Consider the following 230,686-nt stretch of genomic DNA (forward strand, 5'->3'; position numbering starts at 1 on the left):
TCGTGCATGTACGGCGACGTCACGCCGACGTTACGGATCTGCTGGGTCTTGAAGGCCCCGATGTCCGCGCGGTTGCGCGTGACCACGAACCGGCCCAGCTCCGAGAGATCGGTCTCCAGGGCGAGGCGGTCGATGGTCTCCTGCGAGTCGTTCTTGGACAGCGCCTCGATGGCGCTCTGGGCGAGCTTCTCGAAGTCCTGGTGCCGCGCGGAGACGCCCACGTTGTGGAACTTGTTGTTCGTCCCGATGGGGCTGGCCCCGTTGAACTGGTGGCACGAGACGCAGCGGGCCTTGCCGTTGAAGAGCACGAGCCCCGCCTTGGCGTCCTCGGACAGGGCGCGGGGGTCACCCGCGACGAACCGGTCGTACGGCGCGTCGAGGAAGACCAGCGTCCGCTGGAAGGCCGCCAGGGCGCGGCCGATGTCGTCGTAGTTCGGCGCCCGCCCGTACGCCTCCTGGAACATGGCCTTGTACTGCGCGTCTCCGGCGATGGCCTTCACCGCCGCGGCGCCGTCCGGCTGACCCATCTCGATCGGGTTGATGATCGGCAGCTTCGCCTGGTCCTCCAGGGTGGCGGCGCGCCCGTCCCAGAACTGCGTCTGGAAGAACAGGGCGTTCAGCGTCGTCGGCGCGTTCCTCCGGCCCACCTTGCCCCCGATGCCCTCGGAGGCGTTGCGTCGATCGGTGAAGCCGCGGCTCACGTCGTGGCAGGTCGCGCAGGCCACGCTCCCGTCCCGGGAGAGGCGTGTGTCGAAGTAGAGCTTCCTGCCGAGCGCCACCCGCTTCGCGTTCAGCGCGTTGTCACGCGGGATGAGAAAGCCCCAGAAGGTGGGGTCGACGCCCGGGGGCGCCGCCGCGCTGACCTCTCCAGGCAGGTTCTTCGAGAGCTGCGCTTCCTGCTCTTTCATCTCCATCGCGCCGTGCGGTCCGCTCCGCTCCACCTCGATGCGCGGCGGCCCGGCCGCAGGAGAGGGACCGCTCGTCCGCGGGACCGAGCCGGGGATCTGTCCCGCGACGTCCGTCCCGTGGGGAGCCTGCGCGTCCGACGTGCCTCCCTTCCCGGTCGCGCCGACGCCGCTCCCCGCGGCCGTCTCGTCGGGCCCACCAGGGCCTGGCCCGCGCCCCTCGGCCTGAACGCTCGACGACGCAGGTCCACTGGCTTTCGGTGTCGCCTGACAGCCGAACACGGCCCCCACGACGATCGCTGCGAGGGGCGCTGCCCACGCGAGCGGCCCCGCCCCGCCGACCGGCTTCCCATCGCTCCGCGCGCTACCCATGATCCTCCTCGATGCTGGACCCGGGCAATTCGTTCGTGTCGTCGCGGCGCGTCGGACGATCCGGCCGGAAAATCAGCTCGAGCTCGGCCTGATGAGTTCTCGGGGGAACGGGGGCCGTCGCGCTCGGCGAAGCGCCGGGGGTGCAGGGCTCACGAGCGGAAGTGGGCGGAGCACCTGGGGAATCGGGAGATGGCGGGAGGGCGGTGGAGCGAGCGCCGCGCACGCCGACGAGGCGACTGGCCGGCCTTCGGGGGTCGGGCATTCGCGACGCGGAACCTCCCGAGCGTCCCCTGAGCCCGATGAGTTAAAAATTAGGAAATCTCCTGAGTCGGCTGACCCCGATGAGTTAAAAATTCAGAGAACTCCTGACACGCGTCTATCCCTTTCACCTCGCGATTCAGAAATCTCCTGAGTCAGCTGGCCCCGATGAGTTAAAAATTAGGAAATCTCCTGAATCAGCTGACCCCGATGAGTCAAAAATTCAGAGAACTCCTGACACGCGTCTATCCCTTTCACTTCGCGATTCAGAAATCTCCTGAGTCGCTCCCCCCGATCCGTTCACAGTCCATCGCCCTGCGATGGCGCCCGCCCTCGAACGGCTCCGCAGGAAGCCCCACGCTGCGGTGGTCTCTCGCTCCGCTGGTGCGCTGTGACATCGGCGTTCTCCACTCGGGCTCAGCTCCTCCGAGGAAACGGATGCGCCGCTTCCGGTGCTCCGCCACGACGACGGGCAATCCGGAGCCTCGTCCGACGGTCGTCTCAAGGCCTCGTGGGTTCGCTGGCACTCGCGTCCCTGCTCACGGCGAGCTGCACGCCGGCTCTGACGCTCGAGAGCAACGCGAAGACGGAGGCCAGCACGACGACCGAAACGACGACCGAAACGACGACCGACGCCTGCGAGGCTGCCTGCGGACTGGACCAGCGCTGCATCGGAGAGATGTGTCTGAACGGTGGCGAGCTTCAGTTCTCCGTGACGTGGAGTCGGAAGGGGCGACGCGGGTCTCTTCGTGACGGCGCGACTTCGGCGCACCACCTGGCTCGACGAGAGCCACGGGCACACCTGCTTCCTCGGCGATCCTGCCCACGTGGCCACCATCTCCCATCCGAGCACGACCACGCCGTGAGGTCCGTCGGCGCGTGATGCGCCCGCACTCCCATCCCCTGTTCCGAGGGAGCGTGGTAGAGATCACCGCATCATGGCCATGCCTGCTGTCCACCCAAGCCCTGGCACGGAGGCAGCGACCGTCGCCTGGCGCGCCAGAAACCAGCTCCACCTCACCGTGATCGTCAAGGCGACGTTCGCGTTCGCCCCCGAGGCGGAGATGACGCCGGCAGAGCCGCAGCCGATCCTGCGGAGCGACGTGTACGAGGGGAACAGCCCCGCGCGCAGCGTCCTCTCCACGAGCGATCTCGTGCCGTACCTGGGGCTCGTCGATGTCCTGTTCACGGGGCACGCTCATGCGCCGCAGAGCGCGCCGGTCAACGCGACGACGGTGCGGCTCGCGCTCTTCGAGGAGGGGCGGGCCGTCCTCGACAAGCAGCTCCGGGTGCAAGGCGAAGGGGGCTTCCGGAAAGCGTCTCTGGGCTACGAGCAGACCTACGGCGGGCCCGACGCGCCGGACAACCCGCTCGGGACGCCGTCCCCTGCGCTGACGAAGCGGCCCTGGCACTTCGACCCGGCGCACCCTGGCACGCCGGCCGGCTTCGGCCCGCTGTCGCGCAGCTTTCCCGTCCGCAAGCGGCTGCTGGGGCCGAACCTCGCCGAGGCGCTCGACCGTCCCTCGATGGAGATCGCCGAGGGTCTCGACTGGTCGTACTTCCAGGCAGCGCCCCGCGATCAGCGGCTCCAGAGCCTCCGCAGCGACGCCTGGCTCGTGCTGGAGGGGCTACACCCCACGCAGCCGCGGCTGCGGACGCGCCTCCCTGGCGCGCGCGGCCTGGCGCGGGTCCATGGTCTCGCGACGTCGGGCTTGAGCGAAGGCCAGATCCTGGAGCTGCGGCTCGACACGGTGCGCATCGACGGCGACGCCGAACGCTGCACGCTCGTGTGGCGGGAGAGCTTCCAGGTCGCGAGCGAGGCCGCGCTCGAGGGGGCGCAGATCCTGGTCGGCGTCGACCGCCCCGGGGCGCCGATCACCTGGGCCGATCCGAGACAGCTCGCCAGCGGTGCGCGAGAGGCGAAGGCGTCCTGGAGCTCGGAGAGCGCCCACACGACGATGGCGCTCTCCGACGAGGAGTTCGATCTCGACGAGGATCTGGACGCGAGCGAGGACGGGCCGACCACCGCGTCGCTCGGAGAGGCGGCAGAGGGCGAGGCCCCGGGGCGGTCGTTCGGCGCCCGCCTCGACACCGCGCACGCCTCGCACGCCGCGCACGCCTCGCACGCCTCGCACGCCTCGCTCGCCGCGCACGCCGCGCACGCCGCGCACGCCGCGCCGCGCCGCACGGAGGCGCCGCGACCGCCAGAGCCACCGCGGCCGCCGGAGACGCCTCGCTCGGAGACGCCTCGCTCGGAGACGCCTCGAACGCAGGAGGCGCTGCGCCGCTCGGAGGCGCCAAGGCCGCAGGAGGCGCTGCGCCGCTCGGAGGCGCCAAGGCCGCAGGAGGCGCTGCGCCGCTCGGAGGCGCCACGGCCACCGGAGCCACCGCGGTCGGTCGCGCGGCCCAGCGAGGCGCCGCGGCCGGGCGCGCGACCCGCGAAGGATCCTGCCCTCGCGTCGCAGCTCACCTCGCGCCCCGAGACGGTGGATCTCTCCGGGCTCCTGCTCGACGATCATGCCCGGGCGGCGCTCCCCTTCCCAGAGAGCCCTGCCCCGCGGCCACCGGAGCCCGCCGCGCCCCGCGATCACGACGGCGCCCTGCCCTTCACGAGGCCAGGCGCGCCGCCTGCGCCGGAAGCCGCGGCGCCGCGCGGGGGGCTGCCCTTCCAGACAGGGCGAGGCACGGCGCCGCCCGCGCCGCTCGTCGCGCCAGGCTCGGCGCCGCCCGTCACGCTGCCGCTGCCTCCGACGGCCCAGGCGACGGCGCTGGCTTTCCAGACAGGATCGGGCGTCGCGGCTGCGCCCACGTCACCGCCGTACGCTGCCACGGCGCCCATCGCGTCTCCTCCGCCGTACGCCGCGCCCGCGCCCATCACGGCCGCGCCCATGGCACCTGCGCCCATCACGACCGCGCCCATGGCACCTGCGCCCATCACGGCCGCGCCCATCACGGCCGCGCCCATGATGCCGGCTCCCGTGCCTCCGCCCCTCGCGGTCCCCCCTGCCACGGCTGGGCCCGCGGCGCCGTTCGGTGGCGTGTCGAGCCCTGCCACCTCGGTTCCCGGCACGTCGTTCGGTGGGGCGCCGAGCATGGGGTCCAGCCTCGATGCGTCCGATCCTCCGCCTCCCAGAGGGATGCCCGCCCTCAGCCCGATGGCGGCATCCAACGCTGCGATGGCGCCCGTGTGGGCCAAGCCCAAGCTCCCGGACCCGGAGCCGTCGGCGGTCCCGCCTCCTGCGCCCGTGATGGCGTCGGCCTTCGGTCACGGTGGTGGGGAGTCGCTGTCAGGCGGCGAAGGCACCTCGGCCGATGGGCACGCTGCGAGCCCCGGCCGGAGCCTGGGGTCGCTCAGCCCGCTCGCGGCGTCGAACGCGGCCGCAGCGGCGTCGATCGCGGCGTCGAATGCGGCGGCCCGCGCCGAGGGGGAGGCGTCGACCTCTGCGCCGCTCGCGCGCCCTGCGACGCGCGTGGAACCCGGGAACGCGCTCGATCTGCTCTGGTTCGATCCGAAGTCCGTGGCGCGGATCCGGCAACAGCGCTCCTGGCAGCCGCTGCTCGACGCGCTCCTGGAGAAGCCGCACGATCCGGACATCGACGATCCGGCGCTGGAGCAGGAGCCCGCGGCCGGCGAGGAGCGGCGCCAGGTGTTCGAGGTGCTGGCGCACGCGGGGGCGCTGAACGCCGACGAGCTCCGCGACACGATCCGCGGGTCGCTTCGCGACGATGGTCGGTTCGTGCCGCCGATGGTGCAGCTCGCAGGGGAGCTTTCGCTCCCGTTCGACGAGGTGGAGATGCTGAAGGCCACGGTCTCCGCCGTGTCGCCGATCGCAGGCAGTGACGAGATTCTGAGGGCGACGCTGGAGGCCGCGCGGGAGTTCCTCAAGGAGCCGGACCTGCTCGCGGCCTCGGCGACGGTGGAGGGGCTGCTCACGCGGATCAAGCAGACCTACGGGCAAGGCAAGCGCGCGCAGCCTTACGCGACGGTCGAGGCGCAGGCGGAGCGGGCCTTGCTGGAGAAGCGCCGCTACCAGCGCCGGTTGGTCTTCGGAGGGAAGCACCTCCGTGGGCTGCTCCAGCCCGCGACCGGAGGCCGCCCGATCCCGACCTACGTCCCCGAGGCGGTCGCCGAGAAGCTGCCCATGTTCCAGCACTTCACGGTGCGGGTCATCGCCGAGGCCCACCTCGCGGCAGACCAGCACGAGACCCACCCGGCGGCGCTGCGGGTGGTGGCCATCGCGCGGGAGACGCCGATCGCGCTGCGCTGGTGAGCCGAAGCTCAGGAGGTCGGCATGCCGAGCCTCAGGAGGTCGGCATGTCGAGGCTCAGGATTTGGGAACGCCGAGGCGGTTGAAGTCGGAGCCTCTCGCCCACGAGTCGTGCGCCGGGGCCGTCTCCTTCGGCCCCTTCGGGTCGAGCATGTTGCTGCGGCAGAAGGAGCAGTGGATCTCTCGGTACTGGTAGGGCTGACCGTCCGACCCGACGAGCGAGTCGAGCGCTTCGAGGACGTCGCTGAGGTGGACCTCCGACCGTACGCCAGGCTTCTGTCGGTTGCGCACGGTGAGCACGTCGTACATCTCGAACTCACGCGTGTTCTTGTACATCTGCTTCCGCTTGTTGGCCTCTTCCGCCGCTTGCATCTGCTGTCCCATGGCCTTGGTCGGGTCCGGGTCGAGGACGAGGTTCGCGATGGGCGCGTTGCACCACTCGTCGATGCTGGTGTTCTTCTGGGCGGTCGTCATGGAGTCCCAGTTCGGGAACGCCTGGACGAGCTTCTCGCGCTGCATGTTGGAGAACTGTCGCGCGTTCATGATCGCGCGGCGGATGCCGTCATACGTCTCTGGCGGCGTGTCCTTGCCGCCGCCGCCGTGCTTGCCCTGGAACTTGGAGAGGTCGTAGTCCTGCACGTCGGCGCTGGGCGCGATCCGCTCCTTGGCTTTCACCGCGAGGACCTTGTCGACGCCAGGGTCGACCAGCGTCACGCCGTGGGAGGCGTACAGGAACAGGGGCGCGTAGCTGGGCGCTTTCGTCCACCGGACCCGGTCCATGCGCTCGTTGGAGGTCGCGTACTTGGTCAGCCCCAGCTTCCCGGTGGTGAACGAGCCGAGGAAGCGCGCCGTGTTCGTCGCCCGCTCCCGCGAGGTGGCGCCAGGCGTGAAGCCGCCGTGGGAGCTGATGATCAGGTAGGGCGCGTACTCCCCGATGGCGTGCGTGAACAGGTAGAAGTGATCGCCCAGCTCCTGTCGGTGTCCCTCTTCAGCCATGCGAAACCTCCCTCGTCGTGTGCTGGGGCAGCGGGGTGCGCTGCGCGGGTTGCGAAGTCACGAGGCCCCTTGTGCGGCGGGCTGCGCGTCCTGCGTGAACCGGAGGACCTCGCCGTGATCGCCCTCCATCAGGAAGCAGCCGTTCTTGCCGAACATCTCGCCCTGCTGAGCGGGGGTGCAGATGGGCAAGAAGGTGCGCAGCACCCGGGGATCATAGAAGCGAAAGTAGAGACGGGGAGCCCCCGGGGTGGTGTTCACCATCAGGATCCGGCGAAAATGGGTGCGCACGTCGTCGAGCGGGCGACGGCTGGTCAGGAAGATCCCCCAGCTCTGTCCCCAGCCATGCTGGACGAGGCGCTCGAGCAGGCCGTCGGGCTCGGTGAGTGCGACGAGGTGGGGGGCGACGTCGGAGAGGGCCTCGCCTTTCACCCCGTCGTAAAGCGAGCGGTGGGCTTCGACGGACTCGCGGAGGCAGGGCAGGATGCGCGGGTCACGCGCGGCGTCGAGGACGGCGAAGAGCGGCTCCTTCTCGGCGCGGAGGCGCGAGAGGACGCGGGCCTCGAGGTCGGCGAGGGCGGTGGGGTCCTCCTTCGGGGGGGTGGACGCGCCCTCGACGTAGACCATGAAGCTGGAGTCGCCGGCGCGGATCCAGGCGCCGTGCGCGACCTCGGCCTCCTTGACGGGCTCGCCGTTGAGCAGGGTCCCCTGGGCGCTGCCGAGATCCTCGAGCTGGCACCGCGCGCCGTCCCACGAGAGGCCGAAGTGCACGCCGGACATCTGGCGGTCGTTCGCCACGAAGAGGTCCGAGGGCGCGGTCCTCCCGACGCGGAGCTTGCCGCCGGGAGGGATCACGGCCGACTGGCCGCTCTGGCGTCCGCCCCGGATCTCGACGATGAGCCGCGGCGCTCGGCTCATTTCGCCGGGCCCTTCGGGTCGACGTCGGGGGCCGCCTCGCACTCCTCGCAGAAGGGCGTGCCCCCGCGGGAGGCGGACACGAGGGTGTTGGCCTGGACCGACATGCCGATGTTCACGGTGGGGCAGCCGAAGCCGATGGTGCCGGTCGGGACCACGGCGTGGGCGATGGGATCGCCGAGGCGCGCCGCGGGCAGGCCCTCGATGCGCACCGTGGGCTCGCCCTTGAGGATGATCCCGTTCCCGCCGATGCAGACGATCGGGTCGCCCATGCGCGCGGCCGGAAGGAAGCCGATCCTCACGGTGCCGACGCGGGGCTGCACGACGCCGCTCGAAGGCGTCATGGGGTGCAGGGTGCACAGATGGAAGTCGGTCATTCTGGCTGCAGGCGGCATGGCGTCTCCCTCCTTCCCTTCACTGGCCGAGCCGGGTCTTGCTGACGTCGTCGGGCTCCGGCTTCTTCGGCTCGACGATCTTCGCCTCGACGGCGGCGTCGGCGGCGTCCGGTGAGGCGGTGGAGACCATGCCGGCGATCCCGCCGCTGTTGATGTTCACCAGGGTGCCGACGATGGTGATGCCCATGGCGTTGATGCGGATGAAGCCGCCAGGGCCCTTGAGGGTGAGATCGCGGGAGGCCTCGATGACCAGCTCGGTCCCGGCCTTGAGGTGGATCTCGTCGCCCGCGTCGAGGAGGTGGCTCTTCTTGACCTTGACGTGGCGGCTCCCTCCGACGGTGAGCGAGTCCTTGCCACCCACCGCGCGGCGCCGGTCGCCCTTCACCTGGAGGTGCGCGTCGCCGCCGATCTGCTCCTTCTGCGTGGCCTTGACCACGAGGTCCTGGCTCTTGCCGATCACGAGCTGGTGGGCGCCCTGGGTGATCTCGATCTCGTCTGCCTTCACCAGCTTCCGGCGGTCCTTGCCGATGGCGTAGGTGCGGTCGGCGTCGGTGATCTCCGTGCGCTCGCCGAGGGTGACCTCCATCCGGTTTCGGCCCGTCGTCTCGAGATCGTCGTTCTTGACGAAGCGCTGCCGGTCGTTGACCACGGTGATGGTCTCGTCGTTGAGGACCAGCTTGCGCAGGTTCTTCTGCGCCTGGATGTAGACGAGCTCCTTCTTCGCGAGGTCCTCGAAGAGGATCTCGTTGAAGCCGCCGCCGCGGGGCGAGGAGTCGCTCCTCCAGGTGCTGCGCGTCTTGTGATCGGGCAGCTTGTACGGGACCTGGTTCGTCCCGTTGAAGACGCGGCCGACGATGATCGGCTGGTCGGGGTCGCCCACGAGGAAGCCGACGAGGACTTCCTGCCCGATGCGCGGGAGGTTCAGCGAGCCGAAGGCCGCGCCGGCCCAGCCCTGGCTGACGCGCATCCAGCAGGAGCTGTTGTCGTCGTTCTTGCCCTCGCGATCCCAGGGGAACTGCACGCGCACGCGCCCGAACTCGTCGGTGTGGATCTCCTCGCCCGGTGGGCCGACGACGGTCGCGCTCTGCACGCCCTTCACCTCCGGCTTGGGGGTGCTCATCGGCGGGCGGTACGGCTCCGCGGCGAAGACGGCCTTGGCGTCCATCGACCACTCGCCGACGGCCGTCCCTTCCATGCGGCAGTCGGTGATGAGGAGCTGCTTGCTGGTGTGCAGCTCGTTGCGCGGGTGATCGTCGATGGTGAACAGCTCGCCGGGCTCGAGGCCGAAGACGTTGGTGATGAACGAGACCTGGCGCTTGCCGGTGCGCTCGGCGTCGCGGACCAGCTCGACGAATCCCTTGCCGTTGTTCGCGTCGTGCCGCGCGATGCCCTTGCGGTCGGCCACGGGGGTATTGCTCGCCTTGCCGGTCTCGGCGAGGAACGCGCCCGGCAGGTAATGGTACTGCTCGTAGTTGGTCTCCGGCGTGGTGCCAGCGGTCGTCTTCTCGAAGAGGGGGAAGCCAGGGTTCCGGAAGTCGTGGTCGCGCAAGGTGTAGCTGCCCGGGCGGACCCCGTGGACGATGCGCACCTCGGACACGAACTCCTTCTGCGCGGCCTGGTTGGGGTTGTCGACGTAGGGGATCGGGGAGGCCTTGTGCAGCTCGCCGAGGGTCAGGTTGTCGGCGAGGGTCAGCGTGGAGCCCTGCTGGATGTGCTGGAAATGGAAGGCGATGCCGGCCTCCTCCAGCAGGCGCCGGACGAACGCATAATCGCTCTCGCCGTATTGCACCTTGTATTCGAGCTTGGGGTATTCACCACGCCGGATCTTCCATTTCCGCTCGGTCTTCCACTCGGTGAAGATCTCGTCGACGATGTCGGGGATCGAGACGTGCTGGAAGATGCGGTAGTTGCGCCGCTGGGTGAGCAGCCACAGCTCGGGAACGATCTCGACCGAGTAGGTGGAGCGTCCCTCGTCCGAGACCTCCGTCTGCACGTGCTCGATGTTGCTGACGATGCCCCGCCACTTGCGCCCCCAGCGGCTGACGTGCTGAGCGCCGCTCTCGATCTCGAAGACCACCGGCCTGCCGACGAGTGCCGACAGATCGACGTCCGCGCTCGGCGACATGGCCACCACGGAGAGGGAGAAGATCTCCGAGATGCCTTCCTGCACCGAGAAGGCGCGCGACTCGAGGGTGGCATCCCCCTTCCCGTCGAAATTGAGCCTGAGCTTCCTCATGACGTGGCAACCCTTTCCAGTTTCCTCGACTCGACCCGACGTCCGTCACGACGCGCGGTTCCGGCGCGCATGGCGATCTCGGGGAGAAGCCGGTTTCTCCGCAGATCCAGATGAAAACCACCACCAGAGGTGGCGAACCTTGTCAAGTGGCCGCCGGCGGCCTGCACCGCGCGGAACCCTCGTGCGTCAATTTTGCGCGCCTTCACGCGACCGTTGCGCGCCTTCGCGCTCCTCCCCCCTTCAGTTCAGCCCTGCCGGGCAGTCGATGATCTGAAAGTCGATCGGGATCGATCCTGCGTCGGTATTGCCGATCTTGGAGAACACCTGGGGCGCGAGATCGAGGTAGCGGGTGCCCCCGTTGAGGCTGAAGTCATTGCTCTCGTCGATGATGCGCGCAATCGCCGTGGCGCCGTAGCCGCCGCCGAACGATTTCGAGGTGACCCTGACGCACTTGTTGCAGAGCACGTTGATGCCGTGCTGCTGGAAGAAGTCGCGGCGGATCGCGGTCACCTGCATGCCGTAGGTCTGGGGGCTGAGGTTGCATTTGACCGAGGTGGCCGGGATGCCGTCGTAGATGTTGTACGACGCATAGCCCGAGTGTGTGGCGCCGCCCGGATTGGGGCCCGGATCAGGGTTCGGGTTTGGATTGGGGTTCGGGTTGGGGTTCGGGTTTGGATTGGGATCGGGGTTCGGGTTCGGCGTGGAGCACGTGGAGGTCTCTCGCCAGAGGGCGGCGACCACGCTCGGCACCCAGCCCGCGAGGCTCGTGTGGCCCTGGATGCACTCGTAAGACTTGCCCTCGTAGCGCACGGCGGCGCCGGTCGCGTAGGTGACGCCTTCGGCCCAGGCAGGGGCGCTGGCACATCCGGCGAGGGCGCTGTCCTGGTCCTCGGCGAACTCCTCGGGTTCGAAGGGCTCACCGATGCAGCCCATCGCGGTCACGGCGATGACTGCCAGCAAGGGCAGTCCGAGGCGGTCGGCGATCATGGTTCGTCGCATGGGGGTGCTCCTCTCGGGAAACGCCGCGGCTCTTCACGCTGCGGTCCGATCCGATGGGCTGGCTGATTGCACGAGGTGGGCCAGCGGCGCTGCGGGGTCCGAGTGGCGCGCGATCCGGCCTGGTTACGCCGTCTGCGCGTGGGAGGCGCGGTGCGGGAGCGCCTCGGGAGGCGTGCGCGCGATCCATCGGATCACCCCCCCGATGATCTGACGGATCACCCCGGAGGGAGGCGAAGGCGGGGCATCTCGAAGAGGTCCGTCAAGCGCACGTACATGCCGGCGCCGTGCATGCGGCCGAGGAGCTTCAGTCTCGGCGTGTCGATGTGGCACCGGGCGGGATCGAGCACGACGTCGTCGCGGACGTGGATCGCCACGACGCGGGCGATGATGAGGACGTTGTCGGCACCGACGGGGTGGATGTCCAGCTTCACGCACTCGAAGGCGACGGGGCTCTCGCCGATCCGCGGGGGCTTGATCTTCGAGGAGGGGACGCGGGTGAGGCCGGCCTCGGCCAGCTCGTCGACGCCCTGGGGGAAGTCGATGGCGGTGACGTTCATCTGGGTGGCCAGGTCCTCGGAGACGAGGTTGACGACCAGCTCGCCGGTGAGGGCGACGTTGGCGGCGGTGTCCTTGGGATGGCCAGGTCCGCGAGCGCCCACGCCGATGCAGATCACCGGGGGATCGCCGGAGAAGACGTTGAAGAAGGAGAAGGGCGCGGCGTTGACTTCGCCGTCAGGGCTCTGGGTGACGACCCAGGCGATGGGTCGGGGGACGATGGTGGCGGTGAGGAGCTTGTAGACGCTGGTCGGGGGGAGCTGCTGGACGTCGAAGAGCATGGCGATGTCGCAGAGAGCATACGACGGCGCTGCCCGAGGGCCCGAGCGCGCTCAGGGGCGGCGCAGGATGCGCTGGTTTCCGTAAAAGGCGTCCACGGTGACGATGACGTCGTTGAAGGCCCGCTCGAACAGGCCAGGGGTGTAGTTCTTGTCGGTGCCCGTCCAGATCGCGCTGGTGCCCGACCAGGTCTCGAAGTTCACCGTCGTGCCGACGTAGCCGACGCGGCAGCTCCGCTGCTCCGGGGGGGTGCTCGCCAGGTCGGGCGCGCCGGCCTTGTCTTCGTCCGTGCAGAAGGCGACCCCCACCGGGCCGTTGCCGACGCGGATGGCGTACGGGGCGTAGGCGTTGTACCGCCGGCCCGTCCCCGGGTGGATCCGGGCGCGGTAGGGCGTGCGGCGCATGGCGTCGTCCCAGGTCCTGCCGCCGTCCCAGGACTGGGTGGCGTGGATCTCGTTGGCGCGCGCGCCGCCCGAAGGGAACGGCTCCACGCCCTCGACCACCGCCATCAAGCGATCGCCGCCGAGCTGCACCACGGTCGGCATGCCCTCGCGGGACAGGGCGCCCGCAGCCTTCTCTCGCGACACGGTGACCACGCCGTAGGCGCTCCAGGCGCCGCTGATCCCGCTTCGACCTTGCATGGCGATCCACTGGTGCCCGGGGAAGCCCTTCACGGCCGCGAGCTCTTCGGAGTCGTAATAGACCTGGAGATCGCCGTTCCCCCGGATGAACAGGAACGGGGCGCCGACGAACCGGGACACGGGTCCGACGACGGTGCTGTCGTAGACCCAGCTGTCGCCGTCGTTGTTGCTCCGGGTCACGGTGACGCGGAACTTGCCGGCGCTGAACTCGCGGAAGGCGCAGAAGATGGTGGTCGTGCCGGGCACGCGGAGCATGGTGACGTCGCCGAAATCGACCGCGGGGTTGTTCGCCACCGAGCCGCGCCGGAACCAGCTCGCGCCGTTGGTCGTGCTGGCCCAGACCTCGATCTCGTGCCCCGAGCTGCGCGGGCCCAGCAGCATGCCGTCCGCGCGGCGGATGATGCTCCGGATCGGGGCCCCGCCGCCGGCCTGGAGGACGGTCCAGCCCGGGCCCTGGAGGGCGTCTTCGTGCTGGGTGACGGGCTCGTCGAGCGCTTCGGTCTCCAGCTCGTCGAGCACGCCCTCGTCGTCGACGGGAGCACAGGCGGAGAGCAGCAAGGGGAGCGGGAGGAGGGCGAGAGCGACGGCGCTCGCGGCGAGGACACGGCACGCGCTGCGGTGCTTCATGGCCGGTGAGGGTACTCACCGGGGAGCCACATCAGAGCATGTTCGTCACGGAAATCGACCCCTCGACCGGTGTGGCGTCGACGCATCGGCCCAGACGAGAAATCTTCGTGATGGTCATGTTCGACGTGAACTCACTCACCGAGGCCGTGCCAGCGTCGATGCAGTAGAGCGCTCCGCCATCCGGCGCTTCGGGGGGCGTGATGAGGTAGCCTCCCGTCAATTTTCCCCTGGAAACGTACACCTGCATGAGGCGGGCGTCGTCGCTCCTGAAATTCGGCATCCAGCGCGTCTCGTCGCTGTACCTGACGTAGTCGGCCGTGAAGAGATCGTCCGACCAGTCGATGGTCGCGCCGTCGATCTGCCCGCTGAAGTCGCTGTGACCATCAGGGCAGGAGCCCTCCCTCGATACGCAGAGGCTCAAGGTCCCCTCCACGGGGGAGCCAGGACAAGCGCCGAGCCGCGAAAGCGAGGTGAGCGTGTAGTTCATGCCGCGGACGCCCTGTGACGCTTGCTCGATCGTGGTGCCAGCGCCCGCGCAGTACCACTCGCCCCCCAGGAACCCTCCGTCGGAGAACCGGAACAGGCCGGTGGCCTCCATGGCTTCTCCGTCGCGGAGCGTCTCGATCCCCTCGTCGCCCTGGAGCAAGGTCTTGCCCTTGGCGCGCGTCTCGACGTCCAGGAGACCAAACACCGTCGTCGAGCGCAGTCGATAGCATTCGTCGACGGTCTGGCCGTCCATGGAGCCGACCCAGCGCTCGCTGAAGCCCTCGCAGACGCCACCGCCCTCGTCGTCACGGCAAGCCGTGTGGCCCAGGAGCGCGACGATCAGGATGGCCGAGGAAGGAGTGTGCATGGACCGCATGAGCTGGAAGCTCCTTACCACCCGAGACCACCCGAGAGGGGGCGAGCAGCTTCTCCAGGCGCACGCCACGCTGTCAAGGACGCCTCCGCGCCGCAGGTCAATGGGCCTGGATCCCCTGCCCTGGAGCCATGTCGGCTTCGTCCCGACCATCCACGGCGCCTTCCTCCCCACCATCAAGGCAAGCACGCGCCCCCTGAAGGCAACCGCGCGGGCGATGCTACAGTGCCCGCCCATGCGCAACCTGGCACTTGCTCTCACGACCGCGCTCTTGACCTTGCTGCAGACGACGGACGTCCTCGCCTGCAAATGTGTTCCCCCTCCGCCGGTCGCCACGGCCCTCGAACAGTCCGAGGCCGTGTTCGCCGGAAAAGTCGTCGGCATCGCGAAGCAGAGCAGCGACGAGACGGTCCCCCTCGTGGTCAAGCTGGACGTGTCTCGGGCGTGGAAGGGGAAGGTCGGGAGCACCGTGGAAGTGCGCACCGCGACGAGCAGCGCTGCCTGCGGCCTGTACTTCGAGGAAGGCAAGGAGTGGTTGATCTACGCGGGCTCGCGCGAGGGCTCGCTGGTCGCGAGCTTGTGCTCCCGCTCCAAGCTCTTCGATACGGCCGCCGAAGATGTGGCGCAGCTCGGTGAGGGGACGGTCCCCGAGGGCGCCGCGCCTCCGCCAGCCGGGAGCGGTGAGCCGCCGCCCGGCAGCGAGCCGCCGCCGCCGGTGAACAGCCCGCCGCCTCCCATCCCCGGGAACGAGCCGCCGCCAGTGCCGCCGGGCGCGAATGGCTGCGCGTGCGAGGTGGCCGAGGCAGGGGGCTCCCCGTGGGGCTTCGCGGTGGCGCTGGCAGGGGTGGGTGCCGTCGCGGCACGCCGTCGCGCACGCGCCAGCGAGCGGCAGCGCACGACCCCGCGGGGTTGAGCTCCGAAAGGAAGCCCACGGGCCTCACGAAGGACGCATCGGGGCGGATACGAGGACGGACCACCGCCAGAGATCCAGCCCCGGTCGCGAGGAACGGAACGTGGATCGTGTAGACCAGGAAGCCCCGATCCTCTCCTGCGCCCACTGCGGCGTCGGGCTCCGCGTCGATCCCGGAACGCGTGACGCCCGATGCCGCCACTGCGGGGCCTCCACCGCGCTGTCCGAGCGCATGCGCGAGCAAGCTCGGACCTACCGGGAGCGGGTCGAGGCGGAACTCGACCGCATGGGCCTCGTCGAGGCGATCTCACAGAGCGCGGCGTCCGGCGTGCTGGACCGCCTCGTCGAGCGTCACATCCACGTCTTTCTGGTGCTCGTCGTGATGCGCTCGGCACTCGCCCTGGCCCCTGCGGAGAGCCTCGCGTGGCTCTCGCGGTCCATCGCTGCGGGGGTGCTCTACGTGGGCCTCGCGCTATGCGTGGGCCTGTTCTGGCTCGGTCTGAAGCGCGCGCTCCGCACGGTGCGCCTGGAGGGCGACGAGCCGCTGGTGACGCCCACGGCGGGCGCGATCGCACCCACGGATCAGCAGGCCGATCTGGCGCAGGCGCGCGCCTCCCGGACCCGGGTCAGGGAGCACGGCGAGGACGCGCGCCGTCGCACGGTCGAGCTGCTGGCGCGCATCCTCTGGAACCTTCCGCTCATGATCCCGGCGTACGTCGCCATCCTCGTCGCTGGCTCGTTCGGCCGTGCCATGCCCGAGCTGCGGCTGCCGCTCCTCGCAGGGGGGGTCGGGCTCAGCGCGCTGCTGCTCGGTGGGAGCGTCGTCCTCGATCGCCGGGGCGCGAGGAAGTCCCGGCACCGCACCGCACTGGAAGGGCTGGCGAGCTGCTACGGGACCCGGATGCGCGAGGACGGGACACGCGCCGCCGTCACGTGGCTCGATGCGCACTGGGCGGCGAGCACGCCGGAAGGGGCACTGGAGATCGCGAAGAGCAGCGAGGGATCCCCGGTCGTGCGGCGCAGCGTGTCCCTCCACCACCGCGACGTCGCGGTGCTGGTGATGCTCGCCCACGCCCCGCACGTGCAGCGCCTCGACGTCTTCCTCGCGAGCTACGTCCCCGGGCGCACGCGGCGCGCCGACCTACCCGCCGCGGACGAGCTGCGGGCGGCGGGCTTCCGGCTCACGCTGGGCCCCGCCGGGCTCCACCTGCTCTACCCGAGCAGTGACGCGCGCTTCTGCGACCCCGAGGCCGCCATCTGGATGCTGGAACGGGCCGTGTACGTTCTGCACCAGACCGCGAGCGTCCGGGCCGCGTCCTGAGTCCTGCGGCCAGGGCGGCTGGGTCGCGCGCTCCTCCCGCAGGGACGTCAGAGGATGTCAGGTGCCGGCGGGATCGCCGGAGATGCCCGTCGCGTCGCGCGAGGCCTCCGAGGCGTCGCGTGAGGTCCCCGAAGCGAGACGCACGAGGGCCTCGCCCGTCACCCGCTGAACCGTCCACCCATCCATCCCTTGCGCCCCTAGCGAGCGATAGAAGCGCAGCGCCGGCTCGTTCCAGTCGAGCACCGACCACTCGAACCGCCCGTAGCCACGGGCAACGGCGAGGCGCGCCAGCGCGGTCATGAGCGCCGCACCGACGCCTCGCTTCCGGGCCGCCGGGCGCACGAAGAGGTCTTCCAGGTACAGCCCGGGCCTGGCCAGGAACGTCGAGTAGCTGGTGAAATACAGCGCGAGCCCGACGGGCTCCCCCTCCAGCACCGCGAGCAGCACCTCGGCGGCGGGCTTCACGCCGAACAGCGTCGCTCGGAGGCCAGCTTCATCGGCCACGCACTCGTGGAGCAGCTTCTCGTAGGCGGCCAGCTCCCGGATGAACGCGAGGATCACCGGCACATCGTCGGCCACCGCGACACGCAGCGCGAGACCAGGGACCTCGGTGGCCAGCGGATCGAGGGAGGTCATGACACCACGCGCTCGATGAAGTTCAGCCGGTACCCATCCGGGTCCGACACGATGATCTCCCGCGTGTGCCAGGGCTGCATCACCGGGCCCTCGATGCTGATCCCGTGCGCCTGCGCGCGAGCCGCCACCACGTCCACGCCGCCACCCTCGACGCGGAACCCCAGCAGTACACCGACGCCCTTGCGCGCCTCCAGCGCCATCCCGAGCGGCGGGGTGACGAGGTAGACGTCCGCCTGACTTCCCCAGCGCAGGTGGACGAATGGCGGCTCGGCCTGGATCGTCTCGAAGCCCAGCGCCTCGTAGAAGCGGACCGAGCGCTCCGCGTCCGACGTCAAGATCTTCACGAACGAGGTCATGGCCTGTGCAGCGTCCTCCACACGCCTTCCGTAGCACGGGAGCCCTGACACTTCAGCCGGAAGGACCACGCCCATCCGCGCAACACCGGTCCTTTTTCGGCCCTCGTCACTCGTGCCGCTTGACCTCGATGGCCTCGGCGGTTGACCTCGAAGGCCGCACCGCGTCCCGAGCGCGCGTGTTCGAAGACCTCGGAGGATCATCCACCATGCAGACCACGACCCCGCATCTCGATGCCCTGGCCATCCACATCGAAGAGATCAAGGCGGAGAAGGCCATCCACGCGCTGAAGGCGTCCTACATCCGCATCCTGGACGCGCTGACACAGACCCCTGATCGCGCCGACGAGCTGCTCGCACTGTTCGTCGACGACTGCGAGACCGAGTACGCCCACTTCGGCAAGTTCTGCGGGAAAGAAGCCCTGCGGACGTGGTTCCACGACACCATCCCATCGTTCACCCGCTGGTCGTTCCACACCGTCTGCCTCCCCGTGCTCTCCATCGACGGGGACACCGCACGCGGCAGCTGGCGCTTCACGGCCTACATGGTGCAACGCGGGAACGAGGCGGCCGGCGTGCAGCTCCACTACGGCGACTACGAGGACGTCTACGTCCGCACGAAGGACGGCTGGCGCTTCCGCTCGACGAAGCTCGCGGTCAGCGCGCCGCCCCAGGACTGAACCCCCGCCTGGTGACGCATCGAGGACGGCCGTCTCCTCTGGCAAAGGCGCCTGGCCGTCCCCTCGACGCTCACGCAGGAAGCCGACCGACGACACGACAGTCCGGCGACCCGTCCGGTTGGACCACCTGCAAGCTCGCGTCGCGCAATGCAGCAGCACGCGCTGCTCCGTGAAGCTCCTCGTGCTGCAGGGAGCGTCGCGCCGGGTCGCCCGCGAAGTCCGCCCACCACACCGTCGTGACCGCCAATGTCGATGAAGCGGGCATCGACGGCTCACGATCCCCGACCCCTCGCGAGAAGGAACCGGCGCAGACGATGACGACAGGGCTCGTCTCCACGAGGCCGTCCGCACAGAAATCAGCGGCGTTTCCACGCGATGGCTCGCGCTCGACGAGCCTCGCAAAAAGCTGACGGCAGCGGCGCCTACCGATTCCAAGCGAGATGCATCGCGTTTATTCTCGCCTCCGTCGGGCCGCGGCGTTGCTCACGACCAGGGAGCCCAGACACCCCTCTCGAACAGGAACCAGATCCGATGACCCCTCGACATCTCCTGGCCACGTTAGCAACCACGGCAATGCTCGGCGGAATCCACGCCTGCTCGCTCGACTGGGTCGGCGAGTCGCTCCGCGACGACTTCCCTTCAGGCTGCAAGTCCTACTGCTCTTGCTGGCACTGTGAACCCGACTGGTTCGACCGATGCCGCGAGGAGGAACTCTCCATCCGGGGGGCCGCCGAGGAGCACGGCTGTCAGCACATCGTCCGCGATTACTACCAGTGCATCGCCAGCCGTGTCTGCGAGGAAGGGCTGAAAGGGTTCGGCGCCTGTCCCCGCCTCGAGCCAGAGGTCCTCCAGTGTGCCAGCGACTTCTGCTTCACCCATCACGATGGCGTCTGTGACGAGCCGGGTGGAACTGGCCGCTGTCAGCCGGGAAGCGACTCCTACGACTGCGGGTACTGCCCCGGAGAGAACGATGGCCGCTGTGATCGAACCTGCCCGCCGGGGACCGACCTCGCAGACTGCACCTGCGACTACGAGAACAACGGTGTCTGCGACGGGCCAGAAGGGACCGGCCTCTGCGCTCACGAGACCGACATCGACGACTGCGTCTGCCCCACCCGCAACGACGGCATCTGCGACGAACGCCTGGGGACGGGTAGCTGTTCCGATGGGACCGATGTCGAGGACTGCGAGGCCTGTTCCATGGCAGGAACCGACTGTGAGACGTGTCAGGCCTGCGCCAGACGGTTCGTCTGCGCCGAGGAGGCCGAGGACTGTCGGACCGGCCGGGTCTGCAGCGAGTACGATGCCTGTGTCACCGCGTGCGAGCCGTCATGTGCGTCCGATCCATGGCCCGAAAACTGTCTCGCCGCTTGCGTCTCGGGCTCCCTGGGCTGCCTGGGCCGACACCCTGACGCTCCAGCAGCCCAGCTCGCGCTGACCTCGTGCCTGGACACGGCGTGCGCCGCCCAGTGCAGCGGTGCCCCGTGATCCGTGAAGCTCCCCGTGCCGCAAGTCGCGTCGAGCCACCCGTGAAGTCTCCCCACGACACCCTCCTGACCGCTGACCTCAATGAATCGGGCTTCACCAGTCCATGATCCCCACCCCTCGCGAAAATGGACCAGCCCAGACCATGACGAGACGACACCTCCAGGCCGTTCTAGCGACCCTCACATTGCAAGACGTACTGCTCCTGCTGGCACTATGAGCCCTGGTGGATCGAGCAATGCGCAGAGGATGCACGCCAGGCACGCCAGGCACGCCAGGCACGAGAACTCCATGGTTGTGCCGAGGATGTCCAGCGCTACGACGAGTGCGCCTCCGCCCACGTCTGCGAAGAGGGCTCTACGATCCCCTCGTGCGCCTCGCAATGCAGCGGCGCCCCCTGATCAGTCAGCCTCCTCGTGCTGCAAGGCGCGACGCGAGGTCGGCACCTCCGGGATGGCGTTCCCTTGCAAGGGAACGTCGTCCCACACACTCCACGCATTGAAGAAGACCGAGGCGAGCGCCGCGTCCTCGAACGTCACGGGGCGCATCACCGCAATGCACGAGGTATCCACTGGCGCCTCGTGGTCGAGGACGAAATTCGCAATGATCCGGGCGCCACAGGGAACGCCGTCGCCGAGCGTGGTCGGTGATTGCGTGGAGGTGACGTGCGGCGCATTGGGAACGGCCACGAACGTCTGGTGTGGCCCATCGAAATGGGCCGCCGCGAGTTCGGCCTGAGCAATGGGCGTCTGCGGATCGAGCGTGCCATTGAGCACGAGCAGCGGGACGTCCACCTGAGGCCACGCCTGCGTGTAGGCATCGGCCGGGTACTTGGGCCAGAGTGCGAACGCCTCGCCACGGGCAGAAGCCCAGTTCGGGCCGTAGAGCGAAGCGTCGGCGCGGGCTTGCAGCTCCGCCGGGCTCGGGGGCGGCGTCTCCCACAGCTCGGAGAAATCGATGTGGACCTCGAGCGCCTGCGAGAAGCCCGCGAGGTCATAGGGTTCGAACCAGAAGGACTTGAACTCGTCGATGGCGGCGAGGTCCTCGGCGGAGCACCGCTCCAGCCTGTACGGCAAGGCCAGCGAGAGCAGGCGCGAACGCCAGCCCATGAACAGGCCCGACATGATCTCGCGGAGCATGGGCCGGTCGATGCCCGCCTCCGCGCAGTGGCCCGTGTCGAGCAAGTTGAAGATCGCGCCGAGCCGCGCCCACGGGTCGGGGCCCAGCTTGCTGCTGCACAGGGGATCCGCCGCGCACAGGGCCGCGTAGGCCTGCGCTGGAGGATCGTAGGACTGATCGAGACGAGAGACGAAGAGCTCCCCCGGCGCCACGAAGGCCTCAAGGATCACGCCCGTGGGCTGCTCGGGGAAGAGGTGCAGGTAGCGCAGGCCGAGGTAGGTGCCGTACGAGAGGCCGTAGACGAAGACCGGCTGCCCTGGAGCGCGCGTTCGTTCGACGAGGGTGCCGAGATCCCGGGCCGCGCTGGTGACGGTCAGGAAGGGCAGCTCCGTGGCGCGCTCCGAGGCGACCTGAGCGGCGCAGGCGGGCCACTCTTCGGCCAGGATGAGCTGCCCTCCGGGCGAGGCGGCATCCTCGGCGTCGCAACCGAGGTACGCAGAGCGGCCGGTGCCGCGGTGGTCGGGGATGTAGAGGTCGACATCGGGCATCAAGGACGCGAACCGATCGACCATGCCGAAGAAGAACGACTCCCCCGAGCTGCCCGGTCCGCCTTGCAGCATCCAGAGCTGCGCGGCGTCGGGGTTTCCCGAGAGGCGCCGGGCGACGAAGACGTCGAGGGTCGGCCCCTCGGGGTGGTCGTGGTCGAGCGGCAAGGGCACCAGGGCGCACTCCGCTTCCGCGTAGGTCTCCGGACAAGGCCCCCAGACGATGGGCACGTCATCGCCCCCCTGGCCGCCCGCGCCGCCCTGCCCCCCCTCGGCGCCGTGCCCTCCCTGCCCGTCGTCCCCTCCCGTGCCGCCGCTGCCGGTGGATGCGGTCTCGGACGTGGCCGACGACCCGGAGCCGTCTCCCTCGCAGCTCGGGAGGAAGACAGCGGGGGCCAGGGCGATGAGCGGAGCGACGAGGTAGAGCGGTTTCTGCATGAAGACTCCCTGAAGGAGGAGACGGCGCCCAGCGGGGCGGTGAGAACGACGGCGCGCGCAGCATCGTCGCTCACCCGGCCCTCACGGTCGACCTGCCTCGCTCCCGGAGGAGCGCGCCGAGGTCAGCTCAGGGCCTGAACAGCCCCGAGAGAATCGGCGCTCCCTCCCGGAGCGGTACGTAGGCCTTGCCAGGAGCGTCTGCTTCGCTCCGCGGGATGGCGACCACCGAGACCTGAACCAGCTCGCCAGGCGTGAGGAGGGTGGGAGGGAGGACGACCTGGGTATCGCTCGTGTAGACGACGAACTCCGGAGGAGAGATCGGGCCGATGTTGGGCGTCTGCGTGAAGCGGGTGAGCTGAATCGCGTACGAGAACGTGCCGCTGATGGCTGGAGGATCCCAGCTCACGGTCGGCGTCACCCCCACGTCGAGGAGCGGTCGCTGGGCATCCTGCCCGTTGATCCGGAGAGCCTGCGGCGGGGAGAAGCGGGGCGAGAAGCTGGTCTCTCCGCGCGCGTCCACCGGAAGCGCCGCATGCGCGTTGACGAAGACGCCGACGCGCTCGTCCGAGCCAGGGACCTCCAGCTCGGCCACGAGGGTGACGGAAGCAAGGCCATAGGTCTGCCATGCGGACGGGAAAGGATTTCCGTAGGAGAGCGCGACATCGATGTCTGCCAAGGGCGCGCCGACGTGCGAAAGGAGGGCGGGAGGTCTCCTGAAACCGAGCAAGCCTGCTGTGGGCTGTGCATGCACCTTGACGCCGTAGCCTGCCGCCTTGGCCTCCGGGTGGACCGAGGCCGCCAGCGCTTCGAACTCGGAGAGCTTCCAATCGAGGTGGAGTTCGGCCTGCGGCGCGGCCGTCAGGCTGCCACGGATCGGTGTCGTCGCGCCGTCGACCTGCGTGAACGAGGGGACAGCAAACACCCGCTCCAGGGCAAGGGTGGGCTCCACCTCGTTCGTTCCTGGCGACGGTTGCTCGACGTACTCGAGAAGCAAGGCTTCGTCGCCGCGATCGCCATCGACGAGATGGGCCACGGTGAGGTCCAGCATGTCGAAGGAATCGTCGATGCTGGTCGCGCCTAGGGCGATCTCGCTGGTGAGGACGTCGTCGAAGGTACCGACCGCGCCCGCTCCCGGGCTGTAGAGGACGAGCTGATTGCCTTCCTGCCACGGGCTCATTCCATCGAGCGCGATCTGGACGAGCGACGGCTGCGTGACGGCGCCGACGTCCGGCCGCTGAAGGACGTACCGCCCCAGGTCCAGCTCACGCTCGGACGTCACCACAATCTCGCTCGGGGAGAGCCCCTGCGGGCCGACGAACACGTACAGCTCACCGTCGGGCACGCCTGGAAAGCGCGCGTGGTCGTCCGAGAACTCTCCCTCGAAGAAGCGAAAGCCCCCCTCGTCATCGCGCGCCGCCACACGCAATGCCCCTTCGTGGAGGGGTCTCCCTTGCACCCTCTCCCCCTCGGCGGTCAGGTAGACGTCGTCGAAGAACACGGTCAGCTCGGAGGGCTCGGACAGCGCGGATTCCTCGATGCAACCCGTGGCTCCGAGCGATGCGGCGAGAAGCCAGGAACCATGAATCCAGGTGCGTCGCGTCGTGCGGGAATGAAGATGCCTCATCTCGGGCCACGTCCTTTCTGGGGTGCTGCACTGCGTGGCAGACCGCTGCCGCCGTCCCGTCGAGCGTGGGTCACCTCGATCGGAGCGCGCAGAACGGCGCGTCTCCACAGCAAGCCTTGCGCCAGCCCGGATCACCCCACAGCGCGCCACGGCCAGCCTGCATTCCCGGCCGATCTCAGGAAGCGCGCCGACGCCCCGCCCCGGCCCTCGCGCCAGAACCCGCCGCGTGCCTCGCGCCAGAGAGGGACGACTTGCGCAAGACCCGCGCAATCCGCGTGTCCCCCCCGGGGCCTCGCTCAGCGCGCGCCGGCCGGGTCCACGGTCCGCATCGAGGCGCGCCCCACCATGATGTCGACCATCTTCTTCGCGCGCCGCAGCACCCCCTCTTGCACGTAAGGGACGCCGTACTTCTCGCAGATGGCCTTCACCCGGGGCTGCGCCCGCTGGTACTGGCGCATGGGCAGGTGCGGCCAGAGGTGATGCTCGATCTGGTAGTTGAGGAAGCCGTGGAAGAAGTCGACCACGTCACTGCCGGTCGCATAGTTCACCGACCCGATCACCTGCCGCACCGAGAACTCGGAGTGACTCTTCGCCCGCCCCTCGAAGCGGTAGAGATCCTCTCCCGCGTGGTTCGGGCCGATCAGGATGAAGCTCTGGATGTTCGTGAGCACCTCGGCGAACACGCTGTTGAGAAAGACGCTCCCCACGGCCCATGGACCGAGCGGGGAGAACAGCGCCGGGAGCGCCCCGAAGCGGAGCCCAGCATACGGCAGCACGCAGGTCGCCCAGAAGGAACGCCCCTCCTCGGTGAACGGGTCGAAGGCGGAGATCAAGCGGATCGGGGTGCCATCGTCCTGCTCTCCCGCGCGACGCCGCTGCACGCGCCGCCACTCCAGGAACGTGTTGGGTGCGTAGTAGGTGAGCTTCCAGGTGCAGGCGAAGAACGCCACGATCGCGTGCTTGGCCACGAGGGGCAGGTCCGACTGGCGGAGCCACTCCATGTTCTCCTCCACCAGATCGGGGTCGGAGGTCTCGCCCGTGTTCCCGTGGTGGAGCGCGTTGTGCTCGTGCCGCCAGGCGTCGGGGTGGATCCAGTCCGGCCAGTCGAGGAAGCGACGCCACCCCACGGCGAAGCCGCGCCCCGTCTGGTGCTCGGGTACGTCGGGCACCCGGTCGTAGCCGCGGTGCGCGATGTGGTGGGTCACCATCGTCCAGCGCGCCGTGTTGCCCTGCGCGATGAGCAGCGCCGAGATCGGGTTGGGTGCGATCCACGCGGTCGCGTAGCCGAGCGCCGAGCATCCCCTGCCCCACCACTGCATCTTGCGGAGGTGCTCAAGGTCCTCGGGGCCGATCGACGCCTCCAGCTCCTTCCGGAGGTCGAGCAGCTCCCGCGCGAAAGCCTCCTTCCTGGCGAAGGGAGAGGGCGAGGCCTCGACGCTCGGGAGACCCTCGTCGGTCGACGAGGGAGGGTCGACGCGCGCCGGAGCAGGGCCTGGCTTCTTGGTGCTGACGAAGGGAGGAAGCGTGCCCGCTCCGGACTGGACGTCCGTGGCGTTCGCCCGGACCTCTTCGATCGACATAGGACGGAACCTACCACGCTGGGTCCATCCCCCGTGGGCGGGAAACGCGCCGCGTCGATACCGATCGCGGCCCCTCCTTGATTTGCTGCGGAACGCCTGCGAACGAACGCGGCCGTGTCGCGTGCGGAGACGCACGCGGAGAAGAGAAATTTTCAATCGGCAGGCGAAGCTCCACGCGCGCGGAGGACCGTCTTCCGGAATCGGCGCCGCGACGTCAGGGGCCTCGCCTCGGAGAGCCCCAGGCGCCGAGCGCACGCGCAGTTCCCGTCTCCTCTTTCGCACGCAGCGCGTACGCCATGCCCACCTGGAGCGAGCGAAGCGTGGTGATCCCGGAGAAGTCGACGCCCAGTGCGACCAGCGTCTGGGAAATCACCGGGCTGAGTCCGGTCAAGACCACCTCGGCGCCGAGGAGCTGCACGGCCCTTGCGGCTCGAAGCAGGGCCGCAGCGACCGTCTCGTCCACCGTGCGCACGCCCGTCACGTCGAGCAGGGCGATCCGCGCGCTCTGCTCGGAGACACCTCGGAGAAGGGTCTCCATGATCTGCGCGGCGCGCTCTGCATCGACGCTGCCGACCAGGGGCATGGCGATGACACCATCTGCGAGCGGAACCAGAGGCGTCGCCAGCTCGCGAAGTGCCTCTTGCTGGGCGCGGATCAGCTCCTGCTGCAGCGCCGCGCGCTCGGTGTTGAGCAGCTCGACCTTGCGCCGCTCCTGGACCTTCTCGGTCACCTCGACGATGAGGACGAGGATGCCCTCGACGGCCCCTGTCGGAGAGCGCACCGGCTGGTAGGTGAAATCGAGCCATTTCTCCACGAGTGGCCCCTCCTCGCTCGACTTGAGGAGGATGGGGACATCCGAGGCGGCGTAAGGCACGCCGGTCTGCAAGACCTCGGTCAGGATGTCCACGAATCCCTGGCCCGTGATCTCGGGCAAGGCCTCGCGAATCGGCTTCCCCAGGATCGAGCGGCTGCCGGTGAGCTCGAAGTAACGGCTGTTGGCCAGGTCGTAGACGAACTCGGGGCCACGCAGGTAACACACGCCCGCCGGTAGCCCCATCAGCAGATGGACCGCGTGGCGCTGCTCGCCGTGCAGCGCGTCACGCAAGGACTGCAGCTCCGCACGAAGGCGATCCCGCTCCGAGTTCAGCTCGGCGAGACGCGGATCGAGCGGTTCTCCCTCTAAATCGCAATTCATCGAGCACTCTCCCGTCCAGCACTGATGCGCACCAGAATCTGACGTGACCCACGCCACGACCGGACGCCCTGGACCATAGATCACGCCTTTCTTTGTGAGCTGTCCAGTCACCATGATCGTACGAGACATTGCTCGGCCCGGAGAATCTCCAGAAGCTCCACAAGTCGGTCGAACATGCGCTCCGCCCACACCATGATGTTGTGGTGGGTATGCGGTTCCTCGAGGACCGTCACGGACATGTGGCATCGCTGCAATCGCAATTGTGCGATTTCACCAGCACGGGACCAGCTCTCGGAGCTGGACTCACTCAATTGATGGTGCGCTGCTCGCGCGTGCTCGCCAGGGTCCGTGGGAGGTCGATCTGCGCGGACCAGCCGAACGTCTCGCGGAACGCTCGCCCCGTGAGGACGCAGGGGAACTTGAAGAAATTGACGAGATACTCCGGGAACGCCGAGATCGTCTTGAGGTAGAGCGTCACCAGGCTCGACGGGATGGGGAACGAGCGCGCGCCGGCGAGGTCGAGCGCCGTGCGCCAGGGGACGACGTCGTCGCCCGTCACATTGAAGACGCCGCGAGCGCTGCCCTTCATCGCAGCCTCGATGGCCGCGCCGAGATCGTCCTGGTGGATGAACTGGGTCATCGGGTTGAAGCCGGCCAGGTGCGGGACGCGAGGGAGCCTGAGGAGAGAACTCATGCTGTTCCGGATCGACGGGCCCACGACGTTCGTCGGGCGGAGCACCACGACGCGCACCTCGGGGTGCTGGTAGATCCAGGTGGTCGCCATGTTGTCGAGCTGGATCGCGTCGGCGATCTCGGGGAACTCGTAGCCGGCGCGCAGCGGGTCCGCCTCGGAGATGGGCGTGTGGTTGCGCGGGTGGGCGCCGTAGATGTGGAACGTCGAGAGCACCACGAGCGATCCGACGCCGTGCGCGCGGCAGAGGTTCAAGATCTTCTGCGTCCCCAGGACGTTCAGCTCGAAGCGGCGCTCGATCTCCTGAGAGAGATTGCCGACCCGGCCGAGGTGGAGCACCGCGTCGAAGGCGTGCTTGCGGAAGACGTCTTCGATGGCGGTCTTGTCGTAGCTCGCGCGGTACAGGGTCACGCCGTCCATCGGAGGCGCTTCTCGGTAATCGACGCCAACGACGCCATGTCCCGCGGCCACGAGGCGGCCCGCCACGTCTCGTGCGAGCCCCCCGGCGAAACCCGTGATCAGAATGACACCCACAGGAAGCCTCCCACGCTCTCTCAAAAGACGGAGCGACGTGCCGCGAGCCCGTCGTCGACCAGGGTCTGCACGCGCGCTTGCACCTCGGCCACCCGGCTCTCGATGCGCGCGTCTTCATCGTCCCACGGCCCGTCGAAGGACATCGGCTCGCCGAAGTACACCGAGAACCTGACGGGCAGCGGGAAGTAAGCGAAGAGGCCGAGGAGCGGCAGGAAGGGGCTCACCGGGAGGTACGGCATGCCGAGGACCTTCGCGATGGAGGCCAGGTTGTGGACGCTCGGGATGGACTCCTCGCTGCCGATGACGGCGACGGGGACGATCGGCGTCCGGGTCTTCAGCGCGAGCCGCATGAACCCCCGCCCGAAGGGCTTGAGCCGGTAGCGCTCGTCGAAGGTTTTGCCGCTGCCCGCGACGCCTTCCGGGAAGACGAGGATGGCCTGGTCGTCCTCGAGAAGGTTCACGCAGTTGACGGGATCCCCGAGGACGGCGCCGGAGCGGGTCAGGATCTCGTTCACGTAGGGGAGCTTGGGGAACCAGCGCTCGATCATCGCGCGCACGAGCCGCGGCCTCCCGGCGCGCAGCAGGCAGGCGACGGCGATGACGATGCCGTCGAGCGGGAGCTGCCCGGCGTGGTTCGGCACGAGCAGGACACGCCCCTCGGGGATGCGGTCGATGCCGTGGACCTCGGTGCGGAAGTAGTCGTGGATGCGCCGGGCGAGCACGTAGTAGCGCGCGGCCTCCCTCGGGCAGAAGCCCCAGGCGTCGAAGCCGAGCGGGTTGACCAGGTTCGGCAGCGACGAGAGGGCGCGCTCGATCTCGGGATCCGAGAGGCGAAAGAAGAAGTCGTCGCTCGGCGTGGTCACGCCGGGAGGTGGCTGCATCGTGGGAGCATACGAATCATGCGATCGTCTGCAACGATCGAGCAATCAATCGAGCGCTCGGTAGTGGATGGTGTACCGCTGCCCATCGATCCGCACGCCACCAGACACCCAGTGCAGTTTGCCACCGAGGTCGAGCACCTCCCACCCGACGGGGCTCCCGACGCCGATGCAGGCGTTCTTGTTGCCCGCCGCGCACCCGAAGCCCGTGGCGATCATGGCGTGGATCAGGCGTCCCTCCGGGTTGAAGAAGCCGATGAACGCGCCCTGCGGCACGTGCTGCATGTCGGTGCGGTGGTTGACCGCCGGGTCGGAGGTGCTGACGACATGCGAGAAGCTGGCCGAGGTGATGGATCCCGGATCGGCCGCGCCGGCCTTCTTCATGCACATCACCACGGCGTCCCAGCACATGGCGCCGGAGAAGGACATGAAGTCGGTGCTGTTGAAGCCGAGCGTGGCAGCGTCTCGCGCGATCTGTGCAGCTACGTGTCCGATCATGACCATCTCCTTTGAGGCCCCCGCGCGGTGCGCGTTCGGCGAGCCAGGTTGCAGGTTGGGGAGCAGCGCGCGGCCCGTGGGGCGGCGAGAGGCTGCGGGGCGGTGTTGCTCTGGACCAAAGCACTCCGCGTGCCAGCACGCTCGAAGCGCCGATCCCGCAGGAAACAAGGTGGCTCGACGGCCCACGCGGAGCTGGAGACCACGCTGGCGGATCTTGCAGATCGCCCTCTGGCGATCCCTAGGATCACCCCTCCCGGGCGTCGAGAACCACCGCAGCGCTCGCCCTGACGGTCGCGACCACAAAGCTGGAGCGAGTGCCACCATGACTGGACGAACGCGGCTCCACAGTGGCCCATCCGTTCCACTCCTGCTGGACGAGCTGCGCGACGGAGGTGCTCGAAACGCCGGATGGCTGGCAACCGGCAGGATGACATCGTGACCGGATGCCGGCGGTGGACTTCCGGCATCCGGACCGGACGCGATCCTGGACACCGACGCGCCCGGACGACACCTGTTCCCGGAAACAGGGTGCCGTCATCGCGCTCCCGGCTCCCGGTCGCGGTGCGAACCCAGGGGCGGCAGGCGACCTCCGGCATCAGGTGAAGGGCGTGACCAGGTCCCTGACTGCCAGCAACGGGGACATGTTCGCGAAAACGACCACCGTCGGCCGTTGACGGGACCCGGGCACGCGCGAGACAAAGGCCCCGTCGGCGGCCGACGACACCACGTCACGCGCGTGACCAGGTCCCGTCGGCCGCTGACGACACCCGGAACGCTGGCAGGTGGCAGATTCCTCGAAATCGCCCGAGAAGACCCTGAAAGCGCCCACCCCCCCGGCGCCCTCTGCAAGGCTCACCGGACGGGACACGACCATGCCCACGAGCCCCTCCTACCGCTCTGCCCCGCTCTTCCCCTCGCTCGGAGAGGGATTCTTCGATCCCGTCGAGGCCGCCAGGTTCCCCGAGCGGATCCTCCGGTTCCGGAACCAGCGCTGGGCCGAGCGGGTGGGCCTCGGGTCGCTCGACGCCGAGGCCTGGGAGGCGCACTTCGCCCGCTTCGAGCCGCTGCCGGGGAACCTCGACCGCCCGCTCGCCCTCCGCTACCACGGCCACCAGTTCGGCACGTACAACGCGCGCCTCGGGGACGGCCGCGGCTTCCTGTTCGCGCAGCTCCGCGACGCCGGCCGAGGTCCCGACGATCCCGAGAAGGGCCGCTTGCTCGACCTCGGGACCAAGGGCAGCGGTCAGACGCCGTGGTCGCGTGGCGGAGACGGGCGCCTGACGCTCAAGGGGGGCGTGCGCGAGGTGCTGGCCACCGAGATGCTGGAAGCGCTCGGCGTCTCCACCTCGAAGACGTTCAGCCTCTTCGAGACCGGCGAGTCGCTGTTTCGTGGCGACGAGCCCTCGCCCACCCGCTCGTCGGTGCTCGTCCGGCTGAACCACAGCCACATCCGGTTCGGCAGCTTCCAGCGCCACGCCCACCTGGGGCACAAGGACCGGCTGGACGCGCTGCTCCAGTTCTCCGTCGAGCACCACCTGCCCGAGGCGCGCGCGCAGGAAGGGCCGCTTCCGGTCGGCTTCCTGCACGAGGTGACCCGCCGCTCGGCCGCGCTCTGTGCGAGCTTCATGGCGGCGGGCTTCGTCCACGGGGTGCTCAACACCGACAACATGAACATCACCGGGGAGAGCTTCGACTACGGGCCGTACCGCTTCCTGCCCGTGTACGATCCGGCCTTCACCGCGGCCTACTTCGACGAGACCGGCCTGTACGCCTTCGGGCGGCAGCCGCGCACGTTCGTGTGGAACCTGGCGCGGCTGGCCGAGGCCCTGAGCCCGCTCTGCCCTGACGCCGCGTTCGCGCCGGCGCTGCGGGCGTTCGAGCCAGCCTTCGTCGAGGCGCTCCACGCGAAGTTCCTGCGGCGGCTCGGGCTCACCTCGAACGGCCCGGAGGAAGACGAGGCGCTGCTCGACGCCTGCCTCGGCTTTCTCCAGGAGAGCGGCGTGGGCTACGACCGCTTCTTCTTCGACTGGTACGGTGGCCTCGCGAGCGCGGCCCGCGCGCGCCGGAGCCCCGTCGCCACCAAGTACACGGGCACGCGCTTCGTCGCGCTGGAGCGGGCGATGGGAGGCCATGATCCGGCCCGGGTCGAGCTGCTGGACGACCCCTATTTCCAGGGCGACGGCCCGTGCAGCCTGCTCATCGACGAGATCGAGGCGATCTGGAGCGACATCGCCGAGCGCGACGACTGGTCGGCCTTCGAGGCGAAGGTCGAGCGCATCCGCCGCTTCGGCGCTCTCTTCGCCGACTGAGCGCTGGTCCCCAGGCCGGGAACGCGGCACGAGCGCCTCGCGACCAGGCACGAGCGCCTCGCGACCAGGCACGAGCGCCTCGCGACCCGGAACGCCGACCGAGCTATCCTCCAGCGAGCCGACATGTCCACGAAAGAGATGCGACCCGTTCGCGGAACGATGCAGCACGCACGCCTCCCCCTCGTGCTGCTGGGCGTGCTCACGGCGGTCTGCGTGGCGACCGCGATCCGCCCCGCCGCCGGGCACCTCAACTGGCTGCTCGAGGTCGGTCCGGGGCTGCTCGGCATCGCGGTCCTCCTCGCCGTCTACAAGCGCTTTCCGATGTCACGCCTCGTGTACGTGTGCGTGTTCCTCCACGTGCTGATCCTCGTCTACGGCGGTTACTACACCTATGCCGAGACGCCGCTCGGCAACTGGGCGAAGGAGGCCTTCGGCTTCAGCCGCAACCACTACGACCGGGTGGGCCACGTCGCGCTCGGGTTCTTCCCTGCCCTGATCATCCGCGAGGTGCTCCTGCGGCGGACGCCGCTCCAGCGGGGTGGCTGGTTGTCGTTCATCGTGGTCAGCATCGCGCTGGCGATCGGCGCGTTCTGGGAGCTGCTGGAGTGGTGGACGACGCTCGTCGTCGCTGGCGATGTCGGGGAAGCCTTCCTCGGATCGCAAGGGGATGTCTGGGATGCGCAGTGGGACATGTTCCTCGCCCTGGTCGGCGCGATCGTCTCGCTGCTCACGCTGGGCGGCGCGCACGATCGCTCGATGGCGGCGCTGTTCTCCGGGAGCCCTACGTCTCCCCCGCCTCACCCCGAAGCCGCACCGTGAGGGGCTCGTCGGCGCGCACCTCCGTCTCGTCGGCACGCGCCTCCGTGACGTAGCGCACGCGAAGCACCTCCAGCTCCTCCTCGCCGCGAGGAGACTTCACCGTGACCACATCTCCCACCTCGGCGCCGAGCAGAGCGCGCGCGATGGGAGATTGCCAGCTCACATCACCACGAGACGGCGCCGCCTCGTCCACCCCCACGAGCCGGTAGTTGCGCTCTCGTTCCTCGTCGTCACGCACCGTCACCGTGGCCCCGAAGAGCGCGCGCTCCGTGGGCTGCCGTGCGGGATCGATCACCTCCAGCGCCTCGATCCTGCGCGCGAGGAAGGCGATGCGTCGGTCGAGGTCGCGCAGGGCTCTGGCGTCACCACCGGCAACGATCGCCGGCCGCTCGAGCCGCGTCACCCGCTCGAGCTCGTCACGCAGGCGTGCCGCACCTTCGGGTGTCATGTAGTTCTTCACGCCTGGCGGTAGCTCTGCACCGAGCGGCCGCACCGGTACGTCGTCGAGATCGTCGTCCGATTCGCGGGTGAATGCCTTGCTCATCGCGATCCGAGGAGAATGTAGTGCAGCAGGATCGGTGGTGTCATGCCGCACCTCGAACCCAGCGCACGCAAGCGGTCGAGGACGCACACGGCACCACGCGCGCGTGCAGGTCGCCTCGTCGACGACGCGTCTGTAGGGCTGCACGCGCGGGTTCAGGGTGACCATGACAGGTGAGACCTGACGGTGCGCGCCTCTTGTCACCTCTGCCGCGTCTCGGTAGGTGTGAGCAGACTCGAAGCCGAAGAGCCTGGAGAAGGAGGCGCATCGAGCATCATGGATCACGCGGAGGGAGACACTGCAGAGCTGATCGCGCAGCTCCGCGCCGAGAACGAAGCGCTGCGCACTCAGCTCAGGCGAGCTGATGCGCCGCCGGCATCGAGCCCGGATCCGAGACAGGTCCGGACCGCGATTCCCCTGAAGTCCGCCGAGATTCGCTACGACGTGCAGGGGCGCCTGACCGAGTGGTCACGGGAGTCCGAGCGCTTGCTCGGCTGGCGACGTGACGAGGTCGTGGGGCGGTTCTTCTGGGAGGTGATCACCCCGGAGGAGGTCCCGCCCGAGATCGTGCAGCTGACCCTCCAGTTCACGCTGACGGGTCAGCTCGTGACCGCCCGCGCCCCGAGCAGGACCCGCTCCGGCGAGCGCCTCGACTGCACCTGGACCAACACCGTCTTCCGCGACGCGGAGGGCACCCCCGTGGAGGTGAGCGTCGAGGTGTTGCCCGTCGGCGAGGACAGCCCAGCCGTCCTCTTGCGGCGGAGCCAGGCGTTCGTGCTCGCTCTGCTGAACAACTCGCCGAGCGTGATCTACGTGAAGGATACGCCAGGCCGTTACCTCCTCGTGAACCAGCGCTTTCTCGACCTGTTCCACTTCACCGAGGAGCAGGTGCTCGGGAAGACGGATGCCGAGCTGTTCCCGCACGCCATCGCGACGGCGTTCCGAGAGGCCGACGAGGCCTCGCTCGCACGCGGTGAGCCCCTGCAACTGGAGGAGCTCGCGCCAGCGATGGACGGGGACAGGATCTTCTTCTCCTCGAAGTTCCCTCTGCGCGACGGAGCGGGGCGCGTGCTCGGGATCTGCGGGATCAGCACCGACATCACCAAGACCAAGCGCGCCGACGAGGCGCGGGAGGCGATGCAGGAGCAGATGATCCAGGGCCAGCGCGCGGCGCTCCGCGAGCTGTCGTCACCGCTCATGCCCATCGCCGAGGGCGTGCTGGCCATGCCCCTGGTCGGCACCATCGACAGCTTGCGAGCGCGGGAGATCCTGGAGACCTTGCTCGACGGCATCGCGCGCGAGCGCGCCCGCACGGCGATCGTCGACATCACGGGGGTCAAGGTGATGGACACCCTGGTCGCCAACGCGCTGGTCGGGGTCGCGCGTGCTGCACGACTGCTCGGCGCCGAGGTGCTGCTCACGGGCATGAGCCCGGCGGTGGCGCAGACGCTGGTGGCGCTCCAGCTCGATCTCACCGATCTCACCACGCTGAGCACGCTCCAGAGCGGCATCGCACACGCGCTCCGGCACCTCCGTCGCGACGGGAGCGACAGCCTGCGACGCTGAGAAGCACCACGGGATCCGGGCATCACGCGTCGGGTTCTCCAGCAGGAAATCGAAGACAGCCAGCACATTCACGGGCATTCTCCCGACGGTGGCGAACCCTTCGCGAGATACCGCGCTCCACGCTTTGCCGGGGCTGCGGCCCCTGCCCCTCCTCGGCGGAAGACCTCACCTCGTTCGATTCCTCCGCGACCCGTTGACGACCGTGAGGGCGCTGCACCATGAGTACGGCGACGTGGCCGTCCTCTGCGCCGAGAAGCCCGCCATGGTCTGCTTGTTCGGCGGGCAGAACAACCGGCAGGTGCTCACGGACGCGAAGCTGTTCGTCAACTACAGCAAGTCGCTCGTCGAGACGGCACCAGACAGCCCGCTGACGCGCCTCACGACCTCGTTGCCCTCGCTCAATGGCGAGATGCACAAGAGGCGCCGGCGCTTGATGATGCCAGCGTTCTCGAAGGGTCGCGTCGAGGCGTACCGGGATCAGATGGTCGAGGTGACCGAGCGCTACCTCGCGCGCAGGCCCAGCGGCCAGATCGTGGACATCGCCTCGGAGATGACCGAGCTGACGATGTGCATCGCGCTGCAGTGCTTGTTCGGGCTGGACGTCTCGAACGAGGCCGAGGATCTGGGGCGCCTGGGGCTCCAGTTCCTCGAAGGGCTGACCTCTCTCGGCGTGATGGCGCTGCCGTTCGAGATCCCCGGGCTGCCGTACCGCCGCTTCATGCAGCGCTGCGCGCAGCTCGAGGCGCGGATCTCCGCGCTGATCCAGCGGAAGCGGAGCAGCGGCGAGGAGACCCAGGACCTGCTCTCCATCCTCCTCCGGACGCACGACGAGGACGGTGGCGCGTTGACCGATGCCGAGCTGCTCAGCGAGTCCACCGGGCTCTTCATCGCAGGCCACGACACGACCGCGAACACGCTGAGCTGGACGCTCTTTCTGCTCTCTCAGCACCCCGAGATCTATGCCGCCCTCGTCGACCAGCTCACCTCGGTGCTGGGCGGTGAAGCCCCCACCGTCGAGCAGCTCTCGCAGCTCCCGCTGCTGGACGCGGTGATCAAGGAGAGCATGCGCCTGCTGCCGGCGGCGCCGCTGCTCTTTCTACGGAACTCCTCGGAGAAGGCCAAGCTCGACGGCTGCACCCTGCCGCCCGACACGACGGTCATCCTGAGCCCGATCATCTCCCACCACGCGCCCGAGATCTTCCCGGAGCCCAGGCGGTTCCGACCGGATCGCTGGAGCACGTTGCGGCCGTCGCCGTACGACTACCTGCCCTTCGGTGCAGGCCCTCGGACGTGCATCGGGGCGAGCTTTGCGGCGCTGGAGCTGCGGATCGCGCTGGCGATCCTCTTGCAGCGTCGTCGCTTCACGCTCTCTCCGGATGCCGTGGTGTCGCACCACATGCGAAGCATCCTCATGGGCCCTCGGAAGGGGCTGCGGATGGTCTGGACTCGACAAGATGGGCACTTCGCGCGGCCTGGCGGCGTGCGAGGGACGATCCACGATCTCGTCGACTTGAGCTGAGATGCGCGGACGGGGGACGCTGTACCAGCAGCGTCCAGCGAGGCGCGCTCCCGCACCAGTGGAGCGCGTCCTCACGGGGCGGCGACGTTACGTGGCGGCGTCGTTCTCGGCCGGATCGGATGCACCGGGCGTCACCGGCTCGCCGTTCGGCCCGCGCCTGGAGAGGGCGGAGGCAGGGACGAACGCTTTGCGCGCAGCAGCGACCTGGCGGCGTCGGTGCTCGACGCCGAGGCTCTCGTCGCGCAGGTCGGCGGCCAGGGAGTCGAGCTCGGACTCCTTGAGGTTCACCGTGCCGAGCGTGGGGTACACGCCGGTCTTGAGCGCCTCCCGGGCGAGCTGAGGGTTCCGCGTGTCCCGGAGCACGGAGAGCCCCATCAGGCCACGGGTGAGCGGCCCAGGGCCGGTCTTCCCTTCGTTCGTCCACTCGCGCGTGAGCCGCTGGACGACCAGGCGCTGCGCCCGCGCGGCCATGCGCTCGGCCCTGGAGCGCCAGACGGGGATCGCTTCTCGCCTGGCCAGGATCTGCTCCTTGAGGCGCGCGAGTTCGGCGTCGTTGGGCTTGGTCCCTTCCAGGTCGCGCTCCAGGAAGATGGCCACGCCGCGCTCGAGGGCCTTCATCCACCGGAAGACCTCGTAGCGATGGGGCGAGAAGAAGAAATACTCCTCCCAGTACCCCGGGAAGGTCCCTGGCATCAGCAGGTACGCCGGCGCGTGAGGGATGCGGCTGACCTCCATCACGGTCTGCAAGACCTCGGCCAGCGCGCGCTGCGGCGGGAAGCGGGCGTTGTCGTAGGCCATCCAGTGATCGACGCCCTGCATCTCGGGGCGCTGGCTGACCGTGGCGAGATCGAAGAGGACGAGCGGCTGCGCCAGGTACAGGAGCGCGACGGGCCGATCCTCGTGGCCGTCGTTCAGCGTCTTGATGAGTGTTCGCGTCGCCTGGATGGACGCATCGTCCTCCCCGGGGAAGCCATGAATGAAGGCGAACGTCGCGTTCAGGCCGTGCTTGGCGAGCGCCGCAACGGCGGGGCGGACCTGCTTGACGTTCGTCCCCTTCTTCATCTCGGTCAGGACGCGCTGGTCACCGCTCTCCTGACCGATGAACATGTGCTGGACGCCGGCCAGCTTCATCAGCTCGGCGCTCCGCTCGTTGATGTCGGAGACACGCGCGAAGCACCACAAAGGCGCCTTGGAGCCTCCGCGCTCGATGAGCTTCTGCAGCACCTCCTCCCAGCGCTTGTGGGGGAAGGTCGCCGTGGAGTCGGTGATCCGCACCGAGCCACGCGGCGAGACGCCTGCCGCCAGGATGGCCTCCGCGGCGCGATCCGTGGTCATGACGGCCGGGGTCTGGATGGTCCGGTAATCACAGAACTCACAGCTGAAGACACACCCTCGCTGCGTCTCCACCCAGGTGGCGACCGGCGTCGCGATGGGATCGATCGGGGGCTCGACCCGCGTGCTCAGACTCCAGTCGACGATGGGCAGCTCATTCATGTCGAGCTGCTCGACAGAGCCCGTGTGGTGCGTCCCGCCGTCGGGTCGGCGGATGTAAAGGCCGGGGATCTCTTCGAGGCTGCGCTGCCCCTTGAGCGCCTGGACGATGGCCGGGAGACGCTGTTCGCCTTCGCCGACGCAGAAGATGTCGGCGTCGAGCGCGAGGAACTTCTTCACGTTCACCGCATAGTAGTAGCCGCCCATGATGATCTTCGTGGACGGCAGGACCTCGCGGATGACGTGGCAGAGGGCGCGCAGCCACGGCTCGCAGACGATGAACGTGGTGCAGATGGCGATGGCCGTCGGGTTGTTCGCGCGCGCCTGTTCGAAGCGCTTCCTCCAGTAGTGGAGTTCCTGCATTCCGGGATCGACGACCTCCCAGCGCAGGCCCGCTCGTTCCAGGTGGGTGGCGAGCGTGATCGACGCCAGGGTGCGACGCGGGGGCTGCGCCGCGCGGCTGGCCAGGAAGTCCGCAGCCTTCGTCCCGATGACGGGAGGCCACATCTCACCGCCGAAGTGCGGTCGCTGCGAGGGTTTGTAGAGTTCGAGCGCGGCGCCCACGTACTCTTCGAACTCGTGGAAGGCCTGCGTGAGGGGCATGTGCAGACGCCCGCCCGACGTCTGACGAACGACCGAATCTGCGAAGTGCGCAATGGGCGGCTCGACCGGCACGATTACGAGAATATCCGTCGCCATGAGTACCTCTCCCTGAACTGATCGAGAACGAGCATTCACTTCAGCGCCGGGCGCTCGGCGCGCTACCCGGCCGCGTCCTCACCGCTCTCCACGGCCCACGCGAGGCCATCGCGCGACGGGACGAGCCCACCCGACCAGAGCGGCGTCTCCGGGCCTCGGTCCTCGCCGAACATCGCGAGATGCTGCAGCTCGGTGATCTCCCGGGTGAAGCCCTGCATGAAATTCTCGGGTGCAAAGCCCGTCGATTCCGTGGCGTCGGTCGCCCCCTCCCCCACCATGAGGCCTCCCCCGTCCCCCTTCGCCATGCTGGTGACCAGGCCACCGAACCAGGCACCGAATCCCTCGCGCTCGGTGAAGAAGTCCTTGGCGACGCTCTGGAATACAGGCTCGTCGAGGTTGCTGCGCCCCGCGATGAGCCGCACGAACGCCTCATTGGCACGCTCCTCCGTGTTGATGATCTTGCGCGCTGACCAGAAGTACGAGTCCGTATCCTGGTTCATGTCATAGAACGCCACGAGGAACTGATAGAAGTTACCGTATTCGCGACGGTATCGTCGCTCGAACTCCTCGAAGCACCGCTGTTCGCTCATCTCCCCGGCCAGGCAGGTATTGATCGCGCGCGCGACGAGCAAGGCGGAGTACGTGGCCAGGTGGACGCCCGACGAGAACACCGGGTCGACGAAGCACGCTGCGTCTCCCACGAGGGCCATGCCGTTCTTCCAGAAGCTGGTATTGCAATAGGAGTAATCCTTCCGAATACGGATCTCACCGTAATCTCCGGTCGTCACCCGCGTGGCCGGTGCAAGGTACTCTTTGATGATGGGGCAGCGGTCGATGTAGCGCAGGAGCGCGGCTTCATGCCCATCCTTGATGGCTTCCGCGGCCTCTCTGGACACGACCGCGCCGACGCTCGTCAGCGTGTCCGACAGCGGGATGTACCAGAACCAGCCATCCTGGAACGCGGCGGAGAGAATGTTGCCTTGACGGGGCGCGGGCAAGCGCTTGCCGTTCTCGAAGTAGCCATAGAGCGCGACGTTCTGAAAGAACCTGGAGTAGACGCGCTCGCCGACGGCCTGAGATACCCGGGTCCGGTTGCCGGAGGCGTCGACGATGAACCGGGCGTGGGCCATGAGTTCCACGCCTTCGGTGTTCCGATAGCGGACCCCGACGGCCCTCTCGCCCTCGAAGAGGACGTCGATCACTTCATGGCGCTCCCGTACGTCGACGCCTTTGCGCTCGCTGTTCCTGAGGAGCATGTCGTCGAAGCGAGCCCGCTCGACCTGGTATGCGAAGCCATAAGGATCGTCAGGGTGACGGGTGAAGCCGAACGTCCAGGGCTCCGGCTCCTTTCCCCACCGGAATGTCCCGCCGCGCTTGATGGGGAAGCCGGCGCGCTTCATCTCATCGGTGAGGCCGAGCATCGCGCAGATGCCGTGCACCGTGGCCGGGAGCAGCGACTCGCCAATTTGATGGCGAGGGAATGCTTCCCGTTCGAGCAATAGAACGCGGTGTCCACGCATCGCGACGAACGACGCGAGCGTCGAGCCGCCAGGACCACCTCCGATGACGATCAGATCGAACACCTCAGGCCTCGTACTCATTGTTCACACCCCGTACACGTGCCCAGACGGCAACCATCCATACCGGGCCGCGATCCATAGATCCACCAGCTTCTGACGCTCCGATACCGGAGTTCAGCGTAGGTACGAGACGCCTATCGACGCAGGTCCCCATCGCGTTCCAGCGTCTCTCTCGTCAGGGCATGGCCGCCCTTCACCGCCTGTCCCCGCTCGGCTCGGGCGAGGTCGGGTGATCTTAAATAAGAATGCCATCGTCAGAAACTGCAGCCGCGCTCCAGGACGCGGCGCGGGTTCATCATCAATGAGCATGCCAGGGCGCGCCGTCAGGTGCTCGGTCCTCCCAGGGTTCTGATCCGTGGAGGCGAGCGCGCTCGCGCGACGCCTCGGGCGCGTGCACGCGAGCCCCTGCGCGCCTCCAGCGTGTGGCTCACCTGTGCGAGTCGCGCCATCGTGGCACAAGCTGCGCTAGCTTGGCCCAGCGGTAGCGGAAGGACCGCCGAGAACCACGACGCCGCAGCGTGTCTCCGTCAGGCCCAGGTCTTGCGAACAGGTGAGCACCGGGGCTCATCCTTAATAAGGAGGCGCGTCCTCTTCAGCAGGTCACACACACTCCGGCGCACATGGGAGATCCACGCAGGTCGTGCCAGCGGGCTCCCCCAGCCGCAGGTGACGGCGAGTCTCGGACATGCGCCGCAATGTCTCTGGTACCTGCGCTCTTGACCCCAATTTGTCCGCTGTGCTCAATTGCAGCAAACTCATCACGAATGCTCGGGGAACCTGCGCCCCCAAGGCCGACATGCGCCGAAACGATGCCACCCTCGTCGAGCTGCTCCGCCGCCGTGCGATTTCGGATGCCGACAAGACGTCGTACACCTTTCTGCTCGACGGTGAACTCCCCGGACCGCAGCTCTCCTATGCCGAGCTGGATCGTCGGGCCCGCGCCATTGCAGCTCGGTTGCAGTCGGTGGCGGCATTCGGAGAGCGCGCGCTCCTGCTCTATCCCCCGGGTCTCGATTTCATCGCGGCGTTCTTCGGGTGCCTTTACGCAGGTGTCGTCGGCGTGCCGGCGCCACCCATCGACAATGCACGGCTGCGGCGGACGCTCCCGCGCATCCAGGCCATTGCGCGTGATGCGGGCGCGGTCATCGCGCTCTCCACCTCGGAGATTGCAGCGACTTCCGCTCGGCAGTGCGAATCCACGCCCGAACTGGGTCATGTTCGCTGGATTGGCACGGATGCGGTGCCGGACGAGCTCGCCATGGAGTGGCATGAGCCCGCGATTTCGGCCGATGGTCTCGCTTATCTCCAGTACACCTCGGGCTCCACGTCGACGCCCAAGGGGGTCATGGTCAGCCACCAGCACGTGCTGCACCAGTGCGAGCTGCTCCGCCAGGGGCTCGGCTACGGCCCGGAGAGCGTCGCGCTGACCTGGCTCCCCTATTTTCACGACTATGGTCTGGTCGAGGGCCTCATCGAGCCTCTCTACGTGGGGGCGACCTGCTTCGTCATGTCGCCGCTCTCGTTCCTCAAGCAGCCGATTCGGTGGCTGCGGGCCATTTCGAGATACAGGGTGACGCACAGCGAGGGGTTCAACTTCGCGTACGAGCACTGCATTCACAAGATCACGCCGGAGCGGTGCCAGGGGCTGGATCTGCGTTGCTGGCAGATGGCGGGGAATGCTGCGGAGCCGATCCGGTGGGAGACGCTGGAGCGATTCACGGAGGCGCTGGAGCCCTACGGGTTCCGCGCGAGCGCGTTCTATCCGACCTATGGGCTGGCCGAGGCGACCCTGGTGGTGTCGTCGGGCCCCTGGGAGCCCGCGCAGCCGGCCTGGTTCCGGATGGCCGACCTTCAGCGGCGTCGGGTGGTCGCGGGGGCAGGAGGGGGCGGAGATCTCCGGGTCGTCGGCTGCGGGCGGGCCCTCTGCGAGCGCGTGACCATCGTCAATCCCGAAACGTGCCGGCCCTGTGCGCCTGACGAGATCGGGGAGATCTGGGTCTCCGATCCCTGCGTGGCGCATGGCTACTGGCAGCGACCGGAGGACACCGAACGCACCTTTCGCGCTCGGATCGCAGGCTCGGACGAGGGACCGTTCCTCCGCACGGGAGACCTGGGCTTCTTCCGGAACGAGCTGCTCCACGTCACGGGTCGCGTCAAAGATGTGGTGATCCTCCACGGGGCAAACCACTACCCGCAGGACATCGAGTGGACCGTGGAGCAATGCCACGAGGACATCCGACCGAGCTGCACGGCGGCTTTCTCGGTGGACGTCGGTGGGGAGGAGCGGCTGGCCGTCATCGCGGAGGTGAGATCGCAGAAGAGCGGCGAGGCCGTGCTCACCGCGATCCGGCAAGCCATTGCCGAGGTCCACGAGATCTCGGTGCATGCCATCACGCTCATCCGCGTGGGGAGCATCCCGAAGACGTCCAGCGGGAAGATCCAGCGAAGCCAGTGCCGTGCGGACTTCCTGGAAGGCAGGCTGGAGGCCTCACTGAGCTGGGAACATCCTGCAGCTCGGCAGCGAGAGGCGGAGCCAGCGCTGCAGACCGCGATCGCGCACCGCGAACTTTCGATTCAGGCCTGGCTGCTGGGAGAGCTGGCCACGCGGCTGGGGGTCCAGCAGGGGGCCATCCAGACAGGCGAGCCCTTCGCGCGTTACGGGCTCAGCTCTCACCAGGGCGTCGCGCTGGTCGGCGAGCTGGAGAGCTGGCTCTCCACGAGCCTCTCCCCGACCCTCCTGTGGGAGTACCCGACGATCGAGAAGCTGGCGCGCCACCTCGCAGGGCGGCAGGTCCCGTCGACCCGGCGTGAAGAGCCGGCCGAGCCGCTGGGCGCGGTGGCGGACGAGCCGATGGCCATCGTGGGGATCGGCTGCCGTTTCCCAGGAGATGCCGACACGCCGAGCGCGTTCTGGAAGCTCTTGCGCGAGGGCGTGGATGCGATCGGGGTGGTGCCGTCGGATCGCTGGGATGCGGACGCGCTGTACTCCGCAGATCCGGCAGCGCCCGGCAAGATGCACACGCGGTGGGGCGGCTTCCTGCGCGAGGTGCGCGGCTTCGACGCGGAGTTCTTCGGGATCTCCCCCCGGGAGGCGATGAGCGCAGACCCGCAGCAGCGGCTCCTCCTGGAGACGGCGTGGGCGGCGCTGGAGGATGCGGGGATCCCTCCTGGCCGCATCGCTGGCGCTTCTGTGGGGGTCTTCGTGGGTCTGTCGGGGCACGACTACAGCGAGCGGAAGGCACGCGCTGGCACCCTCGACCACGACATCCATGCGGCGACGGGCGCCGCCGCGAGCATCGCCGCGAACCGGATCTCGTACGCGCTCGATCTGCGCGGGCCCAGCCTCGCCGTGGACACGGCGTGCTCTTCGTCGCTGGTGGCCGTTCACCTGGCCTGCGACAGCCTGCGGCGAGGGGACTGCGCGCTCGCGCTGGCCGGGGGGGTGAACCTGCTCTTGTCGCCCGAGGTGACGCTCCAGTTCGCCAAGGCAGGGTTCATGGCGCCCGATGGGCGCTGCAAGGCGTTCGACGCGCGGGCGAACGGGTACGTTCGTGCCGAGGGTGTGGGGGTCGTCGCCTTGAAGCCGCTCTCACGCGCGCTGGCCGAGGGTGACCGTATCTATGCACTCGTCCGCGGCAGCGCGGTCAACCAGGATGGCCGGAGCAACGGGCTCACCGCACCGAACCAGAAGGCCCAGGAGGACCTCGTTCGGGCGGCCTGTCAGCGGGCCGGGGTCGCGCCAGGAGAGGTTCAGTACGTCGAAGCCCACGGTACGGGGACGGCGCTCGGGGATCCCATCGAGGTGAAGGCGCTCGGGGCCGTGCTGGCGGAGGGTCGCGCGGCTGGAACGCCGGCGACGATCGGCTCGGTCAAGACGAACCTGGGGCACACGGAGGCCGCGGCAGGCATCGCAGGGTTGATCAAGGTGGCGCTCTCGCTCCACCACGAAGCGCTCCCTGCGAGCCTGCATTTCGAGCAGCCGAATCCTCACATTCCGTTCGAGACCTTGCCCCTGCGTGTCCAGAAGAAGCTGGCCTCGTGGCCGCGGGGGGCCCAGCGTCGGCTCGCCGGCGTGAGTTCCTTCGGGTTCGGCGGCACGAATGCGCATGTGATCCTGGAGGAGGCACCGGAAGCGCCCGCGCAGGTCGACGTGCCCGCTTCGGGTCTGGCCCTGCCCACAGGCGAGACCGCCGAGCAGCTCTTCCTCCTCTCCGCGCGCAGCCACGAGGCCCTCCGCGCCCTCGCACACGCTTACGTCGACCGCCTCGACGACGACGGCGCCCTCGCACACGTCCCGCTCCTCTCCCTCTGCGCGGCCGCGGCCACCAGGCGCAGCCACCACCTCCACCGCATCGCCATCACCGCATACGACCGTCTCTCGCTCCGCGACAAGCTCCTCGCCTTCCTCCACGACGAGCCTCGCCAGGGCCTCTCCCACGCTCACCAGCCGCACAGCCGCCCCGCACGCCTCGTCTTCGTCTTCCCAGGTCAAGGCGCTCAGTGGCTCGGCATGGGACGACAGCTCTTCGCTCACCAGCCCGTCTTCCGCGACGCGCTCCGACAGTGCGCCGATGCCTTCGCTCCCTTCCTCGACTGGTCGCTCGAGCAGGCCTTGCTCCACGGGGATGCCGCCCTCCTCGAACGCATCGACGTCCTCCAGCCCCTGCTCTTCGCCTTCCAGTTCGCGCTCGCCTCCCTCTGGCGCGCATGGGGCCTCCACCCCGATGCCCTGCTCGGACACAGCATGGGCGAGGTCGCTGCCGCCGCCTTCTCCGGCGCCCTCTCTCTCTCCGACGCCGCGCGCGTCATCTGCCTGCGCAGCACCCTGCTCCGTTCCCTCCACGGCGCTGGCGCCATGGCCGTCGTCGACCTCTCCGACGACGACCTTCGCCCCATCCTCTCCGACCGCTTCCCTCTGCTCGACCTCGCGGCGTGCAACGCCCCCCGCTCCTCCGTCGTCGCCGGCGAGCCGCTGCCCCTCCAGCAGCTCATCGACGCGCTGCAAGCCCAGGGCGTCTACTGCCGCCTCGTCCGCGTCGACGTCGCTTCCCACTCTCGCCACGTCGACCCCCTTCTCCCGCGCCTCCTCGACGCCCTCCAGGGCCTCCAGCCGCGCACCGCGTCGCTCCCCATCCTCTCCTCCGTCTCCGCCGCTTACCTCGATGGCGCCGAGATGGGCCCCGACTACTGGGCGCGTAACCTCCGTCAGCCCGTTCTCTTCTCTCAGGCCGTCCGCCGCCTCCTCGACGACGGTCCTTGCCGTTTCCTCGAGATCGCGCCCCATCCGGGCCTGCTCCACGCCATCGCTCAGTCCTTCCTCGCCCTCGACGCGGAGCCCGCCGCCGTCGCCTCCCTCCGCCGGGACGACAGCGAGCGCGCCGCCATGCTCGACGCCCTCGGTGCCCTCTACACCCTTGGCCACGACCTCGACGTCCACGCCCTCTTCCCGGGTACGGCTCCCCTCCCCGCCCTGCCCACCTACCCCTTCCAGCACGACCCCTTCTGGTTCCAGGAGACACCCCACGCCGCCCCCGCGCTGCGCTCCGTGACCACGCCGCATGCCCAGGGACAGCATCACCCGCTCCTCGGTGCCCACCTGGCCTCTTCGGTCCACCGAGGCACCCACTTCTGGCACCTCGACGCCCTGTCTCTGGGCGCTCTCCCCTGGCTCGACCACCACCGCCTCCACGGGCACCCCGTCCTGCCGGCGGCCGCTTTCCTCGACCTCGCCCTCTCCGCTGCCGCTTCCCTGGGGCATGGGGGTGCGCACATCGAGCAGGTGGCGTTCCGCTCGGCGATTTCTCTTCAGGAGAGTGAGCCTCAGAGCCTGCAGGTTTCGCTGGGGGTCGATCCGCTGGGGGTCGCGTCGTTCCGTGTATCGAGTTGCCCGGCGACTTCGCCGGAGGGTGAGCCAAGCTGGACGCTCAAGGCGACGGGCCGGCTGCAGCTCACCACACCAGAGCCTCTGGCGTCGCCGGTGCCGCTCCCCCGCAGCGCCATCCAGGCCCGGTGCTCCGAGGTGTCAACGAAGGAGGAGCACTACCAGCGCCTCTCGGAGCGCGACATGGACTATGGGCCGGCGTTCCAGGGCGTGGCCGGGGTGTGGCGCCGGGATGGGGAGGCCCTCGGCGAGATCCATGTGTCCGCTTCGTCGTCCCAGGGCCACGGTCCCCACGTCGTCCATCCAGCCCTCCTGGATGCTTGCTTTCAGGTCCTCGTCGCCGCGCTGCCACGACCGAAGGAGGGACGCGCGACAGGGAGCGCGATCGTCCCCGTCGCCGTCGGAGCCCTGCGGCGATGGGATCATGCGTGGACGCCCGTGGTGTGGAGCCATGTCGTCGTTCGGGTAGGCGAACCGACGAGCCAGGGCGAGCTGAGCGCAGACCTCTCGATCGCCAACGCCGAGGGGGAGCCGCTGCTGCAGGTGGAGAACTTCCAGGCGCGCACGTCCGTGGAAAAGCGTGCTCGGGAGGCCGATCCGTTGCACGGCATGTTCTGCAAGGTCGTCTGGCAGCAGCGACCGCTGGCGCGCTCAGCAACCCCATCGGCGCACGGCATTTGGTTGCTGCTCGCCGATCGTGGGGGGGTTGCCGAGCAGCTTCGGCACGTGCTGCGGGCGCGAGGAGAGCGCTGTGTTTTGCTCCGTTCGGCCTCCTCGACCGACGCCGCGGGACCCCAGAGCGACGCGCTCCTTCCCACGAGCGCAGAAGGGTACAAGCAGCTCTTTGCAAACATGAAGCAGGAGGCCTTGGCCTGCCGCGGGATCGTGAGCCTCTGGCCGCTGGACACCGCTACCCCCGAGGACCTCTCGCTGGCCTCGCTGGACGCCTCCTTGCAGCGCAGCAGCACGCGGGTACTCGACATGATCCAGGGGATCTCTCGCCTGGACTGGCCAGCGGCACCGCGGCTCTGGTTCGTGACGGGGGACGCCGAAGCGACAGGCGTCGCGGTGGCCGCTTCGACCCTCACGCAGGCGCCCCTCTGGGGCCTGGTGCGCGCGATGGCCTACGAACACCCGGAGCTGCAGCCGACGTGCGTCGACGTCCCCTCCTCCACGGCGCTCGCCGTCGTCGAAGCACTCGCCGACGAACTCCTCGCCGGCGAGGGCGAACGGCAGATCCGACTCCGCGAAGGGGCTCGTGACGTGGCGCGCCTGGTGCGGCGGCCGGACTTCGAGGACCTGGGCCAGGACACCTCGCCAGAGGTGAGAAGTGCGGGCGATGGAGGTTCGGCGCTCCGGCTGGACATCGGCACCCCTGGGCTGCTCGATACCCTGACGCTACGGCCGGTGCAGCGTGTCCTGCCGGGTCCAGGTCAGGTGGAGATCCAGGTCCACGCCGCCAGCTTGAACTTCCTCGACGTGCTCTCGGCCATGGGCGTCCGCCCGGACGATCCTTCCGGCCCCATCGCGCTCGGTCTGGAATGCGCTGGCACGGTGACGGCAGTGGGTGAAGGGGTCTCTCAGCAGGTCGGAGACGCCGTCCTCGCCGTGGCGCGCGGCAGCCTGGGGACGCATGTGATCGCGGACGCGCGCCTCGTGGTTCCCCGGCCGGACGGCCTCGATGTCGAGCAAGCGGCGACGTTGCCCATCGCGTTCATGACGGCCCAGTATGCGCTCACGCACCTCGGCCGCCTGGAGCGAGGAGAGCGGGTCCTCATCCACGCCGCCGCGGGAGGGGTCGGGCTCGCGGCGATCCAGATCGCTCGGCAGGCCGGCGCGGAGGTCTTTGCGACGGCCGGGAGCGTCGAGAAGCAGGCCTACCTGCGCTCGCTGGGGATCACGCAGCTCTCGAGCTCGCGGTCGCTCCAGTTCGCAAGTGACGTCCTCACGCGCACCGGGGGAAGTGGCGTCGACGTCGTCTTGAACTCGTTGACCGGCCCAGCCATCACCGCCGGCCTCGAGGTGCTCTCGCCCCACGGGAGGTTCCTCGAGATCGGGAAGCGCGACATCTACGAAGACATGCCGGTCGGGCTCGCGCCGTTCCGCAGGAACCTCTCGTATTTCGCCATCGATCTCGCGCGAATGCTCGACGAGAGGCCGGCGGTCTGCGGCCGTCTCCTCCGGGAGATCGCAGGGCTCGTCGGCGAGGGCTCCCTCCGCCCGCTGCCCTACCGGACCTTCCCCATCGCAGCGGCCGCCGATGCATTCCGTCACATGGCGCAGGCCGAGCACATCGGGAAGGTGGTGCTCACGGTGGATGACGAGGCCACCCGCGCTGCTGATCCCTGCGGGGCGCGCATCCGCGAGGACGGGACGTACCTCGTCTCGGGCGGGCTGGGCGCGCTCGGACTCGCGACGGCGGACTGGCTGGTGCAGCGAGGAGCGCGTCATCTGGTGCTCGTCGGCCGTGGTGACCCTTCGGCCACGGCGCAGGAGCAGATCGCGCGCTTCGAGCAGGCCGGGGCAAGCGTGAAGACGGCGCGTGTCGATGTGGCGGACGAGGCGGCCCTCACAGGCTTGCTGACGGAACTCCGGACCACGATGCCGCCGCTGCGCGGGGTGTTCCACTCGGCTGGCGTGCTCGATGATGGCTTGCTGCTCCAGCAGACCCGCGAGCGATTCGAGGGGGTGATGCGGCCGAAGGCGCTGGGCGCCTGGAACCTGCACGTCACGACTGCCGACGCACCGCTCGATGTCTTCGTGCTGTACTCGTCGGCAGCCGCGATCCTCGGCTCTCCCGGGCAGGCGAACTACTGCGCAGCCAACGCGTTCCTGCACGCCCTGGCGCGGCATCGCAGAGCGGCAGGGAGACCAGCCCACTGCATCGCCTGGGGACCATGGGGCGACGTCGGCCTCGCTGCCGCAGACGAGCGTCGCGGTGCGCGCCTCGCCGCGCGGGGACTCGGTAGCCTCACCCCGACGCAAGGAAAGCAAGCGCTCGGGAGGGTGCTGGACCAGGGCGAGGCCGAGGTCACGGTCACCCCGTTCAACCTGCGCCACTGGCGTGAGTTCTACCCCATCGCTGCGAACTCCCCGCTCTTCGCCGAGATCTCGGACGCGCAGCCGGAGCGACCGGAGCGCGACCGCGCACCGCTGAGCGGCGAGGAGCTGAGGCGTCTCGCGCCGGACGCACGTCGCGAGCGGCTGGAGGCGCATGTTCGCGATCACCTGGCGACGGTGACCCGCATGCCCCCAGCACGGATCCAGAGCGATGCGCCGCTCATGAACCTGGGGCTCGACTCGCTCATGAGCCTGGAGCTCCGCAACCGACTGGAGGCGAGCCTCCGGATCACGCTGCCGGCGACGCTGATGTTCGGTCACGCGAGCCTGGGGAGCTTGGCGGGGCACCTCGCGGAGCGGATGGGGCTCGCGCTGAGCCAGTCCGCAGGGCCTTCCCCGGAACCGCCGGAGGTCGTGTCCGCGCTGGAGCCAGAAGACCTGGATGCGCTCTCCGTCGACGAGATGGCCTCGTTGCTGTCCGCAAAGCTGGCGGCGCTGACGCTCACCACGAAATGAAGGACCGCCGAGTCGTCCCTGGATCCATGAGCGAAGCATCGAGAAATCCCGACTACAAGGCGCTTCTCCGACAGGCCTACGATGCGCTGCAGCAGATGCAGACGCGCCTCGACGCGGTCGAACGCGCGCGGCACGAGCCGATCGCCATCGTCGGCTTGAGCTGCCGCTTCCCTGGGGGAGCAAACCCTCGCGCCTACTGGGAGCTGCTCCGCCAAGGGGTGGACGCGACACGCGAGTTCCCCCGCGAGCGGTTCGACATCGATGCCTTTCACTCGCCGGATCCGACGGCCCCTGGCAAGACGAATGCGCGTCGCGGAGGGTTCCTGGAGGGCGTCGATGGCTTCGATCCGCAGTACTTCGGCCTGTCTCCACGCGAAGCGGCGCTGATGGATCCGCAACAGCGCCTCTTCCTGGAGACGTCCTGGGAGGCGCTGGAAGACGCGGGGATCGTGCCGGCGTCGCTGGCGGGCACGGCGACCGGGGTCTTCGTCGGGGTCTACAACGACGATTATCAGTGGCTGGACACGTCGGTGGAGGCGATCCACGACGCCTACAACGCCACAGGGACTGCCCACAGCGTGTTGCCTGGGCGACTCTCGTTCCTGCTCGATCTGCGCGGCCCCAGCCTCGCCGTGGACACGGCCTGCTCTTCGTCGCTGGTCGCCGTACACCTCGCCTGTCAGAGTCTCCGCACCGGGGAGAGCGACATCGCGCTGGCAGGCGGGGTGAACCTCATCCTGTCGCCCAGGCCGAGCATTCTGCTGTCGAAGCTCCAGGTCCTCGCGCCCGACGGGCGCTGCAAGACCTTCGACGCCTCGGCCAACGGCTTCTCGCGGGGGGAAGGTGCGGGCGTCCTCGTGCTCAAGCGCTTGAGCCGCGCGCAGGCCGATGGCGACCGCATCCTCGCGCTCATCCGAGGCTCCGCCGTCAACCAGGATGGTCGCTCTGCCGGGCTGACGGCGCCCAATCCCCGCGCTCAGGCGGACCTCATCCGCCAGGCGCTGAAGATGGCCTCTCTCGCCCCGTCGGACATCTCGTACGTCGAGGCGCACGGGACGGGGACGCCCTTGGGTGATCCCATCGAGATCGAGGCTCTGGCCGAGGTCTTCGGGAGCCCGCAGCCGGACGGTACGCCGTGTCTCGTGGGTTCGGTGAAGACGAACTTCGGCCACCTCGAAGCCGCCGCGGGGATCGCGGGGTTGATCAAGGTGGTGCTCTCCATGGCGCACGCCGCCATCCCTCCCCACCTGCACCTCACCACGCTCAACCCCCGCATTCGCCTGGAGGGGACACGGCTCGCCATTCCGACCGCCCTGACGCCCTGGCCTGCGCTCCGAGAGGGCGGGCGCCGCTGTGCTGGCGTGAGTTCGTTCGGGGTCGGTGGGACGAATGCACACGTCATTCTGGAGGACGCCGCCGCGCTGGCTTCTCGGCCGGCAAGTCGCGAGGCGCAAGCTTCCGAGACCCTTCACGTACTCCCCTTGTCGGCGCGTTCACCGGAGGCGCTCGGAGCCCTGGCGCGCTCATTTCGAGATTTCCTGACGAGCACAGCGAGCGATCCTGCCCCTTCGCTCGTCGACGTCTGCCACACGGCGGGGACGGCACGGTCCCACCATGCCCATCGGCTCGCCGTCGTCGGCGCCACGCACAGCGCGCTGGTCGAGCAGCTGGACTGTCATCTGCGAGGAGAGCCCTCTCTTCGCGTGGCGACGTCGCGTGTGGACACGTCGAGCGCCCCCGGCGTCGTCTTCGTGTTTCCAGGTCAGGGATCGCAATGGGCTGGAATGGGTCGAACGCTCTCGACGCGCGAGCCCGTATTCCGCGCTGCCCTCGAGCAGTGCGCCGACGCCGTGGCGCGTCATGGTGGCTGGTCGCTGTCCGACGTGCTGCGCGAGGATGCCGACGGGACTTGGCTCGACCGGAGTGATCGCATCCAGCCAGCCGTGTTCGCCATGCAGGTCGCGCTCGCCGCGCTGTGGAAGCACTGGGGGGTCATCCCGGACGTCGTGGTGGGCCACAGCATGGGCGAGGTGGCCGCCGCCTGCGTCGCTGGAGCGCTGTCCCTCGACGACGCGGCGCGGATCATCTGCAAGCGAAGTGCGCTGCTGACGCGGGTTCGCGGGCGGGGAGCCATGGCGGTCATCGAGCTCCCCGCCTGGCGTGTCGAAGAGATCATTGGACCCCACCATGGCGCTCTGTGCATTGCAGCCATCAATGGACCGACCACCACCATCGTGGCCGGAGACGCTGCGCCGCTCTCCACCCTCCTGGACGACTTGCAGCGTCAAAATGTCTTCTGCCGCCCGGTGAGGGTCGATGTTGCCTCTCACAGCCCCCACGTCGACCCGCTTCGAGAGGAGCTGCTCACCGCGCTGGAGGGACTGCACCCCCTGCGGGGGTCGACCCCTCTTCGCTCCACGGTGACCGGCAAGACGTCACTCGGTGAGGATCTCGACGCTGGCTACTGGGTGCGCAACTTGCGCCAGCCCGTCCAGTTCCTTCCCGCGATCCGGAGTCTCCTCGACGAAGGTCGGCGGATCTTCATCGAGCTGAGCCCGCACCCCGTGCTGCTGACGGCCCTCGAACAGACGATTGCCGAGCGAGGCGCTGGCGGCATCGCGCTTCCTTCCATGCGTCGAGACGCAGTGGATCAGGACGTCCTGATGGAATCCGTCGCCGCGCTGTATGCGCACGGGGCTCCGATCGATTTCAGCAAGATGCATCCGGGTGGTCGCCGTATCACGCTCCCCACCTACCCATTCCAGCGGACGCGGCACTGGCTCGACCTCTCCTCGCGCGACGGCGATCCCGCGCCCGTTCTCGCGCGATCCCGCGGGCGACACCCTCTCCTGGGGGCACGTCTCCTGACGGCTCACCCCGTCTTCGAGGCTCAGCACAGCGTCGACGGGCTGCCATTTCTCGGGGATCACCGATTGAATGGCACCGCTTTCATGCCCGGGTCTGCCTACATCGAAATGGCATTTGCTGCGGCACGCGAGACGCTGGGAGGTGGAGACCATTCTCTGCGCAATCTCAGCCTCGACGCTCCGCTGACGATCCTCGATTCGACGACGACCGTGCAGACCATCTGCACCGAAAGACAGCCAGGGACGCTCGAGATCGAGGTCTTCAGTCGGCAGCAGCAAGAAGGAAGCGAGGACACGACCCCCTTCCAGCGGCATGCGATCGTGGAGGTGGTGCGAGAGGGGCTCTCTTCGGGCCAGCCGGCACGTCGTGAGTTCGATGTCCTGGAGATCCAGGGCCGGTGCCCAGAACTCGTGGACATTGCCTCCTTCTATGAGCAGCTCGAGAAGGGAGGGCTCGCCTTCGGTCCCCTGCTCCGCGGCGTTCACTCTCTGTGGCGCCGCGATGGAGAGGCGCTCGGGCGAATCGAGCTACCAGAGGGGCTGCGCCACGAGGCCCAGGACTACACCCTGCACCCCGCCCTGCTCGACGCAGCGCTGCAGGTGCTCGGGTCGACGCTGCCAGGGGGTGGTCCATGCGCTGGGGAGAGAGGGCCTCTCTTGCTGGCGTCGATCGGGTCCGTGCGATGGGGCGAGCGTGCTGGCCGACCTTGCTGGAGTCATGCGGAATCCCACGAGGTGCCTGACGGGGGTGCGCTGGGAAACGTGCGGCTTCTCGACGAACGAGGGCGGACGATCGTCGAGCTTCTGGATCTGCGTTTGCGACGCGCGAGCCGAACGGATGCGATCTCTGGAGCTGGCTCGGCGCTGGATGCTTGGCGCTATGAGGTGCAGTGGGAGCGCAGCCCCCTCGATGTCTCGACGAACCGCGACGGACGGCGCTGGCTGCTCTTCGCTGACGGAACGGGTGTCGCGGAGGCCCTCGCCAGACAGATCGAGCAGAGCGAAGGGCATTGCGTCCAGGTGCGGCCGGGCGCGGAGTACGAAACGGTCACGGACTCGCGCGTCGTCATCGTTCCGGGCCGGCCCGATCATGTGGCGCGCTTGCTCGATGAGGCGGAGGCCCGCGGGATGCCTTATGACGGCGTCATCCATCTGTGGAGCCTCGACGGCACGGTGCCCGAGCCTGGCGCGGTCGGCGACGAGGCGGTGGCACAGTCCCTGGCTCATCTCGAGCGCAGCCTGCACCTCACCTGCGGCAGCACGCTCACGCTCGTGCAAGCCCTCACCCAACCTCACCGGCCGTCCCCTCCGCGTCTCTGGTTGGTCACGCGCAATGCCCAGGCCTTCGACGGCACATCCGAGCGGCTCGACGTCCAGGGAGCAGCGCTCTGGGGGTTCGGTCGGAGCGTGGGACTGGAGCATCCGGCGATCTGGGGTGGCCTGGTCGATCTCGACGAGGGAGCGCATGGCGAGAGCGCTCGGCTGCTCATGGCACAGATCACCCACGGTGGAGAGGAAGACCAGGCCGCATTCCGGCGAGGGATCCGTCATGTCCCTCGCCTCGCCCGCGTCGACAGCACGCCGCCTTCATTCACGGCGCTGCCCGTCATCCAGCCGGATGGGAGCTACCTGATCACCGGTGGCCTCGGAGGCGTCGGCCTGCGCGTCGCTCGCTGGCTTGTCGAGCGAGGGGCGCGCCACGTGACGCTGCTCGGCCGGGCAGGCCTTCCGCCGCGGGAGGCGTGGTCCACGGAACCGGGAGACACGCCACGTCGACGCGTCATGGATACCATCGCCACGCTGGAGGCAGCCGGCGCGTCGGTCGACGTGGTCGCCGTCGACGTCGCCGATCTGCAAGGGATGAGGCGCGTCTTCGCGAGGTTCGGCTACAGTTCTCCCGCGCTGCGCGGGGTCGTCCACGCCGCGTCGGCAGTCGATCCTTTGCCGGTCCGGGAGATGACCTCGGAGGCTCTCCTCGCAGCCTGCCGCGCCAAGGTCCTGGGTGGGTGGATCCTGCACAACGTCGCGGCGTCATCTCCACTCGACCTGTTCGTCCTGTTCTCGTCGACCTCTGGCATCTGGGGAGCGGGGCGCCTCGCGCATTATGCGGCAGCGAATCAGTTCCTCGACGCGCTCGCGCAGCTCCGGCGCCAGAAGGCACAGCCGGGGTCGTCCATCGCCTGGGGCCTCTGGAACGAAGGCCGCGGCGCGTCCGAGGAGATGCAGCAGTGGTCGGCGCAGGTCGGTCTGATCGGGATGGCCCCGGCCCGCGCGCTGGACGCCATGCAGCGCGTCCTCGCCGGTGACACCGTCCATCAGATCGTGGCCGACGTGGACTGGCGCCTCCTCAAGCCCTCGTACGAGGCCAGGCGGCGCAGGCCCTTGTTCGCGTCGATCGCGATCACAGAGGCGCCGACCCTGGGCGGCGCTGGCGTACGCAGCGCCCTCCTCGTGAAGCTTCACGAGGCGCCTCCACGGTCGCGGAAGAGCCTCCTTCAGGCCGCCATTCAGAAGGAAGTCGCGAGGATCTTGCGCCTCCCTCCGTCGACCCCCATCGAACCGCGCCAGGGGTTCTTCGAGCTGGGCATGGACTCGTTGATGAGCCTGGAGCTGAGAAACCGGCTCCAGGTCACGCTCGGCCATGCATTGCCGACGACGCTGGCGTTCGATCATCCCACGATAGCGTCGCTCACCGGCTTCCTGGTGAGCCGTGTGCTGCAGCTCGACCTCGGCGAGGCAGAGCCAGCTCCCACGGGACACGTGGAAGCGCGCACCGAGGAGACGTCGAGCAGCTCGCTCGGGTCCCACGGCGACGACCTCGACGCGCTCGAAGAGGACGAAACCGAGGCGCTTCTGGAGCGCCGTCTGGCGGGTCTGGAGAAGAGGCTCAGCACATGAGCGGGAGAGACGAACAGGACGGTCGCGGACAGCTCCTCAAGCGGGCGCTCCGGATCATCGACGAACTCGAGACGAAGCTCGATGCCTCGGAGCGGTCTGCCCGAGAGCCCATCGCGGTCGTCGGGATGGGCTGTCGCTTTCCAGGGGCCAACGGTCCAGGAGCCCTCTGGACCTTGCTCCGCGACGGCGTGGATGCGATCTCGACCGTGCCCGGGGATCGCTGGGACGTCGCGTCGATCCATGCGACCGCGCCAGGGACACCAGGCAAAACGACGTCACGGTGGGGCGGCTTCCTCGATGACGTCCGCGGCTTCGACGCGCGCTTCTTCGGGATCTCTCCGCGAGAGGCGGAGCGGATGGATCCGCAGCATCGCTTGCTCCTGGAGGTGAGCTGGGAGGCGCTGGAGCATGCCGGGGTCGCCCCGGATCGGCTCGCCGGGACACCGGGCGGCGTCTACCTGGGCATCATCGCCAGTGACTACGCGGCCCTCCAGGCCGAGGCGGCCGGGGATGCCTGCTTCGATCTGCATTACACGACGGGAAGCTCGCTCAACGCCGCAGCCGGGAGGATCTCCCACCAGCTCGGGTTGACCGGCCCCAGCGTGGCCATCGACAGCGCCTGTTCGTCGTCGCTCGTGGCGGTGCATCAAGCGTGTCTCGGTTTGCGCGCCAGGGACTGTGATCTCGCGCTGGCCGGCGGTGTCAGCGTCCTGCTCTCGTCTCGCTGGTCCATCGCGCTGTCCCAGGCCAACGCGCTCTCTGCGGATGGACGGTGCAAAGCCTTCGACGCCAGCGCAGACGGCTTCGTCCGGAGCGAGGGCTGCGGCGTTCTGGTGCTCAAGCGCCTCTCGGACGCGCGCGCCGCAGGGGATCCCATCCTCGCCATCGTGGCGTCGTCGGCGGTCAACCAGGATGGGCGGAGCAGCGGCCTCACCGTTCCCAATGGCCTCGCCCAGCAAGCCGTGATCCGGAAGGCGCTCGAGCGTGCGAGCCTGACGCCGCAGGACATCGATGGCATCGAGGCCCATGGGACGGGCACCTCCCTGGGGGATCCCATCGAAGCGAGGGCGCTCGGGGAGGTGTTCGGGCCCGGGAGAAGCGATGCGCAGCCGCTCGTGCTCGGCTCCGTGAAGACCAACCTGGGACACACCGAAGCCGCCGCAGGGGTCGCCGGGATGATGAAGGTGATCCTGGCGCTCCAGCACGAGCAGTTCCCGCCTCACCTTCACCTGAAGGCCCGGAGTCCTCGCATCGACTGGACGCAGCTCCCGGCGGTCCTGCCCGACACGCTTCGTTCCTGGCCCGCTGGCAGCAGAAAGCGCCGAGCCGGGGTGAGTTCGTTCGGCATCAGCGGCACGAATGCGCATGTGATCCTGGAGGAGGCACCGGAAGCGCCCGCGCAGGTCGACGTACCCGCTTCGGGTCTGGCCCTGCCCACGGGCGAAGCCGCCGAGCAGCTCTTCCTCCTCTCCGCGCGCAGCCACGAGGCCCTCCGCGCCCTCGCACGCGCTCACGTCGACCGCCTCGACGACGACGGCGCCCTCGCACTCGTCCCGCTCCTCTCCCTCTGCGCTGCCGCTGCCACCAGGCGCAGCCACCACCTTCACCGCATCGCCATCACCGCCCACGACCGCCTCTCGCTCCGCGACAAGCTCCTCGCCTTCCTCCACGACGAGCCTCGCCAGGGCCTCTCCCACGCTCACCAGCCGCACAGCCGCACCGCACGCCTCGTCTTCGTCTTCCCAGGTCAAGGTGCTCAGTGGCTCGGCATGGGACGACAGCTCTTCGCTCACCAGCCCGTCTTCCGCGACGCGCTCCGACGGTGCGCCGATGCCTTCGCTCCCTTCGTCGACTGGTCGCTCGAGCACGCCTTGCTTCACGGCGATGCCCCCCTCCTCGACCGCATCGACGTCCTCCAGCCCCTCCTCTTCGCCTTCCAGTTCGCGCTCGCCTCCCTCTGGCGCGCATGGGGCCTCCGCCCCGATGCCCTGCTCGGACACAGCATGGGCGAGGTCGCTGCCGCCGCCTTCTCCGGCGCCCTCTCGCTCTCCGACGCCGCGCGCGTCATCTGCCGGCGCAGCGCCCTGCTCCGCTCCCTCCACGGCACCGGCGCCATGGCCGTCGTCGACCTCTCCCACGACGACCTCCGCCCCATCCTCGCCGACCGCTTCCCTCTGCTCGACCTCGCTGCGTCCAACGCCCCCCGCTCCTCCGTCGTCGCCGGCGAACCGCTGCCCCTCCAGCAGCTCATCGACTCCCTGCAAGCCCAGGGCGTCTACTGCCGCCTCGTCCGCGTCGACGTCGCCTCCCACTCTCGCCACGTCGACCCCTTGCTCCCGCGCCTCCTCGACGCCCTCCAGGGCCTCCTGCCGCGCACCGCCTCGCTCCCCATCCTCTCCTCCGTCTCCGCCGCTCACCTCGACGGCACCGAGATGGGCCCCGACTACTGGGCGCGCAACCTCCGTCAGCCCGTCCTCTTCTCTCAGGCCGTCCGCCGCCTCCTCGACGACGGTCCTTGCCGTTTCCTCGAAATCGCGCCCCATCCGGGCCTGCTCCACGCCATCGCTCAGTCCTTCCTCGCCCTCGACGCGGAGCCCGCCGCCGTCGCCTCCCTCCGCCGCGACGACAGCGAGCGCGCCGCCATGCTCGACGCCCTCGGCGCCCTCTACACCCTTGGCCACGACCTCGACGTCCACGCCCTCTTCCCGGGTACGGCTCCCCTCCCCGCCCTGCCCACCTACCCCTTCCAGCACGACGCCTTCTGGTTCCAGCAGACACCCCACGCCGCCCCCGCGCTGCGCTCCATGACCACGCCGCATGCCCAGGGGCAGCATCACCCGCTCCTCGGCGCCCATCTGGCCTCTTCGGTCCACCGGGGCACCCATTTCTGGCACCTCGACGCCCTCTCTCTGGGCTCCCTCCCCTGGCTCGACCACCACCGCCTCCACGGGCACCCCGTCCTGCCGGCGGCTGCTTTCCTCGATCTCGCACTCTCCGCTGCCGCTTCCCTCGGACACACAGGCAGTCGGCTGAGCCAGGTTTCCTTCCGTGCACCTCTCTTCCTGCAAGGGCAGGCGACCCGGGCGTTCCAGATCGCTCTCCTTCCGAACTCGACCCAGGAGTTCACGTTTCAGGTCTCGAGCCGCGCTGCAGAGGAGAGCGACGCCCCCTGGACGCTTCATGCTGAAGGACGCGTGCATCCGGGCGAGGAGGATTCGACACGCGCCCCCGACTCGCTCGACGCTTTGCGCGCTCGCTGCACGACCGAGGTTTCCGTGGAGGAGCACGACGCGGCGCTGAAACGCAGAGGTCTCCAGTTCGGCCCCAGTTTTCGTTGTGTCGAGCAGATCTGGCTGGGTCAGCGAGAGGTCCTCGGACGGGTGCGGTTGCCAGATTCGCTCGACGCGCCGCAGAACCACCGGATTCATCCTGCATTGCTCGATGCTTGCTTTCAGCTCCTCGGCGCTGTCGTCGCGTCAGGGAATGGCCATGAGGGTGGAGGGGAAACGGTGCTCTATCTGCCTGCGCAGGTGGGGGCGTTGCGCGTGTACGGGCGTGCGGCTCCGCGTGCGGGGTGGTGTCACATGAAGGTCGAGCAGGAGAAAAACCTGCCGGAGCGCATGACGGGGGAGATCTTCCTCAGAGACGATCAGGGACGGGTTCTGGTTCATGTGCGGGGCTTTGTCGTCCAGCGGCTGGAGGCTGCCGTGGCTCCGACGACCCGGCGCTCGCGAGAGCCTCGCGAAGCCCTCCTCGCGCTGCGCTCCGGCCAGGCGAGACGTCAGAACCTGGAGACACGCGTCCGCGCAGAACTCGCAGCGGTGCTCAAGCTCTCCCCCTCCCGGATCGATCGCCTCGTTCCCGTCGCCGAGCTGGGCATCGATTCCGTGATGGCACTCGAATGCCGCAACCGATTGCAGCAGGCATTCGACATACCTCTCTCGGCGACATTGCTCTGGGTTCATCCGACGATCGCCGCGCTGGCGACCCACCTCGCTGGCGAGATGAACATCAGCTTCGAGGACCAAAACGAGACGTCACCCCGGGAGGATGCCCTCGGGGCGGCTGGGCCTCGGCATGACTCCATCTCCACCGCACACGCCAGGGCAGCATCACCAGCCGCTGCGTCGAGCGTCATGACGCGCTCCCTCACGCAATTCGTGCGAGAGGTCGAGACACTCTCCGAAGAGGAAGTCCTGGCGGCTCTGCTGGGCGTGCAGGGAGGGGCCTGAGATGCCCGGAGCGAACGTTCCCACCGGGAGGCTCTCGCCTCTCAAGCTCGCGTATCTCGCACAACAGCTCCACGCGGACGGTGATGCGGTCAAACAGCTCGCGGCCGAGCCGATCGCCATCGTGGGCATGGCCTGTCGTTTCCCGGGGGGCGCTCGTTCGCCAGAAGCTTTCTGGGAGTTCCTCGCGCGTGGTGGGGACGCCATCTCGGAGATCCCTGCAACGCGCTGGGACATCGGCGCCCTCTTCGATCCCGATCCGTCAGCCCCCGGGAAGATGGCGACCCGCTGGGGTGGCTTCCTCGAAGGCGTCGATCAGTTCGACGCCGAGTTTTTCGGCATCACGCCGCGCGAAGCCGCTCGGATGGATCCGCAACACCGCGTCCTCCTGGAGGTAGCCCACGAGGCGCTCGACCACGCGGGCCATGCTCATGAAGGCATCCGCGGCAGTCGGACCGGCGTCTTCATGGGGCTCTGCACGTTCGACTACCTGCTCCTTCAAGCGGCCGATCGCGATCGGATCGAAGCCCACACGAGTACAGGCTCTGCGCTGACCATCGCCGCCAACCGCATCTCCTATCTGCTGGATCTCAGGGGGCCCAGCCTGGTCGTGGATACGGCCTGCTCTTCTTCTCTGGTGGCGTTGCATCTCGCTTGCGAGAGCTTGCGTCGACGGGAGTGCTCTCTCGCCCTGGCCGGTGGGGTCAATCTGATCCTGGCCCCCGAACTCACCATCTCGCTCTCGAAGTGGGGCATGATGGCCACCGATGGACGCTGCAAGGCGTTCGACGCTCGCGCGGATGGCTTCGTTCGCAGCGAGGGCTGCGGCGTCGTCGTGCTCAAGCGCCTCTCGGATGCCCTCGCCGATCGGGACCGCATCCTCGGGGTCGTCCGTGGCTCTGCCGTCAACCAGGATGGTCGCAGCGCCGGGCTCACGGCGCCGAACCGTGCCTCACAAGAGGCGGTCATCCGGCAAGCGCTCGACAACGCGCGCCTCGATGCGTCGCAGATCTCTCATGTAGAGACCCACGGGACTGGCACCGCGCTCGGGGATCCCATCGAGTTCGAGGCGCTCGCCGAGGCGTTCGGCGGACCGCGCCAGGATGGGCGGACGTGCGTCCTCGGTGCCGTGAAGACCAATGTGGGGCACCTCGAAGCAGCCGCCGGTGTCTGCGGTCTCATCAAGGTGTTGCTCGCGCTCCAGCACGAGGCGATTCCCCCGCTGGCCCACTTTACGCAGCTCAATCCGAAGATCTCTCTGGAGGGGACACCTTTCCGCATCGCCACGGAGCTGACGCCCTGGCCCAGCACGGACTCCCCGCGCTGCGCGGGGCTCAGCGCCTTCGGTATGGGCGGCACCAACGCCCACGTCGTCATCGAGGAAGCGCCGCGCTTGCCCGTCCAGCCCCGGGCGACCGAGCCCCCCCACAGCGCCCACCTGCTCCCGCTCTCAGCTGCCACTTCGGATGCACTCGTCGCCCTCGCTCGGGCCCATCGCGGGCAGCTCACCGACGCCGAGCGCGAGGGCGGCCCTGCGCTCTCCGATGTCTGCGCCAGCGCCTCGAGACGTCGCTTCCACCATGAGCACCGGCTCGCCGTCGTCGGTACCACACACGCTCAGCTCCGCGATCGCCTCGACACCTTCCTGCAGGGCCGGCAGGGCCCAGGCATCCACGTGGGTCGCAAGCATTTCGATGGCTGGCGTCGCATCGTGTTCGTCTTCGCTCCTCACGGGTCGCAGTGGACCGGCATGGGTCGTCAGCTCCTCGCCGAAGAGGAGAGCTTCCGCAGCGCCTTCCTCCGGTGCGACGAGGCCATCCGCGCCGAGGCAGGGTGGTCGGTTCGCGAGGCGCTCGAGGGCAGCGCCGATGCGACCACGCTCGACCGGATCGAGACCCTTCACCCGACCCTCTTCGCCTTGCAGGTGGCGCTGGCAGCGACCTGGCGTGCGTGGGGCATCGAGCCTGCGGCGATCATCGGGCACAGCGTCGGGGAGGTCGCAGCGGCACACGTGGCCGGCGCGCTGAGCCTCGAGGACGCCGTGAAGGTCGTCTGCCGCCGCAGCGCCCTGCTGGCCGGCGTCACCGGCCGGGGTGCGATGGCCGTCGTCGAGCTCTCCCTCGAAGACGCACGTCGCGCCATCGCCGGCTACCAGCAGCATGTCCACGTGGGGGCCAGCAACAGCCCGCGCTTCACGGTGCTCTCGGGTGACGGCGCCGCCCTCGGGGACGTGCTGCGCTCGCTGACGCAGCAGGGGATCTTCTGCGGCGAGGGCGTCGCAGACGTCGCCTCTCACACGCCGAGGATGGCCCCCCTCCAGGCACCGCTCGAAGACGCGCTCGCCGACATCGTCCCGCGGAGTGCAGAGATCCCCCTGTACTCGAGCTGTGCTGGCGGGCAGGTCGACGGGGAGTCGCTCGGCGTCGCCCACTGGGTGCGCCACCTGCTCCAGCCGGTCCTGTTCTGGCCAGCGCTCCAGACGCTCCTCGCCGAAGGGCACGACGTCTACCTGGAGCTGAGTCCGCACCCACTCCTCACCTCGTTCATCGAGGAAGGGTTGGCCCATGCCGGGGTCGATGGTGCCGCGATCCCTTCCCTCCGGCGGGGCGAGCCGGGGCGAGGGGTCCTGCTCGAGTCGCTCGGAGCCCTCTACACGCTCGGCCACGCGGTCCCTTTCGAGCGCATCCATCCCACGAGCCGAAACGTCCAGCTTCCGCCCTATCCGTGGCAACACCGGCGCGCGTGGGTCGACCAGCTCCCGAGCACTCCTCCACGCCGGGAGGTGCAGCGCGCAGCGGTGGCAGGTCATCCCCTGCTCGGAAATCACGTGACCTCACCGCTCCTGCCAGGCGCTCGGCTGTGGCCCCTGGAGATCGACAAAGCCACGCTCCCCTGGCTCGACGATCACCGGGTCCGTGGCCTCCTCATCGCTCCTGGTGCGATGTTCCTCGAACTCGCGCTCTCTGCCGCCTTCGAGGCCTCCGGAGCCAGCGCTGGCGCGGTGGAAGACGTGCATCTGGAACAAGCCCTCTTCCTGCCCGAAGAGGGTTCGCGTGTCGCTCAGCTCGCCGTGAGCGCGGACCCTTCCGGAAAGACCACCTTCCAGCTCTTCAGCCTCCCTGCAGGCTCCAGCAGCGCCGTGCCCGCCACCTGGACACGCCACGCGCGCGGCGGCATCCCTCGCGACCCCCCGCGGGCGTCCATGAACCCACCGGCTGTCGTCGACCTGGATGCTCTGCGCGCCCGGTGCGGCGAGGTCGTCCCTGGCCGTGAGCACTACCGGCGCATGGCAGACCGCGGAGTCCAGTTCGGCCCGGCCTTCCAGGCCATCGAGGAACTCTTTCGCCGAGATGGAGAGGCGCTCGGCCGCATCCGACTCCCACCGACGGCTGGAACTGGAACGTTCTGTATTCACCCTGTCCTGCTCGATGCCTGCTTCCAGGCCATCGAGGTAGCGCTCCCTGGAGGCGCTGGACGCGACGTCACGTTCCTCCCCACGGGCGTCGCGAGGTTCACACTCCACGAAGCGATTCCGTCGGACACGACGCTCTGGAGTCATGTCCAGCTCCTTCATGGGGGAGATGGCGCTGGCGATTCGCTCGAAGCCAACGTGACCCTGCTCGATGAGCAGGGCCGCGTCCTCGCCGAAGCCCGCTCTTTCCGCGCAGCACCGCTCGATCGCGAGCCGGGCCTGCGGCGCCAGCGCTTTGCCTCCTGGCAGTACGGGATCGCGTTCCGCCAGAAGGCGCCGGTCCTGCACGGGGAGCATGAGACCCCACGACGATGGCTCCTGCTCTCCGACGGCACGGGCGTCGGAGAGCGGCTGTTTCGACAGCTCGAAGCGCGTGGCGACTCCTGCCTGCTCGTCCCGCGAGGTGTCTCGATGGAGGAGCGCCAGCGCTTCATCCAGGGCGCTCTCCGGCACGACGCACTTCCCTGTCACGGGATCGTCCACCTCGCGAGCCTCGATGCCGACGCCTCTGCCGAGCCACGCTCGCTCTCAGCAGCGCGAGAGAGCGGGTTCGACACGCTTCTGGAGGTCGTTCAGGTCGCAGCGAACGCCAGTCTCGAGGATCCGCCCCGGCTCTGGGTCGTCACCCGCGGCGCGCAGGCCATCGGGACCCCGGCCCCAGCCGTCGCGCCCGATCAGGCCCTCGCGTGGGGCCTGGTGCGGACCATCCAGCACGAGCACCCCGAGTTCCGCTGCAGCGGCATCGATCTCGGCGTCGACCCCGCCTCCACGCCGCTCGAGTTCGACGCCCTGGTTCGCGAGCTGGTGGCCGATGATGTCGAGGATCAGCTCGCCCTCCGCGGGGACACCCGCCTCGTCGCACGCTTCGCAAGACGCGACACCTCCGCGCCCGCGTCACGCCCGCCGGCAGCGCTCAGAGAGAACGCGACGTACCTGATCGTGGGAGGTCTCGGCGGGATTGGCCTGCGCCTGACGCGCTGGCTGATCGAGCAAGGAGCGCGACATCTCGTCGTCGTGGGCCGCTCCCCGATCACCCCAGCAGCTCGCTCCACCCTCGATGCGCTGGAGAGCAGCGGCGCGCGCATCGTCTTCGCGCAGGGGGATGTCGCAGATCCAGTCCACCTCCAGGGGATCGTCGCCAAGATGAAGCGTGAGATGCCGCCGCTCGCCGGTATCGTCCACGCCGCCGTCGTTCTCGACGACGGGGTGCTCCGCCAGCAGACGGCAGCGCGGTGCGCTCGTGTGCTCGCTCCCAAGGTCGAAGGCGCCTGGAACTTGCACCTCGCGACGCTCGACACCCCACTCGACTTCTTCGTCCTCTTCTCCTCGGGGGCCTCGCTACTCGGCTCCCCCGGGCAAGGCAGCTACGGTGCCGCCAACGCATTCCTCGACGCCCTCGCGCATCACCGCCACGCGCTCGGCCTGCCAGCGCTCAGCATCAACTGGGGGGTCTGGGCGGAGGTGGGTCTTGCGGCAGCTCAAGCAAACCGGGGCGCGCGGCTCGAGGCCAGCGGCTTCGAAAGCATCCAGCCCGACGACGGGTTCGCGCTCTTCGGGGAGCTGCTCGGACGGCCCGAGGCTCAGATCGGAGCCATTCCCTTCGACTTTGCGCGCTGGCGTCGCTTCTACCCGCAAGCAGCGGCGTCACCGCTCTTCGCCGAGCTGGCTGAAGTACCGGGAGACGAGCCCGAGACGGACCCGACGTCTCCCGACGAGGTTCGCCAGCTGCTCCTCGACGCCGCCCCGACGGAGCGCGCACCTCTGCTCGCTGCCCGCCTGCAGCGCACCGTGGCGCGCGTGATGCGCCTCGAACCCACCCAGGAGATCGACTGCCAGCGCCCCCTCGGAACGCTCGGCTTCGATTCCCTCATGGCCGTCGAGCTGCGCAACCAGCTCGAAGCCAGCCTGGGCATCCGCCTGCCGGCAACCCTCATCTGGAGCTACCCCACCATCGACGCGATGACCGAGCACCTGCTCACCAAGCTGGTCCCCTCGCCCGACTCACCTCAGCCACCCGCACCTCGACGACCCACAGCCGAACCTCCTCGGTCCGCAGCCGCCGCGACGACCGCAGACGACGAGCTCGCCCAGATCCTGGAAGCCGCTGCCGAGCTCTCGGAAGGCGATCTCCGCTCGCTCCTCATGCCCTCGTGAAAGTCATGACCAACGATCCCTTGCTTCAGCTGATCCAGAAACTCACGCCGGAGAAGCGCGCCTTGCTCGGTGGGCTCCTCCAGCCTGGACCGGAGCCCATCGCGATCATCGGGATGGGGTGCCGCTTCCCTGGAGGCGCCGACACGCCGGAGGCGCTCTGGGACCTGCTGCGGGACGGGCGTGACGCCATCACGGATCTCCCTGCAGATCGCGTCCCGGAAACCAGCGGTGAGCCCCGGCCGACCGAGGGTGCCCCGGGCAGCTACCGCGGTGGCTACCTGGAGCGCATCGACGGCTTCGACGCCGACTTCTTCGGCATCGTTCCCCTCGAAGCCAAGCGCATGGATCCCCAGCAACGGCTGCTCCTCGAGGTGAGCTGGGAAGCCCTCGAGAGCGCTGGCCAGCGCCCGGATCGACTCGCCGGTAGTGCGACCGGGGTCTTCGTCGGCATCGGCGCCAACGAGTACATGTTCTTGCAGCTCGATCAGCGCGACCCGGCGAGCATCGGTGACGCATTCCTCTGCACCGGCAATGCCTCCAGCATCGCCGCCGGCCGCATCTCCCACCGCCTCGACCTCCGGGGCCCGAGCCTCTCCGTGGACACGGCCTGCTCGTCCTCCCTCGTCGCCGTGCACCTCGCCTGCCAGAGCCTGCGGCAACGGGAGTGCACCATGGCGATCGCTGGCGGCGTCAGCCTCGTCGTCTCGCCCCTCTCCACCCTCATCGCCTCCAAGCTCATGGCCATGGCACCGGACGGCCGTTGCAAGGCCTTCGCGGCAGGCGCGGACGGTTTCGTCCGTGGCGAGGGCTGCGGCATCGTCGTCCTCAAGCGCCTCTCCGACGCGCTCGCCGCAGGTGACACCATTCATGCCGTCATTCGCGGCACGGTCGTCAACCAGGATGGCCGCAGCAGCAGCCTCACGGCGCCGAACGGCCTCGCGCAGGAGGCGCTCCTCCGGAAGGCCCTCGAGGTCGCTGGCGTCCAGCCGGCAGACGTCGGGTTCGTCGAGGCCCACGGCACCGGCACGGCGCTCGGGGATCCCATCGAGGTCCAGGCCCTCGGCGCCGTACTCTCCGAGGGGCGCCCCCTGGACAGGCCGGTCCTCGTCGGCTCGATCAAGGCGAACCTCGGCCACCTCGAGACGGCCGCTGGCGTCGCCAGCTTGATGAAGGCCGTCCTCTGCCTGAAGCACGGCGAAGTGCCCCCCCAGATCCACGTCGAGGAGAAGAACCCACACATTCCCTGGGACGAGCTGCCGGTCACGCTCCCCGGAGTCCTGACGCCCTGGCAGGCGAGTGAAGGAAAGGCCCGCATCGCTGGCGTCAGCTCCTTCGGGTTCAGCGGGACGAACGCCCACGTCATCCTGGAAGAAGCACCGGCGACGACTGCGTCCACCGCAGTCCGAGCTTCTCAGCTCCTCGCGCTCTCCGCACATACCCCGTCCGCGCTCGAGCGCGTCACCGATCGCCTCGCGGATCACCTGGAGCAGCACGCCGACCAGCACATCGCCGACATCGCTTCCACCCACGTGCTCGGACGGGCAGCCCTCCCGTACCGTCGCACCCTGGTCTGCAATGACCGTCAGGACGCGCTCACGGCGCTCCGAGCACGCGATCCACGTCGTGTGCTCACCAGCGCACAACCTGCGTCGGACACCCCGGTCGTGTTTCTCTTCCCGGGCCTCGGCGAGCAGTACGTCGACATGGCCCGCGCGCTCTACGACGCAGAGCCGCGTTTCCGCGCGCGCATCGACGCGTGCGCGACACTCCTCGAACCTCACATCGGCCTCGATCTGCGGAGCGAGCTCTACCCCGCGAGTTCCGCGTCGACGCCCGCCGCGCAGCCCTCGGGCATCGATCTACGCCGCATGCTCCTCGGTGGCGCCGGGGGCAAGGACGCGCCCAGCTCCGCCATCGACCGCACGTTCCTCGCCCAGCCCGCCATCTTCTCCGTCGAGTATGCGCTCGCCAGCCTCCTCATGGACTGGGGCGTGAAACCCCGCGAGATGATCGGCTACAGCATTGGCGAGTACACCGCGGCCTGCATCGCCGGCGTCCTCCCGCTGGAAGACGCCGCCACCCTCGTGGGCCGCCGGGCTCGTCTCATCGAAGGACTGCCCCAGGGAGCCATGCTGGCCGTCCCTCTGCCTCGCGCCGAAGCGCTCCCCTTGCTCGGTAGCGACCTCTCCCTCTCCGGGAGCAACGCGCCGACCATGAGCGTCATCGCTGGACCCATCGACGGCATCCAGCGCCTCGAAGAGCAGCTCACCGAGCGGAACATCACCTTCCGTCGCCTCCGCACCACCCACGCCTTCCACTCGACGATGATGGCTCCCCTCCGGGAGCAGTTCATCGAGATGGTGCGCGGGTTCCGCCTCTCGGCCCCGCGCATCCCGTACCTCTCCAACGTCACCGGGACATGGATCACCCCTGCCCAGGCCGTCGATCCTGACTACTGGGTCGCCCACCTCTGCCAGGAGGTCCGGTTCGCCGACGGGCTCACCGAGCTGTCCCGCAAAGGGCGCAGGATCCTGCTCGAGGTCGGCCCGGGGCAGACCCTCGGCAGCTTCGCACTCCAGCAGACTCAGGAAGGCGCGGTGCCTCCCATCACCCTCCCCACGCTGCGCAGCGCCTATGACCGACAGCCGGACGTCGCCTTCCTCCAGCGCACCCTCGGGCGACTGTGGCAGGCCGGCGGGAGCATCGACTGGGAGGCCTACCACGAGGGCTTGCGACGTCGCAGCGTGTCGCTACCCACCTATCCATTCGAGCGCAGACGCCACTGGTCCGAGCTCTCCCGCTCGACGCCCGCTGCCCTTTCCCTCCCCGCAACGACGGCGCCGAACGAGAAGCGGCCCCTCGACGACTGGTTCTACGTTCCTTCCTGGAAGCGGTCCCTGCTGCCTACCAGGGGTCAGCATGACGCCTCGACGAACTCGGTGCTGATCTTCGCCGACGCGCGGCTCGCACCCCCGCTCGCAGCGCGTCTCCACGCGCTGGACGGCAAGGTCACGCTCGTCAGCCCGGGCGCGGAGTATTCGCGAACGGAATCCGGGCATTACACGATCGATCCTCGCTCCAGCGCGCAGCATCACAGCCTCTTCAGCGACCTCCGAGCGCGGAACGCGCTCCCGACGGCGATCGTTCATCTCTGGATGACGGATCCCGAGGCGGTATCCCCAGGTGCAGCGCCGTCCGAGAGCGCGCTGGCCCTGGGCTTCTACAGCCCCCTCTTCATCGCTCAGGCGCTCGCAGACCTCGCTCCCACGGCGCCCGTCCACCTGATGCTCGTCTCCACACACCTGCAGGCCGTCCGTGGCGACGAAGCCGTGCGGCCCGAGCGTGCCGTCCTCCTCGGCCCCTGCAAGGTGATCCCTCAGGAGCATCGCACCGTCCGCTGCACCAGCGTCGATCTCGACATCGACGCCCACGCCGCGGGCTCGGCGACCACGCAGCTCGACCAGCTCGTCGCCGAACTCCGAACCGACGTCCGCGACGCCATCGTCGCCTACCGCGGACCGCACCGCTGGGTGCAGACCCTCGATCCCGTCCAGCTCTCGCCCAGCACCGGCACGCCCTCTCGCCTCCGCCAGCAAGGCACCTACCTCATCACGGGCGGCATGGGTGGCGTCGGCCTCGCCATCGCCACCTACCTCGCCCGCACGGTCAAAGCGCGCCTGGCCCTCGTGGGCCGCTCACCCCTCCCCGCACGAGAACAGTGGAACGACTGGCTCGCCACCCATGATTCCACCGATGCGACGAGCCAGAAGCTCCAGGCCATCCGCGAGATCGAGGCCCTCGGCGGAGAGGTCCTTCCCCTCATCGCCGACGTGACCCACGCCGAGCAGGTGAAGAGCGCCCTTGAGCAGAGCATCGCCAGGTTCGGCGCGCTCCACGGCATCGTCCACGCCGCGGGCGACTTCGGTGGCAACCTCATCGTGCGCAAGTCTCCAGAAGAGACCACCCGCATCATCGCCCCCAAGGTCCACGGCCTCCTGCACCTCGACCACGCGCTCGCCGGTCGCCAGCTCGATCTGTTCATCAGCTGCTCCTCGCTGACGGGTGTCGTCGGTGGTCCTGGCCAGGTCGACTATGTCGCGGCCAACGCCTTCCTCGACGCCTTTGCTCACAGCCGCTCCGGGCGACCGACGGCCACCCTCTCGTTGAACTGGGACGACTGGAAGGACGTCGGCGCTGCTTTCAAGATCGGCGGCCCTCGCGATTTCGCGGCCTGGCGAGAGGAGCACTACCAGACGGCCATGACCACGGCCGAAGGCATCGAGGTCCTGAAGCGGGCCCTGGCCCATGATCTCCCGCAGGTCATCGTGTCCACTCGTCTGCTGGGGCCACGCATGGAGGAGCTGGGTCGAATGACCCACGCCGAGGATCTGGAGCAGTTCGGCCAGCGCTTCCGGACGGCAAGGCCACGCCCCGCGCTCGGTACGACCTATGTCGCGCCGCGCACCCCGATGGAGCGCCGGCTCACCGAGATCTGGCAGGACCTGCTCGGGGTCGACCCCGTCGGCATCCACGATGATTTTGCCGACCTCGGTGGCCACTCGCTGATCGCCACGCAGCTCGTCTCCCGCCTCCGGGAGGCCTACCGGCTCGACATCCCCCTGCGCCGCGTCTTCGAATCCCCGACCATCTCCGACCTGGCCCAGCTCATCGAGTCGCTGCTCGTCGCACGCATCCAGGAGCTCAGCCCGGCAGAGGTCGCCCAGCACCTCGGCCCGAAGCCAGCCGCCGCAGGTGAGGTCACCACGCCACCACGCCCCGACCAGGCGGCGAGCCCTCCGGCCGCCCCCCGTCCGCTGGCGCGCCGCTACACCCTGCCCAATGGCCTCGAGATTCACCACCTGGGGAAGGCCGAGACGGACCACTTCTATGACGACATCTTCGTCAAGCGGGTCTACTACAAGAACGGCATTCAGCTGGCCCCTTCGGCCACGGTCTTCGATGTCGGCGCCAACATCGGCCTCTTCACCCTCTTCGTGGGCCAGGTTTGCCCGACGGCCCGCGTTTTCTCGTTCGAGCCGGCCCCCCCCGTCTTCGAGATCCTCCGCAATAACGCCACCCGCCATCAGGTCAATGCGACCTTGATCAACACGGGCGTCTCCAACCGATCGAGGACCGCGGAACTCACCTTCTACCCGAGCTCCTCGGGCATGTCGTCGTTCTACGCGAACCTGCAAGAGGAGCAGGAGGTCTTCCGCGCCATCCTCCACAACCAGCAGCGCGCCGACAAGACCGGCATGGAGAGCGTCATGGAGCACCTCGAAGAGCTGATCGAGGAGCGGTTCAAGAGCGAGACCTTCAGCTGCCACCTCCGCCCGCTGTCGGATGTGATCCGCGAACACGGCGTCGAGCGCATCGATCTCTTGAAGGTCGACGTCCAGAAGAGCGAGCTGGACGTCCTCGAAGGCATCGACCCGGCCGACTGGCCCAGGATTCAACAGGTCGTCCTCGAGGTCCACGACATCGACGGTGGGCTCGACAAGGCCATGAATGCCCTGCGGGCCCACGGCTTCCAGGTGGTCGCGGAGCAGGACGATCTCTACGAGAACTCGCCCATTTACAACCTCTACGGCACTCGCCCTGGATCAGGCTGAGGGAGCGTGGCGCCGTCCACTTTCACCATCGAGGCCCGACATTGAGCATGAACATCGTAGGCGTTGTAGGTGCCGGCGTGATGGGCGCCGGCGTGGCGCAGAACCTGGCCCAGACCGGTCACCAGGTCATTCTCGTCGACATTGACGAGGGGCAGCTCGGCCGCGCCCGAGACACCATCCACCAGGGCGTCCGGATGCAGCTCCTGTTCAAGAAGGCCCCTTCGAACGAAGGGCCGGAGCAGGTCCTCTCTCGCGTGGAGACCACGACCGACCTCGAGCGCCTCACGGCCGCCTCGTTCGTCATCGAGAACGTCACGGAGAAGTGGGAGATCAAGCGCCCGCTGTACGGTGACCTCGACCGGATCTGCGCGCCATCCTGCGTCATCGCCGCCAACACCTCGGCCATTCCCATCACCCGGATCGGCGCCGCGACGAAGCGTCCTGCCCAGATCGTCGGCATTCACTTCATGAACCCCGTTCCGATGAAGCGGGTCGTGGAGGTGATCCGCGGCTACCACACCTCCGAGGAGACACTCGAGACCACGCGCGCCTTGCTCACCCGCATGGGCAAAGAGCAGGTCCTGGTCAACGACGCGCCGGGTTTCGTCTCGAACCGCGTCCTCATGCTCACCATCAATGAGGCGATTTACCTGCTCCACGAGCAGGTCGCCTCGGCGGAGGACGTGGATCGCGTCTTCAAGGGGTGCTTCGGACACCCCATGGGCCCCCTGGAGACAGCGGATCTCATTGGCCTGGATACCATCCTTCTCTCGCTGGAGGTCCTCCACGACAGCTTCAGCGACAGCAAGTACCGCCCCTGTCCCCTGCTCCGGAAGCTGGTCGACGCGGGCCTGCACGGACGCAAGACCGGTCGCGGGTTCTACCCGTACGGCTGAACTCTCTCAGGAACGCCATCGCTCGAGGAACGCACCCATGTCGGACGCCAAGCAGACCGTCAAAACCTTCATTCTTCGTCACTTCCGCGGCCATGAGCTGAAGGACGACGAGGACATCTTCGGCTCGGGCTTCGTGAACTCCCTCTTCGCGATGCAGCTCATCACCTTCATCGAAGGCGAATTCAAGATTCGCGTCGAGAACGACGACCTCGACGTGCAGAACTTCCAGACGATCAACGCCGTCACCACGCTCGTCGAACGGAAGCTCGGCGGGGCCTCCAGCAGCTCGGCCACAGCCAGCGCAGACTGAGCCACTGGACGCAGCAGAGGGACGCTCCCATGGAATGGACCGATTCGCAAACGACGCAGCGTGAAGCCTTCGACGCATTCATCAAGGAGCACGTCCTCCCCCATGCCGGCACCTGGGACCGCGAGGAGCGCATGCCCTCCGCGGCCATCCAGGCGCTGGCCGCGACGGGTTACCTCGGCGCGCTGGTCCCACGAGAGATGGGCGGCGCAGGGTTCGACGCGCTCACGTTCGGACTTCTGAACGAGACCCTCGGGCGAGGCTGTTCCTCGCTGCGCAGCCTGCTCACCGTCCACACGATGGTCATCCACGCCATCGACAGGTGGGGGACCCGAACGACGCGCGAGCGCTGGCTCCCGGCGTTCGCTCGGGGCGCATCCCTGGGCGCCTTCGGCCTCACCGAACCCCAGGCTGGCAGCGACCCGGGCGCCATCGAGACGACCGCCGAGGAGCGAGGGGACACCTTGATCCTGAACGGCCGGAAGCGGTGGATCACGTTCGGCGAGATCGCCGATGTGTTGCTCATTTTCGCCCGTTGCCAGGGCGCCCCCTGCGCCGTCCTCGTGGAGGCCGACCGGCCCGGGGTCAGCCGCACGCCCATCCGCGGCATGCTCGGCACCCGGGCTTCCATGCTCGCCGAGATCGACCTCGTCAATTGTGAGGTCCCGCGGGAGAACCTCCTGGCACGGCACGGCTTCGGCCTGTCGCACGTCGCGCAGTCGGCACTCGACTGGGGCCGCTACAGCGTGGCCTGGGGCTCGGTGGGCATCGCGCATGCCGCCCTCGAAGCGAGCGCGCGGTACACGGAAGAGCGGGTCCAGTTCGGCACGAAGCTCCGCGACCACCAGCTCATCCGGGCCATGCTCACCGAGATGCACGTGCAAACCAAGGCGGCTGCGCTCCTGTGCTGGAACGCCGGACGCCTCAAGGACCAGCGGCACCCCTCGGCGATCCTGGAGACCTCCATCGCCAAGTACTTCGCCGCGCGCGCCGCCATGCGCGCCGCGACCGACGCGGTGCAGATCCACGGCGCGAGCGGGTGCAGCGCCGATCAGCCCGTCGAGCGGCTCCTCCGCGACGCCAAGATCATGGAGATCATCGAGGGCAGCAACCAGCTCCACCAGATCTCGCTCGCCGACTACGCCAGCCGCACCTCCCCCTTGTGAGAAGCCCATGAGCAACGCCAGCACCAAGCAGAAGTCCATCAAGTGCCTCGTCTGGGATCTCGACAACACCCTCTGGGACGGCGTCCTCCTCGAAGATGAGCAGGTCACGCTGCGACCGGGCGTCGTCGAGACCATCAAGGCCCTGGACGCACGAGGCATCCTCCAGTCCATCGCCAGCAAGAACGATGCGGCCCACGCCTCGAGTCGGCTCGAGGCGCTCGGCCTCGAGGAGTACTTCCTCCACCCTCAGATCGGCTGGAGTGCGAAGGCTGGATCCATCCAGGCCATTGCAGAGGCGCTCAACATCGGGATCGACACGTTCGCATTCATCGACGATGACCCTTACGAGCGCAGCGAGGTCACGTATTCGCTTCCCCAGGTCCGTTGCATCGACGCCGTCGAACTCCCCCATCTCCTCGACATGCCCGAGATGAACCCCCGATTCATCACCGAAGACTCGGCCCGACGACGCCTCATGTACCTCGGCGACATCCAGCGAAAGGTCGCAGAGGATGCGTTCGCCGGCCCTCCCGAGGACTTCCTGGCGACCCTCGGCATGGTCTTCACGGTGGCGCATGCCCAGGAAGACGACCTCCGTCGCGCCGAGGAGCTGACCGTCCGCACCAACCAGCTCAACACCACCGGCGTCACCTATACCTACGACGAGCTGCGCGCGTTCATGAACTCCGACGACCACGATCTGTTCGTCGCGAGCCTCACCGACGTCTACGGTGATTACGGCAAGATTGGCCTCGCCCTCGTCCACCGCACACAGGAGGTCTGGCACATCAAGCTTCTGCTCATGTCTTGCCGTGTCATGTCACGCGGGGTCGGCACCATCCTGCTCAACCACATCATGGCGAAGGCCAAGCTCCACGGCGCCAAGCTCCAGGCGGACTTCGTCGAGACCGATCGGAACCGCATGATGTACGTCACCTATCGGTTCGCCGGGTTCCGCGAGGTGAAGCGCGAGGATCGGTGGACGCGTCTCGAGAATGACCTGTCGCGCATCCAGGCGCCCCCCTCTTACGTCCAGGTCCACCTCCTCGACGACCCGGCGCCACACCTCGACAACGAGCTTCTGGATCGCGAACTCTCCGGCGGTGCAGCCTCTCCCGAAGCCAGCGTGACGGCCACCCCCAGTCAGCTCCCTGCGGAGGCCCTGTGACCGCCGGCTCCAGCCGTGTCCACGCCGACCTCACCCCGGCGCAGCAGGAGCTGCTGGAGCGGTGGCTGCGAGGCGAAGCGCGAGCGCAATCGCCTTCGAATGCCCTGACCTCCTCCACCCTGGGAAGCGAGGCCACTGCGTCCTTCGCGCAGGAGCGGCTGTGGTTCCTCGAGCGGCTCCAGCCCGAGACCGCCATCTACAACGAGCCACTCGCCCTCCACCTCCGCGGCGCGCTGGACGTCGCCGCCCTCACCCAGGCGCTGACCGCGCTCCACCAGCGCCATGACGTGCTCACCACCGTCTATGCCATCGGCAGCGGCCAGCTCCGCCAGACGGTGCTCCCCCCGACCCTACCCTTCCCGCTGGCGCTCGACGATCTCACGCACACCCCCCAGGAGCAGCGCCTCCCGGCCGCCATCGCCGCCTGCGTCGAGGAGAGCCGCCGCCCGTTCGATCTGGCCACGGGCCCGGTCGTACGCGCGCGGCTCCTGCGCCTCGCCGAGGATGAGCACGTTCTGCTCCTCGTTCTGCACCACATCGCGTGCGACGGCTGGTCGCTGAACCTGCTCACGAGGGACCTCTCGACGCTGTACGCCGCGGCGTTGCGCCACGAACCGCCCACCCTGCCTACCCTCTCGCTCCGCTACGCCGACTATGCCGTGTGGCAGCGAAAGTGGCTGGAGAGCGACGAAGCGCGCAAAGCCCTCGACTACTGGAAGGCCCAGCTCGCTGGCGTCGAACCCCTCGACCTCCCCACCGACCACCCTCGCGCCGCCGTCCAGAGCCACATGGGCCGGACCCACCTCTTCACCCTCCCAGCCTCCGTCTCCGAGCGGCTCCCTGCGCTCTGCCGAGAACACCGGGTCACGCCCTTCATGGCCCTGCTCGCGGTGTTCCAGCTCCTCCTCGCGCGCCACACGAACCAGACCGACATCGCCGTCGGCACCCCCGTCGCCGGGCGCATCCGCACCGAACTCGAACCCCTCGTGGGCTTCTTCGTCAACATGCTCGTCCTGCGGGTCGACCTCTCGGGCGATCCCTCCTTCATCGAGCTGCTGGACCGCGTCCGCGACGTGACCCTGGCCGCCTACGCCCACCAGGAGATGCCCTTCGAGAAGCTCGTCGAAGAACTCCAGCCGAAGCGCGATCTCTCGCGCCAGCCTCTCTTTCAGGTCATGTTCGGGCTCCACAACGTCGAGCACACCCGGTTCGACCTCCCTGGCCTCGACGCTCGCCTCCTCGACATCGACCGAGGCGCGACCAAGTTCGACCTGTCGCTCTACCTCGTCGAGACCGACCACGGCCTCCGCGGCATCCTCGAGCACAGCACCGATCTCTTCGACTCCGCGACCGCCGCTCGCATCGGCGACCAGTTCACCCGTCTCCTCGACGCCGCCCTCACGGCGCCCAGCCGCCCCATCGGCCGGCTCACCTGGCTCACCCCCGAAGAGCGCGCCCAGCGCACCCACCAGCCCCTGGTGCGGCCCACCTGGAGCGGCACCTGCATCCACCACCACGTCGAAGTCGCAGCCCAGCGAACCCCCGATGCCATCGCCATCGCCACCAACCGCGAGAAGATCACCTACCGCAGCCTCGACGAGCGGGCGACGGCCTGGGCACGTCGCTTCTGCGCCGCGGGCGTCGGCCCTGGCACGCCGGTCGGGATCGCCATGGATCGCTCCCCCGACATGATCATCACGGCGCTCGGCATCCTCAAAGCCGGCGGCGCCTACGTCCCTCTCGACCCGCGCCACCCCCAGCCCCGACTCGCCAGCTTGATCCGTCAGACACGGGTCCCGCTCGTCGTGACGCAACGCCAGCACCGTCACCACCTGCCGGCGACCGACGCGCGCCTCCTCTGCGTCGAAGACCCCCCCACCGAAGAGCGCGACCTCCACGCCTCCCCTGACCCCGACGATCTCGCCTACATCATCTTCACGTCGGGCTCTGCCGGCACCCCGAAGGGCGCCATGATCACCCACCGCGGCCTCACGGCCCTCGTGGAGTCCCAGCTCGACGCCTTCCAGATCGGCCCCGACAGCCGTGTATTGCAGGGGGCCGCGTTCAGCTTCGACGCCTCCGCCTCCGAGATCTTCACCGCGCTCACCGCGGGCGCCACCTTGTGGCTCGGCCCTGCAGAGCCCGTCATCGCAGGCGAAGAACTCCTGCGCCTCCTCAAGTCGGCCGAGATCTCCGTCGCGACGATCTCCCCCTCGGTGCTCGCCACCCTCCCCCTCACCCCGCTCCCGGCGCTCCGCACGCTCGTCGCAGCGGGTGAGGCGTGCCCCCCGGCGCTGGCGAACCACTGGGCGCGAGGCCGCCGCTTCGTGAACGCTTACGGGCCCACCGAGAGCACCATCGGCGCCACCTTCGGCGTCAGCGCCCCGTCGGCAGCGCTCGAATCCCCCCACGACGAAGGCATCTCACCCACCGACGCCCTCCTCAACTCCCCGCCCATCGGGCGCCCCTTCCGCTATGTCCGCGTCCACGTCCTCGACCCCCACCTCGAACCCGTTCCCACCGGCGTCCCGGGAGAGGTCTACCTCGGAGGCCCCCAGGTCTGCCGCGGCTACCTCCACCAGCCCGCCCTCACCGCCGACCGCTTCCTCCCGGACCCCTTCAGCGACGAGCCAGGGGCGCGCCTCTACCGCACCGGCGACCGCGCTCGCTACCTCCTGGACGGCCAGCTCGACTACCTGGGTCGCGCCGACGCCCAGATCAAGATCCGCGGCATCCGCATCGAGCCAGGCGAGATCGAGGCGGCCCTCTGCGAGCACCCTGCCGTCAAGGCGGCGCTCGTCATCGCCCGACCGGACCCCAACGGGGACCCCCAGCTCGTCGCCTACCTCGTCCCCGCCGACGTCGTCGACCAGCCGCTCCCCAGCCTCCAGGCGCTACGGGACGACCTCGGCGAGCGCGTCCCACGCCACCTCGTGCCGAGCGCCTTCGTGCCGATCCAGACCATCCCCCTCACGCCCAACGGCAAGGTCGACCTGCGCGCGCTGCCCGCGCCCGACACCACCAACCACCTCCGCCAGGAGGCCCCCACGGGCCCGCGCGACGCCCTCGAGCTCGAACTCACCCAGATCTGGGAAGATCTCCTCAACGTTCGCCCCATCAGCGTCCATGACGACTTCTTCAACCTCGGCGGGCACTCCCTGCTCGCCACCCGCCTCGTCGCCCGCATCCGCCAGCGCCTCCGCATCGCCCTCCCCGTGTCCACCTTGTTCCAGGCGCCAACCATCGACCAGCTCGCCAGGAAGCTGCGCCAGAAGGCCCCACCACGCCAGCGCTCTCTGCTCGTCGCCATCCAACCTCGCGGCGACAAAACCCCCTTCTTCTGTGTCCACCCCGTCAGCGGCAGCGTGGTCTGCTACGTCGATCTGGCGCGACGCCTCGGCCAGGATCGCCCCTTCTACGGTCTCCAGTCCCCGGGGCTCCAGGGAGAGCGCGCACCCAGCGACGACGTCCACGAGATGGCGACGCTGTACCTCGAAGCGGTCCGCGAGCAGCAGCCACGAGGCCCCTACCTCCTCGGTGGCTGGTCCATGGGCGGCTGCATCGCCTTCGAGATGGCCAGGCGCCTCCAGGAAGAGGGCGAGACCGTCGCGCTGCTCGCACTCATCGACTCCCACGCCATCACCTCCATCGATCTCCCCGATGGCATCGACGACACCACCCTCGTCTCCCTGCTCCTCTTCGATCTCGCCCGCCAAGCAGGCATCGCTCTCCCCTCCTGGGACGACGATCTCGCCCACGCGGAGCCCTCCGAACGCCCTGCTTTCCTCCTCGACCGTGCGCGTCACGCGGGCCTGCTCCCCGCGGACCTCGACCAGGCAAGCCTCGACCAGATGCTCCAGGTCTTCCGCGCGAACCTCGTCGCCCACTGCCGCTACGCGCCGCGCCCGGCTCCCCTCCGCGCGACCCTCCTCTGCGGCAACGATCCCCGCGGCTGGTCCACCGGCAGCCCGGATCTCGGCTGGACCGAACTCGCGCTGGGCGGGCTCACGCTCGACGTCCTGCCGGGCGATCACTACTCCCTCCTCACGGCGCAGGGCGACCTCCTCGCCTCGCGGCTCCGCGCACGCCTCGACGCGGCCGACGCCGCTGCATCCCCTCACCCCTCGTCGACGACCACGACGCGCGTGACGCCCGCCGCGCACCCCACTGCCCCCGGCCTGTCCAACGGAGAGTCATGAACACACAGCCCCTGGAACGAGCACTCGCAGCCTTCCGTGAGGTGCTCGGCACAGCGCACGTCAGCACGGACGAATCCGCCCGCGCCGCGGCCGAGACAGCCACCTTCGCGACGACCCACCGGATCCCTGCCATCATCAGCCCCGGGAGCGCGGCCGAGGTCGAGGCCTGCGTGCGCATCGCGCGCGAGCACGGGGTTCCCCTCTATCCCGTCAGCACCGGCAAGAACTGGGGCTATGGCTCCCGTGTCCCGACGAGTGACGGCGCCATCGTCCTCAGCCTCGCCCGCATGAACCGGATCCTCGATTTCAACGAGGAGCTCGCCTACGTCGCCATCGAGCCCGGCGTGACCATGCGCCAGCTCGTCGCCTACCTGAACGACCGAGGCTCACGGCTCATGCTGAGCGTCACCGGCAGCACGCCCGACTCCAGCGTCGTCGGCAACATCTGCGATCGCGGCTTCGGCGCCGGCGTCAACGCGGAACGCATCGCGCACATCTGCAACATCGAGGTCGTCCTCCCCAATGGCGAGCGGCTCAACACGGGATTCGGTCGCTTTCCTGGCGCGCAGACCGCGTCCATCCACCGCTGGGGCATCGGTCCCCAGCTCGACGGCCTCTTCACCCAGTCGAACCTGGGCATCGTCACCCGGATGACCATCTGGCTCGCCCCGCGCCCCAGACACCACGAGATCTTCTACTTCCGCCTCCGTGACGAGCGACGCGTCGAGGCCGTCACCGACATCATCCGTGACCTCAAGCTGCAGGGCCTCCCGCGCGCCAGCGTGAGCTTGTGGAACGATTACAAGCTGGTCTCCATGAAGGGCCAGTACCCCTGGCAAGAGGCCGCCGGAAAGACCCCGCTCCCCGAAGCGCTCCTCGCCAAGCTCCGGCGCGCCTGGGGAGGCGCCGCCTGGCTCGGAGGGGGAGCCATCCTCGCCGCGAGCCAGGACCAGATCGCCGCCGAGCGCGCGGTGATCCGGAAGGCCCTCCACCCTCACGTCGACAAGCTCTCCTTCGTCGGCCAGCGTGCCGCCCGCGTCGCGCGCCTCTTGCAGCGTCCCGTCCAGCGCCTCACCGGCTTCGACCTGAGCGAGGTCGTCCGCGCTTACGAACAGAGCCCCCACCTCGGCATCCCCATGGAGCGGAACATTCGCAGCGCGTACTGGCGCAAGAAGGCGCCCCCTCCCGAGCAGACCGACCCCGACCGCGATCGCTGCGGAGCCATCTGGCTCGCCCCGGCGGTCCCCTCCACGGGCAAGCATGTCGGGACGGCGCTCCGCATCGTCCGCGAGCGCGCGCTCGCCCATGCCTTCGAACCTGGCATCTCCGTCATCTTCGCGACCGAGCGCTGCGCGAACATCGTCGTCGCGCTCATGTACGACCGAGAGCTGCCTGGCGAAGATGGCCGCGCCATGGCCTGCTACCAGGACATTTTCGATCGCCTCGCCGCACAGGGCTACCTGCCCTACCGTCTCGGCATCCAGTCTCAGAGCGCCCTCCCGGCCGCGCAGTCCAGCTATGGCACGGTCGTCGGGGCGCTCAAGCGTGCGCTCGATCCAGACGACATCCTCGCCCCTGGACGCTACGACTTCCGCCACGAGTGGCCGCCCGCGGACAACTGAAGCGCTTCAGCGGCGGGAGAGGGGGGCCCATGTCGCGTGGGTCCCGCTGGAGATCCGCATCGGCAGCCGCACCCGGGCGATCGGACCTCGCTCGATGCCTCGGGCATCGAAGATCTGGCATTCCGACACATCGTTCACCACGTCGGTCGTGAACGTCACGACGTAACCGTCGTCCTCCTCGGTCGCGCCTTTGCGAGGACAGAAGGGCGCCTCGCTCGCGAACACCCCTTTCGGGAAGCGATGGATCGCCTTCGCGCCCGTCTCCACGTCGGTGCGCAGAAGGCCGCTGAAGAGAAAGAACCCAGGCTCCCCCACGGCCGCATAGACATAGCGGTGCTTCTTTCCGCCATAGCCCTGGTGAATGGTCGGAAACTCCGAGCACTCGTCGTCGACCGGCGCTTCCTTCGTCTCCCCGGTGGTCAGATCGAAGCGCCAGCGATGGCGACGGGTCTTCATGGCGTGCATGTCGAGGCTCTTCATGAACGTCGAGATGGGCGTATCGTCCGGCGTCCGCTCGGGGATCGGCGCGCCCTGGTGATACCCCTCCAGAATCACCGCATCTCCCTCCTCGTAAGCGTTCGAGAAATGGAGCACGTAGGTGGGTGACGCCATGAACCACCGGATGGCCCCCTGGCCGTCGCGCGGGACCAGCGCGAAGCGTGTACCGAGGTCCGGAAAATAACGCGCGCGGTAGGACCCTTGCGCCAGCTTGGCCGGATCCCAGAAGAGCGGGAAATCACCGATGATGGCGAAGCGCTCGGTGAAGGCCATGTCGTGGGGCAGCCGCGGCCCCGGCAACGGCACCGGGATCACCCGCGCCAGCGTGCCCCCAGCGTCCGCGATGCCAACGTGGCAGTAGGGCGCTTCCGCCGCGTAGTTGAAGAAGAGAAGCTCGCCCGTCGCCTCGTCCACCTTGGGATGCGCCGAGATCGTCGCCCCCTTCGGGAAGCTCGGGTGGTGCAGGTTCGCCGTGCCGCGCGGCGCGAGCGTCTCCAGGTCGAGCTGGTACGCCTCACCGCACTGATAGAACGTCGACAGGGCCACACCGTGGTGGACGAGGACGTCGGTGCTCGACGCATCCTTCATCCGCGTCCTCGCTCCCCAGCCGTCGCGCTTCGAGAGGGCGGGCGCTTCGAGGATCCCGGCCCAGAGCGTCTCCCCGGCCTCCAGCTCGGCGAGCAGCCCCTCCGTCTTCACGAACCGGTTCCGGTAGTCGGCTTTGCCTCCCTCGAAGCGGATGGCGTGGAGCATCCCGTCACCATCGAACGGGTGATAGCGGCCCGTGAGCGCATCGAAGAGGGGGTTCTCGGTGTTCCGCAGGTAGACCCCTTCCAGATCCGCCGGGATCTCTCCCGCTACGACGTCGAGATCGTAGGCGTCGACCTCCACCGTGTTCGGGCGCCAGGCCCCCGTGCGGTACGGGTGCGGATCCTCCGCAGGCAGCCGGGAGGTGTACTGCTTCACGATCTCGACGCGCATGCTGGCTCCTCTCCTGCGCCCCTCTTCAGGGCACACCCCACACGAAGCTGACGACCGTCGTCGCACTCCCGCCGATGTTCAGGGTCCCGAAGCGCTTCGCTCCAGGCACCTGCGTGTCCCCGGCACGGCCAGCGACCTGCTTGCAGGCATCGAGCGCCATGCGCACCCCGGTCGCGCCCACGGGGTGACCGAGGCCGATGAGTCCCCCGCTGGGGTTGACCGGAAGCCGCCCTCCCGCCTCACATGTGCCCTCCTCGATGGCGCGGTAGGCCTCCCCGGGGGCCGTGATGCCGAGGTGATCGAGCGCGAGGTACTCGGTCACCGTGAAGCAATCGTGGGTCTCGATGCCCGACAGATCGAACGCCCCGGCGACCCCCGCTCGCCGGTAGGCGTCGGTCACCGCTGCGCGCAGGTGCGGGATCAGGTACGGCTCCCCCGCGCTCCGACGCAGCTTCTCTTCCAGCGACAGCTCCGCCGTCCGGTGCCCCCACCCGAGCAAGCGCGGGAGCGCCTCCGGGCGCCGCCCCGTTCGCCGCGCATGCGCCTCGGCGAAGGCCCCTGACGCAAGCACGATGGCGGCCGCGCCATCGGTCACCTGCCCGCAATCCTGGCGCCGCACCTGCCCCGTGACCACCGGGTTCGCCTCGTCGTCGTCCTCGAACGACCGCTCTCCAAACTGCCACGCCCTCGTCTGCGCGCAGGGGTTCTTCCGGGCGTTGGCGAAGTTCTTCCGCGCGATCGCTGCGAGGTGGGCGCGCGTCGGCCTGCCCGGCGTGCGGGCCTGGATGGCCTCCGTGAGGCGGGAGAACATCGCCGGCCACATGTACCGCGCGTCCTGGCCCTCGTGCCCCGTCCACGCCGCCGTGCCCAGGTGGCGCGCGGCCAGCTCTCCAGGCACGTTCCGCTCCTGCTCGGCGCCCACCACGAGGACGCAGTCGTAGCGGCCAGCCTCGATCTCCGCCGAGGCCGCCAGGATCGCCAGGCTCCCCGACGCGCAGGCCCCCTCGTGACGCGCAGCAGGGACCCCTCGAAGCTCCGGGACCACCGTCGCCGGCAGCGCGCCCATCTGGGCCTGCCCGGTGAACAGCTCGCCAAAGGCGTTGCCTACGTGGATGCTCTCGATCTGCCGCAGATCCAGCGCCGCATCCTCCACGGCGCCGAGCGTCACCTCACGGACGAGCGCCGAGAGCTCCTGGCCTTCGCGCGCCACGTTCCGCACAAAGTCGGTCTGCACGCCCCCGAGGAAGAAGACCGGCGTCGGCACGGCGACAGCCTACACCACCCTCCTGGCGATGTCTGGGTGCGCGGCCGCTGCTCGGAGCCCGCCCCACCAGGGAGCGAGACGGGCGCCGGGTTGAGCCGCGCGAAGCCTGATGCACCCAGACGTCGCGTTTCCATCGTACTCCTCCCTCACCAGCGGCCCGCCGGGTGGCCATCACGGGATGATCCGCTCTTGCCTGAGCCGATCGAACAGATCGAAGAACGAACGCTCGCTGTCTTCATAGACCGAGAAGCCGAGACGTCGGCTCTTCGACATGTCGTTGAGGCACTCGAACGGGCGTCCGAGATCGGCGTCCGTGTGCCAGGGGGAGGCGAGGTGTTCGAGGGCGTTCGGCTGGAGTCGGTGCTCCGCGACGAGCCGCTCCCAGGCGGCCCCCGCGCCCTCGAGCTGACGCGCGAGCGGTGTCCCTTCCCCAGGGTAGGGTGCCACCTCGACCTCGAAGTAGCGGGCGATGGCAGACCAGAGCCGCTGCCATCGAAAGACATCGCCGTTGACGACGTTGAACGCTTCGTCCCGTGCCGCGGGCGTCGTCGCTGCCCAGAGGAGGTGGCGCGCGAGGAGGCGGGCATCGGTCACGTCCGTGAGCCCCGTGTACTGCGCGTTCGAGCCAGGAAACAGGAGCGGTCTCCCCGTGGCCTTGCAGATCGAGGCGTACGTCGCCAGCGTGACACCGAGGTTCATGAGGTTGCCGACGGCGTAGCCGACGATCGTGTGCGGCCGGTGGACGCTCCAGCCGAAGCCGCTGCGCGCGGCATGCTCGAAGACCACGTCCTCCTGCACGTAGTAGAAGTTCTCTCCCGGAAGACGCGGCTGGTCTTCACGGAAGGGCGTCTCGGGATGGTTCTGCGCATAGGACTCGAAGGGCCCGAGGTAGTGCTTCGTGCCCGTCACGAGTGCCACGTGGCGAACGGACGACCCGCCCGCTGTCACGGCATCGAGGACGTTCTTCACGATCGCGCCGTTGACGCGGCAGTTCTCGGTCTCGGTCGGCGTGCGCACCCACGCACCAAAGAAGACGTGCGTCGGCGCGACGGCCGCGAGCGCCTCCCTCGTCGCAGCGGCATCGAGGACATCCACCTCCAGGGAGGTGACGGCCGAGAAGCCGCGGGGGCGACGGCGAGAGACGCCCCAGATTGCCCAGTCCCCCTCGTCCGCCAAGCGACGAGCGAGGTTGTTCCCAACGATGCCGGTCACGCCGACGATCAGTGCGCGCTTTTCGAGCATGGCGAACCCTTTCCGATCCGAGGCCTGCTCCACCCTGCCTCGCCTCGACCCCAGACGCCCGGCCAGGCGGGGGCCGCACGCGCCCCCACCGACGGTGAGCGCGCGGCGACGCCGTGAGCATGTCCCCTGTATGGCCCGGGGCCGACTTGTGAACTAGCGTCTCTACTGGAACAGGACTTGTGATGTGAGGTCACAGTGGCGCACAGAGAGATCAACCGCTCCGGCGACATGACGGTGTTCGTTCGCGTCGTCGAACTGGGCAGCTTCTCGGCGGCTGCGCGTGCCTTGCGCATGACGCCTTCTGCGGTGAGCAAGATGGTGGGCCGGCTCGAAACGCGCCTCGGCGTGCGCCTCTTCAACCGCTCGACGCGCCACGTCCAGCTCACCCCCGAGGGGACCGTCTACTTCGAGCGCAGCGCGCGCATCCTGGCCGACATCGACGCCGCCGAACGCGAGATCTCCCCCGGGCTCACGCCGCGCGGAAGACTCCGGGTGAACGCGAACGTCCCCTTCGGCGTGCACTGCCTCCTGCCCCGAATCCCCGCGTTCCTTGCCGCCCATCCTCACATCACGCTCGACCTCGCACTGACGGACACCGTCGTGGACCTGTTCGAGGCCCACGCCGACGTCGCCATTCGCCTCGGCCACCTGGCAGAGTCCCGCCTCGTCGCACGAAAGCTGGGGGAGAGCCGCATGGTGGTCGTGGCCTCCAGGGCGTACCTCGAACACCATGGCCAGCCACGGAAGCCAGCCGACCTCGCGAAACACAACTGCCTCGGCTTCTGCTTCGCGCGCCACACCAAGGGGTGGCCCTTTCGCGATCGCGCGCGCAAGACGAGCCTGTTCCTCCCGACCGGGAACACCCTCGTCAGCGACGGCGAGGCCATGCGCCGCCTCGCACTCGCCGGCCTGGGCATCGCCCGGCTGGGAGCGTTCCAGGTCCAGCCGGACATCGACACCGGCGCCTTCGTCCCCCTGCTCGAAGCCCACAACCCGGGCGACACCCTGGCCGCACACGCGGTGTTCCTGGGCCACGACGGCAAGATGCCTGCCCGCGTGCGCGCCTTCCTCGACTACCTCGTCGCCAACGTCCGGCTCTCGTGACGCTCGCTGGCCAGAACGCCTCACCCGCCGCCATGCTGCGCGATGAAGCGCTTCACGTCTTCCCTGGGAGGCAAGCCGAACAACCGCGCGTACTCACGACTGAACTGGGAAGGACTCTCGTAACCCACCTGGTACCCGGCGCTGGCTGCATCCAGGGCCTCGGCCAGGAGCAGGCGACGCGCCTCGTGCAGCCGCAACTGCTTCTGGAACTGAAGCGGGCTCAGGGTCGTGATCTGCTTGAAGTGCTGGTGAAACGAGGCGAGCCCCATGCCACTCGCCCTGGCCAGGCTCGCCACCCGCAGCGGTCGGGTGAAGTTGGCCCTGAGCACGTCGATCGCCTTGCCGATGCGGCGCGTTGGACTCCCGGCGGTCCCGACTTCCCTGACCGTCGCGGAGTACGGTGAGGTCAGCAGCCGGAACAGGATCTCGCGCACGTAGAGCGGAGCCAGCATGTCCCGCTCGTGCGGCTCGTCGAGCGACTGGAGCAGGCGCAAAAAGGCGTCTCCCAGCGACGGCTGTACCGCCTCGACGAACACGGCGCCGTGATAGTCCCGTCGCGACGTGGGACGAAGAGGCGCCGACGAGCGGCTGAGCACGTCGTAGATGGCAGCCTGCTCCAGCGTCAACACCAGGCACAGGTACGGTGCTTGCGCGCTGGCCGACGTCACCCGACCGACGAGCGGCACCGCCACCGAGGTCACCAGGTAGTGGCTGGGGTCGTAGTGAAAGAGCTTTCCCGCGACCGAGATCTCCTTGGCTCCTTGAACGATCAAGCACAGCACCGGACGCGCCACGGCGTACTCCGGCCCCGTCGGCCGATCGCTTCTCACCACCTCGAGCGCTGGCAGTGGTGTGGCGTTGAAACCTGGGCGACTTCCGTACTTCAGAGCTGCACGCACGAGCTCGGGCTGGCTGGTCATCTTCGCTTCGGAGCGTCAGTGGAGGAATGGGCAAGGATGCCAGAGGATGCGGCTACCGTGGCCGCGACCTCCGCTCCTAGGGTCTGGGCCCAGCCAAGGAGCACTCCAGATGCACGCTACACACGGAAAACTCACGGGCAAGGTCGCGGCGATCACGGGCGGGAATCGTGGCATCGGCCTGGCGACTGCCCAGCTATTTCGAGCCGAGGGCGCCCGCGTCGCCATCTTCGGACGGGACGAAGCCACCCCCGAGCACGCCGCCCTTCTCGGCGCCGACGCGCTCGGCTTCGCCGGGGACGTCACCTCCATCCACGACGTGAAGGCCTTCTTCCAGGCAGTCGAGCAGCGCTTCGGCCACCTCGACGTGCTGTTCGTCAACGCTGGCGTCTCGAAGAGCGCACCGATCGCCGACGTGACGGAAGACTTTTTCGACGAGCTGTTCGACATCAACGTCAAGGGCGCCTTCTTCACGGTCCAGCAGGCCCTCCCGCTGCTCGGGAGTCCGGCCTCGATCGTGATCAACACCTCGATGGTCAACCAGGTCGGTTACCCGGCGCTCTCGGTCTACAGCGCCACCAAGGCAGCCCTGCGCGCGCTCGTGCGCAGCTTCGCCGCCGAGCTCGTGGAGCGTGGCATCCGCGTCAACGCCGTCAGCCCCGGGCCCATTGCCACCACGCTCCTCACCCGGGACATCCCGGACGCCGCCACGCGCGACGCCATCCTCACGGGCATCGCCAGCGCCATTCCGATGAAGCGCATGGGCACCCCCGCCGAGATCGCGCGCGCCGTGCTTTACCTGGCCTCCGACGACGCGAGCTTCACCACGGCAGAAGAACTCGTGGTCGACGGCGGGATGTCCCAGTTCTGAGCCTCGCTGGAGTGCTCGACGCCCAAGGCCCCCGCCCGACCTGCCCCCTCGGCTCAGCTCTCGGCGCGCTCCAGCGCGACCGCGTGCGACCAGCGGAGCCCGCTCACGTCCTCCAGCTCGACGCGGTAGGTCCCTGGCGACAGCGCGGGCGCTCCCTCCGCGCCAGGCAAGCGGAACGTCGCCCTCGCCCCGAGAGGGACCACCAGGCCGTGAGGCCCAGGTCGCACCTTCACCAGCCAGCGGTTGTCGAGCTGAGCGGGCGAGAGCGCCGCGAGCACGCGGGCGTCATGACGGCGCACCACCTCGCCTCCCGCGTCGAGCACACGCACCTCGACGAGGAACGCGCCGTACGTCTCAGGCCCGGCGGGTCGCTCGATCGTGAGCCGCAGGTCGCCTTCCGCATCGAGACGCGCCTCGAGCACATCGACACGCGGGCGCACGGAGTCATTGTGCAGCTCACCCCACAGCCCACCGTAGAAGACCTGGTTCGTCGCCAGGGTCACGACGACGCTGAAGAGCGTGAGCGCTCCTGCCGCCGCGAGGGAGGGTGAAGGCGACGGATCGGCCAGCCGGCGCAGCCACCCGCGCGGAACCAGGGCTGGACGCGCCCGGAAGAGCCAGGCGTCGAGGGACAGCGGCCCGGCCCCCCCCATCATGAGCGTCGCCCCGCCCGCGATCCCGAACGCACCGATCTGCCACTCGTCGAGGCAGGTCGGCCCGAGCCACCCGGAGCCGAACAGGATCTTGGCTGAGAGCATCAGCACACCGAACGCGGCGAGACGCGTCCCGAGCCCGAGGATCAGCGCCAGCCCCACCAGGGCCTCGATGATCGTGAAGCTCCAGAGGAACGCTTGGAGCGCATCGGGTCGGTCGAGAAGCGCCGCGATGAGCTGGTCGACCCCGAGGATCGAGCCCGGCATGAACTGGTTGAACTTCTCGCCCACGTACCCCGGCGCCCCAGGCACGAGCTTCGCGGCATCGAGCACCACGCGGCGGTGGAACGCCGAGAAGAACAGCCACCCTGTCACGAGCCGGATGGGCAGCAACGCAAGGGCAGGCTGAAGCGACGTCTTTGTGAGCGCCGCCATCACCCCGACCCCTCGACGAGCGCACGCCCGCTCGCCAGCCACTCGGGGACCCCGAACTGCAGACGCTCGGCGCGCAGGCCGTGCTGCCGAAGCAGCAGCGTCCCACGGCGGGCATTCGGGCAGTATTTACCGCGACAGTACACGAGGATACGCCGGCGTTTCGGCAGCTCCTGGAGGCGGGCATCCAGGGACGCGAACGGCACGGAGCTGGCTCCTGGGAGGTGCCCCGCCTCGTACTCGTCCAGCGGTCGCAGGTCGGCCAGCAACGCGCGGCGTGGGCCCACGTGTTCCTCCAGCGCCTCGGCACGCAGCGCGGAGGCACTCTCGTCCCCCCCCTCCTGCTCCAGCAGCCGCACCGCCGGCACCAGGACCTCACCAGCCCCCCGGAGCGCGAGAAACAGGCGCAACCCGCACTCCCGGTTCGCCTCTTGGAAGACGTACTTGCCTTGCCTGCACGCCGTGACCAGACCGACCGCACGCAGCGCCTTCATGTGGGCCGCCATGTTGGCCTCGCTCTCGCCGAGCAGCTCCGCCAGTCGACCGATGGACTTCGCCCCTTGAAAAAGGAGGTGCAAGGCGCGCAAGCGCGTCGGACTGGAGAGGCTCGCCGCCAGACTCGCCAGCCCCGCGTAGAGGTAATCGTTGCCGCTCATCCAAACAATCAAACAGCTATTTGATTGTTGTCAAACCAGCCAAGGGGGCGACGGGGGCTCACGGTCGCTGCGCCCCACGGATCCAGCGAGCCGCTCCGCGCCATATATCCCCCCAAACCCGCTTTAAAACCTTTGACAAAAACATTTGTCAAAGTAGGTTACGACCATGCTCGACGTCGAGGTCATCGAGGATCCAGAGACGGCGGCAGCCGTCCTCGATCCGGTGAGGAGCCGGCTGCTGTCGGAACTCTCGACGCCAGCGTCGGCTGCGGCGCTCGCAGGGCGGCTCGGCATCGCGCGGCAGAAGATCAACTATCACCTGCGCGTTCTCGAGGAGCACAAGCTCATGCACGTCGCCGAAGAGCGGCGCTGGGGCGGGCTTAAGGAGCGCCTGCTGGTCGCGAGCGCGGCCTCCTATGTGGTCTCCCCGAAGGCGCTCGGCCCGGTCGCTGCGGATCCCGCGCGCTCGGCGGATCGGCTCTCGGCGAGCTACCTCATCGCGCTCGGCGCCCGCATCGTCCGCGAGGTCGGCGACCTCTGGCGAGGCGCCAGGGAGGCTGGCAAGCACCTCGCTTCCCTGTCGATCGACACCGAGATCAGGTTCCGATCCGCGGCAGACCGCGCCGCGTTCACCCGGGATCTCACCCACGCCATCAACACGCTCGTCGCGCGCTACCACGATGAGGCCGCGCCCGGTGGCCGCCCCCATCGCCTGGTGCTCGTGGCGCATCCGCTGCCCCAGACACCTTCGGAGAAGGATCCATCATGCCCGTGAAGAAGGACGCATCCGGCAATCGTTCCGTCGAAGTCGAGGTCGAGGTCCCCGGGACCCCCGAAGAGGTATGGCGCGCCGTCGCGACCGGCACCGGGATCTCCGCCTGGTTCGTGCCGACGGAGCTCGAGGAGCGGAAAGGCGGCACCACGGTCTCCCACTTCAGCCCCGACGGGAGCATGGACTCGGTCGCGACGATCACGGACTGGGAGCCACCGCGCCGCTTCGCCGCCGAGACCACCGAGCAACCCGGCACCGTCGCGACCGAGTGGACCGTCGAGACCCGCGCCGGAGGCACGTGTACCGTGCGCGTCGTCCATCGCTGGTTCGCGAGCACCGACGAGTGGGACGATCAGTTCGAGGGCCACACCGGCGGCTGGCTCTCGGCGTTCCGGATCTTGCGGCTCTACCTCGCCAGCTTCAGCGGCCAGCCCTGCGCCTCGTTCCAGGTCATGGGCGTCTCCGCCGCCCCGAAGCCCGAAGCCTGGAGCACGCTCACCCGAGCGCTCGGGTTCTCGTCCCTCGCCGAGGGGGCTCGGGTCAGCACCACGGCGGGCACGCCACCGCTCGCGGGCACCGTCGTCTACGCCGGTCAGGCCGAGTGGCCGGAGCAGGTCCTCCTCCAGCTCGACGAACCCACGCGGGGGAGCGCCTTCCTGATGGCGCTCGCCATGGGCGGCCGGGTCTACCTGACGTTCCGCGCGTTCCTCTACGGCGAGGAAGCCCTCGCCATCGCCGAGCGCGTGGAGGCTTCGTGGAAAGCATGGTTCGGAGAACAGTTCCCTCCCGAGTTGCCGGCACACGCAGCACCCACCGACGCGCATGAGTGAGCACGTGCTCTCCGATCCGGTGCGCCTGCTCGCGGCCAACGGTGCGCTTCAGGTCCTGGTGTCGTCGCTCCTCGGGGTCTACATGCTCATCCCCATGCAGCCCTGGGGGAAGCGGCTCGCGCCACGCGTGAACATGAAGTCGCTCCTCGCCGCCCACCTGGACTGGCTGATGCTGGCTTTCATGCAGTGGGGCGCCGCGTTCGCGATGAACACCTGGTCGAGCACACGGTCGCTTGCCGTGGCCCTGCTCCTCGTGTTCGGCGGGTGGACGAACCCCACGCCGTATCTGCTCCGCGGCGCGGGGATCAATGCGTTCGTGCTCGCGGGCCGCCCTGCGCAGATCGTCGCGGCGTCCGTGGCCGGGCTCAGCTCGCTGGCGATCATCATCGCGTGGGCGATCCTCTCCTGGGGACTCGTGTTCGGCCCTTGATCGGCCCGGACCGGCGCCCCCGCCCCGCGTCGCCTCACCTCGCCTCCTCGGCCCCTCGCACTACGACGACAGCGTGAAGGTCACGATCTCGCCCGTGGCGCGACCGATCGCGAGCCGAGGGCGGACCGGATCGATCGCGATGTACGGCGGCTTCGGCGGCGCCGTGGGGATCGCGGGGCGTGACGAGCCGCGGGTGTCGGCGTCGAGCGTCGTGACGACCTCACCGTCGGCGAGGGCCACGACGCGGACTTCGCCATCGAGGGCGAGCACGTGGTCTCGCCCCCAGGCCACGAGCTGAGTCCCCAGCGACACGCGGAGAGGGTGGGCCGCCTGGAGCTTCCCGCTCGGCAGCTCGACGACGGAGAGCATCGGACACTCGGCGCTTCCCGACACGATCAGCCGATCCCCGGAGATCACGGCCGCCTCCGCCTCCCCCTTGAACGACGCGCCGAAATCCAGCGCCAGTCCCGGCCCGGAGAGGTGCGTCGGCTCCGTGAGCGCCCGGGCGACGTCGTACACCTGGGCGACCGTCCACGGGTGCCACACCCAGCCGTTCGACAGGAGCCAGCGGCCATCGGGAGAGACCGAAAGCCGCGCGTGGAAGACGTCGTCGCACGTCCCCTGGCGGCGCGTGAGCGGCGTGCCGTCGAGCAGCTCGATCTCCAGCTCGTTGTAGCTCCGCGGGGCGTGCGCCAGGGCGCTCCGCCCGTCGGGGAGCGTGAACACACAGACAGGGAACGCGACATTCTCGGCGCAGTAAAAGCTTCGATCGATCTCTCGCAGCTCCTCGATGCCGAGCGGCACGAACTGCGCCGAGGCGAGGGCGCCATTGGAGCGCACCACGCGCCCCTTGGTCCCACACGCCTCGAACATCACCCCGACCTCCCCCAGGCCGACCACCGCATCGAAGCGGTACGTGTAGCCGGTGCCGAACCGCTCCACACATCCGTCCATCCGGATGCGCCGCCCCCCGATCCAGTCCACGAGATCGTCCCCTGCCCAGGCGAGCGAGCGCAGAGCATCAGCCGAGAACTCGGAGCGGAGTGTGTCCACCCGCCCAGGATATCCTGTGGGCTGCCCCGGGTCCTCCGCGTCGGCGTGCCCCCCCTGGACGCGGCCGAGGTTCGCTCCGGCCGGTCATGACGGTGTCCCGCATGAATGCGTCGACGGCGGGATGCCCCAGGTTGTATAGATCGAGCATCACGCAGCGCGGTGGGAGAGCGAGGCACTCTGGGCGATGCGCTTGATCAGGCTGATCCACGCGGGCACGCACTTCGATGTCCACGAGGTGGAGGTGGGCGGGCGCAAGCTCGCCCTGAAGGTCCCCAGCGACCGCGCCATGCCCAGCGGACCGGGGCACGAGAACCTGTTCCTCGCGTCGCGCGTTCTGGGAGGAGCCACGACGGACTGGGACGTCCGGTGCCACGGCGGCTCCCTTACCCGGCTGATGGCCGACAACGAGGTGGCTGACGTCGAGGACGCGGAGGGTGTAGGCGAGTTACTCCTACGCGACGAGATCCGTCGCCTCCACGCCGCCGCCGCAAGCTGGAACCACGCCGCCCTGGGGCTGATCCGGTGCGAGGTGGGCGGGCGGCGCGGGCTGCCGGGCCTGTTGATGCCGCTGCTGGAAGGAGCGCCGCTCGGCTCCCTCCCGCTGCCCGCACAGCGCCGGCTCCTGCCCCGGATGATCCCTGCCCTCTGGGACGCGATCGCCACGGTGCTGCACGGAGACGTCGAGGCGTCGAACCTGCTCGTGGCCCCCGTCGAGGACCGCTTCGCGCTGATCGATCCAGGCGCCCTGGTGCTCCGTCACCTGCCGGAGCGTGGCGCCAGCCGGGGCTCCGATGTCCTCACCTTCATCACCAACGTCGACACCTACCCCGTGCTCCCGCCCTACGCGATCACCCCTCCCCTCGGGGAGGGCGCCACATTGCGGGACCACTGGCACAGCTTCCGCGAGAGCATGACGCGCTCGGACTTCGCCCCGCCGTTCAAGGTCGGGACGACCGACGCAGGGCGCTGGACGTCGACGCGGGCAGGGAGATTCCTCGTCGACGTGGCGGTGGAGCGTGGGGAGCCCCATCCAGCCGACCTCCTGGCGGTCGGCGTGATGTACTACCGGGCGCTGACAGGCGTTCACCCACTTTACGAGGACGAGCTCTCACGCCCAGGGTGGCTCAATCTGGTGTCCGTCGACGATGCCCTCTCCGGAGGTGAAGCCATGACGGCGCGCCTCGACCGCGGGCTTCGACCACCGAGTTCCATCGATGCGTCCGTGACCCCCGCCGAAGAGGCCCTGGCGCTCGCGCTGCTCGATTTGCAGGTGCCTTCACAAGGACATCTCCGGGCGCTCTGCGAAGGAGCGACCGCCGGGGCCGAGGTGTCGATCTGACGGAAAGGGTTCACGATCCCTCCTCAGCAGACCGCCCCCGACGACGTCATGCCCTCCCCGTGCACACCTGGGTAGCGTCGATCATGCAACAGGCTGGCGAGAAACGCTCGCTTCGACGGGGGGCGTGGAGCTTTCGCTGCTGGAGCCAAGCATCTCGTCGGCGACCGCATCCGGTAGCTCTTCTTCGACCCTCTGAAGGCGGGCAGAGAACCAACCGGCGACGGCTGCCAGGGCGGTGCAAAGACCAAGTGCGGCGAACAGCAGACCTATGGCGGGCCCGGCTTCCGCTGGTGTGCCCTCGTGGACCGGTGCGGAGAGGTCCATGACCCTCACGAGAGGCTTGAAAATATGCTCCACCATCGGGCCTGCGAGAAGGTACGCGAGCGGCGTCGTGGACCACGCGATCATCCTTCGGACAGCGAAGACGCGCCCCTGAAGGGCAATCGCTACCTTGCTCTGCCAGATGGCCTGGCTGGCTCCGATCACGATTGGTGTACAGAATAGAAAAAAGAAGGCTCCGATCGCGACCGTCGTCACCCCTGAAACGAGCCCGACGGCGAACAGCATGCCGCCTTGCACCAGAGTGAACGCAAGGATGCTTCGGACGCGCCGTCTCGGTCCTCCCCAGAGGCTCATCAGCACACTGCCAGCGAGCATCCCGCCGCCCGCGATGGAGAGCACGACCCCGAGCACCTCGGTGGAAGCCATGCTCAGGATGAGCGGCGTGACGAGTGCCTGAACCATACCGATCGAGAAGTTGATGATCGCGAAGAAGATCAGCAGCCCCAGCAGCCCAGGCCTGACGACGATGTACGTCCAGCCCTCTCGTGCTTCCTGGAGGATCGACGATCTTCCCGCTACGGGAGCGGCAGGAGCGACTCTGCCTGTCATGCGAACGAGAAGCACGGTCCCGATCGCGACGCTGTAGCAGACGACGCCGAGGAGAAGAACGCCGTCGAGCCGAACCAGCGAGAGCAGCCGCCCCGCGAACATGGGGGCCAGGATCTGGGCGATGGCCTGGCTGAGCTGCACCATCCCGCTGGCGCGACCGAGTAGATGCTTCGGCACCAGAAGCGTGGTTGCGGCCGAGAAGGCTGGCCAGTGAATGGCGCTGAAGATCGATGTCACTCCCATCAGCGCGCAGACATGCCAGGCGGTGAGGCTGCCTTGCCGCAAAAGCAAGGCGGTGATCAACGCACACCCTGCCGCTCCCGCATCCCCCAGCATCATCGCACGGCGGCGGTCCCACCGATCGACCAGCACGCCTGCGAAGGGTGAGAGAACGATGCCCGGAAGGGTGGTGAACAGCGCGATGAGCGCGAAGCGTGTGATCGATCCTGTCTGTTCATACACCCAGACACCCAGGGCGAAGCCGATGAGGCCAGAGCACAGGTGCGAGACCGACTGACCGAGCCAGAGGGGAAGAAACCAGCGCATGCCCCGAGCGTCCATGGGTCGTGGGGAGGGGATCAGGTTTCGCGAGATGCGTCGCTGGCAGCGCTGTTACGCACGACCCGGCCAGCCCAGATGAACCACACGGGCCCGATGATGACACCTCCGATGAGCGCAACCGCCGCCTCGATGACCATGGCGATCTGGATGCCGAAGAGGTTCCCGATCGGGACCAACCAGTACAGGACCGATCCCGCAAGCCCGAGGTACGCGAGCGCCTTGGGCCACGCACCTTCACGATGCGCGACGAGGTTGATCACGAAGATCCACGCGCCGATGGCTCCGTAGCGAAAGAACCCGTAGGGATCGAGACCGATCTGGGGCGTCGATGTGATGACGGCGCGCGTGATGTCGGTCCCTTCGACGTAACGCTGCGCGATCAGCGGCTCGACAGAGAACTCACGAAACTTGCTGACCGCAGTGACGGCGAAGCCCATGGTGCCGACGCTCATCGACCACCGGACCCAGCCTTCGTTCCCCCGGCGTACCAGACTCGAGATGCCTGGGACCGCAGCGATGCCACACAGGGCACCGAGCGCGAACAGCATGTGGGTCGTCAGGCGAAACCAGGGCGTCTCGACGAATGTCGTCCAGAATGCCTGGAGGGTGGTTACCGATCGAAGCGGGTCCATCAAGATGGTCGCGCCGACGAGGAGGTACGACGCGCCCAGCGCGATGGAGGCGGTGCCCCCGAGCCTTCTCAACGAGCTGTCTTCCATGAGGTGTCTCTCCACGGGTGTACGGGTTGTCTGTCCGTGACCATGCGTTGCGGTCGAGCACCTCGGTCACGCTCTGTGCTCGCCCATGCCTCATGCCGTCTCATCCGCGTGCGCGGATGCTTCGCTCGGATCGTGGCCCGCCGTGTCCCTGATCTCTTTCTCGACACGGCGAAGACGTGGTTGAAGGAAGCCGACGATCGTGATCAGCAAGAGGGCGACGCCAGAGGAAGCGATGAGTCGAGGGATCTCGATGCCATGGTCGACGAGCGGCCCGGCCACGAGATAACCCAGGAGCAGCGCGCACCACGCAATGCCCTCTCGGACGGCGAGCACGTCTTTCTCGAGGGCCTCGGGCACCTTGCTCTTCCAGATGCCTTGAGCGAACGAGACCATGATCGGCACGCAGCAAAGGAACAGAAAGGTGACCAGCGTGATCACTGGCGTGGTCGGCATGAGACCACCGACGACCAGGAACACTGCCTGGACGACGGACAGCGCAAGGACCCCGTGGACGCGCTGCGCCGGCCCTCGAATGCGACCCCCCAGAACCGAGCCAATGAGCACCCCACCTCCCGCGGCCGAAGCAACGAACCCCAGCGTCAGGATGGACGAGAAGCCGAGCACGAGTGGCGTGAGCAACACCGACACGACGCCCATGACCAGATTCGTGAAGGCGAAGAACAACATCAAACAGAGCAGACCCGGATGTGCGACCAGGAAGGACCGCGCGCGCTTTCTTCCCTCGCTGCTCTGCGGCGTCGAAGCGACCCCAGGACCTGACTGAAGCGGCCCCATGGTCACCCCCGCGAGCGTGACCAAGGAGAGAAGATAGGTGGCAGAACCAGCCCAGAACACCGACTCGAAATCAAAGCCCGTGATGAGCACGGCGCTCAGCGGAGGGGAGACGATCATGCCGATCACTCGACCGATGTCGACCATTCCGTTGGCCCGCGCCCTTCGCGGTTCGGCGATCCTCTGCTGAATGGCGCTGCTCAGGCTTTCACGCTGAATCGCACAGCTGCTCGCAATCGCCAGCCTCGCCACGAAGACATGCCACGTCTCCAGCTTTCCGCTGAAGAGCAACGCCGCCAGGGCCAGTGTGCTGATGCCTGCTCCGGCCTCGCCCAAGACCATCCCCAGACGCTGGTGCCGACGCACGACACGCATCTGGGCGAGGCGCGGTACGAGTGCCAGGGGAAGCACATTGAAGAAGACCGTCAGGGCGAAGAGCAGCACGGACCGGGTGTGCTGGTAGACCCAGACCCCCGCCGCGAAGCCCACGATCTCGAACCCGAGAAAGGAGATGCACTGTGCCAGCCAGATTGCTGTAAACGCGCGCTCGTTGCGCTGCTCCGTATGCTGTGCCATCCGGATAACTCCGTTTCTATTCAATGCGCCAGAGAGACCTAACCAGCTCGGCAGCGATCGAGACTCGCCATCAAGCGCCTTACGAGTGCTCCGACATGGGGCTCGGTGACCATCGTCCGATGACTTCCAGGAAGGTCGTGAACGTCGATTCGATTCAGAGAGAGTTCCCGCCAGGCATGCACGGGATCATGCAGCTCGCCGAGCGCACGCTCTGCAGCCCGGTAGAAGGTGATGGGTCCTGAATAGGGCTGCGGGCGGTAGCGCTCGAAGGCTCGGAGGTTGTTCCTGAAGACATTGAGATACCGATGAATCTGGGCCGTTTCCGTCCCCTTCGGGAGGAGACCAGCGCTGCACGCTTTCTCCAGGACCAGACCGAGCTGGGCATCTGGCGCGAGGAGCCGCAAGTCCTCGAGGGTGACATGAAGCCCATAAGACGAGGCTATCTCAGCAAGCTGCTCGGTCGGCTCCGCCACCGCTTGCGTCGTCGGCAAGGAGGCGAAGCTGTCGACGAGAACCAGCAATGCGACCTCCTGGCCCTGACGCTGGAGCTGCCCGGCCATGGCGAAGGCAAGCGTCCCCCCGAAGGACCAGCCTCCCAGCCGATAGGGCCCCTCGGGATGGTCGGCCTTCAGCGCATCGACGTAATGTGCGGCCATGGCTTCGATGTCGTCGGCCAGCAGGTCGCCCCCGTACAGACCCGGGGACTGAAAAGCATACAGCGGCTGCTCTGGATCCAGGTGACGCGCCAGAGCGCCATAACAGATCACGTCCCCCCCCACGGGATGGATGAAAAACAGCGGCGGGCGTGATCCACCGGGCCGAATGGGAATGAGAGGTGAACCGCGCTGCGGTTCCATTCCACCGAGGAGAAGTGCGAGCTGAGCGATGGTTCCTCGCTGAAAAAGCGATGAGAGGGGGAGCGTAGGGCCTAGTCTTTCTTTGATTTCGGCCATGAGATGCACCGCACGCAATGAATGCCCTCCCAGGGCAAAGAAGTCGTCGTGGACGCCGATGCCCTCGACACCGAGCACGGCGCTCCAGATGGCCGCCAGCGTGCGCTCGGTGTCGGTACGAGGCGCGACATGCTCTTCCTTTTCAGCCGAACCGAATGCCTCGGATCCCAATGCCTCGGGTGCGGGCAGTGCTTTTCTATCGAGCTTGCCATTGGGCGTCAGCGGCAAGGCCTCCAGCCACACCACCGCCTGCGGCACCATGTACTCCGGCAGCGTGTTTCCCACGTACCGACGCAGCTCCTCCTGGCCAGGGCGTGTCCCGAGCCCCTCCACCGCCACCAGGTACGCCACCAGGCAGGGCTGACCTGCTCGGTCTTCGCGCACCAGAAGCGCTACTTCCCGCACAGCCGGATGCCGCCCCATCATGGCCTCGATCTCACCCAGCTCGATGCGGAAGCCGCGCAGCTTCACCTGGTGGTCCACCCGCCCCAGGAACAGCAGGTTCCCATCCGGCAACGCCCGCGCCAGATCCCCGGTCCTGTACAGCCGACCTCCTGCCTCACCACCGAACGGATCCGGCACGAACCGCTCCGCCGTCAGCCCGGGCCGACCCAGATACCCGCGCGCAAGACCGGCACCGCCGAGCACCACCTCGCCCGGGACTCCACTCGGCACCGGTTGCAGCGCTGCATCGAGCACATAAGCCTGCGAGTTGGCGATGGGCCGTCCCACCGGTGGAGGCCCTCGATGGCCACGCTCCAGCACCGCCATCGTCGAATAGGTGGTGTCCTCCGAGGGACCGTATAGGTTGATGACCCGCTCGACGTGCGACAGACGATACAGCCCCTCGACCAGCGACGAAGGCAGTGCCTCGCCGGCGAGGTTCACCACCCGCACCGACGACGGCAAGCCGCCGCTCCGCACCAGCTCGTTCATCGCCGAAGGCACGGTGTTGACCAGCGTCACGCCGCTGTCCTTCGGCAAGCTCGGCAAGTCGAGGATGCTGTCGAGCAGCGTCACCTGCCCCCCACAGCAGAGCGGCACGAACAGCTCGAACACCGACAGGTCGAAGCAGATCGAAGTCGCCGCGACGACACGGGCGAGATCTTCTCGCTCGAAGGCCTCCAGGGCCCAGTGGATCATCGCCACCGCATTACGGTGGGTAATGGCCACTGCCTTCGGACGTCCCGTCGAGCCAGAGGTGTAGATCAGGTACGCGAGTTGCCCCGGCAGCATGGCGCCGGACCGTGGCTCCAGCGGCCCCGCGGCTGTTTCCTCTGCGGCGGCGGTGTCGAGTTCGAGCACCGGCATCGACACCTCGGGCAAGAGCGACCGCAGCGACGACTGCGTGATCAGCAAGGCCGCCTGCGCGTCTTCCAGCATGAAACCCAGCCGCTCGACGGGGTACGCTGGGTCGAGCGGCACGTAGGCCCCTCCGGCCTTCAGGATGGCCACCAGCACCACCACAAGTTCTGCGCTCCGCCGCAAGCACACCCCGACCCGCGCCTCGCCACCGACACCACACCGCCTCAGCCGACGAGCCAGCGCCTCGGCCCGCGCATCCAGCTCGCCATAGCTCAGCGCGTCTTCACCGAAGACCACGGCCCTCGCCTCGGGCGTACGCAGCGCCTGCGCCTTCAGCATCTCGGGTAGCGTCGTCTCCAGTGGGTAGTCTCTCCCCGTCGCGTTCCGCTCGACCACCAGCTCTCGCAGCTCGCCCTCGCCCAGCATCGGTAGCCGCCAGATCGACATGTCCGGTTGCCCGCAGGCTGCCCCGAGCAGTTGCTCGAAGTGCCTCCCCATCCGCTCCACCGTCGCCGCCTCGAACAGGTCCGTCGTGTACTCGATCCACAGCCGCAGCCCCTCGGGCTGCTCCACCAGCGAGAACGTCAGGTCGAACTTCGACGTGCCCGTGTCCAGGTCCAGCGCCTTCATCTGCAGCCCTGCAAGCTCCAGCGACGGCATCGGCGCGTTCTGCACGATGAAGAACACCTGGAACAGCGGTGACCTGCTCAGTTCCCGCTCCGTCTGCAACTCCTCCACCAGGCGCTCGAACGGCACATCCTGGTGCGCATATGCACCCAGCGTCACCTCACGCACGCGGCCCAGCAGCTCGCGGAACGTCGGATTGCCACTCAGCCGCGTCCGCAGCACCAGGGTGTTGATGAACACCCCGATCAGACCTTCCAGCTCCGGCCTCGTTCGGTTCGCAATCGGCGACCCCACCGCGATGTCGTCCTGGCTCGCATAGCGTCCCAGCAACAGCTGGAATGTCGCCAGCAGCGTCATGTACAGCGTCGTTCCTGCCTGCTGACTCAGTGCCTGCACCTGCTCCAGCAGCCCACGCGGCAACAGCTGCGTATGCACCGCCCCTCGGAACGACTGCACCGCGGGTCTCGCTCGGTCCGTCGGCAGGTTGAGCTGCGCCACCCCGTCCCCCAGCTGCTCTCGCCAGTACGCGAGCTGCTCCGACAGCACCGCCCCTTCCAGCCACCCGCGCTGCCATTGCGCAAAATCCGCGTACTGAATCGATAGTGGAGGCAGTGGGCTCCTCTTCCCTTCCACGGCCGCCTCGTACAACGCCGCCAGCTCCCCGATCAGCACCCCTGTCGACCACCCATCCGAGATGATGTGATGCAGCGTCAACAGCAGCACATGCTCCTCTGCGTCCACCTTCACCAGGTCCGCACGCAGCAGCGGCCCTGTCCCGAGATCGAACGGCTGCTGCGACAATGCGTGCAGCAACGCCTTCACCGCCGCATCGCGGGCCTCGGGCGGCTGCTCCGTCACGTCATGCTCATGAAACCGCACGGGCTCCGGCGCTTGAATCCGCTGAACCGGACGCCCTTCCTCCACCGAAAACGTCGTCCGCAGCGCCTCGTGACGCGACACCACCTCATCCAGCGCCTGCGCGAGCGCATGGCCCTTCAACGCCCCTCTCAGCTGGACCACCGACGGCAGGTGATACACAGCGCTCATTGAATCGAACTGCGCCAGAAACCACAGCCGTTGCTGCGCGAACGACAGAGGCAATGTCTTCGAGCGATCTACGCTTTCGATGCGCCCGTGTCGTGCATTCCCCTCTTCACTTCGACGCGCATCGATCTGCACCGCCAGGCTACCCACCGTCCGCGCCTCGAACAGCGCACGCAACGGCAGGTCCATGCCAAACACCTCTCGGAGGCGCGTCACGACCTGCGTCGCCAGCAGCGAGTGTCCCCCCAGGGCAAAGAAGTCATCGTGAACGCCAATGCCCTCGACACCCAGCACAGTGCTCCAGACGCCTGCAAGCGCACGCTCGGTATCGGTACGAGGCGCGACGTGCTCTCCCTCCCCGCTCAAGCCGGATGCCTCGGGTGCGGGCAGTGCTTTTCTATCGAGCTTGCCATTGGGCGTCAGCGGCAAGGCCTCCAGCCACACCACCGCCTGCGGCACCATGTACTCCGGCAGCGTGTTTCCCACGTACCGACGCAGCTCCTCCTGGCCAGGGCGTGTCCCGAGCCCCTCCACCGCCACCAGGTACGCCACCAGGCAGGGCTGACCTGCTCGGTCTTCGCGCACCAGAAGCGCTACTTCCCGCACAGCCGGATGCCGCCCCATCACGGCCTCGATCTCACCCAGCTCGATGCGGAAGCCGCGCAGCTTCACCTGGTGGTCCACCCGCCCCAGGAACAGCAGGTTCCCATCCGGCAACGCCCGCGCCAGATCCCCGGTCCTGTACAGCCGACCTCCTGCCTCACCACCGAACGGATCCGGCACGAACCGCTCCGCCGTCAGCCCGGGCCGACCCAGATACCCGCGCGCAAGACCGGCACCGCCGAGCACCACCTCGCCCGGGACTCCACTCGGCACCGGTTGCAGCGCTGCATCGAGCACATAAGCCTGCGAGTTGGCGATGGGCCGTCCCACCGGTGGAGGCCCTCGATGGCCACGCTCCAGCACCGCCATCGTCGAATAGGTGGTGTCCTCCGAGGGACCGTATAGGTTGATGACCCGCTCGACGTGCGACAGACGATACAGCCCCTCGACCAGCGACGAAGGCAGTGCCTCGCCGGCGAGGTTCACCACCCGCACCGACGACGGCAAGCCGCCGCTCCGCACCAGCTCGTTCATCGCCGAGGGCACGGTGTTGACGAGCGTCACGCCGCTGTCCTTCGGCAAGCTCGGCAAGTCGAGGATGCTGTCGAGCAGCGTCACCTGCCCCCCACAGCAGAGCGGCACGAACAGCTCGAACACCGACAGGTCGAAGCAGATCGAAGTCGCCGCGACGACACGGGCGAGATCTTCTCGCTCGAAGGCCTCCAGGGCCCAGTGGATCATCGCCACCGCATTACGGTGGGTAATGGCCACTGCCTTCGGACGTCCCGTCGAGCCAGAGGTGTAGATCAGGTACGCGAGTTGCCCCGGCAGCATGGCGCCGGACCGTGGCTCCAGCGGCCCCGCGGCTGTTTCCTCTGCGGCGGCGGTGTCGAGTTCGAGCACCGGCATCGACACCTCGGGCAAGAGCGACCGCAGCGACGACTGCGTGATCAGCAAGGCCGCCTGCGCGTCTTCCAGCATGAAACCCAGCCGCTCGACGGGGTACGCTGGGTCGAGCGGCACGTAGGCCCCTCCGGCCTTCAGGATGGCCACCAGCACCACCACAAGTTCTGCGCTCCGCCGCAAGCACACCCCGACCCGCGCCTCGCCACCGACACCACACCGCCTCAGCCGACGAGCCAGCGCCTCGGCCCGCGCATCCAGCTCGCCATAGCTCAGCGCATCTTCACCGAAGACCACGGCCCTCGCCTCGGGCGTACGCAGCGCCTGCGCCTTCAGCATCTCGGGTAGTGTCGTCTCCAGTGGGTAGTCTCTCCCCGTCGCGTTCCGCTCGACCACCAGCTCTCGCAGCTCGCCCTCGCCCAGCATCGGTAGCCGCCAGATCGACATATCTGGTTGCCCGCAGGCTGCCCCGAGCAGTTGCTCGAAGTGCCTCCCCATCCGCTCCACCGTCGCCGCCTCGAACAGGTCCGTCGTGTACTCGATCCACAGCCGCAGCCCCTCGGGCTGCTCCACCAGCGAGAACGTCAGGTCGAACTTCGACGTGCCCGTGTCCAGGTCCAGCGCCTTCATCTGCAGCCCTGCAAGCTCCAGCGACGGCATCGGCGCGTTCTGCACGATGAAGAACACCTGGAACAGCGGTGACCTGCTCAGTTCCCGCTCCGTCTGCAACTCCTCCACCAGGCGCTCGAACGGCACATCCTGGTGCGCATATGCACCCAGCGTCACCTCACGCACGCGGCCCAGCAGCTCGCGGAACGTCGGATTGCCACTCAGCCGCGTCCGCAGCACCAGGGTGTTGATGAACACCCCGATCAGACCTTCCAGCTCCGGCCTCGTTCGGTTCGCAATCGGCGACCCCACCGCGATGTCGTCCTGGCTCGCATAGCGTCCCAGCAACAGCTGGAATGTCGCCAGCAGCGTCATGTACAGCGTCGTTCCTGCCTGCTGACTCAGTGCCTGCACCTGCTCCAGCAGCCCACGCGGCAACAGCTGCGTATGCACCGCCCCTCGGAACGACTGCACCGCGGGTCTCGCTCGGTCCGTCGGCAGGTTGAGCTGCGCCACCCCGTCCCCCAGCTGCTCTCGCCAGTACGCGAGCTGCTCCGACAGCACCGCCCCTTCCAGCCACCCGCGCTGCCATTGCGCAAAATCCGCGTACTGAATCGATAGTGGAGGCAGTGGGCTCCTCTTCCCTTCCACGGCCGCCTCGTACAACGCCGCCAGCTCCCCGATCAGCACCCCTGTCGACCACCCATCCGAGATGATGTGATGCAGCGTCAACAGCAGCACATGCTCCTCTGCGTCCACCTTCACCAGGTCCGCACGCAGCAGCGGCCCTGTCCCGAGATCGAACGGCTGCTGCGACAATGCGTGCAGCAACGCCTTCACCGCCGCATCGCGGGCCTCGGGCGGCTGCTCCGTCACGTCATGCTCATGAAGCCGCACGGGCTCCGGCGCTTGAATCCGCTGAACCGGACGCCCTTCCTCCACCGAAAACGTCGTCCGCAGCGCCTCGTGACGCGACACCACCTCATCCAGCGCCTGCGCGAGCGCATGGCCCTTCAACGCCCCTCTCAGCTGGACACCAGCAGGAACATGATACCCAGCACTCTCTGGATCGAGCTGCGCCAGAAACCACAGCCGCTGCTGCGCGAACGACAGAGGCAATGGCTTCGTTCGATCCGCACGCTCGATCCTCCCAGGACGCGCTCCTCCCGCCTCGCTCCGCCTCGCCTCGATCTGCACCGCCAGGCTACCCACCGTCCGCGCCTCGAACAGCGCACGCAACGGCAGGTCCATGCCAAACACCTCTCGGAGGCGCGTCACGACCTGCGTCGCCAGCAGCGAGTGTCCCCCCAGGGCAAAGAAGTCATCGTGGACGCCAATGCCCTCGACACCCAGCACAGTGCTCCAGACGCCTGCAAGCGCACGCTCGGTATCGGTACGAGGCGCGACGTGCTCTCCCTCCCCGCTCAAGCCGGATGCCTCGGGTGCGGGCAGTGCCTTTCTATCGAGCTTGCCATTGGGCGTCAGCGGCAAGGCCTCCAGCCACACCACCGCCTGCGGCACCATGTACTCCGGCAGCGTGTTTCCCACGTACCGGCGCAGCTCTTCCTCGCTTGGTCGCGCATCCACCCCTTCGACCAGGTACGCCACCAGACGTCGCTGCCGCGCATCATCTTCTCGAACCACGACGACCGCTTCACGCACCGCGGGGTGACGCTGCAGCGCCGCCTCGACTTCACCCAGCTCGATGCGGAAGCCGCGCAGCTTCACCTGGTGGTCCACCCGCCCCAGGAACAGCAGATTCCCATCCGGCAACGCCCGCGCCAGATCCCCGGTCCTGTACAGCCGACCTCCTGCCTCACCACCGAACGGATCCGGCACGAACCGCTCCGCCGTCAGCCCGGGCCGACCCAGATACCCGCGCGCAAGACCGGCGCCGCCGATGTACACCTCGCCTGGAACACCGCTCGGAACCAGTCGCTGCTCCGCGTCGAGCACGTACACCTGCGCATTGGAGATGGCGCGACCGATCGGAGGTGGGAATCGACCCGGAGCGTCCTCGGCAACGGCTGCACAGGTGGTGACCACCGTCGCCTCGGTCGGCCCGTAATGATTGACGACGCGAAATGGCAGACCAGCAGGGACACCGCGGTGGAGCGTGTCACCGCCCGTCAGCAGGAGGCGAAGCCCGAGTCCATCAGGAAGCTCCTCGCCCAAGAGCGCCTCCGCCAGCGGCGTGGGGAGAAAGCACACGGTAATGGCTTGATCCGCCATCCATTGCAGAAGGTCTCGGGGTGAGGAACGCAGCGCTTCGGCGGGCAGGTGGACGCTCGCGCCGCACGTGAGATGAGGCCATAGCTCCCAGACGGAGGCATCGAATGCTGGCCCCGCGAGCTGCGTGGCGCGGTCACGAGCGGTCACCGCGTAGGCACGCTGGTGCCACGCCACCAGATTCATCAAGCTGCGGTGCTCGACCGCGGTTCCTTTGGGTCGTCCCGTCGAGCCTGACGTGTAGATCACGTAGGCGACGTCCCTTCCGGCCTCCTCCGCGCGGGCACGGTTTCCGCCCGTCACGTCGCACCGCGGCGTCCCGGCCTCTCCCGCGTCACTCTCCGCACCATCCAGCAACATCACCCGCAGCTCTGGCGGTAGAACATCCAGACAGAGCCGCTTCTGTGTGAGCAACACGGCAACGTGCGCGTCGGTCGCCATGAACCGCACGCGCTCCTCCGGATACGCCGGATCGATGGGCAGGTACGCGCCGCCCGACTTGAGCACCGCGAGCAGCGCAACGATCAGCTCGATCGAGCGCTCGACGTACACGCCGACGATCACACCAGCGCCAACGCCCATCGCTCGGAGCTTCTGGGCGAGACGATCGGCGCGTCGATTCAGCTCCCCGTACGAGAGTGTCCCCATCCCCCCCGATGGCGCAGCGAGTGAAGGTCCGCAGACCGCCAGCGCCCCCGGTGCATGTGCTGCCCAGGCCTCGAACAGCGTATGGACCTGACCTTCCGGAATCGCCTGCCGGCCTTCCTCCCGCACGCGCGCCAGAACGGACGCGTGCTCTGCCTCCGAGAGCAACGGCAGCAGCGCCACACGCTGGTCAGGAGCGGCGACGGCGCCTTCCAGCAACGTGCGGAGGCCTTCACTCAGCCGAACGATGGTCGCGCGCTCGAACAGGTCGGTGTTGAACTCGATCCAGCCACCGATACCCTCCGGGCGCTCCTCCAGGTTGATCGTCAGATCGAATTTTGCCACCCCGGCCTCGATGTCGATCACCGATAGCGCGAGGCCAGGCAATGCAAGTGCCGGCATCGGGGCGTTCTGCAGCGCGAACATCACCTGGAACATCGGCGCCCGGCTCATGTCGCGGGAAGGCTGCAGCGCCTCGACCAGACGCTCGAAAGGCACGTCCTGATGCGCATAGGCGTCCAGGGTCACCTCGCGCACCCGTCGAAGCAGCGTGCGAAAGCTCGGGCCATCGGAGAGATCGACCCGCAGGACCAGAGTGTTCACGAAGAACCCGATCAAGCTCTCCAGCTCCGCCTGTGTCCTGTTCGCGATGGGCGATCCGACGGCGAGAGCCACCTGCCCTGAATGGCGCGCCAGCAGGACGAACACTCCAGCGAGGAGAGTCATGAACAGCGTGGCGCCCTCGCTCTTTCCGAGCGCATCGAGCTGCGCCGTGAGGGGCGCCGGCAGGGCGATGACGTGGAGCGCCCCTTGAAACGTCTGCACGGAAGGCCGGGGTCGATCCGTGGGCAGCTCCAGTGCATCCAGACCGTCGAGCTGTCGCTGCCAGTAAGCGAGCTGTGCTTCGAGGAGATCCCCCTGAAGGCGCTCTCGCTGCCACAAGGTGAAGTCGGCGTACTGGATCGGAAGCTCCGGGAGTGGCGAGGGCATGTCCATCACGAAGGCGGCGTAGAGCGCGGCGACCTCACGGATCAGCACCCCCATCGACCACCCGTCGGACGCGATGTGATGCATCGTCAGGAGAAGGACGTGCTCGCCTTCACGCATCCGCAGCAAGGAGGCCCGCAAAACCCCTCCCTCGGCGAGGTCGAACGAGCGCCGCGCCTCGTCGCGCGCCAGCACATGAACCTGCACCTGGCGCTCGCACTCAGGGAGCGGCGAGAGATCGACGAGCGGCAACGGGATCGTGACGTCGGACCGGATCGCCTGCACCAGCTCCCCGTCCATCATGGCGAAGACGGTCCGCAGTGCCTCGTGCCGCGTCACGATGGTGTCGATGGCTGCGCGGAGAGCGTCCACGTTCAGGGCTCCGACCAGACGGACCGCAATCGGGATGTTGTAGGCCGGGGTCCCTGGCTCGAGCTGGTCCATCAGCCACAGCCGCCGTTGCGCGAACGACGCAGGGAAGACGAAGACGTCACCCTCGGCGGGGGAATCTTCCTGCGGTTCGGCGCCGGCGTCGGTCACCGAGAGAAGGTTCGACAGATCCTCGTTCACCGGCCGCTCCCCGTGTTCTGTGAGCCCTTGCTCGATGCAAGCGAGGAGCGCTTGACGCGGCGCCCCTCTCGCCCGACGGCTGCGATGGCCGGTGTGACAGGCATGCTCCCGGATGCCTGCTGTCTCTCGATCTCCCGAGCGATCCCGGCGACCGTCGGTGTCCCGAACAGGGCGCGCAGCGACAGGTTCACCTGGAACGCGGCCTGGATCCTCGACACGAGCTGCGTCGCGAGCAGCGAATGACCGCCGGCCTGGAAGAAGTCATCGTCGGCGCCGACCTCCTCCACCTGGAGCACCTCTCGCCAGAGTGCCGCCAGCCGCTCCTCGGTCGGCGTGCGCAAGGGCACGAACGTGGCGGCACCACCTGCGCGCTGAGGTTCCGGCGATGGAAGGGCACGCCGATCGACCTTGCCATGCTCGGTGAGGGGCAGCGCCTCCAGGAGGATGAAGCCCGCGGGAAGCATGTGCTCTGGCAAGCTCGCCGCGAGCGCACTCCGCAGAGCGGCGGGCTCGATGGCCTCGCCAGGCTGGAGGGTGACGTAAGCGAAGAGCCGCCGATCCCCGGGAACGTCCTCTCGCACCACCACCACGCCTGCGCTCACCTGGGGCAAGCTCACCAGCGCCGCCTCGATCTCGCCGAGCTCGATCCTGAAGCCGCGGAGCTTCACTTGGTGGTCGATACGCCCCAGGAACTCGATGGCGCCATCAGCCAGGAGACGAGCCAGATCACCCGTGCGGTAAAGCCGACCACCAGCGCACATGCCGGCGGGATCGGGAACGAAGCGCTCCGCCGTCAGCGCTGGCCGGTCGAGGTAGCCGTGGGCCAGCCCCTCACCTCCCACGTACAGCTCTCCGGGCACGCCGATGGGCGAAGGACGCAGACGCTCGTCCAGCACGAGGACCTGGGTGTTGGTGATCGGGCGCCCGATGGGGATGCTGCGGGTGAAGGTCTCCGGCCCCTGCATTCGGTGGCATGTGCTGAAGGTGGTGTTCTCGGTCGGGCCGTATCCATTGACGAGGGTGCACTGGGGCAGCGCCTCCAGCACCCGCTGCACGTGCGGCACGCTCAGCACGTCACCCCCCGCGAAAAGCTGGCTCACGTCAGCGAGGCTCGAAAGATGAGACTCGACGAGCTGATGAAACAGGCCGGCCGTGAGCCAGAGGAAGGTGACTCGCTCCTGACGGATCACCTCGGCGATCTCCTCCAGCGTGGGCAGGTGGGGCGGAAAGAGTGCCAGCCTGCCGCCATGGAGCAGCGGCCCCCAGATCTCCAGCGTCGAGGCGTCGAACGCGATCGGCGCCAGCACGAGCCCCGTATCGTCGGCGTGAAAGCGCGCAAAGTTGGTGTTCTTCACCAGGCGCACGATGGCGCGGTGAGGCACGGTCACGCCCTTGGGTGTGCCCGTCGAACCCGAGGTGTACATGACGTAGGCCAGATCTTCGGGACCGATGGCCTCGAACGGCTCACCCACGGCGGGCGCTTCGACCGCACACGTGAGAGGCTCCACGTGGATGATCCGCGCCTGGTGGGCCGGGAGCTGGGCCTGGAGATGCGGCTGGGTGAGCAGCACCGAGATCCGCGCGTCTTCGAGCAAGAAGGCGAGCCGCGTCGCTGGATAGTTCGGGTCGAGAGGAACGTAAGCGCCCCCCGCCTTGAGCACACCGATCAGGGCCGCGATCAACGCTGGCGAGCGCTCGACGCACAGGCCCACGGTCACCCCACGCTTCACGCCCCCGCGCCGCAAGGACCGAGCGATCTGCGTCGACCAGCGGCTCAGGTCGCCGTACGAGATCTCGCTTCCACCACAGCGCACCGCGACGGCGTCCGGCGTACGTGCGGCCTGCGCCTCGAAGAGGTCGTGAACGCTCTCCCGAGGGAAGTCGGCCTGCGTCGCGTTCCAGACGGCGAGCTGTCGTAGCTCCTCGTCAGGCAGGATCGCCATGTCCACACAGGGCTGATCCGGGTTCGCGACGATACTCGCGAGCAACGCCTCGAACTGCCGCGCGAGGCGAGCCACGGTCTCTGGCTCGAAGAGGGTCGTGTTGTATTCGAACGAACCGCTGAGCCCCTCCTCCCCCTCGAACAGTTCCAGCATCAGGTCGAACTTGGCCGTCCCGCTGTCCACCAGCATCCGTTCGAGCGTCACGTCGGCGCGACCGACGGCGGGAACAGGCAGGTTCTGAAGGACGAACACCACCTGGAACAGCGGCGTATGGCTCATGCTGCGCGCTGGCTGAAGCTCTTCGACGAGCTTCTCGAACGGCAGATCCTGGTTCGCATAGGCATCCAGGGTCGTCTGCCGAACCTGCGCGAGGAGCCCGCGGAAGGTCAGCTCTCCAAGGATCTGCGCGCGAAGCACCAGGGTGTTCACGAAAAACCCGATGAGCCCCTCCATCTCGGGCCGCGTGCGGTTGGCGATGGGAGAACCGACGACGATGTCCTTCTGACCCGAGTACCGCGCGAGCAGGACGTCAAACGCCGCCAGCAAGGTCATGAAGAGCGTCGCGCCCTCACGCTGCCCCAGTCCCAGCAGCGCATCCGCCAGGGGCCGCGACAAGGAGAAAGGATGGCGGGCTCCCCAGGACTGAAGGACGGCAGGCCTCGGCTTGTCCGTCGGTAGCTCCAGCACGGGAGGGCAGCCCGCGAGCTTCTCCCGCCAGTGAGCGAGCTGCTGCTTCAGGCGCTCACTCTCGAGCCACCCCTGCTGCCAGAAGGCAAAATCGGCCACCTGGATCGGCAGCTCCGGGAGAGGTGAGGGGTTGCCGGCGAGGAAGGCATCGTAGAGCGTCGCGATTTCCCGCACGAAGACGCCCATCGACCAGCCGTCGGCGATGCTGTGGTGGGTCACGAGCAGCAGGACGTGACTCGCCTCGTCCAACCGGAACAAGGTGGCACGTACGAGCGGTCCGACGGTCAGATCGAATGGCTGCTGCGACGCCCGGGTCAGGTGTCCTGCGAGCGCCGCATCCCGCTGCTCGAATGCGACGGGTCGAAGATCGATGAGCGGAAGGTCCGCGCGCACGTCGGGCACCACGATCTGCACCGGGCGACCGTCAACCACCCCGAAGGTCGTCCGCAGCGCTTCGTGGCGTCGCACCACCTCCGCCAGACAGCGCCGCAGCGCGTCGACGTCGATCGGCCCGCGGAGGCGCACGGCTTCGGGAATGTTGTAGAAGGGGCTCCCTGGCTGGAGCTGATCCAGAAACCAGAGCCGCTGCTGCGCGAACGAGAGAGGGGCCGGCCCCTCGGTGGAGCGCCGTGGAATCCCCGCGGTGCGCCCGATCGGGCCGATCTCGCCGCGTAGCCGCCTCCGGAGCAGCTCTTGCTTCCTCGGAGAGAGCTGCGCTCGCCGCTGATTCAACTCGTTCTTCATGCTCATCGATCGCCTCGCCGTGTCCCGGGTCAATCCTCGAGCTGGAGTTGCACGTAGGCCGGAAGCGGCTGGGCACGTGACAGCTCGCACTCGAGGAGTTCGACGCCCTCGCGTGTGCCCGCCCCTTTGAAACCGGCGAATTTGTAGGTGATGTACATCATGCGATTGCGTTCCGTGGCGATGAACTCCGCCACCAGCCGGACGCCTGCCCCCTGGGCGAGGCGCATGATGTGATTGAGCATGATGGTCCCGACGCCCCGCGAGATGACCCGGCACGACATCAGCAAGAGCTTGATGGCCCAGACCCCCTCCGCGCATTCCAGCACGGCCAACCCGATCTTCCCGTAGGAGCCGAATCTGTCGGTCAACCCGGCAATGAGCAGCTTGTGATCCGGCGAGCAGCGGAGCCGATCCAGCTCCTCGTACGAGAAGGTATAGCCCGTCGAGTTGAGCTGATTGGTCCGCAAGGTCAGCTCCTCGACCCGCATCAGATCGTCCTTCTTTGCCGGACCGAGGGTGAACACCATCCCCAGCGAAGCCAGGAAGTCCTCCTCGGTGCCGACGAACTGCTCTCGTGCCACCTTGCGATCGACGTCGCGCTGGTACATCTCGCGCCGGAGCCGCGCGTCGCTCGTCACGAAGCGCGGATTGAACTCCGGCATCGCCGGAACCCGCGCGAGATCCGCGACATCCAGGCAGAGCACGTCCGGGAGGGAGAAATTCACCTCCTCGCGCTCGAATGGCTGATCGTCGATGAACGCGAGGGCATCCAGGCCGATGTTGATCTCCGCCGCGATTCGCTTGACCGACGAAGATTTCGCATTCCAGCCGATCTGGGGATGCAGGAAGTAGTCTTGCAGGCCAAATGCCTTCAATTGCTCCAGGGCCCGCTCCGGGTCGTTCCTGCTCGCAATCGAGTGCAGGATCCCCCGCTCGTCGAGCACCTTGATGATCTCGACGGCATCCTCCCGCAGTTCGAGCCGATCCCCTTCCAGCAAGATGCCGTTCCACAGGGTATTGTCCAGGTCCCAGACGACGCATTTGATGGACCGAGATCCTCGCTCGGCCTTCGCCTGCGAGGGCTGCCCCAGCCCATCCTCGCTCGTCGATCCCGATCCCGATGTTCGTTGCTCCGTCATGCTCCGGGTCTCCTGGTTGCACGGGGCCCGCTCAGCAGCGGGCAAACCACTGGCACCCCTGCTTGGCGATCAAGGCCTGCTGAATCTGCGTGCTCCCCTCGATGATCTCCATGATCTTCGCGTCGCGCATGTAGCGCTGCACCGAGAACCCGGGGCTGCACCCATTCGCGCCATGAATCTGCACGGCATCGCTCGCGATTCGATTCGCCGCCGTCGAGGCGAAATACTTTGCCATCAAGGTGAGGACGAGCGCCTGCGGATCACGGGCGTCCCTCGCGTAGCCCGCCTGGTAACACATCAGTCGTGCCGCCTGGACCTGGGTGAGCATGTCGGTCAATTTCTGCTGAACGAGCTGATGCTCCTGGAGGTACACGCCGAATTGCTTTCGCTCACTGGCGTACTGAATCGACGCTTCGAGGCATGCCTGGGCGATACCAACGCTCCCCCAGGCCACGCCATAGCGCCCCAGGTCCAGCGCCATGGTGGCCACGTGCGAGATGCCAAACCCGGGCCTCCCGACGAGGTGGCCGCGCGGAATGCGGCAGCCTTTCAGGTGAATCTCCGCGAGCATCGAGGCGCGGAAGCCGAGCATTCCCGAGATGGGCACCGTCGTCAGCCCGGGCGTGCTGCGCTCGACCAGGAATGCCGCCGGAGCGCCATCACACTGAGCGAAGATCAGGAACAGGTCCGCGAGCTGGCCATAGGTGATCCACTGCTTGCGCCCATCGAGGACATACTCGTCACCATCGAGGATCGCCCGCGTCAGAATGCTCCCGGCGTCGCTTCCGGCCTCGGGCTCGGAGAGCGCGAATGCGCCGAGGAGGTCACCTCGCCTCAGCCCGGGTAGCCAGCGCTCGCGCTGCACAGGCGATCCCCACCGGAGCACCGTGGCAGCGACCATGTCGTGCACGGTCACCAGGCTCCGCAAGGAGGAGCAGCCCCGGCCGATCTCCTGATGCAACAGCCCATAGGTGATCATGTCGGCCGGCGCCTCGCCGCCCTCTCTCGGGACCACGCTCCCCAGATACCCTTTCTGCGCGAGCTTCCGGATGATCTCCGCAGGTGTCCGCTCGTCTCTGTCGAAGGCATCGGCCCGAGGAACGAGCTCTTCGTCGACGAAGGCGCGATAGCCTGCGTGAGCTGCCTTCTGCTGCGGCGTGAGTTCCAGCCTCATCGTTGCCCTTCCTCTCGTCGTCGACGTCGGCGCTCACGCGCCCGTTGCCTGGCCGGTCACTCGCGCGGCTTCCTCTGGCCCCTGCGTCCGCTTGCGCTCGATCAGAGACACCATGGCGTCGACCGTCTGGAAGTTCTCCAGCACCAGATCCTCATTCTCCAGCGCCACATCGAACTCGCCCTCGATGAAGGCGACGAGCTGCACCGCCAGGAGGGAGTTCACGAAGCCGCTCGCGAAGATGTCCTCGTCGTCGATCACGTCACGACCCTTGAAGTAGCGCGCCAGAAAACTTTTGATCCTGCTCTTGTGACTGTCCATTGGCTCCGTCGCCTTTCAATTCTCGCGGACGTCGTAGGAATAAAATCCGCGGCCGCTTTTCCGGCCGTGGAGCCCCGCGTCGACCATTTTCTTCAACAATGGGCATGGCCTGTACTTGCTGTCACCGAAGCTCTCGTGGAGCACCTCGATCGAGTAAAGGATGGTGTCCAATCCGATGAGGTCAGCCGTCTCCAGGGGCCCCATCTTGTGGCCGAAGCACGACTTGAAGATGCGGTCGACCTGCTCGGCCCCGGCCACCTGATCCTGTAGGAGGAAGACGGCCTCGTTGATGGTGAGCATGAGCACGCGGTTCGAGACGAATCCGGGGGCGTCGTTGACGACGATCCCCTCCTTGCCCATTTGCGACAGGAGCCCCCTGGCAATCCCCAGGGTCTCCTCGGTCGTGTGATGACCCCGGATCACCTCCACCACGGACTTCATGGGCACCGGGTTCATGAAATGCATCCCGACCACCCGGTCGGCGCGCTTCGTCAGCGACGCGATGCGCGTTATCGGAATCGCCGAGGTGTTCGCCGCGAAAACACAGTGAGAGGGGCAGATGGGATCGATGTCGGCGTAAACGCCTCGCTTCAGCTCCCACTTCTCCGTCACGTTCTCGATGACGAAATCCGCCCTCTCGAGGAGCTTCGTGTCGGTCGAGAACGCGATCTTCCCGAGCACGTCGTCGGGTTTGTGCGCGCGCCCTCCCTTGCCGAAAAGCCCTTGAAAGCGAATGCTCTGCCGGATCTGGCTGCGAGCCCGCTCCAGAACGGCATCCGTGACATCGAGCAGGATCACCTCGACGCCGTGCTGCGCGAGATCCTGCGCCACTCCCACGCCCATGACACCGGCGCCGATGACGCCCACGGTCGCAATACTCATCGTTATCACCTCGTTGTTTCGACGAATGCGTCCACGTCGTCGTCGCTCAGCGCCTCGATCTCCGCGAGCAAGAGCGCCTCGATGGCGAGGGCCAGTCCTGCCACGGTCGGGTCCTCGAAGATCGCCCGCAGCGACAGCTCCACGTGGAAGGTCTGGCGCAAGCGGGTGACGAGCTGGGTGCCCAGCAGCGAGTGGCCGCCGAGCTGAAAGAAGCTGTCCTGCACCCCCACCTGGTCGATCCCGAGTAGCTCCTGCCACATCCGCGCAATGAGCTGCTCCGTCTCGCTGGACGGCTCGACGTAAGGGGTCGCGAGGTGCGGGCGAGCATGGGCCGAGGCGCGACCCCCTGGGGGGCTTGCCACCACAGGTTCGGACCGCTCCACCCATCGCGAGAGTCGCGTCGGCAAGTGGGTCGGGGACACGAGGACCTGCGCCCCGGGGCGGCTCCAGAGGATCCGGTGCAGGGCCAGCGCCGCATCCGCCGCGGAGATGGCTCCCGCGGAGGCGTCGTGCCCGGCTTCATGTCCTGGCTTGCGCTCCGCGGCCACGTCACGACCGACCTCACCCGATGACCGATCGCTCTCGGGTCGAAGCGCGTCCCAGTTGATGACCAGCGTGGTCGCTGCCCGGTGGCTCGCCTGTACGTGAGCGAGAGCGTCCATGCAGCGGCTCGCCGCCGTGTGCGCCGCGAGTCCCAGGCCCCCGAGAACGGAGGACAGCGACGACTGCACGACCAGCAGCTCCAGCGACCTCGCTCCGAGCGCCTCCTCCAGCGCGAGCAGCCCCTGCACCCGCGGCCCCAGCTGCCGCGCCACCTCGCCGACATCGAGTTCGGACAGCGCCCGGAACGACGCTTCGCCACGCGCTCCTGCCGCGTGAACGACGCCATGCAGCGCCCCGAAGCGCGCCTCCACCTGTACCATCACGGCCGCCAGCGCGTCGGCGTCGGCGACGTCCGCGCACACCACGAGAGGCTCGACGCCAAGCCCCTCCAGGGCCTGGATCGTCGTGATGGCCTCGCGCATCATGCCCCGTCCTGCGTCCCCCTTCAGCCAGCCTTCCCACGTCGCGCGTGGTGGGAGCGACAGCGAATCGACGATGGCCACCTTGGCGCGCGCGGTGCGCGCCAGGTACACGGAGGTCACCGCCCCCAGCCCGGTCAATCCGCCCGTGACCAGGTAGACCCCGCCCTCGCGCAGCACGGGCGGGCAGGAACCACGTGGCACCGCGAGGGGGGCCGGCGCGAAGCCTTGCACCCAGCGCTGGTCGCCCCGGTACGCCACGTCCACGTCCGAGGAAATCTCCGCGATCTCGGCGAGCACGTGGTCGAGGAGCCGCCTCCCCGTCTGCCGCCCCTCCGCAGGGGGAAGCTCGATGCTTCGGCAGGTGATGCAAGGATACTCTTGCGGTATCACCCGCAGCGCGCCCAGGGCGGTGACCTTCTCGGGGCGAGGCCGATCGTGACGCTCGATCGAGTGGAGGTCACGCGCGAGGAACCATAGCTGGATCGGATCGTCGACGCCGTGCTCACGAAGGGCCTGCATGAGGAACAGCAGGCTGTGAAAGCCCACGTGCTGCGCCTGCTCGAAGGTGGGCGCGCCCGCCCCTTCCTGTCGGTCGGAATCGACGTTCCACAGGTGGAGTATCCGCGCCGGCCGCCGCCCTGCCGCGCAGAGCTGCGCGACGAGTCGATCGTAGTCGCCGAAGGACGCAGGCCGGAGGTAGCAGCGCTGTACGTCGCGTTTGGGCGCTCCCTCCTGCACCGCCTCCTCCGTGTCGAGGCCGGAGAATGCCTGCCCTGCGAGCACGGTGACGACCTGCTGCCCGGCGGCGCAGAGGTGCTCGGCGAGCGCGTCCCCGAGGCCTCCCTCGTCGGAGAGGATCAGCCAGGTGCCACCGCCTGCGTCGAGCGGCTGGCTTTCGACGGGATGCGGCAGCGGGGCCTGACGCCACGAGGGCACATAGAACCAGTCCCCGAGCTCAGCGCTCCTGCGCGCCAGCTCGCGTGACGCCCGCTCCCTCGCCTCCGGCCCCGGCGGCTCCACCCAGTACCGCAGCCGCTCGAAGGGATAGCTGGGCAATGGCACCCGCCGCCGCTCCTGTCCATGGAACCCCGCCCAGTCGATCCCCACCCCCGTCAGCCAGAGCTGCCCCAGCGTCTTCAGGGCGAACGCGACGTCGGGCTGGCGGTCGTACACATGGCGCAGCGACGGCAGGGCGAGCGCTCGCTGCTCGGAGCTGCCCGGGTCCTGCTGGATCGCCATCGCCGACAGGCTCTGCCCGGGGCCGACCTCGAGCAGGACCCGATTCGGCGCCTCGAGGATCGCGGCGAGCCCATCGCTGAACCGCACCGGCTGGCAAAGGTGCCGCGCCCAGTACGACGGGTCCGTCGCGTCCTCTTCCGTGACCCACGTGCCCGTCACGTTCGAGAGGTACGGGATGGCCGGAGGCCGCAGCGCGATGCCCCGCACGACCTCGACGAGGGCCCCGCATACGGACTCCATCAGCGGGGAATGAAAAGCGTGTGTGGTCGGCAGGCGCCGGCCGATCACGTCCCGCCCGGCGAGCTGCTTCTCCAGCGCGTCCACGGCGTCGGGCACACCGGAGACGACGCACAGCTCCGGACCATTCACCGCCGCCAGAAACACCTGGTCCGGGAGCAGCGGATGCAGCGCCTCAGGAGAAAGCGGCACCGCGAGCATCGACCCGGCCGACAGCTTCTGGATGAGCTGAGCGCGCTTCACGACCAGCCGCAGTGCATCCTCCAGCGAGAACACCCCCGCGAGGCATGCCGCGACGTACTCCCCGAGGCTGTAGCCGAGCATCGCCTTGGGGCGCACTCCCCAAGCCATCCAGAGCTGCGCCAGCGCATACTCCACGACGAAGAGCGCAGGGTGAGCCAGCTCGGTCCGGTTCAGGCGCTGCGTGGCCGCATCTCCTCCATCCGCCCCGCCACGCACCAGCGCGCGAAAGTCGAGACCACGCGGTGCGGTGGTGGCGGATGCTCCTTTCGACGGGCCGCCCTGCGGCTCGGGAAAGAGAACCTCTCGCAGATCCACCCCCAGGAGCGGTTTCGCCAGCGCACAGCACCGATCCAGATGCTCGCGGAAGACCGCCTCGTCCCGGTACAGCTCGGCGGCCATCTGCACATAGTGGTCGCCCAGCCCGGGAAACAGGAACACCACCTGCCGCTCCCCGTCCCCACGCACCGACGTCATCACGCGCCGCGGATCACGCGCCTTCAACGCCTCGACCGCGTCCTCGCCATCCCGACAGATCACCGTGCGGCGATGGCTGAACTCCCTGCGTCCGACCTGCAGGGTGTAGGCGACGTCGGCGAGCGACGCGCTGGGCTCCTGCTCGAAGAAGGCGACCAACCGATCGGTGGCTGCCTCCAGGGCCGTCGCGGTCCTGGCCGAGAGCTGCACGACCTGCCAGGCGCGCGACGGCGCCGTGGGCTCGCACGGGGGAGCCTCCTCGACGATCACGTGGGCGTTGGTGCCACCCATGCCGAACGAGCTGACCCCCGCCCGCCGCGCGGCGCCGTCCGTCTCCCACGCGACCCGCCGCGTGTTCACGTAAAACGGGCTCTGCTCGAAGTCGATCTGCGGGTTCGGCTGCTCGAAATGAAGGCTGGGCGGCAGCTCCTTGTGCCGGAGTGCGAGCACCGTCTTGATCAGTCCGGCCACGCCTGCCGCGGCGTCGAGATGCCCGATGTTCGTCTTCACCGAGCCGATCGCGCAGAACTGCGCCGCGTCGGTCTCGGCGCGAAACGCCTGGGTCAAGGCGGCCACCTCGATCGGGTCCCCCAGCGGCGTACCGCTGCCGTGCGCCTCGACGTACGAGATCGACGCCGCGTCCACGCCCGCCACCGTCAGCGCCTCCGTGACGACCGCGGCCTGCCCCGACACGCTGGGCGCCGAGAACCCTGCCTTCAGGCCGCCATCGTTGTTGATCGCCGAGCCCTTGATCACGGCGTGGATCGTGTCCCTATCGGCGAGCGCGTCCTCCAGCCGCTTGAGCACCACCACACCCGCGCCGTTCCCCGCGAGCGTCCCCTGCGCGCGCGCGTCGAAGGCGCGGCAGTGACCGTCGGGCGAGAAGATCATCCCCTCCTGGTGCAAGTAACCCGTGCGCTGCGGCAGCAGCACCGACACGCCGCCGGCCAGCGCGATGTCGCACTCGCGGCTCAGCAGGCTCTGGCAAGCCAGGTGGGTCGCCACCAGCGAGGTCGAGCAGGCCGTCTGCACGGTGACGCTCTGCCCCCGCAGGTGCAGCTCGTAGGCGACGCGCGTCGCCAGGAAGTCCTTGTCGTTGGCGAGGCGCAGCGGAAACGCGCCCACAGACGCGAGAAGGCCCGGGCTCGCCATCAGGTGAAAGAGCAAGTACGTGCTCAGGTTGGCGCCCGCGTACAGCCCGATGGCTCCCTCGAACCGCTCGGGATCGTAACCCGCGTGCTCCAGCGCGTCGGAGGCACACTCCAGGAAGATCCGGTGCTGCGGATCCAGCAGCTCGGCCTCGCGCGGACTGAAGCCGAAGAAGGCAGCGTCGAACAGCTCGACGTCCTCCAGGACCGCGCCCGCCTTGACGTAGCTCGGGTGCGCGGCGACCGCCGGATCCACCCCCGCCGCGAACACCTCCTCGTCGGAGAAGAACGAGACGGACTCCACCCCCTCACGCAGGTTGCGCCAGAAGGCATCGGCGTCCTTCGCACCCGGGAAACGGCCCGCCAGGCCGATCACGGCGATGTCCAGCAAGCAGCTCTTCGAATCGTCGCGGTCCATGGGCGCCTCCTCAGGCCTTCCTCGCCGTCCTCGGCCGCTGCCTCCCGCGCGCGAGCTGCCCGAGCGACTCGCGGCGCGCTTCGGCCCGGCTCTGGCTCTGCTGCACGACCGCGCGCTGATCGTGGCGCTCGTCCAGGTAGGCGAGGAGCGCCGCGATCGTCGGATACTGGAACAGCTCGACGATGGAGACGGGCTTCGGCAGGACCTCCTGGAGCCGACTCCGGACCTGCACCATGCGCAGCGAGTGACCGCCGAGATCGAAGAAATTGTCGTGGAGCCCGACCCGATCCAGCTCCAGCACCTCTTGCCAGATCGTGGCCACCTGGCGCTCCAGCGCCGTGCTCGGCGGGGCGTAGCTCGCCTCGGACACGCGCCGCCCCAGCGCCGGCGCCGGCAAGGCGCGCCGATCGATCTTGCCGCTCGCGTTGAGGGGCATCCGCTCCAGGAAGACCAGGCCGGCCGGGATCATGTATTCGGGCAAGCGCGCCCGGAGCGAGGCGCGCAGGTCCCCGAGGGCAGGCGCCACCGCCCCGCTCTGGACGAGGTAGGCCACGAGCGCTTGCAGGCCTGCCTCGTCGCGTCGCACCACCACCACGGCCTCGCGCACGCCCGGATGGGCTTGCAGCGCCGCCTCGATCTCGCCCAGCTCGATGCGGAAGCCGCGGAGCTTGATCTGGAAGTCGATGCGATCGAGGAAATCGAGCGCCCCGTCCGGCAGCAGGCGCACCAGATCGCCGGTCCTGTAGAGCCGCGCGCCAGGCTCGTCGCTGAACGCATCCGGGACGAACCGGTCCCCCGTCAGACCCGGCCGACCCAGATAGCCACGCGCGAGGCCCACGCCGCCGATGTGGAGCTCTCCAGGAACCCCGACGGGGCAGAGCCGCCCTGACCGATCCAGCACGTAGAGCTGGATGTTGGCGATGGGCCGCCCGATCGGTACCCGCCGAGTTTCCCCCGCCGCGCAGGCCCACGCGCTCACGTCGACGGCCGCCTCGGTCGGCCCGTACAGGTTGTGCAGATCCACCTGGAGGCGCGACAGGCACCGTTCCGCCAGCGTGACTGGCAGCGCCTCGCCGCTGCACACGATGCGGGCGAGGCTCCTGCACGGCGCGAGATCGTCCTCCTCCAGGAAGATCTGGAGCATCGAGGGGACGAAGTGCACCGTCGTGATCCGCTCCTCTGCGATCACCTGCACCAGGTAGCCGCTGTCCCGGTGGCCCCCGGGGCGCGCGACGACAAGGCACGCGCCGCTGAGCAGAGGCCAGAAGAACTCCCAGACGGACACGTCGAAGCCGAAGGGCGTCTTCTGGAGGACCCGATCGTCGACCGTGAGCCCGTAGGCCTCCTGCATCCACTGCAAGCGATTGCAGATGCCCCGGTGGGTGTTGACCACGCCCTTGGGGCGCCCCGTCGAGCCCGAGGTATAGATCACGTACGCGCTCTGATCGGGCAGCGTCTCGTCCTGCAGCGGCTCCGCCGAGCGCTCCGCCACGGAGGCCCACGCGGTATCCAGCGCGATCACCGCGGTGTCGTTCACGGGGAGCGCCCCCTGGAGCGACGTTTGCGTCAGGAGCACGGCGATCCGCGCGTCGTCGAGCATGAAGGCGAGGCGCTCGGCCGGGTATTCCGGGTCGAGGGGCACGTAAGCGCCGCCGGCCTTGAGGATCCCGAGCAACGCGACCACCATCTCGACCGACCGCTCCATGTGTACCCCCACCCGCGTCTCCCGGGTCACCCCGAGCGCGTGGAGGTGTCGTGCGAGCTGGTTGGCGCGCTGATCCAGCGCGCGGTAGGTCAACCGCTGCGTCTCGAAGACCACCGCCTCGGCCTCTGGCGTCCGCGCGGCCTGCGCCTCGACGAGCCCGTGCAACGACGCCGACGGGTAGGCGACCGCCGTCGCGTTCCAGGCCTCCACGATCTGCCGTCGCTCCGCCGCCGTGACCAGCTCCAGCTCGGAGATGCGCTGCTCGGGCCGCGCCACGAAGCCTTCCAGGATCGCCTGGTAGTGCTCGACGATCCGCGCGATCGTCGCCGCCTCGAAGAGATCGGCGTTGTACTCGAGCCAGCCGGAGAGCTGCTCCTTCCCCTCGTACAGCTCCAGCAAGAGGTCGAACTTCGCCGAGCGGGTATCGAGCGCCTCGCGGTGCAGGCGCAGCCCGGCGACCTCCCGCTCCGGCAGGAGCGTGCTCTGCAGCGCGAACATGACCTGGAACAGCGGCGTCCGGCTGAGATCGCGCTCCGGCCGCAGCGCCTCCACCAGCATCTCGAACGGGAGATCCTGATGTGCGTACGCGCCCTGAGCGACCTCTCGCACCCGCGAAAGCAAGGTGCGCACGGTGGGATCGCCCGACAGGTCGCCCCGCAGGACCAGGGTGTTCACGAAGAAACCGATCAGCCCCTCGATCTCCGTCCGGCTCCGCCCCGCGATGGGGCTCCCCACCAGCACGTCGTCCTGCCGGGCGTAGCGGTGAAGCAGGATCTGGTACGCCGCGAGCAGCGTCATGAACAGCGTGACCCCCTCCCGCTGGCTCAGCGCGCCGAGTCCCCTCACCATGGACGTCGGCAACGCGAAGAAATGGCGCGCGCCCCGGTACGTGCGCACCGCGGGGCGTACCCGATCCGTCGGCAGATCCAGCACCCCCGAACTGCCTGCGAGCGCACGCTTCCAGTGGTCGAGCTGGGCGTCGAGGCGCTCGCCTTGCAACCAGGTCCGCTGCCACGCACTGAAGTCCACGTACTGGACCTTCGCGGGCGAGAGCGGGGCGGGACGGCTGGCGCACGCCGCCTCGTAGAGCGCCACCATCTCCTGGATCAGCACCCCCATCGACCACCCATCGGCCACGATGTGGTGCACCGTCAGGAGCAGCACGTGCTCCTCCGGCGCGAGCCGGAACAGGTGCGCCCGAAGCAACGGCCCCGAGGCCAGATCGAAGGGACGGTTCGCCTCGTCCACGACCCGCTCCCGGACCGTCGCCTCTCGTGCCGCCTCCGAAAGCTCTCCCAGATCCGTGAGCGGCACCTCGAGCGTCAGCACCTCGGCGACGACCTGCACCGGCTCCCCGCCCACCACGGCGAACGTCGTGCGCAGCGACTCGTGCCTGCAGACGACCTCGGACAGGCTCCCCCGAAACGCCGCGAGATCCAGGGGTCCTCGGAGCCGGACGGACTCGGAGATGTGATAAGCGGCGATGCCCGGTTCGAACTGATCGAGAAACCACAGACGCTGCTGCGCGAACGAGAGCTGGAAGGCGTCACCCTCGCGCGACAGCACAGGGATCCGCGCATGACGAGCGGCCCCCTCCACGGCCGGCTCGGCCTGGAGACGCGCGACGACCCCCGAGAGGCCCGCCACCGTCGGCGTATCGAACAGGCTCCCCAGCACCACCTCGACCTGGAACGCATCCCGCATGCGCGAGGCGAGCTGGGTCGCGAGCAAGGAGTGACCACCCAGCTCGAAGAAGTCGTCATGCACGCCGACCTCTTGGATGCCGAGCAACGCCTGCCAGATCCCGGCCAACATCCGCTCGCGCTCATCTCGCGGCGCGACGTAAGCCGTCCTCACGCTGGGCCGCGGGTGCTGGAGGGCCGCTCCTTCTCCGCTCCCCTCCACGGGCGTCCCGACGAACTGGAGGCGCGGCGACCGCACCGACACCGCACCGTTCTCCCGCAGATCCTCGGTGGAGACGACGACCCGAGGCGTCCCCCGCAGCGTCAGCACATGCTCCAGCGCCTCCGCCAGCACCTGCCCGGGCTCCTCATCCACGCTCACCCACCACGCTGCCCCCCGCCGCGCTTGCACGTGCGCGAAGGCCTCCAGGTAGCCGCTCGCCGCCGCCCGAGCGGCCAGGCCGACGTCTCCTGGCACCGAGGCCTCCGACGCCCCCACCAGGCACACATCGAGGCGTCGTTCCCCCAGCGCGCACGCCAGCGCATCGATCCCGCGCCCCATCCGCGCGACGTGACCCCACACCCCCTCGGGCGCCTCCTGCACGGCGCCCTGCCCTGCCACGTCCGACGCCGCCCCCGGCACGCAGACCACCCCGTGCAGCGCCCCGAAATGCGCCTCCACCCGGCACAGCGCCGCGCTCAGGGCCGTCGCGTCCTCGACCTCGACCCCCAGCACGAGCAGCTCCGACGCCGTGCCCTCCAGCGCCATGAGCCGCTGCACGCAACGGCTCACCGGCTCCGCCTCGCCATGCGCCGCAAGCCACCCATCCCACGCACCTCGCTCCGGGAATCCTGCCGGCACGAGCACGGAAAGCCGCGCGCGCACGGTCCGGGCCAGGTGCTCCGCACAAGCGAGACCAGGCGCGCTCGCCCCACCGACGACCACGTAGACGCTCCCCTCCCGCAACGTCGCTCCCCGTGACGCCGTCCGCTCACCGACCACGGGCTCGACGTCCCGTGTCCAGCGGCGCCCCCCTCGGTACGCGAGGAAACCTGCCTCGTCGGGCCCCAGGCAATCGCGCAGGAGCTCCTCGACGAGCTGCTCGGCCTGCCACGACCCTGACGCCGGCAGCGCGACGTCGACGTTCTGCCAGGTGACATTCGGGTGCTCGCGCGGGACGACGTCCCCCAGCCCCTGCAGCGCGGCCCACGCCGGGACGAGCGCCTCCTCCCCCGTGACCGACTGCGCTCCCCGTGAGACCACCACGACACGCAGCGGCTGCGGCGCGCAGCGTGGCCCCAGGGCGCGGACGACCCACGAGGCGCCGTCGACGACCCCGCGCGGGCATGTCCCGACCACGTCCTCGGGATCGATGCTCCAGGCGTGAAGGATCCCCGAAGGAAGCGCCCCCGCCGCCTGCAGCGCATCGACCAGCAGCTCGTACCCCCCGGGGTCGTGCGGGTCGATGCGGAACGTGTGCGCATCCACCTGGCAGAACGCCGCCCCCGCGATCACACACACGACCTCGTGCCCGAGGTGCCGGAGCCGCGCTGCGATCCGCTCGGCCCAGCCGCCCTCGTCGAGGAACACGAGCCAGCGCCCCGTCGCGCTTTCCGTCCCGTCCTCGGCGCCCCTTCCTGCTGCCACCTCCCCTGCCCGAGTCGCGCGCACGGCCGGCTTCCAGAATGGGATCCAGAGCTGCCTGGTCGATGCCGCCCGCGTCGACGCGCGGCCCTTGCCCGCCTCCCCCAGCGGGCCCTGCGGGTCGATCCAGTACCGCTGACGCTCGAACGGGTACGTCGGCAAAGGGATCCGCCGCCGCTGCGTCCCCTCCTGCAGCACATGCCAGCTCGGCGACACGCCAGCGAGCCAGAGCGATCCCAGCGTCGACAGCAGAAAGGCCCTGTCCGGCACCCCGTCTTGCGGGTGGCGCAGCGACCCCACCACCACCTGCGACGCCGAAGCGGCGAGCTGCTGGCGGATCAGCGTGCCCAGCGTCCTGCCTGGCCCCACCTCCAGCAGGATGGCGTCCTGGAGCTTCAGCAGCGTCGCGGCCCCGTCCCCGAAGCGCACCGTCTGGCGGAGGTGATGGGCCCAGTAACGCGGATCGGTCGCCTCTCCCTCGGTGATCCACGTCCCGGAGACGTTCGACACATACGGGATCCGCGGCGCGTGCAGCGTGGTCTGCCGGACGCGCTCGGTGAAGCGCTCCACCAGAACGTCCATCGCGGCAGAGTGGAACGCATGCGAGGTGTGAATCCTCCGTGTCTCCGTCCCCGCCTCGGCGAGCTGCCGCTCCAGCCGCTCGACGTCCTCCGAGGTACCCGCGACCACGCAGAGGCTCGGTCCGTTCACGGCCGCGAGCGACAGCCGCGCACCGAGCAGCGCGCGCACCTGCGCCTCGGGCAACGCCACAGAGAGCATCGCGCCCGGCGGCAGCTGCTGGATCCAGCGCCCTCGGACGACCACCAGCGACAGCGCGTCCTCCAGCGACAGCACCCCAGACAGACAGGCCGCCACATATTCGCCGATGCTGTGGCCGATCAGCGCCTCGGGCCGCACGCCGAGGTCCATCCAGAAGCACGCGAGCGCGTACTCGATCACGAACAGCGCGGGCTGGGTCAGCTCCGTCCGGTCCAGCGCACGCCGCGCGTGCTCCTCGCCACCGGGCGCCGGGTACAGCAGCCGCCGGAGGTCGAGCCCCAGCTCCGGCCGCAAGATCTCCGCGCAGCGATCGACGTGCCGCCGGAACAGCGGCTCCTGCTCGTAGAGCCCTTGCGCCATGCGCGGGTACTGCGTCCCTTGCCCGGGGAACAGGAACGCGATCGGACGGCTCCCCGACGGCTGGAACGCCGTGAACACCCGCGCCGCGTCGGCCCCCTTCAGCACACCGATCGCATCCTCACGATCCTTGCAGACCAGCACCCGACGGTGCGTGTGGCCCTGACGGCCCACCTGGAGCGTGTAGGCCACGTCGGCCAGATTCACGGCGGGCTCGCGCTCCAGGTGCATGGCGAGCTCCTCCGTCATGCGCTCCAGGGCCGAAGGCGTCCGGGCCGACAGCAGCAAGAGCTGCCAGGGAGTCGCCTCCATCGACGCCATGGCCGGCGGCGGCTCCTCCAGGATGACGTGCGCGTTCGTCCCCCCGATCCCGAACGAACTCACCCCTGCCCGGCGCGGCGTCGCCCCTGCCTCCCACGCCCTGAGTTCGGCGTTGACGTAGAACGGCGAGCTCTCGAAATCGATCCTCGGGTTGAGCGGCTCGCAGTGCAAGCTCGGCGGGATCTCCCGGTGCCGCAGCGAGAGCGACGTCTTGAGCAGCCCCGCGATCCCGGCCGCCGCGTCGAGGTGCCCGATGCTGGACTTCACCGATCCCAGCGCGCAGAACTGCGTCTCCTGCGTGGTGGCGCGGAACGCGCGGGTCAGCGCCGCCACCTCGATCGGATCCCCCACCACCGTCCCCGTACCGTGCGCCTCGACGTACGTGATCGTCGCCGCGTCGACCTCGGCCACCGCGTGCGCCCGCGCCACGACCTCGGCCTGCCCCTCGATGCTCGGCGCCGTGTAGCCGATCTTCAGCGAGCCATCGTTGTTGATCGCCGAGCCCTTGATCACGGCGTGCACCGTGTCCCCGTCGGCGAGCGCGTCCTCCAGGCGCTTGAGCACCACCACCCCGGCCCCGCTCCCGAAGATCGTCCCCTGCCCCTCGGCGGAGAACGCGCGGCAATGCCCGTCGGGCGAGACGATCCCGCCCTCCTCGTGGAAGTAGCCGGTGCGCTGCGGCAGGTGGACGGACACCCCGCCCGCCAGCGCCATGTCGCACTGGTAGCTGAGCAGCGTCTGGCACGCGAGGTGGACCGCGACGAGCGATGTCGAGCACCCCGTCTGAACGTCGACGCTGGGACCGCGGAGGCCGAGCTTGTACGACACCCGCGTGCTGAGGAAGTCCTTGTCGTTGCCCAGCATGAGCTGGAAGCTGTCTTCGAGATCCTCGAACGCGGGGCTCGGGAGCAGATTGAAGAGCAGGTACGTGCTCAGGCTCGTCCCCGCGTAGACCGCGATCGGCCCGGGATGGGTCGCCGGATCGTATCCGGCATGCTCGAGGGCGTGGTGCGCGCACTCCAGGAAGACGCGGTGCTGCGGATCCATGATCGCCGCGTCTTTCGGTGAGAAGCCGAAGAACGAGGCGTCGAAGCGATCCACGTCGTCGAGCACCGGCGCCGCCTTGACGAAGCGCCGATCGCGGATCACCTCCGGCCGCACCCCCATGGCCGTGAGCTCCGCTTCGTCGAAGAACGAGATCCCCTCGATCCCCTCGCGCAGATTCCTCCAGAAGGCGTCGAGGTCCTTGGCCTTCGGGAAGCGCCCCGCCATGCCGACGATCGCGATGTCGAGCGCATCGCTCCGTTCGTCGTCGCTGGACATGCTCAGGGCCCCTTCTTCCGCGACTTCAGTGCGCTCTGACGTTGACGCTCCAGCCCCTGCCGCTGCTTCCGGGCCCGATCGACGCTGTCGGGGAAGCTCGCTTCACCGAGCGCGTCCGCCTGCACGAGGTGCCGCGCCAGCGAGCGGATGGTCGGGTGCTCCAGCAGCTTGATCAGCGGGATCTGCCGCCCCAGCACCGTCCCGATCTGCCCGTGGACCTGCGCCAGGAGCAGCGAGTGCCCCCCCAGGTCGAAGAAGTTGTCGTCCACGCCGACCTGCTCGACCTTCAGCGCCTGCTGCCACAAGGACGCCAGCAACCGCTCCAGCTCGCTCTGCGGCGCGACGTACTCGGCCCTCGCCCCTTGCCGCGTCGCCTCGGGGGCCGGGAGCGCGCGGCGGTCGGTCTTGCCGTTCGAGGTCAACGGCATCGCCTCCAGCGCGACGATCACCGACGGCACCATGTAGTCGGGCAGGCGATCCCGCAGCGCCGCCCGCAGCACCTCCGTCACGACGGCCGCGCTCCCCGCCCCTGATGCCGCCAGGCTCCCCCTGGCGCCGCCTGGCTCCGCGCCCCGCTCGGGGACGACGTAGGCCACGAGCCGCCTGTCACCGGGTACGTCCTCGCGCACCACGACGGCGGCCTCTTTCACGGCCGGATGCGCCTCCAGCAGCACCTCGATCTCCCCCAGCTCGATGCGGAATCCGCGCAACTTCACCTGCGCATCCAGGCGCCCGAGGAACTCCACCCGGCCGTCCGGCAGATAGCGGACGCGATCGCCGGTCCTGTAGAGCCGCGCCCCCTCTTCCCCGACGCCGAACGGATTCGCGATGAAGCGCGCCTCGGTCAGCTCGGGTCGGTTCAGGTAACCCCCGGCGACCCCGTCGCCTCCGATGTACAGCTCTCCGGCGACACCGACGGGCACGGGCTGCGCGTGCGGCCCGAGCACGTAGAGCTGCGTGTTCGCGATCGGGCGGCCGATGGTGATCGGCTCTTCTGCGTCCCCGATCTCCTGCGTGGCCGACCAGATCGTGCTCTCCGTCGGACCGAACATGTTGATCAGCCGACAGGGAAGAGACTGCTTCACCTCCCGCGCCAGCGCCGAAGGGAGCGCCTCGCCTCCGAGCAGGAGGGCGCGCAGCGGCTGCAGCGCTTCGGCCGCCTCCGGATCCAGCAGGAGCAAGCGCATCATCGAGGGCGTGCACTGCAAGAGCGACGGCCGATGACGCCGCGCCTGGGTCACCAGCGACGCGTCCTCGGCGCCGGCCTGGGCGTTGACCTGGGCCATCACCGCCGTGACGTGTCTCAAGCTCTCCATCGTCGCGTCCACGTCGACGCCGAAGTCGATGAGGCAGCCGATCTCGTCGACGCCGATCTCGCGTAGCCGCTCCACCATGGCGGCGCAGGTCGCCGGGGTCCCGAACAGCGCGCTCGTCTCGAAGTAGCGATCGAATGCGAACTGCAAGAGATCCTGCATGTCCTGCTCGCTCATCGTCCTGAGATCGAGCGAGAGCCCGAGGCTCCGGATCAGGTTCTCGATCAAGCCGATCGACGTCCTCAGGTAGTCGGTGAACGGCTTCTTCACCTTGGCCCGGACGGCCTCGCGATCCTCTCCCACGAAGGTGTGAAGCATCAGCGTCACCTGCCCCGCGTCACGCCCGTGACCGCTCCTCTCCAGCGCGTCGCGGTAGAGCCGGATGTTCTCGGCCACCTCCTCCACGCTCTGACCGAGCAGGTGGGTGAGCACGTTCGCGCCGATCTCTCCTGCCTTGATGAAGGTCTCGGCCGTCCCAGCCGCCGTGATCCAGATCGGCAGCTCTCGCTGGACGGGCTTGGGGAAGATCGCCACCTCGATCTCGTTCCCCGCGCCGCTGCGCACGCGGATCCCCTCCCCGCGCCACAGCTTCCGCACCGTCTCGATCTCCTCGAACATGTACGCCTTGCGGCCCTGGAAGCGCTCCGGGAAGAAAACGAAGTCGTTCGCATGCCACCCCGAGGCGAACGCGATGCCCACGCGGCCCCCGGAGAGGTTGTCGACCAGCGACCACTCCTCGGCCACGCGGATCGGGTGGTGCAGGGGGAGCACCACACTGCCCGCACGGATCTGGAGGTTCTCGGTGATCGCTGCCAGCGCCGCGCTCGTCACGGCCGGGTTCGGATACAGCCCACCGAAGGCGTGGAAATGGCGCTCCGGCGTCCAGATGGAAGAGAAGCCGTTTCGGTCCGCGAATTTTGCGCCTTCGAACAGCAGGCGGTACTTGCTCGCCCCCACCTCCTCGCCCCCGTCCGCGCTGGCGAAGTAGAACACGCTGAACTGCATCGGCTTCGCGCGACGCGCGGGCTCCGCTCGCAGCGTGCCACCGCTCGCCGCGCGCTCGGACAGGAGCACGACGCGTGCCCCCCGCGTCAGCGTCCAGAGCAGCTCCAGCGCCGAGATGTCGAACGAGATGCTGGTGACCGCGAGGAGCGTGTCCGTCTCGTCACAGCCGACCCGCTCGTCCATCCCGGTGAAGAAGTTGACGACGTTGCGGTGGGCCACGATCACGCCCTTCGGCTTGCCCGTGGAGCCCGACGTGTAGAGCACGTACGCCGGGTGCTCCGCCGTCACCCCGATCGCAGGCGGTGGCGCTGCGCTCTCCCTTGCCACCTGAGCCATCCGGGCCCACGCCGCGTCCACCGCGACCACACGGCCCGCATAGGTGGGAACGATCCCGGCGAGGCGTTCCTGGGTGACCAGCACCGGCACCTGCGCGTCCTCCAGCATGAACGCAAGCCGTTCGCGCGGGTATGCCGGATCCAGCGGCACGTACGCGCCGCCCGCCTTGAGGATCCCGAGCATCCCCACCAGCAGCTCCGGCGAGCGTGCGACGCACAGGCCGACCCGGACCGCTGGCCCCACGCCCAGTCCGCGCAGGTGGTGAGCGAGCTGGTTCGCCCGGCGATCCAGCTCCGCGTAGGTGACGCGGACATCCCCGAAGACCAGCGCCACCGCGTCACCCGCCTGCCGCGCCCGCGCCTCGAAGAGCTCGTGGATGCACGCCTCGCGCGGGTAGCTCACCGTGGTGCGGTTCCAGGCGACCAGCATTCTCTCCCGCTCCTCGGCCGTCAGCAGCGGCAGCACCGCCACCGGCATGTCAGGGTGCTCCACGACGCCGCGGAGCAGCACCTCCAGGTGCCCTGCGAGCCGCGCGATGGTCTCGGGGTCGAAGAGATCCGCGTTGTACTGGAACGATCCCGCGAGCCCGTCCCGGGTCTCCGCCATGGTCAGCGAGAGATCGAACTGCGACGTACGCTGCGCGAGCGGCATCGCGGCGAGCGTGAGATCCCCGAGCGCGAGCGGCTCGCCTGGCGTCCCGACCGCGAACGAGGACAGCCCCTCGTACCCCGCGAACGGCGCCTTCTGCAGGGTGAAGAGCACCTGGAAGATCGGCGACCGGCTCGGATCACGGTTCGCGTGGAGCCGCTCCACGAGCAGCGCGAACGGGTAATCCTGGTGCTCGATCGCCTCGATCACGGTCCCCCGCACCTGCGCGAGCAGCTGGGCGAAGCTCGGGTCGCTGGAGAGGTCCGCCCTCAGGACGACCGGGTTCACGAAGTACCCGAACAGGTTGGCGAGTTCCGCCCGCGTTCGCCCTGCCATCGGCGAGCCCACGAGGATGTCGTCCTGCCCCGTGTACCTGGCGAGCAGGGCCTGGAACGCCGCGAGCAGCGTCGCGTAGAGTGTCGCCCCGTGCGCCTCACCGAGGCGTCGCAGCGCGGCAGTGAGCGCCGGGTCCAGCGCAAACGCGCGGGTCGCGCCCCGGTAGGTCTGCACGGGCGACCGAGGGCGATCGGTCGGCAGCGAGAGGCTCGGAAGCTCCCCTGAGAGGCGCTCACGCCAGTACCCCCAGAGGCGCTCCCCCTCGGCCCCCATGAGCCGCTCGCCCTGCCAGCGGACGAAATCCGCATAATGCATCGGGAGCGGCGCGAGGCCTGCATCGCGGCCTGCCTTCTCCGCCCCGTACAGGAGCTGAAGCTCCTTGATCAGCACGGAGAGAGACCAGAAGTCGCCCACGAGGTGGTGCATGGCGACGAGCAGCACCTGGCCCTCCGCCGCCCGCGGGAAGAGACGGAAGTGGAGAAGCGGCCCTCGCTCCAGATCGAACGCGACGTGCGCCTCGTCCGCCAGCCGCTCCTCCAGCACCTCGGCGCTCCACGAGGCCGCGTCGTGGACCTCGAAGCTCACCTCGCGCGCCTCATGGATCCGCTGGATCGGCACCCCATCGCGGGTCGTGAACGTCGTCCGGAGCGCCGGGTGGCGCTCCACGAGCCGCTGGAGCGCGCCGCCCAGCGCCGTGGTGTCGACCGCCGAGGTGATCCGGACCGCGGCGGCGATGTTGTAGGCCGCGCTGTCCGGCGCGAGCTGATGGATGAACCAGAGCGCGCGCTGCCCGTGAGAGAGCGGGAACGCCTCTGGCAGCTCCCCTGCGGAGCAGAGCCGCGCTCCTCCACGGCCCTCCTCTCCTGCCTCCACGAGCACGAGCACCTCGCGCACCAGCTCCCCCAGCGTGGCGCCTCGCAGAAGGCTCGTCAGGGGCAAGACCACCCCCAGCCTCCCCTCGATGTCGTGCTGGATCTCGAGCGACACCAGCGAGTCGAGCCCCAGCGCGCTCAGCGGACGCGCCTCGGCCAGTGCAGCGGCCGGAAGACGGAGCACGCGCCCGAGCAGCGCCCGAAGGTGGGCTTCGAGCAGCGTCTGCCGCGCCGCAGGCGGAAGGGCCCGCAGCGTGTCGGCGTCGAGCGTGCTCCCCTCCTCGGCGACCACCGCTGCCGCCTCGTCCGCACCTTCCAGCACCCCACGGAAGAGCGCCTCCAGACTCCCATCCAGAAATCCCGCCCGGCACGCGAAGCGCTGGATCTTGCCGCTCGACGTCTTGGGGATGCTCCCCGCCTTGAGCAGCACCACGCCGTACACCCCCAGCTCGTGCTGCTCCAGCACCGCCTGGCGCACCGCCGCGGCCACCTCACCGAGATCATCGCGACGGTGCTGCCGCTCGACCTCCTGGACCACGACCAAGCGCTCCTCCGCCTCGATCTCCACCGCAAACGCCGCCCCGCATCCAGGTCGCAGCGCCGGATGGCTCCGCTCCACGGTGAGCTCGATGTCCTGCGGGACGTGGTTGCGACCGCGGACGATGATCAGATCCTTGAGCCTCCCCGTGACGAACAGCTCTCCGTCATGGAAGAATCCGAGGTCTCCCGTGCGCAGGTAAGCCCCCTCCGCCTGGCCTTCCGGGCGGACCCGGAACGCCCGTGCCGTCTCCTCCTCGCGCTCCCAGTACCCCTGGGCCACACTCGGCCCCTGGACCCAGATCTCGCCGATCTCGTCCTCGGCGCAGTGCGTCCGCTGCTCGGGATGGACGATCACGACCTGCTGCCCTCGCAAGCTGGGTCCACACCCGATCAGAGCGCGCGCCTCGGCCTCGCTGCCCGCAAGCTCACGCACCCGGTGCTGCTCCAGCCCGGTGCGGTCGAAGGACCGGCTGACGGGCAGATCCAGCTTTCTCCCTCCGGACACGATGAGGGAAGCCTCGGCCAGCCCATAGCAAGGGTAGAAGGCGCGCCGCTGGAACCCGCAGGGAGCGAATGCCTCCTCGAATCGCCGGAGCGTCTCTTCGCGCACGGGCTCCGCCCCTGTGAAGGCGACCTCCCACGAGCCGAGGTCCAGGGTTGCGCGCTGCTCCGGCGCGATCCGGCGCACGCAGAGATCATAGGCGAAGTTCGGGCCTCCGCTCGTCGTGGCGCGGTAGCGGGAAATCGCCTGCAGCCACCTCGCCGGCCGCTGCAAGAAGGCGACGGGCGACATCAGCGTCACCGGGAACCCCATGAAAATGGGCTGCAAGATCCCGCCAATCAAGCCCATGTCGTGATAGGGCGGGAGCCAGATCACCCCCACGCTCCCAGGGCCATGGCCGAATCCCTCGGCAATGAGCTCCAGGTTGTAGAGCAGGTTGCCGTGGGTCAGCATGACGCCCTTCGGCGTCGTCGTGGACCCGGAGGTGTACTGGAGGAAGGCCAGCGTATCCCGGCTCGACTGTGGGTCCTTCCAGGCGTCCTCCATGCCCTCTACGAGGGAGTCGGTCGCCACCCAGCGCATCCGACCGAAGGCGGGATCGTGGGCCGCGAGCCCTTCGGCGATCGAGAGGAGCGCCGCCGTCGTGAGCACCACGGTGGCCTGCGCGTCGACGGCGATGGCCCTCAGTCGTGGCAGTGTCCTCTCGAGCCGCGCCATGCTCGGCGGGTATGCCGGCACAGCAATCGTGTTCGCATAGAGGCACCCGAAGAACGCGGCGACGTAATCGAGCCCCGGTGGATAGAGGAGCAGCACCCGCTGCCCCACCGCGTCGAGCTGCTGGAGAGCGCTCGCGATGGCCCTCGCCTTCCGATCCAGCTCGGCGTAGGTCGTGCTGATTTCGTCGTTCTCGCCGTCCAGCAGGAAGGTGCAGGCGCGCTGCGCCGGCGCGATGGCTGCGCGCCAGCGCAGCAGCTCGACCAGTGTGGAAGAGGACGGCATCACGGCCTCCTCGCTGCGCACGAAGCTCTTCATCATCGCGTTGTCGCCTCGCTGGCCACCACGACGTGGCAGCCCGTTCCCGGATCCGAATTCATGACGGATCCAGGGCATTGTAGGCACCCTACGATTACAGTGACTTCACGAGGGCGAGCACTGAAGCACGCACCCCGAAGCGTCCACGTAGGAAGACCAAAATACGCATCACTGTGTCAACGGTATTCCATCCCCCTATGCGCCCACAGGACATCGTAATCAGTCCATGACAACGAGATCACACTTCCGATAGCCGCATCACGCGATCACGATTGAATATCGCCATCGACGTGGATCATTGCGCGGCCAATTGCCCCGACCATCGAGGCAAATTGCCACATGCCGAATCCATTCACCATTCGCCATTGCGTGGCAAATTGACCCAGACCACACGACGAGTTGCCACACTCCATGGCCGGGATCCGGGGTCATGGCCTCGCGATGGCATACCCGTCGTGATGCGACACCATCCGCCGAGCCCACCCCAGGGTGCCCTTCGACGGGTAGCGTCTCCCGGGCCGAGTGCACCGTACGTGGACGTGGACATGACCAAGGGCCTCGACGATGCACATGCTCGTGTACGTCGTCGTCGACGACCATGACGGAGCGCCATCCGTCATCTTGTCAGTTCACTCCGTCACGAGGCGCGTCCACGCACTCTTTCACGTCGTCGTCGACGACCATGGCGGAGCGCCATCCGTCATCTTGTCAGTTCACTCCGTCACGAGGCGCGTCCACGCACTCTTTCACGTCGTCGTCGACGACCATGGCGGAGAGCCATCCGTCATCTTGTCAGTCCACTCCGTCACGAGGCGCGTCCACGCACTCTTTCACGTCGTCGTCGACGACCATGGCGGAGAGCCATCCGTCATCTTGTCAGTCCACTCCGTCGCGAGGCGCGTCCACGCACTCTTTCACGTCGTCGTCGACGACCATGGCGGAGACCTCTGCCTCTCGCCAGTCCGCTCATCCCAGAACAGGTTCGCTCACGCTTGCCCGCCCCTCAGACGTTTGCCTGGCGGCAGAGCCAATCGACGCGCTGGAGCATGGTCGGGATGCGGTGGGGGCCGTGCATGCGCTGCACCCAGGCGGCAGCGTTGGCGGGTTCCGTACCGACGGCGGTCACGTGAAGCGGCTTCTTGCTCTGACCCCGCAGGAGCGGGATGGCGAAGTCGTCGGCGCCGTGGAAGCTGGTCTTGGCGACGCCGACGACCGGCACCTGGTCATCGAGGGCGTCGAAGAGGCGCGCACCGAGACCCGGGCGACCGTCGGACGACAGCCAGACGTAGCCGTCGATCACGATCGCGGTGAGGGGGACCTCGACCTGGCGAAGGACGGCCAGGATGCAGGGAAGCTCGCGCAGGTAGAAGGCACCGGGCTGGTAGGGAGCGACGTCGTCGAGGTGGGCGAGGTGGGCGCGGTCTTCGCGCTCGGCCTCCCAGGAGCGGAGCAGGACGCACGCGGCGGCGGCGCGGTGCTCTCCATAGCTCACGTCGACACAGGCGATCATGGCAAGGTGCGCGGTGCGCGGGCTGGGGAGCGCGCGCTCACAGGATGGAGGCTTCGGTCTCGGGCACGACCTGTCCCCCGTCGACGACGAGGGTCTGGGCTGTGATGAACTTGGCCTGGGGCGAGGCGAGGAAGAGGGCTGCGTACCCGATGTCCTCCACGTCTCCGAGCGCGCGAACGGGGATCGCCTTGGTCATGGCCTGGATGTACTCCGGTCCCATGGCGAGGATGCCTTCGGTGGTGACGTTACCCGGCAAGACGGCGTTGACGGTGATCCCGAAGGGCGAAAGCTCCAGCGCCGCGGTGCGCATGAACCCGAGCTGACCGGCCTTGCTCGCGCCGTAGTGGCTCCAGCCCGGGTAGCCGGTCAGCGGGCCGGTGATCGACGAGGTCAGCACGATGCGGCCGTACTTCGCCTTCTTCATCTCGGCGGCGGCGGCCTTGACCATGAAGGCGGTGCTGCGGAGGTTCTGGACCATGAGGGTGTCCCAGGCCTCCTCGGTCATGTCGTCGAGGGAGCAGGAAGGGAAGACGCCTGCGTTGGAGCAGAGGATGTCGAGCCGGCCGAAGCGCTGGATGGCCTCGGCGACGACGGCCTCGCAGGCAGCAGCCCGGGAGATGTCGGCGGCGAAGAACGAGGCGCCCAGCTCCGCTGCGGTCCGTTCCCCATCGGCGGCCGTGCGCGAGACGATGAGGACGCGGGCGCCGTTCGCGGCGAGCACCCGCGCGATGCCCTTGCCGATGCCCTTGCTGCCGCCGGTGACGATGGCGACGTGGTCTGCGACGGAGATGGGTCCCGGTGTGGTCATGCAGTCGTCTCCTGGGGTCGAGAGGCCCGGTACCAGTACAGCATTCCCCAGGTTCGTCCCCAGTCCTTGGTCAGGTGCTCTGCGAAGAAAGCAGCGTGGCGACCATCGGGAGCGCAGGGGCCGATGGGCCCCTGACCCAGGGTACGCAGCGCTAGTCGCGGGCCCTCACGACGCCGAACGTGGCCAGAAGGTCGTCGGCGGCGGTGGTGGGGGTGGTGCGTCCGGCGAGGACGTCGGCCTCGATACGAGGGAGCTGGGCGGCGACGCCGGGGTGGTTCCGGAAGGCCTGCTCCAGGCGCTCGGAGATGAGGGACCACATCCACGAGCGCTGCTGCTCGGACCGGAGCGCAGTGAGCTCGCCCGAGGCGTGGAGGGCGCCGTGGTGCTCCTCGACGATGCGCCAGAGGTCGTCGAGGCCAGCGCCGGTCTGGCCCGAGGTGGCGAGGGTGCGTGGCTCCCAGCTCGGTCGCTTGCGGGGGAGGTAGCGGAGCGCGGCGCGCAGGTCGCCGAGCGCGGTCCTGGCGCGGAGTTCGCCGTCGCCGTCGGCCTTGTTGACGGCGATGAGGTCGGCGAGCTCGAGAACGCCCTTCTTGATGCCTTGCAGTTCGTCGCCCGCGCCGGGCAGCGCGAGGACCAGGAAGAAGTCGACCATGTCGGCGACGGCCGTCTCGCCTTGCCCGACGCCGACGGTCTCGACGATGACCACGTCGAAGCCCGCAGCCTCGCAAAGGAGCATCGTTTCGCGGGTGCGCCGCGCGATGCCGCCTGGCGAGAGGCCGCTCGGCGAGGGGCGGATGAAGGCGCTGGGTTCGAGGGAGAGGCGGGCCATGCGCGTCTTGTCGCCGAGGATGGAGCCTCCAGAGACGGTGCTGGAGGGATCGATGGCGAGGACGGCGACGCGGTGACCACCCGCGAGGAGGCGCATGCCGAGGGCGTCGACGAAGGTGCTCTTGCCGACGCCAGGGACGCCGGTGACACCGACGCGCCGGGCGCCGCCGGTCGAGGGCAAGAGGCGGGTGAGGAGGGCTTGCGCGAGGGCGCCGTCGCTCTCGTTGCGGCTCTCGACGAGGGTGATCGCCTGGGCAAGGACGGTGCGGTCGGCGGCGCGGACGCCCTGCTCGTAGGCGTCGAGCGAGAGGCGGGGGCGTCTCCCCGTCATGAGGTCGTTTCCAGCCGGTCGAGGAGCGCCATGGCGGCCTCGGCGATCACCGTGCCTGGCCCGAAGATGTCGGCGGCGCCAGCGTCACGGAGGGCCTGGTAGTCGTCGGGGGGGATGACGCCACCGACGACGATGAGGATGTCGGGGCGCCCGAGGGCGGCGAGGGCGGCGCGCAGGGCGGGGACGAGCGTGAGGTGGCCGGCAGCGAGGGAGCTGGCGCCGATGACGTGGACGTCGTTCTCGACGGCAGCGCGCGCGGTCTCCTCGGGGGTCTGGAAGAGAGGGCCGATGTCGACGTCGAAGCCGAGGTCGGCGAAGGCGGAGGCGATGACCTTCTGGCCGCGATCGTGGCCGTCCTGGCCCATCTTGGCGACGAGGAGGCGCGGCCTTCGGCCCTCGCGGTCGAGGAAGGCGCGGGTGCGGTCGCGCACGGTGGTCACGGTGGTCGAGGTCTCACCCACCTCGCCACTGTACACGCCGGAGATGGCGCGGATCTCGGCCTGGTGGCGACCCCAGACCTTCTCGAGGGCGAGGGAGATCTCGCCAACGGTCGCGCGGGCGCGCGCGGCGTCGACGGCGAGTTCGAGCAGGTTGCCGCCACGGCCTTCGGCGCAAGCGGTGAGGGCGTCGAGGGCGCGGGTGCAGGCCGCGGCGTCACGCTCGCGCCGGAGCCGTTCGAGGCGCTCGATCTGGGTGCGGCGGACGGCGGCGTTGTCGACCTTGAGCACGGGCACAGGGGCTTCGCTGGTCGGTTTCCAGCGGTTCACGCCGACGATGGTCTGGCGGCCGGCGTCGATGCGGGCCTGGGTGCGGGCCGCTGCTTCCTCGATGCGGAGCTTGGGGATGCCCGCCTCGATGGCCTTGACCATGCCGCCGAGGGCTTCGACTTCCTCGATGTGCGCCATGGCGCGCGTGGCGAGGTCGTGGGTGAGGCGCTCGACGTAGTAGCTGCCTCCCCAGGGATCGACGGGGCGGCAGGTGCCGGATTCGAGCTGGAGCTGGAGCTGGGTGTTCCGGGCGATGCGCGCGGAGAAATCGGTGGGGAGCGCGAGGGCTTCGTCGAGGGAGTTGGTGTGGAGGCTCTGGGTGTGGCCCTGAGTCGCGGCCATGGCCTCGATGCCGGTGCGGACGACGTTGTTGTAGACGTCCTGCGCGGTGAGCGACCAGCCCGAGGTCTGGCAGTGGGTCCGGAGCGCGAGGCTCTTGGTGCTCTTCGGCGAGAAGCGGGCCATGAGCTTCGCCCAGAGGAGGCGCGCGGCGCGGAGCTTCGCGACCTCCATGAAGAAGTTCATGCCGATGGCGAAGAAGAACGAGAGACGAGGCGCGAAGGCGTCGACGCTCATGCCCGCGGCGATGCCGGTGCGCACGTACTCGAGGCCGTCGGCGAGGGTGTAGCCGAGTTCGAGATCGGCCGTCGCTCCGGCCTCTTGCATGTGGTAGCCGGAGATGGAGATCGAGTTGAATTTGGGCATCTTCTGCGAGGTGAACGCGAAGATGTCGGCGATGATCTTCATCGAGGGGACGGGCGGATAGATGTACGTGTTCCGCACCATGAACTCTTTGAGGATGTCGTTCTGGATGGTGCCGGCGAGCTTCTCCGGGGTGACGCCTTGCTCCTCGGCGGCGAGGATGTAGAGGGCCAGGATGGGGAGCACGGCGCCGTTCATCGTCATCGACACGCTCATCTTGTCGAGCGGGATGCCGTCGAAGAGGAGGCGCATGTCGAGGATGGAGTCGATCGCCACGCCAGCCATGCCGACGTCGCCGGTGACGCGGGGGTGGTCGCTGTCATACCCGCGGTGGGTGGCGAGGTCGAAGGCGATGGAGAGGCCCATCTGGCCGGCGGCGAGGTTGCGGCGGTAGAAGGCGTTCGAGTCCTCGGCGGTGGAGAAGCCGGCGTACTGGCGTACGGTCCAGGGCTTGCGGACGTACATCGTTGGGTACGGGCCGCGCACGAAGGGGGCGAAGCCGGGCAAGGTGCCGAGGTGCTGGACGTCCGCGAGGTCTTCGGGCGTGTAGAGCGGCTTGTGCAGGATGCCTTCGGGGGTGTCCCAGGAGAGCGCGGGGGTCGAGGATGCCGGGACTTCGGCACCCACGCGTACGGCGTCGAAGTCGATCGAGGAGAAGTCGGGCAGGTGGCGATTCATGCGATCACGTCCAGGAGGTCGGAGAGCATGGGGACGACGTCACACCCCACGAAGAGGAAGCCGTCGACGCCGGCCTCTCGGAGGGAAGGTTCGAGCGCGCCGGGGCGACCGGCGAGGAGGACCTGCTTGCACCCGGCGGCCTTGAGGGCGCGGGCGCGGTCAGCGGCCTCGGTCTTGTAGCGCTCGTCGCTGCCGCAGAGGCAGGCGATGGGGGCGGGCTCGTTGGCGGTGCTCTCGCGGGTGCGGAGGCCTCCCGCGGCGAAGAAGCCGGTCGCGAAGCCGACGCGGGCGCGGGACTCGGCGAAGGGGCCGAGGGTCACGAGGAGGACCTCGGGGGCGGCGTTGCGTCCCTCGGCGCGGGCGCGGAGACGCTCGAAGGGCTCGGCGTCGCGGTGCGCAGGGATCGCGCTCTCCGCGGGCGCGGGCGCCTCGGTCTCGGTGCCCTTCGGGGGATGGAGGCGCTCTTCGTCGAGGAAGGCGAACTCGGACACGCCGAGGATCGGGTCCTTGCGGCGGGTGATGCGCTCGAGGCGTCGCTGCCAGGCCTCGGCGAGGCGGGCTCGCACGCGCCCGCTCACGAGGGCGTCCACGAGGCCGCCATCGCGCTCGATCGCCTGGAAGCGCGTCCACGCTTCGCGCGCGAGGCCGTCGGTGAGGGTGTCGAGGTAGTACGAGCCGCCCGCCGGGTCGATCACCTTGCCGAGATGGCTCTCCTCGCGCAGCACGAGGCCGGTGTTCCGTGCGACGCGGTGCGCGAGCGCGGACGATGCCCCGATGCCTTGATCGAAGGCGGTGGGCGTCACGACGTCGGCGCCCCCGAGCACGGCGGCGAAGACCTGCGTGGTGCTGCGCAGCATGTTCACCCAGGGATCACGCTGCGTGAGGGTGCGCGACGAGCAGACGGCATGCACGAGGGGCCTCGGGGCGCCTGCCACGCCTGAGGCGACCAGCAGCTTGCTCCAGCAGATCCGTAGCGCCCGCAGCTTACACAGCTCGACGAAGGTGTCGCGACCGACGGTGACCTGGAGGGCGACGCGACGCGCCGCTTCGTCGACGCTGAGACCGGCTTCGAGCAGCGCTCGGAGGTAGACGACACCGGTCGAGAGCGCGATGGCCAGCTCGTCGGCCGCATCGGCGCCCGCGTCGTGATGCGCGAGCGTGGACACCAGCGCGGCCGTGGCGTGGGGGAAGTGCTCTCCCAGGTGGCGCGCGCCGCGGCCGAGATCAGCGAGCGCTTCGGCGACCTTCTCCGGGTCGCTCTTCGAGTCTCCACGAGCAATCGCGCCGAGGGGGTCGAGGTTCAACGCGAAGCGGAGCGCCTTCGAAGGGATGTGCTTCGCGAGGGTGTCGATGGCTGCCACGGCGCTCGCCGGCGGCGCGTCGAACACGAAGAAGGTCCGCGCGGGGTCGAGGGTCGAGAAGACGCTTCCGAGCGCCGGAAGCGCGTCGAGTGGGATCCACAGGCCGTCCGTTCCTTGCCCCAGGTCGCCCTGGAGAGCGTCCTGGCTCGCGCCCACAGGGTGGCGCATGCAGATCAGGAACGATGCCCCCTGCGGCTGGGTGGTGAGCGGTGCGCGGCCAGGATCCCCCTGGAGCGGCTCGGTGTAGAGGGGCTGTACCGAGAGGCCCTCGGCGGTGGTGTGGACGAGCGCCTTGTCGAAGGGAGCCCCGGCGAGCTCCTTTTCGACCTGAGCGCGCCAGTCGGCGATGGTGGCTTGGGGGAAACTCATGCGCGGCTCCTCGGACATGTCACATGTTACGCCGGTACTGGCCGCCGACTTCGTAGAGCGCGCTGGAGAGCTGGCCGAGCGTGCAGACCTTGCAAGCTTCCATGAGCGCCGCGAAGACGTTCCCGCCATCGAGGGCGGCGCGCTTGACGGCGTTCAGTGCGACCGGCCCGGTCGTCTCGTTGCGCTTCCAGAAGGCGTCGCGGGCGGCGATGGCATAGTCCTTCTCTTCCTTGTTGGCGCGGATGACCTCCGGTGGCTGAGCGGTCGGTGAGCCACTGGGATCGAGGAAGGTGTTCACGCCGATGAGGGGCAGCTGGCCGTTGTGCTTGAGCGTCTCGTAGTAGAGCGACTCGTCCTGGATCTTGGAGCGCTGGTACATCCGCTCCATGGCACCGAGCACGCCGCCGCGCTCCGAAATCGCGCGGAACTCGGCAAGGACGGCGGCCTCGACGAGATCGGTCAGCTCCTCGACGATGAAGGAGCCCTGGGTCGGGTTCTCGTTCTTGGCGAGGCCGAACTCCTTGTTGATGATGAGCTGGATGGCGAGGGCGCGGCGCACGCTCTCCTCGGTCGGCGTGGTGATCGCTTCGTCGTACGCGTTCGTGTGGAGCGAGTTGCAGTTGTCCTGCAGGGCGAGGAGCGCCTGGAGGGTGGTGCGGATGTCGTTGAACGCGATCTCCTGGGCGTGGAGCGAGCGACCCGACGTCTGGATGTGGTACTTGAGCTTCTGCGAGCGGTCGTTGCCGTGGTACTTGTCGCGGATCGTCTTCGCCCAGATCCGGCGCGCCACGCGGCCGAGCACGGTGTACTCGGGGTCCATGCCGTTCGAGAAAAAGAACGAGAGGTTCGGCGCGAAGTCGTCGATGTTCATCCCGCGCGACAGGTAGTACTCGACGAAGGTGAAGCCGTTCGCGAGGGTGAAGGCGAGCTGGGAGACGGGGTTCGCGCCGGCCTCGGCGATGTGGTAGCCGGAGATCGAGACCGAGTAGAAGTTGCGGACCTTCTTGTCGATGAAGTGCTGCTGGATGTCGCCCATCAGGCGGAGGGCGAACTCGGTCGAGAAGATGCAGGTGTTCTGCGCCTGATCCTCCTTGAGGATGTCGGCCTGGACGGTGCCTCGCACCGCCGAGAGGGTGGCGGCCCGGATCTTCTCGTAGGTCTCTGCCGGAAGGACCTCGTCGCCCGAGACGCCGAGGAGCATGAGCCCCAGGCCGTCGTTCCCTTCGGGCAAGGCGCCCTGGTAGGTGGGGCGCGGGACGCCGCGCTGCGCGAAGATCTCGGTGATCTTCTGCTCGACCTCCTCGACCTTGCCCTGGGCGCGGATCCACTTCTCACACTGCTGATCGATGGCGGCGTTGAGGAAGAAGCCGAGAAGCATCGGCGCCGGGCCGTTGATGGTCATCGACACCGAGGTGCTGGGATCGGCGAGATCGAAGCCGGAGTAGAGCTTCTTGGCGTCGTCGACGTTGGCGATGGACACGCCGGAGTTGCCGACCTTGCCGTAGATGTCGGGGCGGAAGTCGGGGTCTTCGCCGTAGAGGGTGACGGAGTCGAACGCCGTCGAGAGGCGCTTCGCGGGGAGGCCGCGTGAGACGTAGTGGAAGCGCTTGTTGGTGCGCTCGGCGCCGCCCTCGCCGGCGAACATGCGTGCCGGGTCCTCGTTCTCTCGCTTGAGCGGGAAGACGCCCGAGGTGAAGGGGAACTGGCCTGGAGGGCTCTCGCGGAGCAGCCAGGTGAGGATGTCGCCCCAGTCTTCGTACTTGGGCAGGGAGACCTTGGGGATGCGGAGGTGGGAGAGCGTCTCGGAGACGAGATCGAGTTCGATGATCTTGTCGCGCACCTGGAACTGGTACTTCGCGGCGGCGTAGCGGCGCTTGGTGGCGGGCCAGTCGGCGAGGAGCTTCTTGCACTCGGGCGCGAGGCGCGCATCGAGGTCGTTGTAGAGGTCGACCAGCTCGGTGAGGAAGGCGGGCTCGCCCTCGATCTTCTCGGTGACGTGTACGACGTCAGAGGGCCCGGTCGGCTCGACGATCTCCAGCCGCTTCTTGCCGACGTTGGCACGGAGGGCCTCGATGGTTCCGTGGAGCTGGTACATGCGGCGCGCGATCGCCGCCTGGGCGCGCACGAAGCCGTCGTACCCTTCGCAGGTCTCGACGATCTCGGCGAGGTAACGCGTCCGCTCGGGGGGGATGATCCAGCGCTTCTCGCTCATCCCGTCCGTGATCTCGATCTGCGACTTCAGCGGGGCCCCGGTGCGGTGGGCGACGACGTCGATGATGGCCCCGTACAGGCGGTTCATGCCCGGATCGTTGAACTGTGAGGCGATCGTCCCGTGGACGGGGAGTTCGGACTCCGGCTTGTCGAAGGCGGTGTGGTTGCGCCGCCACTGCTTGCGGACGTCGCGGAGGGCGTCGAGGGAGCCGCGCTTGTCGAACTTGTTGATCGCGATGATGTCGGCGAAGTCGAGCATGTCGATCTTCTCGAGCTGCGTCGCGGCGCCGTACTCGGCGGTCATGATGTAGAGCGAGACGTCGGCGTGCTCGGTGATCTCGGTGTCGGACTGGCCGATGCCGGAGGTCTCGACGATGATCAGGTCGAAGCCCGCAGCGCGGCAGATCTCGATCGACTCGCGGACGTGCTTGGAGAGCGCGAGGTTCGACTGCCGCGTGGCGAGGGAGCGCATGTAGACGCGCCGGTCGTCGATGGCGTTCATGCGGATCCGGTCGCCGAGGAGGGCGCCGCCGGACTTGCGCTTCGAGGGATCGACGGAGAGAACCGCGATCGATTTGTCGGTGAAGTCGGTGAGGAAGCGGCGCACCAGTTCGTCGATGAGGCTCGACTTGCCTGCGCCGCCGGTGCCGGTGATGCCGAGCACAGGGACGCTGGCGGAAGCGAGCCGCGGCGCCAGCTCCTTGCGCAGCACGTCACCTGCCTCCGGGAAGTTCTCGGCGATGGTGATCAGGGAGGCGATGGTGGCGGGATCCCGCTCCGGGAGGCGCGGGAGGAGCGAGGCGAAATCGGGCGATCGCTTCTCGAAATCACACTCGGTGAGGAGGTGATCGATCATCCCCTGCAACCCCATCGCGCGCCCGTCGTCGGGGGAGTAGATGCGCGCGACGCCGTACTCGTGGAGTTCGTCGATCTCGGTGGGGAGGATGGTGCCTCCTCCACCGCCGAAGACCTTGATGTTCGCGCCTGCCTCGCGGAGCAGGTCGATCATGTACTTGAAGTACTCGACGTGGCCGCCCTGGTACGAGGTGATGGCGATGCCCTGCACGTCCTCCTGGATCGCGCAGCGGACGATCTCGGCGACCGAGCGGTTGTGACCCAGGTGGATGACCTCGGCGCCCGACGCCTGCATGAGGCGGCGCATGACGTTGATCGCCGCGTCGTGGCCGTCGAACAGCGAGGCTGCGGTCACGATCCGAACGTGGTGGCGAAGCTTGTAGGGCGATGCGGCAGATGCTGGCTTCACGCGCGAAAACTAGCAGCTCCTTCGAAATTCCGCGCCCCCCGCGAGGGGCTGGAGCGAGATGGGGAATTTCGCCGCGTTGTTCCGCTGGACCACCCGAGCAGACCGTAGTTAGTGTTCTCGGGCGGAGACTCGTCCACGTGGCGCCGCGCGTTCTGGCGCCTCGTGCCGAGAGGCCTCATCGAGCAGCGCGAGCCGCGGTTCCATGGGCTTCGTGTACGCTCGGTGTCACGCCGGCGCATCACTCGCCACCGTCAGCACCGCGGCTCCCGTGAGGTGTCCAGCGCGCAGATCCGCGAGCGCGATGGCGGCCTCGGCCAGGGGGTAAGGCACGATCTCCGTGCGAAGGGGCACCTTGGAGCACAGGGCGAGGAACGCTTCGCCGTCGCGCCGGGTGAGGTTGGCGACAGAGCGGAGGACCCGCTCTCCCCAGAGCAGCTCGTACGGAAATGACGGGATGGCGCTCATGTGGATGCCGCCGCAGACGACGGTCCCCCCTCGGGCGACCGCGCGGAGCGCGGCTGGTACCAGTTCCCCCGCGGGCGCGAAGATCAGCGCAGCGTCCAGCTCTTCCGGGGGCAGGGCCGTCGAGGGGCCAGCCCAGACGGCCCCGAGGGATCGTGCGAACGCCTCTGCGCGCGTGTCTCCAGGCCGCACGAAAGCGAAGACTTTGCGCCCCTCGTGCCTGGCGACCTGAGCGATGAGGTGGGCTGCAGCGCCGAAGCCATAGAGCCCGAGTCGCTCGGCGTCTCCCGCCGCCAGGAGCGTTCGGTAACCGATGAGCCCAGCGCAGAGCAGGGGTGCCAGGTCGGCGTCGGCGTGGCCGTCCGGCAGGTCGAGGCAGAAGCGTTCGTCGGCGACGACGTACTCGGCATAGCCTCCGTCGAGCTGGTAGCCCGTGAAGCGCGCCTCACCGCAGAGGTTCTCTCGCTCGGAGAGGCAGTAGCGGCAGTGGCCGCAGGTCCAGCCGAGCCACGGGACGCCGACGCGCGCGCCGGGCCGGAAGCGCCCTCCCCTCCCCTGGCAGGAGACGACCTCACCCACGATCTCGTGGCCCAGGATCAGCGGGAGCTTCGGATCGGGAAGGTCGCCATCGACGACGTGGAGATCGGTGCGGCAGACGGCGCACGCCCGGACCCGCAGGAGCACCTGCCCGGGAGCGACGTCGGGTATCGGGACCCAGGCGGGTCGCAGAGGGGTTCCGACGCGATCGAGGACCATGGCGCGCATACGCTCGGCTCGTCTCATCATGGACCTCCAGCGCGCGGGACGCGGCTCAGCTCAGCAGTCCGCGGAGGAGGTCGACGTAGCTGACGATTCCGACGAGCATGCCGTCACCGTCGACGACCGGGACCGCTCCGATCTTGTGTTCGAGCATGAGCTCCATGAGTTCCGTCACGTCCGCCTCCGGGTCGACGCTCACCACATTGCTGCTCATGATCGACGACACGGGGAGGCGTCCGTGCTTCAACGCGCCACCGACGGTCTCGGCATCCTGGGCGTAAAGCACGAGGAAGGGGCGCAGATCGCGATCGCTCACGATTCCGACGAGGTTCTGGTCGTCGTCCAGCACCGGCAAATGACGGAACTCCAGCGTCTGGAGGACCTCCACGGCTTCGCTGATGGGGTCACTCATCCGCACGGTGCGTGGATTCTCGGTCATGAGGGTGGTGGCGCTGATCCGAGGGAGTTGCATGTTGCTCGCGGTCGTTGCAAACCCAGGACCAGCCGCTCTCGATGGCTTCGGTGGCATGGCGCGGTGCGCGCGCGCCGCTCAGAGGCGCCGATGCGCTTCGATGTTCTGCTCTCGAATCACGAGGGCCGACAGCTCGGAGAGCTCGTCCGAGAGGAACCCGAGGAGATCGTCGAATGCGATGATGCCCAGGATGGCGCCTTCCTCGTTCACCACCGGGATGCGGCGGATCCCGGCGTGGCGCATCCGCCGGATGGTGTCGAGGAGGCTCTCGTTCTCTCGCGCGGTGGTCAGCGGCTCGGTGACGAGATCGCCCACCTGGATCGACTCCAGGTAGGCGCTGGCCAGCGCGACGACCTCGACGACGATGTCGCGATCGGTGACGATCCCGATGGGCTTCAGGCCGTCCACCTCGTCGACGACCACCAGGCTCCCGACGTGATGCGCTCGCATGCGTCGCGCTGCTTCGAGCACCTTGTCCGTCTTTCCAATGGTGACGACGCGCCGATTACAGAACTCGCCGACGGTGACCATGAGCGCCTCCTTGGACAGGTGTTCCTTGGGACCGGAGGCAGGAGTGGAGAACCCCTCGCCGCTCCCGACCTGATGCGCGTCGCATCGAGGAGCGGTCGACGTCCCCGGCCGGAGGATTCAGGGGGTCTTTCCGTTGCGACGTCGCATCCGGGGTGGCCAGAGAGGCCGGTTTTCTTCGTCGTGAGCCCTCATGTTCGAGGGATCGGGCGCCTGCATTCGAGGAAGATTCCTGGCCACTTGTCCTGGTAGTCAGCCCAGAAGGCTTCGCCATGCAGAGCGAGCCCTTCAGGCGACAGCTCCGGAAGGTGCCAGCGGAGCGATGTGAAGCCAGCGCGCTCGAAGACGGAGGCGACGGTGTCCCGGCTCCAGAGGTGATTCGTGAGCTTCGGCGTCGCGTCGGGCCCCAGGTGAAGGACGAAATCGATGGGATCACCATCCCGAACATCGGGCCCGACGAAAAAGTCGATCCCGTACTTGCGGTAATATCCCGGGATCCGGCTGAGATCGGGGTTCACGAAATAGGTGACGAGGCGGCCACCAGGCACGAGCCCGTCGAAGGCGCCACGAGCCATCTGGAACAGCTCGTCGCGCGTCCTCGCATAGCCGAGGAGGTACACCGCGACGACGCAATCGAACGCGCCGAGGTCGCCGAGCTGCGCGGCATCCTGCACCACAACCGCAATGCCCAGGGGCTGCCTCGCCTCATGCTCGCGTGCAACCCGCACCATGTCCTCGGAAGCGTCGGCTCCCACCACCCGTGCCGCGCCCCACCGTCGGAGCGCTCGCGTGAAGATGCCGGTCCCGCAGGCGAGATCCAGCACGGACTGCCCCGAGAGAGCGCCGAGCCGACGGAAGAGCGAGTAGGCCTCGACGTGCTCGCGATACGGCAGCAGCGCGAAGGTTCGATCGTAGTCGTCACCGATGCCCGCGTACATGTCGTGCCGATCGTTCATCCGGCCCTCCAGCGATGTCGTCTCGTCCGACCTCCCCGTTTCGCTGTCTGCGGCTCAGCCCAGGGGGAACCCATCCATGCCGTCCTCCGGTCCCTCCTGCGGGCGCAGCCGCACGAAGTTCTTGAAGGCACGTCCCAGCTCCGCCGACAGGGCCTTCACCGCGCTGAGCTGCCCTCGCTCACGAAGCTCGTCTTCCAGCTCCCGGCAGAGGTAGCGCACGCAGATGTTCGGCCGGTGCTCGGGGCGAAGCGAGCACCCCGTCGGGCCACGAAACACGCAGCCTGCGTGAGCCGCATGGGGCGGCATGAGGTCGAAGTGGGAGGTCCCGGCGAAACGCAGAGCGGCGACCTCATCGTCGGTGAAGACGCCCTCGGTGCGCCCGCTGCAGCAGTGCCCACCCTGCCACTGGCCGGCTGGAAGGGGGTGTCCCTTGGCGCAGCCGCCGCAAGAGGTGACCTCGGAGAGCGCCGCGGAAAGGGCGAGGCGCTGTCGGCGCAGCTCCTGCGCAGCCTCGTCCTCCGCTTGCGTGGGAGGGCGCACGGCGGCGAACCGGCGTCGCAGCGCGGCGAGGTCGTCAGCGCGGGTCCGAGGGTGTCGGAGCCGGTCGATGAGATGGTGGGCCGCGATGAGCATGGGCGTCACCGTAGCGCACCCGGCCGGCGCCGCGTACGAGGACGTCGCCCCCCAAGGGGAAAGCGTGGCGCGGAAGAACTGCCGCGATGGGCCACGCCCGCCCGCGTCGTGAGGCCCTTCGGCGGCCGTGAGTTTCGGTCCAGATCGGGTCCTCGGGGGCCCATTGACTGGCCGCAACGACGCCACATGCTTGCTGCGAAGAAAGGAGGCCACCATGGCAAACATGATTCGCAAGGGAGAACGTGGGCCTGGCTCCTTGGTGCGCAGCAACGATCCCCTTCGAATGGATCCGCTCCAGATGATGCGCGACCTGTTCCGCTGGGACCCCTTCCGGGAGATGCAGCCCATGGGTACCCTGGCAGAGCGCGTCTTCAACCCCGAGGTGGAGTTCAAGGAGACGAAGGACGCGTACCTCTGCAAGGCGGATCTACCTGGTATCCAGGAAAAGGATCTCGAGATCTCCGTCACCGGGAATCGGCTCCACATCCGTGGGCGGCGCGAGGAAGAGGAGACCCATGAAGAGGACCGGTACTACGCCTACGAGCGCAGCTACGGCAGCTTCAGCCGCTCGTTCACCCTGCCGGAGGGGGCCAATGCGGACGAGGTCACGGCCGAGCTGAAGGACGGCGTGCTCGACATTCGCATTCCGAAACGGGCCGACGTGCAAGCGCGTCGCGTCTCGTTGCAGTCGCCCCGAGAGCAGCAAGAAAAGGGGAAGGTCGAGGACAAGAAGAAGGCCGCTTGAGCTGGAGGACGCGCGAGGGTGCATGGGCTCTCGGGCGTCGCGCCCACGTCGCCGTCGACCGGGAGCCGCCTCTCTGGCTCACCGTCGGCGGCGACGCCGCTTCCGCGCGCCTCAGGCTGCCTTGTCCTGGCGTCGCTTGGTGGCGATGCTCTTCACGGCTTTATCGAAGGACTCGGCGAAGGCGTCGACCCCTTCGTCCTCCAGGGTTCGCGTCACCTCGTCGAGGTCGATCCCCAGCGTCTTCAGTCGAGCGAGCTGCTGGTGCGCTTCAGCGCGCTCCTGCTCCAGCCGTGGCTCGGGGTCACCATGGTCGAGGTAGGCCTCGAAGCACTCGGGCGTCATGGTGTCGACCGTCTGGGCGCCGACGAGCGCCTCGGCGTAGTAGGTGTCGGGATAGTGCGGGTCTTTCGGGGAAGTCGACCCCCACAGGAGTCGCTGAGGGCGAGCACCGTACGCCGCGAGCCTCTTCCACCGCTCTCCTGAGTAGGCATGCTCGAACGCCTCGTAGGCGATCTTCGCATTGGCGATTGCAATGCGACCTCTCAGCGCCTTGCCCTGCGCTTCCGACGACGAGGGGAGGGCGTCGAGCGCCTTGTCGACCTTGGCGTCGACCCGCGAGACGAAGAAGCTCGCCACGGAGGCGATCCGGTCGATGGGCTCGTTCGCGGCGATGCGCGCCTCCAGGGCGCGGAAGTACGCCTCCACCACCTCGAGGTAACGGGAGACGGAGAAGAGCAGGGTGACGTTGACGTTGATGCCGGCAGTGAGGCTCTGCTCGATGGCGGGCAACCCATCGCGGGTGCCAGGGATCTTCACCATGAGGTTGGGCCGCTCGACCTGGTTCCAGAGCCGTCGTGCCGTCTCGATGGATCCGGCGGTGTCCCGCGCGAGAGAGGGGGCTATCTCGATCGAGGCCAGGCCGTCCACCCCATGAGAGCTGTCGTAGAGCGGCCGAAACAGGTCGCACGCCAGCTCGAGGTCCCGCACCATGAGCCGCTCCAGGATGGCCTCGTTCGTGTCCGGCGCCGAGGCGCGCTGGATGAGATCGTCGTAATCGTTGGAGCTCGCAATGGCTTTCTGGAAGATCGTCGGATTCGACGTGAGGCCACGGAGACCGTCCTGTCGAATCCTGCGCTCCAGCTCGCCACCACGGAGCAATGAAGAGTCGATGAAGTCGAGCCAGACACTCTGTCCCAGCTCTGCCAGCCGCTGAATCGGATTCATGGCTGTGGCGCATGCACCGGGCTTGCCAGAATGCGGTCTCGGCGCCGGCTGACTCGCAGTGCCGTGATCCGTGGTGGCGGAGACGCCGATCAGGCGCTCGGCCGCATTCACGATGCTCTCCGCGTCGATTCCAGCGGCCTGCAGGAGCTGCTCCGGCGTACCTGAGCTGGGCATATCCCTCACGGCCAGGTGCGCGAGACGGGCCAGGACGGGCTCATCCGCGGCGAGGGCCTCTCGGACGGCATCGCCGAGGCCTCCTTCGGCCCAGTGATCCTCCACGATGATCAGGTGGCCGCCCGTCGCTCGGACCGCAGCGCGAAGCTGGCCGGCGTCGATGGGCTTGATGCTGTAGGCGTCGATCACCCGGGCGTGAATCCCCCGCGCTTCGAGCGTCTCGTGCGCTTTCAGGGCTTCGTGGACGGTGATGCCTGCCGCGACGATGGTCACGCGGTCGTCGGCCGACTCGCGGAGCACCTTGCTCCCGCCTGCGGGAAATGACGCGCCGGCCTCGTACAGGACGGGCGTCTTCCCGCGGGTCGTCCTGAGGTAGACGATCCCTTGCTGCTCCGCCATGGCGGCCACGAGCTGTGCCGTCTGGTTGGCGCAGCACGGGTAGTAGACGGTGCTTCCGTGGACGGCGCGCATCATGGCGAGGTCTTCGAGCCCCATCTGCGAGGGCCCGTCCTCGCCGATGGCGACGCCTGCGTGGGAGCCGCAGAGGCGGAGGTTCGCCCTGGAGACGGCCGCCATTCTGATGAAATCGTACGCTCTGGTGAGGAATGCAGCGAAGGTCGAGGCGAAGGGGACCTTGCGCCGGACGCTCATCCCCACCGCCGCAGCCACCATCTGCTGCTCGGAGATGAACATCTCGAAGTAGCGGCCGGGATGCGCTTTCGCGAAGAGCTCCGCATACGTCGAGTTGTTCACCTCCGCGTCGAGCACCACGGTGTCTGGCCGGGCTGCTCCGAGCGCTGCGAGGGCCTCCCCGTAAGCCTTGCGTGTGGCCACCTCTTCGGAAGGCTCGTAGGTCGGGAGGTCCACAGGCTTCACCTGGTGCACCTCGGGGGCCTCCCGGGCGATCGGTCGGTGGGGCTCGATCACGGCGTTGCGCACGCCGCCGAGCGCCTCGATGGCCTTCTTGCACTGCTCCTCGTCGAGCGTCTTGCCGTGCCAGCCATCCTTGTCCTCGACGAGCGCCACTCCTTTACCCTTCACGGTGCGGGCGATGATCAACGTGGGCGTGTCGGTGGGCTGGACGGCTTCCGCATAGGCCTCGGAAATGGCGGCGAGATCATGGCCGTCGACTTCCAGGGCGCGCCAGCCGAAGGCGCGTGCGCGCTGTGCGTACGCAGAGGCGTTCCACCCCAGGGGGGTCTCCCCGCGTTGCCCGAGGCGGTTCATGTCGAGGATCGCGATGAGATTCCCCAGGCCATAGTGACGTGCGTGCTCGAAGGCCTCCCAGACGGAGCCCTCGGACATCTCGCTGTCACCGAGCAGGACCCAGGTGCGGTAAGGCAGCGCGTCGAGGAACTTCCCACAGAGCGCGATGCCCACGGCGATCGGCAAGCCCTGGCCCAGAGAGCCCGTGGCGACGTCCACCCAGGGAACGAGGGGGGTCGGGTGTCCTTCCAGGCGGCTCCCGAAGGTCCGGTACGACAGGAGCTCCGACGCGGAGACGACGCCCATCCCCCTGAGGAGTGCGTAGAGGAGCGGGGACGCATGCCCCTTGGAGAAGACCAGGTGATCGTTGCTGGGGTTCGTCGGATGCTCGAGGTCCCAGCGCAGGTGGTCGCGCACGAGGACGGTCATGAGCTCGACGGCGGAGAGGCTGGAGGTCGGGTGGCCCGAGCCCGCGGCGGTGGTGCACCGGAGGATGTCGACGCGGAGCTGCTGGGCGAAGTCGCGAAGCTCCTGCTCGGTGCGCTCGGGCTCGGCCTGCTTCCGGACGCCGGAGGGCTTCCGAGCGCGCTCTCCAGGGGGCTCACCCTCTGCGTGGGAGGGGCTCGTCGCCGCTCGCTCTGGCTTGTTGTCAGGCTGTTCGGTCGCGCTGTCCTTCTCTGACGCTGACGGGCTGGGAATCTTGTCCATGGATGCTCCTGATGCCGGCGCCACCTTGCAAGCCGGACGCCATCCGCTCTCTGGAGAGCGCTTGCTTCAGCCGCCGTCGAACCCGAGGGTGTGCGTCACGATCGAGGGGGCCGATGCATGACGGAGCGCGCTGCGGCGTCGAGATCGTCGTCGGGAGATGCGGCCCTCAGCAGGCGGCTCAGCCTGGCTTCATCCCGCCCTCTGCTCGTGGACTGCGTGAATTCAGCTCGTCCGCAAGGCACGACTCGTGGGCTGTGCGCTGTTGAAGCACTGGGGGTGGGCAGCAGATGGCGCAAGCTCGTTCCGCGAGCCCTCGCCCGCGGGGCCGAGGAGTCCGCGTGAGGGGCCCGAGGCGCCTGCACAAGGGGAGCCCCGAAGGGGGTCGCGCCTGGGCCGGAGAGCGGCCTCTGTCCTGCCCTGCGTCCACAGGGGGTGCATGCGGGGTGCTGGGCGACACGGACGCCCTGACGCCCGTGCGGCACGGTTCTTTCAAGAGCCTTCATTCGAGGGAATTCGAGAGGCCTGCGAACAAGCGGACAAGCAAACCAAGGGGAGGCGGCCATGCGCTTCAAGGACCGAGTCGACGCTGGACGAATGCTCGCCACGCGACTGGCTGCGCTGCGGCCGGAGAGGCCGATGGTCGTCGCTCTCCCACGCGGCGGTGTTCCTGTCGCGTACGAGATCGCGAAGGCCCTCGGGGCCCCGCTGGATGTGTTGATCGCACGGAAGCTGGGTGCTCCGCGTCATCCCGAGCTGGGCATCGGCGCAGTCGCACAGGGAGGCGCGTCCTATGTCAATGCCGAGGCGATCGCGATGCTGGGGGTGAGGCGCGAGTACATCGAGGCGGTCACGCGCGCGGAGCTTTCCGAGATCGACCGGCGTCTACAGGCGTATCGAGGGAGCCGTCCGCCGCTCGACGTGCATGAGCGTACCGTGATCGTCGTCGACGACGGGCTGGCCACCGGGGCGACGATGCGGGCTGCCATCCGGTCGCTGCGCCAGCAGAAACCGAGATCCATCGTGCTGGCCGTTCCCGTCTGCGCGGCAGAGACGGCCTCGGAGCTCCGTCGAGAGGTCGACGAGGTCGTGTGCGGCATGATCCCGGTCGACTTCTGTGCCGTGGGGCTCTGGTATCGGGATTTCACGCAGACGACCGACGAGGAGGTGGTTCGTCTCCTGGAGGGGGCGGAGCGCGAACAGGCGGAGCGCGAGGGGGATCCCCACGCTGGCGTCTGGCCGCAGTCGGCTCCTCTGGATCCCAAACAGCCGCGAGGGAGGGTGTCGTGATGGCACGCCAGACGGAGGCCCTGAACCAAGCGCACCTCGTGTCGGTGCCTCTCTCCGGCGTCATCCTCGAAGGCGATCTCGTGGTCCCACGGGATCCGCTGGGCATCGTGCTCTTCGCGCATGGCAGCGGATCGGGCCGCCACAGTCCGCGCAACCGGTTCGTCGCCAGAGCGCTGCAGCGGGTCCACCTCGCCACGCTCCTGCTCGATCTGCTGACGGTCGAGGAGGAGGAGCTCGACCAGGCGACGGGGCACCTGCGCTTCGACATCGGGCTGCTCGCGTCTCGGCTGATGGGGACCACCGACTGGCTAGTGCGCACAGCCGAGACGAGCGGCCTGTCCATCGGCTACTTCGGAGCCAGCACGGGGGGCGGCGCTGCGCTGGCGGCTGCCGCCGAGCGCCCTCGGGAGGTCCAGGCCGTGGTGTCACGGGGGGGTCGGCCCGACCTCGCCGCCCATGCGCTCCCGCGCGTGCAGGCGCCGACCCTCCTCATCGTGGGTAGCAAGGATCACCCCGTGATCGACATGAATCGAGCCGCCATGGCCCGGATGCGGGCCCCCGCGCAGCTCGAGATCGTGCCCGGCGCCTCCCACCTGTTCGAGGAGGCCGGGACGCTCGAGCAGGTGGCACGGCTCGCAGCCAGCTGGTTCACCCGGTTCCTTGCACAGAAGACCCACCGCGTCGCCTCGGCGCATCGCTGAGGACTGGAGGAGACCGATGGCTCGAATGCTCCGTCACGACCGCTTCGCCGAACGCGGGCTCGAACACGTGGAGCGCCTCGTGGACCAGCTTCGGCCTCTGGCGCGCCCTCTGTCGACTGACCGGGACCTCGACCCACTCATGGCGCGGATCGGCGACGCGCGCTTCGTCCTGCTGGGCGAGGCATCGCACGGCACCTCCGAGTTTTACACCTGGCGGACCAGGCTCACGCAGCGGCTCATCCGGGAGAAGGGGTTCCACCTGATCGCCGTCGAGGGCGACTGGCCGGACTGTCATCGCGTCGACCGCTACGTCAAGGGGCGCCCAGGGGCTGGCCGAAGCGCGCGCGAGGTGCTCCACGCGTTCGACCGCTGGCCGACCTGGATGTGGGCCAACCGGGAGGTGGAGGCCCTGATCGCGTGGCTTCGCGAGCACAACGGCGGGCTGCCCGACGAGCGGCGCGTCGGCTTCTACGGCCTCGACGTCTACAGCTTGTGGGATTCGATGAGGGCCGTGATCGCGTACCTCGACCGCGTGGATCCGGGCGCGGGGCGCCGGGCCCGCCACGCCTACGAGTGCTTCGCGCCGTTCTCGGAAGATGAGCAGCAATACGCTCGGGCAACGGTGCTCGTGCCGACCTCGTGCGAAGACGAGGTCATCGAGGCGCTCGTCGAGCTGCGCAAGCATGCGCCCGCCTACCGCGGGCACGACGACGAGGCCTACTTCGACGCCGAGCAGAACGCGCTGACGGTGAAGAACGCCGAACTCTACTACAGGACCATGGTCCGGGGCGGTTCGGCGAGCTGGAACGTCCGCGATGGTCACATGGTCGAGACCCTCGAACGTCTCCTGCGGTTCCACGGTCCGACGACCAAGGCCATCGTGTGGGAGCACAACACGCACATCGGGGATGCCCGCTTCACCGACATGGCGGACCAAGGCGAGGTCAACGTGGGGCAGATCCTGCGGCAGCGCCACGAGGGCGAAGGCGTCGTGCTGGTCGGCTTTTCCACGTACCGCGGGACGGTGATCGCGGGGGAGGAATGGGGAGCGCCGATGAAGCGAATGCTCGTCCCCCCGGGGCGCCCTGGTAGCTACGAGGACGTGTTCCACCGGCTGGGCGGGGACGACAGGCTCCTGCTGCTCGGCGACGCCCCCGCGACGCCCGAGCTGCTGGAGCCGCGTGGTCACCGCGCGATCGGAGTCGTCTACCACCCTCAGTACGAGCAGTACGGCAACTATGTGCCGACGGTCCTACCTCGGCGCTACGACGCGATGCTGTTCATCGAGGAGAGCCGGGCGCTGGCGCCGCTACACCTGGTGGAGCGCCACGAACCGGAGGTCCCGGAGACCTATCCGACGGGCATGTGAGGCCCACCGTGAGGGAGGCCTCCTCAGCAGCACCAGGAGGTGGCACGGCGAGAGCAGACGCCTCGGCCGTGTCAGAGCACCAGCTCGTCCTCCGCCTCGTCGCTTTCGGTCGTCGCCCTCTGAAGGCGTCGGCCGAGCAACCGGTCCTGGATGTACTCCGCCAGCTCCGCGATCGAAGGGTGCTCCAGGATGGGGCGGAAAGGCATGTCCAGCTCCAAGGCACGCTGGATCCTGGACGAGAGCTGCATCGCGACCAGCGAGTTGCCGCCGAGGCTGAAGAAGTCGTCGTGGATCCCGAACCGTGACTGACCCAGCACCTCGACGAACATGGCGAAGAGCTGCTGCTCCACGGCGTCCCGCGGAGCGACGTGGGCCCGCTGTTGCTCCTCGCTTCCGTCCGGGAGCACCGCGCGGAGGCTCAGGAGCGCACGTCGATCGATCTTGCCCGCGGGCGTCAGCGGTAGCGCGTCCAGCAGCACGATCTCCGAAGGGACCGAGTAGTCGGGCAGCTTTTGCTGAAGGTACTGGCGAAGCGCAGCGGCCGAAGGGGACGACGCTCCCGGAGCTGCGGGGGCGGCGTGGACGACGGCGTAGGCCACGAGCCGTCGGTCGCCCGGCCTTTCCTCCCGGACGAGGACGGCCGCGTCGCGCACGTCGGGATGGGCGAGCAGGGTGCTCTCGATCTCCTCCGGCTCGATGCGGAAACCGCGAATCTTCACCTGGAAGTCGCGGCGTCCGCAGAATTCGAGATCCCCACCCGGCAACCAGCGGACGAGATCTCCGGTGCGATAGACCCTCCCGGCTCCGAAGGGGTCGTCCAGGAAGCGCGTCGCCGTCAGCTCGGGGAGGTTCAGGTAGCCGCGGCTCACCTGAGCGCCGCCGAGGTAGAGCTCACCGGGGGTGCCGATGGGCGTCGGCTGGAGCCGAGCATCGAGCACATAGGCGAGCGCCGTCGGGAGGGGTCGCCCCACGGGGAAAGGGCTCCCCGCGACACGCCGCTCGTCCCAGTCGCACAGCTTGCAGATCGTGGAGACCGGCGAGCACTCCATGGGGCCGTAGGTGTTCACGAGGGCGGGGTAATCCCCGACGTGCTGGAACCAGGCGTGGACGCGGTGGGTCAGCGCCTCTTCGCCTCCGATGAAGACCACCCGCACGCAGGAAGGCAGATGAAGCTCGTGCTGGACGAGATCCGCGACGAGCAGATGCCAGTAGGCCGTCGGCAGGTGAAGCACGGTCAGCTTCAGTCGCTGGCAGGCCGCGATGAACTGCTCGGGTGAGCTCACGATGCGGTCGTCGCGCAGGACCAGCGTCCCTCCTTGCACCAGGGTCAGGTAGATCTCCTCGATCGCGGTATCGAAGCTCAGCGGAGCGAACTGCAGGACCCGATCCGTGGCCTGGATGCCGTAGGTGGCACACGCCCCCTCGACGAAGGCGGCGAAGGCGCGGTGCTCCATCTGGACGCCCTTCGGTGTTCCGGTCGAGCCCGAGGTGAACATGATGTAGGCCAGGTCCGTGGGTGCCGCGTCGACCGCTGGCGCATCCACAGGGTACTGAGAGACGACAGGCCACTCGAGGTCGAGCGAGAGGCACCGCGATGCCCCCGCCAGGGCCGGCGCGGTCCCCTTGTGCAGCACCAGCGCCGGGCGGGTCTGCTCCAGCAGGACCTCCAGGCGCGCCGGCGGCAGGGTCACGTCGAGGGGCGAGTACGCTGCGCCGGCCTTGAGGACCCCCAGGATCCCGACAATCATCTCGACCGACCGCTCGACGTGGAGACCGACCACGCTACCAGGACCGATGGAGAGGGAGCGGAGATGGTTCGCGAGCTGGTTGCCTCGCTCCTCCAGCGCGCGGTAGGTCAGCACGGGGGTCGTGTCATCCACCCCCATGACGGCCACGACATCGGGCGTGAGCGCGGCGCGCGCCGCGATTTGCTGATGTACGCAGGAGCGCAGCGGAGACTCCTCTGCGCGGTGGTTCCACGCGACGAGGACGCGCTGCCGCTCCGCTTCACCGACGGGCGAGAACTGTTCGTGACGCCCTCCCGGCTGGGCCGTGAGGGCGTCGAGGGTGCGCCGATAATAACCTGCAATCGCCTCGACCTGCTCGTGACCGAGGGTGCTCGCGTCGTAGGTGAGCTGGAGGTTGAGCTGTCCGGAGGCAGGATCCAGGGCGAAGTTCGCCTGAAAGGTCATCTCGCCGGAGGCTCGACCTTCGTGGTCCATGACATCGAGATCGTCGATGCCGGCGAGCCGTCGGGCGACGTGGAAATGAATGAAGTTGAATGCCGTCTCGAAGAGCGGCCGCCCAGCCTTCTTCTGCATCTCCGCGAGCGGATAGCGGCGAAACGGGAGCGACTGTTGCTCTTCCGCGAAGACGGCCTCGCACAGCTCCAGCCAGGTCCCACGGATCACAGCGACCCGCAAGGGCAGCACGTTCAGGAAGTTTCCCGCGAGCTGATCCGCGTCGACGACCTCGGGTCGCCCGTGCGAGCTCACGCCAGCGATCACTTCGGCTTCATTGGTGAGGCGGCTCAGCACGAAGACGTGCGCCGCCAGCAGCACGCTCTTGAGGGGAACCGACGCCGCGTGGGCCACGCTCGCGACACCGGCCGCCAGGGCCTTCGGGAGAGGCACGTCGACGAACCCCGGGCTGGTCTTGTCGACCCGCGAGGCTGGCCAGCGCGGCAAGAGGGCCGGGGGCGGGTCATCGAGGCGCTGATCCCAGAACCGACGACAGGCCTCGTCCGCGAGGGCCGCTCGCTCCAGGGCGACGAAATCCCGGAACGTGGAGGAGAGCGGGCTCTCCGGGATCGTTTCGCCCCGCAGGAGCACGCTGTAGCGCTCGATGATCTCCGTCAGCACGACCGCCAGGCTCCAGCCGTCCAGCAGAGCATGGTGGAGCGACAACGTCAGGTATCCCGTGTCCTCGGAGGTGCGGTGAATGTAGACGCGGAACAGCGGTGGGCAGGTGGCGTCGAAGGGGTTGCGCTGCTCCGCCTCCTGCCAGTCCAGGAAGGCCCGACGCTTCTCGTCGTCGGGCAGGGCGCGCAGATCGTGGAAGAACAGCGGCAGGGAGATCTGCCGGAACACGAGGGCCAGGGGCTCGCTGTAGCTCGCCAGGTCGAAAGCGCTCCGTAGCACCGGGTGGCGCGCCACCACGGAGGCGACGGACTGCCGCCACGCCGCTTCGTCGAACCGAGCGCGAACATGGTGGCTACTCACGCTGTGGTAGACGTGGGTCTCCGCGTCGAGCCCGCCGAAGAACAGCATGGCGAGCTGCACGGAGCCGGGAGGGTGGGCATCTTCGACCCCCTCGGGGATGCGAGGGCGGTCCCTGTCCGACAGGAGACTGAACGGTGTCGTGGCCTGCCGCTCCTCCGAGCGGGCTCCGGCGCAGCGCGCGAGCGCGTAGACCGTCTGGTGCTGGAAGATCTGCTGCAGCGTCAGGGAGACCCCGGCCTTGGCAGCCTTGGCCACCACCTGCACGCTCGCGATGGAGTCCCCACCGAGGCTGAAAAAGCGGTCGTGAACTCCGACCTGCGGCACCTTCAACACGTCACAGAAGATCGCCGCCAGCCGCTTCTCGTCCGGCGAGGTCGGCAAGTCACGCACGGTGACGCGGCTCGTGGTCACCCCGAGGGCGAGCAGCGCCGCACGATCGAGCTTGCCGTGCGCCGTCAGCGGGAGCTGCTCCAGGCCGACGAAGGCCGATGGAATCATGTACTCGGGGAGCCGCTCGGCCAGGAAGCTCCGCAGCGCTTGCTCCTCCACCACAGGAGCCTCCGCACGCCGGGTGAAATAGGCCAGGATCCGTCGGTGGCCCTCCGTCTGAAATACCACGGCCGCCTCACGCACGGCCGGGTGCTGGCACAGCCAGCTCTCGATCTCGCCGAGCTCGATCCTGAAGCCACGCAGCTTGATCTGGTCGTCGACACGACCGAGGAATTCGAGTTCGCCGTCCGCACGCAGACGCGCAAGATCGCCCGTCCGATACAGTCGGCGCCCGCTCCCGGAAGGTGCGAATGGATCGGGAAGGAAACGGTCGGTGTCGAGTTCGGGACGGTTCAGATAGCCACGGGCCACCTGATCGCCTCCGATGTAGATCTCTCCCTGGACCCCCTGAGGGACGGGAGACAGGTGCCGATCCAGGACGTAGAGACGCGTGTTCGGGAGAGGGCGCCCGATGGGCACGGCCCCGATGCCCTGCTCCCCTGAGCCCACCTCGTGAACGCAGCACCCGACGACGGCTTCCGTGGGGCCATACTCATTGATGATCCGGACCGCCGTCCCGGCACTCCGCAGCGCCGAGAGCGACTCCCACTGGAGAGCTTCACCCCCGAGCACCAGCACCTTCGCCGCCCGCGCAATCATCTCGGGGGGGAGCAGCTCACCGAGCAGCGCTAGATGCGCGGGCGTCAGCTTGAGAAATCCATACGGTTCCCCTCGGCGAATTTCCGCTGCCAGGGCTTCCACATCATTGCCAGGGGACAGCAGGCACACCGACGCTCCTTGCAGCAGCGGAGCGAAGAGGCTGGTCATCGTCAGGTCGAAGCCTATCGACGAGTGAACGAGGGCCCCCTTCCCTTCCCCTGCCCCGTAGGTGCGCACCGCAAAGTCCAGGTAACTGGACAGGCCACGGTGCTCGATCATCACGCCCTTGGGGCGCCCCGTGGAACCCGAGGTGTAGATGACGTAGGCCAGGCTCTCGGGGCCCCCGCGAGGGGCCGGCGGATTGCGCGACAGCTTGTCGATGGATGCCCAGTCCGCGTCGACGGCGCAGACCACCGCTTTCTGCTCGGGCAACCGATCCTGGAGGAATGCCTGCGTCAGCACAATGGAGGCCTTCGCATCCTCCAGCATGAATGCGATGCGTTCGCGCGGATGCGTGACGTCGAGGGGAAGAAATGCTCCTCCTGCCTTCAGGATCCCGAGAAGCGCGACGAGCAGCTCCAGGGAGCGCTCCATGTAGAGGCCGACGATACCCTCTGAAGCCAAACCCAGGTCACGGAGATGCCAGGCCAGCTGGTTGGAGCGCTCATCCAACTCGCGATACGTCAGAGAGCGCGCCCCAGGAGGGATCTCCTCGCCTCCAGGGCCCATCGACCCCAGGAGCACCACGGCAGGTGCCTCCGGCGTGCGCTTGGCCTGCACCGCGAACTGCTCCACCACGGACCGGGGATCCACCGGAGCGGCGGAGTCGTTCCACGCAATGAGAAGCTGGTGGCGCTCGTCCTCCGTCAGGAGAGGGAGTTCTTCGATTCTCCGGCTCGGGTCCGACGCGATACCCGAGAGCAACACCTGGAAATGGCCGACCAGCCTCTCCATGGTGGAGACGTCGAACAGGTCGGCGCTGTAGGTGCAGATACCCTCGATACCCCCCTCGTGCTCGCGCAGGTCCATGACCAGGTCGAATCGTGTCGTCTCGATCTCGAAGCGCTCGGCGCGAACCTGCGTGCCCTCCAGGGAGAAGGTGAGAGGAGGGCCGTTCTGCAGGACGAGCGTCGCCTGATAAAGCGGCGAATAGGCCAGGCTGCGCTCGATCTTCGATGCCGAGATGATCTGCTCCAGCGGCAGCTCCTCGTGCTCGTAGGCCTGCTGCAAGGCGGAGCGAATCTGCGAGAAGAACTCGATGAACGTCGGGTTCCCCGCCAGCATCGCCCGTACGGGGAGCGTGTTGTTGAACATCCCGATCATTCGCTCCAGTGCGGGGAGCTTGCGGCCAGCGATCGGGATTCCGACGACGATGTCTTCCTGCCTGCTGTGACGTGCCAGCAGTACGAAGAACGAAGCGAGGAGGGACATGAACAGCGTCCCTTCGGCACGGCGGCTGATCGCGCGCAGCAACGCCGTGGTCTCCGCGTCGACGTGGAACGAAACGCTTCCCCCGCGATGCCCCTGTACGGCCGAACGGGGACGGTCCGTCGGCAGTTCGAGGAGCGCAGGAGCGCCCTCCAGGTGCTTCTTCCACCATGCCTTCTGTCGGGTCAGACGCTCCCCGCCGAGCACTGCCCGCTGCCAGAGGGCGAAGTCGGCGTACTGAATTTCCAGACGCTGTAGCCCTGAGGGCTGGTGACCCGCGAAGGCTGCATAAAGCGACGAGAGTTCGCCATAGAGGAGACCAATCGACCAGCCATCGGCGGCGATGTGATGCAGCGTCACGAAGAGAACATGCTCGCGCTCTGCGAGTCGAACCAGCGCGGCACGCACCGTCTGGTCCCGCTCCAGATCGAAGTGCCGCGTCGCCTCCTCGGTCGCCATACGGCGCAGCACTTCCCCCTGGGTCGCCTGAGGTGCCTCACGCAGATCATGTACAGGGATGGTGACGGGCCGCGCGGGAACGATGCGCTGTGATGCCTGTCCTTCTTCGGACGAGAAGACGGTCCGGAGGGACTCGTGACGCTCGACGATCTCGGAAAACGCCTGCTCGAGTGCGGCGAGGTTCAGCGGCCCCACGATCCGCCAGGCTGCAGGCAGGTTGTACACCGCCCCGGAGCCGAGCTGCTCGATGAACCACAACGACTGCTGGGCGAACGAAAGCGGTAGCAGCTCGCTGGCGCTTTCCGGTCTCCGCGAGAGAGGCGGGAGCCCAGCCGTCGGCCTTTGCTGCCGCAGCCCAGCGAGCACCGCTTCTTTGTGCTCCCGCAGGTCTTTCAGGAGCTCTGGCGTCAGGACGCCTTTGGGGGCGCTGTAGGCGAGCTTTCCCCCCTCCTCCCAGAGCTTGACCCCGAGCCCATTCAATCGATCGAGCAGACCGGCGAGCGTCGTCATCGCAGCGATTTTTCCTGAAAGAAGCCACAGCCTTCGTACAGCAGCTTCACCGCCGCCATGGAGGTCACATCGGAGATGTCGAGAGGCGGGCTGACCTCGACGATATCCATCGCCCTCACGGGAAGCTCGGCGTAGATGATGCGCATGAACTCCATGCATTCGCGCATCGAGGGGCCACCGTGCACTGGCGTGCCCGTCCCTGGAGTGCACGACGGGTCGATCCCATCCACGTCGATGCTGAGGTAAACCGCGGAGACGCCTGCGAGCTGGGCGGCAACATCCCGTGCGACCGCCTCGATCCCACGCCGGTACACCTCGCGCGCCGTATGCCACCCGATCTCGGGGTGCTCCGCGTAGTACTGCAGCTCGTCGACCATGTGCGAGCGCAACCCCACGAAGGCCAGGTGGCGGTGATCGAGACCCGCCTGCTCCAGGTTTCGCCTGGCCGTGCATGCGTGGCTCCAGGGGTGGCCGTCGTATTCGTCGGCCAGGTCGGGGTGCGCGTCGAACTGGATGTACCCGACCGGCCCGGGGAATCGTCGCGCGAATGCCTTGAACAGCGGAATCCCCACGCTGTGATCGCCTCCCAGGAAGAGGGCGAGCTGATTCTCGTTCAGCACCGTGAGCGCCCTCTCCTCGACGGTGGAGAAGTAGCGCGCCCAGTCGAGATCGGGGCCGACATCGCCATAGTCGAAGATGGGCAGCACCAGGGGCACGCCCTCCTCCGAGATCCGGGCGAGCCGTGGCATCAGGCTACGGATCCGCTGCGGCGCGAGCCGCGGTCCGCCTTGATAGCTGACCCCATTGTCGAACGGGACGCCCATGAGCCCTACCCGGATGCCATGGTCCTCGACCGGGGCATTGGACAGGGCGCGGTACTGACCGAGCTGCTGCATCGACCGCTCTCCCCTCAAGACCCGCGCTTGCGGAGCAGGTAACCGACCTCCATACCGGTCGAGTCGACCTCTGGATCGGTGAACTCCTTTGCCACCACCTCGAGGTCGCACTCGGCAAAAACCCCTTCCCAGAAGGACGGCGTCTCCAGCCGCTGCTGCGTGAAGGGATGCGCGAGGTAGTAGGGGTTGTAGTAGGCAAGACCGAGCCCATGCTGCATGAGCTGGGGAGAGTCGAGCTGCTGGTCGACCTCGATGATGATGAGGTGAAGATGGGGGAAACGCTCCACCATCTGGGTGAGGAATGCCCGCACGCCGGCTGGCCCTTCCTGCCCCAGGATCTCGTGGAGGACGAAGCCGAGCACCACGAAGTCAGGCTCGAAGCTCGACGGCGCGTGCAGGAAGGCGCCTGCCGAAGCGTTGACGATGTGGACGCGATCCTGGAGCCCATGGCGGGCGATCATCTGCTCCGCCTCCCGGCAGCTCTCCGCGCTCGGCTCCACCCCCCACGCTTGCTGGATCTCGGGCAGCGCCTCGCAGAACTCGACCAGGTACCGCCCATTCCCGCAGCCCATGTCGAGGAGCCGCGTGCATCGCCCAGGGACCTTCGCCATCAGCTTGCGCGTCAGCGGGATGGCGTCGTGACGGCTGATCCCGCAGCTACCGTTCCCGACCTGCGCCAGGTTCCTCGACGCCCAGCCAGAGCCACGCGACAGCTTCTCGCCGATCTGCATGTACGTCTCGTCATAGCCCCCCACGAACATCGTGTACCAGGGCCTGAACTCCTCGATCTTGCGCGCCTTGTCAGCGAGGCTGAACTTCCCGTCGACCTCCGACAGATACCCTTCGTTCCGCAGGTAGCCGAGGAACACGCGGAGTCGGTCTGGCTCCATGGCCTTGCGCTCTGCGATCGCCTCGATGGCGAGGCCGCCCTCCGCCAGCAACAGGTCGAACAGACCCGTCTCGAAGAGGTGGTAGATGTTGATCGAGAGAACGTACTGCCTCAGCGGCTGGATCCCCTCGATCAGTCTGGCCTCGAATGACTCCGTCAAGCTCATCTTGTCCTCAGTGATAACGTTGCAAATAGGAGGCAATTCTTCGCAATCCCGGCTCGATGTGCGCCTGGGGTGCGGCATAGTTGACCCGCAGAAACCGGGGGTCGGGCGTCTGGAAATCACTCCCGGGGGCGACGCCGACAGCCAGATTGCGTGCCAGATCGATCGCCACGCGGCCCGAGTCCCGCTCGTACGAGGAGATGTCGATCAGCCCGTAAAGGCTCGCACGCGGCGCGGGGCAGAGCGATAGCCCCAGAGATTCGGCGACCTGGGTGAAGCATTGCCACCGCTCCCTCAGGAGCGCCCTGTGCTTCGACAGCAGCTCGCCCCGATGCTCCAGCAACGCCTCGCAGATCTCTTGCCCGGCCCAGCTGCTGCTGAAGCTCGTCGTCGCCTTCACGTCGGCCACGAGGCCCATGTACGTCTCGGGGACGATCAGATAGCCCACGCGGAAGCCCGCAAGCGAGAGCGACTTCGAGAAGCTGTTGACGATCATGTGCCTGTCGGAGAACGCGACGGCGCTCGGGATCTGCTCGTCGGAGAGCGCCAGCGACTGATAGACCTCATCGAAGATCACAGGCACGTCCAGCGATGCAATCGCCTCGAGTTCGGCAGCTTCCAGCACGGCCCCGTGCGGGTTGCTCGGCGAATTGACGATGATGGCCTGCGTCCTCGGCGTGATCTGTCGCGCGAGCTGCTCCACGTCCAGGCAGTTGCGCTCGTTCAGGGGAGCAAACCTGCACTGGACACCGAACATGTGCGCGAGGCAGCGGAAGGGAGGGAAGTGAGACGCCGCGAGGATCACCTCTCCTCCAGGCTCGGTCAGCATGGCGAATGCCAGCAGCAATGCCTCGGTCGCCCCTGCGGTGATGCAGACCCGCTCGGGCTGGAGGTCGTACCCGTACTCCTCCCGGTAGACCTTGCAGATGGCTCTCCGCAATCCCGGGCTCCCGTTCAGACCCGCATAGGGTGCGACCCTGGCCAGGTCTTCTCGCGTCATCGCGACATCCACATGCTCGAAGGGATTGAAGGACGAGCTGGCCTGGCAAAAATTGATGGGCTCGAGCGCGCCGCCTCCATGAGCGCCCAGCTCGATCATGATCCGATCCATGGTCAGCGCAGGGTAGGGTTTGTGATGACGTCGCATGCTCCGTTGCTCCTGCCGCTCGTCGTCCGAGCGCGCTCGGTGAGCGATTCGCGCAGAATCGCTCCTGTGCGTGAACCTAGCCCTTCGATGATTCCTCGCGTCGACTCCGGGTTCGCCCGCAATCGCTGCGCATTCGCCTAAAGAACACCGACATCCATGTCCTCCACAGCCTCGCTGGCATACGAAGTCGGCTCTCCCAGTCCCACGAGGAGGCGCCGGGCGCCGGCGAATGGGTTTCGCGCATGTGCCACCAGCACGTTGTCCAGGAGCAGAATGTCGCCTTTGCGCCACGGGAAGACGACCTCCAGCACGCCATAGAGGTCGAGCACCTGCTGCACGTGTTCCTCGGGGATCGGCGAGCCATCGCCGAACGTGCATCCCCGCGGGAAATCCTCCTCGGCCATCAAGCTCCCCAGCGACGCGCGGGTCCCCTCGGCCAGTGCGGCCACGTGCCAGTGCTGCATCTGGTTGAACCAGGACCACTCGCCCGTCGTCGGGTGTGGAATGGCCGCCGGGCGCACGGCGCGCGTCCTGAGCTGACCCCCTGCCCTCCACTCGTACTCCACCTGCTCCGCTGCGCAGATGTGCTCCACCTCGGCACGATCCGCCGTGCCGAAGACCTGCTGCCAGGGCAGGCCGAGCGCCTCGCCGAAGTTGCGGATGTACATCACCCCCTTCCGCAACCACACATCGCGGAGTCCAGGATCGAGCTCCCGGAACATGCGCCGGCTGTCGACCAGAGGCGTCTCGCCCCCCGAATCCGCCGGGATCTCGCAGCCGAACACGAGCTTGCGCGGCCAGACGCGGTTGAACGAGTTCTCGTTGTGCCAGAGCAGCTTCTGTTTCGCCGAGTAGGCGACTGGCGTCTGAACGCGCCCGCTCACGGTCACGTGCTCCGGGTTGCTGGTCAGCAGCGTGCCACAGAGGGCCTCCGCCGCCCGCTCGAACACCTCGGCCCCTGCGGCTTCCCCACCGAAGAAACCCCGGAACAAAAGCGCGCCGTGCTGGACGAGCGCCTCATCGAGCAGCGCGCGATGCACCTCGATCCAGGAGACCAGCGGCACCGCCAGCGCCTTCGGCGTCAGCACGAGTGGAAGCCCGCCGGATGCCTCCCGGAAGGACCCCACGACCCCCGTTGCTTCGAAGCTTCCCGGACCACGGCTCATGACGACGCCCCCTCGTCAGCGTCTCCCCCCACCTTCGTGCGCCCCTTCAGCGCGGCGCCCGCCTCGATCGACAGGATCTTCCCGTCAGCGAGCTTCACGACCCGATCGGCGCAGTGGAAGTAGCGGTCGTCGTGGCTCACGGCGATCACCGTCTTCCCCTTCTTCTGAAGTTCCGGCAGCAGCTCCTCGTAGAAGTACTTGCGGAACTCGGGGTCCTGGTCGGCAGGCCACTCGTCGAAGACATAGATCGGCCGGTCCTCGAGGAGCGCCACGATCATCGCCAGGCGCTTCTTCTGGCCCGTGGACAGGTTGCGACGGGTGAACCGGTCTGCCTTGAACGCGGTCTTGTCCTCCAGCTGCATCTGCACGAGCAAGGGCTGCACCTCGGCCTCGTCGGTGCCGAGGAGTCCGTAGAGCTTCGCGAACAGGTGGAAGTCCGAGAAGATCGCCGAGATCTGCTCGCGGTACACCGCCACGTTCTTTCCGCGGACGGGAATGCCATCCGCGGACAAGCGCCCCCTCGTCGGTGGATACAGGCCGGTCAGCACCTTCAGGAACGTCGACTTCCCGCTCCCGTTGCCGCCGACGATGAACAGCACCTCCCCAGCGGAGACGCTCAGGCTCATCGGGCCGATCCGGAACGATCCCCCGTTCCCGTTTCCCTTTTCGGTCGGGTACTCGTACTCGATGTCTTCCGCCTGGATGGCCTGAATGGCCCCCTTCCACGGATCCACGGGCTCCTGACCAGGGGCCGTATCCTGGATGGCCGACGCGAGCTTCGCTTCGAGGGTCTCGATCTGCCCGAGCGCGACGTTGCAGCGAACGTAGGCGGGGAACCCGCCGACCACGCCCCCCACGGGCCCCCAGATGAACATCCCGGCAGCCACCAGGCTCTTCACGGTCGAGGCGTCGACCTCGGCGTGCGCGGGGAGCACGAAGACGAGCGCCCCGATCAGCGCGAAGAGCAGGATGTTCGCGAAGATCCAGTGATCGTTGAACATATAGGCGGCCTTCAGCGTGGAGTCGCGCAGCGCCTCGCCGGTCTCGACGATCTCCTTCCGCAGGTCGCTCCCGCGGCGCCGGCTGAATTTGACCTCCTTGAAGCCCCCCAGCAGATCCATGAGCGTCTCGAAGAAGACGAGCCGCTTCTGGGCCGCACGCATGAGGTGCTCGCGCACCTCACGGTGCATCGACATGTACACCGTCATCCCCGTCCCCAGGACGAAGACCATCATCACGAACGCCGGCGCCGAGAGCGAGACGAGGTAGAGCGTCGCGAAGAGCAGGATGCACACCGACTGCAGCAGGTTGGCGAGCAACCCGGAGGAGTCGGAGATGATCGTCATGTTCTCGGTGATCCGGTCGTTGATCTCCCCGACGCCGATGCGCTCCAGCTGTTCGAGTTCGGCGCGCTCGACCCGATCCACGATCCGGATCTTGATCCTGAGCAGCGCGTTCTGGACGATCTCCGCCAGCCGGTTGTACGTGTACCGGGCGCCGTAGCCGTAGATTGCGACGGCCAGCACGAACATCACGAACGAGCGCACCGCCGAGTCGCCAGGGTTCTCGGCGGCGAGGTTCGCGAACCCCAGCACGAGCGCGTTCGCGCCGCCTGCCAGGCCCGCGGACACCAGGATGCGGCGCCTCCCATCCGCGGCCTCCTTGCGCAGCAGTTCCAGGATCGTCATTCCCGTCCCCCCGCAGCCATCGCACGCCACGAACTCGTCGGAGATGCTGAGCGCCCCGAGGTGCCACGACGAACGAACGAACAGGCCCCTTCCGGGGACTTCATGCCGGCCTCTCCGCTCATCCTGGCCTCCTCTGGAGAAGGTCCGTCAAGCGCTCCGCCAGGGTCCGGACCCGAGGCTCGGACAGGATCGACTGATGGGATCCATCCAGGTCCACCACCTCCATCGAGGTGTGCCGCTTCCACCCCGCCAGTCGCTGTTCGCGCACCTCCGGCGCCTGCTCTCGCGCGCAAAAGTAGACCGTGCGAACCGCGCGGACGTCGGACGGTGCGTACGTCATCCGGTAGTTGCTCTCGAACACCGAGAGCCAGCCTCGCACTTGCTGCAGGTCCGTGTTCGCAGGCAGCAGCTTGGCTGCCTCCATCATCTGCTTGAAGCGAACCAGGCGCTCCTCTGCAGAGAGGGGTCGCAAGGCCTCCGGGTCCAGACGCATCTCTCGCCCGGCCATGAAGCCCAGAATCGCCGCCATCTCACTCAGCGCTCCCGCCTGGTCCGTCGTCGGCTTCTCCTCGTCCGTGGCGCAAGGAGGACCGGAATCGAAGATCGCCAGGAGCCCCACGTCGTCTCCTGCCCGACGAAGCTGTTGCGCCATCTCGAAGGCCACCTGCCCACCGAACGAGTGGCCCCCCAGGTGATAAGGCCCCTCGGGCTGCACCTGCTTCACCCTCTGGATGTACGCGGCTGCCATCGCCTCGACCGTCGTATGAGGCGTGGCGCGCCCATCCATGCCGACCGCCTGCAGCCCGTAGAATGGCTGGTCCGGTCCCAGAGCCCGCGCCAGGTGATGCAGGTACAGAACGTTTCCGCCGAGGCCCGGCGCACAGAAGAAGGGCGCGCGGGCCCCCTTCGGCTGGATCGGGACCAGCGGCGACGCTTGCTCCTGGGCTCCCTCGACCTCCAGGCTCGAAGCCAGCGTCTCGATCGTCGGGTGGGCGAAGAGCGCCGACAGGGGTAGATGCTGGCCGAACACCTGGTGAATCCGCGCCATCAGGTGCACGGCGACGAGCGAGTGCCCCCCGATTTCGAAGAAATTGTCGTGAATCCCCACCGCGTGCCGATCCAGCAGCTCCTGCCAGAGCTGCACCATCCGCCGCTCGATCTCGTTCCGCGGCACGGAGAACCCCTCGACGGTTTCGGACACCGGAGCCGGCAACACGCGGACATCGACCTTCCCGTTCGGCGTCACCGGGATCGCGTCCAGGCTGACGAAGGCGGACGGCACCAGCGCTGCCGGGAGTCGCTGCGCCAGGTAGTGGCGTAGCTCTTTCGTGTCGAGCGACGCGCCCTGGTGGAGGACCACGTAAGCGACGAGCCGCTTTTCTCCTTGCCGGGCGGAGACCACGACCACGCTCCCACGCACGTGGGGGTGCCGATCCAGCAGCGCCTTGATCTCCTCGGGCTGGACGCGGACGCCGTTGATTTTGACCTCGTTGTCGACGCGCCCCAGGATGTCGATGGTCCCGTCAGGGCGGTAACGCGCACGATCCCCTGTGCGGTACAGCAGATCCCGCGGGTCCTCGCGCTCGGGGTTGGGGACGAAGCGGCGATCGTCTGGACCGGGGTTCACATAGCCGAGCGTGCGGAAGGGCGTGCGGAGAACGATCTCCCCTGGTTCACCGATGCCGCACAGCTTCCCGTCGGGGCGCAGCACGAACGCTTGCGTCTGCGGCAGGGGCGAGCCGATGGGCTGAATGCCGTGGTTCGGCGGCTCGGGCACCACGTAGAAGCACTTCGCCATGGTCGTCTCGGAGGGGCCGTAGAAATTGGCCACCACCGTGGCGGGAAAGACCTTGCGCCACGCCGTCACCAGCGTGTCGGTCAGCGGCTCGCCCAGGAACAGCGTCCAGCGCAGTGACGGACAGGTGTAGCCCTCCGGCGCGTGCTGTAGCCACGCGAGGGCCAGCGAGGGCACCGGGTGCGCCAGGGTGATGCGCTCACGGGCGAGCCACGCCAGGAAGCCCGCCCCCTCCAGCTCTAGCCCCCGCGGCGGCAGACAGAGCGTCGCGCCGCTCGTCGGCGCGAGGAAGACGTCACGCAGGGTGAGATCGAACGAGAGCCCGGCGTAGTTCGCGCACCGCTCCGAAGGGCCGATCTCGAATGTCGTCCGCTGCCAGGCGAGGAAATGAGCGAGCCCCCGGTGGACCCCCAGGATGCCTTTGGGTTCGCCAGTCGTGCCCGAGGTGAACATGATGTAGGCCGGATCCTCCTCGCGGAGTTCGGGGAAGGAGTGTGCCTCGGCGAGCGCGACCTCGAGCCGCCCGCTCTGCGCATCCACCTCGAAGACTCGCCGCCCCTCCGCGGGTGCACGCTCTCCTCCGGCCTCTCCGTCGGCGTCCACCACCTCCAGCACGAACTTCGCTTCGCCGACCCGCAGCATCGCCTCGCGGCGCAACCGCGGCAGGTTGTCGGCCAGCGGGAGCAGGACGCCGCCGCACAGAAGGACGCCGAACAGGCTCGCCACGGTCCCGAAGCTGCGGGAACCGTGCACGGCGACCACGTCCCCTTTTCGCAGCCCCTGGGCGAGCAGGCCGCGCGCGATCCCCTCCACGGAGCGCCACAGCTCGGCATAGGAGTACCCTCGCCCGGCCCACTCGACGGCCGTGTGCTCGGGCGTCCTCTCGGCCCATTCCCGGAGACGCTCCGTGATCGGCGCATGAGACGGGACATCCAGCACCGTGCGCAGGTCCGGGAGAAGCCTGCGCGACGCCTCGGTCACCAGCGAGTACGCACCCAGCACCTGGTCGGGTGAAGCCACCACCTGCGCGAACAAGCCCACGAACGCGTCGAGCAAGGCCTCCATGCGGCCCGCACCGAACAGCGCGCGCTGGTAGACCAGCTCCAGGTCCAGCGCGTCCTCGGCCTCGGAGACATAGAGCGTCAGAGCGCGCAGGGCATCCGGCTCGGTGTTCACGGGCGCCGAGATCCTGAGCTGGGAAGACGCCACCGCGGCGGCCGGCGTGTTCACGTAGTTGAGCATCACCTCGAAGACGGGATCGCGCCCTGGCCGCCGATCGGGCTGGATGGCCTCGACCACCTTCTCGAAGGGCGCCTCCTGATGCGCGAAAGCATCCAGCGTCCCCTTGCGCACGCGCCGGAGCAGCTCCCGGAACGTGGGATTCCCCGACAGGTCGGTGCGCAACGCGAGGACGTTCAGAAAGAGTCCGATCATCCCCTCGGTCTCGGGCTGGTTGCGTCCGATGCTCGGCGTTCCGAGGATCAGATCTTCCTGGCCAGTCAGCCGGTGAAGGAGGAGCTTGAACGCCGCGAGCGTCACCATGAACGGGGTGCAGCCCTCCTCGCGCGCGAGCGCTCGGAGTGCGTCGGTCACCTCACGCGCCACACGGCCCGTGACCTGCCCCCCGCGATGATCTTGCGCCGTGGGCGGCTGAGCGTCGAACGGCAGCTCCAGGAGCGGCAGCGGCTTCTGGAGTGCGCGCTTCCAGAAGTCGAGCGCGCGGCCCACGTCGAGCCCCCGCTGCCATGCGGCGAAATCCCCGTACTGCAGCGGCAGCGGCGGCAAGGGCGACGGCTCGCCTGCCACGAAGGCGGTGTAGATCGCGGACAGCTCTCGGGTGAGAATCGTCATCGACCACGCATCGGAGACGATGTGATGCACCGTGAAGAGCAGCATGTGCTCCTCCGCGGCGAGCCGCAGCAACACGACCCGGAGCATCACATCGCGGCTCAGATCGAAGGGGCGATGCGCCTCCTCACGCATCCGGCGCGATGCTTCCTCGCCCTGCTCGGAAGCCGGAAGCGCCTGGAGATCCACCACGGAAAAGGGCGCGCGCACCCCCGTGTGGATCACCTGGTGCAGCTCCCCTTCCGTCATCTGGAAGGTCGTGCGCAGCGACTCGTGCCGGACGACGATCTCCTGGATCGCCCGCTCCAGTGCGCCCGTGTCCAGCGGGCCCTCGAGCTTCAGCCGCCCGGGCATGTTGTACGCGGCACCGCTGCCGAGCCGATCCAGAAACCAGAAGCGCTGCTGCTCGAACGACAGCGGCATCCTGTCGCGCGCCATGATCCGTCGCATCGCTACCGTCGCGCCCGGAGAGCTTCCTTCCCGACCGCCTGCGGCACGCAGGAACGCCAGGATCTCTGGCTTGCGTTCCGCCAGCGCCTTCGCCAGCTCCGGCGTCAGGACACCCCGCGGCGCTTTGCAGCGAAGCTGGTCGCCTTCCTCCCACAGCCTGACGCCTCGTTGATCGAGGTCGGATAGAAACTCCCGGAGCGTACTCATCGACGGTGCCCTCTCCTCGTCACTCGGGTGCCACGGCCCAGTGGAGGCCATCGCCCGAGGCCACCAGGCCGTTCGGCACGAGGGGTCGCTCCTTGGGCCGCCGCTCCCCCATCAGCGCCAGGAGCTGGAGCTGAGCGACTTCGCTCGTGAAGCCCTGCATGAACTTGTCGGCGTCGAATTTCACCGGATCCGGTCGGTGCGCCGCAGCGGGCCGCGGAGCGGCAGAAGCCTTCTCCTCTGCCCCTGGGCCGGCGACGACATCCGCAAAGTACGCACCGAAGCCTTGCCGGTCGGCGAAGAACCTGTCGGCCCCCCCTTCGAACAGCGGCTCGTCGGCCTCGCTGATCCCCGCCACGAGACGGACGAAGGCGTCGTTGTCCCGCTCCTCGGTGTTCAGGATCTTGCGGGCCGACCAGAAGTACGACGACTCATCCTGGTTCATGTCGTAGAAGGCGATGAGGAACTGGTAAAACTTGCCGAACTCGCGGCGGTACCGGAACTCGTATTCCTCGAAGCACTCCTCCTCGGTCATCAGCTCGTCGTCGAGCAAGCTGGTGTTGATGGAGCGCGCGGCGAGCATCGCCGAGTACGTGGCCAGGTGGACGCCCGAGGAGAACACCGGGTCGATGAAGCAGGCCGCGTCGCCGACGAGGACGACCCCCGGCGCCCAGAAGCGCGTGTTGCAGTACGAGTAGTCCTTGCGGATCCGGTACTCGCCGTAGATCCCCTCTGTGACCCGAGTCGCGGTCGACAGGTAGTCACGGATGATCGGGCACTCGTCGATGTAGGAGCGCATGGCCTCGTCCGCGCTCTCGCGGATGCGCCCCGCGGCATCCTTCGCGACCACGGCCCCGACGCTCGTCAGCGTGTCGGAGAGGGGGATGTACCAGAACCACCCGCTCGGGAAGGCAGCACAGAGGATGTTTCCCGAGTTCGGCGCGGGCAGCCGCTTGCCATGCTCGTAGTACCCGTAGAGCGCGACGTTCTGGAAGAACTTCGAGAACACTCGCTGACCCACGGTCGGCGCCACATGGCTCTTGTGACCCGACGTGTCTGCGACGTAGCGCGCGCTCGCCGTGCGCTCCTTGCCTTCTGCGTCACGGAACCGCACACCGACCACGCGCTCGCCCTCGTACAGCATCCCCAGGGTCTCGTGCCCCTCGCGCACGTCGACCCCTTTGCGCCGCGCGTTGCGGAGCAGGATGTCGTCGAACTTCGCGCGCTCGACCTGGTACGCGTGACCGTAGGGGTCATTGGCCTGCTTGGTGAACCGAAACGTCCACGGGTCGGCGCTCTTGCCCCAGCGGAACGTCCCGCCGTTCTTCCGCGGGAAGCCGGAGCGCTCGATCTCCTCCTTCACACCAAGCAGTGAGCAGATGCCGTGGATCGTCGCCGGCAAGAGCGACTCGCCGATCTGGTGCCGCGGGAACCGCTCCTTCTCCAGGAGCAGGACGCGATGCCCTGCCATGGCGACGAACGACGCCACGGTCGACCCAGCAGGTCCACCGCCCAGAACGATGACATCGAAGGCCTCATCCATTGAACCGCCGCTCATGATTTCCCGCTCTCCCGCTTCCTTCTCGGATACCTACCGACACCCGCCGGTAGTCCTTGAACCCTGTGACGCCTGCCGTTTACGACAGGTCGGTGACGACCAGCTCGCGCCGGTTTCGCTTCGCACTGCTCTTCGGCCTCGCCATGACCGAGATGATGCCCATCGCGCTCATCTCCCAGGCGCTGCCGCTGTTCTTGCGGCGGAGTGGCGCGTCCCTCCAGGCCATCGGCCTCATCTCCCTGGTCCTGCTCCCGCGCGCGCTGAAGGTCTTCTGGGCGCCCTTCGTCGACCGTATCGGTGCCAGCTCGCGCTTCGGCCGCTACCGCCTCTGGCTGCTTTGCCTGCACGGCCTCCTGGTCGTCTCGCTCGCCCTCGGCGCCTTCACCGACGTCGAGGCGTGGCTCACCACCAAGCTCACCTTCGGCATCCCGGCGCTGCTGTGGCTCTCGATCCTCTCCGCGACTGCGGACACGGCTTCGCACGCCCTTGCCGTGAACCTGCTCGCCCCCGACGAGCGAGGCAGCGGCAACGGCGTCCAGACGGCGGGCATGATGCTCGGAAGCCTCGTCGGCGGCGGCGCCCTCGTGATGCTCGTCGAGCAGACCAGCTGGAAGCTCGCGCTCCTCTTGATGGCCGGCGCCATCCTGCTGCCTCTCCCGGCCGTGCTGCTCTACCAGGAGCCTCCGCTCGCCAGCGCCCAGCACGTCACGGCCCGAGAGATCTTCGCCTTCTTCAAGCGCCCTCGCCTCGGCCGCTGGCTTCTCTTCCTCGGCCTGATGGCCATCGGCCCCTCCACCATCGACATCTGCCTGCCCAGCCTCCTCGTGGACCGTGGCTACGCCCTCTCGGAGATCGGCCTGGTCATGGGCGTCATCACCAGCCTCGCTGGCGCCGCTGGAGGCGCCTTCGGCGGCGTCCTCATCAAGCACCTCGGACGCGAGCGCGCCTTCTACGCCCTCACCCTGCTCTGCAGCGCTTGCCTCGCATCCACGCTTCTCACCCGCATGGCCCCTGGCCGTGCGCTCCTCTACGCCGGCCTCGCCCTCCCCTACTTCGGCGTCGTGGCCCGCGCTCCACTCCTCTACGCCATGATCATGGACCGCAGCCGCGGCCACGTCGCCAGCTCCGACTACACCGTGCAGTTCACCCTGGTGCAGATCTCCGGCTTCCTCGGCCTGGGCCTCGGCGGCGTCATCGCCGAGCAGCTCGGCATGACCGCCGCCTTCGTCACCGCCCCCTTGCTGACGCTCGGCACCCTCGTCGCGGCGAAGTACCTCGTCGCCCCTCAGGACTTCCAGCCCGATCCCGAGACAGCCACCTCTGACGCGGATACGGCGCTGTCTCGTGGCAGCAGCGCGCTGACCCCGGCAGATTCCTGAGTGGCCGGGCCGATCTCGCACGATCGGACGGATCAGCGCATCCGGGAGCCCAGCCCCACAGGCCTCCGCCCTCTCCGCTCGCGCTTCTCGCCCGACGTCCACCACGCTGCCCTCACCCCTCCTGCTTCGCTGCTTGCGACGCCCGGAAAGGACACACCCGGAGCGACATGATCCCTCCGAGGTTCGGGTTCGGATCCCAGAGCGGCACGAACGTCGTATCGGTGTGCAGCTCCGGAAACGTCTCCAGCAAGAGCTCCAGCGCGATCTGGATCTCCAGCCGCGCAAGCTTCGCTCCCGGACAATAGTGCGACCCGAATCCGAACGACACGTGCCGCGTCGTCGCGCGATCAGGGTCGAAGGCATCGGGTTGCGCGAACACCTCCGGGTCGCGGTTCGCCGCCTCCAGGAACAGCATCACCTTCTCCCCCTCGTAGATCAGGTGATCGCCAGGGAACTGCTCCGACAGATCGATGTCCTCGGTGGCGCAGCGCAGGAGGTAGCGGGTCGGCGTGACCACCCGCAGGAGCTCCTCCGCTGCCCGCTTGCAGAACGTCGCATCTTCCCGGTGCAGGCGCCCCCAGCGCGCCCAGTCCCGCAGGAGCACCGGGAGCCCGTTGCTCAGCACCTTGCGCGTCGTCACCCGCCCGGCGCCGAAGATCATCATGCAGTTGATGATCAGCTCGTCGTCGTCGACGAAGAGCGACCCCTCCTGGAGGAAGGCGCTGAACAGATCCCCCTCTGGCGCCTCCCGCTTGGCCGCGAGGATCTCCCGGAAGCGCGCTCCGAGCCGGTTGATGTGCTGCAAGTCGACCCTCAGGTAGCCGCTCACCGCGTCCCCGTGCGCGTCGGACCACACCGCCAGCTTCCGCAGGTGCTCCTCGTCATCCATCGGCAGCCCCAGGAGCTGCGACACCACGAGGAGCGACAGGGGCTCCGCGAAGTCTTTCACCAGATCGAAGGACGCGTGCCCGCGCACCCGTGACAGGATCGCCTGCACCATCGCCGTGATGTTCGCGGGCGCCTCCTTCCCCATCCGCCCGAGCACCCGCAGGATCACGTTCTGCACCCTGCGGTGCGCATCGCCGTCGGAGAAGATCACCCCCTTCTCGATCGCGTCCCGCAGGAACGACGACGCCCCCGGCTCAGGAGACGCCGCATTCTCGAAGCGCACGTCCGATGAGAACCTCTGATCCGACAGGATGGCCGTCGTCGCCGCATGCCCCGTGACCAGCCAGAACTGGCTCGTCGGATCGTAGGAGATGCAGTCATGGGACCGCAGCGCCGCGTAGGCGGGGTGCGGATCACGGTACGCTCGCACCAGGGCCGAGAAGCTGAACTGGGACTGCGCGTCCTCGCTCATCGCTGCGATCCCTCCCCCCGTCGTCCGTCAGCCGTCCAGTTCATAGCAACCCCATCTCGATGTCGTCCTCGGCCCCGGCCTCGGCCGTCACGCCAGGCCCGCCCTGCAACGCCTGGAGCGCCACGCCGGTGTCGAAGCGTGCCGCAAGCCCCGCGACCGTCGGCGCCTCGAACAGGTCCCGCAGCGCCAGGTCCATCCCGAAGACCTCCCGCGCCCGACCGAGCAGCCGGGTACCGACCAGCGAGTCACCTCCCAGCTCGAAGAAGTTGTCGTCGACACCGACGGTCTCGATCCCGAGCAGATCCTGAACCAGCGACGCGAGCCGCTGCTCCGTGACGCTCCGGGCCGACACATAGGCCACACCGAGCACCGGCCGCCCATGCCGCGCCTTCTGCGCGGACACCCCCGGCTTCGGTGCAGGGGTCGCCTCCCCGGGTGCAGGACGCGCTCGCAGGAGCGCCACGAGGTCCTCGCTGGACACCGCCACCTGAGGCACGTCTGCCGACCGGAGCGCGCGGTTCTCCAGGATCCGCAGGAAGGCATCGCGCCCCTCCCGCTCGGTCATCCCGGAGAGCGCCTCACCCGTCACCGCCTCGTGCAAGGCCTCCACCGCCCTCGCCATGCCGAGCTGCTTCCAGCGGTACCAGTCGATGGCGATGACCCTCGTTCTCCCCTCATCCGCACGCGCATGGGCGAAGCCGTCGAGGAACGCATTCGCCGCCGTGTAGTCGATGCTCCCGAACGCGCCGACCACCGTCACCAGCGCCGAGCACAGCACCAGGAAGTCCGGCGGCGCCTCCGCGAGCAGCTCGGCCAGGATCAGCGTCCCCTCCACCTTGGGGGCGAGCGTCCGCGCGACCCCCTCGGGCGTCGCCCGCAGCATCACACCGCCACCGGGTACCCCAGCCGCGTGGATCACGCCGTGGATCACGCCGAACTTCGCTTTCGCCACCGCGAGCGCCGCCTCCATGGACGACCGGCTGCACACGTCGGCGGCGAGCGTCATCACCTCCGACCCGAGCTGCTCGATGGCGAGCACCCCCTGGATCTTGCCCAGCAGCGCCGCGTCCGCGGTCTCGTCGGCCAGGGCACGCTCCCACGTCGCCCGCGCTGGCAGGGCCGTACGACCCAGCAGCACCAGCTTCACCCGAGCGCGCTCGGCCAGCGCCGTCGCGAGCGAGAGACCCACGCCGCCGAGCCCCCCGGTGACGAGGTAAACGCCGCCCTCTCGAAGCACCCCCGATGCTCCTGCGGGCCCTTCCTCCGCGAGGTGGATGCTCTCCTGCGTCGGCAGCCAGCGCTGGCGGCCTCGGTACGCCACGAGGGGCTCGCTCCCGTCTCCCGCGAGTTCCGCGCAGAGCTTCCGCACGAGGCTCTCCCCTTCTGCAGGGTGCCCCGACACCTCGACCTCCACCGCCCGGCATCGGAGCGCCGGGAACTCGAACGGCACCGTCTGTAGCCACCCGAGCAGCGTCGATCTCTCCGGGCGCAACACCTCGCCGCCCGTGATGCGGTACAGCCCGCTGCTCAGCGCGGTCACCCGCACCTGGTCGACCCAGCCCAGTCGATCGAGCGCCTGGGTCAAGAACAGCAGGCTGTGCAGACCGCGCGCCAGCGCCTCCTCGACGGCCCCTGCCGCCCCGAGCGCGCCTCTCTCCGCACCGCCCACACTCAGGCCGTGCACGATGACGTCTGGCGCCCCTGCGCTCGCCGCTCCCCCCCCGACCCGCCGAAGGAGGTCCACGTAGTCCTCGGGTCGCCGCGGATCGAACCTCATCTCGCCAGCCGACGCGCGCCCGGACGCCAGGCTGGAACGGGCGACCGTGACCGCGTGCCCCTGCCGCTGCAGCGCCGCCCCCAGGGCATCGAGCAGCGGCTCATCGTCCACGAGCAGCAGGAACCTGAGCGCCTTCACCGCCTCGCTCACCACCGCCGTCCCCCCCGCGACTGGCACCGACTGCTTCCAGCCCGGCACGTAGAACCAGTCCGCGAGCGCGTTTCGCTGCGGCACCTCGGTCTGGGCTCCCGGGCGCGGTCCCCCCTCTGCACGCACCTCTCCGGGCGCGGGCGCATCGATCCAGAACCGCTGCCGCTCGAACGGGTAGCTCGGCAGCGCCACCCGACGCCGCACTTCCCCCGCGTGAAAAGCCGCCCAGTCGACCTCTCCCCCGCACGACCAGAGAGCGCCGATGGCCCCGAGGAGGACCGCCTCATCCGCCTGGTTGCCGAGCGCATGGCGGACCGTGGTCAACACCACCTGCTCCCCGAGGGCGGGATGCTGTCGCGCGAACGTGGCGAGCGTATGACCGGGGCCCACCTCCAGCAACACGTGGGCTCCATCCCCGAACAGCGTCGAGAGGCTCTCGGCGAACCGCACTGGCTGACGCAGGTGCTGCACCCAGTACTCCGGATCCATGGCCTGAGCGTCCGTCATCCACGTGCCGGTGACGTTCGAGAGAAGCGGCACCTCGGGCGTCGAGAGCCGGATGGTCCTCACGATCTGCCGGAACGGCTCCAGGATGGGCTCGACGCTCGGCGAGTGCGCCGCCACGTCGACGTGCAAACGCCGGCAGGTGTGTCCCTCCGCCTCGAGCTGCGCCGAGAGCGCATCGAGCGCGGCCCCGTCGCCCGTGATCGTGCACGTCGACGGCGTGTTGATGGCGGCCACGGACAGCGCTCCGCCGAGCCGCGGACGCACCACGCTCTCCGGGAGGGGCACGGACAGCATGGCGCCACCTCCGGGCAGCGTCTCGAAGAGCTGACCACGCCGCACCACGAGCTGGAGCGCGTCCTCCAGGCTGAACACCCCGGCGAGGCACGCTGCCACGTACTCGCCCAGGCTGTGTCCCAGCATCGCCTGAGGTGTGATCCCCCAGGAGCGGAGCAAGCTGGCCAGCGCGTACTCCACGGTGAACAGGCTCGCGAACCCCATCAACGGGCGCCTCAGGTGCGTCGCATCGCCCTCCCCTTCCCCGAGCAGCACCACCCCCAGTTCGATCCGCGCAAGGCCACGCACGATCTCCGCGCACCGATCGAACGCCTCCCGGAACACGGGGTACGTCGCATGAAGCCCCCGCGCCATCCGCGGGTACTGCGCCCCTCCGCCCGGGAACAAGAACACCACCGAGCGCCTCGCCGAAGCGACCGCGCCCGCTCCCCCCCGCAGCGCACGCACCGCCTCCTCATGGCTCTGGCAGACCACCGCCCGCCGGACCCCGAGCGGCTCTCGGCCCACGTGAAGTGTGTAGGCCACGTCCGCGAGCGCCTGCGCCTCGTCTCCCTCCAGATGCTCGACCAGCCGCTGCCCCACCCGCCCGAGCGCATCCTCGCTCCTCGCCGAGAGGGTGAGCAGCTGGAACGCATGGCTGGACTCCGAGGCCGACGCTGACGCCGGCAGCACGGGCGCCTCCTCCACCACCACGTGCGCGTTCGTCCCCCCGATCCCGAACGCGCTGACGCCCGCCCTCCGCGGCGCCCCGTCCGTGTCCCAGGCCTCCAGCCTCGTGTTCACGCGGAACGGGCTGTTCTTCAGATCGATCTGCGGGTTCGGCACCTGGAAGCGAGGCGACGGCGGCACCTGCCCGTGCCGCAGCATCAGCACCGCCTTGATCAACCCCCCCACCCCGGCCGCCGCATCCATGTGCCCCAGGTTGTTCTTCAGCGCCCCCAGCGTGCAGACCTGCTTCGCCTGCGTCCCCTCGCGGAACACCCGCGAAAGCGCGGCCACCTCGATGGGATCCCCGAGCGGCGTCGCCGTCCCGTGAGCCTCCACGTGGGAGATCGTTTCGACCCCGACCCCGGCCACGGCCAGCGCCTCGCGGATGACCCGCGCCTGCCCCTCCACACTGGGCGCGGTGAAACCCACCTTGCTCGCCCCGTCGTTGTTGATCGCCGACCCCAGGATCACCGCCTGGATCGGGTCCCGATCCTCGATCGCTGCGTCCAGGCGCTTCAGGACCACCACGCCCACCCCGCTGCCGGCCACCGTCCCTCGCGCCCCCGCGTCGAACGCGCACGCGCGCCCGTCGGGCGAGAAGATCATGTCCTTCTGGTACAGGTAGCCCGACACCTGCGGCACGCGGATGGATGCGCCGCCAGCCAGCGCCACGTCGCACTCGCTCTCCAGGAGTGCCTGGCACGCCATGTGGACGGCGACGAGCGACGTGGAGCACGCGGTCTGCACGTTCACGCTCGGCCCCCGCAGGTCCAGCTTGTACGCCACCCGCGTCGCCAGGAAGTCCTTCTCGTTGTGCAAGAACAGGTGATAGGCCCCGTGCTTGCGCAGCAGCTCCTCGTTCGGCAACAGGTGGTGGAGCAGGTACGCGCTCGACGACACCCCGGCGAACACCCCCACCCGCCCTCGGTGGGCCTTCGCCCCGTACCCCGCGACCTCCAGCGCCTCTGCCGCGCACTCCAGGAAGAGGCGCTGCTGGGGATCGAGCAGCTCTGCCTCCCGCGGCGTGAAGCCGAAGAACCCCGCATCGAACGACGCCACGTCCTCGATGATGCGGTTCACCGGCACGTAGTCCGGGTGATCGATCAGCGCCGGATCGTGCCCTGCGGCGAGCAGCTCCTCCCGGGAGAATCGGGTGATCGCCTCGTGCCCCGCGCACAGGTTACGCCACAGCGCCGCTGGGTCGTCGGCCCCGGGCACGCGGCAGGACATCCCCAGCACCGCGATGCCGCTCGCCGGAAGCTCTCCCTCGAAGAAGTCGTTCATCGCGTCCTTCTCGCCCTCGCCCGCCGCCGCCCTACTCGCTGGTCCCGCGCCGCGCTTGCCTGCGCTGCTCCCGCGCCGCCAGCCGCTGCCGCTTGATCTCCTCGGCCGACGCCCCCGGGCCGAGCGGCGCGACCGCAGCAGCGCCACCGGCCACCGCTGCCCCCGGCGAACGCCGTGCCCCGCTCGCTCCTGAGACGGCCTGCCGCTTGCGCAGGTGCTGCGCCAGCGCCCGCACCGTCGGGTGCTCGAACAGCTCCACGATGTCCAGCGTCTCCGAGCGGCTCTCCTGCAGCTTGTTGAGCACGATCATGAGCAGCAGCGAGTGCCCGCCCAGATCGAAGAAGTTGTCGTCGGAGCCCACCTCCGGGATCTGGAGCACCTCCTTCCAGATGCTGGCGATCTCGCGCTCCAGCGCGTCCTGCGGAGCGATCGCCTTCCGGCCCTCGCCACGCGCCTCGGGATCCGGGAGCGCGCGCCGATCGATCTTGCCGGCCGGCGTCACCGGCAGCGCCGGAAGCTCCACGATCGCCGCGGGGATCATGTAGTCCGGCAGCTTCTGCCGAAGGAACACGCGCAGCTCCTGGGACAGCGCCTCTGGCGCGCCGCCTCCCACAGAGTTCTGCGACGCCCTCGCAAAAGCGGTCTCCGCCGTCCCCTTCGCCGTGTCGGTCGCAGCCTCGCGCGAGATGCCGAGGTTCTCTTCATGACGCTCGAAGAGACGACGATGAAACGCCGACGCCTTGTAGTTCGTCTCGAACTGGGGGAACCCGTACGAGAACATCACCTCGGTCCCGTCCTTCCGCACGAGCTTCCCGCGCACCAGGAAATCCGGGTGCAGCCCGTCTCGGCTCAGCATCCGCGCGCAGACGGCGCGGATCACGTCCCCCGCCTCCACCTCCACCGGCTGATCGAACACCGGCAGGAACACCGGCAGGTGGCTGTGCTCCCCCTCCAGCACGTCCAGCGTCACGCCCGACGTGAACGTGACGTGGGAGCCCAGCAGGAAGCCATCCATGCGGCCTTCCTTTTCGATGCGCACCACGATCTCGTGCTCCTCGGTCAGCGGAACCTCCGCCGAGAAATCGAGATCCTCGAACACCGCGGTGCCCGAGAGCACCCCCTCGCGCGGCAGCTTGCTCACGCACAGCCGTAGGTCGAACGGATGCCCCACGTGATCGAAGATCTTCTGCACGTAGTGCCTCCCGGTCTCGCTGAAGCGGGGTGCGGCGCGCAGCGCCTCGGGCAGCGACACCGCCACGATCCGCGTCGTGGTCCGCTCCGGGAGCATGACACCGGAAGGGCGCAGCAGGTGACGGGCCCCGTTGAGGATGGCAGCCGCCCCCTCCGCTCCGCCGATGGATCCGAACAGCGCCGAGACGCACACGTCCGCAGGCTCCGGCAACCTCACCGTCCGCACGTCCCCACAGATCACCTCCACCACCCCGTCGAGCCCGAGGCGCTTCACGTGCTCCACCGCCGAGCGGTGCGCCTTCGCGTCCAGCTCGATCGCGTAGACCTTCCTCGCGCCCGCCTGCGCGCAGAGGATGGCGAGGGGAGCCTGGGGCCCGGTCCCCACCTCGACGACCACCCGCCCCGGCACCACCTTCTCGATGGACGCCTTGTACTGCGCCATGCGTCGCTCATCGGCGATCATCGCGTGGTAGAGCAGATCGTCCAGGATGGGGAACTCGAACGTCGACGGCCACAGCTCGCACACCGAGGCCACGGCCCGCCGCTCGTTCCGCTCCCGCGTCACGTAGGCCACGAGCTGCTTGCCAGCGCCCGCCGCCTCTCGCACCACGACCACGCTGTCCTGCACCCCCGGGTGTTCGTTCAGCACCGCGCGGATCTCCTCCGGCTCGATACGGAAACCACGCAGCTTCACCTGCTCGTCCAGCCGACCGAGGAAGTCGATCCGCCCATCCGACCGGAAGCGCGCCCGATCCCCCGTGCGGTACAGGCGCCCCGAACCGAAGGGATTCTCGACGAACTTCTCCACCGACAGCGCTGGCTGGTTCAGGTAGCCCTGGGCCACGCCGAGCCCCCCGATGCACAGCTCTCCGGGCGTCCCCACCGGCACGGGCGCGAGCCGGCGATCGAGCACGTAGACCTCCACCCCTGCCATCGGCCGCCCGATGGACAGCACCGCCTCCGTGGCCTCCTCTGCCGTCACCTCTGCAAGGCTCGCGCAGACCGTCGCTTCGGTGGGCCCGTACGCATTGAAGAACCGGCGCCCCTTTCCCCAGCGCGCCGCCAGTGCAGGCGGACAGGCCTCCCCCGCCGAGATCAAGGTCACCAGTGCCGGCAGCTCTGCGTCCGGCAGGACCGCGAGCAACGACGGAGGCAGCGTCACGTGCGAGATCGCGTGCTCCTTCAGCAGCTCGAGGAGCGCCGTGGCCGAGGGCGGCCCACCCCGATCCACCAGGTAGAGCGCCGCCCCGCTGCACAGCGCCATGAGCAACTCCGAGATCGACGCATCGAAGTTCGGTGACGCGAACTGGAGCACCCGGCTGGATGCGGTCACCCCGAACGCTTCGCTCTGCGCCATCGCCAGATTCGGCAAGCCGCGGTGCGGCACGAGCACCCCGCGCGGCCTGCCCGTCGAGCCCGAGGTATAGATCACGTACGCGAGATCCTCGGCGCCCACCGTCCGCTCCAGCCCCCCCTGCGGCAACGCCGCCAGCGCTTCCCGCTCGGCGTCCAGCCGCACCACCCGCCCCGCGTACGCCGGCAGGCTTCCCGCCAGCGCCTCCACCGTCAGTACGAGCCGTGGCGCCGCGTCCTCCAGCATGAACTGGAGCCGATCGTGCGGGTACGTGGGATCCAGCGGCACGTACACGCCCCCCGCCCCGAGGATCCCCAGGAAGGCCACCACCAGATCGGACGATCGCGGCAGGAACACCCCCACCCGCGCTCCTGGCACGACCCCCAGCGCGCGCAGGTGGCGCGCAAGTTTCCGGGCCCGCGCCTGCAGCTCCCGGTAGCTCAGGACCTCGCTCGTCCCGGCCTCGCTCCCCTGGCCTCCGATCGCCACCACCGCCGTCGCGTCTGGCGTACGCGCCGCCTGGGCCTCGAACAGCTCGTGCGCGAGGCGCTCTCCCGCCACGACCGCCGCCCCCCGGTCCGCACGCCCGAATCGGGCCAGAATCTCCGCCCGCTCCTTCGCCGACAGCGGCGAGAACGACAGGCAGCTCGCCTCCGGAGCGCTCGCCATCGCCGCGAGCGTGCGCTGGTAATGCGCCGCAATCTGCGCCACCTGCGCGGGCGGGATCTCGGCCGTGTCGTGAACCAGGTTCACCGTGAGCTTCCCCGTCAGCGGATCCAGGCTGAAGATCACCGCCAGCAGGTAGTTGTGTCGCTCGAACACCTTCACGCCGACGAGCTCCAGCCCCTCGATGGCTGCCGTCGCCGTCAGCGCGTGGAAGTGCACGAAGTTGAAGCCGGTCTCGAAGACCCGCTCCCCTCCGGAAAGCTTCTGGATCTCCGACAGCGGATAGCGTCGGAACGGCAGCAGCGCGCACTCCGCCTCGAACGCCTGGCGCGCCAGCGTCGACCACGAGACGTCGCGGATCGGGAGCCGGAAGGGCACCGTGTTCAGGAACAGACCGAGCACCCGCTCGCCCCCCTCGTCTTCCACGCGCCCGTTCGTGACCAGCCCCGTCTGGCTGTCGTCCTGGTTCGCCAGCCCCGCGAGCACCCGCATGTGCGCCGCCAGCAGCGCGCTCTTCAGGGGCACCCCCGCCGCCCGCGCGAGGTCTCGGAGCCCTTCGCACACCGCGTCCGGGATCGACACACTCGCCATGCCCGCCGAGGCGTCCTTGACCCGAGCCGTGGAGGGCCAGCGCGGCAGCGAGAGCAGCGTCATGTCGGCGAGCTGCTGCTGCCAGTGCTGACGATCTTCGGCGCGTTGCGTCGCCCGCCGCTCCAGCGCCACGAAGTCCCTGTACCGCTGCGCGTGCTCCACCGGAAGCGCGAGAACGAGGCCATCACGCCGCGCCGCGTAGCGCTCCAGCAGCTCGGCCAGGAACAGGGCGTTGCTCCACCCATCGAAGATCGCGTGGTGGAACGACACCGACAGATCGAAGTCCGCTGCCCCCCGGCGGTGAATCCGCACCCGCAGGAGCGGCGGCTTCTCCGCCTCGAACCCGCGCCCCTTCTCCACCTCGAACCAGCCGGAGATCGCCTGGTCCTGCGCCTCCGGCGGCAGCGCCGAGAGATCTTCCACATCGAAGACGGCCGGCGCCGCCCGATGAACGAGCTGCAGCGGCTCCGAGAACCCGGTGAGCGCGATTCCCGTGCGCAGGATCGGGTGCGCCGCGACCACATCGCCGAGCGCAGCGCCGAAGGCTGCCTCGTCGAACACCGTGCGCAGGTGGTAGCTGAACAGGTCGTGGTACACGCCCTCGGCGGTGTTCAGGCTGCTGTGAAAGAACATCCCGAGCTGCAGCGCCGCCAGCGGATAGGCGTCCTCCACGCCGTCCGGGATCCGGGCCCGGTCCTCCGGCGACAGCAGCGCGAACGCCTCGGTCCTCGGCGCCGTCTGCGCGGCCCCGCCCGAGACGCGCAAAAGCTCGTGGATCGTCGGGTGCTTGAAGAGCTGCTGCAGCGTGAAGTCGAGTCCCCCCTGCCGCGCCCGTGACAGCACCCGGAGGCTCAGGATCGAGTCACCTCCCAGGTCGAAGAAGCTGTCGTGGATCCCCACCGGGCCGCGCCCCAGCACATCCGCCCAGATCTCCGAGAGCAGCGCCTCCTGGGGCGTCTGCGGCGGCACGAACGTCGCTCGCGCAGCGGCCTTCGGCGCGACCTGCGCGCGCCCGAGAAGCGCCCGCCGGTCCAGCTTCCCGTTCTCTCCGAGCGGTAGCGTCTCCAGGAAGTCGAACGACGCCGGCACCATGTACTCGGGCAACCGCGCGAGCAGGTGCGCGCGCAGCTCGGCGGCGGACGGCGCCTTTCCTGCCGGGACCACGTACGCCGTCAGGAACCGATGCCCGTTGGCCCCATCCTGCACCAGCACGGCTGCCGCGCGGACCCCGGGATGCCCGGCGAGCGTCGCCTCGATCTCGCCCAGCTCGATGCGGAAGCCACGGATCTTGATCTGATCGTCGATGCGGCCCAGGTACTCGATCTCGCCACCTGGCAAGCGCCTCGCGAGATCACCGCTGCGGTACAGCCGCCCCGCCCCTCGGGCATCGCTCGCCACCTCTCCGGACGCTCCAGCGAGCCCGCGAATCGACGCTCGCGGCAGGAACCGCGCCTCGGTCAACATCGGCCGGTCCAGGTAGCCACGGCTCACGCCCGCCCCGCCCACGTACAGCTCTCCGGGCACCCCGATCGGCGACAGCTCCTGGTGCGCATCCAGGACGTGCAGCTCCAGATCGGGGATCGGCGTGCCGATCACGCTCCGCGCTTGCTCGGCGTCCGCAGCGGTGAGCGGCCGGTACGTCACATGGACGGTGGTCTCGGTGATCCCGTACATGTTCACGAGCTGCGGCTTCTCGTCTCCGTGCCGCGCGAACCACGGCCTCAGCATCGTCGGATCCAGCGCTTCCCCGCCGAAGATCACGGTCCGCAGGGCGAGCCCTTGCCCGCTGGCCGCGGCGTCCGCATCGATCAGCCCCCGGAACGCCGAGGGGGTCTGGTTCAGCACCGTCACCCCTTCCTGGCGCAGCAGCGCGTGGAAGGCCTCCGGGCTCCGGCTCTCCGCGTGCGGCACCACGAGAAGCCGCCCTCCGTGGAGCCACGCCCCCCAGATCTCCCACACCGAGAAGTCGAAGGCGTACGAGTGGAACAGCGTCCACACATCGTCCGGACCGAAGCCGAACCATGCCGCGGTCGCGTCGAACAGCCGCGTCACGTTCCCGTGGGTGACCTGCACCCCCTTGGGCCGCCCCGTCGAGCCCGACGTGTAGATGACGTAGGCGAGACTGTCCGGCGTCACGCCGGCCGCTGGAGCGCCCTCGCCCCCAGGCACGTGTCCTTCGGCCCCATCGCCCTCGGGCGCCGCTGCGGCGTCCACGAACACCCGCGGCACGTCCGCAGGCAAGAGCCCGGCGAGATCCGCCTGCGTGAGCACCACCGAGACCCTCGCGTCCGAGACCATGTACTGGAGCCGCTCGGCCGGGTAACTCGCGTCGAGCGGCACGTAGGCCCCGCCCGCCTTGAGCACTGCGAGCAGCGCCACGCACAGCTCCAGCGAACGCGCGAGGCACACCCCAACCAGCACCTCTGGCCCGACCCCCAGAGACCGCAGCCGTCGCGCGACCTGTTCGGCCCGCGCGTCGAGCGCCCGGTACGTCAGCGACTCCCCTTCAAACGTCACCGCGGAAGCCTCGGGCCGTGCCGCCACCTGAGCTGCGAAACGCGCGGTGAGCGTCGCTGCCGGGAACGACGCCATCGCCACGTTCCCCTCGCGCAGGATCTCCGCCCGCTCGTCCGGTGACAGCAGCGCCACCTGCGTGAGCGGCACATCCCAGGCGCCGTTCGTCTCCGCGAGGCTCCGCAACAGGTGCTGAAAATGCGACGCCATCCGCTCCACGTGCGCGCGTGAGAACCGGTCCGTGCTGAAGGAGATCATCCCCTCGACGCCCGCCGGAAGCGTCTCCAGGGACATCGTCAGGTCGAACTTCGCCGTCTCCGGCACCGACCCGTCCGGACAGAGCTTCACGACGTCGAAGCGCGCGCCTCCCGCAGCGATCTCCCCCTTCTGCGTCGTCTGGAACACGAACGCTGCCTGGATCAGCGGATCCACCCCGGCGACGCTCGCCACGGAAGCGAGCTTCACCACCTCGTCGTAAGGCAGCCGCTGATGCGTCAGCGCCTCCCGCACCCGCTCCCTCTGCTCACGGAGAAGGCTGCGGAACGTCGTCTCACCCCCGATCACGCCTCGTAGCGCCACCGTCTCTGCGAAGTAGCCGATCGGCTCCCGCGCTTCGTCCGTGGCGCGGTTGGCCATGAGCGTCCCCAGGGCGAAGTCCGCCTGCCCCGTGGTCCGGTGCAAGAGCGCTCGCCACGCGCTCATCAGCACCACGAAGAGCGAGCACGCCTCGGTCTCCCGCAACCGATGAAGCCCCGCCACCACCTCGGCAGGGATCGAAAGCTCCACCCGCTCCCCGCGCGTGCTGCGCGCCGCGGGCGCCGGGAAATCGGCGGGCAGCTCCAGCACCGGCGTGCCAGAGAGCCTCTCCTTCCAGTACGCCCGGGCGTCATCCGCCGCCGCGGAGCCGAGCCAGGCGCGCTCCTCTTGCACGAAATCCCGATAGTGCATCCGGGGCTTCCCGGGCGCCGCTTCACCCGCCGAAGACGCCGCATAGCTCTGGGCCAGATCCCGCAACAAGACCGGCGCCGACCAGCCATCGAAGATCAGATGATGCGACCGCAGCGAGAGCACGTGCTCCGTTGCACTCGTTCGGTGGATCGCCGCTCGCAGCAGCGGCGCCCCCATGAGCGGCAACGGCGCCCGACGCTCCTCCGCCATCCAGCGCGCGAGCACCGCACGAGGATCTGCCCCCAGATCCGCCCGCACGGGCCCAAGGTCGAGCGCGAACGAGGGCAGCACCTCCTGGAGCACCTGCCCGTTCCTCTCCACGAACACCGTCCGCAAGGGCTCGTGCCGCTCGATGCAGGCACCGAGCGCGGCCCGCAGCGCAGCCACATCGAGATCTCCCTCGATCCGGATCCCGAAGAACACCTCGTACGCCGAAGCATCCTGGTGCTGCTGCTCGAGAAACCAGAGACGGAGCTGTGCGTGCGATAGCGGGAGGCGCTGTGCGACTTCTTGCCCGGCGTTCATTGGATGGTCTTTTCCTGCAAGTCAGACTGCACGTGCGTTGTTGCGAGGTCGCAGCATCCCTCGACCGAGAGGCGCTCGGGCGAGCAATTCGCCGAGATCGGTCACGACCATGCGTCGGTGGGTCGATCGATCCATGCTGATCTCCCGAGTCGATCAAATGATCGATCCGCCGACCGATCGGAGCCGTCATCCTGAAACGGCGAGACACCGTGCCCTGCGCGAATGCGCCTGGTACTCCAACCATGCGTCTCTTGCAACCGAGGCGCACACGCCGAGAGTGTCGACGACAGCGCATTCTCCCAGCGCTGTGGTGGGAAAACATCGACCCCCGCGCGCAGCGTCCGTCGACACGGCGATCCAGCAGAGAGGATTCGTTCCGTCGCAGCCTCGACGCAAGCGCATCGCACGCGGAAGGTCCCCCCATCGTCGTGCCTCCGCCGACGCATCGCCATCGAGCGCGCCCTCTGTGTTCAGCGCGCGCGCCCCCGCTCAGTCGTCCTCCGACTCGTTCGGCGGACTGCGATCGATGTGAACGTGGTTCGCTCGGCCGAACGCCGGATCGAACCTGTCGGGCACACCATCGGCGTTGGTGTCCGGATCAGCCGGAGATGGCACGGGCACAGCTTCGTTCCGGGGATAGAGCGGCGTGGCGTTGCGCTCCAGGAGCACGGAATTGTGGGGCGTCGCCAGCGCCGCGTTGTAGAGCTCCAGGTAGGCAGCGCGGTGCTGCACCGTGCCCTGCGTCCCGTTCGAGGTCCCGCTCGGCTGGAGATCCACGGCGCCACCATGCTGATGGTTGCTGTTGGCAGCCGTGCTGTTGACCGCGCGGTTGCGCCGCGGGTTTCGCCACCCGCTCGAGATCCGGACCGCACCTGCGCAGTTCGCGCGGACCTCCTGGGCCAGCGCGGTCATGGCCGAATCGAGGACGAGGTTGTAGTTGCCACGGAGGGCAGGATCGCTCGCTTCGACGATGCGGTTCCGGTACGGCACGTGAAGCCTGAACCCGTCACGCCAGGTCCGGTAGTCGACATACTCCTGCCGGATGATGTCGCGCTCGTCCTGCACCACCGTCTCCTCGACCTCCTGCGTGTGACCGTTGTGCGTCACCGTGGCCTTGATGCGGTACTGGATGCCGCTGTTGGGACGCCGGTAGCCGATGAGGATGGGGGTGCTCGTGTCCGTCGTCTGGTTTGGATCCCGGGGGTGCTCCGTGCGCTGCCGCTCGGTGACGACGGGCGTGTAGTCGAAGCGGTTGCCCGAGCCCGTGCTGGGATCCACCGTGCCGCTGTAGGCCCCGACGGGGGTCACCTCCCACGTCGCGACGGCCCCCTCGGGCTCTGCCACGCGGACGCTCAGCACACGCCCCTGCCCGACGAGGAAGATGAACCGCTCGCGCGGCACCCACTCCTGGTCCGAATACTTCGGCATGGCGGTATAGCGGCTCCGGTGCTCCAGACGGAGGACGAACGGGCACGTGGAACAAGCACCATCGGCTTGCTCCGTGCCGAGCTGGCCATCGGCGGCCGTGCCGGCATCTGACATCGTCCTGGAGAAGCTCTGCGTGTTCTGCCCGGGGAGGCTCGTGCCTTCCGTGAACCCGCCCGGGGTCCCCGACGTGTTCGGGTCGAACAGCTGCGCAGACCCCAGCGCGGGCGCCGTCAGCTCCGGCCGCTGAGCGATGCCGGTCGGGTTCATCAAGTCACGGATTCCCATGCCGACTCCTCGCGTGCTCCGACGCGTCGTACGTGCGGTCCAGCACAGAGTGCGCCTGGTGCGACACGCAGAACGACGAATCGTTCACTGTGACTGCGACTGCACCAGCGCTCCTCACGTCCTTCCGACCCTCCACGTCCCGCAAAGGGATGTGACCTTACAGGATGAAACGAAGCTGTACCCATCTCGCCACGCCGTCGCAGTGGGTTCCTGGTGAGCACGGACCAGGCCCGCGACCCATGAGACGCAGTGCATCAGCATCACCGAGAGGGCATGGAAGGGAGCTTCTCCGGGTCCGGGTGCCCTGATAAAGTCGCGCGGATAGGAGCTTTCGTGGGGAATGTCTCGCTTGCTGCACCGGGCAGGGTCGTCGGGGGACGATACCGCCTGGTGCGCCAGATTGGAGCCGGCGGGATGGGGGCCGTCTGGCTCGCTGACCACGTGCAGCTCGGGTCCGAGGTCGCCATCAAGTTCATGGCGACGGATGCCGCGACGTCGAGCGCTGCGCGGGCGAGGTTCGAGCGCGAGGCCCGGACCTCCGCGAAGCTCAGCCACCCGAACATCGTCCATGTGCAGGATTACGGCATCACCGGAGACCAGCAGTACCTGGTCATGGAGCGCCTCGTCGGTGAAGACCTGGGCGAGCGGCTGAAGCGCGAGGGGAAGATCCCGCTCGGCGAACTCTCGGTGCTCGCCATCCAGATCGGGCGGGGCTTGCGGCGGATCCACGACGCGGGGCTCGTGCACCGCGACCTCAAGCCGTCGAACATCTTTCTCGTGACCGGCGAGGACGGCGAGAGCCTGGTCAAGCTCCTGGACCTCGGGATCGTCAAATCCGTGATCGTGTCGACCGGCGAGGGCACCAACACGGGGGAGAGCACGCGCACCGGAGAGATCGTCGGGTCCCCTCACTACATGAGCCCGGAGCAGGTGCAGGGGAGAAAGTCGCTCGGGATCCAGAGCGATCTCTGGTCGTTCGGGGTGGTGCTCTTCCGGGCCATGACGGGGCAGATGCCGTTCAAGGGCGAGGGGATCGGCTCGCTCATCGCCGCCATCCTGACCTCCCCGCTCCCCTCCCCCTCCTCGCTCGCGCCAGAGCTGCCCGCGGACATCGATCGCTTCTTCCAGCGCGCCCTCGCGCGAGAGCCCGAGCAGCGCTTCCAGTCGGCGCGAGACCTCGTGGATGCCCTGCTGGAGATGCTGGGCACGCGCCCATCGGCCGTGTCGATGCCGTTCCTCGTGGCTCCGACGCCGTCGTCACCACGCGGTCCCCTCTCGCCAGGAGCGCCTTCCTCCCCACCTCGCGGTCCCCTCTCGCCAGGAGCGCCTTCCTCCCCGCGAGGCGCCGTGCCGCCTGCGCCCCCGCGTCGCCCACCGGTCCCATCGCCCTCCTCCCCGCACAGCCCCGTGATGCCGGCGGCCCCGGGAACGCCCAGCGCACCCGGTGTGCCGTCGGCGCCTGCGCTCCTCGTGTCACCGAGACCGCCGTCGGAGCCCGGCCAGCCCGTGGAGGGACCGGCAGCCGCTCAACCGCTGACCGACACCCTGGTGAGCCTGTTCAACAGGACCGGGGCCCCCGTCCAGCCGCAGCGCAAGGCGATGCTCATCGGGACCTCCATGGGCGCCGCTGGCCTCACGGTGCTGGGGCTCGTGTGGATGCTGTCCCACCGAGCCCCGCCCGACGCCGCGCCGGGAGACGCGGCGCCATCGCCCACGGTGTCCGAAGAGGCGCGTGCGCAGGACCCAGCGCCTCCGCCCCAGGCCTCGTCGATCGTCGCCGAGGTCGCCACGGCATCCGCGGCGGTGACGGCGCTCGCCACGGCGGATCCCGCGAGCGCCGAGCCCCCGGACGCGGAGCCGACGCCCACGGCCTCCCCCACGGCGCACGAGGCCTCGCGCCCCGATGCGAAGCCGCCAGCGGCCACGGGGACGACCGAGCGGCAAACCACCCAGCGCACCGGCACCCCGGCGACGACCAGCGAGCCCGAAGGGCCGCTTCGGCCACCGCGCGTGAAGCGGCGGCTCGGTTTCTGAGGACGCGGACGAAAGATGATGAACATGCGTGGTATCCGGATGCTCCTCCTGCTCGTGGCGATGGGGCCGGCGTGGGCGTCTCCTTCGCTGGCTCAGGCCGGTCCGAGGCGCGAGGCGCCGCAACCCGCACCCCAGGCCGGCGGCTGGGGCAAAGCCGCGGTCATGAAGGAGCAGGCCCGCGCGCTGACCCACAAGGGCGACGAGCTCTACGACGACGGCAAGTACGAGGAGGCCTACTATTTCTACAACGAGGCCCTCCAGCGCTACGACGCGCCGCCCATCGCCTTCTCGCGTGCCCTCTGTCTCGTGAAGCTCGGCCGCCTCCTGGAGGCACGAGCGCAGTTCACGAAGCTCACCGAGGACACCTTGCCACCCATGTCGCCTCGCGAGTTCATCCAGGCGCAGGCCGAGGCGAGCGTCGAGCTGGCCAAGATCCGCGTCCGCATCCCGACCTTGCGCGTCACCGTCACCGACGCCCCCGAGGTCGCGGTGAAGGTGACGGTCGACGGCAAGGACGTGCCCCACCTCGACGGACCCATCGCGGTGGATCCGGGGGAGCACATGGTCATCGCCAGCGCACAGGGCGGGGAGATGGTCGCCAAGGCCATCGTCGTCCCCGAAGGCAAAACGACGCGCCTCGAGATCTCGCTGCTCCCCTCCCCGCTCAACCCGCGCCGCTCGATGGTCCCGGCCATCGTCGCGCTCGGCGTCGGCACCGTCGGCCTGGTGACCGGCCTGGTGACCGGCTTCCTCGCCGCAGGAGAGGACGAGCCGGGCCTCACCGCCGCGTCCATGCTCGGGCTCTCCCTGGGCGGCCTCGGCCTGGGCAGCGGCGCCACGCTGCTCCTCGTGCGCTCCGTCGGCCACTCTGGCCACACCACGACCCAGAGCGCCCGCCGCCCGCCGCTCGACGGCGCAGGGCTCCTGCTGCGCGGCTCGTTCTGACCGCGGCAGCCATCGACCGACAGCCTGACGCCAGCCTACGGGTGCTCTCGCCCTTCGTCGTCCCCCGTCGTCGCCCCGCGCTCCGCCCCTCGAAGAGTTCGAGTCCGGCCGCCATGCGCCCGGGAGAACCGGCATCGCGTGGTGCACCTCGGCACGCCGCCTCACGATTGCGTGATGCAAGCACCCCGCATTGCGTATCCCGCCTCGGCACGCCGCCCCACGATTGCATCACGCCGACAGCATCCGCTCGCCCCTCGACCGTGAAGCCACTGGGCCCGCCTGCACCTCGCTCGCCCACGGACCCGACGTCGCATTCGGGGGCCCCCTCATGACCCTTGGCAACCGCATGCCGAATGAGCGATGGTGGACGGTTTTGCCGCATCGCGAATTCGCGAAAGTCCGCTGAGAAACCGACGTACTCACCAGAGCACCTTGGCAAACGCACCGCGACGCGCGACATTGATGGGTTTCCCGGCGATCGAAAATCGCTACCCACCACGATAAATCAGCACGAGAACGCGTTTACGATTTGGAGTTCGGCCCATCCGCGTGCAAATGGGCGACGTCACCGCATTGCCCATCGAGGCACACAACAGGGCATTGCCCCTGGAGGCCGACATGCGTCCTTTCGTCCATCGTTGCGCGTCCACGATTCTCCGCACCCTCGCCATCACGCCTCTCCTCCTCACGCTCCCGGGCTGCATGGCGGCGCAGGAAGACGAGGACGACCTCTCCAGCGACGACCCCCTCGGCGCCGCGGAACAGGCGCTCGCTGGCGACAACCTCTGGAACAAGCGCATGGGCGGCCCGGGCGATCAGATCGCCGTCGACATCGCCACCGACGCGAGTGGCAACGTCTTTTTCGTCGGCAACTTCAGGGACAGCTTCACCGTGGCGGGCACCACCCTCACCAGCGCCGGCGGGGCCGACGTGCTCGTCGTCAAGATCGACAAGGGCGGCACCCCCCTCTGGGCGCGCAGCTTTGGCGGCCCTGGCGATCAACGCGCGACCCTCGTGGCCACCGATCCAGAGGGCAACGTCCTCCTCCAGGTGGTGGGCGACGGCCCGATCGGCGTCGACGGCGGGGAGGTCGCCCTGGGCGGCGTGACCCTCGTCAAGCTCGCGGGCAGCGGCGCGCACCTCTGGAGCCGCGGGCTCGACACCATCGTGACCGACCTCGCCGTCGCCCCAACGGGACACGTGCTCCTCGCCGGCTCCTTCATGGGCACCCTCGACCTCGGGGCGGGCACTCTCACCAGCAGCGCCAGCGGACCGGACGGCTTCGTCGCCCGGCTCGACGCCGCGGGCAACGCCCTCTGGACCCGGGCCCTCGGCGGCGAAGGAGACCAGCAAGCCCTCGCCGTCGCCGCCGACAGCGCCGGCAACGTGATCGTGGGGGGTCACCACGGCACGCAGTTCGACTTCGGCGGCGCCACCATCACCGACACCGGGAGCAGCAACGCCTTCGTCGCCAAGTTCTCGCCCACGGGCACCCCCCTCTGGAGCCAGCACCCGAACCCGGGCCCCGAGCAAGGGGCCATCCACGCCGTCGCTGCGGACCACCTCGGCAACGTGGTCGCCACCGGCTTCGACCGGCAGAGCGGCGTTTCGGGTCGCTCGCTCAGCGTGCTCAAGTTCGCCGCCGACGGCACCCCGACCTTCCGCCGCGCGTTCGCCGGGACCCCCAACACACCAGGCGGCAACCCTGGCAGCTTCCGTGGCCGTCACATCGCCGTCGACCCGAGCAACAACATCCTCGTGATCACCGGTGAGATGCAGGTAGGCCTCGAAGCGACCGTGGATCTCGGTGGCGGCCCCTTGCCCCCAGGCATCCTGGTCGCGCGGTTCGACCCCTCGGGCAACCACGGGTGGAGCAAGAGCTGGGAGCTGTATGGATACGCCTCCCTCGCCGTCCGCTCGAATGGCTCCGTGTTCGTGGGCGGCTCCTTCACCGGCCCCCTGAACGTCGGCGGCTGGCCGATGACCAACCTCGGTGGCTACGACCTGTTCGTCAGCCACCTCTCGCCCTGACGCCTTCCCAGCCCTGCACACGCCCTTGCACCGGTCACAACTACCATGGTAGTACTAACCCGGTAGTCGTCTCCTGGCAGGAGGCGCAGCGAGGTCGATGGGAATGCCGAAGACGACGCAGCTCGGAGACTTGCAGCTCGCGATCATGCAGGTGCTCTGGGAGCTTGGGGAAGGGACGGTCACCGACGTCCACCAGGCGCTCCTCGCGGAGCGCGGGCTCGCGCCCACCACCATCGCGACGATGCTCAAGAAGATGGCCGACAAAGGTGTCGTCGCGCACCACGCCGACGGCCGCCGGTTCATCTACAAACCCACCGTCAGCCGCGAGCAAGTCCAGCGCAGCATGGTGGCCGAGCTGACCGAGCGCCTCTTCGGCGGCGATCCGGCAGAACTCGTGGCCCACCTCATCTCGCGCAACGAGATCCGGCCCGACGAGCTCTCCGCCCTCGAACAGAAGATCGCTGCCGCCCGGGCCGCCGAGACCCACCGGCCCGAGGCGAAGCCGACCGATCCCCGGACCCCCGACGCGCGCCCGCGCAAGAAAGAGGTCAAGCGATGAGCACCCTGCTCGGCTGGCTCTTCACCTACTGGATCCACAGCACGATCCTCCTCTCCCTCGCCTGGGCCCTCGATCGGACGCTCCGCGCGCATCCCGCGTGGCGCGAGCTGGTCTGGCGCGTGGCGATCCTCGGCGGCCTGGTCACCGCGACCGCGCAGATGAGCGCCTCGCTGGAGCCCTGGGGCGGCACCTGGGACGTGGCGGGCCCCGCGACGGAGACCCCCCACGACATGACGACGGCGGCCCTCCTCGACCCACCGGTCTTCGCCCTCCTCGGGCCTGCCACCGACGTCCCTTTCGCCACCGCGCGCACCACGCCCTTCGGGGCCGCCCCGCAGTTCGTCCTGCTCGGCGAGGCCCTCCCCGTGCCCCCCGAAGCGACGACCCCCCGACAGGCCGTCACGACGATGCTCTCCGCCTGGACCTGGCGCGAATTCGTCCTCGCCGCCTGGCTCCTCGGCGCCGCCCTGCTCTGCGGAGGCCTCTGGCGCTCGTGGCGCGCCCTCGCCCGGCGCATCGAGGACCGCCGCGCCGTCACCGACCCGGCGATGCAGGAGACGCTCCTCGTCCTCGCCGCGCGCCCCCCGCGCGTCCACGAGCCGCACCTCAGCGTCACCGGCCGCGTCACCGTTCCCATGGCCCTCGGCCTCATCCGCCCGGAGATCTGCGTGCCCACGCGCGCCCTCGTGGACCTCTCCCAGGAAGCCCAGGAAGCCATGCTCGCCCACGAGCTCGCGCACCTCGTCCGCCGCGATCCCCTCTGGCGCCTCGTCGTGAGCCTCATCCAGCGGGTGCTCTTCTTCCAGCCCTTGAACGTCCTCGCCGCGCGCCGCCTCGCCGACTGCGCCGAGCTGCTCGCCGACGACTGGGCCGCCCAGCGCACGTCCGAGCCACTCTCGCTCGCCTCGTGCCTCACGCAGGTCGCGCGCTGGACCACCCCCCAGGACCAGGGCCTGCCCGTCGCCACCATCAACGGCGGCGCCTCCGGCCTGGGCCAGCGCGTCGATCGCCTCGTCCGTGGCGAGGGCCTCGCCCAGGAAAACCGACGCCCCCTGTGGACCCTCCCGCTCATCGGTACGGTGCTCGCCGCGACGGCCCTCCTCGCCCCCAGCGCGTGCGGCGGCAGGCCTCCCTCCGGCGAGCCCCCTGCCACCGCGCACGACGCCCGCCGCGACGATCACCAGATCGAGGCCGACCTCGCCGAGGCCCGACGCGAGATCGAGGAAGCCGTGCGCGAGGCCGCAGAAGCCGAGCGTGAGGTCGCAGAGGCCATGCGCGAAGCACACGGTCAGACCCGCAAGCTCCAGCGCGAGGTCCAGCGCGAGGTCCAGCGCGAGGTCCAGCGCGAGGTGCGGCGCGACGTGAGAAAGGTCGTCCGCGAAGCCCGGCGCATCGCCCGCGAGGCCACCCGGGAAGCCTTGCGCAACCGCGACGCCCACCATCAGGGCGACGACCACGGCGACGCCAGCGACGACCACCCCCACCCGGGCGGCCAGGGACGGCACGACGGCGCTGCGTTCCACGTCGATCTCGACGAGCGGAAGCTCGAGGCGGCCATGCAGCTGGCGTTCCCCTCCCCCGAGGCCATGCAGCACCTCCACCGCGAGATCCAGATCCAGGTGGAGCGTGAGCTCGGCCGGGCGGAGAACGACCTCCGGCAGCACTTCGCGCATGCGGAAGAAGCCTTGAAGGAAGCGCAGAGGGCCAGCGTGTCGTCGAGGAGGCACCTGGCGCTCACCGAGCGGCGCACGAAGTCGCTCGACGACGCCATGAAGCGCCACGACGAGGCCCAGAAGCAGGCCCAGAAGGCCCTCGAGGAGACCAGGAAAGCGCTGGAGAACGTCGAGACCCAGCGCAAGATCGCCGACAAGCAGCGCAAGATCGCCGACAAGCAGCGCAAGATCGTCGACAAGCAGCGCAAGATCATCGTCAAGCGAGGCCAGCTCGCCAGCCCGCCCAGCCCTCCGGGTCCGGCGAGCCCGCCGAGCCCGGCAAGCCCTCCGAGCCCGCCCAGCCCTCCGGGTCCGGCGAGCCCGCCCAGCCCGCCGAGCCCGGCAAGCTCGCCCAGCCCTCCAGGCCCGCCCAGCCCGGCAAGCCTGCCCAGCCCGCCCAGCCCGCCCAGCCCGGCAAGCCCTCCGAGCCGCTGAACGCACAGAGCCACCGCGGCGATCCTCCTTCACCGCAGGTCAGGCCCCCGAGTGCGCTCCCCCCGCCCAGCTCGCAAGCCCCCCCGTGGCGGTAGCAAGGACGCAACACTACCCCCCTTGCATCCCACGCCGCCGCCCCGCTGATTGCGTTGGGCGGCCGGCCCCCCCAGAATCCGACATCCAGAACGACCGAATTCGGCCTCCAGTCGTGTCAACGTCGTCATCCCGGTAAGCCGACCTGGTAGTTCCTCCACCTTCTGCACGTGCTTCCTCCACCTCCTGCACGTGCTTCCCCAATCACGTGCACGAGCCTCTCCCACTGACTGCACGTGCTCCCCCAACCTCCTGCACGTGCTTCCCCAACCACGTGCAGGAGCCTCTCCCACTGACTGCACGTGCTCCCCCAACCTCCTGCACGTGCTTCCCCAACCACGTGCAGGAGCCTCTCCCACCTCCTGCACGTGCTTCCCCAACCTCCTGCACGTGCTTCCCCAACCACGTGCAGGAGCCTCTCCCACCTCCTGCACGTGCTTCCCCAACCTCCTGCACGTGCTTCCCCAACCACGTGCAGGAGCCTCTCCCACCTCCTGCACGTGCTTCCCCAACCTCCTGCACGTGCTTCCCCAACCTCCTGCACGTGCTTCCCCAACCTCCTGCACGTGCTTCCCCAACCACGTGCAGGAGCCTCTCCCACCTCCTGCACGTGCTTCCCCAACCTCCTGCACGTGCTTCCCCAACCTCCTGCACGTGCTTCCCCAACCACGTGCAGGAGCCTCTCCCACCTCCTGCACGTGCTTCCCCAACCTCCTGCACGTGCTTCCCCAACCACGTGCAGGAGCCTCCACCCCCTCCTCCGGGAGTCACTCCAGCCGTGCCAGACGGATATTTGGACCGCTGTCACCCCATCCGGGCCCTACCGTGGCAGTGGACGCGCACCGCTGGCATGGATGAGAGGGCTCGCCGCTCAGGCCATGGCGAGCCGCCCCGGTCGTACGGAGGATCCGGCATCCTTGGATGGATCACGGGGAGGGTCGAGCCACGGCAGGGGGTGCTGGCGCCGCACGTCGCCTCTCGGCGGCCACCTCTCTTCAGCGCACGGGGCCCGTCACGCACCTCTCCCGCAGCGCGGCGTATGCCAGCGCCATGGGGGAGCGCGGCACAGCGCACGCCGTGGCCGATGCTGCCCGTCATGGTAAGAGCACCTCCGAGCGGTGAACCCACGACCGCTGCCATCGGTCGAATTCGTGAAGCCCGACGAGCATCCCCTCCAGATCGCCGCAATCAGCGACCAGCCGCATTTCCTCCGCGCCGTGGCAGACCGTGTCTGGAATGCGTGGTGGCGCGAGGAGGGGTTCTCCCTGGGCCAGATTGAAGAGCGGGTCCGAGAAAGCATGGGCCAGGATGCCCTTCCAGCGACGCTGGTGGCGTCATCCGCCGGGGCCTTTCTGGGAACGGTGTCGATCGTGAAGAACGACATGGCAGAGCGACCAGCGCTCTCCCCCTGGCTGGCAGCGCTATGGGTCGACCCGCAGCACCGACGACGCGGTGTCGGCGCAGCGCTGGTCGAGGCGGCAACCTCGACCGCGTTCACAGCGGGCGTGGATACGCTTCATCTCTGCACGACGCCGGACAATGCGCCCTTCTATGGGAAGCTGGGATGGCAGCAGGTCGAAGCGAACGTCGCAGGGCTGAGCATTCTCTCCCGCTCACGGTGAGCCGGGTCATCCACCGTTCCCGACCTCCTTCATCACCAGGATGACGCGCGGGGCCTCTGCCGAGAGCATGCGGCCCGGTCGAGGGGCTTGCATCCTGCGCAGGACCGAGCGCCACTCGGATCATGAAACCGCATGCGAGCCTCCTTGCTTTCGTCCTCGCGTCGGGCGCGAGCGTCGCCTGGGCGCAGGACGCCACGATCGCGGGTGCGGTCACGGCACCTTACCCGACGTTCCAGAACATCTCGCTGGAGTGGGCCGTGTCGGGAGACGCCAACGCGAACGGCGTCGTGTCCGTGCGCTACCGCGCGCAAGGTGAGGCGAACTTTCGCGAGGCGATGCCGCTCTTCCGGGTGCCCGCCGGCAGCAACGCGACCTTCTCCTGGGCGAACCGGCACGCCGGCAGCGTCTTCGGGCTACGGCCCGGGACGACCTACGAGATCGCGCTGACCCTCACGGACCCCGATGGCGGGGACGCGACGGAGACGCTGAGCGTGACCACCCGCGCGCTGCCCGCCGCAGCACCGGGCGCGCCGGAGATCACCGTGACGCCAGCGTCGATCGGGGCGGCCCTCGCCGCTGCCAGCCCCGGCGACGTGCTGGTGCTGGGGGACGGGACCTACGGGCCGATCACCGTCACGCGGGATGGCGCCGAGGGTCAGCCGCTCGTGCTCCGGGCCGCGAACCCCGGCGGCGCCATCGTCACGGGTGACGTGCGCATGGACGGGCGGTCCCACGTGCACATCGAGGGGCTCACGGTGCACGGGAAGGTGAAGTTCAACGACGCGGAGGCGATCGTGGTGCGAGGCTGCACCATCGAGACGACGGAGGACGGGATCGTCGCCTTCGCGAGCGGGGTGAAGAACGCGGCCATCCTCGACAACGTGATCACCGGCGCGACGGCGTGGACCGAGGCCGCCCTCGGCGAGAGCGGAGCCAACGTCGGCGAAGGGATCGCTCTCACCGGCCCGGGGAACGTCATCGCATTCAACCGGGTGCGCGGCTTCCGGGATTGCGTGTCGCTGCTCGAAGGCGCCGAGGCCGTGAACCAGGTATCGGTCGATTTCTACGGCAACGACCTGGATGTGTGCGCCGACGACGCCATCGAGGCCGACTTCGCGATGGGGAACGTGCGGGTGTACCAGAACCGCATCACGCGGAGCTTCATGGGGGTGAGTTCGCAGCCGAGCCTGGGCGGGCCGACGTACTTCCTCCGGAACGTGATGTACGGGGTCGTCTACCAGGCCTTCAAGCTGCAACGCAGCTCGGTCGGCGACGTAGGGCTGCACAATACCGTGATCAAGTCGGGTGACGCATTCTCGGTGAACACGGGCGACGTGTTCTCGCGCGCCCTGTTCCGCAACAACCTGTTCCTCGGCGGCCCCGGCGCGGTGTACGCGGGGTACGACAGCGGTCCTGGGCGGGTGATGCAGCTCCCTTCGGCGGCCGCTTCGTGCTCGTTCGATTTCGACGGGTTCGGGGCCATCGGTGCCGGCAGCTTCTCGGGGCGGGTGGGGTCGACGACGTTCGGGAGCCTCGCGGAGATGCAGGCGCGAACGACGGAGGTGCATGGGGTCGAGGTGGACCTGGAGGCGTTCGAGGCGACGATCGCGTACCCGGCGGATCCCTTCGCGCTGCCGGCGACGCCGTCGTTTGCGCTGGCGGCGTCCGGCGGGGCCGTGGACGTGGGCGCAGTGCTGGCGAACGTGAACGATGGGTTCTCGGGGGCAGCGCCCGACCTGGGGGCGGTGGAGCTGGGGCAGGAGGAGGCGGTCTACGGGCCCGGCGGGAAGCTGGGTTCGAGCGGCGCGGGCGCAGGCGATGGCGCAGGCGGTGATGGTGGGGCGGGAGGGGGCTCAGGAGGCGGGGGGGCGATGGGCGCGGGGGGCCCAGGGGGAGACGGGGCGAGCAGCGCGGGGGAGGAGCGAGAAGGCAGCGAGGGGGGCTGCGGGTGCCGGGTGCCGCAGGGGGAGGAAGGTGGGGCGGGGCGCTGGGTGCTGGGCATGCTGGCGGCGCTCGGGGTGGCGCGGCGGCGGCGCGGGCGAGGATAGGCTGTACGAGCTTGCTGCGCGTCTCGATGGCTGTGACGCGTTTCGGCAGAGAGAGGTTGCGCCGGCCCTTGCTCAGGCCGTTAGATTGCAGGTTCGCGCAACCATGGTCTTACTCGAACCCCTGAAGCAACCCGAGGTCAGCCTCTACTGGACGGCGCGCCTCGCAGACGACTCGGACTTCAGCCCCGAGGATCCGCTCGCTCTGGACTATCTCGCGCAGCAGGTCGGGCTCTGGCTGTTCCCGACGCTGACCACGCGCACGAGCCGCGCACAGTACTACGCCGTCGTGCTCTACGGGCTGCACCTCGTGGAACGTACGATCGAGAAGCACGCGCTTCCTGCCGACGACAACACCCGTACGCAGCTCTTCGAGCAGTGGGAGCGCTTCTGGGCGCTCGCGCTCATGGAGTCGCTGGGTGGCGCCCTGGGGCGCGGCAATCCCGACACCATCCGCGGCGTCCGAGGTCTCAAGCGCGCCTGGTCGCCCGGGGATGCTCCCCTGCGGCTGGACTTTCCCCTCATCTCCCGTCAATCGGAGCTGGGCGCGCTTGGCGCTTACCTGAACTCCCTGCGAGACATTGGCCTCGTCATCGCCGGGACTCTTCGGCCATCCCCCGCAGCGCGCGCGATCCTGGAGGCTTTCTGGGACGAGCCCGATGCCAGTGCGCGTTCCAGCCGTTACGAAGCCTACGCACTCACCGCCCTCGATCCAACGCTGAAGAAGCGCGTCATCGATCGCAAGTACACCGGCCTCACCCTGGCGGCGGTCGGAGAGCGCTCACGCTTGAGCTGCCTCGTGGGCCGACAGCGGACCGTTCAACAAACGCGGCTCTACGACACCCTCTTCACCCGGGCGCGCGATCCGATCACCCTACCCTGCTCGGAGCTGATCCGTCGCGCTGCCAAGGACCAGGTCACGGATCCGGAGCAGGTCCTTGCAAACGCGCTCGCAGGAACCTGGGGATCCGTGGAAGCGACGCTCCGCGAGCATCTCGTCCTGGCCCTCACCTTCGGAAGAGCATTCCGCGAGATCCTGACGTGCTTCAATGCCGCGTACGGCGCTGCCACGGACAACGGATGGATGGCCTCACGCCGGCTCCTCGTGGGCGCCGCCTTCCCACCCGTCGCCCACGACACGCTGCGCAAGGCGTGCTCCGAACTCCTCGACTCACCGCTCGCCGCTCGCCTGAAGCAGCTCCCGGTGCACGGGGCGGCGTTCCTCTCGCTCGTGGCTCAGCTCCGCGACGCGCCTCGGGACCAGGCCCTCGTCCACCTCCTTTCGTACCACCTCCGTGTCCAGCAGGAGCGGGGCCACGGCGGAAGCTGGTTGCGAGAGGATGGCGACAAGGTCGTCGTCGTACGAACATCGTACACGGGTCACCTGGCGAACGTTGGCTTTCCGCCGCTGAAGATTCCGATCGTGCGCAGCTTGCTCATCGACATGGGGAGGTGCTCGTGAAGCTGAAACCAGCTCGTCCGCTCGAGCGACTCGCCCGTGACGAGGCCTGCCATGGGGCCGTGTTCTGCACGTACTCGTTTGATCCGTCGTTCTTCGACGAGCAGGTGCTGCCGGCACTCCTGCACCTTCACTCGGACCCGGCAGAGCAAGCCCTACGGTTCCGTGATGAAGCCATCCAGGCCCTCCAGCGCACACCCGTCACATGCATTGTCGACGGGGGCTGCGGTCCCGCTGGACAGCGGCTGCCGTACGACCGCCTGGAAGTTCACGGGCGCGTCTTCCACCCGAAGCTCGTGCTCCTTTTGTTCGGGAAGTTTGCACGGCTCCAGGTCGGCTCGGGCAACCTGACGCCAGGTGGCTATGGCGGCAACACCGAACTCTTCTTCGTGCGCGACCTGCATTACGAGGCTCCCGAAGAAGCGACCATCCTGCATGAAGTGAACGAGTTCCTGGGTCAGGTCGCCACCATCGTGCAGTCTCGGGGGACACAGCTCGACAGGATCCGTGAGGATCTGACGCGTCGCCTCGGGCCAAAGCAGCAGAGCTCGGATCGCCCTGCCTTCGTGTTCTTGCACTCGATGCGCGCCCCCATCCTGGACCAGTTCCTCGACCTCGTGCCCCGCGAGGCCCGCGTCACGCGCGTGGGCGTCATGGCACCGTTCTTCGAGGCGGACGACGCCGACGCGATGAGCATCGATGAACTCAGATCCGTGCTCAAATCACTGACGACAGCGCGCCCAGGAGACCCGCCGAGACTGGACATCGGACTGCTCTGGGACGACGCACCGAATGCATCGACGCCACCGACGCCGCTCAGCCTGACGCAAGGGTGCAACCAGCTCTGGCGGATCCATCGAGGGTCCGACGAGGAGGTCACGGTTGACTACCTGACGCTGCTCGCGGTCACGACAGCACAGGTCCAGATCGAAGATCGGCACGGAGAAAGCCGCCGTCGCCCTCGCCAGGAACTCGAAGAAGCCCTCGAAGAGGGCAAGGCCAGGCCCGTCCAGGGGCTTGCGGCCTATGCACCACGCCGGATCCTGGAGCTGATCGAAGAGCATGGATCCCATGTCCATATCTGGCTACATCCGGCGAGCCGGCTCGAAGAGGGCGTTCCCGTTCACCGCCCCCTGCATGCCAAGCTCATCACGCTCACCGTCAAGCACCGCCGGAAGGAACTCACCTACGTCCTCGTCGGCTCGCCGAACGCCTCGCGGCGTGCGCTGCTTCAGACTGCAGCGGACGGCGGAAACGTCGAGATCGCCGCGGCGTTCATGCTGGAAGGAGCGCTCGCTCTCCACGACTTCGCGCCAGAGCTGGTCCATGGCCGCCGGGAGACGATCAAGCTGACCGACCGCCATTTCCCCCCGACCATGCCGAACCTCGCCGCGTGGATCGAGTCCGCCATTCATGACGCGGCCGAGCAGCGGCTCGACGTGACGTGGGCCCGGAGAGGCCCTGCGCCACTGGGGCCGTTTCAACTGCGCTACGCCAAGAAGACGCTCCTGTCCGGAGACCGCCCTCCTTCTGGCACGACCACGGTCGAAGGCTTCACGCTGCAGGGTTCAAACTGCGAACTCGTGCTCACGGCACATGAGCAAGAGTTCATGGTCCCCATCCACGTCCTCGACCTGGCCATGCTCCCGACGAACCCCGCGCTCGTCGAGCTGGAGCTGCGCGAGCTGCTCGCCTTGCTGGGGCACCGCCTCGGAGCCGAACGACTGGCCACCCTGAAGAACACCCCAGGCGGCGTCAGCATGAGCGTGGTTCTGGAGACGATCTTCGGCGAGGGATTCGGACCCGTGGACGTGTTCAAGGCCTGGTGGGGGCTGGAACGCGAGCTTGCGGACGAGACCCTCTCTGTCGCTGCCTTCCGCCTCCTCCTGGTCAGCCCGGTCAGCGCAGGGGCGGTATGGGACCGGATGCTGAAGGCGAGAGACACCCCCGGCGGCCTCACCCGTGACGAGACGTGGTTCTATGGCGCCGAGCTGCTCCACGTTCTCACCCGGACGCCGATCCCCGAAGACGCCTCTGCACCGAAGAAGAGGGAGATTCTCGACGAATTCACCAGCAAGCTCCGTGCAGATCTCGCTGAACTCCGGCCCGGGAACAAGGGACGTCCCTGGGTCAAAGACATCTTGAAACACTACGGTGTGACGACATGAAAGCGCGGGATGTTGCGTGGCTGCGTGGATTCCTTCATCTCGATGCGCGCGCCCTGGCGGACGGCATCCCCCCGCGAGACATCGAACGCCAGGAGCAGACGGTGCTCCGCGCACTCGAACTCTTCGACGAGCGACCAGGCGTCGTGCTCGCCGACGAAGTCGGGATGGGCAAGACCTTCGAGGCCATCGGGGTGGCCGCCGCAATGCGGCACATGAACGGTGACAGCCGGATCGTCGTCCTCACCCCTGGCCCTGATCTGAACACCAAATGGGAGAAAGAGTTTCAGAAGTTCGGGGAAGGCCGGTCCCCCATGTACGCCTTCGGCGACCAGATCGCTGCCGTCCGGACCCTTAACGATTTCGTCACGACGCTTCGCCAGAAGCACGTGGTCATTGCGCCGATCACCATCTTCAACACCGGAAAGGGCGGAAAAGAGCAGGCGTATTTGCTGTCGCTCTACTGCTTCTGGAAGAAGCTGCACTGGAATACGACCAACGCCATTCTGCGCAGGTACAATGGTGGAAAGCAGCCGCGTGTCGACGTCTCAAAGTCACACTTCCTCGAATTCGCCACACTGGAGGAGATCGAACCGCACCTGGACGCAGCATTCGGTGGGCGGAGCGAGGAGGAGGTCATCGAGGGAGGTCCCCTGGTCGCGCTCGACACACTCCACCAAGCCGAAGGCGACGAGGTATTCGGTCGCCATGAGCTGGTGCGCAGGGCGCTCAACCTGGCACGATTCCGCCTCGTCCGCGCCTTGATGCCGGACGTGGATCTCTTGATCCTCGATGAGGCGCACAAGCTGAAGAACGCTCACACGGTGCGCTCCGCAGCGGTGACCGCGACGTTCCGGAAAAAGTACCGGAAGGCGCTCTTCCTGACGGCGACTCCCTTCCAGCTCGACATCACGGAGCTACGCCAGGTGCTCGCGCTTTTCTCGATGGCCATCGGGGCACCGGCCGATTTGCTCTTCGGCGCTGATGCCTTCTTCGAGGACATCCGTGCCTATCAGCATGCTTACAACGCCTTCGAGGCATTCTGGAGGGCTCTCGATCCAGGGTTGGTGGCCGAGTTCGGCGAGCTCTTCGAGCGCGATCCCACGCTCACGTCGGAAGTCGACGAGCCCTCGCTGCGCGCCGTGGCAGGTGCAGCGCGCGAGCTTCTCCGGCTCAAGCGGGAGAAGATCGAGCCCGGTTTCCGCACCTGGATGATCCGGAGTATCCAGGATGACAAACGTCGCTACCGCTCGCACCGACGCGCGCCCTGCCTGCCCGAAGGCGAGAGCGTGCTGCCCTTTCTGATCTACGAGCGGTTCATTGCCGAGCTGTTCCGGCAGAAGGCACGGACGCACAAGGCCGCCGTCCAGATCAACATGGTCTCATCCTACGGCGCAGCGCGAGAAGGCGAGCTGCTGGCCGACTCGGTGCGGAAGGATCTCCCGCCCTCCGCCGAGGACTATCGCAAGCTCCTCCGTAGCGTGCTCGACAAGCTGGGTGCGCGGCCCAGTGATCATCCCAAGCTGAACTTCGTCATGACGGATGCGCTGGAGGCCGCCGAGCGTGGAGATAAGACGCTGGTGTTCTGCACGCGCGTGGAGACGCTCTCCGATCTCGCCAGCGAGCTGAAGGAGGCCTGGATGGAGCGTCTGCTGGAGCGATGGCGAGTTGCCTATCCAGGAGCGACCCGCGACGACATCTTCGATACCACCACTCGCGATAAAGATACCCGCGGCCGCCATGCGCGCATCCGGACTCGTTTCCACGACCCTCAGGACGCACTTTACCTGGCGCTGCGCGAGCGCTACTTGCAATCACTTCTGACCATGGGCCCCTGGGCCGAGGATCATCTCGACGAGATTATCGAACTCGCCAACGAGCGGCGATCGCAGCTGCGCACAACGAAGACGCGGGCCTCACGGCTCGATTATGGTCACCTCAAACGATGCGTGGAACAGGCTGCAGCCACCCTGTGGCGTACACACTGCCCCACCGAAGGGGCCGATTATGAACACCAGCTCGACGTGCTGACCTCGCCCGATTTCCTCACCCTCGGGCTCGACCTCGAACTCGACGATCTGGAGAACGACGAGCGCGGCAGGGAGTGCCCCACGTGGGAGATCGGCCACGACGCTGCGCGGCTCGTCGTCCAGCACCGGCCCCATCTCTGGGGCTATCTGAGCAGCGCTCTTTATGGCCTGAACCGCAAAATTCGGGTAGGCGTCGTCGAGCGGCTTGCTCGTCTTCTGACGCATCGAGAGGTCCCATTCCTCGCGGATCTGCTCGGCGCAGCTCGGGCCAGCGGTCTGGAGGTCGAGAACCTAAAATCCCGCGAGCTTCTGGATTTCGTCGATGCCTTCTGGCGCACCCCAGCGGGAAAGCCCTGGGTCCAGAGACTGCGTGACTTCTTGCACTATTTCCAGTCTCGCAATGAGAGCCAGCAACGAGACATCCTCGAAGGACCCATCGCCACGGGTGCGCTCGTCCGACACACCAGGGACGGGGAAAGCCGCGAGCGGCTGCGCGAAGCGTTCAATACGCCGCTCTATCCCATGATCCTCGTCGCCAACGAGGTGATGCAGGAGGGGCTCGACCTCCATCGCCACTGTCGACGGATTGTGCACCACGATCTGGCGTGGAATCCGGCTCAGCTCGAGCAGCGCGTGGGACGCGTCGATCGCATCGGCTCACTGACCACGAAGCTGCTGGCGCGAGACCCGAGCACGAAGCTCGACATTCTCTACCCCCTCGTGCACCGCACCATCGACGAGCGGCTGTTTCGCACGGTGAAGAGCCGGGAGAAGTGGCTCGAGTTCCTGCTAGGTGCCAGGCCCGATTTCTCGGAGTACACGCTGGGCGATGAGGAGCCCTCTCCGTTGCCCGAGCGGCTCGCGAGCGAGCTGCGGATCGACCTCAAGCCTCGGGCCGAAACTCCATCGTGACGGCAGGTGGGATGCGATGGTGGCATTTCACCAGCAGGATCTGTCCAGACCAGGCTACTCCTCGATCTCGACTCCGCGCTTCTCCAGCGCCTCCTTCACCGACTCGTTCTTCTCCCCCTCGCTCGCGAACGACACATCCACTCGCTTCAGCTTCTTGCAGCCGAGGAGCGGCGTGTAATCGATCCCACCCTCACCGATCATCGCAATCGGCGCGAACACCTCCAGGTTGATCAGGTGCTCGATCCCGTCGAGGGAGGTGATGTCGAACAGGTCATCCTCCCCATCCCACACGCTCACCGCGTGCATGTAGGCGAGATCTCCCCCGTCCGGTACGAGGGACGTGATCGTGGCGAGCAGGTCGGGAGGGATCTCGAGCTTCTCGTAGAACGCCATGACCTCCTGGATGGCCTTGTAGTCCTCCGCCGACTCGGCGTGCGCGTCGTGGAGCGCCTCGGCTTCCTCGACGAAGTGACCGTCCTCCATGAGGGCGGAGATCACGCTCAGCTTGAAGTTGAGATCCTTGAACATTCGCCGAGCTTACGCTCGAACGCACCGGCGCCGTCAGGGCTCCCGTGCGGCTTGTGGTTCCCCTGGTCCACGCACCAGGAGTACCCTCGCGTGGGGCCCCGGGGCGGGAGGAGGATCCAGTGAGCACGACGGTGCAGGGCACGACGTTTCGAGTTTCCGAAGTCGCCCCGGCGACGGCTCCCCTCCCCGAGCTGCCCTTCCGGGAGGTGGTGTCGAGACCCCTGGTTCCAGGGCGGCGTCGGAGGTCGGACTGCTCGATGTCGTGAAGGGGTTCTTCAGCGACGAACTGCGCACACGCTGCGGAATTCCGGTGCTGACCCTGGAGGGCACCGCGGAGGACTGGCGGTCCATTGCGCGACGGGTGCAGCGGTTCAGACGCCTCGGGCTGGACTTCTGGATCGATGCCTTGCAGCCATTGCTCGACGAATTCACCGCGGCAGCGCAGGGCAATGTGAACCGCGGTTTCTGGGAATCCATCTATGAATGGCAGGGGCCACGCGGCAGCGGGTCGGCCCAGATCACAGGCTGGATCGTGAGCCTCTTTCTATACCTCGTGGACCGTGGAGCGCGATGGGCGTGGGAGATGGGGCAGCCCATCGAGGGGCCTGGGCTCCTCCGGAATCCCTGGCTCGGGTCGGCAGCGCACGGAGTCGACGGGCCAGGTCGCGATGATTTTCCGAGCATGCCGTCGAAGGCCCCCTTCTGCTGGAAGTATCTGGACCGACGCTTCGAGATGGAGTTCGTCGGGGGGCTGCTCGGGGTCGCACAGGACGCCGATGATTTTACGCTCCGCCCTGCCATCGGCTGGGCGGTCATCGAGAGCGGCCACGAGAAGCCAGGGAGATGGTGGGGTCCAGGGAGCTGGGGATAGCGTGTACCTTCGAGCGCGCGGAGGACGGGATGCCGGAGATCGTGGTGGGTGCTGGCCGGATCAGGTTGGTTCAAGGGGACATCGTCCAGGCGAAGACGGACGCCATCGTGAACGCGGCGAATGCTTCCCTGGCGGGCGGCGGGGGCGTCGACGGGGCAATCCACCGGGCCGCGGGGCCTGAACTGTACGAGCTGACGCGTCCCTTCGGGGGGTGCGCGACGGGCAGCGCGGTCATCACCGGAGCCGGGCGCATCCCGCTGCCCACACGCTTCATCGTGCACGCCGTCGGGCCCCGGTACAGCACGGCGCGTGACGCAGAGTGCGCGGCGCTGCTGAGGAGCGCGCACGAGGTGAGCCTGCGGCTGTGCGAAGAGAAGGCGGTCGAGAGCGTGGCGTTCCCCGCGATCAGCACGGGGGTGTACGGGTTTCCGATCGCCAGGGCGGCGCCGATCGCGCTCCAGGCGGCCATGGAGCACCTGAAAGCGGGGGAGCGTTCGGTAAAGCGCGTCGTCTTCGTGCTGTTCACGCCGGCTGATCTCCAGGTCTTCTCCGAAGCGCTGGCGTCCCTCGGCCAGGGCTGAGGCACGAGGCAGGGAGGATTCTGGCGGAGCGCCCGGGCACCGCGCGCAGTCCGGGGTGGCGGGGAAGGTCTGGGTGGGCGTTTTCGGCTTTCCGTGAGAGCGCGGGCGGGAGCAGGATGCGCGGAGCCACGCTCGCCGTGGGGAGTCCATCCGTGATGAAACGACCTGGTAGACGCTCGATGCTCGGCGCAAGCGCCATCCCGCTCGTCGCGCTGTTCGGCCTCGCAGCCTGTGCACCCGCGCCTCAGGTGGCCGCTGGTGCGCCGGTTCGCACCGAGGCCTCCGCCTCACCCGAGGCACAGAGCGCGACCACGGATCGGGAGACGCTGACGGGGCGAGCGCGGATCCTCGCCGATGTGCCGCATCTCTCGCCTCTCCTCCGCACCGAGGGGGCGCGGCGCTTTCTGGAGAGCACCGCGGTGCTCCCGCGGGTCACGCCGCGAACGCTCTTCCACGACACCGATCGGAAGCGTTACTTCACCGCGAGCGAGGCGGCCGAGCTGCCGGCCGGTGAGCGGGAGGCGTTGCAGCGCCGCGAGATCGACGAGGAGTTCTACTACACGACCCGCTACGGGACGCCGCTCTCCTACGCACGCCCGCTCGACCTGCTCTTCTCACGGGGCCTGCGGCTCCCGCAGCGCGCCCGCATCCTGGACTTCGGCTACGGCTACAGTGGCCACCTGCGCATGCTCGCCGCGCTGGGGCACGAGGTGACGGGCGTCGACGTCGATCCACTCCTCCGCGCGCTCTATGCGCAGGCTTCGGATCAGGGGGCCGTGCGGGGTGTCGACGGGGCGGAGGGGCGGTTCCGGCTGCTCCATGGCCGGTTCCCCGCGGAGGTGGACGTGGTGAAGGAGGTGGGTGACGGGTATGACCTGATCCTCTCCAAGAACGTGCTGAAGAAGGGGTACATCCACCCGGATCGGCCCGCGGAGGAGCGCCATCTCATCCGTCTCGGCGTCCCCGACGAGGCGGTGCTCGCTGCGTTCTTCCGCGCCCTCCGGCCCTCGGGGCAGATGCTCGTCTACAACATCTGTCCCGCTCCCTCGCCGCCCGACAAGCCTTTCGTCCCGTGGAGCGATGGGCGCTCGCCGTTCACGCGGGCGCAGTGGGAAGCGGCGGGTTTTCGCGTGATCGCGTTCGACGAGGACGACACGGAGACCATGCGCACGGTCGGGCAGGCGCTCGGCTGGGATCGGGGGGAGGATGCGATGGATCTGGTGCACGATCTGTCGGTGCTCTTCACCTGGGTGGAGAGGCCGGCCACGAGCGGCGGGTGAGGTCGATCCGGGCGTGGGTCGTGGTGGCGCTGCTGGGCGCCGCAGGATCGGCTGGCTGCACTTGCAACGATCAGGAGTCGCTCGGTGGCATCTCCATGGCCAGCGTGGGGCCGATCGTGTGGAGCGCGTGCCCCGTCGTCACCGGCGGGGAGGGTCAGGGGGCAGCGTGCGCGGAGATCACGCTGCCGGTCGACTGGCGAGCGGCCAGCGGAGCGACGATCACGTTCTTCGTGAAGCGCCTCGCCGGGACGGCCGCGACGCGGCGACAGCTCTGGCTCCTGGCGGGAGGCCCCGGCAATGCGGGAGCGACGTTCGAGGGGCTGGCGCAGCGGCTCTCGTCGCACGATCCGACGCTGGACGTCTACCTGCCGGATCACCGGGGGACGGGCCGGTCGAGCCAGCTCCTGTGCCCCGGAGAGCCGGAGAAGTCGCCGAAAAGCATCGCGGAATGGCAGGCCTGCGCCGCGGCCCTCCAGGAGAGGTGGGGGCCGCAGCTCGGGGCGTTCGACATCACGAACGCGGCGAGGGATGTCGGCGCGGTCATCGCGCGGGTCCGCGAGGCCGGGCAAGAGGTGCACGTGTTCGGGGAGTCGTACGGGTCGCTGTGGGCGCAGCGTTACCTCCAGCTCTTCCCCGCCCAGGCGACCTCGGTGACGCTCGACAGCCTGTGCCAGACGTCGCTCTGCTCGCACGTCACGCGCGACGCGCGGAACGATCGGGTCGGACGAGAGGTGCTCGCGCTGTGCGCAGCCGATCCGTTCTGCGCCGGGAAGCTGGGTCCGGATCCGGCGGCACGTCTGACGGAGCTGCTGGTGGAGCTGGAGGCCGATGCGTGTCCCGCACTGGTCGATCTGGGTCTGGACCGGCGCGGGCTCCGTTCGCGCTTCGCGGACTTCCTGGAGAGCTTCACGCTGCGGCCGCTCATCCCGGCGCTCGTTTACCGGGGTCTGCGCTGCGCGCCCGGTGACGTGGCGGCGTTCGAGTCGCTGGTGGCTCACCTGGACGGGCCCCAGGAAGGTGCTCCCTCGGCGCAAGCTCGGCGCCTCCGGTCACGCGCGCTGGGGATGAACATTCTCCTTTCCGAGATGGTGCAGCGCGAGCTGCCTTCGGAGGCGGAGCTCGAGGCGGAACAGGCCGGGGCGCTGTTCTCGTTCGACATCGGGCCGTACTACCGCGCGCTGTACGAGGTGTGGCCGCGCTACCCGCGGGACGAGTACGCCGAGCAGTATCCCTCCACGCGCATACCCATGCTGCTGCTGAACGGGACGCTCGATCCGATCGCGTCGATCGACATCGCCCAGGAGGTTGCGTCTCATTACCGAAAGCCGCACCAGACGTTCGTGCCGATCGAGCGCGCGGTCCATGGCACCCTGGTCGGCTCTCCGACGACCGCACCGCCGCACACGCCGTGCGGGCTGACGCTGTTCCGGAGCTTCCTCTCGGAGGTGAAGACGCCCGTGGACACGTCCTGCGTGGCCGAGGTGCAACCGCTCGATTTCCGGGGGACGCCCGAGCTGGCGCTGAAGGTCCTGGGGGTGCCGGATCTGTGGGAGGATGATGGGGCGTCTCAGGGCGGCTCGTCCGGCTCGCCGCAGTAGCCAGCAGGTGGCGCGCTCATGGACAGGTTCGGGGCATCATCCGCTGGGCCGCACCCAGCGGGTGTCGCCCTCGGTGAGGTGGCTTCGGGGGACGGCGCAGCGGCGGAGCACCGGCAGCACAAGGGCAGGATCGCTGCCGCAGAGGCCGGAAGCCCACGCCGGGTTGGCCTCGACGACGCCCCAGCCTCGGCCGGCCATGTGGCCGATGTCCACGACCACCGCAGGCGGCAGCGCCACGTCGGGATCGGCGAGCAGGGCCTGTACCGTCGCCGTGGCGGCTGCACTCTCCTGTGGGTCGGCCTCCCATGCGCCATCGGCGCTCCGCGCGATCTCGCCGCCGCGGATGTACGGCGAGAACGTCGCTACCCGTCGCTCCAGGATGAAGAAGCGGAACTCCACCTCGAAGACGACTGGCTCGCTGACGAGCACGGGGAGATCCGGAGGAAGCTTGGGATCCGGATCGAGGGCGGCGCCGCCTTCGTAGACGCGCGCAGGGAAGAGCTTCTCGTCGGTGGGCTTGATGAAGGTGCGCTCGCGGAGGGTGACGGCCTCCGCGAGCGTCGTGAGCCGCACGTCACGCAGGCGGTGAACGCGCGGGAGCCCCGGGAGCCAGTCGGCCGTCGGTTCGAGCAGGGCGAGGCGAAGGTCGTCCAGGATCGCATCGGCGAGGAGGGTCTCGCCGTAGAAGACGGGGTCGCGCTCGGCGAGCCCCTCGGGGCAACGGAAGGTGTGCAGCCGCTCGACATCCCAGAAAGCGGCGAGCGCCGCGGAGAACAGGGCGTTCGAGTCGGGGCTGTAGCGGTGGGAGAGGACGAGGGTAGGCATGTGCGCGACCGGCGTCGAGGGTAGGTCAGTCCGCGTCGACGGACAATTCCAGCGACTTTCCGCGAAACGGAGTGCCGCCAGCGATGTCCTGTCGATGCACTCGAGCGACGGATACGATGACGCCAGCATCCAGCCGCCGTGCTGCAGGCGCAGCGAAGACCAGAGGACGGGACGAGTCGCGCACGGAGTCACGGATGAGTGAGACCGAGCTGAGTCGAATGCAGTCGATGCTCGATCGAGATCGACTTTCCGAGCTTCCCGGAGGGAACGCAGGCGTTCTGGCGCAAAGACTGGCCGTCCCATGCCACCAGGAAGAAGGTGGAGTTCTTCCCGCTGGAAACGGGGAAAGTGCACTACTTCGACATCATCAACGAGGTGAGGGCCGTCGCCGAGTACATGGCGGCAGAGATGAAGAACAACGCCGCGAGCTGGCATGCAAAGCACATGGCCCTTCAAAATTCGAGCGCGCAGGTTCCTGTCCTCGGTTCCGGAAACCAGACCGTTGCGTACCTGGCGTTGATCGAGAGGGTGGCGCCCGGCAGACCCTGGGATCACAAGGATCACTTCACGTCACGACAGATCGGCGAGACCGTCCCCGGTCGCTGGCACACATGGGGCGAATGGGAGTACTTTCACGATGTCTGGTCCAACATCCACTACGGCTACGTGGGGCGGGCTTCTGGTTTCTCGGAGCGGACCCTCATCGATGGCGCCAACGCCCAGCAGCAGGTCCATAGCTGGTGGACGGGGAAGACGAGCCGAGGGGATCCAGAACAAGACTCGCTCGCCGTCTCCATGGGATGTCGCATGTACGATTCCGGAACGCCTGTCACTCCGGAAGCGCTGATCCAGAAGGTGGTTCAGACGCCGCAGTTCGACCGGCGCCCACACAGCTACGAGAGCGCAGCGACCGGCCAGAAGACGCTCCGCAAACGCTGACCCGATGGCGAGGAGGCCATCATGCCGGCGTCGGGCCCGGAGCCCCGAGGCCAGCGCGGGTGATGCGCTGCTGATCGAGGGGGATGCGCGACTTGAGGCGCGGCATCACCTGGGTGGCGAAGCGCCGCAGGTTGGCCTCGGCGATGTCGTAGGGCATGCCTGCGTAGCTGAAGACGCCGGCGAACGCCTCGGCGCCCGTGCGCTTCTGGATGTCGAGGATCTTGTCGAGGCACTGGTCGGGTGTGCCCCAGGGCTGCAAGCCGACGAAGAACTCCGTCATCATGTCGATGCCTCCTGGCGCACTCATCATCTGCTGGAGCTTCTTGTAGCTCTCGTAGCCGCGCATCTTGTTCAGGTGGCTGCCGACGAGCTCGTAGTGCCGCACGAGGGAGCGCCAGTAGCCGCCGATGTACTTGTGCGCCTGGACGCGCGCGCGCTCCGGGTCGTCGTCGCAGAAGACCCAGCCGGTGACGACGGGCGGGGGCGCCTCTTCGCCGTTCACGTCCCGGAAGATGCGCCGGTACTCCTGGAGTTCGGTCTCCACGACGTCCCAGGGCTTCTGGGGCATGATGAGCATGCCGATGCCGAGGCGGGCCAGGATCGGAGCGGACTCCGGAGAGACGGCGGCGGCGTAGGTGCGGCCGCGGAACGTCTTGAAGGGGCGAGGCCGGATGTCGCGCCGCGCTTGCTTCACGAACTTGCCGTCGAACTCGCAGTAGCCGCGCTCCAGGCCTTGCAGGATCATCTGCGCCGCTTCGTTGAAGGTCTCGCGGCTGTCCTCCTGTCGGACGCCGAGGCCTTCGAACTCGATGCGGCCGAGCCCCCGTCCGATGCCGAGGATGACGCGCCCTCCGCTCATGTGGTCGAGCATCATGACCTGCTCGGCCACCCGCATGGGGTGATGCCAGGGGAGGACGACGACCATCGAGCCGAGCTGTATCCGCTGTGTGCGCGCCGCGAGGTAGGTCAGATACTGCAGCACGTCAGGGCAGATGGTGTGGTTCGTGAAATGGTGCTCCACACCCCAGATCGAATCGAAACCGAGCGGCTCGGCGAGGTCGGCCAGGCGCAGCTCGTTTCCATAGACGTCGAGATCCGTGCGTTCTTCGGCCTCGGCCTGGAAAATCACGCCCATTCCGACATGCATGCACTCCTCCTTTCGCGCACCATTTTCGGGCGCTCTTCATTTTTGAATCGTGACTCCCGCTCGGGGGCGGCTGCACGGATCGAGAGGGCAGAGCACGGTGGCTCTTCCCTCGTGCCTTGCCACGAAGGAACGTCCACCGCTGCTTCTATCTGCTCCCGGATCGAACGCGCCAGCGCTCTCGAACAATGGGTTCCACAATCATTGTGAAACGTAGAGCCCGAGAGCCTGAGGCCATGTGGGCACATTCAACACGCCCGGTTTCGCGAATACATCGTTCGTACGTCAGCGCACGCGTCGGATTTATCAACGGGACAATGCGCTCCACCATTACTAAGTTGCGGTTCGCCGCGCTCCCGTCACGCGGACGGGGAGCGATCCGGCTTCATTTTGCATTGTTTTACCCATGGCGGAGAAGCATCGGCATGCGCGCATGAATTCGTGATCCTTCTCCGAGCTGCCGATCGACGGAAGATCGTCGTTCACCGTGGGTGGGATCGCTTCTGCAGCGTCCGGACATCATTGCATGACGAGCAAGCACGCCAATCCGCAGTCGGCGCAGGCGGAGGATCACCTCTGCGCCTCGATCGCAGCCTTCCTCGGGGAAGAGCTCGGCCTCGCGCCGGGAGCGATCGAGGTCGACGCGTCGTTCGAACGTCATGGGCTGGACTCGAGGGGCGCGGCGGCCATGGTCGCGCGGCTCGCTTCGCAGCTCGGGCGCCCGCTGTCCCCGCTCCTCGTCTGGCAGTTTCCGACGCCACGCAGCCTCGCACGTCACCTGAACGGAGCAGCGGCCTGCGGCGAGGGTTCCACGGTCACCGGTGCAGCAGTCCAGAGCGCAGAGAAGGAGCCCGTGGCCATCGTCGGCATCGCGTGCCGCTTCCCGGGAGCGCCTTCGCCCGAAGCCTTCTGGCGGCTCCTGCGTGACGGGGTGGATGCGATCACGGAGACACCGCGGGACCGATGGGATGCGGACGACTTCTTCGACGCCGATCGCGCTGCTTCCGGGAAGATGAACACCCGGCGAGGGGGATTTCTCGACCGGATCGACGGGTTCGATCCCGCGTTCTTCGGCATCTCTCCGCGGGAGGCCGCCGCGATGGATCCCCAGCAGCGGCTCATGCTGGAGCTGAGCTGGGAGGCGCTCGAAGACGCAGGGATCGTGGCAGCGCGGCTGAAGGGAAGCCGGACTGGCGTCTTCTTCGGGTCGATCTGGGACGACTACGCGACGATGCTCTACCGGCACGGGGCGGACGCCATCACCCAGCACACGGTGACGGGGCACCACCGGAGCCTGATCGCGAACCGGGTGTCGTACACGCTCGGGCTGCGCGGGCCCAGCATGACGATCGACTCGGCCTGCTCGGCGGCGCTGGTCGCCGTGCAGCTCGCCTGCGAGAGCCTGCGCCGCGGGGAGTCGGAGATCTCGCTCGCGGGCGGCGTGAACCTGAACTTGCTTCCCGAGAGCGCGATCGGGATGAGCAAGTTCGGTGGGCTGTCGCCGGATGGACGGTGCTTCACGTTCGATGCGCGGGCGAACGGGTACGTGAGGGGCGAAGGGGGCGGGGTGGTGGTGCTGAAGCGGCTGTCGCGCGCCCTCGCGGACGGCGATCCGATTCACTGCGTGCTCCTGGGGGGCGCCGTGAACAACGATGGCGCCAGCAACGGGCTGACGGCGCCCAGTCCCGTGGCCCAGGCGGAGATGCTGCGCCTCGCCTACGGGCGGGCGGGCCTGGAGCCCGGGGAGGTGCAGTACGTGGAGCTGCACGGCACCGGGACGGCGCTGGGAGATCCGATCGAGGCGGCGGCCCTCGGTGAGGTGCTGGGCAAGGGGCGGTCTCCCGGACGTGCACTGCGGGTGGGCTCGGCGAAGACCAACGTGGGGCACCTGGAGGGGGCAGCAGGCATCGTGGGGCTGCTCAAGGTGGTGCTCTGCATCAGGCATCGGCAGATCGCGCCGAGCCTCCACTTCGAGGAGCCGAACCCGCACATTCCCCTGGAGGCGCTGAACCTGGACGTGCAGGGGGCGCTGGGTCCCTGGCCCGACATGGACCGGCCGCTCCTGGCCGGGGTCAGCTCGTTCGGCATGGGAGGGACGAACTGCCATGTGGTCGTCTCGGAGTGGCCGTCGGCGCGGACGCATCTGCTGCCCCTGGCCGCCGAGAGCGAGGAGGCGCTGCGCGCGCAGGCGCGGCGGTGGCTGGAGGCGTCGAGGGCGTCGAGAGACGAGGACGCCCTGGCGATCCTCTGCGCCCGAGCGGCGGTGGAGTCACGCTCCGGGAGGCATCGGGCCGCGGTGACCGCGCGCTCCGTGCAGGCGCTGGAGGAGCATCTTCAGCGGGTGATCGAGGGGCAGGCGCGGGTGGGCGTGTCGCTCGGTCGAGCAGCCCCCGAGGGGGCACCAGGGGTGGTGTTCGTGTTCGGCGGCCAGGGGGCGCAGTGGCCCGGGATGGGCCTCCGGCTGCTGCACGAGGAGCCGGTGTTCCGGTCGGTGCTCCTGCAGTGCGAAGCGTGCATCCAGCAGCACCTGGGGTGGTCGCTTCTGGACGTGCTGACGGGTCACGACCGTTCGCGCCTCGATCGCGTCGAGGTGAGCTTTCCCGCGATCGTGGCGCTCGAGATCGCCATCGCGGCCCTCTGGCAGGCCTGGGGGATCCAGCCAGCAGCGGTGGTGGGGCACAGCATCGGGGAGATCGCGGCGGCTCACGTGGCCGGAGTCCTGAGCCTCGACGAGGCAATGCGCGTCATCTGCGCTCAAGCGCGCGCTCTCGGGCGGCTCCACGGGAGCGGGGGGATGGGGGTCGTCGGGTTGTCCTGGGAGGAGGCCGCCGAGGCGCTGCGGGGGTACGAGGGGCGCCTCTTCCGCGCGATCCGGCACAGCGTGGACACGACGGTGCTGGCAGGGGCTCCAGAGGCGCTGGAGGCGCTGTTCGGTACGCTGGAGGGCCAAGGGATCTTCTGTCGGCAGGTGGCGACGGACGCGGCACCCCACTGTCCGCTCGTCGACGATCTGCGCGAAGAGCTTCACGAAGCCCTGAGGGAGCTGCGTCCGCGCGCAGCCCGCTTGCCGATCGTGTCGGAGGTGACGGGGACGCAGCTCGTGGGGGAGCGCTTCGACGCCGAGCACTGGATGCGGAATCTGTGCGACCCCGTCCATTTTTCGACGGCGATCGATCATCTCCTGGAGAAGGGGTGGGCGTGTTTCCTGGAGGTCAGTCCTCATCCGCTCGCGGTGCGCGCGATCACCTCGAACCTGAAGCAACAGGGGCGCCGAGGGGCGGTGCTGGCGTCGCTTCGCAGAGGCGAGGACGAGCGAGGGGCGATGCTGGACGCGCTGGGGGCTCTCCACGTGCTCGGCGCCATGCCGCGATGGGAGGCGGTCCAGGGGCCGGGCGAGGCGCCATGCGGAGGCGTGGAGCGGCAGGGGGGCGAGGCTGCCGAGGTCGAGGCGGGGGATCGAGCCGCCACGGGGAAGGCGGTTTCTGTGCTCCTCTCCGCGAGGAGTGAGGCGGCACGAAAGGCGCAGGCCGAGCAGCTCAGGCGCCATCTGGAAGCGCATCCGGAGCTATGCCCGAGCGACGTCGGCTACACGCTCGCCACCGCGCGCTCGCAGTTCGAGCACTGCGCCGCCCTCGTCGTGGCGAGCCGGGACGAGCTGCTCGATGTGCTGGGCGCCCTCGCCGAGGGACGGTCCGCGGCTCAGGTCGTGCTCGGGGAGGCCAGGGTCGACGGCAAGTGCGTCTTCGTCTTTCCTGGGCAAGGGGGGCAGTGGGTCGGCATGGCCAGGGCCCTGCTCGAGACCTCGGATGTCTTTCGCAAGCACATCCTCGCTTGTGCAGAGGCGCTTTCGCCCCATGTCGACTGGTCCCTGCTCGATGTCTTGCGGGGCGAAGACGAGGCCACCTCGCTCGACCGGGTCGACGTCGTCCAGCCCGTCCTCTTCTCGGTCATGGTCGCGCTCGCGGAAGTCTGGCGCTCGCTCGGCGTCCTGCCCGATGCCGTCGTCGGTCACAGCCAGGGCGAGATCGCGGCCGCTCACGTCGCTGGCGCCCTGTCGCTGGAGGATGCGGCCCGCATCGTCGCGCTCCGCAGCCGTGCCATCGCCACCCTCTCCCAGCACGGCGCCATGGCGGCCGTCGAGCTTCCGCACGAGCGCCTTCTGGAACGCCTCACCAGCTCTGGCGACCACCTCGCACTCGCGGCCATCAACAGCCCGCGCTCCTGCGTCGTCTCCGGCGACGGCGACGCCCTCGACGCCCTGCTCCAAAAGCTCCACGCCGAGGGCGTCTTCGCACGCAGGGTGCGCGTCGACTACGCCTCCCACTCGCATCACGTCGAGCCCCTTCGACAATCCCTGCTCGACGCCCTCGCCACCATCCAGCCGCGCCCCTCGCGCCAGCCTCTGTACTCCGCCGTCACCGGACAGCGCATCGAGGGCACCGACCTCACCCCGGCGTACTGGTTTCGCAACCTCCGCCACACCGTCCACTTCGCAGACGCCACCGTCGCCTTGCTCGACGACGGACACCGCTTCTTCGTCGAACTCAGCCCTCACCCCGTCCTCTCCCTCGCGCTGCACGAGACCATCGAGGCTTCCCAGCACACCGCCGCCGTCACCGGCTCCTTGCGCCGTGACGAGGGCGACCTGCGGCGTTTGCTCCTCTCGCTCGCGGAACTCGCCGTCCAGGGGCTCGCGCTCGATGCAGCCGCCCTCTGGCCCGAGGGACGCCGCGTCCCTCTGCCCACCTACCCCTTCCAGCGCCAGCGCTACTGGCTCGATGTCCCCTCCTCTCCCCGCGCCGATGTCGCTTCTGCCGGTCTCACCTCGCCCGACCATCCCTTGCTCGGCGCTGCCGTCCACCTCGCTGACCGCGATGCCTTCCTCTTCACCGGACGCATCGGCCTGCACACCCATCCCTGGCTCGCCGCGCACGCCGTCCTCGGCGCCGTCCTGCTCCCCGCCACCGCCTTCCTCGAGATGGCCCTCGTCGCCGCTCTCCGCCTCGGGCTCGACCGCATCGACGAACTCACCCTCGAAGCACCCCTGCTGCTGCCCTCCCATGGCGCCGTCTTGCTCCAGCTCTCCGTCGACCCCCCTGACACCCAGGGGCGGCGCTCCCTGGCCTTCCATGCCCGTCCTGACGGGGCTTCCGACGATGCCTCCTGGATACGCCATGCCACCGGCAAGATCGGGCTGGCGCCCGCGAGCGCTCCCGTCCCCGCGGCTACCTCCGACTTGCGCTCATGGCCGCCGCCTGGCGCCGTCCCCCTCGACCTCCACGGCGCTTACGACCGCCTCGCCGAGGCGGGCTACACCTACGGCCGCGAGTTCCAGGGTCTCGAGGCTGCCTGGACGCGCGGCAACGACCTCTTTGCCGAGGTCGCACTTCCCCGAGACAGCGCCGGCCCTCCGCTCCGTTTCAACCTCCACCCGGCCCTTCTCGACGCCGCACTTCATGCGCTGATCCTCGGTACGCCGGTGAGCGCGGGCGAGGTGGCGCTTCCTTTCTCCTGGGAGGGGGTGTCCTTGCGCGCGGTGGGCGCGTCGGAGCTCCGCGTCCACTTCTCACGCGAGCCGCAGCGTGATGCCGTCTCGGTGACCATCGCTGACGGGTCGGGTGAGATCGTCGCGTCGGTCGACGATCTGCTCCTGCGCTCTGCGTCGGCAGAGCAGCTCGCGAGGACACTCCCCTCTCAGCACGCATCGCTCTATCGGGTGGGCTGGACAATGCGGACCCCCTCTTCGGTCCGGCCCGCCCTGGAGCGCTGGGCGCTGCTCGGAGCAGAGGGGGCCGGGATGGTGGCTCCGCTTCTGGCACAGGACCCCTCGCTGGCCCGGTACGCCGATCTCGCGGCGCTCGGCGCAGCGCTCGATCGCGGGGAGGCAGTCCCTGAGGTGGTCCTCGTCCCGCTGTCGACGCACGGCGAGGAAGGCACGGACGCCATCCATCGCACCACCCACGCCCTCCTCCAGCTTCTTCAGGGCTGGATCGCGGACGACCGCCTGGCAGCGCGTCGGCTCGTGCTGCTCACCTGCCGCGCCGTCGCGGCGCTGCCCGACGAGGATGTTCCGAGCCTCGTTCAGGCGCCGCTCTGGGGGCTCGTCCGGACGGCGCAGTCCGAGCATCCGGATCGTGCGCTCGGACTCGTCGATCTCGACGAGGAGGAGAAGTCCGTCCGGATGCTGGGCGCTGCGATCGCCTCCCGGGAGCCTCAGCTCGCCGTGCGTGGAGGCGCGCTGTGGACTCCCGGGATCGTTCGGGTGAATCCATCGCCCGGGGCGAGCGCCGCGAGGTCTCCGCTGAAGCGCGAAGGGACGGTGCTCATCACGGGGGGGACGGGGGTCCTGGGCGCGCTGCTTGCCCGGCACCTCGTGGTCCAGCACGGGGTCCGGCACCTGCTCCTGACGTCACGCGCGGGCGGCGCGGCACCGGAAGCCGAGGCGCTGATGCGCGAGCTGACGACCGCCGGCGCGCGGGTCACGCTGGCCGCATGTGACGTCCGTGATCGAGGGGCGCTGGAGCAACTTCTGGCCTCGATCCCGCCGGAGCAGCCCTTGGTCGGTGTCATCCACGCCGCAGGCAGGCTCGATGACGGGGTGCTCGGCTCCCTCACGGAGGAGCACGTCGCTCGCGTGTTCGATCCCAAGGTGGACGGGGCGCTGCACCTGCACGAACTCACGGCAGGTCAGGACCTGGCGTTCTTCGTGCTGTTCTCGTCGGTGCTCGGCGTGCTGGGCGGTCTGGGTCAGGGCAACTACGCGGCAGCCAGCACCTTTCTGGACGCGCTGGCCCATCACAGGAGAGCACGAGGGCAGCCCGCCACCTCGCTCGCCTGGGGGTACTGGTCCGCGCGCAGCGGGATGACCGCGCACCTGGGGAGCGCCGATCTGAAGCGGCTGGCACGGCTGGGCATCGCGCCTCTCCCGGCCGAAGAGGGGCTCGCCCTCTTCGATGCAGCCATCGAGCGTCCCGACGCCACACTCATCCCCGCGCGGTTCGATCTGGAACTCCTCCGCAGGTCGAGCGATGCCGTGCCTCCGCTGCTTCAGGGCCTCGTTCGCCGTTCGCCGAGGCGTGCGGTCACAGGAGCGGGAGGTCCCGCCGCGACGCCCACGGGGCGCCTGGCCGCCCTGTCCGGGGGAGAGCGCGATCGTGGGCTGCTGGAGCTGGTGCGGTCCGAGGTGGCCACGGTGCTCGGCGTCGCAGCGGCGAGCGCCGTCGAGCCCGAGCGCCCTTTGCAGGAGCTGGGCCTCGACTCGCTGATGGCCGTCGAGCTGCGCAACCGGCTCGGCGCGGCGACGGGGCTGCGACTGCCCGCCACGCTGCTGTTCGACCATCCCACGCCTTCAGCCCTCGCGCGACGGCTGGGCGAGGCGTGCTTCGATGGTGGAGCGGAGGTGACGGGCTCGGCGCCAAGGAGCCAGTCACTCGAAGACCCGGGCGTCGCCGAGAGGGAGCCCATCGCCATCGTCGCGATGAGCTGCCGCCTCCCGGGCGGCGTGAGGACGCCAGAAGCGCTGTGGGAGCTACTGCGCGAGGAGAGGGACGCCATTTCCGGGTTTCCCGCCGAACGCGGCTGGGACCTCGAGGCGCTTTTCGATGCGGATCCGGGGGCCAGGGGCAAGAGTTACGCGCGAGAGGGAGGCTTCCTTCACGAGGCGGATCGGTTCGATCCAGCGTTCTTCGGGATCAGTCCGCGCGAGGCACGGCTGATCGATCCGCAGCAGCGGCTCTTGCTCGAGACGTCATGGGAGGTCATCGAACGCGCGGGCATCGCGCCGTCGTCGCTCCAGGGGAGCCAGACGGGGGTCTTCCTCGGGGTGATGTACAACGACTACGGGGCGCGCCTGGCCCATGCGCCGGAGATGCTCGACGGGCATGTCTGGATCGACAGCGCGGCCAGCGTGGCGTCGGGACGCATCGCCTACACGCTCGGGCTCGAAGGGCCAGCGGTCACGGTGGACACGGCGTGCAGTTCGTCGCTGGTGTCACTGCACCTCGCCTGTCAGGCGCTGCGCCAGGGGGAGTGTTCGCTGGCGCTGGCAGGTGGGGCCTGCGTGATGGCGACGCCGAACATCTTCATCGAGTTCAGCCGGCAGCGAGGGCTGGCATCTGATGGGCGCTGCAAGTCGTTCTCGGCCGAGGCCGACGGGACCAGCTGGGCCGAGGGGGTCGGCCTGCTGCTGCTCGAGCGGCTCTCCGATGCGCGCCGGCTCGGCCATCCCGTGCTCGCCGTCCTCCGAGGCTCCGCCGTCAACCAGGATGGCAAGAGCCAGGGGCTCACTGCACCGAACGGTCCCGCGCAGCAGCGTGTCATCCGTCAGGCACTCGACAATGCGCGGCTCGACCCGGCTGAAGTCGACGTCGTCGAGGCCCATGGCACCGGCACCACGCTCGGCGATCCCATCGAGGCGCAGGCCTTGCTCGCCACCTACGGCAAGGCGCGGTCCCAGCAGCGGCCCCTGTGGCTCGGCTCCATCAAGTCCAACCTCGGCCACACCCAGGCCGCCGCCGGGGTCGCTGGCGTCATCAAGATGGTCCTCGCCCTGCAGCACGGAACGCTGCCCAGGACCTTGCATGCCGACGCCCCCTCCCCTCATGTCGACTGGTCGCAGGGGACGGTCCGCCTCCTGACTCAATCGGTCGCATGGCCGGCTGGAGGCGCGCCGAGGCGCGCTGGCGTCTCTGCCTTCGGCATCAGCGGCACCAATGCGCATGTCCTTCTCGAAGAGGCGCCCCTTCTCGTCGAAGGGACCCCACGTGCACGGGAAGCCCACCACGCGGAAGGAGAAACGCTGCCCCAGCAGCCGACCGCAATTCCCTTGCTGCTGTCCGCAAGAAGCGGGGGGGCCTTGAGAGCCCAAGCCGAGCAGCTCAGATGCCATCTGGAAGCGCATCCAGAGCTGAGCCCGAACGACATCGGACATACGCTCGCCACGGCGCGCGCTCGCTTCGAGCACCGCGCCGCCCTCGTCGTGGCGAGCCGGGACGAGCTGCTCGATGCGCTGGGCGCCCTGGCCGAGGGACGGTCGGCGGCTCAGGTCGTGCTCGGGGAAGCCAAGGTCGATGGCAAGTGCGTCTTCGTCTTCCCGGGGCAAGGGGGGCAGTGGGTCGGCATGGCCAGGGCCCTGCTCGAGACCTCGGATGTCTTCCGCAAGCACATCCTCGCTTGTGCAGAGGCGCTTTCGCCCCATGTCGACTGGTCCCTGCTCGACGTCTTGCGGAGCGAAGACGAGGCCACCTCGCTCGACCGGGTCGACGTCGTCCAGCCCGTCCTCTTCTCGGTCATGGTCGCGCTCGCGGAAGTCTGGCGCGCGCTCGGCGTCCTGCCCGATGCCGTCGTCGGTCACAGCCAGGGCGAGATCGCGGCCGCTCACGTCGCTGGTGCCCTGTCGCTGGAGGATGCGGCCCGCATCGTCGCGCTCCGCAGCCGCGCCGTCGCTACCCTTTCTCAGCACGGCGCCATGGCGGCCGTCGAGCTTCCGCACGAGCGCCTTCTGGAACGCCTCACCAGCTCTGGCGACCACCTCGCACTCGCAGCCATCAACAGCCCGCGCTCCTGCGTCGTCGCTGGCGACGGCGACGCCCTCGACGCCCTGCTCCACCAGCTCCACGCCGAGGGCGTCTTCGCACGCAGGGTGCGCGTCGACTACGCCTCCCACTCCCATCACGTCGAGCCCCTACGACAGTCCCTGCTCGACGCCCTCGCTCCCATCCAGCCACGTCCCTCACGCCTGCCCCTGTACTCCGCCGTCACCGGACAGCGCATCGAGGGCACCGACCTCACCCCGGCGTACTGGTTTCGCAACCTCCGCGACACCGTCCATTTCGCAGACGCCACGGTCGCCCTGCTCGACGACGGGCACCGCTTCTTCGTCGAACTCAGCCCTCACCCCGTCCTCTCCCTCGCGCTGCATGAGACCATCGAGGCTTCCCAGCACACCGCCGCCGTCACCGGCTCCTTGCGCCGTGACGAGGGCGACTTGCGGCGCTTGCTCCTCTCGCTCGCAGAACTCGCCGTCCAGGGGCTCACACTCGATGCAGCCGCCCTCTGGCCCGAGGGACGCCGCATCCCCCTGCCCACCTACCCCTTCCAGCGCCAGCGCTACTGGCTCGATGTCCCCGCCTCCACCCGCGCCGATGTCGCTTCTGCCGGTCTCACCTCGCCCGACCATCCCTTGCTCGGCGCTGCCGTCCACCTCGCTGACCGCGATGCCTTCCTCTTCACCGGACGCATCGGCCTGCACACCCATCCCTGGCTCGCCGCGCACGCCGTCTTCGGTGCCGTCTTGCTCCCCGCCACCGCCTTTCTCGAGATGGCTCTCGTCGCTGCCCTTCGCCTCGGCCTCGACCGCATCGACGAGCTCACCCTCGAAGCGCCCCTGCTGCTGCCCTCCCACGGCGCCGTCCAGCTCCAGCTCTCCGTCGACTCCCCCGACCCCCAAGGGCGACGCGCCCTGACCTTCCACGCCCGTCCTGACGGGGCTTCCGACGATGCCTCCTGGATACGCCATGCCACCGGCAAGATCGGGCTGGCGCCCGCGAGCGCTCCCGTCCCCGCGGCTACCTCCGACTTGCGCTCATGGCCGCCGCCTGGCGCCGTCCCCCTCGACCTCGAAGGCGCTTACGACCGCCTCGCCGAGGCGGGCTACGCCTACGGCCGCGAGTTCCAGGGTCTCGAGGCCGCCTGGACGCGCGGCAACGACCTCTTTGCCGAGGTCGCACTTCCCCGAGACAGCGCCAGCCAATCACTCCGCTTCAACCTCCACCCGGCTCTTCTCGACGCCGCGCTCCACCCCCTCGCCCTCGCCTCACTCTCGACCGACCAGCACCTCCACCTCCCCTTTGCCTGGGAGGGTGTTTCCCTCTTCGCCAGCGACGCCTCTTCCCTCCGCGTTCGACTCACGCGAGCCCACGCGCAGAACTCGGCGTCACTCACCATCGCGGACGCAAGGGGAGCGCCTGTCGCCTTCGTGGAGTCCCTTCACACGCGGCCAGCGACCGCAGCGCAGCTCCAGGACGCAGGTACCGCACGCAAGGGATCGCTCTACCACATCGCCTGGAAACCCCTTCCCGACGTCTCTCGGCCGGCTTCCACGCTTCATTGGGTTCTCCTTGGAACAGACGACGTGGAGGGGCTCGGCGTACTGCCAGGAGAGCGTCACGCCAGCCTGCACGCTCTCCGGAACGCTCTCGACGAGGGGGCACCGATTCCTGATGTCGTCGTGGTCCTGGCAACGACGGGAGACGGCGATCGGGCACAGGCCGCTCACGGGGCGACCCATCGAGCGCTCTCCCTCCTCCAGGCCTGGATGGCCGATGCGAGGCTGGCGCGTTGTCGGCTGGTCATCCTCACACGCCGCGCGGTGGCGACGCGACCGGACGAGGATGTGCTCGCGCTGAGCGAGGCTCCGGTCTGGGGCCTGGTACGCACGGCGCAATCCGAACATCCCGAGCGATCCATCAGGGTCGTCGACGTGGACGAGCAGGATGCGTCCTGGCGCGCGCTGCCATCGGCGATGACGTCGGGAGAGCCACAGCTCGCCCTGCGCGACGGGCTCCTTCTCGTTCCGAGGCTCTTGCGGGTCGAGGTGTCCCCCGGCGCAGAGGGTCGCGCGCTGGATCCTCAGGGAACGGTCCTCATCACCGGGGGTACGGGCGTCCTGGCATCCCGACTCGCCAGCCATCTCGTGGCCAAGCACGGGGTGAGACACCTGCTCCTCACCTCACGGCACGGTCGCGCCGCACGGGGTGCCGAGGATCTGGAACGAACGCTGGTCGCAGCAGGAGCCCAGGTGACCTTCGCGGCTTGTGATGTCGGTGACCGCGAAGCGCTGCACAAGCTCGTTGCGTCGGTCTCACGAGAGCATCCGCTGACGGGTGTGATCCACGCGGCCGGGGTGCTGGACGACGGGGTGCTCGACACCTTGACCGCTGAGCGGGTGGACGGGGTGCTGCGACCCAAGGTGGACGCCGCGGTGTACCTGCACGAGCTGACCGAAGGCCTCCCGCTCACGGCGTTCGTGCTCTTCTCCTCCATCGCCGGTCTCCTCGGGACAGCGGGGCAGAGCAGCTACGCGGCAGCCAACGTCTTCCTGGACGCACTCGCACACCACAGGAGAGCACATGGGCTGCCAGCCACATCGCTCGCCTGGGGATACTGGGCCGAACGCAGTGGCATGACCTCACACCTCACGGAGGGGGATGTCGCACGGTTGGCTCACCTCGGCCTGGAGGCGCTGCCGACCGAGGACGCACTCGCGCTCTTCGATGCTGCGCTGAGACGGGAGGAGGCCACGCTGGTTCCAGCACGTCTCGCAGGCGTCTCGCAGCGTGCGGGAGCTGCCTTGCCATGCGTGCTTCGAGGGCTGGTTCGTACAGCCGCCATTCACCCGGCGAGGGTCCGGGACGACAGGCCATCGGCGCTCGAGCCGCGCATCGCCGCGCTGTCCGAGCCCGACGGAGAGCGTGCGTTGCTCGACCTGGTGCGCGCCGAGGTCGCGGGCGTTCTGGGGCATGCTTCGTCAGAAGCCATCGAGCCGAGTCGTCCGCTTCAGGCGCTTGGACTCGACTCGCTCATGGCACTCGAAGTCCGGAATCGGCTGGGAGCGGCCACGGGGCTGCGGCTTCCAGCGACGCTCCTGTTCGACCACCCGACCCCCACGGCCATCGCGCGGCGATTGCACCAGGAGCTGCTCGGTCCCGCAGCCGACAGCACGGGTCCGCGCGCGATGGAACCTGCGACGGTGGTGTACGAGAAGGATCCCATCGCCATCGTATCCATGGGGTGTCGCTTCCCCGGGGGGGTACGGACCCCGGAAGACCTGTGGGGGATCCTGAGCGAAGGGAGAGACGCCATTTCCGCGTTTCCTTCCGCGCGCGGCTGGAATCTGGACGCGCTGTACGACCCGGATCCCGATGCGAGAGGCAAGAGCTATGTGCGGGAGGGGGGATTCCTTCACGATGCCGACCATTTCGATGCGGCGTTCTTCGGCATCAGCCCCCGCGAGGCGCTCACCATCGATCCGCAGCAGCGACTCTTGCTGGAGACGTCGTGGGAGACCCTCGAGCGCGCCGGGATCGATCCGGTGTCCCTGCAGGGCAGCCAGACCGGGGTGTTCGTCGGCGTCATGTACAACGACTACGGCTCGCGGCTCGCCGAGGTGCCGGAGGAGGTCGAGGGCTACGTCAGCATCGGCAGCGCGGCCAGCGTGGCGTCGGGGCGCATCGCGTTCGCATTCGGGTTCGAGGGTCCAGCGGTCACGGTGGACACGGCGTGCAGTTCATCGCTGGTGTCACTGCACCTCGCCTGTCAGGCGCTGCGCCAGGGGGAGTGTTCGCTGGCGCTGGCAGGTGGGGTCACCCTCATGGCCACCCCTGCGGTCTTCGTCGAGTTCAGCCGGCAGCGGGGGCTGGCGTCCGATGGGCGCTGCAAGTCGTTCTCGGCCGAGGCCGACGGGACCAGCTGGGCCGAGGGGGTCGGCGTGCTGCTGCTCGAGCGGCTCTCCGACGCGCGCCGGCTCGGCCATCCCGTGCTCGCCGTCCTCCGAGGCTCCGCCGTCAACCAGGATGGCAAGAGCCAAGGGCTCACTGCACCGAACGGTCCCGCGCAGCAGCGTGTCATCCGTCAGGCACTCGACAATGCGCGGCTCGACCCGGCAGCAGTCGACGTCGTCGAGGCCCATGGCACCGGCACCACGCTGGGTGATCCCATCGAGGCGCAGGCCTTGCTCGCCACCTACGGCAAGGCGCGGTCCCAGCAGCGGCCCCTGTGGCTCGGCTCCATCAAGTCCAACCTCGGCCACACCCAGGCCGCCGCCGGGGTTGCTGGCGTCATCAAGATGGTCCTCGCCCTGCAGCACGAGTCGCTGCCCAGGACCTTGCATGCCGATGCCCCCTCCCCTCATGTCGACTGGTCGCAGGGGACGGTCCGCCTCCTGACCCAGCCCGAACCCTGGCCCGCTGGGGACGCGCCCCGCCGCGCTGGCGTCTCTGCTTTCGGCATCAGCGGCACCAATGCGCATGTCCTTCTCGAAGAGGCGCCCCCTCTCATCGAAGGAGTCCCACGTGCAGCGGAAGCTCACCACGCGGCGGAAGGGGGGACATCACCCGAGCAGCCGGCTGCGATGCCCTTGCTGCTGTCCGCAAAAAGCGAGGAGGCGCTGCGGGCGCAAGCCGAGCAGCTCAGATGCCATCTGGAAGCGCATCCGGAGCTGTGCCCGAGCGACGTCGGCTACACGCTCGCCACCGCGCGCTCGCAGTTCGAGCACCGCGCCGCCCTCGTCGTGGCGAGCCGGGACGAGCTGCTCGATGCGCTGGGCGCCCTCGCCGAGGGACGGTCCGCGGCTCAGGTCGTGCTCGGGGAGGCCAGGATCGACGGCAAGTGCGTCTTCGTCTTTCCGGGGCAAGGGGGGCAGTGGGTCGGCATGGCCAGGGCCTTGCTCGAGACCTCGGATGTCTTCCGCCAGCACATCCTCGCTTGTGCAGAGGCGCTTTCGCCCCATGTCGACTGGTCCCTGCTCGATGTCTTGCGCGGCAAGGGCGAGGTGGCCTCGCTCGACCGGGTCGACGTCGTCCAGCCCGTCCTCTTCTCGGTCATGGTCGCGCTCGCGGAAGTCTGGCGCTCGCTCGGCGTCCTGCCCGATGCCGTCGTCGGTCACAGCCAGGGCGAGATCGCGGCCGCTCACGTCGCTGGCGCCCTGTCGCTGGAGGATGCGGCCCGCATCGTCGCGCTCCGCAGCCGCGCCATCGCCACCCTTCCTCAGCACGGCGCCATGGCGGCCGTCGAGCTGCCGCACGAGCGTGTG

The 230,686-nt window shown here is 68.5% G+C and carries 115 protein-coding genes and 1 pseudogene (2 of these 116 cut by a window edge); 48 read left to right on the forward strand and 68 right to left on the reverse strand.

Annotated elements, in window-relative coordinates; genetic code table 11:
- Positions 1-1,277 carry the 5' portion of a cytochrome-c peroxidase gene (locus CMC5_RS26055; protein WP_245677765.1) on the reverse strand. The gene continues 304 nt to the left of window position 1, outside the view, so 1,277 of the gene's 1,581 nt are visible here — the first part of the coding sequence; its start codon is at positions 1,275-1,277; its stop codon lies beyond the left edge, outside the window.
- A 1,196-nt stretch (positions 1,278-2,473) separates the two neighbouring features.
- Between CMC5_RS26055 and CMC5_RS26060 the strand changes: the two genes are divergently transcribed.
- Entirely contained in the window at positions 2,474-5,806 is a 3,333-nt protein-coding gene (locus CMC5_RS26060) for a DUF2169 family type VI secretion system accessory protein (protein WP_050432949.1), read from the forward strand.
- Between the two features lie 54 nt (positions 5,807-5,860).
- Here CMC5_RS26060 and CMC5_RS26065 read toward each other — a convergent pair whose 3' ends face one another.
- From CMC5_RS26065 to CMC5_RS26100, 8 genes are all read right to left on the reverse strand, one after another.
- Complete coding sequence (locus tag CMC5_RS26065) at positions 5,861-6,799, reverse strand: putative adhesin (protein ID WP_050432950.1); 939 nt, start codon at positions 6,797-6,799, stop codon at positions 5,861-5,863.
- A gap of 57 nt (positions 6,800-6,856) precedes the next feature.
- On the reverse strand, positions 6,857-7,714 hold the full coding sequence (locus CMC5_RS26070) for a DUF4123 domain-containing protein (protein WP_050432951.1): 858 nt from the start codon (positions 7,712-7,714) through the stop codon (positions 6,857-6,859).
- Positions 7,711-8,106, reverse strand: coding sequence for a PAAR domain-containing protein (locus tag CMC5_RS26075; protein WP_050432952.1), 396 nt, complete (start codon positions 8,104-8,106; stop codon positions 7,711-7,713). The genes CMC5_RS26070 and CMC5_RS26075 overlap by 4 nt, the downstream gene beginning before the upstream one ends.
- A 19-nt stretch (positions 8,107-8,125) precedes the next feature.
- Complete coding sequence (locus CMC5_RS26080) at positions 8,126-10,342, reverse strand: type VI secretion system Vgr family protein (protein WP_050432953.1); 2,217 nt, start codon at positions 10,340-10,342, stop codon at positions 8,126-8,128.
- Positions 10,343-10,582: 240 nt separating this feature from the next.
- A complete protein-coding gene (locus tag CMC5_RS26085; RefSeq protein WP_156338874.1) occupies positions 10,583-11,341 on the reverse strand; it encodes a carbohydrate-binding protein in 759 nt (252 codons plus the stop codon).
- Between the two features lie 215 nt (positions 11,342-11,556).
- The gene (locus CMC5_RS26090; RefSeq protein ID WP_050432955.1) at positions 11,557-12,177 is read right to left on the reverse strand and encodes a flavin reductase family protein; all 621 of its coding nucleotides are present in this window, start codon (positions 12,175-12,177) and stop codon (positions 11,557-11,559) included.
- 51 nt (positions 12,178-12,228) lie between these two features.
- Positions 12,229-13,443 carry a hypothetical protein gene (locus tag CMC5_RS26095; RefSeq protein ID WP_050432956.1) on the reverse strand — a complete coding sequence of 405 codons (1,215 nt, stop codon included), beginning with the start codon at positions 13,441-13,443 and terminating at the stop codon, positions 12,229-12,231.
- A 31-nt stretch (positions 13,444-13,474) separates the two neighbouring features.
- A complete protein-coding gene (locus CMC5_RS26100; RefSeq protein WP_050432957.1) occupies positions 13,475-14,305 on the reverse strand; it encodes a hypothetical protein in 831 nt (276 codons plus the stop codon).
- A gap of 232 nt (positions 14,306-14,537) precedes the next feature.
- Here CMC5_RS26100 and CMC5_RS46645 point away from each other — a divergent pair, with 232 nt between their 5' ends.
- Positions 14,538-15,215: an MYXO-CTERM sorting domain-containing protein gene (locus tag CMC5_RS46645; protein WP_179955481.1), complete on the forward strand. Its 678-nt coding sequence runs from the start codon at positions 14,538-14,540 to the stop codon at positions 15,213-15,215.
- 100 nt (positions 15,216-15,315) lie between these two features.
- Entirely contained in the window at positions 15,316-16,533 is a 1,218-nt protein-coding gene (locus tag CMC5_RS26110; protein ID WP_156338875.1) for a TFIIB-type zinc ribbon-containing protein, read from the forward strand.
- A gap of 57 nt (positions 16,534-16,590) precedes the next feature.
- On the opposite strand, the gene CMC5_RS26115 is transcribed toward CMC5_RS26110, so the two are convergent.
- Both CMC5_RS26115 and CMC5_RS26120 read right to left on the reverse strand, forming a co-directional pair.
- The gene (locus CMC5_RS26115; protein ID WP_050432960.1) at positions 16,591-17,169 is read right to left on the reverse strand and encodes a GNAT family N-acetyltransferase; all 579 of its coding nucleotides are present in this window, start codon (positions 17,167-17,169) and stop codon (positions 16,591-16,593) included.
- Complete coding sequence (locus CMC5_RS26120) at positions 17,166-17,525, reverse strand: VOC family protein (RefSeq protein ID WP_050432961.1); 360 nt, start codon at positions 17,523-17,525, stop codon at positions 17,166-17,168. Before CMC5_RS26120 ends, CMC5_RS26115 begins: the two co-directional genes overlap by 4 nt.
- 206 nt (positions 17,526-17,731) lie before the next feature.
- Here CMC5_RS26120 and CMC5_RS46075 point away from each other — a divergent pair, with 206 nt between their 5' ends.
- Together CMC5_RS46075 and CMC5_RS26135 are read left to right on the forward strand one after the other, a co-directional pair.
- Positions 17,732-18,202: a nuclear transport factor 2 family protein gene (locus CMC5_RS46075; RefSeq protein ID WP_082363518.1), complete on the forward strand. Its 471-nt coding sequence runs from the start codon at positions 17,732-17,734 to the stop codon at positions 18,200-18,202.
- A 573-nt stretch (positions 18,203-18,775) separates the two neighbouring features.
- Positions 18,776-19,690, forward strand: coding sequence for a hypothetical protein (locus tag CMC5_RS26135; protein ID WP_050432964.1), 915 nt, complete (start codon positions 18,776-18,778; stop codon positions 19,688-19,690).
- Positions 19,691-20,088: 398 nt separating this feature from the next.
- On the opposite strand, the gene CMC5_RS26140 is transcribed toward CMC5_RS26135, so the two are convergent.
- The 7 genes from CMC5_RS26140 to CMC5_RS26170 form a co-directional block, all read right to left on the reverse strand.
- A complete protein-coding gene (locus CMC5_RS26140; protein ID WP_050432965.1) occupies positions 20,089-21,789 on the reverse strand; it encodes an alpha/beta hydrolase in 1,701 nt (566 codons plus the stop codon).
- 127 nt (positions 21,790-21,916) lie between these two features.
- A complete protein-coding gene (locus CMC5_RS26145) occupies positions 21,917-23,413 on the reverse strand; it encodes a hypothetical protein (protein WP_050432966.1) in 1,497 nt (498 codons plus the stop codon).
- A gap of 296 nt (positions 23,414-23,709) precedes the next feature.
- Positions 23,710-24,993, reverse strand: coding sequence for a fatty acid desaturase family protein (locus CMC5_RS26150; RefSeq protein ID WP_082362803.1), 1,284 nt, complete (start codon positions 24,991-24,993; stop codon positions 23,710-23,712).
- 214 nt (positions 24,994-25,207) lie between these two features.
- Positions 25,208-26,188 carry an STAS domain-containing protein gene (locus CMC5_RS47835; protein ID WP_245677767.1) on the reverse strand — a complete coding sequence of 327 codons (981 nt, stop codon included), beginning with the start codon at positions 26,186-26,188 and terminating at the stop codon, positions 25,208-25,210.
- A 307-nt stretch (positions 26,189-26,495) separates the two neighbouring features.
- The gene (locus CMC5_RS26160) at positions 26,496-27,413 is read right to left on the reverse strand and encodes an NAD-dependent epimerase/dehydratase family protein (protein ID WP_050432968.1); all 918 of its coding nucleotides are present in this window, start codon (positions 27,411-27,413) and stop codon (positions 26,496-26,498) included.
- Positions 27,414-27,433: 20 nt separating this feature from the next.
- Positions 27,434-28,294, reverse strand: coding sequence for a lysophospholipid acyltransferase family protein (locus CMC5_RS26165; protein WP_050432969.1), 861 nt, complete (start codon positions 28,292-28,294; stop codon positions 27,434-27,436).
- Between the two features lie 45 nt (positions 28,295-28,339).
- Complete coding sequence (locus CMC5_RS26170; protein ID WP_050432970.1) at positions 28,340-28,789, reverse strand: hypothetical protein; 450 nt, start codon at positions 28,787-28,789, stop codon at positions 28,340-28,342.
- Positions 28,790-29,661: 872 nt separating this feature from the next.
- Between CMC5_RS26170 and CMC5_RS26180 the strand changes: the two genes are divergently transcribed.
- Positions 29,662-31,098, forward strand: a complete 1,437-nt coding sequence (locus CMC5_RS26180) for a protein adenylyltransferase SelO family protein (protein WP_050432972.1) — start codon at positions 29,662-29,664, stop codon at positions 31,096-31,098.
- A 123-nt stretch (positions 31,099-31,221) separates the two neighbouring features.
- The gene (locus CMC5_RS26185) at positions 31,222-31,917 is read left to right on the forward strand and encodes a DUF2238 domain-containing protein (protein ID WP_050432973.1); all 696 of its coding nucleotides are present in this window, start codon (positions 31,222-31,224) and stop codon (positions 31,915-31,917) included.
- Here CMC5_RS26185 and CMC5_RS26190 read toward each other — a convergent pair.
- Complete coding sequence (locus tag CMC5_RS26190) at positions 31,880-32,461, reverse strand: GreA/GreB family elongation factor (protein WP_082363519.1); 582 nt, start codon at positions 32,459-32,461, stop codon at positions 31,880-31,882. The two genes, CMC5_RS26185 and CMC5_RS26190, sit on opposite strands and share 38 nt — an antisense overlap.
- 273 nt (positions 32,462-32,734) lie before the next feature.
- Here CMC5_RS26190 and CMC5_RS26195 point away from each other — a divergent pair, with 273 nt between their 5' ends.
- Complete coding sequence (locus CMC5_RS26195) at positions 32,735-34,024, forward strand: PAS domain-containing protein (RefSeq protein WP_050432975.1); 1,290 nt, start codon at positions 32,735-32,737, stop codon at positions 34,022-34,024.
- Between the two features lie 88 nt (positions 34,025-34,112).
- Positions 34,113-35,543, forward strand: coding sequence for a cytochrome P450 (locus CMC5_RS26200; RefSeq protein ID WP_050432976.1), 1,431 nt, complete (start codon positions 34,113-34,115; stop codon positions 35,541-35,543).
- Positions 35,544-35,630: 87 nt separating this feature from the next.
- Here CMC5_RS26200 and CMC5_RS26205 read toward each other — a convergent pair whose 3' ends face one another.
- Both CMC5_RS26205 and CMC5_RS26210 read right to left on the reverse strand, forming a co-directional pair.
- Complete coding sequence (locus CMC5_RS26205; protein ID WP_050432977.1) at positions 35,631-37,733, reverse strand: B12-binding domain-containing radical SAM protein; 2,103 nt, start codon at positions 37,731-37,733, stop codon at positions 35,631-35,633.
- A 62-nt stretch (positions 37,734-37,795) separates the two neighbouring features.
- Positions 37,796-39,334, reverse strand: a complete 1,539-nt coding sequence (locus CMC5_RS26210) for a tryptophan 7-halogenase (RefSeq protein ID WP_050432978.1) — start codon at positions 39,332-39,334, stop codon at positions 37,796-37,798.
- Positions 39,335-40,109: 775 nt separating this feature from the next.
- Here CMC5_RS26210 and CMC5_RS26215 point away from each other — a divergent pair.
- The 11 genes from CMC5_RS26215 to CMC5_RS26265 are packed head-to-tail and all read left to right on the forward strand — an operon-like array spanning position 40,110 to position 79,360.
- On the forward strand, positions 40,110-48,770 hold the full coding sequence (locus CMC5_RS26215; protein WP_050432979.1) for a type I polyketide synthase: 8,661 nt from the start codon (positions 40,110-40,112) through the stop codon (positions 48,768-48,770).
- A 26-nt stretch (positions 48,771-48,796) separates the two neighbouring features.
- Positions 48,797-54,535: a type I polyketide synthase gene (locus CMC5_RS26220; RefSeq protein WP_050432980.1), complete on the forward strand. Its 5,739-nt coding sequence runs from the start codon at positions 48,797-48,799 to the stop codon at positions 54,533-54,535.
- The gene (locus tag CMC5_RS26225) at positions 54,532-58,767 is read left to right on the forward strand and encodes a type I polyketide synthase (RefSeq protein ID WP_050432981.1); all 4,236 of its coding nucleotides are present in this window, start codon (positions 54,532-54,534) and stop codon (positions 58,765-58,767) included. The genes CMC5_RS26220 and CMC5_RS26225 overlap by 4 nt, the downstream gene beginning before the upstream one ends.
- Position 58,768: 1 nt before the next feature.
- A complete protein-coding gene (locus CMC5_RS26230) occupies positions 58,769-64,390 on the forward strand; it encodes a type I polyketide synthase (protein ID WP_050432982.1) in 5,622 nt (1,873 codons plus the stop codon).
- A gap of 5 nt (positions 64,391-64,395) precedes the next feature.
- Positions 64,396-70,002, forward strand: a complete 5,607-nt coding sequence (locus tag CMC5_RS26235) for a type I polyketide synthase (protein WP_050432983.1) — start codon at positions 64,396-64,398, stop codon at positions 70,000-70,002.
- Between the two features lie 47 nt (positions 70,003-70,049).
- A complete protein-coding gene (locus tag CMC5_RS26240) occupies positions 70,050-70,898 on the forward strand; it encodes a 3-hydroxyacyl-CoA dehydrogenase family protein (RefSeq protein WP_179955482.1) in 849 nt (282 codons plus the stop codon).
- 37 nt (positions 70,899-70,935) lie between these two features.
- Positions 70,936-71,208, forward strand: a complete 273-nt coding sequence (locus CMC5_RS26245; RefSeq protein WP_050432985.1) for an acyl carrier protein — start codon at positions 70,936-70,938, stop codon at positions 71,206-71,208.
- 29 nt (positions 71,209-71,237) lie between these two features.
- Positions 71,238-72,371 carry an acyl-CoA dehydrogenase family protein gene (locus CMC5_RS26250; protein ID WP_050432986.1) on the forward strand — a complete coding sequence of 378 codons (1,134 nt, stop codon included), beginning with the start codon at positions 71,238-71,240 and terminating at the stop codon, positions 72,369-72,371.
- Between the two features lie 7 nt (positions 72,372-72,378).
- Positions 72,379-73,539, forward strand: a complete 1,161-nt coding sequence (locus tag CMC5_RS26255) for an HAD-IIIC family phosphatase (RefSeq protein ID WP_050432987.1) — start codon at positions 72,379-72,381, stop codon at positions 73,537-73,539.
- Complete coding sequence (locus CMC5_RS26260; protein WP_050432988.1) at positions 73,536-77,738, forward strand: non-ribosomal peptide synthetase; 4,203 nt, start codon at positions 73,536-73,538, stop codon at positions 77,736-77,738. The genes CMC5_RS26255 and CMC5_RS26260 overlap by 4 nt, the downstream gene beginning before the upstream one ends.
- Entirely contained in the window at positions 77,735-79,360 is a 1,626-nt protein-coding gene (locus CMC5_RS26265; RefSeq protein WP_050432989.1) for an FAD-binding oxidoreductase, read from the forward strand. The genes CMC5_RS26260 and CMC5_RS26265 overlap by 4 nt, the downstream gene beginning before the upstream one ends.
- Positions 79,361-79,366: 6 nt before the next feature.
- Here the strand turns inward: CMC5_RS26265 and CMC5_RS26270 are convergent, their stop codons facing one another.
- The 3 genes from CMC5_RS26270 to CMC5_RS26280 all read right to left on the reverse strand — a co-directional run bounded on the left by CMC5_RS26270 (position 79,367) and on the right by CMC5_RS26280 (position 83,345).
- Positions 79,367-80,839, reverse strand: coding sequence for a carotenoid oxygenase family protein (locus CMC5_RS26270; RefSeq protein WP_050432990.1), 1,473 nt, complete (start codon positions 80,837-80,839; stop codon positions 79,367-79,369).
- Positions 80,840-80,864: 25 nt separating this feature from the next.
- A complete protein-coding gene (locus CMC5_RS26275) occupies positions 80,865-82,103 on the reverse strand; it encodes an acetyl-CoA acetyltransferase (protein ID WP_050432991.1) in 1,239 nt (412 codons plus the stop codon).
- A 171-nt stretch (positions 82,104-82,274) separates the two neighbouring features.
- Positions 82,275-83,345 (reverse strand): SDR family oxidoreductase, encoded by a 1,071-nt coding sequence (locus CMC5_RS26280; protein ID WP_050436146.1) that lies wholly within the window; start codon positions 83,343-83,345, stop codon positions 82,275-82,277.
- 195 nt (positions 83,346-83,540) lie between these two features.
- Between CMC5_RS26280 and CMC5_RS26285 the strand changes: the two genes are divergently transcribed.
- Complete coding sequence (locus CMC5_RS26285) at positions 83,541-84,449, forward strand: LysR family transcriptional regulator (protein ID WP_050432992.1); 909 nt, start codon at positions 83,541-83,543, stop codon at positions 84,447-84,449.
- Between the two features lie 20 nt (positions 84,450-84,469).
- Here CMC5_RS26285 and CMC5_RS26290 read toward each other — a convergent pair whose 3' ends face one another.
- Positions 84,470-85,369: an AraC family transcriptional regulator gene (locus CMC5_RS26290; RefSeq protein WP_050432993.1), complete on the reverse strand. Its 900-nt coding sequence runs from the start codon at positions 85,367-85,369 to the stop codon at positions 84,470-84,472.
- Positions 85,370-85,478: 109 nt separating this feature from the next.
- Between CMC5_RS26290 and CMC5_RS26295 the strand changes: the two genes are divergently transcribed.
- A complete protein-coding gene (locus CMC5_RS26295; RefSeq protein WP_050432994.1) occupies positions 85,479-86,237 on the forward strand; it encodes an SDR family oxidoreductase in 759 nt (252 codons plus the stop codon).
- A 53-nt stretch (positions 86,238-86,290) separates the two neighbouring features.
- On the opposite strand, the gene CMC5_RS26300 is transcribed toward CMC5_RS26295, so the two are convergent.
- Both CMC5_RS26300 and CMC5_RS26305 read right to left on the reverse strand, forming a co-directional pair.
- Entirely contained in the window at positions 86,291-87,325 is a 1,035-nt protein-coding gene (locus CMC5_RS26300) for a TQO small subunit DoxD (RefSeq protein WP_050432995.1), read from the reverse strand.
- Complete coding sequence (locus CMC5_RS26305) at positions 87,325-87,978, reverse strand: ArsR/SmtB family transcription factor (RefSeq protein ID WP_050432996.1); 654 nt, start codon at positions 87,976-87,978, stop codon at positions 87,325-87,327. Before CMC5_RS26305 ends, CMC5_RS26300 begins: the two co-directional genes overlap by 1 nt.
- 166 nt (positions 87,979-88,144) lie before the next feature.
- Between CMC5_RS26305 and CMC5_RS26310 the strand changes: the two genes are divergently transcribed.
- From CMC5_RS26310 to CMC5_RS26320, 3 genes are read left to right on the forward strand one after another with little or no spacing between them, the layout of a single operon-like run.
- Positions 88,145-88,753 (forward strand): winged helix-turn-helix domain-containing protein, encoded by a 609-nt coding sequence (locus CMC5_RS26310; RefSeq protein WP_050432997.1) that lies wholly within the window; start codon positions 88,145-88,147, stop codon positions 88,751-88,753.
- Complete coding sequence (locus tag CMC5_RS26315; protein WP_082362809.1) at positions 88,744-89,580, forward strand: SRPBCC family protein; 837 nt, start codon at positions 88,744-88,746, stop codon at positions 89,578-89,580. Before CMC5_RS26310 ends, CMC5_RS26315 begins: the two co-directional genes overlap by 10 nt.
- Positions 89,573-90,010: a hypothetical protein gene (locus tag CMC5_RS26320; RefSeq protein WP_050432998.1), complete on the forward strand. Its 438-nt coding sequence runs from the start codon at positions 89,573-89,575 to the stop codon at positions 90,008-90,010. Before CMC5_RS26315 ends, CMC5_RS26320 begins: the two co-directional genes overlap by 8 nt.
- Positions 90,011-90,070: 60 nt before the next feature.
- On the opposite strand, the gene CMC5_RS26325 is transcribed toward CMC5_RS26320, so the two are convergent.
- On the reverse strand, positions 90,071-91,063 hold the full coding sequence (locus tag CMC5_RS26325; RefSeq protein ID WP_050432999.1) for a hypothetical protein: 993 nt from the start codon (positions 91,061-91,063) through the stop codon (positions 90,071-90,073).
- A 184-nt stretch (positions 91,064-91,247) separates the two neighbouring features.
- Between CMC5_RS26325 and CMC5_RS26330 the strand changes: the two genes are divergently transcribed.
- A complete protein-coding gene (locus CMC5_RS26330; RefSeq protein WP_050433000.1) occupies positions 91,248-92,402 on the forward strand; it encodes a hypothetical protein in 1,155 nt (384 codons plus the stop codon).
- An 81-nt stretch (positions 92,403-92,483) separates the two neighbouring features.
- On the opposite strand, the gene CMC5_RS26335 is transcribed toward CMC5_RS26330, so the two are convergent.
- The 23 genes from CMC5_RS26335 to CMC5_RS26445 form a co-directional block, all read right to left on the reverse strand.
- On the reverse strand, positions 92,484-93,854 hold the full coding sequence (locus tag CMC5_RS26335) for an MFS transporter (protein ID WP_082362810.1): 1,371 nt from the start codon (positions 93,852-93,854) through the stop codon (positions 92,484-92,486).
- 17 nt (positions 93,855-93,871) lie between these two features.
- Complete coding sequence (locus CMC5_RS26340; protein ID WP_050433002.1) at positions 93,872-94,573, reverse strand: DUF4386 family protein; 702 nt, start codon at positions 94,571-94,573, stop codon at positions 93,872-93,874.
- Between the two features lie 90 nt (positions 94,574-94,663).
- The gene (locus CMC5_RS26345; protein ID WP_050433003.1) at positions 94,664-95,941 is read right to left on the reverse strand and encodes an MFS transporter; all 1,278 of its coding nucleotides are present in this window, start codon (positions 95,939-95,941) and stop codon (positions 94,664-94,666) included.
- Between the two features lie 38 nt (positions 95,942-95,979).
- Entirely contained in the window at positions 95,980-106,416 is a 10,437-nt protein-coding gene (locus tag CMC5_RS26350; RefSeq protein ID WP_050433004.1) for a non-ribosomal peptide synthetase, read from the reverse strand.
- Complete coding sequence (locus CMC5_RS26355; RefSeq protein ID WP_050433005.1) at positions 106,413-109,796, reverse strand: non-ribosomal peptide synthetase; 3,384 nt, start codon at positions 109,794-109,796, stop codon at positions 106,413-106,415. The genes CMC5_RS26350 and CMC5_RS26355 overlap by 4 nt, the downstream gene beginning before the upstream one ends.
- Positions 109,797-109,819: 23 nt before the next feature.
- Positions 109,820-110,929, reverse strand: a complete 1,110-nt coding sequence (locus CMC5_RS26360; RefSeq protein ID WP_082362811.1) for an HAD-IIIC family phosphatase — start codon at positions 110,927-110,929, stop codon at positions 109,820-109,822.
- 31 nt (positions 110,930-110,960) lie between these two features.
- Positions 110,961-112,103, reverse strand: a complete 1,143-nt coding sequence (locus tag CMC5_RS26365) for an acyl-CoA dehydrogenase family protein (RefSeq protein ID WP_050433006.1) — start codon at positions 112,101-112,103, stop codon at positions 110,961-110,963.
- A 33-nt stretch (positions 112,104-112,136) separates the two neighbouring features.
- Complete coding sequence (locus tag CMC5_RS26370; RefSeq protein WP_050433007.1) at positions 112,137-112,421, reverse strand: acyl carrier protein; 285 nt, start codon at positions 112,419-112,421, stop codon at positions 112,137-112,139.
- Positions 112,422-112,436: 15 nt separating this feature from the next.
- Positions 112,437-113,303: a 3-hydroxyacyl-CoA dehydrogenase family protein gene (locus tag CMC5_RS26375; RefSeq protein ID WP_050433008.1), complete on the reverse strand. Its 867-nt coding sequence runs from the start codon at positions 113,301-113,303 to the stop codon at positions 112,437-112,439.
- A 5-nt stretch (positions 113,304-113,308) separates the two neighbouring features.
- Positions 113,309-118,087 (reverse strand): type I polyketide synthase, encoded by a 4,779-nt coding sequence (locus CMC5_RS26380; RefSeq protein WP_050433009.1) that lies wholly within the window; start codon positions 118,085-118,087, stop codon positions 113,309-113,311.
- A 10-nt stretch (positions 118,088-118,097) separates the two neighbouring features.
- The gene (locus tag CMC5_RS26385) at positions 118,098-125,900 is read right to left on the reverse strand and encodes a hybrid non-ribosomal peptide synthetase/type I polyketide synthase (RefSeq protein WP_050433010.1); all 7,803 of its coding nucleotides are present in this window, start codon (positions 125,898-125,900) and stop codon (positions 118,098-118,100) included.
- Positions 125,901-125,902: 2 nt separating this feature from the next.
- Positions 125,903-132,487 (reverse strand): MupA/Atu3671 family FMN-dependent luciferase-like monooxygenase, encoded by a 6,585-nt coding sequence (locus CMC5_RS26390; protein ID WP_245677768.1) that lies wholly within the window; start codon positions 132,485-132,487, stop codon positions 125,903-125,905.
- Positions 132,488-133,487: 1,000 nt separating this feature from the next.
- The gene (locus tag CMC5_RS26395) at positions 133,488-133,994 is read right to left on the reverse strand and encodes an endonuclease V (protein WP_050433011.1); all 507 of its coding nucleotides are present in this window, start codon (positions 133,992-133,994) and stop codon (positions 133,488-133,490) included.
- A 37-nt stretch (positions 133,995-134,031) separates the two neighbouring features.
- Positions 134,032-134,802 (reverse strand): 3-oxoacyl-ACP reductase FabG, encoded by a 771-nt coding sequence (gene fabG, locus CMC5_RS26400; protein ID WP_050433012.1) that lies wholly within the window; start codon positions 134,800-134,802, stop codon positions 134,032-134,034.
- A gap of 151 nt (positions 134,803-134,953) precedes the next feature.
- A complete protein-coding gene (gene meaB, locus CMC5_RS26405) occupies positions 134,954-135,961 on the reverse strand; it encodes a methylmalonyl Co-A mutase-associated GTPase MeaB (RefSeq protein WP_050433013.1) in 1,008 nt (335 codons plus the stop codon).
- A complete protein-coding gene (gene scpA / locus CMC5_RS26410) occupies positions 135,958-138,108 on the reverse strand; it encodes a methylmalonyl-CoA mutase (RefSeq protein ID WP_050433014.1) in 2,151 nt (716 codons plus the stop codon). Before scpA ends, meaB begins: the two co-directional genes overlap by 4 nt.
- Complete coding sequence (locus tag CMC5_RS26415; RefSeq protein WP_063796653.1) at positions 138,105-139,838, reverse strand: methylmalonyl-CoA mutase family protein; 1,734 nt, start codon at positions 139,836-139,838, stop codon at positions 138,105-138,107. Before CMC5_RS26415 ends, scpA begins: the two co-directional genes overlap by 4 nt.
- Positions 139,839-139,857: 19 nt before the next feature.
- Positions 139,858-143,259, reverse strand: a complete 3,402-nt coding sequence (locus tag CMC5_RS26420; protein ID WP_179955483.1) for a methylmalonyl-CoA mutase family protein — start codon at positions 143,257-143,259, stop codon at positions 139,858-139,860.
- Between the two features lie 279 nt (positions 143,260-143,538).
- Entirely contained in the window at positions 143,539-144,540 is a 1,002-nt protein-coding gene (locus CMC5_RS26425; RefSeq protein WP_050433017.1) for a zinc-dependent alcohol dehydrogenase family protein, read from the reverse strand.
- A gap of 46 nt (positions 144,541-144,586) precedes the next feature.
- A complete protein-coding gene (locus CMC5_RS26430; RefSeq protein ID WP_050433018.1) occupies positions 144,587-145,006 on the reverse strand; it encodes a CBS domain-containing protein in 420 nt (139 codons plus the stop codon).
- 78 nt (positions 145,007-145,084) lie between these two features.
- Complete coding sequence (locus tag CMC5_RS26435) at positions 145,085-145,537, reverse strand: CBS domain-containing protein (RefSeq protein ID WP_050433019.1); 453 nt, start codon at positions 145,535-145,537, stop codon at positions 145,085-145,087.
- A 188-nt stretch (positions 145,538-145,725) separates the two neighbouring features.
- Positions 145,726-146,490, reverse strand: coding sequence for a class I SAM-dependent methyltransferase (locus tag CMC5_RS26440; protein ID WP_050433020.1), 765 nt, complete (start codon positions 146,488-146,490; stop codon positions 145,726-145,728).
- 54 nt (positions 146,491-146,544) lie between these two features.
- On the reverse strand, positions 146,545-147,123 hold the full coding sequence (locus CMC5_RS26445; RefSeq protein ID WP_050433021.1) for a hypothetical protein: 579 nt from the start codon (positions 147,121-147,123) through the stop codon (positions 146,545-146,547).
- Between the two features lie 214 nt (positions 147,124-147,337).
- Here CMC5_RS26445 and CMC5_RS26450 point away from each other — a divergent pair, with 214 nt between their 5' ends.
- A complete protein-coding gene (locus tag CMC5_RS26450; RefSeq protein ID WP_050433022.1) occupies positions 147,338-147,868 on the forward strand; it encodes an Hsp20/alpha crystallin family protein in 531 nt (176 codons plus the stop codon).
- Positions 147,869-147,979: 111 nt separating this feature from the next.
- Here CMC5_RS26450 and tal read toward each other — a convergent pair whose 3' ends face one another.
- Complete coding sequence (gene tal / locus CMC5_RS48985; RefSeq protein ID WP_169796830.1) at positions 147,980-149,092, reverse strand: transaldolase; 1,113 nt, start codon at positions 149,090-149,092, stop codon at positions 147,980-147,982.
- 78 nt (positions 149,093-149,170) lie between these two features.
- Positions 149,171-151,180 (reverse strand): annotated as a pseudogene (locus CMC5_RS48990) (transketolase); the annotation flags it as partial.
- A gap of 594 nt (positions 151,181-151,774) precedes the next feature.
- On the opposite strand from CMC5_RS48990, the gene CMC5_RS26460 reads away from it, so the two are divergent.
- From CMC5_RS26460 to CMC5_RS26470, 3 genes are read left to right on the forward strand one after another with little or no spacing between them, the layout of a single operon-like run.
- Positions 151,775-152,467, forward strand: coding sequence for a phosphoribosyltransferase (locus tag CMC5_RS26460; protein WP_245677769.1), 693 nt, complete (start codon positions 151,775-151,777; stop codon positions 152,465-152,467).
- The gene (locus tag CMC5_RS26465; RefSeq protein ID WP_050433024.1) at positions 152,467-153,168 is read left to right on the forward strand and encodes a dienelactone hydrolase family protein; all 702 of its coding nucleotides are present in this window, start codon (positions 152,467-152,469) and stop codon (positions 153,166-153,168) included. The genes CMC5_RS26460 and CMC5_RS26465 overlap by 1 nt, the downstream gene beginning before the upstream one ends.
- A 25-nt stretch (positions 153,169-153,193) precedes the next feature.
- Positions 153,194-154,537, forward strand: coding sequence for an erythromycin esterase family protein (locus tag CMC5_RS26470; protein ID WP_050433025.1), 1,344 nt, complete (start codon positions 153,194-153,196; stop codon positions 154,535-154,537).
- A 71-nt stretch (positions 154,538-154,608) separates the two neighbouring features.
- On the opposite strand, the gene CMC5_RS26475 is transcribed toward CMC5_RS26470, so the two are convergent.
- The 8 genes from CMC5_RS26475 to CMC5_RS26510 all read right to left on the reverse strand — a co-directional run bounded on the left by CMC5_RS26475 (position 154,609) and on the right by CMC5_RS26510 (position 173,108).
- Positions 154,609-161,304, reverse strand: coding sequence for a non-ribosomal peptide synthetase (locus CMC5_RS26475; RefSeq protein ID WP_050433026.1), 6,696 nt, complete (start codon positions 161,302-161,304; stop codon positions 154,609-154,611).
- Entirely contained in the window at positions 161,301-162,200 is a 900-nt protein-coding gene (locus tag CMC5_RS26480; protein WP_050433027.1) for an arginase family protein, read from the reverse strand. Before CMC5_RS26480 ends, CMC5_RS26475 begins: the two co-directional genes overlap by 4 nt.
- 14 nt (positions 162,201-162,214) lie before the next feature.
- Positions 162,215-163,249 carry a 2-ketoarginine methyltransferase gene (locus CMC5_RS26485; protein WP_218920070.1) on the reverse strand — a complete coding sequence of 345 codons (1,035 nt, stop codon included), beginning with the start codon at positions 163,247-163,249 and terminating at the stop codon, positions 162,215-162,217.
- Between the two features lie 13 nt (positions 163,250-163,262).
- The gene (locus CMC5_RS26490; RefSeq protein WP_050433029.1) at positions 163,263-164,399 is read right to left on the reverse strand and encodes a pyridoxal phosphate-dependent aminotransferase; all 1,137 of its coding nucleotides are present in this window, start codon (positions 164,397-164,399) and stop codon (positions 163,263-163,265) included.
- A gap of 137 nt (positions 164,400-164,536) precedes the next feature.
- Positions 164,537-165,565: a TauD/TfdA family dioxygenase gene (locus tag CMC5_RS26495; RefSeq protein WP_050433030.1), complete on the reverse strand. Its 1,029-nt coding sequence runs from the start codon at positions 165,563-165,565 to the stop codon at positions 164,537-164,539.
- Positions 165,562-167,253: a cyclic peptide export ABC transporter gene (locus CMC5_RS26500; RefSeq protein ID WP_050433031.1), complete on the reverse strand. Its 1,692-nt coding sequence runs from the start codon at positions 167,251-167,253 to the stop codon at positions 165,562-165,564. The genes CMC5_RS26495 and CMC5_RS26500 overlap by 4 nt, the downstream gene beginning before the upstream one ends.
- A gap of 118 nt (positions 167,254-167,371) precedes the next feature.
- Positions 167,372-171,553 (reverse strand): non-ribosomal peptide synthetase, encoded by a 4,182-nt coding sequence (locus tag CMC5_RS26505; RefSeq protein WP_050433032.1) that lies wholly within the window; start codon positions 171,551-171,553, stop codon positions 167,372-167,374.
- Positions 171,554-171,572: 19 nt separating this feature from the next.
- A complete protein-coding gene (locus CMC5_RS26510; protein ID WP_063796351.1) occupies positions 171,573-173,108 on the reverse strand; it encodes a tryptophan 7-halogenase in 1,536 nt (511 codons plus the stop codon).
- Positions 173,109-173,200: 92 nt separating this feature from the next.
- Here CMC5_RS26510 and CMC5_RS26515 point away from each other — a divergent pair, with 92 nt between their 5' ends.
- Positions 173,201-174,487 carry an MFS transporter gene (locus CMC5_RS26515; RefSeq protein WP_156338877.1) on the forward strand — a complete coding sequence of 429 codons (1,287 nt, stop codon included), beginning with the start codon at positions 173,201-173,203 and terminating at the stop codon, positions 174,485-174,487.
- Between the two features lie 112 nt (positions 174,488-174,599).
- Here the strand turns inward: CMC5_RS26515 and CMC5_RS26520 are convergent, their stop codons facing one another.
- The 4 genes from CMC5_RS26520 to CMC5_RS26530 form a co-directional block, all read right to left on the reverse strand.
- Positions 174,600-175,847, reverse strand: coding sequence for a cytochrome P450 (locus CMC5_RS26520; protein WP_050433035.1), 1,248 nt, complete (start codon positions 175,845-175,847; stop codon positions 174,600-174,602).
- A gap of 40 nt (positions 175,848-175,887) precedes the next feature.
- Positions 175,888-180,567, reverse strand: coding sequence for a type I polyketide synthase (locus CMC5_RS43050; protein ID WP_156338878.1), 4,680 nt, complete (start codon positions 180,565-180,567; stop codon positions 175,888-175,890).
- A 31-nt stretch (positions 180,568-180,598) separates the two neighbouring features.
- Entirely contained in the window at positions 180,599-188,356 is a 7,758-nt protein-coding gene (locus tag CMC5_RS26525) for a non-ribosomal peptide synthetase (RefSeq protein ID WP_050433036.1), read from the reverse strand.
- 489 nt (positions 188,357-188,845) lie between these two features.
- A complete protein-coding gene (locus tag CMC5_RS26530; RefSeq protein WP_050433037.1) occupies positions 188,846-190,069 on the reverse strand; it encodes a D-Ala-D-Ala carboxypeptidase family metallohydrolase in 1,224 nt (407 codons plus the stop codon).
- Between the two features lie 390 nt (positions 190,070-190,459).
- On the opposite strand from CMC5_RS26530, the gene CMC5_RS26535 reads away from it, so the two are divergent.
- The 11 genes from CMC5_RS26535 to CMC5_RS26580 all read left to right on the forward strand — a co-directional run bounded on the left by CMC5_RS26535 (position 190,460) and on the right by CMC5_RS26580 (position 208,111).
- Positions 190,460-192,103 carry a serine/threonine-protein kinase gene (locus tag CMC5_RS26535; RefSeq protein WP_169796659.1) on the forward strand — a complete coding sequence of 548 codons (1,644 nt, stop codon included), beginning with the start codon at positions 190,460-190,462 and terminating at the stop codon, positions 192,101-192,103.
- A 24-nt stretch (positions 192,104-192,127) separates the two neighbouring features.
- Positions 192,128-193,048: a tetratricopeptide repeat protein gene (locus CMC5_RS26540; RefSeq protein WP_156338879.1), complete on the forward strand. Its 921-nt coding sequence runs from the start codon at positions 192,128-192,130 to the stop codon at positions 193,046-193,048.
- Between the two features lie 618 nt (positions 193,049-193,666).
- The gene (locus CMC5_RS26545; RefSeq protein ID WP_156338880.1) at positions 193,667-195,079 is read left to right on the forward strand and encodes an NHL repeat-containing protein; all 1,413 of its coding nucleotides are present in this window, start codon (positions 193,667-193,669) and stop codon (positions 195,077-195,079) included.
- Between the two features lie 97 nt (positions 195,080-195,176).
- Positions 195,177-195,638, forward strand: a complete 462-nt coding sequence (locus CMC5_RS26550; RefSeq protein WP_082362819.1) for a BlaI/MecI/CopY family transcriptional regulator — start codon at positions 195,177-195,179, stop codon at positions 195,636-195,638.
- On the forward strand, positions 195,635-197,785 hold the full coding sequence (locus tag CMC5_RS48655; RefSeq protein ID WP_050433042.1) for a M56 family metallopeptidase: 2,151 nt from the start codon (positions 195,635-195,637) through the stop codon (positions 197,783-197,785). The genes CMC5_RS26550 and CMC5_RS48655 overlap by 4 nt, the downstream gene beginning before the upstream one ends.
- A 1,014-nt stretch (positions 197,786-198,799) precedes the next feature.
- Entirely contained in the window at positions 198,800-199,000 is a 201-nt protein-coding gene (locus CMC5_RS44945; RefSeq protein ID WP_156338881.1) for a hypothetical protein, read from the forward strand.
- A 29-nt stretch (positions 199,001-199,029) separates the two neighbouring features.
- Positions 199,030-199,500 (forward strand): GNAT family N-acetyltransferase, encoded by a 471-nt coding sequence (locus tag CMC5_RS26560; RefSeq protein WP_063796654.1) that lies wholly within the window; start codon positions 199,030-199,032, stop codon positions 199,498-199,500.
- A 122-nt stretch (positions 199,501-199,622) separates the two neighbouring features.
- Positions 199,623-201,548, forward strand: coding sequence for a chondroitinase-B domain-containing protein (locus CMC5_RS26565; protein ID WP_050433044.1), 1,926 nt, complete (start codon positions 199,623-199,625; stop codon positions 201,546-201,548).
- A gap of 103 nt (positions 201,549-201,651) precedes the next feature.
- Positions 201,652-203,007, forward strand: coding sequence for a hypothetical protein (locus CMC5_RS26570; protein ID WP_050433045.1), 1,356 nt, complete (start codon positions 201,652-201,654; stop codon positions 203,005-203,007).
- Complete coding sequence (locus CMC5_RS26575; protein WP_063796655.1) at positions 203,004-205,172, forward strand: phospholipase D-like domain-containing protein; 2,169 nt, start codon at positions 203,004-203,006, stop codon at positions 205,170-205,172. The genes CMC5_RS26570 and CMC5_RS26575 overlap by 4 nt, the downstream gene beginning before the upstream one ends.
- Positions 205,169-208,111: an SNF2-related protein gene (locus CMC5_RS26580; RefSeq protein WP_245677770.1), complete on the forward strand. Its 2,943-nt coding sequence runs from the start codon at positions 205,169-205,171 to the stop codon at positions 208,109-208,111. Before CMC5_RS26575 ends, CMC5_RS26580 begins: the two co-directional genes overlap by 4 nt.
- A 54-nt stretch (positions 208,112-208,165) precedes the next feature.
- Here the strand turns inward: CMC5_RS26580 and CMC5_RS26585 are convergent, their stop codons facing one another.
- Positions 208,166-208,639: a DUF6892 domain-containing protein gene (locus CMC5_RS26585; RefSeq protein WP_050433047.1), complete on the reverse strand. Its 474-nt coding sequence runs from the start codon at positions 208,637-208,639 to the stop codon at positions 208,166-208,168.
- Here CMC5_RS26585 and CMC5_RS26590 point away from each other — a divergent pair.
- From CMC5_RS26590 to CMC5_RS26605, 4 genes are all read left to right on the forward strand, one after another.
- Positions 208,593-209,510 carry a DUF4419 domain-containing protein gene (locus tag CMC5_RS26590; protein WP_082362822.1) on the forward strand — a complete coding sequence of 306 codons (918 nt, stop codon included), beginning with the start codon at positions 208,593-208,595 and terminating at the stop codon, positions 209,508-209,510. The genes CMC5_RS26585 and CMC5_RS26590 overlap by 47 nt on opposite strands.
- 29 nt (positions 209,511-209,539) lie before the next feature.
- Positions 209,540-210,091: a macro domain-containing protein gene (locus tag CMC5_RS26595; RefSeq protein ID WP_050436151.1), complete on the forward strand. Its 552-nt coding sequence runs from the start codon at positions 209,540-209,542 to the stop codon at positions 210,089-210,091.
- A 179-nt stretch (positions 210,092-210,270) separates the two neighbouring features.
- Entirely contained in the window at positions 210,271-211,371 is a 1,101-nt protein-coding gene (locus CMC5_RS26600) for a class I SAM-dependent methyltransferase (protein ID WP_050433049.1), read from the forward strand.
- Positions 211,368-212,969 carry an alpha/beta fold hydrolase gene (locus CMC5_RS26605; protein WP_050433050.1) on the forward strand — a complete coding sequence of 534 codons (1,602 nt, stop codon included), beginning with the start codon at positions 211,368-211,370 and terminating at the stop codon, positions 212,967-212,969. The genes CMC5_RS26600 and CMC5_RS26605 overlap by 4 nt, the downstream gene beginning before the upstream one ends.
- Positions 212,970-213,005: 36 nt before the next feature.
- On the opposite strand, the gene CMC5_RS44950 is transcribed toward CMC5_RS26605, so the two are convergent.
- Positions 213,006-213,794 (reverse strand): ATP-grasp domain-containing protein, encoded by a 789-nt coding sequence (locus tag CMC5_RS44950; protein ID WP_050433051.1) that lies wholly within the window; start codon positions 213,792-213,794, stop codon positions 213,006-213,008.
- Positions 213,795-214,112: 318 nt separating this feature from the next.
- Between CMC5_RS44950 and CMC5_RS26615 the strand changes: the two genes are divergently transcribed.
- Positions 214,113-214,733, forward strand: coding sequence for a polymorphic toxin type 44 domain-containing protein (locus tag CMC5_RS26615; protein ID WP_050433052.1), 621 nt, complete (start codon positions 214,113-214,115; stop codon positions 214,731-214,733).
- Between the two features lie 19 nt (positions 214,734-214,752).
- On the opposite strand, the gene CMC5_RS26620 is transcribed toward CMC5_RS26615, so the two are convergent.
- Complete coding sequence (locus CMC5_RS26620) at positions 214,753-215,880, reverse strand: LLM class flavin-dependent oxidoreductase (RefSeq protein WP_063796353.1); 1,128 nt, start codon at positions 215,878-215,880, stop codon at positions 214,753-214,755.
- A gap of 523 nt (positions 215,881-216,403) precedes the next feature.
- On the opposite strand from CMC5_RS26620, the gene CMC5_RS41705 reads away from it, so the two are divergent.
- Positions 216,404-230,686, forward strand: partial view of a type I polyketide synthase gene (locus CMC5_RS41705; RefSeq protein WP_063796354.1) — the 5' portion only. The gene runs 4,485 nt beyond the window's last position; the window shows 14,283 of its 18,768 coding nt (coding positions 1-14,283); the start codon lies at positions 216,404-216,406; its stop codon lies beyond the right edge, outside the window.

The sequence above is a fragment of the Chondromyces crocatus genome, assembly GCF_001189295.1.
In the GTDB taxonomy this organism is placed as follows: Bacteria; Myxococcota_A; Polyangia; order Polyangiales; family Polyangiaceae; genus Chondromyces; species Chondromyces crocatus.

What these genes read in the sequence shown, in the direction of transcription:
- CMC5_RS26565 (WP_050433044.1), top strand. Translation starts at nt 199,623, where the DNA reads ATGAAACCGCATGCGAGCCTCCTTGCTTTCGTCCTCGCGTCGGGCGCG.
- CMC5_RS26310 (WP_050432997.1), top strand. Translation starts at nt 88,145, where the DNA reads ATGCTCGACGTCGAGGTCATCGAGGATCCAGAGACGGCGGCAGCCGTC.
- CMC5_RS26480 (WP_050433027.1), bottom strand. Translation starts at nt 162,200, where the DNA reads ATGCAGCAGCTCGGTCAGTACCGCGCCCTGTCCAATGCCCCGGTCGAG.
- CMC5_RS26180 (WP_050432972.1), top strand. Translation starts at nt 29,662, where the DNA reads ATGCCCACGAGCCCCTCCTACCGCTCTGCCCCGCTCTTCCCCTCGCTC.
- CMC5_RS26300 (WP_050432995.1), bottom strand. Translation starts at nt 87,325, where the DNA reads ATGGCGGCGCTCACAAAGACGTCGCTTCAGCCTGCCCTTGCGTTGCTG.
- CMC5_RS26090 (WP_050432955.1), bottom strand. Translation starts at nt 12,177, where the DNA reads ATGCTCTTCGACGTCCAGCAGCTCCCCCCGACCAGCGTCTACAAGCTC.
- CMC5_RS26075 (WP_050432952.1), bottom strand. Translation starts at nt 8,106, where the DNA reads ATGCCGCCTGCAGCCAGAATGACCGACTTCCATCTGTGCACCCTGCAC.
- CMC5_RS26540 (WP_156338879.1), top strand. Translation starts at nt 192,128, where the DNA reads ATGCGTGGTATCCGGATGCTCCTCCTGCTCGTGGCGATGGGGCCGGCG.
- CMC5_RS46075 (WP_082363518.1), top strand. Translation starts at nt 17,732, where the DNA reads ATGCAGACCACGACCCCGCATCTCGATGCCCTGGCCATCCACATCGAA.
- CMC5_RS26570 (WP_050433045.1), top strand. Translation starts at nt 201,652, where the DNA reads ATGGTCTTACTCGAACCCCTGAAGCAACCCGAGGTCAGCCTCTACTGG.
- CMC5_RS26115 (WP_050432960.1), bottom strand. Translation starts at nt 17,169, where the DNA reads ATGACCTCCCTCGATCCGCTGGCCACCGAGGTCCCTGGTCTCGCGCTG.
- CMC5_RS26395 (WP_050433011.1), bottom strand. Translation starts at nt 133,994, where the DNA reads ATGATCGCCTGTGTCGACGTGAGCTATGGAGAGCACCGCGCCGCCGCC.
- CMC5_RS44950 (WP_050433051.1), bottom strand. Translation starts at nt 213,794, where the DNA reads ATGCCTACCCTCGTCCTCTCCCACCGCTACAGCCCCGACTCGAACGCC.
- CMC5_RS26430 (WP_050433018.1), bottom strand. Translation starts at nt 145,006, where the DNA reads ATGCAACTCCCTCGGATCAGCGCCACCACCCTCATGACCGAGAATCCA.
- CMC5_RS26360 (WP_082362811.1), bottom strand. Translation starts at nt 110,929, where the DNA reads ATGACGGAGCAACGAACATCGGGATCGGGATCGACGAGCGAGGATGGG.
- CMC5_RS26240 (WP_179955482.1), top strand. Translation starts at nt 70,050, where the DNA reads ATGAACATCGTAGGCGTTGTAGGTGCCGGCGTGATGGGCGCCGGCGTG.
- CMC5_RS26320 (WP_050432998.1), top strand. Translation starts at nt 89,573, where the DNA reads ATGAGTGAGCACGTGCTCTCCGATCCGGTGCGCCTGCTCGCGGCCAAC.
- CMC5_RS26460 (WP_245677769.1), top strand. Translation starts at nt 151,775, where the DNA reads ATGCTCGCCACGCGACTGGCTGCGCTGCGGCCGGAGAGGCCGATGGTC.
- CMC5_RS48655 (WP_050433042.1), top strand. Translation starts at nt 195,635, where the DNA reads ATGAGCACCCTGCTCGGCTGGCTCTTCACCTACTGGATCCACAGCACG.
- CMC5_RS26215 (WP_050432979.1), top strand. Translation starts at nt 40,110, where the DNA reads ATGCGCCGAAACGATGCCACCCTCGTCGAGCTGCTCCGCCGCCGTGCG.
- CMC5_RS26305 (WP_050432996.1), bottom strand. Translation starts at nt 87,978, where the DNA reads ATGAGCGGCAACGATTACCTCTACGCGGGGCTGGCGAGTCTGGCGGCG.
- CMC5_RS26060 (WP_050432949.1), top strand. Translation starts at nt 2,474, where the DNA reads ATGGCCATGCCTGCTGTCCACCCAAGCCCTGGCACGGAGGCAGCGACC.
- CMC5_RS26620 (WP_063796353.1), bottom strand. Translation starts at nt 215,880, where the DNA reads ATGCATGTCGGAATGGGCGTGATTTTCCAGGCCGAGGCCGAAGAACGC.
- CMC5_RS26225 (WP_050432981.1), top strand. Translation starts at nt 54,532, where the DNA reads ATGAGCGGGAGAGACGAACAGGACGGTCGCGGACAGCTCCTCAAGCGG.
- CMC5_RS26255 (WP_050432987.1), top strand. Translation starts at nt 72,379, where the DNA reads ATGAGCAACGCCAGCACCAAGCAGAAGTCCATCAAGTGCCTCGTCTGG.
- CMC5_RS26600 (WP_050433049.1), top strand. Translation starts at nt 210,271, where the DNA reads ATGCTCGGCGCAAGCGCCATCCCGCTCGTCGCGCTGTTCGGCCTCGCA.
- CMC5_RS26280 (WP_050436146.1), bottom strand. Translation starts at nt 83,345, where the DNA reads ATGCTCGAAAAGCGCGCACTGATCGTCGGCGTGACCGGCATCGTTGGG.
- CMC5_RS26470 (WP_050433025.1), top strand. Translation starts at nt 153,194, where the DNA reads ATGCTCCGTCACGACCGCTTCGCCGAACGCGGGCTCGAACACGTGGAG.
- CMC5_RS26190 (WP_082363519.1), bottom strand. Translation starts at nt 32,461, where the DNA reads ATGAGCAAGGCATTCACCCGCGAATCGGACGACGATCTCGACGACGTA.
- CMC5_RS26380 (WP_050433009.1), bottom strand. Translation starts at nt 118,087, where the DNA reads ATGGACCGCGACGATTCGAAGAGCTGCTTGCTGGACATCGCCGTGATC.
- CMC5_RS26375 (WP_050433008.1), bottom strand. Translation starts at nt 113,303, where the DNA reads ATGAGTATTGCGACCGTGGGCGTCATCGGCGCCGGTGTCATGGGCGTG.
- CMC5_RS26140 (WP_050432965.1), bottom strand. Translation starts at nt 21,789, where the DNA reads ATGCAGAAACCGCTCTACCTCGTCGCTCCGCTCATCGCCCTGGCCCCC.
- CMC5_RS26210 (WP_050432978.1), bottom strand. Translation starts at nt 39,334, where the DNA reads ATGAGTACGAGGCCTGAGGTGTTCGATCTGATCGTCATCGGAGGTGGT.
- CMC5_RS26365 (WP_050433006.1), bottom strand. Translation starts at nt 112,103, where the DNA reads ATGAGGCTGGAACTCACGCCGCAGCAGAAGGCAGCTCACGCAGGCTAT.
- CMC5_RS26580 (WP_245677770.1), top strand. Translation starts at nt 205,169, where the DNA reads ATGAAAGCGCGGGATGTTGCGTGGCTGCGTGGATTCCTTCATCTCGAT.
- CMC5_RS26085 (WP_156338874.1), bottom strand. Translation starts at nt 11,341, where the DNA reads ATGCGACGAACCATGATCGCCGACCGCCTCGGACTGCCCTTGCTGGCA.
- CMC5_RS43050 (WP_156338878.1), bottom strand. Translation starts at nt 180,567, where the DNA reads ATGAACGACTTCTTCGAGGGAGAGCTTCCGGCGAGCGGCATCGCGGTG.
- CMC5_RS47835 (WP_245677767.1), bottom strand. Translation starts at nt 26,188, where the DNA reads ATGAATTGCGATTTAGAGGGAGAACCGCTCGATCCGCGTCTCGCCGAG.
- CMC5_RS26590 (WP_082362822.1), top strand. Translation starts at nt 208,593, where the DNA reads ATGAGGGCGGAGATCACGCTCAGCTTGAAGTTGAGATCCTTGAACATT.
- CMC5_RS46645 (WP_179955481.1), top strand. Translation starts at nt 14,538, where the DNA reads ATGCGCAACCTGGCACTTGCTCTCACGACCGCGCTCTTGACCTTGCTG.
- CMC5_RS26165 (WP_050432969.1), bottom strand. Translation starts at nt 28,294, where the DNA reads ATGCAGCCACCTCCCGGCGTGACCACGCCGAGCGACGACTTCTTCTTT.
- CMC5_RS26355 (WP_050433005.1), bottom strand. Translation starts at nt 109,796, where the DNA reads ATGAGCATGAAGAACGAGTTGAATCAGCGGCGAGCGCAGCTCTCTCCG.
- tal (WP_169796830.1), bottom strand. Translation starts at nt 149,092, where the DNA reads ATGAATCCGATTCAGCGGCTGGCAGAGCTGGGACAGAGTGTCTGGCTC.
- CMC5_RS44945 (WP_156338881.1), top strand. Translation starts at nt 198,800, where the DNA reads ATGGATCACGGGGAGGGTCGAGCCACGGCAGGGGGTGCTGGCGCCGCA.
- meaB (WP_050433013.1), bottom strand. Translation starts at nt 135,961, where the DNA reads ATGACGGGGAGACGCCCCCGCCTCTCGCTCGACGCCTACGAGCAGGGC.
- CMC5_RS26340 (WP_050433002.1), bottom strand. Translation starts at nt 94,573, where the DNA reads ATGGAAGACAGCTCGTTGAGAAGGCTCGGGGGCACCGCCTCCATCGCG.
- CMC5_RS26490 (WP_050433029.1), bottom strand. Translation starts at nt 164,399, where the DNA reads ATGCGACGTCATCACAAACCCTACCCTGCGCTGACCATGGATCGGATC.
- CMC5_RS26370 (WP_050433007.1), bottom strand. Translation starts at nt 112,421, where the DNA reads ATGGACAGTCACAAGAGCAGGATCAAAAGTTTTCTGGCGCGCTACTTC.
- CMC5_RS26145 (WP_050432966.1), bottom strand. Translation starts at nt 23,413, where the DNA reads ATGAGGCATCTTCATTCCCGCACGACGCGACGCACCTGGATTCATGGT.
- CMC5_RS26385 (WP_050433010.1), bottom strand. Translation starts at nt 125,900, where the DNA reads ATGTCCAGCGACGACGAACGGAGCGATGCGCTCGACATCGCGATCGTC.
- CMC5_RS26330 (WP_050433000.1), top strand. Translation starts at nt 91,248, where the DNA reads ATGCGCTTGATCAGGCTGATCCACGCGGGCACGCACTTCGATGTCCAC.
- CMC5_RS26120 (WP_050432961.1), bottom strand. Translation starts at nt 17,525, where the DNA reads ATGACCTCGTTCGTGAAGATCTTGACGTCGGACGCGGAGCGCTCGGTC.
- CMC5_RS26195 (WP_050432975.1), top strand. Translation starts at nt 32,735, where the DNA reads ATGGATCACGCGGAGGGAGACACTGCAGAGCTGATCGCGCAGCTCCGC.
- CMC5_RS26235 (WP_050432983.1), top strand. Translation starts at nt 64,396, where the DNA reads ATGACCAACGATCCCTTGCTTCAGCTGATCCAGAAACTCACGCCGGAG.
- CMC5_RS26525 (WP_050433036.1), bottom strand. Translation starts at nt 188,356, where the DNA reads ATGAACGCCGGGCAAGAAGTCGCACAGCGCCTCCCGCTATCGCACGCA.
- CMC5_RS26495 (WP_050433030.1), bottom strand. Translation starts at nt 165,565, where the DNA reads ATGAGCCGTGGTCCGGGAAGCTTCGAAGCAACGGGGGTCGTGGGGTCC.
- CMC5_RS26080 (WP_050432953.1), bottom strand. Translation starts at nt 10,342, where the DNA reads ATGAGGAAGCTCAGGCTCAATTTCGACGGGAAGGGGGATGCCACCCTC.
- CMC5_RS26390 (WP_245677768.1), bottom strand. Translation starts at nt 132,487, where the DNA reads ATGATGAAGAGCTTCGTGCGCAGCGAGGAGGCCGTGATGCCGTCCTCT.
- CMC5_RS26065 (WP_050432950.1), bottom strand. Translation starts at nt 6,799, where the DNA reads ATGGCTGAAGAGGGACACCGACAGGAGCTGGGCGATCACTTCTACCTG.
- CMC5_RS26230 (WP_050432982.1), top strand. Translation starts at nt 58,769, where the DNA reads ATGCCCGGAGCGAACGTTCCCACCGGGAGGCTCTCGCCTCTCAAGCTC.
- CMC5_RS26270 (WP_050432990.1), bottom strand. Translation starts at nt 80,839, where the DNA reads ATGCGCGTCGAGATCGTGAAGCAGTACACCTCCCGGCTGCCTGCGGAG.
- CMC5_RS26220 (WP_050432980.1), top strand. Translation starts at nt 48,797, where the DNA reads ATGAGCGAAGCATCGAGAAATCCCGACTACAAGGCGCTTCTCCGACAG.
- CMC5_RS26135 (WP_050432964.1), top strand. Translation starts at nt 18,776, where the DNA reads ATGCTCGGCGGAATCCACGCCTGCTCGCTCGACTGGGTCGGCGAGTCG.
- CMC5_RS26505 (WP_050433032.1), bottom strand. Translation starts at nt 171,553, where the DNA reads ATGAGTACGCTCCGGGAGTTTCTATCCGACCTCGATCAACGAGGCGTC.
- CMC5_RS26425 (WP_050433017.1), bottom strand. Translation starts at nt 144,540, where the DNA reads ATGCGCGCCATGGTCCTCGATCGCGTCGGAACCCCTCTGCGACCCGCC.
- scpA (WP_050433014.1), bottom strand. Translation starts at nt 138,108, where the DNA reads ATGAATCGCCACCTGCCCGACTTCTCCTCGATCGACTTCGACGCCGTA.
- CMC5_RS26585 (WP_050433047.1), bottom strand. Translation starts at nt 208,639, where the DNA reads ATGTTCAAGGATCTCAACTTCAAGCTGAGCGTGATCTCCGCCCTCATG.
- CMC5_RS26550 (WP_082362819.1), top strand. Translation starts at nt 195,177, where the DNA reads ATGGGAATGCCGAAGACGACGCAGCTCGGAGACTTGCAGCTCGCGATC.
- CMC5_RS26530 (WP_050433037.1), bottom strand. Translation starts at nt 190,069, where the DNA reads ATGGGAATCCGTGACTTGATGAACCCGACCGGCATCGCTCAGCGGCCG.
- CMC5_RS26595 (WP_050436151.1), top strand. Translation starts at nt 209,540, where the DNA reads ATGCCGGAGATCGTGGTGGGTGCTGGCCGGATCAGGTTGGTTCAAGGG.
- CMC5_RS26445 (WP_050433021.1), bottom strand. Translation starts at nt 147,123, where the DNA reads ATGCTCATCGCGGCCCACCATCTCATCGACCGGCTCCGACACCCTCGG.
- CMC5_RS26250 (WP_050432986.1), top strand. Translation starts at nt 71,238, where the DNA reads ATGGAATGGACCGATTCGCAAACGACGCAGCGTGAAGCCTTCGACGCA.
- CMC5_RS26185 (WP_050432973.1), top strand. Translation starts at nt 31,222, where the DNA reads ATGTCCACGAAAGAGATGCGACCCGTTCGCGGAACGATGCAGCACGCA.
- CMC5_RS26290 (WP_050432993.1), bottom strand. Translation starts at nt 85,369, where the DNA reads ATGACCAGCCAGCCCGAGCTCGTGCGTGCAGCTCTGAAGTACGGAAGT.
- CMC5_RS26295 (WP_050432994.1), top strand. Translation starts at nt 85,479, where the DNA reads ATGCACGCTACACACGGAAAACTCACGGGCAAGGTCGCGGCGATCACG.
- CMC5_RS26500 (WP_050433031.1), bottom strand. Translation starts at nt 167,253, where the DNA reads ATGACGATCCTGGAACTGCTGCGCAAGGAGGCCGCGGATGGGAGGCGC.
- CMC5_RS26415 (WP_063796653.1), bottom strand. Translation starts at nt 139,838, where the DNA reads ATGAGTTTCCCCCAAGCCACCATCGCCGACTGGCGCGCTCAGGTCGAA.
- CMC5_RS26070 (WP_050432951.1), bottom strand. Translation starts at nt 7,714, where the DNA reads ATGAGCCGAGCGCCGCGGCTCATCGTCGAGATCCGGGGCGGACGCCAG.
- CMC5_RS26545 (WP_156338880.1), top strand. Translation starts at nt 193,667, where the DNA reads ATGCGTCCTTTCGTCCATCGTTGCGCGTCCACGATTCTCCGCACCCTC.
- CMC5_RS26475 (WP_050433026.1), bottom strand. Translation starts at nt 161,304, where the DNA reads ATGACGACGCTCGCCGGTCTGCTCGATCGATTGAATGGGCTCGGGGTC.
- CMC5_RS26440 (WP_050433020.1), bottom strand. Translation starts at nt 146,490, where the DNA reads ATGAACGATCGGCACGACATGTACGCGGGCATCGGTGACGACTACGAT.
- CMC5_RS26315 (WP_082362809.1), top strand. Translation starts at nt 88,744, where the DNA reads ATGCCCGTGAAGAAGGACGCATCCGGCAATCGTTCCGTCGAAGTCGAG.
- CMC5_RS26245 (WP_050432985.1), top strand. Translation starts at nt 70,936, where the DNA reads ATGTCGGACGCCAAGCAGACCGTCAAAACCTTCATTCTTCGTCACTTC.
- CMC5_RS26465 (WP_050433024.1), top strand. Translation starts at nt 152,467, where the DNA reads ATGGCACGCCAGACGGAGGCCCTGAACCAAGCGCACCTCGTGTCGGTG.
- CMC5_RS26510 (WP_063796351.1), bottom strand. Translation starts at nt 173,108, where the DNA reads ATGAGCGGCGGTTCAATGGATGAGGCCTTCGATGTCATCGTTCTGGGC.
- CMC5_RS26205 (WP_050432977.1), bottom strand. Translation starts at nt 37,733, where the DNA reads ATGGCGACGGATATTCTCGTAATCGTGCCGGTCGAGCCGCCCATTGCG.
- CMC5_RS26150 (WP_082362803.1), bottom strand. Translation starts at nt 24,993, where the DNA reads ATGTCGATCGAAGAGGTCCGGGCGAACGCCACGGACGTCCAGTCCGGA.
- CMC5_RS26265 (WP_050432989.1), top strand. Translation starts at nt 77,735, where the DNA reads ATGAACACACAGCCCCTGGAACGAGCACTCGCAGCCTTCCGTGAGGTG.
- CMC5_RS26335 (WP_082362810.1), bottom strand. Translation starts at nt 93,854, where the DNA reads ATGGACGCTCGGGGCATGCGCTGGTTTCTTCCCCTCTGGCTCGGTCAG.
- CMC5_RS26100 (WP_050432957.1), bottom strand. Translation starts at nt 14,305, where the DNA reads ATGCGGTCCATGCACACTCCTTCCTCGGCCATCCTGATCGTCGCGCTC.
- CMC5_RS26170 (WP_050432970.1), bottom strand. Translation starts at nt 28,789, where the DNA reads ATGATCGGACACGTAGCTGCACAGATCGCGCGAGACGCTGCCACGCTC.
- CMC5_RS26095 (WP_050432956.1), bottom strand. Translation starts at nt 13,443, where the DNA reads ATGAAGCACCGCAGCGCGTGCCGTGTCCTCGCCGCGAGCGCCGTCGCT.
- CMC5_RS26435 (WP_050433019.1), bottom strand. Translation starts at nt 145,537, where the DNA reads ATGGTCACCGTCGGCGAGTTCTGTAATCGGCGCGTCGTCACCATTGGA.
- CMC5_RS26345 (WP_050433003.1), bottom strand. Translation starts at nt 95,941, where the DNA reads ATGGCACAGCATACGGAGCAGCGCAACGAGCGCGCGTTTACAGCAATC.
- fabG (WP_050433012.1), bottom strand. Translation starts at nt 134,802, where the DNA reads ATGACCACACCGGGACCCATCTCCGTCGCAGACCACGTCGCCATCGTC.
- CMC5_RS26520 (WP_050433035.1), bottom strand. Translation starts at nt 175,847, where the DNA reads ATGAGCGAGGACGCGCAGTCCCAGTTCAGCTTCTCGGCCCTGGTGCGA.
- CMC5_RS26450 (WP_050433022.1), top strand. Translation starts at nt 147,338, where the DNA reads ATGGCAAACATGATTCGCAAGGGAGAACGTGGGCCTGGCTCCTTGGTG.